Origin of the sequence: Clostridium massiliamazoniense (assembly GCF_001403635.1) — a bacterium.
Taxonomy (GTDB): domain Bacteria; phylum Bacillota; class Clostridia; order Clostridiales; family Clostridiaceae; genus Sarcina; species Sarcina massiliamazoniense.
The window spans coordinates 346,030-576,715 of record NZ_LN879466.1; the positions used below are offsets into that span (position 1 = coordinate 346,030).

Here is a 230,686-nt window from a genome sequence, read left to right on the forward strand (position 1 = left end):
CAAAATATGAATATGATTTAACTAAAAATAAGATAAGGGATTTGGCATGTAGAAATGGAGTAAGTAAAGAAGTAACGAATATGTATTCACAATCTTATATAACAAGAAATGATGAATACGAAATTGTTAGATTATATAAATTGGGAATGAGTTCTAATGAAATTGCTAAAATGTATTCTTACAAAACTAGAAACTCAATTTTACAAAAATTAGAGAAGATGAATATTAAGAGACGTGATTGCAATGAACTTAGAACAAAACGTAAGTCATATAGTAATTTTGATATAAAACTTATAGATACGGAATTCAAAGCATATTTAATAGGACTCATGTTAACTGATGGATATATTAATTCGAAAAGAAATTATTTTGGAATTGATTTGGTAGATGAAGATTGTATAAAATTTTTATGTGATGGGATAAATTGCAAATATTTTACTATTAAAAGAAAAGGTGTTCAAGATAAGTATCGGTTAATTATATATGGTGAACAATATTTAGATCAATTAAGGAGATTTGCTATAGTCGAAAGAAAAACATTTGTTTCAGAAAAGCCAAAGCTTAAAAAGGAAGAATACAAATACATAGCATATTTATTGAGGGGTGTTATTGATGGAGATGGATGGATAAGAAAGGATGGTAAGGAGTTTTTTATTTGTTCAGCATCAAGAGCGTTGATTAATTGGTATAAGGAATGTTTAGAATATATAGGAATGGAAGAGTTAAAAATTACATGGAATAAAAATGAATATAATGGATTTTATTTAATAAGAACGGCTAGAAAATTTAATTTAGAAATTTTAAGAAATACTATTTATAATAAAAATTTTGGAATGTATAGGAAATATAAAATTATTTCTATGAAAGACGCTCAGAGACTATAATAGGAGGTGCTCTAAGAGTACATGGTATAGTCCAGACTACAACTACAGTTTTAAAAACTATAGGCTTATGAAAGTAAGTGTAGTAAAGGCAGCAGCTTATGCAGTAATAGGATATGACACTGCATACTTAATGAGGTATTATCCAGTTGAATTTATTGCAGCTATGCTTAACTCTGTTATGGGTACAAGTGAAAAAGTTGCAGAATATATCAGAACTGCTGAAAAATTAGGAATCGAAGTTTTACCTCCTAGTATCAATGAAAGTTATTCAAGATTTACTGTTAAGGGTAACAGTATTAGATTTGGTTTAGCAGCTATTAAGAATGTTGGTATGAATGTTGTTGATAGTATTGTTGAAGCTAGGAAGGAAAAGGGGCTTTTTAAGTCTCTTATGGATTTTTGTAATAAGATGGAGAGTGGCGTTATCAATAAGAGAGCAGTCGAGAGTTTAATTAAGGCAGGAGCCTTTGACGAGTTTGGTTTATTTAGATCACAACTTGTAGCTGTTCATGAAAAGCTTATTGATGGAATTTCATCTCAAAAGAAAAAGAATATAGATGGTCAAATTTCTTTATTTGGAGCTTTAAGTGAAGAAGATAGTGAAAGTCTTGAAATTAGTTATCCTAATATTAAGGAGTTTGCAAAAAAACATAAGCTAGCTATGGAGAAAGAAATGACTGGACTTTATTTAAGTGGTCATCCTCTTGATGATTATAAGAGAAGTCTTAAACTTCAAACATCTATTGAAATAGGTAATATTCAAGAAGAACATAAAAAGTTTGAAGAAACACCTATGGAGATGGTTTCTGACTTAATTTCTTTAAAAGATGGAGAACGAGTGGTTATAGGGGGAATCCTTAACCAAGTTTCTAGAAAGGTAACTAGAAATAATACCATAATGGCTTTTGCAACTTTAGAGGATTTATCAGGAATGATGGAGTTAGTTGTTTTCCCTAAGACTTTAGAAAAATGCAATTCTTTAATTCATGAGGACTTAATGGTTGTTGCTAAGGGAAGATTATCTTTCAAAGAGGATGAAGAACCTAAATTACTTTGTGAAGAAATAAAACCTTTGGAAAATGTAAATTCAGATAAGGTTTATATAAAAGTGGATGATAAAGAAAAAGCTATGGCTATAGGTAAAGCTTTAAAAGTATTAGTAGAGCCATATAAAGGTGATTCAGCAGTGTATATATTTGCTGCAAAAGAAAGACAAAGCTTTAGGATGAATAGAGAAGGATGGGTAGATACAAATACAGAAGTAATTTCAATTTTAAAAGAAAAATTTGGTGATGAAAATGTTAAAGTAGTTCCTGAATAAATTAATAAACCTCCACTTAATTCAGATGGAGTTTGACTCTAGCTGAATTTTAGTGGAGATTATTTAGGGATAAGTCTCTCTTTATCTATAGTTGATAAGATATTGGAACATTATAGATATTTGTTATTAGATAAAATTTAATTAAAAGAATAGAATAAAAAAATAAAAAAATTAAAAATATTATCTATATGTTAATTAAATAAAGCTATATTTATGATATTTAGATGATATAATAGATTAAAGAGGATAGTAGCATTAAATACTAAAATATCCTCTTTTTTTATCTAATTCTACAGAAAAAAGGTTGAAAATAACCTTTAATTTAAGTAAAATTAATAGTGTAAATAGATATTTTTTGATTTAAAATAACTTGTAAAGTTATTTTAATAAAGAGTGGGTGAAAATTACCACCGTAGGGACTTTTTTGGACCCATTGGTGTTAAGGAGGAATATTATGAAAAAGATAGCTGTTTTAACAAGTGGTGGAGATGCACCAGGAATGAATGCTGCTATAAGAGCAGTTGTTAGAAAAGCCTTACAAGAAGGCTTAGAAGTAGTTGGAGTGCAAAAAGGATACAGCGGATTAATAAATGGTGAGCTTATCCCAATGAATAGAAATAGTGTTTCAGATATAATTCACAGAGGTGGAACAGTCCTTAGAACTGCTAGATGTCCAGAATTTAAAAAAGAAGAAGTAAGACAACATGCTGCGAACTTATTAAAGGACAATGGGATTGATGCTTTAGTAGTGTGTGGTGGTGATGGTTCTTTCACAGGAGCAAAATTATTATCTAAATTAGGTGTTAAAACTATAGGTTTACCAGGAACTATAGATAATGACTTAGCTTATACTGATTTTACTATTGGATTTGATACAGCTTTAAGTACTATATCAGATGCTATAAACAAATTAAGAGATACATCAACATCCCATGACAGAGTTTCTGTTATTGAAGTAATGGGAAGAAATTGTGGAGATTTAGCTTTATATGCAGGTATTGCAAGTGGAGCTGAAGCAATAATAGTACCAGAAGTTGATTTTGATAAAGACAAACTTTGTGATGAAATAATTCAAGGTAAGTCAAGAGGTAAAACTCATACTATTGTTGTTGTAGCTGAAGGAGTTGGAGACTCAGAAAGCTTAGCTAAATATATTGAAGAAAAAACAGGTGCAGAATCAAGAGCAACTATTTTAGGACATATCCAAAGAGGTGGTACACCAACTCCAATGGATAGGGTACTAGCTTCTAAATTAGGTGCAAAAGCAGTTGATTTATTACTAGAAGGTAAAACTTCAAGAGTTGTTGGTGTTAGAGACAACAAAGTAATAGATATGGACATAGATGAAGCATTAGCAATGAAAAGAGTTTTCGACATAGATTTATATAAAATGGCGCAAACTATTAATAAATAGTGTTTTAGTTAGTAACTATTATTCAAATAGATATTTAAATCAAAAGATCAAAAAAAATTTTACTAAAGGGAGTGTTTTTTAAAATGAGAAAGACTAAAATGGTATGTACTATAGGTCCAGCAAGTGAAAGTGATGAAATATTATCAAAAATAATAGAAGCAGGAATGAATGCTTCAAGACACAACTTTTCACATGGTGACCATGAAGAACATAAAGGTAGAATGGAAAAAGTAAGAAGATTAGCTGCTGAACAAGGTAAAGAAGTAGCAATTCTTTTAGATACTAAAGGACCAGAAATAAGAACTGGTAAGTTCGAGCCAAATAAAGTTGAATTAGTAATGGGAAATAAATTTACTATCCATGCAGGTGGAGATGTAATTGGTGATGAAACTCAATGTTCAGTAACTTATGCTGGATTAGCTAATGATGTTAAACCTGGTGATACAATCTTAATAGATGATGGTTTAGTAGGATTAGAAGTTGAATCAGTAGAAGGAAATAAAGTTCACTGTAGAGTTCAAAATACTGGTATGGTTGCAACTCATAAAGGAGTTAACGTTCCTGGAGTTTCAATAAAATTACCAGCAATGACAGAGAAAGATAAAGATGATTTAAAATTCGGTTGTGAAATGAAAGTTAACATGGTTGCGGCTTCATTCATAAGAAAAGCTGAAGACGTAATCGCTATAAGAGAAGTATTAGTTGAGAATGGTGGAGCAGACATTCAAATATACTCAAAAATAGAAAACCAAGAAGGTGTTGATAATATCGATGCTATCATAGAAGCTTCAGATGGTATAATGGTTGCTAGAGGAGACATGGGTGTTGAAATTCCAATAGAGCAAGTTCCAGCTGTACAAAAAATGATAATAAGAAAATGTAATGCTGCTAACAAGCCTGTTATAACAGCTACTCAAATGTTAGACTCAATGATGAGAAACCCAAGACCAACAAGAGCTGAAGTTTCAGACGTAGCTAATGCTATTTTAGATGGAACAGATGCTATTATGTTAAGTGGTGAATCAGCAAACGGAAGTTGGCCAGTAGAAGCAGTACAAACTATGGCAAGAATAGCTGAAGAAACTGAAAAACAATTAACTTATGAAGTTGCTTCATCAACAGCTAAAAATCATATACCAGCTGTAGCAGGTGTTATATCAAGAGCTGCTTGTAATGCTGCATATGAATTAAAATCAAAGGCTATAATTTCAGCTACTAAATCAGGAGCTACTGCAGAAAGAATTTCTAATTGTAGACCAGATTGTACAATCTTAGCTGTAACTCCTTCAGAAAGAGTTGCTAAGAAGTTAGCTTTAAGATATGGTGTAACAGCTATAGTTGCTGAAGAAATGACATCAACAGATGAAATCATGGAAAAAACAGTTGAAATAGCTAGAGAAAAAGGTTATGTAGAAGCAGGAGATACAGTTGTATTAGCAGCAGGTGTTCCAGCTAACCAAGTAGGTAAAACTAACCTATTAAGAATAACTGAAGTAAAATAATTTTTTGATCATATAAAAGAACACTTCTAAGTAGGGAAATCATTCCTCTTAGGAGTGTTTTTATTTATGTTATTTTTAAATATTTAATATAAAATTTTAGTTTATCTAGTCTTTAATACTTTCCAAAATTTCATCTTTTATAAAAAATAAGTGGGGATAGATTTACAGATGTTTTTGCTACTTAAACCTTTATTTAAATTTTTATTTATCTAAGTATCTATCCTCATATTTTAAGCTAGGAATAAATATAGTCTTAATTCAGGTGGAATTTTGACTCTATATGAATGCTTAGTCAAAGTTATCTAGAAGTATGAGGTGTCTATCTTCTGCTTATAGAAGATACGAGTATTACAGCTTCTAGCTATCAGATAAATAGATAGATGTTTATAGGTTAATTTTACTAATCAATGTTCTATTTAAATTAAGTTTTACTTTATAAGAAAATATATATGATATTATAATAATATCCAATTACTTAAATAGTAAATATTTTATAATATATATTTAATTAAAATAAAATTAGTTGATAAAAATATAAAAAATAGCATTAAAAGAGTTAATTTAAGCATTTAATTTAGTTTAATAAAAATAATATAAAAAATAATATACAATAAAAGTATAAAAACTATTGAAAAAATAAAAATTAACAAAATATTAACATTTAAAAGGGCAAAAATGAACTATAATTATGTATATTGACTTGTTATTTAAACAAGAATAAAAGATAGGAACAAAATGGCAACTGTATCCTAACTATTTGCTGGCGCCTAAGTCTTTTTAGACTAGGTGCTTTTTTTATAATCTAAAAAGTATAAAAAAACTTCTTAGGAAAAAACTAAATTATAATAGTTTTAATAAGGAGAGAATAATGCGATGGAAAATAGTTTAAATTGTAGTGCAGATAGATGTGTAAATAATACAGGAGGATTTTGTACAGCAAGTATAATAACAGTGGAAGGATTAAATGCTGTTAGAAAAGAAGATACTTGTTGTGGTGAATTTGCAATAAATAATTTTATAAATTCAGTAAAAGAATTAGGGAATACAAATTATATTGGTATAGCAAAACAAAGTCTAAATTTTCAGAAGTATCCTATAAAACCAGAGATACATTGTACAGCAAAAAATTGTGTATATAATAAGAGTGCAATTTGCACTGCTCATGCAGTTGAAATATATGGACCAAATGCTGAAGAGAGTAAAGGAACAGAGTGTAATAGTTTTGAGATTGTTGGAAATCATGTAATATCAACTGATTATTTTTAAGGAGTATGAAGTAATACTATAGTTTACTATTAACTCTCAAGTAGATGGATGTTATAATAAGAGATATTTGTGATTTCAGTAGGGACTTTTGTGCTTTGTTGAGATTATTTTGATAATAAGATTGGAGATTTATTATGATAGAAAAAAATGAAGAGTATGTTTTAGATATAGTTGATCAAGGTTATGAAGGTGAAGGAATCGGTAAAGTTAATGGAACTTTCCCTGTTTTTGTTGAGGGTGCTTTAAAAGGTGAAAAGGTTAGAGTTCTTATTGTTAAAACAAAAAAGAATTTTGCTTATGGTAAGCTTTTAGATATTATTGTTAGGTCTCCTGAGAGAACTAGACCAGCTTGTAAGATTTCTAAAAAATGTGGAGGGTGTACTCTTCAACATAGTTCATATAAAGGACAATTAGATTTTAAATGGGATAGAGTTAAGGATTGTGTTAAGAAGATTGGAAAGTTAGATCCAGAGATAGTTAAGTATCCTATAGGAATGGATGAGCCTTGGAGATATAGAAATAAAGTTCAATTACCTGTTGGGATGGTTAAAGGTAAATTACATATTGGGTTCTTTGAACCAAGAAGCCATAACATAGTAGATATGGATAGTTGTTTAATACAAGATGAAGTGGCAGACCAAGTTGTTAAATTAATTAGGGACTGGATGTTTGATTATAAAATAAAACCTTATATAAGAGACGGAAAGTATGATGAAAATGGTGTGGTTAGACATATCATGATAAGAAGAGGTTTTAAAACTAATGAAATAATGGTTGTCATAGTTACTAATGGTGAAAAGCTTCCTTATGCTGATGAACTTGTTGATGTACTTCTTGACAATGTAAGGGGACTTGCAAGTGTTATCCAAAATGTTAACTCAGAAAAAACTAACGTTATTTTAGGAAGAAAGAATATAAACCTATGGGGAGATGACACTATATCAGATTATATTGGTGACTTTAAATTTAACATATCACCTCAATCATTCTTCCAAGTTAATCCTGTTCAAACAGAAGTATTATATGGAAAAGCTTTAGAATTTGCAGAGCTAACAGGAAATGAAACTGTATTTGATGCATATTGTGGAACAGGAACAATAACGCTATTCCTATCAGAAAAAGCTAAAAAAGTATATGGAGTAGAAATTGTTTCAGGAGCAATAAAAAATGCAAAAATAAATGCAGAAGAAAACAACGTAAAAAATGCAGAATTTATCTTAGGTGAATCAGAAGTAGAAATACCAAAACTAATAAATAAAGGTGTTAAAGCTGATGTAGTAGTAGTTGACCCACCAAGAAAAGGTTGTGAAAAAGCATTACTAGATGCCATAACAAAAATAGATGCTAAGAGAATAGTATATGTAAGCTGTGACCCAAGTACATTAGCTAGAGATTTACAAATATTAGAAGAACAAGGATACAAAACTGTAGAAATACAACCAGTAGATATGTTTCCACAAACAAGTCACATAGAAAATGTAGCTTTACTTGTCAAGGACCAAAGAGGCAAAGAAAAGTAATTAGCACGTTCCATGCAAGGGATACCCAAGAAATTGAGCAAAGCGAAAATTGATTAGAAGCAGACTACTGTTGAGAAACAAATTAAATATTCCTAAAGTTAATGAGTCTTAATAGTTTTTTTGATATAATAATTTAGCTATAAGAAATAAGAATATAGTATAAAGAAAAAAGCAGAGGAGGAATAGTGTGTGAATTATGATTATATCCATAATTATAGTGAAGATGAATTTGAGGATATTCAATCTCATTATGATGGAAAAGCTGAATATGATAATGGATTAATATTTTTAAGTTCAACACCCTCAGTAAAGCATAATGAAATAAAAAGAAATATTTTAACTGAATTTTCAATATATTTAAAAGGTTCAAAGTGTAAAGTTTATGATGAACAAATAGAAGTTATTTTTAATTATAGAGATGATATCAGAAAATATAAGCCAGATATTTTTGTTATGTGTGAAGATGCAACTAAAAAGGGTGAAAGTTTTACTTCAGTACCTAAACTAATCTTTGAAATACTTTCAAAATCTACAGCTAAATTTGATAAGGGAAGAAAATATGAGACTTATGAAAGATTTGGAGTTTTAGAATATAATTTGGTTGAGCAGAATGGATTTATTGTGCAGCATAAATTAATTGATGGCACATATCAAATAGTTAATGTATATAAGAATAATGATGATTATACATCTGTGGTTTTTCCAAATTTAAAAATAAATTTGAATGATATATTTGAATAATCTAATCACCTTGTTTTTACAGGGTGATTTTTTAAGTTTAATTAATATATAAAAATGATATAATTAAGAAAATAATTATTTAATTTGAGGTGTATTAGATACTATGGGAAATCATTTTATAACTAATATAAATATAAAAAAATTAAGACATTTAGAAAATATAAATATAGATTTGGATAAAGAAAATAAAAAACATTTAATATTAACAGGAAAAAATGGTGCAGGAAAAACTACTACGTTATTAGCTTTAAAAGATGATTTGAGGGCTATTCAAGAAGGGCTATCTTCTTTTGTTAAGATGAGAAAAGAAGATTTGAATAGATTAAAAAATCAATTAAATAAAGCTAGTTCTGACGATGAAATAAAAAAGTTAGAGGCGAGTATAGAAGGATGCAGTAATGACATAAGAAGACATTCTTGTATTGAGTTAGACTTAGAGTTTAATACTGATGTCTCTGAGCTTGATAATGTGTATAAGTTGGGTAATTTTATATTAGCTTATTATGGTTCTAACAGACAAATTAAGGTTGAAACTCCTAAAGGAGTAGAAAAAATTGAATTAAAGTTAAGATATTCTATTGAAGATAAGCCTTCTAGTATATTTGTTAAGTATTTAGTTGACTTAAAGACACAACAATCTTTTGCTAGAAATGAAAATGAAAATGATGTAGTTGAAAATATTGAGGAATGGTTTAAGAGATTAGAAAAGGCTTTAGGATTAATATTGGATGATAAAAGTGTAAAATTAAAATTTGATTATAGAAATTATAATTTTAAAATATATCAAGAAGGGAGAGAACCTTTTAGTTTTAATGATTTATCTGATGGATATTCTTCTATATTGAGTATTCTTTCTGATTTAATACTTAGAATGGATAAGGAGAGAGCAAGTAGAGAAAAAAATTATGCTTTTGATTTAGAGGGGATTGTTTTAATTGATGAAATAGAAACTCATCTTCATATAGAGTTACAAAAAGTAATATTACCATTTTTAAGTGAGTTTTTCCCTAACTTACAGTTTATTGTAACTACTCACTCACCTTTTGTGTTAAGTTCAGTAAATAATGCTGTAATTTATGATTTAGAAAAAAATTTAAGGATAGAAAACTTATCTAATTATTCTTATGAAGGAATTGTAGAATGTTATTTTGAAGTTGATAATTATTCTGAAGAGTTAAAGAAGAAGATCGAGGAATATAGAGAATTAGTATTTAAAAATAATTTATCTGATGATGAAAGGGCAAGAAGAGCAGAACTTAGAATAGAACTTAAAAATGCAGCAAATGATTTAGCTGGTGAGGTTAAAGCAGAATTTAATCGAATTGAACTGGAGAGGAAAAGTTACAATGATTAAGTTTGATAGAAGTATTGAGTGTGGTGAAATTAAGTTAGCTAAAGAAGTTCTAGAAAAAGAAAAGCTAAAGAATAGTGGTACTTATAATAAAAAGGAAGTTTTAGATGCACTAATGATTGTTTTTAGTGGAAAGTGCTATATTTGTGAAAATAAAAAAATAACCTCTTACAATATAGAACACTTAAAGCCACATAGAGATTCAAATATAGACTTAAAATTTGATTGGGAAAATTTATTTTTAGCTTGTGGTCATTGTAATAATATTAAATCTGATAAATTTGATAATATTTTAAATTGTAGCATAGTGGATGTTGACGAGAAAATATCCTTTAGAAAATTTGGCAACTTTTCTTGGAATGAAAAAGTAGAGATATTGCCTTTAGAAGAGGATGAAGAAGTTTTAAAGACTGTTGAATTATTAAATAAAGTTTATAATGGAACTACAGAAATTAAAACTTTAGAATGTAAAAATATAATAAGAGAATTAAGATATTCATTAAATGAATTTACAGATGTAATAAATGAATATTGTGAATCAACTGGAGAAGCTAAAGAAGATGCCAGATTATTAATACATAAGCATTTAAGAGTACCTTCACCTTTTGCAGCTTTTAAAAGATGGATAATAAAAGATAATAAAGAGATATTAAATGATATTTTAATAAAAGGAAAATAATTAAAAGGTGGTTTATTTTATTTTTATTAACAAATGATAATTACAATTTTCTTTAGGTATAGTAGACTAATAAAAAAGAGGAAAGCTAACGTGAAATAAAAAGGAGATTGATATATATGAAGTTTGTTAATTTAGGAAATGATAAAATTCCATCAATAGCAATAGGAACATGGTCTTGGGGAAGTGGAATTAATGGAGGGAATAGAATTTTCGGAAATTCCTATAATCAAAATGATTTAGAGCCAGTATATCAATATGCAGTTAAAAACGGATTTACTTTATGGGATACAGCAGCTGTATATGGTATGGGAGCTTCTGAAACTATTTTAGGAAATTGTATGAAGAAAAGTGATAACATAATTTTATCTACAAAGTTTACTCCACTTGGAATACAACTAAAAGGTGCTATGGAAAAATCTTTAGAAAAAAGTAAGCAGCGTCTTAAGATAAATAATGTAGATATTTATTGGATACACAATCCATCTAATATTGAAAAGTGGACGCTACAAGCAGCTAAATTATATAAGAAAGGTTATATTAAGCACATAGGAATATCTAATCATAATTTAGAGCAAGCTAAAAAGGCTTTTAATATATTAAAAGAACAGGGAATACATTTAAGTGCAATGCAAAATCATTATAGTCTTATTTATAGAACTTCTGAAGATGAAGGATTATTAAAGTGGTGTGAAGAAAATGACGTAAAATTCTTTTCTTATATGGTATTAGAACAAGGTGCTTTAACAGGAAAGTTTAATAGTGAAAATCCATTTAAATCTGGAACAAGAAGAGCAAAAGCATTTCCACCAGAAATTTTAAAGAAATTAGAACCTTTAACTAAGGCTATGAAAAATGTTGGAGAAAGATATGGTGCAGACCCTGCACAAATAGCAATTGCATGGGCAATGGCTAAAGGAACAGTACCTATTGTAGGTGCAACAAAAATATCAAATGTAGAAAGTCTTATTAAGGTTGATTCAATTGCTTTAGAAAGAGAAGAAATTGAATATTTAGAAGAAACAGCTAAGAAGACTGGAGTTAGTGTTAAAGCTGGTTGGGAATAAGAAAAATAATATTTCATATAAGGTGCATCATCACTGATAAGTTTAATTAAGCAGTGATGATGTTTTTTATTTTATAAAATTCACTATATTGCAGTTTTTTATGTATTTAGTAAGGATATCTCTAATAATATTAACATGGCTTATACACTTATCTAGAATAGCTGCATCACCACTAACCACATGGTCTAATTTTTCTAAAATAACATCTGCATTATTTACTAAATTAACTTCAGTAGTTACAGAATATTTTTCGGCATATTCTAGTATTTTCATTTTAAGTCTTCCAGAGTTTGATACTGGAGAATCAATATAGAAATTAATTTGTTTAATATTTTTTTCTTGCAAGAATTTATATAAATAATCTAGGACTAATTCAGTTTTATCTATTAATTTATAAGTTCCACGAAGTCCTGCTAAATCTCTTATATAATTATCATTGCCTAAGATTAAAGTTCCTTGTGATAAGGCAACTTCTAAGGTTATGATTAAGTTAAATCCATCTACATTTAAGGTACTATTGTTTAATTCATTAGTACTAAGTTCTTTAGACTTTCTTATTTCTTCATTTTTACTGCTAGAAGTAGAGCGCTTTAATGCATCTCTTTGTCTTAGAGTAAAGAGATATTTATTGCAAACAAAGGTTATTACAGATTCCATTTTATAATCTCTGTCTAAAAGCCATTTAATTTCTTCATGGGCTTTATGTAATCTTGCGAGTTCATTTTGGGCAAACCATATTTTATCTTTTTCATCATAACCCCTTTTTGAAACTTTAGTCATTGTAGAATCACTCCTTTAAGTATTCAGTTCAATAGAGTATCAAAATTTATATAATATTTCTTATATTTAATAGTATATGAGTTTTTTCTTTTCCTTATTTTAAATTAATATTTAAAGTATAGCATAAGTAGTTTAAAAATTTACTATAAATAAAGATGCGTTATGCTATAATAAATTTCTTAGACAAGTATTTAGAGAATTAAATAAAACAAGATTCATTTAAAAGTTCAGAATTACATAAGTGAGTTTATTTTAATGCTAGGAGATAAAAAATGAGATTAGATAAATTTTTGGCACAGAGCTCTATAGGAAGAAGAAAAGATGTTAGACTTTATATAAAGGATGGAATGGTTAAGGTTAATGAAGAATCAATTTTAGAGCCATCTACTGAGATTAATGAATTAACAGATGTTATTAAGTACAATGAGAAAATAGTTAAATATGTAGAAAAAGTTTATTATATGTTTAATAAGCCAGCAGGTTGTGTTACTGCCACTAGAGATAAGGATTTTAAAACTGTTTTTGATTATTTTACTGATGTTAATACTAATGGATTATTTCATGTTGGAAGGTTAGATAAGGATACAGAAGGACTACTTTTATTAACTAATGATGGTGATTTTGAACATCATTTAATGCATCCAGAAAATCATATGGAGAAAACTTATTTTCTTTGGGCTTTTGGTACTATAGATGATGAGAAGATAAAGCAATTAGAAAGTGGTCTTTATATAGGAAAGAATGAACCTATTACAAAACCAGCAAAATTTAATCTTTATAAGCAAGGTGGATATAAGGAGTTTAAGGAGCAGATTCCAGTTAAACTTTTAAATAATATAGATAGTGAAAAATATAATCAACCAGTAATAGGAGCATATTTAACTATATCGGAAGGAAGAAAGCATCAAGTGAAGAGGATGCTTAAAGCTGTGGGATGTTATGTTGTTTATTTAGAAAGAGTAGCAATTGGAAATGTGAAGTTAGATAAAGCACTAGGAAGAGGGCAATATAGAGAACTGAGTGCATTAGAAGTAGAGAGTTTAATGGAGAGTTAAATAATCATAGGGACATAGTTTTTTATATACTACTAGAATGTATATTTTTGTGTTAATATCATTATGAATAGATAGAGACTAAAATATGATTAGTTTCTAGGTCAATATATTAATTTATATTGGCTATTTATACAATATGAAGAGGATGGTGTTAATATGAAAACCAGAGATATAGTTTTATGTGGTTTATTTGCAGCTCTTATTGCTGTTATGGCACAAATAGCTGTACCACTACCGGGAGGAGTTCCCTTTTCTCTGCAAGTTATGGCAGTAGCTATGACAGGTATTATTTTAGGGCCTAAAAGAGGAACTATTTCAGTAATTATTTATGTCTTAATGGGGGCTATAGGCTTACCTGTATTTGCAAACTTTAGTGGAGGACTTTCTATAATTGCAGGACCAACAGGAGGATTTATTTTATCATTTCCTATAATGGCTTTAGTTGCAGGATTATTTTCTAAAAAGAGCAATAATATATTCTTTATATTTTTAGGAGTTGCCATAGGTGCAGCAATTAATTACCTTGTTGGAACAGTTCAATTTATGTTAATAACAAAGAGTTCATTTATGTATTCATTAACTGTTTGTGTAGTACCATTTGTTATTTTTGATGCATTTAAATGGGGGCTAGCTACCTTAATTGGTGTGAGAATTAAAGTAAATAAAACTGTTAAGGCTGTGCTTAAGGTATGATATTAAGACCACATCATTTACTTTGTACACAAGCTTATGAGGGCAAGGGATATAGTGATACTTTTGTTGAAAACATGAATGAGAAAGTTAAACTTTTAAGAGAAGTACCTAATTACGAAATTGAACTAAAAATTGATTTAGATAATTTATGTAGTCATTGTCCTTCAAATAAAGGAATGCTTTGTGAAAGTGAAGAAAAAGTTAAATCAATGGATCATAAGGTGTGTAAATACTTTAATTTAAGTGAAGGCACCTATGTATACAAAGAAGTTATAGAAAAAATAAAGTTAAAAATAACAAAGGAAATAATGAAAGATATTTGTGGAACTTGTGAATGGTATAATTATGGAATTTGTGAAAGATTAATTTTAAAGGAAGAGACGAGATAAAATATATTTTTATCTATGGACATAGCTGTATAGGTATAAATGACCTATATGGCTATTCTTTTTTTATAAAAGAAAAATTTAATTTAAAGTTAATATTTCATTTAGATAATAAAATGTAAAATATATTTAAAGGGTAAGGATAACATATATTAATAGTTCTAATTCATTTGAATTAAGTTTTAGTTTGTATAAGTGATTTTAAGAGAAAAAAATGTTAAACGGGGGAAAAGCAATGATAAAAGTATTACTTGTTGAGGATAATGTAAAAATTGTAGAAAATATAGTGGAATATTTTAAAGATGAACTTCAAATAACTTTTGTCTATGATGGTGGAGATGCCATAGCTTATTTAGATAGTTGTGATTATGATATTGTAATTTTGGATTTAATGTTACCAGAGGTTAATGGAATGTCTGTATTAAAACATATTTCTAATAAAAATATAAATGTTGGAGTTATTGTCTTAACTGCCAAAGAAGAATTAGGGGACAAGCTTAAAGCCTTTGATTTAGGAGCAAATGATTATTTAACTAAGCCTTTTTACATGGAGGAATTAAAGGCAAGAATAAATGCTATATTAAAAAGCATGGGGAAAATAAAAAGTTCTAATGTTTTACAATTAAAGGATTTAGAAATAAATATGAAAACAAAAAAGGTTTCTATAAAGGGTGAAGAAGTTGAGTTTAATGAAAAACTCTATAATCTTTTAGAATACCTTATTTTAAATAAAGGTGTAATGTTATTTAAAGAACAAATTTTTGATAATATATGTGGCTATAACAGTGATGCATCCATAGAGATTATTGAAGTTTATATGAGTAGACTGAGAAAGCAATTATCTAAATTTAATTATGATAAATACATAGTCACTAAAAGAGGAATGGGCTATATTGTAGACGAGTCTATAGAGGATTAAGCTATGAAAAGAAATAATATTTTTAATAAAACAAAAAGAAAAGTTATAGCTTTAAGTACAGCAATAGTTTTTATATGTTTAATTATTTTTGCCTTTATAATTAAAACTTTGTATAGCTCTATAGTTTTTAATAATATTGATAGAGAATTAATTAAACAAAAAGTAGTGTTTAGTGAAAAACAAGGAGAATATATTAATGAGAGAAAGCCCATGTTTAAAGTTCCTCCAATTCCACCTAATTTTATTGTAGCTATTCATGAAGGTGATAAAGTATTTTACTTAAGACCAAATGCATATTTTCAAGAGAGTGATGTTCCCAAAATAGATAGTGGTGGTAAGGTTATTAAAGTAAGTTCTAATGGATATGAATTTAGGGCAATAAGTTTTAAAGATGGAGATATGACTATTGAGTTTTTAGTTAACGTTGATTCTGAACTTGAGTCTATAAATCAATTGATGAATTCAATAATTATAAGTTTATTAGTTCTTATTATTATAGCTTTAATATTAGCTTATTTTTTATCTTCAAGAATAATAAAACCAGTAAAGGAAGCCTATGAAAAGCAAGTTTTCTTTGTTCAAGATGCATCTCATGAAATGAGAACTCCTCTAGCTGTAATAAAAGGAAAGTTAGAAATATTAACTAAAAACATAAGTAAGGAAGATAAAGAGAGTGACTTAGAGAATATATCTAAAATAATGGGAGAAGTGAGAAGTTTAGAAAAGCTTAATAGTGATTTACTTTTATTATCTAAGGAAGATGTTGAAGAAAATTTAGCTGTGAGTAATATTGATTTAAGAGAATTTGTAGATGAAATATCAGAGTTTTACTTTGATTTAGCTGATATGCAAGGAAAAACCTTCGAAGTCCATAATTCATGTAGTGATATAAAGGTTAATTGGGATATTATTAAAATAAAAAGGATATTTATAATACTCCTAGAGAATGCATTTAAGTATACAAAATCAGGGGATAAGGTTGTTTTAAAAATTGAAGAAGTAAACAAATTTATAAAAGTAACCATAAAGGATTCTGGTATTGGTATTAAAGAAGAGGATCAAAAGCGTATATTTGATAGGTTCTTCAGAAGCTCAGATGTAAGAGGAAAAAATATTTCAGGAAGTGGTATTGGGCTTAGCTTACTTAAGTCTATATGTAAAACATTAAAAATAAAAATTAATTTTACATCAACCTATGAGGTAGGAACAGAATTTCAATTATTAATATTAAAAGATATAAAATAAATTCAAGAGATTAAAAAACTCAGCAATATAGCTGAGTTTTTTATTTTAAAAGGAAACTTAGCATCTTTAGAACTTAACTTCAAGGAGCTTAAGTTAAAGGTTAGATTTATAAATATATTTTTTATCTGCCGAGATAACTATATAGGTGCAAAATGAATATATTTATAATTTAGGTGTCAGTTAAGCTAGTGTTAAGGTTTCTGGAGTAATATTAATTTTGTTAAATGATTGGGGGTGATTTTGTGGAGGAAAAGAAATTTAGGCACGAGATTAAGCACTATATAAATATGTCAGATTATTTATCTATTAGAAATAGACTTATTCACATAATGCATATAGATAGAAATGCAAATAAGGATAATGAGTATATTATAAGGAGCCTTTATTTTGATAATTTAGATGATAAGGTTCTTATGGAAAAAATCAATGGCATTAATCATAGGGAAAAGTTTAGGATTAGATTTTATAACAATAATCATAGTTTTATTAGGTTAGAGAAAAAATCAAAGTTAAATGGTCTCTGTTTGAAAGATAGTGCAGCCTTAACTAAGGAGCAGTGTGAAAAAATAATTGCTGGAGATATAGATTTTTTAATGGAATCTGAGAATCCTTTATTTAAAGAATTTTATACAAAGCTTAGAGGTCAACTTTTAAAACCAAAGACTATAGTTGACTATGTAAGAGAGGCCTATATATATCCAGTTGGAAATGTAAGGATAACTTTTGATAAAAACATAAAAACAGGAGTAAGATCTACAAATATATTTAATGAGGATTTACCAACTATAGGTTCTATATATGAGGATTTTGTTGTATTAGAAGTTAAATATGATGAATTTTTACCAGAGGTAATACAACATATTATTCAAACTAATTATAGAAGGTCGTCAGCAATTTCAAAATATGCTTTATCTAGAAGGTATGGTTAAAATCTATGAGTTATTTAGATTTTATCAATAAGTTTTAGGAAATATTTATCTGAAAGTCTATAGATTTAGGCTTTAGTGAGAAATTTAGGGGGATAGAAAATGGGAGAACAAACATTAAACTTTGGAAATATATTTAAGTCTAGTTTTTTAGAAAGATTTAATTCAGTATCATTTATGGATATGCTAATAGCTTTTGCATTAGCTTTTGCACTTGGATTATTTATTATGCAGGTTTATAAAAAGACCTTTAAGGGAGTTATGTATTCAGAGAGTTTTGCTATATCTTTATTAGCACTTTCACTTATTACTACATTAATTATATTAGCTGTTACTTCTAATGTAATCTTATCTTTAGGTATGGTCGGAGCTCTTTCTATTGTTCGTTTCAGGAGTGCTATTAAAGAACCTATGGATATTGCCTTTTTATTTTGGTCCATAAGTGTAGGTATTGTTCTTGGAGCAGGTCTTATTTCTTTAGCTGTATTAGGTTCTATTTTTATAGGAATTGTAATGGTCTTATTTGTGAATAAGAAAACTGTTGATAACCCTTATGTATTAGTAATTAATTGTGAAAATGATGGAACTGAGAGAAATATAGTAGACTTAATTTCAAAAAATGTAAAGAAATATGTAGTTAAATCAAAAACAGTTTCTCCAAGTTGCGGAATAGAACTTACTGTGGAAGTTAGATTAAAAGAAGAGACTACAGCTTTTATTAATGATATTTCAAATTTAAATGGAGTTTCAAATATTGTATTAGTTAGCTATAATGGCGATTATATGTGTTAATTCTAAATCTAAATCAAAAAGGATTTTAGATTTAGGAGGTGAAGGTAATTGCTAAGAGAAAAGCATAAAGAGTATATATCAATAATAAGTATTGTTCTATCAATTTTATTTGTTATTTCTTCAATATTTTTTACAAATAATATTACTGTACCAACTATGGCAACAGAAATAGAAGAAGTTTTAGATAAAAACAAAGTCACTAAAATAAATATTGAAATAGATGAAAGTAACTGGAATTCACTTATTGAAAATGCTTTAGATGAGGAGTATGTTAATGCAAATATAACTATAGATAATGAAAAATTTTATAACGTAGGAATTAGAGCAAAGGGAAACTCTAGCCTTAGAAACGTAGCTAATAATCCTAATAGTGATAGGTATAGCTTTAAGGTTGATTTTTCAGAATATGTTGATGGACAAACTTATCATGGAATTGAAAAATTAGCATTGAATAATATGATATCTGATCCAACTTATTTTAAGGAATATATTTCTTATGATATATATAAATTTTTAGGAATAGCAACTCCAGAGTATTCCTATGCAGACATAAGTATAAATGGTGAGAGTTGGGGATTATATTTAGCTTTAGAAGTAATGGAAGAACGATTTATAGAAAAAAATTATGGGGAACTCGAAGGGAATTTATACAAGCCTGAATCTATGGAAATGGGAGGAAATAAGGGAGGTAATGGTGAAAGACCTAATGGAGAGAAACTAGTAGAACCTAAGGGCGAAGGATTTGAAAATCTCGAGAAACCTAATAATACTGAAGCTCCTAATAATCTTGAGAATCCTAATCTAATATTCAATGAGGAAAATAAGGTAGTTCCTAATAATGAGAATGACAAAGTAAGGATTAATGAAAATATAGATGGTAATAGTGGAGCATCAAAGAACGTAGGAAATAATTTAGAAGAACCAAGTGCTGATAATAAGAATGTAAGCAATTTAGAACAACAAAATACAGGAGATGAAAAGAAAAATAATTTACAAGGGAAAGGACCTATGGGTGGTAAGAGTAGCAATGGAGGAGACTTAAAATATATTGATGAAAATCCAGAAAGTTATTCTGCAATAAAAGATAACATAATCTTTAAAAGTACAACCGATAAAGATTTTAGTAAGGTCATAGAAATGATTAAGAATTTAAATAATGGAGAAAACTTAGAGAAATATTTAAATGTAGATGAGATTTTAAGGTATTTTGCTGTTAATACATTTTTAGTTAATTTAGATAGTTACTCTGGCGGAATGTATCATAACTATTATCTTTATGAGAAAGATAGTGTATTTGAAGTACTTCCTTGGGATTTAAATCTTTCCTTTGGTGGTTTTGGAATTAATGATGGCAGTAGTGCAGTTAATTTTCCTATAGATAATCCTGTTAAAGGGAATTTAGAAAGTGCACCACTAATAAATGAACTTCTAAAGGTAGATGAATACAAGGAAATATACCATGGTTATCTATCCAAAATAGTAAATGAATATGTTAATAGTGGAATTTTTGAAAATACAGTTTTAAAACTAGATAAGCTTATAGGAAATTATGTGAAAACTGATAAAACAGCTTTCTATACCTATGAGCAATATAAGCAGGCTATTCCAGAGTTAATAACATTCACTAAGGATAGAGCAAGTAGTGTTAAGGCACAATTAGCTGGTGAGCAACCAACAACAGAGTATGGAAATATAAAATCTACAGTAAATATGAGACTATTAGGTGATATGGGGAACGGTGGAGGAAATAAAGGTGCAATGAAAGAGGAGAATGCTATTAATAATGATACTGAGAATAATCCTAACAATAATGTAAATAATTCATCTGTACCAAATAAGGATGATAATGGTGTTAATAATATTCCTAGTCCAGAAGGAGATGAGAATATTATGAATAATCAAAAGCCTAGTAGAGAACCTAATGAAACCAATAGACCTAATAAAGACAATAAAATGCTTAATGTAAATAATAATTATGGAAAAACAAGTTCAAAGATTTATTATTTAAGTTTATTCTTTGTTATAGTTCCATTAGTTATTTCAATAAGATATGTAACAAAATTTAAAAGAAAGAGATAAACTCTTAATGAAATATAATTTAAATTAATTGACAAATAATGAAAATATGGTAATGTTAACTTGGGTGGTATTTTTAACTGCACCAAGTTAATTTTTTTGAGAAAATTTGAATAACATTGAAAACATAACTTTTCTTAAGGTAAGAAGAAAATAGTAGTATTGCACTCTAAGGAGGTGATAATTATGAATTTTGGTTTTATTGGAGCAGGGAAAGTTGGCTTTTCTCTGGGAAAATATCTAAGTGAAAATGGGGTTAGTATATCAGGATACTATAGTAAAAACTTGCATTCAGCCATTGAAGCAGGAAGATTTACCAATTCAAAATCCTATGAAAACTTAGTTGATTTAGTAGATAGTAGTGATGTTATTTTTATTACTACTGGAGATAGAGATATTGAGGTAATTTGGAATAAAATTAAAAAATTACCTATAAATAAAAAGTTAGTTTGTCATTGTAGTGGTTCAATTTCTTCAGAAATCTTTTCTAATATAGAGAGCCTAGGTGCTTATGGTTATTCTATTCATCCAATCTTCCCAATTCGGGACAAATATAATTCATATAGAGATTTAAAAAAAGCTTTTATAACTATTGAAGGGCATGAAAAATACAGAGAGTATTTTAGTGATTTGTTTAGAAACATTGGAAATAATACAGCTATTATTTCAAGTGAAAATAAGTCGTTATATCATGCAAGTGCTGTTATGGTAAGTAATCTTGTTTTAGGGCTTATAAATAGTGGAGCATCCTATCTTGAACAGTGTGGATTTTCAAAGGAGCAGTCACTAGAGGCTTTATTTCCATTGATTGAAGGTAACATAAGTAATATTAAAAATAATGGAATTCAAGAAAGTCTTACAGGTCCTATTGAAAGAGGAGATCTAGTTACTATAAAAAAGCATGTTGATTCTATGGATAAAGGCAATCAGGAACTATACAAAGTCTTATCAAGAAACATAGTTCCTATTGCAAAGGAAAAAAATAAAAGTAGGGATTATAGCGAAATAGAAGAATATTTAGGAGGATTTTATGAAGAATACAGTAGTAACATTTAACCAAGCAAAGGAAAAAAATGAAAGGATAACTATGCTTACAGCCTATGATTATTCTATGGCTAAATTAATGGACAACTCAGGAATAAACGGATTATTAGTTGGAGATTCACTAGGAATGGTTTGTCTAGGATATGAAGATACATTATCAGTAACTATGGAAGATATTATCCATCATACAAAGGCAGTAGCTAGAGGAGCAAAAAATTCTTTAATAGTAGCAGATATGCCATTTATGTCATATCAAACATCAGTGTATGATGCTGTTGTTAATGCAGGAAGACTTATAAAAGAAGGACATGCACAAGCTATAAAATTAGAAGGTGGACTTGAAGTTTGCGATAAAATTGAGGCTATAGTAAAAGCTTCTATACCAGTTATGGGTCATATAGGATTAACACCTCAATCAGTTAATGTTTTTGGCGGCTTTAAGGTTCAAGGTAAAGATGAATCAGCTGCAAAAAGAATAATAGAAGAAGCTATAGCTATTGAGAAGGCTGGAGCTTTTGCTATTGTTTTAGAATGTGTACCAGCTAAATTAGCAAAAATAATCACTGATAAGTTAACAATCCCAACTATAGGAATTGGTGCAGGGGTTGGCTGTAATGGTCAAATACTTGTATACCAAGATATGTTAGGAATGTATAGTGATTTTAAACCTAAGTTTGTAAAACAATATGAAAATATAGGTGAAAAAATAAATGTTGCTTTAACTAAGTATATTGAAGAAGTAAGAGATGGTGTGTTCCCAGCAGAGGAGCATAGTTTTAAAATAGATGATGAAATAATTGAGAAATTATATTAAGGAGGTGTAACTATGAAAGTTGTAAATAGCATTAAAGAAGTTAGAGAACAAGTAAAACAATGGAAAAAAGAAGGCTTAACAGTAGGCTTTGTTCCAACAATGGGATATTTACATGAAGGGCATGAAAGCTTAATTAAAAAAGCTTCTTCAGAAAATCAAAGAGTTGTAGTTAGTATATTTGTTAATCCAACACAATTTGGACCTAATGAGGATTTAGAAGCATATCCAAGAGATTTAGAAAGAGATATGAAACTTTGTGAAAATGCTGGATGCACAATGATATTCCATCCAGATGTTGAAGAAATGTATGTTGAAGGATTTTCAACTTTTGTTGAGGTAGAGAACTTAACAAAAGGTTTATGTGGAAAAAGCAGACCAATCCATTTTAGAGGAGTTTGTACTGTAGTTTCAAAGTTATTTAATATAGTTGCACCTCATAGAGCTTACTTTGGAGAAAAGGATGCTCAACAATTAGCTGTTATTAAGAAAATGGTAAAAGATTTAAATATGGACTTAGAGGTAATTGGATGTCCTATAGTTAGAGAAGAGGATGGATTAGCTAAAAGTTCAAGAAATACTTATTTATCTAAAGAAGAAAGACAGGCAGCCACTGTTTTAAATAAGGCACTATTAGAAGCTAAAGAAAGTATGAATTCAGGTGAAAGAAGTGCTGAAAAAATAATTGACTTAATAAGTGCAAAAATAAGTGAAGAGCCACTTGCTAAAATTGATTATGTAGAAGTTGTTGATAGTTTAACTATGGAGACCATAGATAAAATAGAAAAAACAGTTTTAGTTGCTATAGCTGTTTTTATAGGAAAAACAAGACTTATAGATAATTTTACTTATGAAATTTAAGAAAGAGGGTTTTAAAATGAAAGTTATAATGTTAAATGGAAAAATCCACAGAGCTACTGTAGTACAAGCAGAGTTAAATTATGTGGGAAGTATAACTGTAGATGAAGAACTTTTAGAAGCTGCCGGAATCTTAGAATATGAGAAGGTTCAAATAGTTGATATAGATAATGGAAATAGATTTGAAACTTATACTATTGCAGGAGAAAGAGGCACAGGAGTTATATGCTTAAATGGTGCAGCAGCAAGATGTGTACAAGTTGGAGATAAGATAATTATAATGTCCTATGGAGACATGGAGAGAGAAGAAGCTGTAACTCATAAACCAAAAGTTGTTTTTGTAGACGAAGAAAATAAAATTAAAAAAGTAACAAGATACGAAAAACATGGGTTATTAGAATAATAATTATAATATATAAATCACTGAATTGAACATAGAGTTAACGAAAAATAATAGGAAACTCTATTGGGGATTCAGTGATTTTAAATTTTTCTTTTAAAAAATATGAATTTTTTTTGAACAAAGTTAACAAAAAATTAAACAAATTGGTAGCAGAATAAGCGGTTTCCGCATAGTTTTATGCAATAAATAATACAAGAAAATATATATAGAAAAAATATTAAAAAAATATCCATTATATATTAAATTAATAATAAAAAGATAATTATATTATTAAATTAATAAAATATTTTAATTAATAGTATATGTTGAAAATGTTATAATTAATCTCAAAACGGATTAAAATACTTAAATAATAATTATTGAACTTATTATCTGAAAATATTATTCTAACATTATTAATAGTAATAATTAAAAATTAATTTGAAAATAATTTATTTCAATCTAAAGCCTGTTTATAATAACAGGCTATTAAAGTTGTGTAGTTTAATAGAATGTATTTTATAGATAATGATGAAGTAATATTTTTTAGTTGGGAGAAGCTTTAATGGGAGAAGAGATTTTAAAGAAATACGAAGCGAAGAGATTACCTTTGTACTATAGCTTTTTTAAGAGAACTTTTGACATAGTAGCTAGCTTAATAGGACTAATAATAGGTATTCCTATAGTCATAATAACTTGTATACTTGTAGTCATAGAGAGTAAAGGCAACCCTATATTTTGCCAAAAGAGAGTTGGTTTAAATAATAGAGAGTTTAATATGTACAAGGTTAGATCTATGAGAATGGATGCAGAGAAAAATGGAGCTCAATGGGCAGAAAAAAATGATCCAAGGGTCACAAAGGTAGGAAAATTTATAAGAAAAACAAGAATAGATGAAATACCGCAATTATATAATGTACTAAAAGGAGATATGACCTTTGTAGGACCTAGACCAGAGAGAGAAATTTTTTATAAGGAATTCGAAAAGGAAATAAGTAATTTCAGAGAAAGGTTAAAAGTAAAGCCAGGTGTAACAGGTTATGCACAGGTTCACGGTGGCTATGATGTAACCCCTGCTGAAAAATTAGAATTAGATTTATATTACATAGAACATATGAGTCTAGGAATGGATTTGAAGATGATATTTAAAACTGTTTCTGTTATATTTACAGGTGATGGTGCAAGATAAATAATTATAAAATAAGAAGCTTGACTTAAGTTATTAAAACTTTAGGACAAGCCTCTTATTTTTTTTATATATTAGCTATTTGCTTTTAATATTATATCATTTACCTTATCAGTTATTTTAAACTTGCTATTTACTGCTTCTACATAAATTTTAACATATAGATTTTGTATTTTAATAACAGCCTCTGAACCATTGATTTCAAATTTGTAAGCAAAATGTTTTTGAATCTCATCAATACAGGTATAAAACATTTTGTTTACATTGTTCTGAGTTGCAGAACATAAAATTATATCTTCCATTTCATCAGTTTTTGAATAAAGTAGTTTAATTACATACATAAGTTGTCACCCCATTTTTGAAATACTATTGTAATTAGTTATTAGGTTATAATTATCCAAAAAAATTACATAAAAATTTAAAAATAAAGTATCAATTTATTGATATATTTCCGTAAATTGTATCCCTTTATAATTCTAGTTTAGTCCTAGGTTTAAGGAGCTGTCAAGGAAAGATAGATAAGGTAGAAATTCCATAAAACAGCTAGGAATTGTCATGTTTAAAATGGATAAATTTAAGGTTATTATATATGCAATCTTTCAATGTTTTTATAATAAAAATGATGATTTATAAATTTTTTTATTAGCACTTGACTTAAAGAGGGGAATTAGTAGTATTATTAAGATAATGAAAACCAATTTATAATAAAGTGCAGTTAAATTGGAGTATTTCGATGGAATTAAAATACAAAAGAAATTAAGTATTTTTATACTTAAAGGGAGTGGAAAATATGGCGTTATTATTTAGAAACGAATTTAAATCTTTTGATGATGATAGTATTAAAAAGTTAACAGTTTTTGATGAACTTAAATTAAATGAAAAAGTAACTTTAAAAAATAGATTAGTAATGGCACCTATGACAACATGTGCATCAAATGATGACTTAACTGTTGCTGATGATGAAGCAGATTACTATGCTGCAAGATCAACAGGGGTTGCTATGGTTGTAACAGGATGTACATTCTTCCAACCAAATGGACAAGGATTCAAGAATCAATTTTATGCAGGTAGTGATGAATTCATACCTTCATTAAAAAAATTAGCTGATGCTATAAAAGGACAAGGTGCTAAGGCAGTTCTACAAATATTCCATGCTGGAAGAGAAGGAATACATGAAGATTTAGTAGCACCATCAGCTGTTAAATCACCAAAAGGACCTTTAGATGGTTCAGGAGCTAGAGTTCCAAGAGAATTAAAAGCTGAAGAAATAACAGAAATAATAAATGGATTCTATGAAACTACAAGAAGAGCTATAGAAGCAGGATTTGATGGTGTTGAAATTCATGGAGCTAATGGATACTTAATTCAACAATTCTTCTCAGGAGCTTCAAACTTAAGAACTGATGAATGGGGTGGAAGCTTAGAAAATAGAATTAAATTCCCTCTAGCAGTTATAGAAGCTGTAAATAAAGCTAAAAAAGAATTTGCTGATGATAGCTTTATAGTAGGTTATAGATTCTCACCAGAAGAAGAAGGTGAAAATGGAATCACTTTAGCTGATTCAGAATTCTTAGTTGATAAATTATCAGATACAGAATTAGATTACTTACATTTATCAACAGCTCACTACAGAGCAACACAAAAAAGAGATAACAGTGATAGAAGATATATAGGATCAGTAATGATAGAAAAAATTAATGGTAGAAAACCATTAATCGGTGTTGGTGAAGTTATGACTAAAGTTGATGCAAATAATGCATTAGAGAAAGTTGGATATAGCTTACTAGCTTTAGGACACTCAATAGTAGCAGATCCTGATTGGGTAGAAAAAGTTCAAAGAGATGAACAAACAGATATGTTTATACATCCAAATGATTTAGCTGAACAACACATACCAGTAAAAATGGCTGAAATGATAAAGAGCGTTAAGAACTGGTTCTACTTCATGTAATCTGGAAGTAAATATCAATATAATATTATGGAGAAAAAGAGTCTTAGAAATAAGGCTCTTTTTTAATAAAATTTTTTATAATTAAAGAATTTGAGGTTTTGAGTTATAAGTAAAAATAATTTAATTTAATATTATGATTATTATAAATGCGTTAAAAATTAAAATGAGTATATATTATTAAAATAGTATAGGTATTATCTATTGAGTTGGGGGTGAAAGGTTATGACTATGTACTTGAATACAATTAAATCTTTTGAAAATTATCAAGAACTTTTTAATGAAGAATATTTTATTGATAAGTCCAAGATAATAGAGTTAATTAATAATAGAATATTTACTAAAAGTAAGTATGTTTGCATAACGAGACCAAGGAGATTTGGAAAATCATCGGTTGCTGATATGTTAGGAGCTTATTACTCTAAGGTAGTAGATTCAAGGAAGATTTTTGATAATCCAAATATAGGAAAAAGTAAAAATTATGAAAAACACTTAAATAAATATAATGTGATTAATATATCATTTAATGAGATATCAGAAATTGGAGATACTTACGATGATTATATAAAAATGATAAGAGAAACTATACAAAATGATATAGTAGAAAAGTATCCAGAAATTAATCCTAATAATTATTTTAATATAAGCTCTATACTATATGATACTAAAGATAAATTTATATTTATTTTTGATGAATGGGATTATATTTTTAATAATAATCTTTTTGTAGAAAATCAAAATGATTTTCTAGAGTTTTTAAGAAATCTTTTAAAAGATCAATCATATGTAGCTTTGACATATATGACAGGAGTTTTACCTACTAATTTAATATACTCCTTTTTTAGGAAAAATTATTTATTGAAATAATTATATAATTTATGAAATTATTCTAGGAAAAAATTTTTTTATATAGAAAAATAAAGTGAAGATGATAAAGTTAGGTATAGATAAGATTTTATTAAGGGGTGCTTTATGATGGATTTAAAGTATAGAGAGGATTTGAATCAAAAATTTAAGCTTTATAGAGATAGTAATAGGATTTATGGAAGCTACGAAGTTAATAATAATGAGATCATTGTAGATTTTCAAGGAATAAAAATTAAAATTACTTATTTTAATGATGAAGTAGTAAAGGTTTTCTTCTTTGAAGAGGGAGAAATTGAAAGTATAACTAATGCAGTAATTCTTAAGGCTGTTTCAAAGGAATTAAAGGTAAAAGAAAACAAAGATTTTTTATTTATAAATGGAGAAAAGGTTGTTACTGTAGTTGATAAAAGAACAACAGAAATAACTTTTAAGGATACTGATGGCAATATTATTTGTGAAGATTTTCAACCAACCTTTAAGGATGATGAGGGAAATATTTATATATCAAAGGTTAATAGTGCAAAGGCTTATTATGGCTTAGGAGAAAAAGGGGGAAGCCTAAATAAGAAGGGAACTTATACAGAAAATTATAATACAGATGACCCAGATACAGATGATAGTTATTTAAAGTATTATAAAACAATTCCTTTTTATGTAGCATTACAAGAAAATAAACCTTATGGAATATTCTTTGATAATAGTTATAGAAGCTATTTTGATATGGGAAAGGCTTATGAGGATAGAATATTTTTTGGGGCAGTAGGAGGACAAGCTTTATATTATTTTATTTTAGGAGATTCTATAAAAGATATAGTTTCTAATTATGGTGATTTAACAGGAAAGATGGATGTGCCACCAATTTGGTCTTTAGGTTATCAACAAAATAGGTTTAGTTATTTTACTCAAGAAGAGGTTAAGGATATTGTTGAAACCTTTGAAAAGAAGGAAATACCTTTAGATGTAGTTTATTTAGATATAGATTATATGGATGGTTTTAGAGTAATGACCTTTAAAGAACCACATTTCAATAAAGCTAAGGAGCTTATTAGCGAATTAGAAGAAAAGGGAATTAAAGTTGTAACTATTGTAGACCCAGGGGTTAAGGTTGATGAAGATTATGGAATATATAAAAGAGGACTTAAGGAAAATCATTTTACAAAAAAATTAGATGGAGATGTTTTTGTTGGAGCAGTTTGGCCAGGGGATAGTGCTTTTCCTGATTTCTCTAATAGTGATGCACGAAATTGGTGGAAGGATGAACTGAAAAAATTTATAAAAAATTATAACATATCAGGAATTTGGAATGATATGAATGAACCTTGTGTATTTAATAGTGATAGCAAAACTATGGATGAGAGATGTATTCATAATGGAGATTTTGGAGTTATAGAACATAAGGAATTTCATAATAGATATGGGTTGGAAATGAGTAGATGTTCCCATGAAGCTCAAAGAGAACTACATGAAAATAAAAGAGAATTTTCTATGACAAGAGCTACTTATGCAGGAGGACAAAGATATTCTTCTATATGGACAGGTGATAATAGTAGTAAATGGGATCAAATGAGAATGTCTATTTCAATGAATGCAAATTTAGGGATAAGTGGATTTTCCTTTGTAGGAAATGATGTTGGTGGTTTTGGGTTAGATTGTACAGAGGAACTTTTCATAAGATGGATGGAACTTGGAGTATTCTTGCCTATTTTCAGAAACCATTCAAATATGTATACAAGAAGACAAGAACCATGGGCATTTGGAACTAGAGCAGAAAAAATAGCTAAAAAGCATATAGAACTTAGATATGAATTAATGCCTTATATTTATAATTGTTTTTATCAATCCTATAAGGAAGGTATTCCTGTATTTAGACCTCTTGTAATGGAATTTGAAAATGATGAAAATGTCTATAATATGAGAGAACAATTTATGTTTGGACATAGCATACTAGTTGCACCAGTTTTTTATGAAGGAGAAAGAGAAAAAATAGTTTATTTGCCAGAAGGAAATTGGTATAACTATAAAACCAATGAATGTTTTAAAGGAAAGAAAAGATATAAATTTAAATGTCCTTTAGATGAAATATTATTTTTTATTAAGGAAGGTTCTATAATTCCAACTTACAATGAAAAATATAAGAACATGGAGGAAAGACCTAATAAGGTTCTTCATAAAATTTATGGTGAAAATGCAAAAAGCACCTATTATTATGATGATGGAAAATCTATGGAGTATAAAAATAATAAATTTAATCTTTATAATATAGTAGTTCAAGATGGAGAAATTTCTGTAGAGACAGTTGAAAAGAATATTGAGGAAGAAAATTTTAGTTTTATATTAATTTAAAGAATTACACTTATTTAGAGGTAGGTGATTTTATATGGTAAAAAATAATTTTATGACTTTTAATTTAAAATATGATTTTACTTCAGAAGGGAAGAATTCTTGGAATTCAAGATGTGAAAAAATATTAGATGTAATAGAAAAAAATAATCCTCTTTGTATTGGAACTCAAGAAGGATTGATTCATATGCTTAACTCCATAGAAAAAAAACTAAAAAATTATAGTTATGTTGGTGAAGGAAGAGAAGCAAATGGTGGGGGAGAGTATAATGCCATTTTTTATAGAAATGATATACTAGAGCCTATTTATTGGAAACAATTCTGGCTTTCAGAAACTCCAAATGTAGCTGGAAGTAAAAGTTGGAATACAGCATGTGAAAGAATTTGTACCTATTGTAAGTTTAAAAATAAATTAACTAATGAAGAATTTATTCTTTATAATACTCACTTGGACCATGAAAGCGAATTAGCAAGGGTAAAAGGAATTGAATTAATTATAAAAACTATAAAAGAAAATTACATGAGAGAAGGTCTTAAATTTATCTTAATGGGAGATTTTAATTGTCATCTAGATGATGAAGTATTTCAAGTAATAAACAAGGAACAATCTAAGGATTTTCAAATAAAAAATCTTTATAATGAATTTAATCATAAAATATTAGGAACTTTTCACGACTTTAAGGGAGGCTTTGAAGGTGGAATAATTGATTATATTTTAGTTTCTAAAGGGATAGAATGTAGTAATCTTTATATAGATAGCAGGAAAATAGATGGTTCATATCCATCAGACCACTATGCACTTATGGGAACCTTAGATTTATAAGAAATTATTGGGTTTATAGAATAATATTTATGATAAGTATAATCATAAAGACATTATAAAAAGACTTAGAGATTTTCCTGTTAAAGTTTAAAATATGCCTATATAATTTTAAAAAGCAAAGTTAATTATTAATTTTGCTTTTTTTAATACAAAAATTTAATAATTAATCAATAATGAGTATAAAAATATAAGGTACTATTAATATGGTGTGATTTTAAAATGAAGGAGAAGCTTAATGGAATTTTATATTTCTAATAATGATGTAAAAGTTATAAATAACTTTATATTTATGAGCTATAAAAATATCAAAGATTTTAAGTATAGATTTGATAATAAAAAGTATGTTCTTATATTTTTATTAATTTGTATAAGTTTTAATGGACTTTTGTTTATTGGATATGACTATAGATTAATTTTTAAATTTTATTATGTTTATAAAATGTTATATTTAAGTGTTCCAATAATCATCGTGGCAAGACTTTATTTATATAGGTTAGCAAAGAAAAAATTTTTAGAATATACGAAAGAATTCAATAAGTTTATTGGTAACAATTATATTTATAAAAATGAAAATAATATTATTATTCAAAATGCAAATTACAATGTATCTTTAAATACAGAGCATATAAAATATAGAAGAACTAAAGGAAACTTAGTTATTTATATGGATAAATATAGAGAGCCATTATTCTTTATAAATTTAGAGAGCTCTAATGGAAGTATCAAAGATTATCTTGAAAATCATTTACAAAATGTAGAATGTATTTAGGAGTTATTAATTATGAAGATTGAGTATGAATATACAATAACTAAAGAAGATTTTACAAGTTGGTTAGATATAAATAATCAATCTAATCTTTCTTTAAAAAAATCAGCACTTTATAAATCTCTTTTTCTTATTGCAATATTATTTTGGGTCATGAACTCTAAATTTAACATCGAAAATAAATATAATTTTTATATGATGAATATTGCAATGTTATTTTTTATTATATTGTTTTTCTTTCTTTATTATATTTCTAAAAAAATGAATAATAAAATCTTTAACTTTTTTTATTATTCTCATAATGAGACAATTTTTGGCGAAAAGTATAAAAATAAAAAATATTGTATAGTTGTAAGTGAACAGGATATTAAAATTAAAGATGAAAATTCAACTTATAATTTAAATAAAGAAAATTTAAGTAATATAAAAATAACTAATGAATTTGTAACAATAACTTCTAGTAAGTTTAGAGACTTTTTTATTCCTTTAAATAATGAAGAGGCAAGAAAAGTAAAGTCATTTTTAATTGATAAATTTAGTGAAAAAATAATAAGAAGTTATTAAAGTGAATACACCAATAAAAAACTAACAGTAATTATTTTTAGAGAGAAATTGCTGTTAGTAATTTTTTTTATTAAATAATTAAAGGAAACCATAATATTTTATGTAAAAGGAGCAGAAATGAATAAATTAATATCTTTTTTTTCTTATTTAATAGATTTATCAAAATTTTTTATAAAGGTAATAGGGGCAGCTTTAAATTTTGTTGTAATAAACCAATGTATTTTAGGAATTTATCTTTCCTTTGAAATGAAAAATTTAATATTTTTTATAAGCATACTTTTTATTGATATTATCTTTTGTATATTATCTATTGTTTACTATATGTTTGAAAAAGGGATATATAAATTTATAAGGCCATTATTTATGTTTTTTTTAATAATTACTATTATATCAATAAAGACAGAGCTATTTAATTTTATAGGTGGCATAATGATTATAAATATAGTTTTATTTATGTTGAATTATATTAAAGTTAGATGTGAGAGTGAGATAATTTGATTAATAAGTTAAGTTTAATTTGAGAAGAGGTAAGGAGCAATTTGTAATATTAATTCTTTAAGATTATATAACTAGCAGAGAAAGGCATGGATAAAAGAGGAGTATTAAAAAATAAAGGAAGAGAGATTTATATGTGGAGAATAGTGTTTTTTCTTATAGGTTCTTTAACAATTATTTCATATTGCTTAGTAGATAAAGAATATAAAAGCATAGTTTTAATAGCATTTATTTTTGTAGTTTTATCTAGAATTTTATTTGATTATTTAAAAAAAGTAGTAAGTAAGAAAGGGGATGTATCAAATTATAGATACATCATCACTGCCTTTTATCTAGCTATATAGGTTCACCATTTGTGACCACTCACCCACGTAAAACTAGTTCAATGGTCACAGCATTTTGTACCTATATAGCTATCTCGGCAGATAAAAAGTAATATAAGTTAAGGTACTGGGTTTGATATAGCCCCTTTTAGATAATCTTTTATTGCTTCTATATTTTTATTGTGAACAAATTAAATCGACTATTCTATATAGAAAAATCATAAATGGTAGCATTAATAAATTAATTAGATTAATACTTGTCATAATCTGCTTTTTCATATGAGGTTTTTTTATGCTTAAGATAAAATATAGCATTACTGAAAAAATAAATGAAATAATAGGTATAGATATTATTATAAGCACATAAATTCCTAAAGCAAAAGCATCATATTTAGGTATTAAAATATTAAAATAAATATAATCATTATCATTGAAAAAAACAGAAGGTACAGAAAATAAAAATATCATACCTTGAGCAATAGAAAGTAAAAAGTTTAAAATAAAATTATCTTTTAATTCTTTTAATTCATTTGAATCATTTAAATCATTCATGTTAATCCCACCTTAATGTAAATATATGTATTGATATCAATTCATAATTTGAAGATATTACCTATATTTTTACAATACTAAGGTATTATAGACTTAAGATAAACAGACTGAAAATAATTAATTAAAAATGAAATTTAGAAATTAATGATTAAGTATTTACTTTGTGCTATAGAAAGTATTAATAAAATTAAAAAGCTGACTTTGGTTTAATTCAAAGTCAGCTTTTAATATATAATTTTTCATTTATTTAAAATGAATTTTTTGTATTACTTTTTTAGTAATTTATGATATATAAAGTGTGAAAATAATGAGTTGGACCAAGCAAACCAATCTCTTGTAAATTTGTTTGGATCGTCACAGTGGAAACCTTCATGCATATAAGTTTTATCTTCATAAATATTAATTTTCAAATTGTTCTTTTTTTCCTGAAAAAAGGTTAATATTTTTATGATAGCATAATAGCATATATTTGTGAATATAGCATATAAAGAGGTGAAGTTTTGTATATTTCAATAGATGTGAATGATTTGAAGAAGGTAAATCAGGAATTTAATAATAACTATAAAAAAAATAGAATAAAAGCATTTAAAAGAACATCTTATATACATTCTTGTATTTTAGTAATGATAATTTTAGCATTATTTAGTATATATCTTATAATAAATAATACTTCAATTTTATATGTCAAGAAAGATTTTATTATTATTTCTATGGTTATGCTATCTTTTTGTTTAGTTCCTATATTTATAGTTATCAATAAACTAAATGACAAGAATTTTTCAAGTTTTAGATATAAATATCTACTTGATCAATTTTTTATTAATATTGATTCTGAAAAAAAAGAGCTACTTTTGATGTCTAAAAAAACAAGTATAAAAGTAAATTTAATTAAGGGAAATATTAAGATAAGTAATGATATTTTATTATTATATAATAATAAAAATATAGTAGCTATTATTCCACTATATAAATTAATGAATAAAAAATATTTATTAGATAGAATTAAAGAGAATGTTGAGGTAATTAAGTATGGTGATTAAATTATCTTACAATTTAAATCAAAACAAAGTTATAAATAAATATTTTCTTGAAACTTACATGGAAAGGCTAATGATTAGTTCTTTTGTAGTTGCTTCATATATTATATATTTATTTATAGATTCTTTAGATTTTGTTAAAGGACAAAATATAATTACAATTGGAATATTTTTTTCTATGATATTTATTTTTTATTTCATATTTATATACAAGGTTTTGATGAGATTTTTTATTGAACAGACTTTTGAGTGTTTTGAAAATTACAATAATATTTATTTAGATATGAAAGATGAATATTTAATTTTAAATCGTGATATTATAGAAGAAAAATTATATTGGGAAGATATAAAAAAAATAGAATTTTCTAAAGACTATATTGTAATGAAATATAAAACTGAAACAATATTTATTTCAAAGGGAGAAGATGCTGAAAAGTTTAGAGACTTTGAGAATTATGTAAAAGAACATTATATGGCGAATAAGATTTAGAAATTTCAGTTATTTATTTAGAAGATTTATATTGCTTCTTAAACACATAAGGAAATATTTTTAATATATATTAAAAATATCACTATAACTAGTTAATTTTAAGCAATGAAAAAAGTTTATTTACTTATTTTCATTGCTTTTATATTTTTATTGTAAACAGATTAAATCAATCATTCGATATAGAAAAATCATAAATGGTAGCATTAATAAATTAATTAGATTAATACTTGTCATAATCTGCTTTGTCATATGAGGTTTTTTTATGCTTAAGATAAAATATAGCATTACTGAAAAAATAAATGAAATAATAGGTATAGATATTATTATAAGCACATAAATTCCTAAGGCAAAAGCATCATATTTAGGTTTCAAAATATTAAAATAAATATAATTAGTATCATTGAAAAAAACAGAAGGTACAGAAAATAAAAATATCATACCTTGAGCAATAGAAAGTAAAAAGTTTGAAGTTAAGTTGTCTTTCAATTCCTTTAATTCGTTTGAATCATTTAAATCATTCATGTCAATCCCACCTTAATATAAGTAAATATATACAATACTATAATTTATATGGGAATTTTACCAAATAAATAAAGAGTTTTTATGAAATGAAAATTAAATTTTTTGGAGATATGTACTTTTATTAGTGTGATTAATTTTTTTATCAAAGAGCTATTTTAACATATAACTAAGAAGAGCTTGTACTTTATGTATGGATGCTTTTTTTCTTATATACAAATTAAATTTAATAAATTTTATTTGCACAGATTAATAAAATTTATTAAATTAAATATATTTTTTAATAAAATAAAACTAAGTGCTTGTTTAAAAATATTATAGTATAAAATATATAGATTTGATATTCTATGGAAAAAATGTATAGTTAAGAATTATATAGAAATATTAAATGTATATTAAGAGGTGAAAAAATTATGAGGTATAATCCTAAAAATGAACTTGTAAAAGTAAATAGAGTTTAGAATTAACTTAGATAATTTAGAAGAAAAGCTAAAGAGGAGAAATAATTGAAAGAATTAAATTTAGATGATTATGATTTATCAGATAAAGCTATTACTTTGTTGAAGGATGCAAAAATAGAGGAAGCTTTAAATGATAGAAAAGAAGTAGAAAAAGTATTTAAAGAATTAGGTAGCCCTATATTTGAAAAAGTTATAGATTTTCAAGTGAGGTTTGGTGGAATATTTTATAGAATTGGAGAAAATTTTTGTGATGGGTTTAAAATGGGGATAATTAGACAGGATTATAAAAAGAACTATACAATTCATTGTGATATAAGAGATGTAGTAAAGAATAAGAAGGTATTAGATACTAGATATTATTATGAATGTATGGAATATAATTATGCTGGAGATTGGGGCCCACATATAGATCAAGATGGTAAAATATTTGATTTTGCAATGGGAATTTTATTTCCAATAGCAGAAACTATAGAAGAATATTTAGAAGATGAAGCAATTAAACATGATTTATTAAAAAAATCTTGGTTAACCCAGAGAATATCAGAAAATAAATATAAAGAACTTATAGAAAAGAAGATTATTAATAGAATTGAAAATAAACATTTTTCGCATAAGTACTTTAATTGGTGGAAGAATGATGAAGAAACTATCTTTATTAGAATTGAAACAGATGAAAAAACATTAGGTGGATATTTAACAAAATATATAGAGATATATTATGTAAACCAAGATATACTAGATAGTTTATATGAAAAGGAAATTTTAGAATTACAAGAAGAAGGCCTTTCAGACAAGAAAATTGCAACAAAGCTTAATGTACAAGAAGCATTTGTAACTAGAATATTAGATGAAAAATTTAGTATTAAGGTTAAATATGTTAATACTAAAAAGGATTGGGTTAAATCTGGAGAATTTATAATTTCTAAAGTGTTTAACATATATAAAATAGTATGTACACTTTTCATAATTGTTATGAGCCTTTTTTTTATATTTTATGCACAAGGAGAAATTTTATTTGGAATATTTATTCTTTGTGTATTTATACTTATAGAATTATGGGTTGTGCCAGTGATTATATGGAATAAAAAGTTTGCTAAACATCCAGATTTATTTCTTGAAAGAAGCTTAACATTAGCCAGAAAAAAGATATTTATTGAAAGTAATAATAAAAAATATGTTATAAAGATAAGCGACGTATATTCGGTAGTTGAAAATAAGAAATATATTATTTTTGTAAAAAATAAAAAACATATAGTGCTAGTTATACCTAAAGAAGCTTTTTCTAACAATGAAGAGAAAAAAGAGTTTTTAGAAATCTTAAGTAAATTTAATGATATAAAGTAGAAGAATAAAAAGTGAAAGAGACTACAAAAGAAACATTAAGTTGTATGCTCTTATTGACTATTCCGCGTTTTGAAAAACACAAGTTATGGATATTAGTATGGGTAACAATTTTCTCTTTTCTTTTAATTTTTACTTGTGGTTAAATTAAAAATATATAGAATGTTTATAGGTAACTTATAGGAATTGAGAAATGGATTGGGACTGTATCAGATTGATTAGATAATCAATCTGATACAGTCCCATGTCGAAAGAGATAGTGAAAACCCACAAGGAATTTAAGTACATATTAATAAATAATATAAAGTGTTGGACTTAATGTTTAATTTAATCTACAAATATATTATATTACACAATGTAAAGGTATTCAATAAATTTAAAAGACAATGGTAGTTAATAGTTTTTCTATAACTTAAAAATTAAATTAGTTATAGTATCTAAATAATTTAAGGATTTAAATCAAGTAGATATAATTTATCTACTTGATTTTATATTTTTATTATGTTGACTTAAATAAAAGTATAGCTATTTATCTAAAATGAGTTTTTAGAATTACTTTTTTAGTACTTTATGATATATAAAGTGTGAAAATAATGAGTTGGACCAAGCAAACCAATCTCTTGTAAATTTATTTGGATCATCACAGTGGAAGCCTTCATGCATGTAAGTTTTATCTCCATCTGTATTTTTTAGTGTTTCTACTAAATAGTTAATTTCATCTTCATTATTTGTAGTTAATCCTTGCATTGAAAGAGCAATGTGCCAGATATATTGAGGAGGTGTGTGTGGACTTCCTATACCTTTAGCAGCTTTTCCTTCATAGTAAAAAGGATTGTTGTTGCTTAGTATAAATCTTCTTGTATTTTGATATATTTCATCATCAATTGGCTTATAGCCTATATATGGAATAGAAAGTAGACTTGGAACATTAGCATCATCCATAAAGTTATGGTTACCTAAGCCATCTACTTCATAGGCATAAATTTTTCCGTAACCTTCTTTTTCTACTATAGCAAATTTTTCAATAGCTTCATCAATTTCATTTTTTAGTTTAGAAGCTTTATTTTTAAGTGTAAAATCATTATAAATTTCATCTGATATTTCTTCTATGTAGCCTAGAACAACAGAGGCAAACATGTTAGCAGGAACTAGGTACCCGTATTCACAAGCGTCATCACTAGGTCTAAAGCCAGACCAAGTCATTCCAGTATAATCAACAGGGTTTCCAAGACCATTGTTACAAAGAGTATCTGTTGGAGAACAGTTTAGCCTTTGGAATGAATAATCAGATTTCTCAAAGTGGTATTGTTCAACATTCCATAAATCTATTATGATTTCAAATACTTTCTTTATATCTTTATTGAAAAAGCTTGTATCATTACTTGTTTTCCAATATTTATATATTAATCTTACAGGATAACAAAGTGAATCTATTTCATATTTTCTTTCCCATACCCAAGGGCTATCCTTTGTTATATCATTGTCCCATTTTCTTCCGTTAGCCTCTTTGTTAAAAGCATTGGCATAAGGATCAATTAAAATACATTGCATTTGTCTTTGTATTAGACCAACAAAAATATCTTTAAGTTCAGTATGGTCATTTATAAATGGTAAGTAATGTTCAATTTGTGAAGTTGAATCTCTAAGCCACATAGCAGGAATATCACCAGTAATTATAAAAGTATCTTCTTCATCTATACTTAATGTAGTTTCCATTGTATCTATAAAACAATTAAAAAATAATTTTTTTAATTTTTCATCTTCAATATCTTGGCTAATTTTAGTAGCAATATTTCTAATTAATTTTCTATAATTCTCTAATTTAATTTCATAATTAATTGTCATAAATATACCCCTTATTAATTTAATTTTTAATTATCATATGGCTATTGTAAATGTTTTTTTCTTTTAAAAAAATACTTCTTAAGAACCTTTCTAGAATAAATTAAACGATTTTATAATTAATCCAGTTAAAGCTCAAATTTATTGTTGATCTTTACTTAGACTTTCTAACTCTTTAATTAAACTTTTATTAGCAAATACAAACATAAAGGAAAGAATACTTGCTATAAATAAAACTGTTGTACCAGGACTTATTTCAAATAATACTAAAGACATGAGTAGTAATAAAATATTTGTTATAGCTAATATTGGTCTTGTAAATATTAGAATAAATGCATTTTTAAAAATATCTAATGTTTTTATTGAAAATAAACTCACTAGTAAAGATATAAAAGGTGTCATTAAAACTAGTAGAAGTAAAAGTCCTATAAATAAACAACTTAAAAGAGTACTATTAAAAGCTACTTTAAAAAATCTTATATTTGAGCATAAAGAAAGTATTAGTAAAAGCTCTACAGCCCATATAAAAATACTTTGTTTAAAGCTTAATAAAAATCCACTTTTGAAATCACTTATTATATTTAAATCTTTCTTTTTAAAAAATTTATTCATACAATAAATTAAAACATTAAATGAAGGAACTGTTGGTAAAAGACAAAGTAAAAACAAAGGAAAATAATTAAATATATTGCTTATACCAACAAATAAAAAAATAAGATAATAGGTATGTTAAAAAACATAAAGAGTAAGTTAAGAGCGAAAAAAGAAAAAATATAATTAAAAACATCGAAAATCTTTTCTAAATTAAAAATTTCTGACATGAAAAATCCTCCCTATTAAAAGAATGAAAATGTTTTCTGATAAAGCTAGTATAATTTAATTAATGTGAAAATTCAAACTTTTATGTAATTATTATAGAAAAATATATAAAAAATACATTAAATATATAAATTTTACATTTAATCTATTTAAAATATAATTTTATTATGATTAAATGGAATTATAAGGGGTGAATTGTATTATAGAGGGAGGAAGTTTGTAAAATGAAAAGGTCTATGCTCTATAAAAAATTATTTTTTACTTATACTTTGGTTGCAGTATTTTTAGTGGGTATATTTGACATATATATAATCAATTATGTTAAATCTAACAATAAAAGAAATCGATTTTATTTAGGTGAAAAATTAGCTAATGATATTAATGAGATAATGAGAGAAATCGAAAATTCTAATAAATACTTAATTAATAATATGTATTATGATTATATGTTAAATAAGGATATAATAAAGTTTTTAAATAATGATACTAATGATTATTTAAAAGAAAAGTTAGATGTTTTCTCTCAGGATAAGGAATTTACTTATAGAGGGGTAGAGGCTTTTGTAGAAAAATCATTTATATCTAGTGATAAAATACTTAACATTACTTTTATTAGTAATAAATTAGAAGAATATAAATCTTTTAATGATTTAAACCAAATTAAGTATAAAAAAATAGAGAATTTTGATAATACAATGGATAACTTACCTAGGATGATTTTTTTTGAAAATAAGTTACTTTGTATTAATGATATAAAAAATCCAGACAATCTTAAAATAGAAGGAAAGTTAGTTATAAGTTATTCTTTAGATTCAATAAAGAACATAATTTCAAAATATGGAGATGACTATGGTGTTTTATTATTAGATACAAAAAAGCAAACTGTTTTTAAAGATGAAAATTATTCTGATGGTGTTAATATAAATAATCTAATAGAATTAGAAAATAAAGAAAGGTTAAAATTAAAGAAAGGATTAAGTGGAGTTAGATTTAATTTTTCAGATAATATTGGAATTATAACTAGTATTTCGACAGAGAATTTAATTGAATCACCTAAGATGTTTTATAATTCTATAATTCTTTTTAATATTGCAACTTTAATTGTAACCTTATCTATATTGAAAATTAAACTTGAGAAATTTACAGAAAGAACTAATAATATTTTAGGTGCAATGGAAGAAGTTAAAAATGGAAATTTAAAGGTAAGAATACCAATAGATAATGAAAAAGATGAAATAAAATATATATCAGAAAATTTCAATGAAATGTGTATGGAATTAGATAAATATATAAATAAAAGTTATTTAGCAGAAATAAATCAGAAAAAAGCTGAAATGGTGGCATTACAAAATCAAATTAATCCACACTTTTTATATAATACATTAGAATGCATTAGAATGAAGGCAATTTGTAATGGTGATAAAGAAGTAGGAAAAATGCTTTATAATTTATCTTATCTCTTTAGAAAACAAGTAAAGGATAATAATATTATTACCTTAAAGGGAGAATTAGATTATTGTACAAAGTACATGGAAATATTTAAATTTAGATATAAGGATAAATTTGATTTTAATATAGATTGTCCAAGTGAACTTTATAATAATGAAATAATAAAATTTACTTTACAGCCTTTAGTTGAAAATTATTTTGTTCATGGAATATTATTAGATGAAAAGAACAATTTTATAGGGATTAAAGTTATAAAGTCAAATAATAAATTGAAAATTATAATAGATGATAACGGAAGAGGAATTCCTATAAATAGATTAAAAGAACTAAATGAAAATATATCACAAGGAAGTCTTGAAAATACAGGGGAAAAATCTATAGGAATAATTAATGCACAGGAAAGAATCATAGGAACATATGGTAAGAGTTATGGGATAAAGTTAGAGAATAATAGTAAAGGAGCAAGGGTTATTGTTACTATTCCTTGTAAAGAGGTGAATTAAATTATGAGAAAAGTTATGCTAGTAGATGATGAGATTTTTATAACAGAAGGTTTAAGAAATATTATAGATTGGGAAGCTTTAGGATTAGAAGTAGTTCAAAGTACTGAAAATGGTGAGGAAGCACTTAGAAAGTTTAATGAAAGTCCTGTAGATATAATAGTTACAGATATAAACATGCCAAATAAAACAGGTTTAGAGTTAGTTAAAGAATTAAAAGATACTGGTCATAATGTAAAATTTATAATTTTAAGTGGTTATGATGAATTTTCTTATGCTAAAAAGGCTATAGAGTACGGTGTAGAAAATTATATATTAAAGCCAATAGATGAAGAGGAATTAGAGGAAGCTTTAAAAAAACTTGTTGATAATATGAATAAAGAAAAAACTATTATTAATAAAGGTCTTGATAAGACAGGAAAACTTTTAGCTTTTTTAAATGGTAAATATGATCTAAAAGAAATTATAGGAATAAAAAATGATATGTATGTAGATTTTTATAAAGAAAATTATACTGTAAGTAATATTTTTATAAATAGTAAAAAGGATAAAAATTTATATATTAATATAGATAATTTAGTTGAAAATATTTTTGAAGGTCAATATGAAGTTTTATATCAATTTGATGGACAAATTATTATAATCAACAGTTGGAGTAAGGATTTCACAGATAATGATATTTTAAATTCCTATAATAAACTAAGAGAAAAACTTTTAGATAATTTAGATTATGATTTTTTCATATCAATAGGTTCTAGAGTAAACATAATAGATGATTTAAAAGAAAGTTATTTTACTGCTAAAGAATTAAAAAAGTATATGCTAACAGAAGGGACAAACATAGTTTTTAATAAGACTATGGTTTCAAATATGGAATATAAAGAATTGAACTTTAATCAAGAAATTGATGAAATAAATAAGTTTATTATAGAAAAAGATAAGGAAAAATTAAAAGCACATATAGAATTTATTTTTGATAATAAAAACTTAACTCCTAAAAATATTTATGATTTATCAATAAAAATAATATTGTTAGTAGATAAAATTTTAGATGAATTTAAAGTTGGAAAAAAGTATACAAGAGAGAGTTTAAGTGAAACAATTATAGAATTATGTAATGAAAGCACAAGAGAAAGTGTTAAAGCTTTTATAATCAGTGAAATGGACGAGCTTATGGCAGTTATGTATTCTAATACTGTAAAATATAGTCCTGTTGTTCAGCAAATAGTTAATATTGTTAATAAGAGATATTATGAGGATTTGAGCCTTAAAACATTGGCTAATCAATATAATATAAATAGCTCTTACTTAGGACAAATATTTAATAAAGAGGTTGGATGTTCATTTTCTGATTATCTAAATAAAACTAAAAATTTAAAAGCAAAGGAATTGATTTTAGAAACTAACATGAAAATAAATGATATTGCGAAAGAAGTTGGTTATATGGATTCAAGCTATTTTTATAGAAAGTTTAAGAAATTTTTTGGAGTATCACCATCAACTTTAAGAGATATGAAAAATTATTAATTTCAAAATTAATAGAAGAGTTAAAATAATTATTTTTATTAAGATAATATTTTTGTAAAGGGATAATACATGTTATGAAGATATATTAGATTAATTTTAATAATGAGTATAATATCTTATTAAACATAAGAAATGATTAGTATGTAGATACGGCTGGGCGAATTAAATAAAGTTATATCACGTAAATAAAATAAAAAAAGTTTAAAGGATTTAATTTTATATATAATAAATATAATATTATTCAAAGATATTCCAAAAATTATAAAAAATATAAAATTATAAAAATTAAGATGTTGATATTTTATTAATAATTTTTTTGTAAAATTATATGATATTTATCGTAATTAATTTAAATTTTGGGAATGTTTAATGCTGGATGAATATACTTATTATTTTTTAAATTTATATAAATTATATTTTTATATAATATATTATTTATTTTCTTGTAAAATTATTAATTTTTAAAATTAATAATTTTGCTAAATATAATACTTAAAATTCTATTATTAATAATTATAGTAAAAATTTTAGATAAAAAAAATATTTATAGTTAAAAAAATATCTAAATATTATAAACTAATCATTTATATTACAAATTATTATATTTAAAGATTTATATTCCATTTTAGTAAATTATTAAAAAAGATAAAATTGTATTAAATCCTAAATATGTTATATTATTTCTATGAACTTTTCTATTACGGGGTGTATATTAATTAGAAATTTAATTCTTAAGGAAGTGACTAAATTGGAGTCTAAAGATAAGAAAGAAACCTATAAGTATATTAAAGATGAAATGTTAAGAAAGATTTTTTGCATTGAAAGAGAAATTGATAAAAAACTTTATCTTCTTCTAAAAAAAAATAAAAAAAATAAATGTAATAAGTAATAAAGAGAGTTAGAATATATTGTTCTAACTCTCTTTATTACTTATTTTATTTAAAAAACAAATAAGATCTGCCTCTAATGCCTTTAAAAAAATTTCTTGTGTATAATCTGTTAAAGGATTTTCTTTTGTTATTATGCCATTTTTAAATAATGAAAGAGATATTTCTTTCAGAGTTTTAAAACTCTCCCTTTCTTTTAAATATTCATCCATAGATATATCTATACCAAAGGTCCAATAAGCTTCATTATTTCCACTAATTTTTACAAGATTTTCTATAACTTGATCTGATGGGGTTCTACTTCCGTTTATCAACATACTATATAATGATCTAGATATTCCAAGCTTTTTTGCCATTTCTTTCTTATTTAAATTACATTCTTCTCTATATTTCTCTAATCGATTTTTAAATTCGTTATTCATACTACTACACCTTCTCAATTATATACGATTTATCTTTTATAATATCACTTTTTTGTGACATTTTCTAATAATTTAATGGATTATTTATTTTTTTGCTTAAATTATTTACAAATACTTTATATAATTAACGTTTTAGAAAAAAATTCACGTATTTGTGACTGAGAAAGAAATAAAAAGAAAATAGAAGAAATATCTTATTAATTCAATTAAATTAGAATAAATAAAAATTTTATATTTTACAAATTTGTGACATAATAAAATCACAGGAGGCAATATTATGAATTTAAAGGAAATTAGAAATGAAAGAGGCTTAAAAGCTAGTTATGTAGCTAAAAAAATGGGATATTCTAGAGAATATTATTCTAGATTAGAAAATAGGAGAACACCATTAAAAAAAAATCATCTTATTAAATTATCAGAAATATTAAATATAAATATTGAAGATTTACTTAATCTTTTAATATTAGAGGAGGATTAACAATGAAATATACAATCTTAGGTTTTGATCAAAAAGTAGCAGTAAACCTGAAACTTAATATAAATCATTTACTATTACTCAATTATTTTAAGGATTTTAGAAATACTGATTTAATGGTAACCAAAGTGTTCAATGGTGAAAAAATGTATTGGTTAAAATATGAAGCTATATTAAATAACTTACCTATTTTAGGCATAAAATCAAAAATTGTATTAAGGAGATATTTGAAACAACTAGAAGATGCTAAAGTACTTACTTATAAATGTGAAAAAACAAGTAAAGGTACTTATACTTTTTATAGTTTAGGAGAGAAATATTGGGATTTACAATATAAGAAGAAGTCTAAAAATATATTAGAAAATGATGAAAGGAGTACTGAATTAGATAGTTTAATAGGGTTAACGAATAGATTTAGTAGGTTTGAACATAAAAGGTTACCCCGTCAAACTAAAATGTTTAACCAAAATATAAAATTATTAAAACATTCATCTATAAAAAATATTAGAGTATTAAAAGAAAAAAATAACATTAAACTTTCATCTACATCTAAATCTATAAAAGAAATAATATTTATACTATTATCTTCAGTTAGTGATTATGCATATTCAACTTGGTTTGCAGATACAATTATGATTGAAGAAGATGGAGAAATAATTGTTAAAGCTTCTGATTTTCTTATTAATAATATGCCAACTAAATATATAAATATTATACAAAATACATTAAATAAAAAATTAGTTTTTATAAAAGAATAAGTTTAATAATATATTATTAATTTATATATGAATATCCCTTGAAGTTTATTAAAGCACATTAACAAAATATTTATATATAAATTATTATTAAAATACTAAATCAAGGAGATTTCAATGAATAAAATAGTATTATCAGGGCAATTTGTAGAGAAGCCAAAACTTCATATAACAAAATCAGGAAAAGTTTCGTGTAATTTTATATTATCAATACATGATCAAATAAAGACTGAAATTAATTATTTCATAAATTGTATAGCATTAAATGATACAGCTAAATTAATTCTAAGGTTATTTAAAAAAAATGATAGTATTATTATAAATGGTTTTATAAAATCAAAGCTATATAAGAAAAATATTTATGCAACAACAGTAGTCGTTCAAACATTTTCATTTCCCATAGACTAATTATTAAAAATTAAATTATAGATAAATATTAAATAAAAAGGAAGAGATACAATGATTGTAAAAGATATATTAAAAGAATATACTAATAATAAAAAATTGCTTGGTCATTTAGAATTAGAATTAAAATATTTAAAAGATGATTATGATGTACAAGCTTTTCAAATAGGTGAGAAAACAAGTAAAACTAACAAAATTTCCGATATTGTAGCAAACAACTATATACGTATTGAAGAAAAAATAAGTCAATATGAACAAGAAATACGATTTTGTAAAAGAGAAATAGAATTTGCTGAATATTATTTTAATATGTGTAGCGGTACAAATAGAGAAATACTAGAAGGGAAATATAAATATAATTTAACTTTATCTAAAATAGGGGAAAAAGTTCATTTAACAGCTAATGGTGTTAATAGTAGGATTGAAAGAATATTAAATACAATACAAAATATGATTAATAATCAAAATTTATAATTTCAAAAAAATATAATATTAAACTTCGTTATAAAATACAAAAAAAGTGAGGACGTAATTGTATATCATTCATGTTATAATGATATTGTAAGATAATATTAAATTTTATCTTTTTCATCGAGACCACCTAATCAGTGGTCTTTTTTTTATATATTGGTTAAATAGTAGAAATGCTAATGAAAGGAAAAGGTTATTTACATCATAAAATTTGCTTTAACTCAAAATATTACTTTAAATAAAATTAGCAAAAATAAAAGAATGTATGAGGATTATTTCTTATATGAAAAAAGGAGAAAAATTGTTTCAATTATTCATATAAAGTAGCATATAACTCCTTAAATCCATGTCAATTATAAATGCTATTTTAATTTTATACTTTTAAGGAGGTGATAACTTGAGCAGTACTTTAGGTGTAAATCAAACAGAGTTATTATCAATTTATAACGATTTTATAGAATCAGATAAATTTAAATGGATGACTATTGGTGAGAATTACTATAAAGGTAAACACGATATTTTATTTGAAAAACAATATAAACATCTTAATAATGGAGAAAAAATTGAAAATAAAAATCAGCCTAATAATACTCTTTATTTCAATTACATCAAATTTATTGTGGATCAAAAGGTAAATTATTCTTTATCTATACCACCTCAATTTAGTTGTAATGATGAAACTTATCTTTCAGAACTTGAATCTATGCTTATAGATAATGAGTTTAATTATTATTTACCTATATTAGGAACAAAAAGTTCAAATGAAGGAATTAGTTGGTTGCAAGTTTATATAGATGAAAACAATGAATTTAAATTTATGATGGTTCCTTCTCAACAATGTGTTCCTTTGTGGGAAGATGAATTTCATACATCTTTAAATGCAATGATTAGGGTATATGATAGTTTAGAAGAATTTGATTTATCAAAGCCTCAACTAATGACAATTATAGAATATTGGACTAAAACGGATATGAAAAAGTTTAAAGTAAATAAAAGTGAAATTACACAACTAGATTCAAGTAATTTATTAGATATATTGGATGGACAATATATTGGGGAAACAGTAGAGTATAATAATCCAATAAGTAACTGGGGGAAAGTACCATTTATAGCGTTTAAAAATAATCTTAATGAACAACCTGATATTGAACAAATTAAAGAACAAATAGATGCTATGGATTTAGTACTTAGTAATTCAATAAATTCTATAGAACAACAAAGAGAAAATATATTAGTAATAGAAAATGCTAATGGTTCTGATCCTGATATATTATTAAATAATATAAAGTTATATGGCCTTATATTAACTCAAAATGTAGATGGGAATGGTAGCAAAGTTAAGTCTATAAGTAATCCTATAAATTATGACGGTTCTTTAAATATGTTTAAAACATTAAAAGACACTGTAATGGAAATATCTAATTCAGTCAATATATATCATGAAACAAAATCTTCTATATCTGAATTAGATTTAAAATTATTATACAAAGGATTAGATATAAAATGTGCAAATTTTGAAAGAGAATTTAGAAAAGGATTTAATGACTTACAATACTTCTTTAAGAAATATTTAGAAACAAAAGGTACAACAATAAATAATATAGCTAAAATTGAATTCCTTAGAAATACTTTACAAAACAGTTCAAAAAATATTAATTAATATGAAAGATTCATTTATTTAAACAGAATTCCAATTTATAGTGTAAAATTATTAAATCTTAAAGGAGATGAGAAAAATGAAAAATATAATTAATATTAATTTTTCAAATTTAGTATATTCCAAAATTTCATATACACTATCTAATTGTATAGATAATAAATTAAATTATTGGGAAGCACAAAGTGATTGTAGAATTTTATGTTAGATACATTATTATTACTTCTAAATATTGATAAAAATGATGTACGAGCTAATGAAATTTTAAAATATTATATAAATAAAGCTACTCAATATTTTTTATCTGAAACTAATTTAACTATAGTCCCTACATCAGCTGGAGATATAATCATTGAATTAGTTATACTTATGTGGAATAAAATGGGTTCAGAAGGTATATATTCTGAATATCATAATGGAATAATCTATAAATGGAAAAGAGATATTTCTGCAAGATTAAGAAGACAGATTTTAAGTTATAGGGTGATAACATGGTAAGTAATAGAAATATGGTTAAAGCAATTTTACAAACTAAACAAATTAATAGAAATGAATTACTAGAGCCAATAGAAAATTGGATTAATACTGATTCTTTTCAAATAAGTATTAATAAAATAAAAAATACTACAATTGTGAATGGCTCTTTAGTATATCTAATAACATATAAAGCCTTAACTAAATATAAAAATATAATAAAAAAAAGTAGTAATAGAATTTATGTTCCTAGTACTAATAAGATATATCTAATAGAGGATGTAGGTGAATTTGATGGGCTTTGGAACTTGCTTAGCTTAAAAGTACTTGAAGGTTAATCGTGATTTTTCTTAATAATATTTTTATGTTTATGTTTGCTTATATTATTAGATGTAAAATTTTATTAATAAAAGGACTGATATTATGCAACAATCAATAATAAAATATTTAATTAATAATAACGAACTAAATGATATTATTAACGTAAAAAATAATCTTTATCCTATTTATGCATTAATACCAGATGAAAATATAGGTAATCTTACTAATCCAGTTATGGAATATCAATATATAGATTTAAAAGGTGGCTTAGAAAAGCAAAGCCAATTATCAATAAATATAATAGGTACAAACTATAATAATATGGTTAATGTACAAACTGTATTAAACAAAATTTTAGACTTTAATACAACTTCAGAATTTATTTTTTATGACAAAATTAAGTTCAATTCTCAAATAAAGACAGGGACTCCCCCAACATATAAAGAGGAGACACAATTATATCAAATTAATTCAAATTATTTAATTAAATGGAGGTATTTACATGAATAATACAGGAAGCTCAACAGGAGTTTTTTCAAATGGAACAACATATGGAACAGGATTAGCTAATGGTGGTGGAGACACTATATTATTAGGTGGAGGAGCATTATATATAATGCCTATTGAAGAAATTACATCAATACCAAATGATACTGAAATAGAAGTAGATAAATATAATGTTGGCTGGTGTGAATCTGGAGCTAAAATTCAATATAAACCTAAATTAACAGAAGTATATAATCAATATGATCAACTTGTAAAAAGATTTATAACAAGAGAAGATTTTTCATTTAAAACAGGAATTTTATCATGGGACTTAGAAAATATATCAAATTTATCTAATGCTAAATTTGTGCCAGCAACAGAAAATAATCTAGAAAGAAGAGTTGTATTTACTGGATCAGGAGCATTAAATACAATTTTATTAAGATTTGTCTATATAAAAGAAAATGGTTTACCAATTAGATTCACAATGGTTGGACAAGGAGGAAATGGATTTGGTTTAGATTTTAGTGATAAAGCTACATCTATAGATGCTGAAATTCAAGCAGTTCAATACTTTAAAAACTTTTTTGCAGAATTTAGAGAAGAATTAAGTCAAGAAGAATTTAATAACTTAAATCCTTCAAATAGTGTAAGCAATACTCCTAATGATAAATAGGATAATTTATATTAAAATCTAATTTTTAGATAATATAAAAGAAGTAAAATCAAATATGAATATTAAATAATATGATGGGCTATCTCTAAAAAGAATTTTTATTCTGCTTTGATATAGCCCATTATTTATAGCTCTCTAAGTTCAATAAAATATTAAATGAAAGTAGGAATATAAAATGAATACAAAATTAAATTTAGATGAATATGATAAAAATACAGAATTAACGCTTAAAGGAACAAAGTATTTAATTCCTCCAATTACTTATAAAGTAAGGAATGACTTAATGAATATATTTAATGAGATTACTAACTCTAAAGATGAAGAAGCAAAAAGAAATGCGGATTTAACATTAATTATTGCTTATTTAAATACTAATTTAGATAAAGTATTATTTACTATTGAGGAATTAGAATCTAAAATTAATGCTTATCAAATTAATATGTTAACAGAATTCATATTAAATCAAATAAGAGGTATTGAAAAAAACTAGATATTCCTATTCCTCATAAATATAGGTCAGCTATAATAAAAAGATATTTTGATATTGATGAATGGGAATATAATAAAGATTTTGAGATTTTTACAAGTAATATAAAGCAGATAAAAGATTATACAGGGTTAAATTTTCTAGAAATAGAGAATTTACCTTATTTTAAATTCATGCTCTATAGAAGAGATGCATGGTTATATCACCAAAAGTCTACGGAACAAGGCAGAAACTTTTTGAAAAATTTAAATGAGTTAACACAACACAAGGCTGATATAAATTCAATAAGAAAAAAACAAAAAGAAATGGAAAGGAGGTAAATAATTGAGTAATAAAGAAGTGAATATTAAAATCGATTTAGACAATCTTAATGATACTGAAGTTTATATTAATGATTTAAAAAATAATTTAACTTCATTAGAAGAATTGATTTCTAATGAATCAGAAGAAAATATAAACTCTTTTTCAACTATAGCTGCTTCAGTACTTAAAATCAATAGTGCATTAGAAGAACTAAAATCATCATCTGATATAGATGGTAATATAGATATTGAAAATTTAAAACAAACATTATCTGAAGTTAATAATCTAAAAACTCAATTAAATGAGTTATCTAAAAAATCAATAAAAATACAATTTCCTGAACTTCCCGAAACAACCAGAACAATAGAGGAATTAGATAATTTATATGATATTCTTCCAGATATTACTTCAGAATTTAGATTATTACAAGATACGCTAACTAACTTATCTTCAGAATGTGATAATTTTCAGAGTGATATATCTAGTTCTATAAAAGAAATTAATAAAAGTCAAGCTGATTTTATTGAATCATCAGATAAATTAAATAGTTTTGGCAATAGTGCTATGGATGCAGGGAAAAAGACCCTAGTACTAGGTCAAACTATTGAAGGATTGACAGATCCATTAAAGAAATTTGAAGAGAATGCTTTTGAATCAGTATTACATACTGATTCTGCTATTCAAATGTCTAATAAAGCTTTTGGTAAAAGTTCTGAATCAATAGAGAAATGGGCTAATAATTCGATTAATAGCATGGGGATTGCTAGAAGTGCTGCAATAGAAAGTGCTGAAAGTTTTTCATTTACAGCAAAAAGTATGGGTGCTAATAACGAACAATCATCTAAACTTTCAGAAGGTTATACACAATTAGCTTCACATATAATGTTAGCATCAAATGGAAGCAAAGATTTTCAAACATCTAGCCAAATGGCATTAGGAATAATGGAGGGAAACACAAAGGTTTGTGATCAGCTAGGTATATCATTTAGCAAAACTGCATTAAATTCAGAGGCACTTAAGCTAGGATATCATAATACATTTTCAAATTTAACTCCATTGCAACAAGCTACTGTTCGTTTAAAATTAGCTCAAGGTGATTTAAATAAAACTTATGGTAGCATAGGAAGTTTACTAGATACAAATCAAGGCAAATGGATTAAAACTAAATCAATATTAGATAATACATCAGATACAATTGGAGATTCTTTAGTTCCTATTGTAATTACAGCGTCTCAAAAAATAGAAGGGTTGGCTAGCTGGTTCAATCATTTAAATAAAGGCAGCAAAGATTTAGTAATCGGACTAGGGATTGCAGCAGTTGCTATGGGACCACTTATGAAAGGTATAGCTTATACTACAACAGCTATTGGTGGATTAACAAAGGGTATATCACTTTTAATGCTACTTTTTAAAAAATCAGGTGATGATGCAGACGGGTCTACTAAAAAAATTGATAATTATAATGAAGCTGTAAATAAATCAGGCAATGAGACAGACGGGTCTACTAAAAAAATTGATAATTATAATGAAGCCGTAAATAAATCAGGTAATGAGACAGACGGGTCTACTAAAAAAATTGATAATTATAATGAAGCCGTAAATAAATCAGGTAATGAGACAGACGGGTCTACTAAAAAAATTGATAATTATAATGAAGCTGTAAATAAATCAGGTAATGAGACAGACGGGTCTACTAAAAAAATTGATAATTATAATGAAGCTGTAAATAAATCAGGTAATGATGCAGTCGAGTCTACTAAAAAAATTGATAATTATAATGAAGCCATAAATAAATCAAGTAATGAGACAGACGGATCCACTAAAAAAATTGATAATTATAGTGAAGCCGTAAATAAATCAGGTAATGAGACAGACGGGTCTACTAAAAAAATTGATAATTATAATGAATCCGTAAATAAATCAGGTAATGATGCAGACGGGTCTACTAAAAAAATTGATAATTATAATGAAGCCATAAATAAATCAGGTAATGATGCAGACGGGTCTACTGAAAATATTGATAATTATAATGAATCCATAAACAAATCAGGTAATGAGGCAGACGGGTCTACTAAAAATATTGATAATTATAATGAAGCCGTAAATAAATCAGGTAATGAGGCAGGAGAGTCTACTAAAGAAAATAATAATTTAAGTGAATCAATTGAAAATATGGGTAATAAAAGTTCTTCTGCTGCTGAAAAAAATGATAATTTAGATAAGCAAACAAATCTTTTAAAAAATTCTATTGCTGATGCTAGCGAGGTTACTGAGGAAGCTCAAGAGCCACTAGTTAATCTTGGAGAAGTAACTGAACATAGTACCGGATTATTTGGTAAACTTAAGGGCGTGCTTGGTGCTGGTTCAGATGCTCTTAGTATATTCGCAGATGGTGGCGGACCAGTAATGGATGCATTAGGGGGGATTTGTGATTTAATACCAGGTGTTGGTGAAGGTATGATGGCAATGCAAGCTGGAACTTTTGCACTACATGAAGCTTGGAAACATAACTTTTTAGGAATAAAAAATATAACTCATGATGCACTAAATGCAATAGAAGGAAAAACTAAAAGTACATTAAGTACAGTAAAAACTACAACTAACACTAATTTAAATTCATTGTCAAATATAACAAAATCTAATATGAACAAAATGTCTCAGGTATATTCAAGAAATTTAAATCATATTAAGGGGACTACAAGTAGTTCATTATCAACTATAAAAAGTGTTACTAACTCGAACTTATCATCATTACCTGGAATTGCCCAATCCAATATGAGCAAAGTATCAGGAGTGTGTTCAAATAATTGGAATAATATAAACAGTAACTTTAATAGCCAATCACGTATGCCAGCAAATTTATTACGAAATGGTCTTTCTCCTTTAAGTGCTATTACTTCATCTGCAATGAACTCTGTTAATAATGCTACTCAAACAGGTATGAATTCAGCAAATAATATAATGCAAAATGGTGCTAATGGATTACCTACTAAATTAGGAAATATTTCAGGAGCTCTTAATAGTACTATGAGTAATAATATGCAAAGTGCTACAACAGGAATGCAAAATGGATTTAGTTCTTTAAGTAATTGGTGGCATAGTGCTGTGCAAGGAATACCTCAAGCAGCTAGTACTGCGTCTGCTTCAATGAATTCAGCAGGAAGTAATTTAAGTAACTCTTTGCTAAGTGGCTTACAAGGAGCATGGAGTGGAGTAACTGGATGGTTAAGTGGTGCAATAGGTTCATTAGATAATGATGTATCTCATGCTATAACTTGGGCTGAAAATGCATTTAGTTCAGCAGATGGTTCTCATGCTACTGGATTAGCATATGTACCTTGGGATGGTTACCGTGCAGAGCTTCATAAGGGTGAAATGATTCTAACAGCTGAACAAGCTCAATCTTATAATCAAGGAATTGCTAAAGCTGGTAGTGGAAATATATATAATTTCTATAGTCCCGAACCTATTGACCCATTTGAAGCTAAGAGACAAATGATTGATGCTAGTAGAAAGCTAGCTAATGGATTTTATTAGGAGGTATATATGGAAGTACAATTAATTAATTTAGATACTAATATATCATTAGTATTTGATTCGCAAAACTTTATTTTAAATGAAATAATACATGATAATTGTGTAGTACAACATAATACCTCTAAAACTATCAAACAAATTGGAGAATATGTTAAATCTACCAATGTTAATTCAAGAACTATTAATATTACAGGAACTGCTATAGGACAATCAGAACTAGATTTAAGTAATAAAAAACAAATCTTATTGAATTTAACTAGTCCTTTTTCATCTTTACAAGTAATTTTAGATAATAAATTTTCTTTAGTAGGAAAATGTCAAAGCTTAGTTAAATGGGGGATAGGACATAGTAATAATAATAGATTTTTTATTAAATTTTCTATAGATATATTAGCTCCAGATACACTGTGGTATGCATTAGAACCAACTATAGTTTCTTTAAGTCCTTATGTAAATGAATTTAAATTTCCAATTTCTATTCCTAAACATGGATTTATTTATGGTCATAAGGATGATAATGTATTAACTAATATTTACAATGAATGTAATGTTCCTATACCTATGAAATTTACTATTACGAGTCTAGCAACTATACAAAACCCTGAAATCATTAGAGTTCAAGATGGAAAAAAATTAAAAATAAATACGATACTACAACCAGGTGACGTTTTAACCATAAGTACTGAGTTTGGAAATAAAAGTGTACTATTAAATGGACAAAATATAATATCAAATTTTGATTTTCAAATCTCTTCATGGTTAATGCTTAATCCAGGATTAAATACTTTTACGTACTCTTGTGTAAATGAAAAACTTAAAGGAAATTTAAATATAACCATAACTTATAAACAAGCTTATTGGGGGGTATTTTAATGAATTTACTAGAAGATTTTTATATTACTATCTGGGATAAAAATTTTAATGTGTTAGGTATAATTGATACTATAGAAACTCTGGAAATGACAAAGTATCTCTCTAAAGCAGGAACTTTTGAATTAACTGTGCCTGTAACTACTGATACGATTAAGTTATTAAAAGTAGGTAATTTAATTACTAAATCAACAAATAATATTTTAGAATCATCTAACTATCTACTTGAACCTTACATTATTACTTATAAACAAATTAAAATTAATAATAAAGGTGTGGAAGGGCTAGAAATACAAGGAAAAAGTTTGTTTACTTGGTTTAATCAACGAGTATTAACTCAAAATTATAATATCACAGATTCTATAAGTAATATTGTCTATAAACTTCTTAATACGGAGTGTATAAACCCATCTAATAGAAATAGAATTATCCCTAATTTATATTTAGAAAATATTGATATAAATTTAAATACTACATTTTGTCCTCAAAGTGAATACTCAACTTTATCATCGGCACTAACAACTTTATTATCTCAATTTTATATTGGACTAGAAATTTTAATGTCTCCAAATGATAAAACATATATAGTCAAATTATTTCAAGGAAAAAACTTATATTTAGAAAATAACGAAAATAATACTCCTATAATATTTTCTAGCAATTTAAATAATATCATGGGAGAATCATTTACTCATACTAATGTTAATTTCAACAATGTAGCATATGTATATGGAACATTAGAAGGAAATAAAACACCTAAATTGGTTGTTATTGGAAATAATATGGCTATAGGCTTAAATAGATTTGAAATTGGAATATGTGGAGATGATCCTATAATTAATGGAGCTGAATTAAATTTGACATCCGATAATTATCAACACATTTTGACTGCAGTGGGTGAGCAATACTTGGCAACTAGTGAAATAACCAAAAATTTTGCAGGTAAATTAAACATGAATGCTGATATAAAATATAAGAAAAATTTTTATGTTGGAGATAAAATTAGTTGTATTAATAAAAATTGGGATTTAAATGAGAATCTAGTTATTACAGCAGTAACAGAAAACTGGAGTGTACAAGGTCAACAAATTTCATTAACATTCGGTTATCCACTACCAACAATTTTAGAAAAAATAAATAAACAATACTAAGGAGGTCTTACAAATGGCACAAGAAAGTAGTTTTTTTAATGCAGAACTTATTAATGGAAGTTACGATAGAGTGTATAATGCTGAAAATTGGGCAGCCTATTTTGCTAGTTTTTTAAGTAATGGAATAGCATATACAGCTCAAAATACTTTGTTAGTTGAAGCAAGTAATGGTATGGAAGTGTTAGTTAATACTGGGATTGCATTTATAAATGGTTATAGGTATGCAAATACGACACCTTTAGCAGTTTCTATAAATCCAGCGAATTCAACTTATAATAGAATAACTAGTATAGTAATTGAGTTAAATTTGAGTACACGTAATATTTTAATTAAGACATTAGATGGTGAGGCAAGTACTAATCCAGTGGCTCCTACACTAATACAAAATAGTGGTGTATATCAATTACAGTTAGCAACTGTTTTAGTACAAGCAGGAACTACTAATATATGTAGTAGTAATATTACAGATACTCGAAGTAATCCAACAGTTTGTGGTTGGTTGGGATTATTAATGGAAGAAACTAATGAGGAATCACGAACATTGCAAGATGAAATTAGTGCTGCAAATCAGAGTATAGCAACAATTAATAGTATGTTGAATATTAATTCTGCTAATAATAGCTTAAATTTAAATAATACTAATTTTAATAATACAGTTGTAGTAAATGATGAATTGCAGATTGCTGAACAGAATGGTTTTATAACATTTGAAAATAGTGCAGGGAAAAATATAGTAGATCTTCAAGTGAATACAGATACTTTTGTACTGGCAAATGCAATTACAACTAATAATTTAGTAACAGTAACGCCTGTCACTAGTGGAATGGATACATTGCAAGTTGTGTGTAATACACAACTTGAAGGGAATAATAATTTTCAAGGAAATAGTGCTTTTCAAGGAGCTTCTATATTTAATAATGCAATGAATGTTACTAATAACTTACAAATAGCTTGGACAGGAAGTGTAATTTTCCAAAATACTAAAGGTGAAAATATAATGTGCCTTCAAGTTGATGTAGATAATAATGGTACAAATTGTTTTGTATTGCAAAATGCAATCACGAATAGTGAGTTATTATCAGTAACGCCTGTTAGTAATAGTAGTGAAACAGATACCTTACAGGTAATTTGTAATACACAACTAGAAGGAAATAATAATTTTCAAGGTATTTCTACATTTAATAATACAGCGATTATTAATAGCAATTTTCAAATTACTGAAGAAGGAAGTTTAAGATTCCAAGATAATAAAGGAAAAGATATGATGTATCTTCAAGTTGATGTAGATAATAATGGTACAAATTGTTTTGTATTGCAAAATGCAATCGCGGATAGTGACTTATTATCAGTAACGCCCGTTGCAAGTGGAACAGATACATTAGAGATGTGGGGAAATGTTAACTTTTCAGGAGATGGAGTATTACAGATAAATGGGCAACAGGTATGGAATGGAGGAAATGCAACAAGCAATCCAGGACAATTAAGTGGTCAATTTGCTTTATCTGATTCAGGAGGACAATATTTAACTTATAATATTCAATATTGGACAATGAATATGGGAGGAGTAGTAAATTCTACAACACCACCTGAATGTGGTATCGGAGTTATTACTGTTCAACTTATTCCATGCTCAAATAATGTGGACTGGAGTGGAAGCTTATCATTAACATTTACTGACTTACCTGGTATAAATGGTTTACAAGCTATGATGGTTAATCAAAATCCAGAATTTACTCTTGCACTCAATCAAGAAATTGAAGCACTAATGATTAATAATGTAAATATAGTTCCAAATTCAAACTCAAATACTCCAAACACATATACAGCAACAGCAATAATCTTAAATTAGATATGAAAGGAGATATAAATGAAAAACTTAATTTTATTTAATGAAAAATTTGAAATAAAGTATCTTATTAATGTATGTAATTTAGAACTTAAAGATAATATATATAATGATTCTTATAAGTATATAGATGGACAAGATGAATTGTTTTTTGAATTAAGTAAATTATTAGATGATTATAATATCAGCTTTTCATGTAATCCTTTAAGTTTTAAAGAAAGAATTACAATAAGTGATTTAATTCTAACAAAGAGAGTAAAGAAAAAAACATATACAGAGGACCAAATACTAGCAAAAGCAATTATGGAGAATGATGTAACAACTCAGCAATTAAAACATCAAACTAGTGGATTAGCAATAGGAGTAATGGAAAATGTATTAAATACAATTAATTTAAAGAAAGAAATTAAAGCTTTATCAACAGCTTTATTTGAAATGTCATTAAAAAAATAATTTTAAGATAAGAAAGAGGTAATAATATGAGTTTTGAAACAATAAAAGAATTTTATCAATTAGGACTATGGGATGCACAACAATTACGACAACTAGTACAAGCTGGAGGATTAACAGCAGAACAATATTATGAAATAACAGGAGAAATTTATTCTATTCCGAAGTCTAAACCAATGAATACTGAAAACAGATCTTCTACTAATCCACATAATATAGGAGTAGCACAAGGTTAATGGAAGACTATAAATCTATAATTGAAGATCATGAATGTAGAATTAGATCTCTAGAAAGTAACAATATTAAACTTGGAGATAAATTATCTAATTTATGTGATAAACTTGATAGTTTAATTTCATCTTTAAAATGGTTAGGAGTAACTTTTGTAGGGGCAGTTCTATCTATTTTAATATTTACAATAGAATATCACTTAAAGTAAAGGAGCATTAAATATGAGTAAAGTTATTTGTACTAAAGTTATGAAAGATGGAATAGACATTAAGTCTATTCTTTCTTTATTACCTGGAAATATTCCTTTATATATATATAGTAATTCGAATGGAGCATGGATTCAAAGTGATGCAGTAACCGATGAAATATACAATATATGTAATAAATTATTAGGTGAATGGGCTTATATTCCTACTAAGTTAAATTCCTATGGAACAACAATATCATCATGTGGTTTAAATATAAGATCTGAAAACAATGAAACCTGTAATATTATTGGAGTATTAGACTTTGGACAGAGATTTAAAATTTTAGAAGAAACAAAAGATTGGTATCATATTTCCCATCCTCTTGATGGGTACATTTATAAATTATATACACAAGTATCTCAAACTCCTTCTACTGTTTCAGAAAATTTAATTAAATTTACTGCATCATGGGAGGGATTTAGTGCCACTCCATATCAAGATGCAGGTGGAAATTGGACTGTAGGTTTTGGAGAGTGCACATATAATAAAAAACCTGAACCAGTAACTTATCAACAAGCCTTAGAGATGCTAACTACTACATTAAATAGTCTAGCACAACAAATATCAAATTCATTAGGTCAATATAATTTAACACAATATCAATTAGATGCTTTAGTTGATTTTAGTTATAATCTTGGATTTAATGCACTAATGGGAAGTGATCTAGTTGCTAATCTTGAAACTTGTGATAATAATTCAATTATTAAAGGAGATTTTACAGCATGGAGTTATTGTGATGGTGAAGAATTATATGGCTTATTGAGAAGGCGAAAAGCTGAATATCAAATGTTTTTATTTGCAGAATATAATAATAACTAAGGAGTAATTTATGCTTAATACGAATAATTATATAATAATAGAATTTATAGGATTTGGAATTATCACTATATTTGTAGCTATCACTATTATAATAGAAATAAAAAAGCATATAAATTTTTTAATTGAAAATCTTCCCAACATTGAAAATATAAAAAAAGATTTAGTTAAAAGTATTAATATTATAGATGAAATTGCTCAAGCAATTGTTCCAAATTCATCTATTAGTAATATTTTAAATATAATAGATAAACTTTCTGAAATTACTATAAGTCATGTTGCACAAAAATACAGTAATATTTCTACGGAACAATTAATCGAGGAAGTTACAGAGGTTATAAAAGGTATTTTAGGTGATTTTAATATAAAAATACCTGATGATTTGTTAATTAAATCTATTAAGAATAAAATTAATAATAGTGATATATTAGATAACTCCATCACTTCAAATATAGTTAATCAAAATAGAGGTCCAAAAGGTTGAATCTTACACGACTTTAGTCGTGTAGATCAACTTGCTAATAAATTTTTTTTACTTTTAATATGTTAGATATTTTTATTAATCAAGATATGAACATCCTTTTCAGTAATAGTTTGAATAGTACTAATATCGTGTAAATCAATGTTTTTATCTTGAGCTAATCTATCAGCTTGAATTCTTAAAAGTTCTTCAAAAGTATTTCTAACAAATCTACCATTAGAAAAGTTATTCCCTTTATTATTAACTATTTCTTCAAAATACTTTGTAATTAACATATTTCCTTCATTAGTTAACATAAGTTTATTTTTAGTAAATAATAAATCTAATATTTTTTTTAATTCTATAGCAGAATAGTCGTTAAAATGAATAAATTCTTTAAAACGTGATTTTAAACCTGGATTTGATTCTAAAAAATTCTTCATTTCATTTTCATAACCTGCTACTATAACAACAAGATTATCTCTATTATCTTCCATAAGTTTTAATAAAGTATCTATAGCTTCTTGTCCAAAATCATTTTTACTTTCTTTATATAGAGTATAAGCTTCATCAATAAATAAAACTCCACCTAAGGCTTTATTAACTTTAGCAACTACCTTTTGACTAGTTTCTCCTATGTATTGTCCAACCAAATCAGATCTATCAGTTTCAATAAAATGTCCACTTTTCAGTAAACCCATACTCTTATAAATTTTGGCTATTAATCTTGCAACAGTAGTTTTACCTGTTCCTGGACTTCCTGTAAATACAAGATGTAAAGTTATAGAAGTGGTATTTAATCCATTTTCCTTTCTTACCTTCTGTAACTTCAAAAAGTTAATTAATGTATTTACATTTTCCTTAACTTCCTGTAAACCTATAAGTGAATTTAATTCATATAACAAATCCTCTAACTCATTATTAATTTTTTTTCCTACTTTTTCTCCAGTATTTTCTGAAATATTATTAATTAAATCTTCATGTGCAATAAGAGTTTTATTTATAAGTACACCATTTTCATATAATTCTTTGAAGGTACCTTTATTTTTATAATATGTTATGAATTTTCCGTTTTCTAAATTATTTTTCCATTCACCAAATCTTTTATTTCCATTTTTATAAAAATATATTCCTGTTCCATTTTTTTTACCATTTAAAAATTCACCTTCATATATATCTCCACCCTTATAATAATCTATTCCTTTACCTGTTGGATGGTTATCTAAAAATTCTCCTTCATGCCTACCTCCACTTTTAAAATAATATATTCCTATACCATGCATTTTATCATTTTTGAATTCCCCTTCATATCTATTTCCATCTGAAAAGTAAAATTTTCCTTTACCATTTTTTTCTCCATTTAAAACTTGTCCTTCATATTTATCACCGTCATTATAGTAATATGTTCCTTTACCTGTTATATGGTCATCTAAAAATTCTCCTTCATACCTACTTCCACTTTTAAAATAATATATTCCTATACCATGCATTTTATCATTTCTGAATTCCCCTTTATATCTACCTCCACCTGAAAAATAAAATTTTCCTTTACCATTTTTTTCTCCATTTAAAACTTGTCCTTCATATTTATCACCGTCATTATAATAATATGTTCCTTTACCTGTTATATGGTTATCTAAAAATTCTCCTTCATATGTATTTCCATCTGAAAAATAATATATTCCTTTTCCATTTCTTTTACCATCTAAAAGTTGGCCTTCATATTTATCACCATTATTATAGTGAATTATTTCTTTACCTTCTAAATTTTCATTATTATGATTAAGTATATTCTTTAAAAAACTCATAATAGATCTCCTTAATAAAATGTAACTTAATTTATTATATTTTATATTTTATTAGCAAATCAATTTTTACTTTTTGAATAATTAATATAATAAAACTATTTATAGCAATGGTTAAAAAATATAATGCTTTAATGTCAATTAAATAATTAATTATTTAATTAGAAATATGCTAATTGTAAATTTATTCGAATTTAAATGAAATATATCAAGAAGACAAAATCATATAACTTTTCTCATATAAGTGTCACTACTATAAATATTAAATAGAATATTTATAATTTTTTAAAGAATACTCTATCGATTTGATATTAGTATAAAATAGTGGAGAGAGTAAATTATATTCTTTTAGAAAGAAGATATCTACAATATTACATAATTAATTTTAATTCTAGAATTATATATAAGATTTATTTAAATAATACTGAAAACTTAAATTTTAGTATTATTTTTTTTATAGCTAGTTATTATAACTGGATAAAGCCTATAAGTTAAAGCTTATGTTTCATTTTCTTGATTTTAGGGACTAATTTTATATAGGTATAGGAAATTTTTTTACTACCTAAAATTTATACAGTAAATCTAAAATAATTCAGCTATTAATGTTTTTTTATAGATGTTATATTTTAATCATGGAAAAGAAACGTTTACAAAAAGGGGGAGAATTTATGGCCATTGAAGGCGCAGTCATCAAAAAGAAGAAAGTTTCTAGGTGGAAAAGATTTAAAGACAATAAGGAATTATTATTTTTAACTATACCAGGAACTATTTGGTTTATAATCTTTGCTTATTTACCAATGTTCGGGATTTTAATAGCTTTTAAGGATTGGCAGATTAGAGGAAATTTCTTTGAAAGTTTAATTCAAAGTCCATCTGTAGGATTAAAAAACTTTGAATTCCTATTTAAAAGTACAGATGCATGGGTAATTACTAGAAATACAGTACTTTATAATATAGTATTTATTTTTCTAGGAATAGCATTACCAGTAACTTTAGCTATATTACTAAAAGAGCTTTTAAATAAAAAGCTATCTAAGTTCTATCAAAGTGCAATGTTTTTACCATACTTTTTATCTTGGGTTATAGTAAGTTACTGTTTATATGCATTTTTAAGTCCTGAAAAAGGATTTTTAAATTCAATGTTAACTTCTATGGGACAAGATGGTGTCTCTTGGTATACTGAAGTGAAGTATTGGCCCTTCATAATTATTTTTATGAGTCAATGGAAGGGTGTAGGTTATGGAACAGTAGTTTATTTAGCATCTATTTGTGGAATAGATAAATCTTTCTATGAAGCAGCTATGATAGATGGAGCTTCAAAATGGCAACAAATAAAGTATATAACTTTACCATTATTAAAGCCTGTTATGATAATCATGTTTATCACATCAGTTGGAGGAATGTTTAGATCAGACTTTGGATTATTCTATCAATTACCTAAAAACTCAGGTGCTTTATATCCTGTAACAAACGTTATAGATACTTATGTTTATAGAGGTTTAACAAACTTAGGTAATATAGGAATGAGTTCAGCAGCAGCATTATATCAATCTTTTGTAGGATTAATTCTTATTCTTACTACTAATGCTATAGTTAAGAAAATTGATGAAGAAAATGCATTTTTCTAAGAAAGGTGGTGTGAAATATGGAAGCATTAAAGGAAAAAGAAATTAATGTAGTGAAAAAGCCAGTTAAAAAACAATCTTTTTTTAAAAAGATTTTTAAAAATAAAGGTAGTGAAGCTGATGAAATAAATAAATTTAATTCAGTATCAAAACCAACTAATTTAGTATTAAATATACTTTTTGCAGCTCTTGCGGCTATGTGTATAGTACCATTTATATTTGTTGTAATAATTTCCTTTACAAGTGAACAAAGTCTTCAAATGAATGGTTATAGATTTTGGCCAGAGGAGTGGAGCCTTGAAGCTTATGAATATATATTTGGTTCAGGAAGTCAGATTATAAGAGCTTATGGAATAACAATATTAGTTACAGTGTTAGGAACTTTATTAGGACTTGTAATTATGACAACCTTTGCTTATGCAATATCAAGAAAGAATTTTGCATATAAAAAGTTCTTTACTAAATTAATATTTATACCAATGTTATTTTCAGGTGGTATGGTTGCTTCATACTTAATAAACACAAAGTTTTTAGGTATTAAGGATACAATCTTTGCACTTATATTACCTATATGTGTAAGTTCATTCCATATCATAATCTTAAGAACATTCTTTAGGACTACAATACCAGATGCAATAGTTGAATCAGCTAAGATAGATGGTGCTTCTGAGTTTACATTATTCTTAAAGATAGTATTACCAATATCACTTCCAGCAATAGCTACAATAGCTTTATTCTTAACTTTAGGTTTCTGGAATGATTGGTTCAATGCAATGTTATATATTGATGATAACTCATTAATTCCATTACAGTATTTATTAATTAAATTAGAAACTACTATGGAATTCTTAGCTAATAATACAGCTATGATGGGGACAAGCGCAACTACAGCAGCAATGAATTTACCTAAAGAAAGTGCCAAAATGGCCATTGTTGTTATTACAACTTTACCAATAGTATTTGCTTATCCATTCTTCCAAAAATATTTTGTAAGTGGACTTACAGTTGGAGCTGTTAAGGAATAATATTGGTTTAAAAAGACAATTAAGAAATAGTTATTAACAAAGGTAGTAAGGTGAAAAGCTAGAGGCAACATAGCTTGCCTTAAAGGTAATAATAAAGAAAGTTAGTTAATTAATTAAAATAGACTAGGTGAATAAAGAAAGGTAAGGGTGTTTATGTATTATTTATTAGAAAGAATTGATAAAATTTGTGGAGAACTTTCAAAGCATGTATATAGAGATCAAATAAATTTAGAGGATTACAAATATATAGATGGAAATTACCATAATATTGATTTAATAAAAAATGCGCCAGCTGATGGATGGAGAGAGTTTAAAACAGGTGACTTATGGGGTGGAAGAGACTGTCATGGATGGTTTAAATGTTCAGTAGAAGTTCCTGAAAATTTTGCAGGTGAGACTATAGCTTTAAATTTTCATACTTTTGAAGAAGGTTGGGATGCTACAAATCCTCAGTTCATTCTATATGTTAATGGGGAGCAAATTCAAGGAGTTGATATAAATCATAGAGAAATAATATTAACTCATGATGCTGTACCAGGAACTAAATATGATATAGATTTACATGCTTATGCTGGAATGCTTGCAGATAAAAAAGCTACATTACATGGAAAATTAGTTGTAATAGATATGGAAGCAAGAGAGCTTTACTGGAACTTAAAAGTACCTGTAGATGTTTGTAAAGAATTAGATAAAGATGATAAAAACAGAATAGACATGATAACTGTTTTAAATGAAGGTGTAAACCTAATTGATTTAAGAAGACCTAAGTCAAAGGAATATGATGAAAGCTTAAAGGTAGCAAATAAATATTTAATGGAAGAATTCTATGGTAAACTTTGTGGACATGAAGATGTAATAGCAACTTGTGTTGGACATACTCATATAGATGTAGCTTGGTTATGGACTGTAGCACAAACTAGAGAAAAAGTTGCAAGAAGTTTTTCAACTGTATTAAAGCTGATGGAAGAGTATCCTGAGTATGTATTTATGTCATCTCAACCACAATTATATAAATTCTTAAAGGAAGACCATCCTGGAATCTATGAGAAGGTTAAGAAAAAAGTAGAAGAAGGTGTTTGGGAACCAGAAGGAGCAATGTGGCTTGAGGCTGATTGTAACGTAACATCAGGAGAATCATTAGTTAGACAAATAATGCATGGGAAGAAATTTTTCAAAGAAGAGTTTAATGTAGATAATAAAATATTATGGTTACCAGATGTATTTGGTTATTCAGCAGCAATACCTCAATTATTAAAGAAATCAGATGTTGATTATTTCATGACAACTAAAATTGCTTGGAACCAATTTAATAAGATTCCAAATGATACATTTATGTGGGAAGGTATAGATGGGTCAGAGGTGTTAACTCACTTTATAACTGCAACAGTACCAGGGCAAGATAGAGAATCTCATTTTACAACTTACAATGGACATATTCAACCAGATGCAATAATGGGAGCTTGGAGAAGATACCAAAATAAAAATTTAAATAATGATGTATTAGTTTCCTTTGGATGGGGAGACGGTGGCGGTGGAGCTACTTTAGAGATGCTTGAAAATGGAAGAAGATTAGCAAAGGGTATTCCTGGAGCTCCAAGAGTTAAGATGGGTACATCTTTAGATTACTTTAAGAGATTAGAAGAAAAAGTTGGAGGAAATAAAAAGTTACCTAAGTGGGTAGGTGAATTATACCTTGAGTACCATAGAGGAACTTATACTTCAATGGCAAGAAATAAGAGAGATAACAGAGTATGTGAGAACATGTACACTGCAGCTGAAAAAATTAACTCAATGTCTATGTTACTTGGAAATGAATATCCACAAAAGAGTATTTTTGATTCATGGGAAACTGTTTTATTAAATCAATTCCATGATATAATTCCTGGTTCATCAATTAAAGAAGTTTATGATGTAACAGATGTTGAATATAAAGAATTAATAGGAAATGCTAAAGGATTAATCAATGAAGGATTAGCAAACGTAACTTCAAAGATTAGCTTAAAGGAAAGAAGTGTAGTTGTTTCTAATACATTAGGATTTGAAAGAAGTGATATAGCTACTTTTGATATTCCAGAAGATATAACTAATCCAGCAGTTTTAGATATTAATGGAGAAGAATTAGTATGTCAAAGAATAGAAGGAAATAAAGCAATATTCTTTGCTAAAAATATACCAGCTAATGGACACAAGTCATTTAAGATAATTGAAGCAACTAAAAATGCTGAAGGTGAAATTAAATTAACAACAGAAGAGGCAGAAAATAATTTCTTCAAGATTAAATTTGATGAAAAAGGACAAATACTTTCATTTATTAATAAGAAACTAGATAGAGAATTATTAAAGGATGGCGCTATAGCTAACGAAATTCAAGCTTTCGAAGATAAGCCAATGTGTTTTGATAACTGGGATATAGATATTTATTATAAAGAAAAAATGTGGCCAATTAATGATGTACAAAATATTGAAGTTATTGAAAGAGGACCAGTTAGAAGTACATTAAAGATTGAAAGAAAATTCTTAGAATCAACAATAGTTCAAAAAGTTTATATCTATAATGATTTAGAGAGAGTAGATTTTGATACCTATGCTGATTGGAAGGAAAGAGATATTTTAGTTAAGGCTGCATTCCCAATAGACATTAATGCTAAGGAAGCAACTTATGAAATTCAATATGGTAATGTAACAAGACCTACTCATCAAAATACATCATGGGATGTAGCTAGATTTGAGGTTTGTGGACATAAGTGGGCAGACCTTTCAGAGGGAGACTTTGGTGTATCATTATTAAATAATTGTAAGTATGGACATGACATTAAGGATGGTAATATGAGATTAACATTACTTAAATCAAGTTGTGATCCAAATCCAGATGCTGATAAAGAAGAACATTTCTTCACATACTCAGTTTATAGCCATGAAGGAACTTGGAAAGAAGCTAAAACAGCAAATGAAGCTTATAAGTTAAATACACCTTTATATGCAAAGGTTGAAGAAGCTCATGATGGAGAATTAGAAGATTGCTTAAGTTTAGTTAATGTTAATAAGGAAAATATTATTATAGAAGTTATTAAGAAGGCTGAGGATTCAGATCACTTAGTGGTTAGAATGTATGAATTCCACAATAAGAGAACTAAAGCTACATTAGAATTCTTTAAAGATATAGAAGAAATTCGTGAATGTAACCTAATTGAAAGGGATTTAGAAGAATTAAAGGCTCAAGGAAATAAAGTTGATTTTGAAATAAAACCTTTCGAAATAAAAACTTTCAAGTTTAAATTAAAATAATATAAGACAATAAGAGGGGGCTGGTATTAAATCAGCCCCTTAATTTACATTTGAATGTATTTTTTCATCTGCCGAGATAGCTATATAGGTACAAAATGCTGTGACCATTGAACTAGTATTAGAAGCTCTTTATTTTTGAATAATAGTTTCGTGAAAAAATTTTCACTGTTTGAACAAAGTGAGTTTGGAAATTTTAGAAACTGTTGTAGAAAAAATATTAGAGCTTCTTTACGTAGGTGAGTGGTCACAAATGGTGAACCTATATAGCTAGATAAAAGGTAGAGAGGATGTATCTGTGATTTGATACAGCCCATGTTAATTCTATTAATAAATAAGTTTATATATATATATTAAGAATATAAATTGTAAGTATTAAGGAGAAAAGAGCTATGTATTTAAAACCAGTACCAAGAAAAATTATTATGGAAGAGGAGAGTTTTACTTTAAATTATTATGATTCTATAGTTCTTAGTAGTAAATGTAGTTTTGGAGATTTAGAAACAGCAAAGATTCTTCAGAAAAATATAGAGAAATTATTATTTTTTAAATTAAGTATAAGAAAAGCTTATGAGAAGGATTTTAAGAATAATACCATAAGGTTAATAAAAGAAGAAGGGTTAGGAAAAGAGGAGTATAAGTTAAATATAACAAAAGATTATATTGAAATAATAGGAACAGAAGATGCTGGAATATTTTATGGTGTACAAACTTTAATTCAAATAATAAAAAATCAAGGTGCTAAATTAAATAATTTAAAAATAGAAGATAGTCCTTACTTTAAGAACAGAGGATATTATTACGATATAACAAGAGGAAAGGTACCTACTTTAGAAACTCTTAAGGAGTTAGTAGATAAGTTAGCAAGTTATAAGATAAATCAATTACAGCTTTATATAGAGCATAGCTTTGCCTTTAGTGAATTTACTGAAGTATGGTGCGATAAAGACCCTATAACAGCAGAAGAAATTTTGATTCTAGATGATTATTGTAAGAGAAGATATATAGAATTAGTACCATCAATAGCTATTTTCGGGCATTTATATGAGATTTTAAGAAGTGAAAGTTGTAAAAGGTTTTGTGAATTAGATGTTGATGAAAAGGAATTTTCATTTTTTGATAGAATGGCTCATCATACTATTGATGTTAGTAACAAGGAAAGCTTAGTGTTAATAGAAAAAATGATAGATGAGTTTTTACCTTTGTTTTCATCAAATAAATTTAATATTGGTTGTGATGAGACCTTTGATTTAGGAAAGGGGAAAAGTGCCAAATTACTTAGCGGGATGAGTAGTGGAGAGTTATATGTAGATTTTCTAAATAAAATTATAAATATAGGTAAAAAGCATAATAAGGAAGTTTTATTTTGGGGAGATGTTATTTTAAGATATAAAGATTTATTTAATAAGATAGAAAGTGATATTACATGTCTTAATTGGAATTATTCTCATGAAGCTAGTGAAGATGGTACAAAAATAATTGCTGAAACAGGAATAAATCAGTATGTTTGTCCAGGAGTTGCAGGATGGAATCATTTTATGAATTTAATAGACCAAGGCTACGAAAATATAAGTAGAATGATTTCCTATGGCGTGAAGTATTCAGCTAATGGTGTGCTAACTACAGATTGGGGTGATTATGGACATGTAAACTTTTTTGCTAATTCTATACCTTTGATGATTCATAGTGCAGCTTTAAGTTGGAATCCACATGAAAAAATAAATCAAGAAGAAGATTTTCAGGGAATTTCATTTTTAGAATATAATGATAAATCAAATAGTATTGTAGATATATTAAAGAGGTTATCAAAGTGTCAAAGTATAACTTGGCATGAAGTGGTGAGATGGAAGGAAAAAAGAATAGAAGAAAAAGAATTACTAGAGATTATAGGGGGAGATAATCCAATTAAAATAAGAGAAAATTATTTTATAGCTAGAGATTTAGAAGAGGAGTTAAAGGAGATTTCTTATAAGTTAAATAAAGATAAATCTTTAGATTTCAATGAGTTCTTAATTTCAGCTCAGGGAATAGCTTTAATTAATGATTTTGCTTTACATTTACTTAAAAAAGAGTTTAAAAAGGAAGAAAGTATTCCAGTTAATACTCCTAATGACTTAGCTACTGCAATGGAAACCTGGTTATACAGGTATAAATTACTTTGGAGAAAAAGAAATAAAGAAAGTGAGTTAATTAGAATTGTAGAGGTGGTTAAATACCTTTGTAAATATTTAAGGAGTCTATAAATAAAAAAATCTTATTTTGGGGGGAATTTTTTTATTAAAGTTAAGGAGTTAGATTTAGTCAAGTAAATATGGAAATTGTACACTATAAATGGTTAAATATATATAATATAATCATATTGTAAACGTTATTAAATTAGTGAGAGGGGTAAAAATAATGAAGTTAAAAAAGATAGTTTCATTAGCTACTTGTATGCTATTAGCAACAACAACATTATTAACTGGTTGTGGATCAGATAGTAAAGCCACTGCTAGTAAAGATGGTATAACTACTTTAAAGTGGTATACAATAGGTGGACAACCAAAGGATTATGATAAGGTAATTGCTGAGGCAAATAAATACTTAGGGGAAAAAATAGGTGTTAACCTAGATATGAAATTTATAGATTTTGGTGATTATAGCCAAAAGATGTCCGTTATAGTTAACTCAGGTGAGGATTATGACTTAGCATTTACTTGTTCATGGGCTGGAGATTATTTAGGGAATTCTAGAAAAGGTGCATTCCTTGAATTAGATCCATATTTAGATACTGTAGGTAAAGAAATGAAGGCTGCAATCGATCAGAGATTCTGGGATGGTGCTAAAATTGATGGAAAAACTTATGCTGTTCCAACACAAAAGGAGTTAGGGGTATCTCCAATGTGGGCATTTACTAAGGAATATGTAGATAAATACAATATACCTGTAAATGAGATTCATAGTTTAGAAGACTTAGAGCCATGGTTAAAACTTATAAAAGAGAAGGAACCAAATGTAGTTCCATTATATATAACAAAAGGTTTCTCATTTACTACTTTCTTTGATCAATTAGTTGATCCAGTAGGAATATCTTTAGATGATAATGGTGAATTAAAAGTTAAAAATATGTTTGAAACACCAGAAATGAAGAAAACTTTAGAAACTTTAAGAAAGTACTATAAAGCTGGATATATAAATTCAGATTCTGCAACAACTCAAGATGATAAATCAGTTAAGAGATTTGTAACTAAAGGAGATGGACAACCATACGCTGATCAAATATGGAGTGAAACTTTAAAATACCCAGTTGTTACAAGTACTATAACAGATACTTGGATAACAAACGGTTCAACTACAGGTTCAATGATTGCAGTTTCAGCTAATTCTAAAAACAAAGAAAAAGCTATAGAGTTCTTAAATCTATTAAATACAGATAAAGAAATAAGAAATCTTCTTAACTATGGTATAGAAGGAACTCACTATGAAAAAGTTAGTGAAAATAAAATTAAGTTAATTAATAAACAAGGTTATGATGTACCTTATTTCTCATTAGGAAACTTATTTATAACTTATGTAACTGAAAATGAACCAGAAACTAAGTGGGATGAATTCAAAAAATTCAATGATGAAGCTAAGTTATCACCAGCTTTAGGATTTAAATTTAACTCTCAAAAAGTTACTACAGAAATAGCAGCAGTAAATAATGTTTTAGAAGAATTCAAAGCTACTCTTTACAGTGGTTCAGTTGATATAGATGACTATTTAGGAAAATTAAATACTAAGTTAAAAGCACAAGGACTAGATAAGATTGTTGCAGAAATGCAAAGTCAAATAGATGCATGGAAAGCTAGTAATAAATAATTTAAATTAATCAATAATTCAGGGGCTGGTTTATACAGCCCCATTTTATAAGAAATTTACTTAATTAATAGAATTTGAGGAGGAACAGGTCATGATAGCTTGTATAGATATTGGTGGAACAGCAATAAAAGTTGGAGTTTTAGATTTAGAAGGAAATATAATTTGTAGAGATTCTTTAGAAGTGAATCATGAATTGGAAGGATTTACTAAAAGTTTATTAGGGTGGATTGAAGAAGTTAGAAAAGAACACAACATAAAAGGAGTAGCAATAAGTTCTCCAGGAGCAGTAGATACAAAAGTAGGTGTAGTTGATGGAGCAAGTGCGGTGCCTTGTATTCATGGACCTAATTGGAAGGAAATTATAGGCGATGCTACTGGATTACCAGTGAGTATTGAAAATGATGCAAATTGTGCAGCTTTAGCTGAAAGTTTCAGTGGTTCAGGAAAAGAAATAGAAGATGTTTTATTTTTAGTATGTGGAACAGGAATTGGTGGAGCAATAGTTAAAAATGGAAGAATTCATCATGGAAAACATCTTCATGGTGGAGAATTTGGCTATATGTTAATGGAAGAGAATGATGGAAAGTTTTCAATATTTAGTGAAGTAGGTTCAACAATGTCCTTTGTAAGAAAGGCAAGGGCTCATTTTCAAGATGAAAGTTTTGATGGAAAAAAGGTATTTGAAATGGCTAAAGCAGGGGATGAATTTTGTATAGAGATAATAGATAGATTTTATTTGAATATGGCAAAGGGAATATTTAATCTTCAATATATTTATGATCCAGAATTAATTTTAATTGGTGGAGCTATATCAGAGAGAGAAGATTTTATAGATAGAATTAATGAAAAAATAGATTACCTAATGGAAAAAATAGATATTGCAAAAGTAAGACCTATAATAGGAACTTGTATGCATAAGAAGGATGCAAATCTTGTAGGAGCATTAGCTAATTTCTTAGGTGAATATAAAGTAGAAAATTAATACAACTATTATAAATTTAGAAGTATATTAAATAAATTATAGGAATGGTGATAGGATGGATTGTTTTTATGAGCAATTTCTAGGAAGGGATTATGGTGTCAAAGCAAAAAGATTTGAACTATTAAGAGAGACTTTAATTATGGCAGCAATGTTAGGTTCTGTATTTGTTGGAGTAGCTTTTGGACTTGTAGTATTTTTCCTATATCTTATTCTTGGTGTTGTAGGAAAAAATATATTTTTAGAATATGAATATGAATTAACTGAAGATGAGCTTGTTATAAGTAAAATATTAAATAAAAAAGCTAGAAAGAAAATAGCTACAATAAATATAAATGAAGTTGTTGATGTAACTAAAGGGGATGTGGCAGTAAAGCAGGGTGCTAAAATAATTAATGCATCTTTTAAAGAAGATAAAGCTAATAAACAAATAATTTATATAAATAAAAGTGGGAATTTAGTTGGATTCAGAGTTTCTATGGATAGCAAGTTAATATATAACTGCAAGAGGATAAATAGATTAAGTTTCAATAATTTATAGAAATATGGGGGAATAGAAGAATGGCAGGATTACTTTTAAAGAATATAACCAAACAATATGACAATGGATTTAAGGCAGTAAATGATTTTAATTTAGAAATTAATGATAGAGAATTTATAGTATTTGTTGGTCCATCGGGATGTGGTAAGTCAACAACATTAAGAATGATAGCAGGTCTTGAAGAAATATCAGATGGGGAACTTTATATTGGTGATAGATTAGTAAATGATATTGAACCTAAGGAAAGAGATATAGCAATGGTTTTCCAGAATTATGCTTTATATCCTCACATGACTGTTTATGATAATATGGCATTTGCTTTAAAACTTAGAAAAACTCCAAAGGATGAAATTGATAAGAAGGTTAGAGAAGCAGCAAAAATATTAGATATGGAACATCTTTTAGATAGAAAGCCAAAGGCTTTATCAGGAGGACAAAGACAAAGGGTTGCTATGGGAAGAGCTATTGTAAGACATCCAAAGGTGTTCTTAATGGATGAGCCTTTATCAAACCTTGATGCTAAGTTAAGAGTTCAAATGAGAACAGAAATAGCAAAATTATATTCAAAATTAAAAACAACATTTATATATGTTACCCATGACCAAACAGAGGCTATGACTTTAGGTTCAAGAATAGTAGTTATGAAGGATGGGGTTGCTCAACAAATTGCTACACCAAAGGAAATATATAATAATCCAGCTAATCTTTTTGTTGCTACATTTATAGGAAGCCCTCAAATGAATATTTTATATGGTGAGACTATATCAAGAGATGGAAAAATATACTTAAAGGTATTAAATAAAGAAGTTGAACTTACTAAGGAACAAGCAAGAAAATTAAGAGCAAATGGATATGAAAATAAAGAAGTTTTAGTTGGAATTAGACCAGAAAATATAAGTTGTAAAAAAGAAGATATAGAAGCTTCAGATGTAGTATTTAAAGAAAAAATAGATGTTTCAGAAAATCTAGGAGCAGAAACATTCTTACATTTAAATATTGATGGAAGAAATGTCATAATCAAAACTACAACTACTGATGGCTTAGATGCTTTATCTGAAATTGAATTTGTTTTAGATACTTCAAGAATTCATATCTTTGATAAAGAAGAACAATTTACAGTGATTTAATTATTTGGAGGGGAATATGGAGAATTTATATATTGGAGTGGACTTAGGTGGAACAAAAATTTATACAGCTCTAGGAGATAATTTAGGAAATATAATAAGTGAAGAAGTAGTTCCAACAGAGGCTAATAAAGGACCAGAGCAAATAATAGAAAAGATAATTAAGTCTATAAAAAATGTATCTAAGGCTATAGATATGAGCAAAATAAAAGCTATAGGCATAGGTTCACCAGGACCATTAGATGTGAAAAATGGAATTATTGTATGTCCACCTAATCTACCAATAAGAAACTTTAATGTAGTGGAAGCTATAAAAAGAGAATTTGAAATTCCAACTTTCTTAGATAATGATGCTAATGCAGCAACTTTAGGAGAATATATTTTTGGGGCAGGTAAAGGGACAGATAATATGGTTTATATAACAGCTAGCACTGGCGTTGGTGGAGGAGCCATATTAAATGGAAAAATATATAGAGGAAGTACATCAAATGCCTTAGAAGTTGGACATACTACTGTAGAACCAAAGGGAAGAAAATGTGGATGTGGTAATGCAGGTTGTGTAGAGTCTATGAGCTCAGGAATATATATTGAGAAAATGGCTAATGATTCCTTAAGTAAAGAAAAAGAAACCTCATTAAAAAATTATGAAAAAGTTACAGCAAAAGAGGTATTCATTGAAGCAGAAAATGGTGATGAGGAAGCAAAGAATATTCTTTCAGAAACATTATCTTATTTAGGAATAGCTGTAGCTAACTGTGCAAATATTTTTGATCCAGATAAAATAGTCATTGGTGGAGGAATAACTAAGGGTGGTAAAACTGTATTTACAAAAATTGATGAAGTAATGCAGGAACGTTGTTTAAAACCAATACTTGAAAACTGTAAAGTGGAAAAGGCCTTATTAGGAGAAAAAGCAGGTGTAATAGGAGCTGTTGCACTAGCTATGGTTGAAAGTAAATAAAAAGTAAGTCATGTAAGGATGTATCTGAGGTTCTGATACATCCTTATTTTAATATTATTTATTTGAATTAAGTTTACTTTATAACTTTGGTATATTTCCTTATATTACGAATATGTATAGTAATATTTATATTTTAATAATAAGTAAAATCTGAAAAATGGAATAAACTATACATAGAAAAAACAAAGGTGGTAAAAGTTTGAGCAATTTAAGGAGAAATGTTTTATTAGATAATTTAAAAGGGATATTGATTTTTTTAGTGGTGTTTGGGCATTCTATGGAATTAATGAGGGATGATTTTATTACAGCTAGGATTATATATATTTTCATATATTTATTTCATATGCCTGTTTTTGTATTTATATCAGGGTATTTTTCTAAAAATATAATTAAAGGAAGAAATACAGCAGTGAAGTCTCTTTTAATGATATTTTTATTTTTTAATACAATTTGGAATACTATAGCATTACTATCTGGGAAGATAGATGTTTTTTCATTTTTAATTCCCGGATGGGCTTTATGGTATATATTAAGTATGTTTTTTTGGAAGATGATGCTTCCAGATTTATTGAAGATAAAGAGAGTATTTATACTAAGTTTGATTTTTGGAGTTATTGCAAGGCTATTTAGTGATTTTGGAACTATGATGTCACTTTCTAGAACTATAACATTCTTACCTTTCTTTTTAGCTGGATATTTTTCAAGTGATATTGAGATTAGAAAAATAAAAAATGATAGTAAAGTAGTTTCAATAATAATATTAATTATAGTTGGGATTTTTGCGATATTTTTAGGTGTATCAAAGGTTATACCTACAGAGCTTCTATGGGTAGATAGACCTTATAATAGCTTTGATATGGGTACTATACCTAGCATAATTTCTTCTGTGGTATCTTATATAATTGGTTTTACATCTATTTATGCATTAATAAATTTAGCACCAACAAGAGAGTGTGCTTTAAGTAAAATAGGAAGAAATACATTTCCAGTTTATATACTTCATACTTATTTAGTTGTTTTATTAATAGGTGCAAGTTCAATAATACCATTTTACGAATTAAAGCTATTGGTAGCTTTTCTTGGATCCTTAGTAATAACATTTATTTTATCGAGAGATTATGTATGTGATAAATTCAATAAATTTATTAAAAATCTAACTTCAATGGTAGCAAAGGGGAAATGATAAATATGATAGAACATAATAAAGGATATAGAATATTATTTCAAGGGGATAGTATAACCTATGCTAATAGAATAAAAATGATAAAATCTAGCTTAGGTATAGGATATTGTTCAATAATAGGAAAATATATAAAAAATAATTATGGTGAAAAGATAACTTGTCTTAATAAAGGAATATATGGTGATACAACCACAAGACTTAAGAAAAGATGGATTAAAGATTCCATAGAAATAAATCCAGATACATTGTCTCTTCTTATAGGCATAAATGATTGTTGGAGAAGGTATGATAGAGGGATTATAACACCAGTTGAACAATTTAAGGAAAATTATGAATATATATTGAAACAAAGTACTGAAAGTAATAAAAATTTATCTCTAATAATATTAAGTCCTTTTCTAATTCCCCTTAGTAGAAGACAAGAAGAGTGGTTTGAAGATTTAAATCCAAAAATAGAAGTAGTTGAGGATTTGGCTAATAAATATAATGCAACTTATATTCCCTTAAATGATATGTTTAGGGAAATTGTAAGTAATGGGACTAATGCTAGAATTCTAACTAGAGATGGAGTTCATCCAACTCAAGAGGGGCATAAAATAATCGCTAAAGCTTGGATAAAAGCTATGGATATATAATATGGTTGAAGGCAAATAAAAAGTGATTATATAAGAAGATAGTTATTCAATAATTTATATCTAATTTATATTTTTTTATAAAAAATTACTATAATGAGATTGAGTATGAGAGCTATTTCAAAATATAAATAAATGATAAACAATATGCTCCTAATAAAACTAATAAACATAGGTATCTATAAGATTTATTTTTAATATTTATTTTTTTGATATTATTTTCAGACAATTTTTTCACCCCATTTTGGAATATTTATATTAAAAAATAAATATATCCTTGTAAATATATTTAATCAATACAAAATTACTAAAATGTTTATTTATTACATTAAAATGTTTGAAGTTAGAGTAATTTTTAATTCAGTATAATTTATAAATAAAGCATTTTAAAAAATAAATTAGTCATGAAAAATAAAATAAATATTTATAACATTAAGTTAAGTGTTAATAAAATGTAAAATTTTAATGAAACATTTTAGACAATAAAAAATACATATGAGCTTATAGTTATAGATTTAAAATTAATTTTACTTTAGAATAATCAATAATATATTATAAGTGTAATTTTACAAATATAAAAAAGAAAAAGAGAGAGAGAGTATGTCTAGAAATATAAAATTAATAACATCAATAGCTACTTTAGCTATTGGAACATCAGTAGCTGCACATACAATGCAGAATATACATACAACACAAAATACATATACAGTACAAAATAAAAAACTTTTAAATAATAATTTAGCTAAAAAAAATACTAATGTAAAGTCTACAGAGAATAAAGAAGGGAATACTTTATCAAATCAGACTTTAATTACTAGATCATGGAGCGAGTCATATAATAATATTACGTATTCGGGTGGAGTTTTAGGATTTAATACAAGTGATATGAGCTTAAATTTTGATTTATATTCAGATACTGGGTTGGGAATTTCCTATTATTCTCCGAAGCAGTTGTATGTAGAATATGAATTATTAAATCCTGAATTTAAATCCCAAGGATCAATTACTGTTCTTAAAAGTGGAAAGACAGAGACTGTGGGAGGTAGTTGGAAAAATAAAAAATTTTCTTACGGTGATATTCTAGTATCTACAGATGGACCAGGCGTTACTTCAGGAATTAAAGATGGTGGAAATCCTCAAATGTTTGATAAAAATAATGTGGTTAATTCTGGATATAATAATTCAAATATGAAGTGTTATTTTAAAATAACTCCAAATGGATTAGAAAGAATGTATGGATTCTATGATATCAATGGAAATAAATATTATTTAAATAATGGTTTAATACAAACAGGATGGCAAACAACCAATAATGTAAATTGGTTTTATTGTAATCCTATAACTGGAGTAGTAGAAACAGGATGGCAAACAATAAATGGAAATAAATACTACTTTAATAACTCTGGAATAATGCAAACAGGATGGCAAACAATAGAAGGGAAAAAGTATTATTTTGATTTAAATACTGGTATTATGTATATTGGTTTCAAAAATATAGATGGAAAGATTTATGAGTTTAAAAATAATAACCCTAATATAGGAAGTCTAGAAGGAATTGTTTCTATTAGTATAAATGGTGCGGAGAATATAAGTATTAATTTAGGCTCAAAGTTTAATCCAATGGCTGGTGTGACCTTAAATGATATAGAAGATCCTCAAGCTAAAATTTTAGTAAATGGAACTGTAGATACAAATATGCCAGGAGTATATAAATTAACTTATACAGTTAAAGATAATTATGGACAAACAGTTTCAGTAATAAGAGATGTAGTAGTTAAAGGTTCTAAAACTGAAGATATATATTGGGATAATAACAGTCTAGTTATAAATGGAGATATTGTTTTAAATAATAAAGAAATATCTAAAAATACTCCAAAAGAAATAATTATAAAAAATTCAAAAGGAAATATTGTTGCAAGTAGCAATACTGTAGCAGTAAATTGGTATTCAAAAGATAAGAATGATTACACAGGATATCAAGGAATATTTACAAATGAACAGTTATCAAATTTAAATCCTAATGAGATATATAACGTTTATATTAAGATGGATGGAAGTGAAGTACCTATTTCAAATGATATAGTATTAAAATCTGATAAAAATTATACAATAGCTAGTAAAAATGGTGAGTTAACTATAGAAAGTAATATGAAAAAAATTAGTAATGGAGTTATATATGAGACAGGCTACTTCACTGATTATGGATACGTTCTTAATGGTAATTTATATTTAAATAATACTATATTTAATAAATCAGATTCAAAAATGTTAGTAATAAAAGATGCAAATGGAAATGTTGTTGATAAAGTGAAGTGTGCATCAATGAATTGGTATTCAAGTAATAGTAATAATTATTCAGGATTCCAAGGGATATTTACTAATTCAGAATTAAATAAATTAAAAGCTGGAGAGAAATATAGTTTTGAGATAGAAGTAAATCAAAATGGGAAGACATATACTTTCCCAATAAAAAATGAAGATAATTTTGTTGTAAATACAGGTATAAATTATAATATAGCAACAAATTCTGAAAATGATTTAACAATAGTTAAAAAGATACAAAATGAAAGTATAAGTTCAGGTAAAACAACTGTAGAAGATGAATACTGGGAACCTTATGGATATGTAATGAATATTAAAGTTGGTGATAACAAAGAAATACCTAAGGGAACTAAGATGCAATTAATAAGTAAAGACTCAAGTGGAAAAGTAGTCTTAACAGTAAATGGTGTAGATGTAAATTGGTATTCAAATAATGAAGATGATTATAATGGATTCCAAGTAATAATAGCACATGATCAAGTAAAGAATATTTTAGGGAAAAATAAATTATATGCTAAAGTTATTTTAGATGGACATATACAAGAGTTCGCTATTTAATTTAAATGATATTTAATAAAGTTTAAAATAAAGAAATCTTAATAACTATAATATATAGTTATTAAGATTTTATTTTAGTGAAATGTTAATTTTATTATATTTTAGGTTGTTGAATAAACAAAATTTGTAAGCTTAAAATCGGATATTTAATAGATTTTCAAATATTTATTCTAATTTATATCTAGTTTTAATAAAAAGTTATGATATTTACACACAACATTGTAAAAAGAAAGGAAATACAAATGAATAATAAAAAAATATTATCAATAATTACATTAGCAGGTGTGGCAAGTATAGCAACACAATCTATAACTGCTAATATTCCTCAAAGCAGCAATAAAATTTTAATGATTAATAGAGGGAATAATCAAAAAAATACAACTTCAGATAATAAAGCAATGAAAGATACAGATACAAATATAGATCAAGGTTTTAGTAATAAATTAAGTATAGAAAATAATACTATAACTATAAACAATGTTTGGAGACAAAATATTGGATATTTAAAGTTTAACCCAGAAACATCAAAAATAGAATTTATTAAAGGGTGGGCAGAGAGTAATCCATATTTATCAGCGAATGGTGAAGAGTTTTCTATAAGTTTATATAAAAGTAATGGAGAATTAATAAAGTCAGTTCAAGTAAATGGTGGTGGGGAATACCCAGAAAATAAATTTTATAATGCATTTAATAATTTAAGTTATTCTTATGGTGATATTCTTGAAATAAATTATAAGCAATCAAGTAAAATAAGTATATCTAATTTTAATGGACAGAAGAATTATGAGGTAAATAAACCTATATCAATGGAGATAACAAAAGGTGGATTAAAAGAACTTTCTAATAACTTAATTGTGAATCCGATATATTTTGATTTAGGAAGTAATAAGATTAATGTATCAGGAAAAGCAATTCCTAATTCAGTGGTAAATATATGGGTTTATAATAAAGATTATATAACTACAGCTAATTCTAATGGTGAATATAATTTAGATGTAAATGCTAATAAAAATATAACTACAGGAACAATAGTTAGAGTGTTTAATGAAGGAAATGTAGAAGTACAAGAAAGTGTAGAATTGAATCCAAATAATTATAAATTGAATTATACTAGTATTTCTTTAAATGGATATTGGGGAGGAGCTCCTTACTTAGTATCGAAAATTGGATTTAATCAATATACAAAGAAATTAGAGGTTGAAAATAAAGGCAAGGATTATTTTTCATGGAGTCCAAATAATCCAGCATATGAAATAACTTTGTTAAATAAAAATGGTGAGGTAATAAAATCAGAGTCATATAATGGTTCAGGATGTAGTCAGAATGTATATAATGATTTTAATGGATTAAGTTTTGAATATGGAGATTCTATAGAAATAACATCATATGGTCTTGATATGTCTTTAAATAATCCAAACGGAAAAGTAGATAATATGCCTGGAAATTCTACTAGAACAGTAGAATATGAAATAACACAAGAAGGTTTAAAAGAAGCAGGTAATAACTTAACTGTAAATCCTATATATTTTGATTTAGGAAGTAATAAGATAGATGTGTCAGGTGAAACAATACCTAATACAATGGTGAATATATGGGTTGAGGGTAAAGATTATACTACTACTTCAAATTCACAAGGTAAATATAATTTAAATATAGAAGCTGACAAGGATATTACAACATCAACTAAAATTGAGGTATTTGTTGAAGGAGAACAAGGCAAATTTTTAACTCCTATAATAAATCCTAATATATATAAAATTATTAAAAATAATATAACATTAATAGGAAATTGGTATGGAGGAATGTATAAGGCTGCAAACATATCCTTTGATCCAGAAGATATGAAATTAAATGTAACTGGAAATATGGGAGATTATTTTGCTAGTGGTTCAGGAAAAGCTTTTGAAATATCGTTATATTCAAAGAATGGCTCATTAATAAAGACAGAAACTTATAATAATAGTAGTCAAACAGAAAATTTATATAATGATTTTAATAACTTAGGATTTAGTTATGGTGATATTATTAAAGTTAGTTCTCTAGGTGAAGGAGAGTTAAAAGTAAGTAATTATGATGGACAAAATAGTTATTTAGTAAATAAATCTGTTCAAATGACAATAACAAAAAATGGATTAGTTCCATGTAATTTTAGTGAAATTAAGATTAATCCTTTTGATGTTTTAGGAAGTGGAAAAGTAACATCAGGAACTCTTACAGGAACAATTGCAGCACCTAATCAGACAGTATATGTAACTATAGATGGTAAGACTTTTAGTGGAAAATCTAATGATAAGGGAGATTTCTCAATTAATATATCAGATTCTAATGGGTTTACAAATACTACTAATATTTTAGTAGAAACATCAGATGAAATTGCTACTGTTATTAATCCTACTGCAAATACAAAATTAGGAATATTAAATTCTAATATATTAGTTCATGGTGAAGATGGAGTAATTGCACAAGAAGTAAGCTTTAATCCAGCTAATATGACTGTAGTTAAATCTGCACCTTGGGGAAATAATTTTGCTGCTCAACTTATAAATGGAAAAACAGGAGCTGTTATAGCAAGTTGTGGCACAGGTGATTTTACTGCATATACTTCAAAAAATAATTTAAATGGTGCTCATTTTCAATATGGAGACATAATTTCAGTATATGAGACTGAGCAAATGAAATTAACAAATGGCTCTTTATTATTACTTAATGGAAAAACAGGAATTGACTGTGTAGATTGTTTTAAGTCTTTTAGAATAACACCAAATGGATTAGTACCAGTAGAAAATAAAAATTTAACTACATCTCAAGTATTATATACAGGAACTAAAAATTTAAATTTAACAGGTAAAACATTACCTAATACTAATGTAACAGTATCTTATGGAGATATAACTAAGGTTGTTAAATCAAATAGTAATGGAGATTTTTCATTAGAAATACCATTTAGTGATACTCAAATAGGAAAAGAAGTTAGAGTTTTTGTTAATAACGAAAATAATGAAAATTTAATAGTAAAATATGACTCTAAACTTATTAATATAAATGCTAATAGAATAGAGGTTTTAAATAATACAAATCTTCCTATTTTTAATATAAGTTTTGATCCACTTACTAATAAATTAAGTGCAGTACCATATCCTGGAGGAATGACTTATACAGGTGTATTTTTTGAGAATGCTTTAAATATAAAACTTATAAATCCAACAAGTGGTAAGACTATATATTCTTTCAATGGAAATAAATTAAATAATATTAGTGACTTTATAGCTAATATTAATGGTAAAAGCTATAAACAAGGAGATATAATTGAGGTTTCTTATAATCCAACTTTTGTTAAAACTAATGTATATGATGGAAAAACTAGTATAGGTAATACAAATGGCTCTAAAGAGTACTTTGAAATAACAAATAAAGGTCTTGTAAATCTAAATGATAAATTTGTTAATATAAAGCCATTAAATATATTAAGTTCATCTAAGGTAACAGCAGCTACTGTAGAAGGACAAGTAAAGCCAAATAGTTCTGTAGAAATATCTATTAATGGAGATGTGTTCAAAGGAACGAGTGGTGAAAATGGAAACTTTAGTATTCCGATAACTGATAAAAATGGATTTACAAGCAACACTAATATAGTAGTTTCTTCAGAAGGGTATATACCTACAACTATTAATCCAACAATGGAATCAACTATAGGATTACAAAATAGCTATATAAATTTTTATAATTCTCAAGGTAGTTATGGACAAATATCATCAAGTATAGGATTTAATCCAGAAACTATGGAATTTGTTGTGAATAATTATGCTAATAGTTTTGGAAAAGGAGATTCACACTATTTCAATTTTGATTTATATAGTAATAACGGAAAAGAATTATTAAATGCATCAATAAATAATGGTGCAACATCAGCAGTTACAAATGCAATTAATAATAAATCTTTTAATTATGGAGATATAATAGGGTTAAGTTATAATAGTGAAATTTCTAAACCAGCTATTTTAAATGGAAATCAGGTATTAGGAAATGTAAATGGTGAGGAAGAGTATTTTAAAATAACAAAGAGTGGACTAGTTCCAGTTAATTTTGGACAAAATGCATATACAAATAATGTTTATTGGAATGATAGTAATTTAATTATAGATAGTAATTTAGCTGATGGACAAAAGGAAGATGTTTTAAATGCTAATAAAAAATTAGTTATTTTAAATTCTAATGGTCAGGTTATAGATTCAGTAAATACCAGTGAATTAAACAATAATCTTTCAAGTGTACAAGGAGTTATAAAAGAATCAGTTTTAGATAAGCTACATAAGGGGGAGAACTATACTTTTGCTCTAGATATAAATAATGAATTATTCTCAATAAAAGTAGCATCAAATGTTCAAAGTAATTCTAAATATTTATTGGAAGGAAATGAAAATAATGTTCTTTCAATAAGTACAGCTATAGAACCAGTAGTTACTATAAGTAATTCTAATGAAATATCAGATTATCTTAATAAATTAAATTCTGATATTAAGTCACAAGTAGGCTCTAATATAAATAGCAACACTATGAATAATAGTAAGTTAAATTCTGAAATTATTGCAAGAGAATTTATAACAAGAATTGGAGTAAATAATTTAGAAAGTTTATATAATAAAAGCGATGCTAATAAAGCTTTTGTAAATTGGGTTTTAAATAATGATACTGCAATGGAACAATATTTAGAAGGAACAAATCCAACAGGGATAAATGTAAAGGCACTTCAAGTATGGTCTGATATATGGAATAAATATACTAATTCAAGATCAGGGTTTAATTTAAAATTAGCAATAGCTACAGCTATAAGTAATGCAAATCCAATTATGGCTTGGCCAAGCACACATTATTATGGATATGGAGATACAGTAACTGTAGGGAGTCCTGTTGAAAGATATAATATATTCGAAACATTAAATGCAGAAGGTGGAATGCTTCCTATATTTAAAACCTTAGATGTTAAACATTTAGAGTATGTTGTTGATACAAATATAGCTAATTCTCAGATAATGGAGCTAAGATCTATAATAATGCAAAACCACAATGGTTATGTAAATTCAACTAATAGTGGATTAAATAACATAGCCTATACAATAGACTATGAGATGCATAATCCACATACAGGGCAAAGTGTTGATGCAAATTCAGATTTTTATGGACCTCATCCTAATATGGCGGATATTTGGTATGATGGTGGAGTTTGCTATTCAATAGCATTATTAGGAGCAGCGGCATGCCAGGTATTTGGAATACCAGCACAACCAGAAACGCAAGATGCTGGAGCTCATAAAGTGTTTATTTATTATAATAATAATAAAGAATGGAATATAGGGAATAATATTTTTGGGCTATCAAAAACCTTTGGTGGAGATATTAGTGGATGGTCTAATGGCATAGCTACAGGACCTAATACTGCAAATTATGATTGGTTATATGAAAAAGCTAACACACCAGCATTAATAAAATCAAATGAATATTTATGGCTTGCAAGTTCTGATATATCATATCAAGATAAAATGAATGCAATAAATGAAGCTATAAAAATACAACCATTAAATTTAAGAGCTTGGCTTGATAAAATTGCTTTAATGAAAAAAAATCATACCCTTACAGTACAAGCATACGTTAATCTTTATAATGAAATTATAAATACATTTAAAGATTATCCAATGCCTATGTATGATGCATTATTACAACTTAAAGATGTTATACTAAGCAATGGTACAACAACACAATATAGTGATTATATTAATTCAATAAAAAAGGCATTAAATTCAGTTACTAATTCCCAACAAGCACCAATTGCTAAAAATCTTATTAATTCAATGTCACAGCAAGGTCTTGTAAACGGAGAAACTCCTTTAATAAATTCTAAAATTAATATTAGCAATGTTTGGAATCAAGCTCTTGGAACAATAGGATTTAATCCTATCAACATGCAAATAACTGTTAATAAAGGGTGGTCAGAGGTTAATCCATATTTAAATGGTGAAGCATTTAGTATAGGATTATACAATAAAGATAATGAATTAATTAAAAGTTTAACCTTAAAAGGTGGGGAATATCCAGCAAATTCACTATATAATACATTTAATAGTTTAGGATTTAAATATGGTGATAAAATCTATATAGATTATAAAATAAGTTCTAAAGTAAGTGTTTCACATGTATATAAAAATGGAGTTTTAGATAATTCATATAATGTAAATAAAACTAGTGTATTTGAAATAACCCCAAGAGGTCTTGTATATTTAGGAAATAACCTTCAAGATTCTTTAGAAAAGGCTACTCTTAATATAAGTACAGTTTATTCTAATGGAGAAGTAGTTAAAGGAGATAAGTATAATTACAAAGAAACAGGTTTAATTGGTGATTCTATTAAAAATGAAAGTATACCAACTTTAGAAAATTATCATATTGATTACGTAACAGTTAATGGAGTAAAGACTGATATTAATCAGTTACCTAAATATTATTTAGGCAACAATATGAATATTGTTTATCATATGGCTAGTGATAGTGAATATAAATTAAATATTGATGTTAAAACTGAAGATGGAAAAGTTTTAAATACTATGCCAGTTACTTCTTATGCTGAAGGTGATAAAATTTCAATAAGTGATAATAACTGGGATAAGAAAGAGTATAAATTAGATTACATTCTTGTAGATGGGGTTAAAACTCCAGCAGATAAATTACCAATAGTTATGCCAGGTAAAAATCTTAATATAACTTATGTTGTTGAAAAAATTTCAGGTATTACCCAAAGTAAAGGAAAAACAAAGGTTAGTGAAAGTGAAAAAGAGAATCATAGTAAAAACACTGATAATACTAAAACTAGTAGTTCAAAAATAAATCATAATACAGGAAGCAGTAAAAATGACCAAGAAAGCTATAAATCTAAAACTGAGGATATATACTGGGATAATAATAGTTTAGTTATAAATGGAGATATTATTTTAAATAATAAAGAAATATCTAAAAATACTCCAAAAGAAATAATTATAAAAAATTCAAAAGGAAATATTGTTGCAAGTAGCAATACTGTAGCAGTAAATTGGTATTCAAAAGATAAAAATGATTACACAGGATATCAAGGAATATTTACAAATGAACAATTATCTAATTTAAATCCTAATGAGATATACAATGTTTATATTAAAATGGATGGAACTGAAGTACCTATTTCAAATAATATAGTATTAAAATCTGATAAAAATTATACGATAGCTAGCAAAAATGATGAATTAACTATAGAAAGTAATATGAAAAAAGTCCCTAATGGAGCTATCTATGAGACAGATTATTTCACTGATTATGGATACGTACTTAATGGAAATTTATATTTAAATAATACTGTATTTAATAAATCAGATTCAAAAATGTTAGTAATAAAAGATGCAAATGGAAATGTTGTTGATAAAGTGAAGTGTGCATCAATGAATTGGTATTCAAGTAATAGTAATAATTATTCAGGATTCCAAGGGATATTTACTAATTCAGAATTAAATAAATTAAAAGCTGGAGAGAAATATAGTTTTGAGATAGAAGTAAATCAAAATGGGAAGACATATACTTTCCCAATAAAGAATAAAGATAATTTTACTATAAATACAGATGCAGATTATAATATAGCAACAAATTCTGAAAATGATTTAACAATAGTTAAAAAGATACAAAATGAAAGTATAAGTTCAGGTAAAACAACTGTAGAAGATGAATATTGGGAACCTTATGGATATGTAATGAATATTAAAGTTGGTGATAACAAAGAAATACCTAAGGGAACTAAAATGCAATTAATAAGTAAAGACTCAAGTGGAAAAGTAGTCTTAGTAGTAAATGGTGTAGATGTGAATTGGTATTCAAATAATGAAGAAAATTATAATGGATTCCAAGTAATAATAGCACATGAACAAGTAAATGATGTTTTAGGAAAGAATAAATTATATGCTAAAGTTATTTTAAATGGGCATATACAAGAGTTTGCTATTTAATTAAAGCTTAAAATGAAAAAATTATGAAATAATCATGGAGAGAAAAAAGACTCTATATAGAATTGTATAAATACAATTCTATATAGAGTTCTTTTATACTAGATTTGAAATAATAGAGTCAAAAGTTAATTTGGAATAGTTAAAGTTGCATTATTGTTATTAACTTTAATAGATAATGTTAATGGATATTTTGTATCATGTTTAAAATCATAATTGATTGATAGTTCATATTGTTGTCCACTTTGATATATGTCATTATCCGATGAAATATTTATTTTATATTCATTAGATGGAATAATTTTGTTATTTTGGATTAAAGTTATATCATTATTTTTCAATGCTGGAATACTTGTATTTGAAGTATTAATAACAGTAAAATTAACTGCTTGATCATTTAAAACTCCTGATGAACCATTCATTAATATTTCATAATCTCCTATTGTTGCTTGTGGTCTACTAAATGTTGATGTAGTTATAGGAGGTTTACCTGTTGAAATATACTCATATACCATTCCTCCGCCAATAATTACTATTAGTGCTATTATTATCTTAAATTTTTTATTCATTTATATCTCCTTATTAGTTAATAGATTTTTTATTAAATAAAATTAAGCTTATTATTAATCCTATTATTATATAGATAATTGAAATAAAAATTATATGAAATTCATTTTTTTCTAGAATATCAATTGATAAATCGTTTACTATATTTATTATTCCTAATTTATCTAAAAATAGTTTTGAAACTATATATATAGCTAAAAAAATATACGCTACATATGCAGATTTATCTAAACTTATAGATATAATTAATCCTATAATTGCTAGAGCCATTAAAGGTATTATTAAAATGTAATTATATATAATAATAGGTAGAATTCCATGAATCATATTTTTACATAAACATAATGTACTTATAAAACCTATTATTAAATTTAAACTTAACATAATAATTGCATTAATAAAAAATATTATAAATTTACTTATTATAAATTCATTTCTAGTTATAGAATATATAAGTGATAATTTTATAGTTCCATTTCCATATTCATCGCTTATATATCCACCAAAATATACAATGATAAATAATATTAAATTATAAAATGCAATATTTTCAAATAGTATGAAAATTTCTTTTTCAGAAGTAATTATTCCTTTTTTATACATATATAAACTTAATATTATAGATAATATATTAATCGCAAACATAATTATGTAAATACTGTATGTTTTATATAATTTATAAAAATCATTTTTTATTATATTAATCATTTGTTTCACCTATAATATCCATAAATTTATCTTCTAAATTTAAAGAATTTCTTTCAAAATAACTTATATTAAATCCTTTTTGAATAATTTCTTTATGCAATTCAAGAGCTTTTAATTTTGTTTCAATCACTAGCTCTGAATCATTTAATAGAATTTTTGTACCTATATTTTTTTCTTCCACAAACTTCAATATTTTAGTACATTCATCAGAAATTATTTTTATTGTTAAATTTTTACTTCCAATAATCTCTGATATTGTACCTTCTCTAATTTTAGTTCCATTTTTTATTATTATAGCTCTATTACATATAAGTTCAATTTCGTGTAATAAATGTGATGAAATTATAACAGTTTTTCCATATATGTTAACAATATTGCTTATAATTTTTCTGATTTCTATAATACCAGAAGGATCAAGTCCATTAGTTGGTTCATCTAAGATTATTATTTCAGTATCCCTTATAAGAGCCATTGCTATTCCAAGTCTCTGTTTCATACCTAATGAAAATGTTGAAACTTTATCGTTACTTCTTCCAACTAGTCCAACAATTTTAATAACATCTTCTATGGAATATTTAGAATTTTTTTTAGATAAGTTCTTCATAATCTTTAAATTTTCATATGCTGATAAATTATAAAATAAACTTGGAGATTCAATTATTCCTGAAATCTCAGATAATGCTTTTTTTAATTCATTATCTATGGAATAAGAATTTATATAAATTAATCCAGAATCTTTATTTACTAATCCTAGTATAAGTTTCATAATGGTACTTTTCCCAGCTCCATTTGGTCCAAGCAACCCAAAAATATCATTTTTATATACATTGAAGCTTAAATTTTTTATAATTTCTTTTGAGTTATATTTTTTATTTAAATTTTTTATTTCTAAAACTTTTTTCATTAAAAAACTCCTTCTATATTAAATAACTTTTTATAATGTAATATTTTTAATTGTTAAATAAATTTTTCAAATAATTTAAATTACTTTTTAGACTTAAATTTATTTTTATTACTTAAATTTGAGAAGAATTAATTTTAATTTTTTTTGTGTGTTCTCTAACAATTGTTTCTCCTTCTTCTAAGTTTAAATGATACTTTTTAGCGTATTCTAGTGCCTCCTGTGAAGGATGATGTCCTTTAATTAATTTCCTTTTATGAGGTAATAGTTTTATGGTTTTTTCTATTTTAGGATTATTTGAGGGAACTTTATCTCTTGTGTGTGTATAAATACCTTTACGTATGTTAATTTTATAATTATTTTCTATTTTATATATTAGATTTATATTGGATTTTAGAATAGGACTATTACCATTATAAGTTAAGTATTGACCTGGATAAATTTCAGATGCAGTCAATGGATCTATAGTAGGCTCTATACAATAAAATTGTAGTATAATTTCTAAAATTCTAGTATAATTTTTATTAACAAATAAAGTGTATTTATCTACAAGATTTATAAATAATGGATAAATATTACCTGCTGATTCATAATATATAAGTATCCAAAGTTTATTATTTATTATTTTTTCTCTAATTATAATATCACCAACACCATTATAATTTACATCTTTTATAATAATTCCTTCTTCTGGTAATAAATACTTTCTATTCTTAAAACAATTATAAATTTTTTTGTCCATAACTATTATTTCATCTATTGTATAACCATCAAAAAATAATTCTACTAAAAAATTATTATTTATATCCATTACACTATTAAACATATGTTTATCTAAATGATACATATATGCAAGTCGAGAAAAGTTAAATAAGTTTCCATCAAATCTCCAATAATAGTTTTTACAATTATTTTTTCGATTGTCTATTAAATTTTTATAATAAATATCTTTATATAAATTATTTAATTTTAGGTTTAAATCTTTCATTCTTATCTTTTTATTATAACTTTTAATATAGCTAAATCTAGATAAGTCTACTATACTTATTACAAAGGATGCAAATAAATAGTCTTCAAACATACTTACATTATTATTAAATATATAGGTATTATTATTTTGGATAGAACAATTATCTATATTTTCATATAAATATGATACATAACTACAAACTATATTATAAATTTTAAGATATTCATCAACATCTAATGTTCTTATAAATTTCTTTAAATGAGAAAATACTTTTCCATTATCATTAATATCTAATATATTTATAAATAATTTATCTATTATTTTAGTATCCTCTAGTCTGTTATTATTTATTAAATATATATTTAATTTTTGATACAATTCTTCTATATTATATTTAGATAACTTTTTATACCTTTCCTTATAATCTTCCATATATTTACTCCCTTTTTTAGATAGTTATTAAATCTCTAAAAATTAAATTTATAATAAATTATTTATTTTATAGAAATAGTTCTCTTTGATACTTAGCTAAAAACGACTTTATTATTATTGGCTAAATAATCAAGTAATTTATCTTTTACTTCAGTAATTTTTAATCTACTTATTGGAATACTATAATTATAATTTAAAATTAAGCTTTCTTTGTTCATTTCTACTATATGTTCTGGATTTACTAAAAATCCTCTATGACATCTTATGAACTTACTATTATTTAATTTTTTTTCTAAATTAGTTATCTTGTCATAGAAATCTAATTTCCCATTTTTTGTAACAGCAGTCACCATTCTATTATTTGTTTCAAAAAATAAAATATCTTCTATATTTAATATTTTTAATCCAGCTTTTTTGTTTATGCAAAATAAATTTTTTTCAATTTTATATATCTTATTCAAAACTTTTAAAAATTCCTTTTCTATTTTTTCTTTATCTATATCTTTTAAATCTTTGTCTGTAGGTTTTAATAAATAATTTGATATTCCTATGTCATAGCCTTCTAATATATATTTTTTACTTCTACTAAAAAATATTATTTGTGTAGTACTATTGATTTCCTTTATGCATCTAGCTATATAAATCCCTTTTTGCATATCTAAATCTACATTAATAAAAACTATATTATATTGGTTATCAATATCTTTAAATTTAAATAAAAACTTTTCAGGTTCCTCAAAGATATCAATAATAACATCAATATTTTTTTTTTAGATATATTACTTAATATACTAAATACTTCTTTGTTAAAATTTTTTTCTATATCACATATTGCTACATTTATCATTTGACTCTCCTTGTTATTTTATAGTCTAAAAACTATTTATACTTTATTTAGATATTTAAATTTTAAAATAATATTAATAATAAATAATGATTATTATATGCTATAATATTATATAAAAGTAATTAATAATAAATAATAATTATTATGTAATATTATAATATATTATATAATAATTATTATGTAATATTATAATATATTATATAATAATTATTAGTAATATTTTCATATAAGTGGTATAAATTGTTCTATATTTGTAATAAAATGATGTAATAAATAATTTAATTTACTTATTATGTAAAATTTATATGGATATATGAATAGACTTTAAAATTTAATTCTATTAAATTTTAAGTATTTTTCTAATACTTTTAATATTGTAATTAAGTAATCAAAATATAATAATATTTATGCAATATTGAAATATCTTTTTGGTTAAACAAAAAACATCCAACTAAATAAAATAGCTAGATATTTTTTATTTATTATATTTTTATTTTGCAACCATTTTTATAATTAAGTTTAATACAACTAAAAGTGGAATAAATATATACATTAAAAAGGTAGGTATTAATAATCCATAATTTTTAAGATGATATATTTTTAAAGTAAATACAGCTGTAATAAATATTAATATAAGTAGGGTAATAAAAATTTTAACTAACTTCATCATCATCTTTTCCTCCATACATAACATGTTTTTCACTCATATTATGTGCTGTTTTATCCCAAGATACCTGTGGAAAGAAACATGTAAATAATCCTTGAACTTGAGCTGCTACGTAAACTATAGCAGAGTAGAAGAAAGCTATATATATTCTAAAAAATCTTATTATTTTTAATGGAATACTAACTTCTTTAGTAAAAACAATTTTACCTTCAGTTAATATACATGTTATTGGGAAAATAAAATAATTAATTATTTCTAATATTAGCCACAGAGGTAAGAAGGACCAAATACGGGGAATATCTTTAGTTACTAAAGGATCAACTATTCCTAGTAATATTATTAATATAGTAATTGGTGATCTCATCATAGCAAATGAATAGATTAAAGTTTCCAATCTATTTAATATATCTCTAGTAGACTTAATTTTAAACAATCCTATTAACTGCTTTGGTAATGTTGAAAAAGCTACTCTCCAATGTCCTTGTGACCATCTTAATCTTTGCTTATGACTAGCAAGGATACTATTTGGTTTTTCATCATAAACAATAGCTTGGTGATTCCATAAAGTTTTCTTATTAGCTAATGTTAATTCTACTTGTAATTCAAAATCTTCTGTATATGTTCTAGGATTCCATCCATGTTCTTTTACATAACCTGTATTTAATGAGAATCCTGTTCCACCTATAGTAGAATTTAATCCTAATCTATGCTTAGCATACTGTATAGTTCTATTAGCAACAAAATATGAGGCTGAATATCCTGATGACATAAAGGAACTTAAGATATTTTTAATTCCTAAGTATCCTTGAACAACTGTAACATCATCTTTTCCATAAGTTAATATTTGTGAATTCATCTCTTTTAAAAAGTTTTTATTAATGATATTATCAGCATCTAATATTACTATATAGTCATAATTTTTCCATTCAGATTCATTATTAAAATATTTTTGAAGAACATAAGGTTTACCCTTAGGTTCATTTGGATCAAACTTTATATCTAAAGTTCTATTATATTTACTTGCTATATCAAATGTATTATCAGATGAATTATTAACTAAACATGTTACTGAAAAAAGTTCCTTTTTATAGTCTAAATCTTTAATCTTTTTTAACGTATCTTCAATTACATTTTCCTCATTACAAGCAGGAATTAAAAATAAGAATTTAAGATTATCTTCCAATATATCATAATCTCTAGTAGGCCTAAATAAACCAAAGAAACCTAATACAGAGTAAAATAATAATTGTACAAATATCATTAATATTAATATTAATGTTATATAAAGAATAATAATTTCCATATTTTTCTCCTTTCAGAAAGATTTTTATGTTTTATAAAAATAGCATAAATAAATTTTAAATAATATAATATATGGTTAAAATGTTTATATAATAATTTAAGATGTTAATATAGATAGATTTTAAATCACTATTTTTATAATTTTAATAATTGAAAATTCTAAATTTAACTATAATTGTAATTAAGGATGAGATTCATTTAATTGAAGAAGAGCATAAAATAATTGCTGAAGCTTGGATAAAAGCTATGGATATATAATTAAGAACTGAAAACTTTAAATTTCTTTAAGGAAATTCATCTAAAAGGATTTTTCTCTATTTTATATTATAAGTTACTATATGAATAAAAAATATTTATATAGTATAATTAAAAAAATACCAAAGATAAGAGGTGTGTTATGGAGAAGAAATTAATATTAGATGAAATATTAGACTTTAATAAGGAATTTGTTGAGAATAAAGAATATGAAAATTATAAAGCATCAAAGCTACCAGAAAAAAAGGTAGTAGTAGTTTCATGTATGGATACTAGATTAACAGAGCTTTTACCAAAGGCAATGAACATTAAAAATGGTGATGCTAAAATGATTAAAAATGCAGGTGGAACTATAGTTCATCCATTTGGAAGTGCTATAAGAAGTATATTAGTTGCTGTTTATGCCTTTGATGCAGAAGATATAATAATTGTAGGACATCATAATTGTGGAATGAGCAATTTAAATACTGAAGACCTTACAGATAAAATGAAAGAGAGAGGCATATCAGAAGAGGTATTTGCTACTCTTGAGAATTCAGGAATAGATATAAAAAGATGGCTACAAGGTTTTGAGTCAGTGGAAAAAGCCATTAAAGGAAGCGTTAATGTTGTTAGAAAACATCCATTAATGCCAAAGGAAGTAAGAGTTCATGGACTTGTTATAGATCCAGAAACAGGAAAACTTGATGTAGTTGTAAGAGGAATTTAATTCATATAGAATAGCTAAATTAATTAAGAGAGTAAAATTTCTTATTAATTTAGCTTTTTTAATTAATTAGAGATATAATATTTTAATTTTTATAAATGGTAGAAAGAGATTTAAGTAATATTTAAATTGAAATAATATTCAAATTATAAGTTATAAATTATAAAGAGAGATAAGGTTAAGAGAGAAATTTACTGTATTTAAATGTTTAGCTAAATTAAGATAAAAGTAAGTATGAAACTACTTTATCTTAAGTTTGCAAAAAGTAATACTACAGCCTTTAGTGAGGAGATAAAGAATGTTAAGAATTATGTTCAGTATTGATTTGGTTGTAAAAAAATAGTAATATTGTAATGAGAATAAAAGGAAAATTTATACTGTTTTTAGATATAAAGTTGTATTGAGGGAAAAGAAATAATAATCAAGTTATTACTTATAGAAGAGGTAGTATTTTAATCTCTAGCTTTGAGATAAATTGGGGAGGATATTATTATGAATAAAAAAATTTATTTTAATGGAAATATAATTACAGTTGATAAGAAAAATTTTATTGCTGAAGGTATTGTAGTGGAAGATGGAGCAATTAAGTTAATTGGTTCTAATGATTTAGTACTTAAGGAAAAGGAAAATGCAAAGCTTATAGACCTTAAAGGAAAAACAATACTTCCAGGATTCATAGATCCTCATGGACATATTATAGCTCTTTCTCAATCATTAATGTTACTTAATTTTAAAGAGGTAAAATCTATAGATGAATTTATAGAAAAAATAAAGGAATATATTAAAAGTAATAAGCAAAAGGAAAATGAGTGGATTATTGGTTTAGGTTATGATAATTCAAGTTTTGAAGATGGTAGACATCCAAACAAATTTGATTTAGATAAGGTGTCTAAAGAGATACCTATATTGATAACTCATGCATCAGGTCATGTGGCAGTTGTTAATTCAAAGGCTTTAGAGCTTTTAGGGTATAGTGGCGAAGATTATGAAGTACCAAAGGGAGGAATAGTACAAACTGTTAAGGAGAGTAAAGAAGCTTTAGGGATTTTAGAAGAAAATGCATTTTTAGATAGTGAAAAGAAGGAAATTATTCCTGCTCCAACCTTTGAAACTTTATTGAATTTTTTAGTTAAAACACAAAAGTTATATGCATCTTATGGAGTGACCACTTGTCAAGATGCCAGTATAGATAAAAATAATCATGAATTATTAAAGATAGCATCAAAAAATAATATGATAAAAATAGATATTATAGGATATGTTATTCAGCAATTTACTAAGGAGCTTTTAAAAAATACGGCAACTATAGATGCAAAATATAATAATCATTATAAATTATTAGGTGGAAAAGCATGGCTTGATGGTTCTCCACAGGCAAAAACAGCTTGGTTAACAAAGCCATATTATGTTGTACCAAAAGATATGGATAAAAATTATTCAGGGTATAGAATACAAGAAGATGAAACTATAATTGAATATTTTAAAAGTTGTATAGAGAATAAATGGCAAGTAAATGTGCATTGTAATGGTGATGCTGCATCTCAACAATTTATAGATTGTTATAAAAAAGCGATGGAAGTAACAGGGAGTAAGGAAGATTTGAGACCTGTTATGATTCATGCACAAACAGTAACTTATAATCAGCTTGATGAAATGAAAAAAATAGGTATGATACCAAGCTACTTTTTAGACCATATATGGTATTGGGGGGATTACCATTATGATTCTGTTTTAGGGCCAGAAAGGGCTGAAAAAATAAGCCCAGCTAATTCTACTTTAAAAAGAGAAATGAATTTTACTTTCCATCAAGATCCACCAGTTGCAATGCCTAATATGATGTTAGCAATACATAATGCTGTAAATAGAAGGACTCAAAGTGGTAGAGTTCTTGGTGAAAATGAAAAAATTTCAGTAATGGATGCAATAAGGGCAGTAACTTATAATGGAGCTTATCAATGTTTTGAAGAAAATATAAAAGGCTCCTTAGAAGTTGGAAAATTAGCAGACTTAGTAATTTTAGACAAAAATCCATTAGAAGTTCCTGTAGAAGAACTAAAAGATATAAAAATTATAGAGACAATTAAAGAAGGAAATACCATATTTAAATTATAAGTTTGTAAGGAGAAGAGGATGTATCAAACTACAGATATATCCTCTTTGATTTTTATCTAGCTATGAGATAAAATAGTCATTTTGACAGATATCTGTTATAAATAATATAGTGAAGATAATTAAATAGATTTATTCTATAGTCAATGCTTGTAATACTTTTTATGTCTTATGAGTAATAGGTAATTTTGTTTAATAACTAGAATATGAGTAAACTTACATATTTTATAAAGTGGAAGTGAATAGTATTATAGTTTTGTATAAGTATTACTAAGTGATGAGATGGAATAAAAATTTTAGTTAAATTAAATATGTAATTGTAGTGAGAGGAGAAAAAGTAGATGAACAAGAATATTGAAATGATGAAAAAGATAATAGAGGAAAAAAAGAAAAAGGGGATGAATGGAAAAAGTTATGGGAAGGCTCAAAAAACAATAGGGAAAGCCTCAGGAAGTATTAGAAGTAATAATGGTGGAGGTTTATTTGATAAGTAAACTTAAAGAAAATACAAAGGAGAAAAGTAAAAAATGGGGAGATTTTATTCTATTGGAGATGTAAGTAAAATTTTTGATGTTAGCATAGATACTTTAAGATATTACGATAAAATAGGACTTATAAAGCCAAGAATAAATCCTAAGAATAGATATAGGTATTATGAGGTAGAACATTTATATTTATTATCAGTAGTATTAGAAGCACGTTATGCTGAAATACCAATAAAAAATATAAATGATTTTATAAAAAGTAAAGATTTAGATGTTTATTATGAGTTTTTTGATAAACAAGAAAAAGTTCTAGAAGAAAAAATAAATGATTTAAAAAAGGTAAAGGCTTCAGTGAAGCAAAGCAAAAAGAATATAGAAGAAATAAAAGCATTTAAAAATAATTATAATATTGAAAATTTAAAAGAGTATTCTTATAGAAAAAAATTTTTAAAAGTAAAAATAAAAGATTTAATAACTAGAACACATTGTAAAAGATTTTCCAATATGCTTGATAATGGTGTTGAAAAGGCTGAGTATTATTTAGCTTATAATTTAATAAATAATAATTCAACTATAGAAGTTGAAAGTGGTTATATGTACATAGAGAGCTGTAGTGCTAATAAAAGTTTTTTAGAAAAGGTAAAAAATAATTCAGAGATTTTTAAAGAGGAAAAAGAGTTTAATGGCAAATTTGTAAAAGTTAAATTTCTAGGAAATGAAAGAGAAATAGCCGAATATGTTTCTACTATAAGAAGCTTTAAAAAATCTTCTGAAAATAGTATTTTAGTAAAAACTAAAAGTTATATACCACGAAATAAAGATGTAGTCTATTTTACTGAGTTATTAATAAAAGTTGATTAGTTTTGCTTCAAATATTTTTAGAGAGTGCTTATTCTACTATTGACTCTGGAGTTACTCCATACTTTATAATCTTCCTGTATAAGAAAATTAAATTGAGACTGTGAAAAGCAGTCTCTTATTTTTTGCAAGGGGGAGATTGGAATGTCTAAAATGTTAGCCTTTAGAGCATGGATTATAACATTGGTTGGATTTATACCATTTTATTATTTGTTTACTCTTAAGGAAATGATAGTTTATATTTCAGCTGTAGCATTAACTTTTGGAATAAGAAATGAAGACTATAGTGAAAATAAAATAAAAATATTCTTAAAGAACGTACTCATATGTTTAAGTTTAACCATAGGAGCATCAGTATTTTCTTTTAATATATATATTGGAACATTAATTACTTTTATAGTAGGATTTTTAGTTTATTATTTTTATACCTATGAGAATAAGATATCAAAGGCTATGGCATTTATGTCTTATTATGTTCTTATACTTACATTTCCTATTGGATTAAATCAACTTCCAATGAGAATAGGAGCAAGTTTTTATGGAATATGTATGACATTTATTTTATATTATTTAGCTTTTAAGAAAGATTTTAAAAATAATATAAAAAATACTATAAATGCATCTATTGATTGTGTAGCATCTAGTGAGAGTGATGAAGGGAAAATTAAAGCTAGATCAAAATCATTAAGATTAATAAGAGATGAGATTTATAATAAAATAGATAATAGTAATGATAATGATGTTATTAATAAAGCGTATTTAGATTATAAAATAGTTAATTTGCTTATAGTGGCAAACGAAAATAAATTAGATAAAGAAAATAAAAATATTATAAATGAGAAATTTCTACTTTCTTTAAAAGATTTTTATAATGGAAATGTTGAAGGAGAAAAATTTAAAGAAATATTAGAGAAGGTTATAGAAAATAAAAATAATTTTGTAAGACATAAAGAAAAGTTATTAAGAAATGCTTTATTAGAAATTAAAATATACATAGAAAATAAAATATTTGAAGAAGAATATTTAAATAAAAGATTTAAAATAAAAAATATTCTTACAAGAAATAGTTTAAAGTATAATTTATCATATAAATTTAATCCTTCTATGAAAGACTTTAAATTTAATCATGCTATTAAAGGAAGTATATTAATTGCTTTGGCAGTATTTGTTGTTTATAAATTTAATATTCCTTTAGGGAAGTGGATATTATATACTATCATAATTGATAACGTTCCTTTTGTGGAAAAGGGAATTAAAAAAGCTCGAGATAGAATCTTTGGAACTGTTTTAGGATTTATTGCTGTTATAATTATTTTTAATATAACTCAATCAACTCTTGTAATAACATCATTAATATTTCTTTGTATCTATGTAGTATTTTGCATACCAACCTATGATAAGATGGCTATATTTATAACTTTTTCAGCTATAGCAGGATTTACTTTACTTGAGCATTATAATGTTTATGTATTATCTATGGAAAGAATTACTTTAGTACTTGTAGGAAGTATAGCAGTTTATGTTGTAATAAAATACATATATCCTTATGGTTCTAAAAATTCTATAGATAATTTATTAGAAAGTTTTCAACTTTTAAATAATGAGATAAAGAATAATGTAAATGATAATGAAGAAAAAATATATGAGTTAGATATTATAACAAGACATTTAATTAGAAAAGGAAACTTTTTAAGTACTCAATTTAGCAATGAATATTTAGATGAAGTGCTAATGGTAGAAAATTCATTAATATTGGATTTAAACTGTTTATATTCTAAAGAATATAAAGAAATTGATATAGAGGAAAAAATTAATAAATTTAATTATCTAGCAGAAAAATGTAAAGAGAATTATAATTCTAAAAATAAAAGTAAATTTACAGAGGTAATGAAATTTTTTAGAGTAAAAAAAGCTAATTAAATAAAAATGAGCTGTACACAATAAATTCGGTACAGCTTATTTTTTATATTAATCGTAATAACTCATTAATGAACTCATTAGTTTATGTGATATTTCTCCAAAAAAGTTTTTAAATAAATTTTTCATCAACATCACTCCAATATAAAATTTGAATATAATCCTATAATATAGTAAAAATATTTCAATGATATAACTAAATAGTAAATAAATTTATAAATTATAAAATAAAAGAGTTTTTTTATACTTTATTTTCTAGTTGACTATAATGTTTTTTAAGGTATAATATATTTATTATCAAAGAGAAGAAAGAGGAGAGAACAAATGAAAAAATTTATAATAGCAGTAATTGCAGTACTTGCTATAATATTTATTTTCTTAGGAATAAATCATAGAAGACATGAATATGAGGTTTATAACAGTTATAATAACAATTATGCATATCATGAAAGTACAGGAAATGGTTTAGTACATAGTGCTGTTAAAGGTGCAGTAGAGGGGTATGTAGCTGGTAAAGTAATTAATCATGGAATGAGAAAATATCAAGCAAGACAACAATATAATCAAGGATATATGTATCATCAATCTAGTAGTAGACATTGGAGAAGGTAATATTTAATTAATAGATAAAATAAGAGTGTTTTAAGAGGATGTATGAAATTTTATAGATACATCCTTTTTAAAACACTCTTTTTATCTAGAAGCTTTTTAGTATATCTGGATTTTCAAATATATTATCTAATTTTTTTATGAAAGGTATAACCTCACCAAAATCTAATGCACGATGATCAAATGCTAGACATATTGGTAATACCTTACGAATACCAATAGCTTTTTCTCCATTTTCATCAATGTATACACCTGGTTTTTCTAAAATTGCACCAAATCCTATTGCACAAACTTGTGGAGGGATAATATCTAATAAAGCAATAGCACCTCTTTGCTCTTTATATATAGATCCAATATTTGATATAGTTATAGTTCCGATTTTTAAAGGTAATTCACCGTTATCATCTTTAGATATTTTACGTTCTCCATTTATTATATTATCTATAATATTGTAGTTTATTTTGTCAGAAAAAAACTTAGATAAAGATTGAGTATCCATATTAGAAATTTTTTGACTTAAATCTTTAATATGTTTATTAATTTCGTATAAAGACAATTTTTCAATATTATTTATACTTATTGTCATCATTTTTCCACTTGGTAAAATCCAAGGCATATTTACATTAATATCTTTAATTGTACGAATTTCACCTTCATCAGTATTATGATTATATGATATATGAGCATTTAATTTTGGTGCAAATTTTAATCCTTCAGAGAATACTTTTAGCATTAAGGAATTAATTGAAACATTTTTTAGCGAGTTATTTTCTGCTTTTAACTTTTGAAATTCATCAATAAAATTTGTAATATCTGGTTCATACATATAAGATACATGCGGTATATTTTGCCATGATTTTGTTGTCATATAAGATATAATTTTTCTTTCAATTGAAAATTTTTCAACATTGGTAGTTGTTAACTTACTCATAGTATACCTCCTGAAGTTAAATGTTAATTAGTACTTAAAAATATATGTTAGTTTGATTGTATAATAATTATGAACTTTAATTATATTATATATAATATACAATATAAAAAAATTTTCCCAATTTATAAAAATAGAAATATATAGTAGATTTATATTTATTAGTACTATATTTATTATAGCTTTAAAGTCATATAATTTAAAATAAATATATATTATATACATATATATTTATATCTATATATATTTATATCTATATATATGTATAATTTTTGTAACATTTATGAATAAAAAGCCTTGAAATATAGTCTTATATTAATAATATGTAAATATACAATTTCCCTCATAATTAAAAATTTTAAATAAAAAAACTGCTTTAAGATAGAATTAAATCCAATCTTTTATTGAAAAATTTTTAGTTGATATTATAAAGATAAAAATATATGATTGAAAATAATTATAAAAAGTCACTTTAATTTTTTAGTAATTTTTATTGTTTTTAAAGAGATTTTGATTTTTCAAAAGCATCTATGAAATCTTGGCATATTTTCCTTAGGGCACTACCGATTTCCATATAAGCTTCATCATTTAAGTTTGCTAAAGAAATTCTAACTGACCATTCAGGACCTTGGAATCCACTTCCACTTAATAAAACGATAGAAGATTCTTCTGCTAACCTATAAAGAACTTGAACTGGTTTATAATTTTCCTCTAAATATTTTGCAAAGTCTTCACCATAATTATTTCTTGCCCAAGCAAGTAAGTTAAATTCAGAGTAGTAAGCAGCATCTAGTGGATCATCTATTAATTTTATTCCTAAACTATCATAGAATAATTTTTGCCTTCTATGACATATATCCATAGTTAGTTTTTTGTAGTTATTTTCTTTGTCTAATAGGGCAAAAGCACAGAAAAATGCCATTTGAACTTGTTGTGGAGTTGAAAGTCCAGCTGTATGATTTAAAGCTACCTGTCTACTATCTGCAACAATTCTATCTATAAATTTTATATTATCAGGTGTTGTGCTTAAATGACCGTATCTACTTTTTAAATCTTTTTTATATTTTTCAGGTATTTCTTTTAAAAGTTTGTCAAAGATATTATCTTCATGTAGGGCTATAGTTCCAAGTCTCCATCCTGTAACACCAAAATATTTTGAGAAAGAATATACTCCAATAGTGTTATAAGGAAGTTCAGCCATCAATGATTTAAAGCCTGTAACAAAGGTTCCATAAACATCATCTGAAATTATCATAAGATTAGGGTTATGATTTTTAATTATGTCAGCAATATAACTTCTACCTTCTGAATTTAAAGCTACAGATGGAGGGTTACTTGGGTTAACTACAAATAATGCTTTAATTAAAGGGTCTTTCAATTTATCTAGTTCTTCCTTTGTAAATTGCCATTGATTAATACCTTCTTTTGGGTCTGAAGTTGCAATTATAGGAACTATTTCAAGTCCATATCTAGGGAGAATAGGAATCTCTAAATAAGGGGTGAAAACTGGAACCATTATAGCTATTTTATCACCTCTAACTAATAATTCATTGGCTTTTAAACTATCAAAAATATAGCACATTGCAGAGGTAGCACCTTCTACAGCAAATATATTGAACTTTCCACGAAGGTCTGGACCATAGTCCATTTCTTGAAATAAGTAATCTTGAACTATAGCTTCTACATGTCTTAGCATTCTATCAGGAAAAGGGTAGTTATCACCAATTATTCCATCTGTTAGTTCATGGACAAAAGCATCCTTATCAAAGGATTTTTCTAAAACACCATAATCAATGATTTTATCTAATAAATCTATAGCTGGGGCATTAGGGTTGTTTTTTACAAACTCTTTAAATCTATCATAAATACCATTTTTATGAGGCATCCCTCCTAGGTCATTTTCATCCCAGACTCTTTTAGATTCTGAAATAGCAAAAGTTCCAAAGGTGAAAAATGCTTCTCTTGGAGTAGTTGCAATCCAGTTAGGATTACCACGACCAGCATCAAGTAATGCTCTAGTACTTTTCTTTTCCTTACCAGTAGCAAGGCTGATTAATCTATCTTTAAACTCAAAGGGACTAACTTTTCCATAAATTCTTTCAATTTCTTCTTCTTGAAGGTTTTTTTTCATAAATTTATCCTCCTTAAAAATAAGCTTCCATTATAATTTAATCAATTTAAAAATAATTTATACAAGATTCTAAATTAAGATATTTATTAAGTAATAGTATTTAATTTTTATATAATATTAAGTTAAGTAAAAAATAATAGAAGGTTCATTTGAACCTTCTATTAAATGATATAAATTTATTTATTCACTTTTTTTACGATGTAATATATCATAAGAAAGGATAAAACAACTAGTGTAAATCTATTCATAATGAATAGTAAGTTTTGATATAGATAATCAACACTCGTGACATTAAAAATAAAAAAATTATAAATTTTTTTATTCAATTTCACTAACATTTTAATTTAAATTTAACTTCTTTTTTTCTTTACTTGCTATAATTATCGTAAGTAAAATTCTAAGAGGTTAGAAAATTTACCACATTATCTTTATTAAAGCTCTAATTTATTTTAGAGCTTTTTATAGTTATCTTTATTGATTTTATTTTTAGATTTTAATATCTTCATCTAAGTTTAGTTTATTAAGATATACTTTATAAGCTTTATCTAAAAAAGAAAAATATTCCACATAATTATAAAGACAACATTTCATGCACCTCTAACTCTAATATCATAACTTTAATTTTTTCCTATTATGTTTTTAGTAAACTATCTTTGCTATTAATATCTTATTTCATACTCATATCCAGGCTTATCTCCTGTATCTATTAATAATCTAGGCTTTAATCCTGCAATTATAGGAACTCTACTGTCTTATTTATCTAGATTAATTCTATAATTTATAGTTAAATATGTTTTAGTATATAGTCATATAAAAAAGGAAGTAAAACAATATTCATGCATATAATGTTATAGTTAAGATAAAGCATAAATTACTTAAAAAAAGTTATATTATAATAAGTTTCACAAAACAAAAATAAAACTTACAAATAAGTAATAACTTGTTTGTAAGTTTTATTATATTTTATATGTCTTAAAAAATTTAATAATATTTTATTTCGTGTTTAGTTCATTATTATGATGAACATTTTTTTGTCCATTTCCTGCACCTGTTTCTTTTTTTTATTTCATGAAGGTTAAGCTTTCTTTCATTTTTATGTACTACATGATGAATTTTTTCACTTTTATGCTTATGCGTTTTCACTTTATACACCTCCTTTTTAAATTTTAAAAGATTTCAAAGAGGAATAAGTTTACTCTTTGTAATTTTTTTAATCTTTCAATTTATTGAAATAACTAAGTACTAAAGGATAAAAACTTTTAGTTTTATTATTCTTGTACTTTTATTATATATTAAATTCTTTATTACTCAATTTTTTTTGATTACTAAAATTTATTAAATTAACTACCTTTATCTATTATCTTAGAGAGTATTATAAAAAAAATATCTTTTTATCAAGCTTCAGAAATCGTTTTCTATAATTTAATATGAATATCATATATTTTAACATTTTAATTAATTTGTATAATTATACTAAAAAATATTATAATTATATAGACACAAAATTGTTTCTAATTATGGACTCAGTATTTTTATAAAATATACAAACTAGCAATATAAAATGATAAAGAATTTTAAATGATATCTGCTGTTTAAAGAAAAAGGGATTATCTCTAAATAGGAATTTTATTCTATTTTCAGACAGTACTTTTTATTTTTTTCCTATTTATTCTACAATATCCATCTTCTATAGATTACAAAACTCCAAATAAGTTTGAAAAACTATCTAAAAATGTAGCCTAGTAAAATTCGATTTTTTGTGTCCAAGATATTGACATAAGTTCAAAATTAATAGAATCTTATGTATTCTTCTTGCTTATTACTATATTATCCTCAGCATTTACTTCTATATTATAATCCATTGATATATTTAAAATAAGATTCTTAGTATTTTCTATTGGTAAGTTATAAACCTTTCCTTTGTAATTTACTTCTATTTCAAAAGTATATTCTTCTCCTACTTTTAACTTATTTAATACTGAATTAGTAATTATTCCTTGGAATCCTGAATAATTATCTTTGTTCTCTGAATACCAATTCATTGATGCACAATTCACTTTATCTACGATATTTCCACTTGCATCTTTTACTACTAATTTTCTTGTATTTGCTTTACTAAATATATCATTATCTAAATTTATATTTCCATTAAGAACATAACCAAAATCAGTGAAATATCCTGTTTCATAGGTTCCTACATTTAATGATTTTTCAACATTTTTCTCTATAGTTAAATCACCATTTTCATTACTTACTTTATATTCTTTATTAGATAGTTTTATATTATTAGCAATAGGTACTTCTTTTCCATCAATTTCAATATAAATACTATATGCTTTATTAGGATTTAATTTAGATAATTGTTCTTTTGTAAATATACCTTGGTATCCTGAATAATTATTTTTATCTGTTGAATACCAATTTACAGCTACAGTGTTACTACTTGTTATTATATTTCCTTTAGAATCTTTTATGATTATTTCTTTCGGAGTATCTTTACTTACCACTTCATTATCTAAATTAACATTTCCATTTATAACAAGACTGCTATAATCCCAGTATATATCTTCTGAGTTTGATTTTATATTATTCTTAATAGCAACATCTTTCTTTTTATTAGTTTTTTTATCAGAATCTATTATCATAATATTATTATATGGTTTAATATTTATTATTTGTCCATTATTTGATTTAAAGCCTGTTAATACAATTGAGTTGTTTATTTTCTTTAAAATATATTTATTTGATAAAGTTGAGGTTACGCCTGAGATATTTATATTATTGTTTGAATTTGTATTTGTATTATTTGTATTAAAATCTTTATACTTAATTTCTATATCTTTAAACAAATTATTATTTAATTTACTTAAAGATATTTTTTTTCTTAATTTTAAATATCCTTGATTTTTAGTATCTAGCAAATTATTTTTTACTTGTAAATTTTTAATATTAGGAATATTTCCTATAAGTTGATTATTACTTAAATTTATTTTTTCTAGATATTTTAAATTAAATAGATTATTAGGTATAAAACCAATTAATTTATTTCCTGACAAATTAATTATGGATATATTTTTTAAATCTGTTATAGAATTAGGTATATTTCCTGTTAAATTACTATTTGTTATTATGAATTCTTTTAATTTTTGCATATTTTTAATTGAATTAGGAATTTCTCCTGAAATTGATGAATTAGAACAATTTAATATTTTTAAATTTATTAAATTACCTAATGTTGATGGTAAGTTCCAATTAATTGATGAATTAATTATTTTGATTATATTTAAATTTTTAATATTTGTAATAGAATCAGGAAATACGCCACTTGAAGTATCATTAATTAATGAAATTGTTTTTAAATTTATTAAATTTTCTATATCTGTTGAAACTCCACTTGAAAAAGTAGAATTAGTTATTGATAATGAATTTAAATTTTCACATTTATGTATTCCGGAAAATAAATTTCCAACTATTATAGAGTTTGAAATATATATATTATTTAAGTTTTTATCTGTATTTAAAAAAGCCGTTAATAACTTACTATCAATTGTACTATTAGTTATTACTAAATTTTTTAAATTTTTTAAGTTTTTAATTATTTTTTGATTATTATTAAGTGAAAAATTTGAATTTGATAAAGTTAAAGTTGTAATTTGATTTAAATTTTCTTGATTAATTTTTCCATATTCATTAAAAATAGCTTGTTTTAAAGAAGAATTATTATAACTTAATAATTTTACATTTTGTATATTATAATTTTTATATTTCTGATCATGCTTTAAATAAGGTAATTTAAATGTAATGGTACTTAAAACTGAAAATAGGATTATATATATTAATTTTTTTTTCATACAATAAATCTCCTTGTTTATAATTGTGTCATATACTTAATGTACTTTATAAAAATTTTATAAAAATTTTACAAAAATTATTATATAAATTGTTTTTTATGTATATTTTATTGATTAAAATTGTAAGTGTTGATTATGTAAAATTTGGATGTTAAAAATATAAAAAAATGAGGCCATTTTATGATAATATTAAATCGTAAAAATCAATACTATATAAGGAGAATGACCTTATGAAAAATAATAGCAACTTAATTGAAATATTTATAATTCCTATAAATGGATAATCAATACTTGTGTTATATTGTATTAAAAAAGTGAATTTCACCTAGAAATAGGGGAAATTCACCTTTTACATGTTTTGAATTATTAAATTTTTAATGAATAAGATTGCTAAATGAAATTTTAAAAAATATAGCTATCTTAATCTTTCATCATCTTCTTCTACATATTCTAAAATATCTCCAGGTTGGCATTTTAGTACAGTACAAATAGTATCTAGAGTAGAAAAACGAACAGCTTTTGCTTTATTATTTTTTAAGATAGATAGATTAGCCATTGTAATTCCTACCTTTTCAGCAAGTTCCGTAGAGCTCATTTTTCTTTTTGCCATCATAACATCTAAGTTTACTAAAATAGGCATAATAACAATCCTTTCTTAAATTGTTTGGTCATTTTCTAATTTTATTTCAGTTGCATTTTTAAATAATTGAGAAAGAACTAAAAAAGATAATCCAAGAACTATGGAAACAAAGGCAACTATTATAAATGGAACTGTTAATAAAACATATTTAAAAAATTCAGTGCTAAGTTTAAGGTATAAAGAAATAGCAATAAAAATAAATAATTCGCTAAAAGCACAATAAGAAATAAATTTTAAATTCTTTGCTGTTTTAAATGAAAAAGAAGAATCTTTAATAATTAAATTGCAAAGGTCTTTTAATTTAAATAAACATAATATATATGGTACAGCTAGAGCAACAAGTGCTACACAAACCTTAATAATAAGGCTTTGCTCTAATATTTGAAAATTACTTTTGAAAAAAGCTGTAACTATAAATGGTGAAACTATTAATAGTGCAATTGTTAATACTATCCCTGTAATTGATAAATATTTTAATATTTTTGAACCGTATGTTTTGTCCATTTCAATCAACCTCTCTAAAAATTTCGATATTTAATAAGGATATAATAACACTTAATTTATTGTTTAACAATAAAAAGATGGTGAAACTCATTTAAATTATTTTATTTATTTTCAACATTTATAGATATTTTGGTTACATAGTTGTTTGTATCAGAATAACTTAAGTTATTTAAAAGTTCTAGTTCATAGCTGTTTCCACAGGGTTTAAGGTTATTCTCATCTATAAATTTTAAAAGTTTATTATAAGTTAAAAACGTAGTTTTATAATCACCAATATGATATCCAATTACATATTTTCCTTTTGGTTTTGTGTAGGAGTATTTAGAGGATACTTTTCTAGGACTTTTTACAAAAAGATAATCTATTTTAGAAAAATCATTTTTAAGCAAATTCTCTTTAGAAAGTATTGCACCAAGATTAAAATTATTATTTATATTTTTTTTAGTACAATAGTTTAAAAGATCAGAGATAATTTGAAGAAAGCTATGTTCTGTATCATCATTTATTTTTTTACTTAATATAAAGTGCTCTTCATCTTCTTCAACTAAATAAATTTTATCAACATCAATATCTTTAGATGTTTCTGTTATGTTTATTATGGAATCAATAAGTGAGGAGGCTTTAGTAAGGTTAGCTATATGTTTTTTTATTTCATCTTTTTGCTTTTTTAAAGTATCTATTAGTAGTTCAGGACTTCTATTATCAATAAAATCTTTAATATGACATAGTGGCATATTTAATTCTTTTAAGGCTAAGATTATGGAGAAGTTATCATATTGTTGATAAGAATAATATCTATAACCATTTGTATCTCTAAGTATTGGAGAGAATAATCCAATGTTATCGTAGTAAATTAAAGTTTTTCTATTTGTGCCACAAAGTTTGGCAAAGTCATTTATTTTTAAAAGCTTATCTTTTTTTCCTGTCATAAAAATTCACCCCTTGACTGTATAGTAGCTGTATACTTTATAATACCAAATAATAGAGGATGAGTTAAGTCTTAATCAAAGAAAGAGGGGGATAAAATGAGCAAGGGCATAGAAGGAAAATTTACTAGAGCATCATTATTAAAATTTATTCTTCCAACAATAATTATGATGGTATTTATGTCGCTTTATACAATAATTGATGGTATTTTTGTATCTAGGTTGGTAGGTGGAGAGGCTTTAGCTGCTTTAAATATAGTTCTTCCTGTACCAAGTATAATTTGGGCTATTTCAATAATGTTTGCAACAGGAGGAAGTGCTATTATAGCAAAGCATTTAGGAGAAGGAAAGGAAGAAAGGGCAAAGGGAGAATTCTCTTTTATAATTTTAGTTAATTTAGTAATTGGAGCAATTTTAGCTATAGTAATGATATTCTTTTTAAATGATATAAGTACTTTTTTAGGGGGCAGAGGTAAGGTTTTAGAATATTGTAATGAATATTTACTTATAGTAGTTCTTATTATGCCAATAACTTTTATAAAGATGATATTTGATTATTTTTATGTAGTAATAGGAAAACCTAAGATAGGAGTTATTCTTGCTTTAATAGGAGGAGTTACTAATATAATCCTTGATTATTTATTTGTAGGACCTATGAATATGGGCATAAGTGGAGCAGCACTAGCAACAGCCATAGGACAGATTATACCAGCTTTAATTGGTGTATTTGTATTTTTTAATAAGGAAAATTCTCTTCATTTTGTTAAACCAGTTTATGATTTTAAAATGCTTTTAGAAAGTTCTTTAAATGGAGCTTCAGAAATGATAATAAACATATCAGGAGCTATTACAGTATTTTTATTTAACATGGCAATGCTTAAGTATCTTGGAGATGAAGGAGTAGCAGCCATAACTATAGTTTTATATGCTCAATATTTACTTATTTCTGTTTATTTAGGTGTTTCTTCAGGAACAGCACCTATAATAAGTTATAAATATGGAAATGATGATAGAGAACAATTAAGAAAAGTTATTAGATATTCCTTTGAAATGATAATTTTAAGTTCTATATTTGTATTTGTACTATCTTATATTATATCTCCACAAATAATAGGTGCTTTTGTTAAACCAGGAAGTAATATTTATTTAATTACAAAGGATGGCTTTGGATTATTCTCTATAAGTTTTTTATTTATAGGAACAAATATTTATACTTCAGGAATGTTTACTGCTTTTTCGAATGGAAAGGTTTCAGCAATAATATCCTTTTTAAGAACTTTTGTTTTTGTAATAATTGGTGTTATTTTATTACCTAGATTTTTAGATATAAATGGGATATGGTTGACTTTACCTTTCGCTGAAGTATTAACTATAATTTTTTCTATATATTATATAAATAAGTATAAAAAAACATATCATTTAATTACAAAGTAACTTTTAAAAAAATTTATTTAGAAGAATATTCTAAATAAATTTTTTATTTTCTATAAAATATTTTAAAATAAGCTAGATATTATTTCATATTCAGTTTATAGTTAATAGTGTATAGAATTTTTAATTAGAAAAATAAAAAACTTTAAATGGATATAAGCTTTATATATATTTAAAGTTTTTTATAGATAATACAAAAAAGAACTTATTAAAAATAATAGGGAGTATATTAAAAGTATATTGAGAAACATTTTCAAGTAAGTTCTACTAAAAGTTTATTTAGAAATTTAAAAAATTACTATTAAAATTTTTAGTTAATAATTACATATTTTATTTATCTAATGACTAGTGTCTGTAATGCTCCAATCTTTTATAAGATAGAAATAAACAAATACGCGTCTTTAGGTAATTTTGGCTAAAATTCAGTTAAGATTAAAACACTACCTGAATTGAGTCTTAATTTATATGTTGAACTTTAATTTATTATTAAGTATAAAAAAGTATTAATCATTAAACTAAATATCAAAAAATAAGAGGAGGTGAACTGTTGCAATAAAACAATAAAACTTAAAAAAATATAAAGGAGAATAGTATTTTTAATTTTTTATAGATTATTAGCAACGGAGACATGAAAGAAAAAAATAATGTAAAGGTAATACCACTAGGTGGACTTGGAGAAATTGGGAAAAATATTGCTGCAATAGAATATGGTGATGAAATTATAGTAATAGATTGCGGGTTATCATTCCCTGACACAGAAATGTATGGAGTTGATATAGTTATTCCAGATGTTACTTATTTAGTTGAAAATAAGGAGAGAGTAAAAGGATTCTTTATAACTCATGGTCACGAAGACCATATAGGAGCTTTACCTTATGTATTAAGAAATCTAAATGTACCTGTTTATGGGACAAGATTAACATTAGGATTAATAGAAAGTAAGCTAGAGGAACATAAAATTCTTGATGTATGTGATCTTAGAAGTGTTGAGGCTGGAGATACAATAGAATTAGATAAATTAAAGGTGGAGTTTATAAGAACTAACCATAGTATTGCTGATAGTTGTGCTATAGCTGTTCATACACCACAAGGTGTTATAGTGCATACAGGTGACTTTAAAGTTGATTTTACGCCTATAGATAAGAAGAGAATAGACCTTCAAAGGCTTGCTCAATTAGGTAAAAAGGGAGTTCTTTTATTAATGGCAGATAGTACTAATGCTTTAACAGAAGGATATACTATGTCTGAAAGTGCTGTTGGTGAAACATTAGATGACCTATTTGGAAAGGCTAAGGGAAGAGTAATAGTTGCTACTTTTGCATCTAATATTCATAGAATGCAACAGATTATAAATTCATCACTAAAATATAAGAGAAAAGTAGCTTTTAGTGGAAGAAGTATGGAGAAAATTTCAGAAGTAGCTAAAAATTTAGGATATTTAGATATTCCAGATGGGCTTTTAGTAGACTTAGCTAATATAAATTCTTGTGCAGATAATGAAATAACAATAGTTACAACAGGAAGTCAAGGGGAACCTATGTCAGCCTTAACTAGAATAGCAAATTCAACGCACAAACATATAAGCATTAAAAATGATGATACAGTTATAATTTCAGCTACTGCTATACCAGGTAATGAAAAGTCAGTATCAAAAATAATAAATGATTTAACCAAAAAGGGAGCAAAGGTAATTTGCAAATCAATAACTGCAATTCATGTATCAGGACATGCTTGTAGAGAAGAATTAAAATTAATGCATTCCTTATTAAAACCAAAATATTTTGCGCCTGTCCATGGGGAGTTAAGACATTTAATGAGCCATAAGGAACTTGCAGAAGGATTAGGACAAGATAGTAGAAATATATTCATTTTAGAAAATGGAGATGTACTAAGTTTATCAAGAAGAAAAGCAAAAATTGAAGGCAGAGTTCATTCAGGAAAAGTAATGATAGATGGACTAGGCATTGGTGATGTAGGAAATATAGTTATAAGAGATAGAAAGTCTTTATCTCAAGATGGAATAATAAGCATAATTTTTGTTATAGAAAAAGAAAGCAAGATGGTTGTATCAGGACCAGATGTTATAACAAGAGGTTTTGTTTATGTAAGAGATTCAGAAGGATTATTAACTGAGATAAGAGATTTAGCAAGTGATAGTATTGAAAGATGTATTAGTAAAAAGATTTATCAATGGTCAAAATTAAAAAATGAAGTTAGAAATGAAGTAGGAGAATTTGTTTATCAAAAAACAAAGAGAAAACCTATAATTGTTCCTATAATCATGGAAGTCTAATATAAATAGATAATTAAACTTAAATATAAAGAGTGAAACTATATCCAACTGAAAAGCTATAGGTTGGATATAGTTTTTTTATACGAAAATTTATAAAATTTTATAAAATTTTTATAATTGATTTATTTTTATTTTAAGGTCTAATTCTATAATAAGCTTAAGGTCAATGAAAACGACATACCTAAAATAAATTTAGAAAAGTTATATAAAAGGGTAAAGAGAAATATCTAAAGATAAAAAATAATTTAATTGTAATCATTGACTAAGAAAATAAACTAAAAAGATAAAAAATAGAATTGGAGGAATTGATTATGAATAAATTAGAAGTGTTATATAAAATGGCTGGAGCTATGAAGAGTAAAGAAAAGGTAGCTGGAAATGTTAAAATAGTAGCAAAGGATGGAGATAAAGAATTTGCAACTATAACAAATAACTTTGAAAAAGATAAAGTAAATGGAACTATGAGTATAGATGCAGTAGCTAAAGCTGAAATTGGAGAATTAAAGGTTGATAAAGCAGTTAAAAAAGTTTTAAGTATGGAAGATATGCATCACAAACATCATGGACACCACGGACATCACGGACATCATGGTAAATGTGGAAAAGGAAAAGGATTTAATAAATTTGCTAAGTTAGAAATGATGTTCAAAACTTTAAATGATATTAATGTATCTGAAGATGGAGAAAATAAAGTTTTAGAATTAGATATGAAAGATATCTTAATGAAGAAAAGAGAAAAATTCAAAAAATATCATGAAGAAGGACATAAATGTGAGCATAAACATCATGACCACGAAGGTATGGACGAAAACATCAAAGAAATGTTTAAAGTAAAACATGCTATATTTAAAGAATTAATGGCTTCAGACTATGATAAAGTAAATGCTAAAGTAGTGTTAAATAAAGATTTTGAAATAGTAAATTTAGAAATAGAAGCTTTAGGACAAAAAAGCTTAAATGTTAAAGTAGCATTAAATTACTAATAATACTTTAAGCATCTTTCCCTAAGACTTTATAAAAATTCATAAGTATAATAAGTAATGTATGAAAGACTGTGTAAATTTAAAGTTGGACATGATGAAAATATCTGACTTTAGAGAATACGCAGTCTTTTATAATTTATAAGTTGCTTTATTGATGAAAATGAGTAAGATTAAATAATAAATAAGAATTAATTACAAGATTATTTATAGAAGAGAAGAGTTATTATTTATGCTTTTAGCTGTAAAGGAAATATAGAGCATTAAGAGTAGTGATATATAGGAGGAATTAAATATTATGCGAAGACATAATGAACATAACTATGATGAATATAATCATTGCATGCATAATCATAATGATTATATAAATAACCATAAAGAGAGACGAGAAAAACATAAACGGATGCATAAATTGATGCATAAAAGAAGACGTTTAATGTATAAAAGAATGAGAGAATTATATTTTTTAAGCAAATATATGCATCATTTTAAGAGGATTACTTTAATAATAACCTTGGTTATTGTACTTTTTATGTTTAAAATAATTGGAATGAGAGCAACCACAATAATTATTACTTTAATTTTAGCAGTTAATGAATTTACTATTATTTATATGATAACTAGAGTGGAAAAAAGATTTGTTATCCCTATGGCTAAAGTTCAAGAAGGGGTTAGAAAAATATCTAGGGGAGATTATTCTTTTAGGATAGAAGGAAATTGGAGAAATGAAGTAGGAATATTAACTAGAGAGTTTAATAAAATGGCTAGTAAGTTGGAAGAGGGGGAAAGGCTTAAGAAGGAATATGAAAATAATAGAAAAGAGCTTATTGCAAATATTTCTCATGATTTAAAAACTCCTATAACATCTATAAATGGATATGTTGAAGGGCTTCTTGAAAATGTGGTTCCAGAGGAAAAGGTAGAAAGTTATTTAAAGACTATAAGAAGTAATGCAGCTTATATGAATAGATTAATTGATGATTTATTTTTATTTTCTAAGTTAGATATGCAGAAATTAGATTTTACTTTTGCAAAAACTAATATTAAATATTATATTGAGGATATTGTTGAAGAATTTACTTTTATGTTAGATGAAAAAGGAATAGGATTTTCATATTTAAATACAGTGAAAGATGATGTTTTTGTAAGCTTAGATGGAAAAAGATTATATAGGTCTTTAAGAAATTTAATTGATAATGCTATAAAATATGGTGGATTTAAAGAGGACTTAGAGATTAAAATTAACTTAAGGGGAAATCAAGATTTTATTTTTATAGATGTTATAGATAATGGACCTGGTATTGAGGAAGATAAAATAAATAATATATTTGATAGATTTTATAGAATAGATAAAGAGAGAACTAAAGATTTTACAAGTACAGGATTGGGATTAGCTATTGCTAAGGAAATTATAGAAGCTCATGGTGGAAAAATATCCGTTGTAAGCAAATTAAATGAAGGCAGTACATTTACTATAAAATTACCTGTTGAACACGAGAAAAAGGATGTGTAGTTATGAAAGCAAAAAAAATATTAATTATAGAGGATGACTTAAATATAGCAGAACTTGAAAAAGATTATCTTGAAATGAATGGTTATGCTGTAGAAGTAATTCAAGATGGAAATTTAGGATTAAAAAAAGCTATGCAAGGTATCTATGATTTAATAGTTATTGATTTAATGTTACCTAATAAAAGTGGTTTTGATATAGTTAAAGAAATTAGAAAACAATTTGAAGTTCCTATAATAATAGTATCAGCAAGAACTGATGATATAGATAAAATAAAAGGGTTAGGTTATGGAGCTGATGATTACTTAACTAAGCCTTTTAGCCCAACAGAACTTGTGGCTAGAATAAAATCTCATATATTAAGATATGAAAGATTAACAGGAAAAAAATTAAACCATGAAATAATAACAATAAAAGCTTTAGAAATACATACAGATTCTCATAAGGTCTATGTTAGAGGAAAAGAAATAATATTAACTACAAAGGAGTATGAACTTTTATTATTTTTAGCATCAAATCCTAACATAGTATTTACAAAGGATCAGTTGTTAACTAATATATGGGATGATAATTATTTTGGAGATACTGCAACTATTGCAGTTCATATACAAAAGCTTAGAAAGAAAATAGAAGAGGATTCAACTAACCCTCAGTATATAGAAACTATATGGGGGACTGGTTATAGATTTAATTCATAAAAGGACTGTATCAAATAAACACCTTAATTTATATTACTTTTTTCATCTGCCGAGATAGCTTATATAGGTACAAAATGCTGTGACCATTGAACTAGTATTAGAGCTTCTTTACGTAAGTGAGTGGTCACAAATGATGAACCTATATAGCTAGATAAAAGGCAGAGAGGATATATCTATAACTTGATATATCCTCTTTTAGTCATATTTTTCTAGCTTGTCGCTGATATTTTTCCAGTAGCAAGGAGATAAATTGATAGTAATGCTCCAAGAACTATGATTACAGCTATTAAGGTTTCATACCATTTAGAAAATAGTTTTTCTCCTTGTTCTTTTTTGTTCCATCCGTAGAATACAAGTCCAGCTGCAAATAATATAAGGTTAAGTAAGATATACTTTAAATTATCAGCGTATAATAGCCATATTGTATAAATAAGAGCTATGGATGCTATTATCATATCCTTTACTTTTAATAATTTAACTCCAGTTTTCTCTGTAAGAGCTACTTTGAAGGAATAAAGAGCACTTAGAAAATATGGAATTAATACTGCTGTAGAAGCAATTGAGTAAAGAACCTCATAGCCACTATTAAAGAAATATGAAAATAAAAGCCAAGCTTGTGTAAATCCACTTGTTAATATTAATGACCAAATAGGTGTCCCATTTTTATTTTCTTTAGCTAGGAATTTAGGCATAAGTTTATCAGTAGCAGTTGAATAAGGCATTTCAGCTGTTATTATAGTCCAACCTAGAAGTGCTCCAAGTATTGAAATTATAAGACCTATGTTTATAAGAATAGCACCCCATTTTCCTACAGCATATTGAAGAATATAAGCCATAGAAGGATCATTTAATCCAGCAATTTGTGTTCTGTTCATTACACCAAAAGAAATTATAGTAACTAAAACATAAATAGTCATTATGCCTATAAGTCCTATTACTGTAGCTTTTCCAACATCACTATTTTTTTTAGCTCTTCCAGATAATACAACAGCAGCTTCAATACCTCCAAATGCCCAAAGAGTAGCAATCATTGTATTTTTTACTTGTCCAAAAATAGAACCTAAAGAACTAGTTCCATAAAACTCAAAGTTAAGGTTTTTCATATGAATAGCAATGAGTCCAATAATTATAAAGATAAAAATAGGTATTATTTTTGAAATTGTAACTATTATATTCACAAGAAGAGCTTGTCTTACACCTTTAAGAATTAGTAATGTAACTAACCAAATTAATAAAGAAGCAGCTATTATAGATGCTAAGTTATTTCCATTTGGGTTAAATATGTTAAAGAAATAAGATAATGAGCCAAATACTAAAGTAGCATAAGCAGCATTTCCAAAGGTTGAACTTAACCAATAAATCCATGCTGAGTTAAAGCCCATATAGTCACCAAAACCATCTTTGCTATATCTATAAATTCCATTTGTAAGATCAGCTCTTTTTCTTGATAAGCTAGAGTAAACAAAAGCTAAAGAAAAAATTCCAATTCCTGTTATGATAAATCCTAATATAATAGCAAATAATCCAGCACCTTGTGCAAGTTGAGATGGTAAACTAAAAACTCCACCACCAATGACTCCACCAATAACTAGAGCAGTAAGACCGAAGAGACCTAATTTTTTTTCTTTCATTTTTTTCATCCTTTCAAAATTTAATATTTAGCAAGTTTTTAATATAGTCAGAATATTCTGATTATTTTAAAGTTTACGAGATGATAATTTTTAGCTATGGGTAATTTAGGGTATAAAAAAACTTCCACCTCTAAATTATTTATTTAGAGGCAGAAGTAAAATTCCGCGGTTCCACTCTAATTATAATTACAGTGTTCTAAGAGAACTAGAATTAATTCACTCCTAGCAATATATAAGTGAATTTTATACTATAATTACATCTTTAATTCAGGTACCAACATACCTTAACTCTATAACGGGAGTTCCCGCTACCGTCTACTGTGATTTCGAGGTAGAGCTCAAAGAGGCATTCACAAAATTTCCATTAAAGATTCCTTACAGCCTAGGGGAATCTATCTCTGATAATTTTCATTTTGCTACTGGTTCTTTTCATAGCTTTTTAATTTCTCGTGATTAATTGGTTTAATAATATATTATTACCAAGTGGTTGTAAAGAAGAAAATCTTAGTAAGTTTATTATAATTAATATATTTAAAGAAAGGAAATTGCTAATAAAATGACTGTAAAAATATTAAATTATTAATAAATTTATCCTAAAACAAATAAATGATGAAAAATAAATTAAAAAGAAGCTCTTTTCTTTGAGCTTCTTTTTAATTTAATAATTATAATATTCTAGAACTATTAGTTATTTAAGTAGATAAAAAGTGTTTTTCTAGAGTTAAAACTCTATTTGAACCAAGTTTTAGTTTGTAAGTTAATGTGAATTTTAAAGGTTAAGTTTATAAAACCTTATATGTATTGCACATAGTTATAATTGCTATAGTATAGTTAATTATTTAATTACAGTCATTTCCCAAAGGACCATTCTTCCACGGTATGTTGGCATTTCATCACCTTTGCTTAGAGTTCTGTATTCATGAGTACCAACTAATTTCCATAAACCACCTTTTAGACATTTTTCACCTGTTGCTAATCTGATATACATAAAAATCACTCCTTTTTAATAATTAAATTTAACTATATATTTTTTAGTATTTATACTTTAAATCAATTAAAATAAAGTTTTTAAAAGCTTTGATTTAAAGTGTAAATAGTTTTATTGACCTTATGTATTCATCATAATAAATTTAATATTAAATTTCAAATCACCTTACTTCCTATTTTTTCAAAGAAAATATATATTCATTTTAAAAGTATATTTATAAAATAGTTAGAAATATTTAACTTAATAAAATATTAATAAATGTAATAGTAAATTAACATTTATTTCAAAAGATAAAATAAATACTATTTATACTATGGATGGTATTAAATAAGTGGAATAAAGTAGTTATACTCATTTAATAGATGTAAGAAAGATATAAAATAAAATTAGAAAATATTTTAATTTTAAAAAATATAAATAATATTTATTTAATTTAATATTTATAATGAATATAAAAAATGTATAATTAATAATAAAAAAATTATATATAAAACAAAAAAATATTAAAGGGAGTAGTAATATTTAATTTTTTTGTATTAGAATATCTTGTTGTTTTATTATGTTTTTTTAGTTTCTATAGTAAATTTAAAAAGAATATATAATTATGAAATAAAATGTATTAAAGCTTAATATTGAAAATATATATTAAAATGGAGAATTAAAGTTTTTCCTAGATAGAATAGAGTTTGGAGAGATGGTATTTCCATGAGTAAAAAGCTTAAAGCAGAAAAAAATATATTAAAAATATCAATGATTTTATGTGGAGTTTTTATAATCATTGAAACTGTAATTTCTATAATAAGTAAGTCGCAAGCAGTTCTTATGGATGCTGTTTATGATGGAACTGAATTTATGATGTTAATTATTTCTATGAAGTTAGTACCTATGCTGTACAAGCCTTTAAATGAAAAACATCCTTATGGCTATGGACAATTTGAATCTATATTTGTTGTTTTAAAAAGTTTTATAATGATTGCAGTTACTATTGGTTTAATAATAAATAATATACAAATAATTATTAGTGGCGGAAAGGTTGTTGAATTTAATTTTATAGCTGGATTTCAATTAATTGTTGCTTTTGTGAGTATTTTTGTTGTTTTATTTATGAAAAAAGGTAATAAAAATTTAAATTCTAAATTTATTGAAATGGAGTTAAATGGATGGATTATAGATATAGTGTCTAGTTTGGGAATGGGAGTTGCATTTTTAATTCCTATGATTTTTAATGATTCTAATTTGGTAAGATTAATTTATCCTTATATAGACCAATTAATTGCTATATTACTAGCAATATTTATGTTACCAATGCCAATAAAACTTCTAATACCAGCTTTTAGTGATATGTTTTTATTTGCTCCAGAAAATGAGACTATGGAATTAATAAAAGAGAAAACTGAAAATATTTTAAGACGAGAAAAATTAAAGAATACAACTTTTGATGTTATAAGAACAGGAAGAAAAATGTGGATATCTATATATTTTGAACCTAAGGAGCATTGGATAGCTGTTTTGTATGTTGAGAGAATTCAAAAGGAAATAGAAAAAGTATTAAAGGAAGAATTCGGAGATGTTTATGTAGAATTGCTACCTGACATAGGGTAAATAGCTAATTAAAAGCTATAGATTTGTGTTTAAATAAAATTCAGATGGAGTTAAAAGCTCTATCTGAAATTAAATTTTAGTTTATAGAAATTATTGAATAAATATTATTTTTTCTTGAATATTTTTTTTTTAGATGATATGATTTGAATAAAGAAAATTAAATAAGACAGTTCGAAACCATCCTGTCTATAAATAAAACTAGGACCCAAGAATATTAATGAAGCCTATTATTAGGTGTTTTTTGTAAAAAATTCTTTCATTAATACTCTTATTTTGTGGTTCACTTTTATTTATAAGGGCAGCAATGCTCTTTTTTTATTGTAAAAAAGAGCAATCAATTATAAAGCATAAGGAGAGCAAATATGAGTTATTTATTAGAGTGTGAAGAAAGTTTTGATTCAAGTCATTTTTTAAGAGGTCATAATGGAAAGTGTAGAAACTTACATGGACACAGATGGAGAGTAAAATATGGGCTAAAAGCTGAAAAGTTAATTGAAGGTGGAAGCTCAGATAGTATGATAATAGATTTTACAGATATTAAAAATATCATAAAAGCATATTTCAATAATTATGATCATGCTTTAATTTTAACTGATTATGAAGATATGACAGCAGAAGAAGAAAATTTTGTTAAAGCATGTGAAGCTATGAATTTTAGAATGGTGAAAATTCCATGCAGAAGTACTGCTGAAAATATGTCAAAATTATTCTTTTATGAAATGGAAGAGTTATTAAGTAAGGAGCTTGGAGAAAAAAGCTTTAAGGTTGATTATATAACAGTTTACGAAACTCCTAATAATGCTGCAACTTATAGGGAGGACATATAAATGAGAGTGGTAGAAATATTTCAAAGTATAGACGGAGAAGCAAATAGAGTTGGAACTCTTACAAACTTTATAAGACTAGCTGGATGTAATTTAAGATGTAACTATTGTGATACAGATTATGCCTTAGAAAAGACTCAAGGTGAGGAAATGTCCATAGAAGAGATAATTTCTAAATTAGATAAGGATATTAAAAATGTTACCCTAACAGGGGGAGAACCTCTTTGGAACAAAGAAAATTCAAAGGCTTTATTAAGAGAATTAGTTAATTTAGGTTATAATATAAGCGTAGAAACTAATGGTTCAATAAATTTAAAAGAGTACATAGATGAATTTCATAATGTTTCTTTCATAGTTGACTATAAAGGGCCATCTAGTAAAATGGAACAAACTATGGATATGGAAAATTTCAATATTTTAAGACCTATAGATTGTGTTAAGTTTGTAGTTGGAAGTAAAGAAGATTTAGAAAAGATGAAAAATATTTATAGTACTACAAAATTATCAGAAGGAAAAAGTGAAATTTTTGTAAGTCCTGTATTTGGAGATATTGAGCCTAAAGAAATAGTTGAATTTTTACTTGAAAATAAATTAGTTGATATAAGAATGCAAATTCAAATGCATAAGGTAATTTGGGATCCTATGATGAAGGGAGTTTAATATGGACAATATTTGGAATAATGAAGAAAAGGCTAAAAGAGCAGAAGAGCTAGTTAGAGAATTATTAGAATTAGTAGGTGAAAATCCTGATAGAGAGGGACTTAAAGAAACTCCTAAAAGAGTTGTTGGAATGATGAAGGAAGTTCTAGAAGGAACAAACTATACTAATGAAGAAATTGCAGAAAAGTTTGGAAAATGTTTTGGTGAAGATTATGAAGAAAAATCATCAAGCGGAATGGTAGTTATGAATGATATTCCTATATTCAGTTTCTGTGAACATCATCTAGCTTTAATGTATAACATGACTGTTACTGTAGCCTACATTCCTAAAAAGAAAGTAATTGGTCTTAGTAAAATAGCAAGAATTGCTGACATGGTTGGAAAAAGACTTCAATTACAAGAGAAAATAGGTAATGATATAGCAGAAATAATAGCAATGGCAACAGATTGTGAAGATGTTGCAGTTTTAATAAAAGGTGAACACTCATGCATGACTGCAAGAGGTATAAAGAAACCAGGAACAGTAACTAAAACAAGTACATTTAAAGGTAGATTTAAAGAAGATATGCTTTTAAGACAAGAGTTATTAATGAATTCTCAAATTTAGTTAGGAGTGATTTTTTATGAATAAAGATAAAGCACTAGTAGTTTTTAGTGGAGGACAAGATAGTACAACTTGTTTATTTTGGGCAAAGGAAAGATTTAAAGAGGTTATAGCAGTTTCTTTTGACTATGGACAAAAACATAAACAAGAATTAGATTGTGCTAAGGAAATATGTAAAAAATATGGGGTTGAGCACTATATATTAGATTTAGCTTTATTAAATCAACTTGCACCAAATTCCTTAACAAGAGTTGATATTGAAGTTGATAAAGAAAAGCCAGAAGGAGAATTACCAAATAGCTTTGTTGATGGAAGAAACCTTTTATTCTTAAGCTTTGTAGCAGTTCTTGCAAAACAAAAAGGAACAGGAACAATTATAACAGGTGTATCACAAAGTGATTTTAGTGGATATCCAGACTGTAGAGACGTATTTATAAAATCATTAAATGTAACATTAAATTTAGCAATGGATTATGATTTTGATATACTAACACCATTAATGTGGATAGATAAAGCAGATACATGGAAAATGGCAGATGATTTAGGTGTATTAGAACTTGTAAAAAATGAAACATTAACTTGTTACAACGGAGTAAAAGGTGATGGTTGTGGAGAATGTCCATCATGTACTTTAAGAAGAAATGGATATGAAGAGTTCTTAAGAAGATATAAGAAATAATTTAATTTCTCACAGAATTTTGAAAGGTGGTATACAAAATGTCAGCAGGAAGAAGTAAAGAAGAATTAGAAGGTGTAACTTTATTAGGAAATAAGGGAACTAAATATGAGTTTGGATATACTCCAGAAGTTTTAGAAACTTTTGAAAATAAACATCCAGATAATGATTACTTTGTTAAATTTAATTTCCCAGAATTCACAAGTCTTTGTCCTATAACAGGTCAACCAGACTTTGCAACAATTCATATATCATATGTTCCAAATGTAAATATGGTTGAAAGTAAATCATTAAAATTATATTTATTCAGTTTTAGAAATCATGGAGATTTCCACGAAGACTGTATGAACATAATAATGAAGGACTTAATAAAAGTAATGGACCCTAAGTATATAGAAGTTTGGGGTAAATTTACTCCAAGAGGAGGAATATCAATAGATCCTTATTGCAACTACGGTAAACCAGGAACTATGTGGGAAAAGGTTGCTTTTGATAGACTAGTAAATCACGATTTATATCCAGAAAAAATAGATAATAGGTAATTGATACCCCAAATCTTTGATTTGGTATTAAAAACTCTATGTAGATTTGTAGAAACATATCTATATAGAGTTTTTTATTTAATTTATTTAAATTAACTCTCAATTTATAGAAGGTAAGGAAATTAGAAATCTTTCTGCAATTATAATGTAAATATTGGAACTGATTATAGATTTATAATTTTATTATAGGGGTTATGGAAAGAGGAGAATTACTTATGAAAAAAGTTTTAATTGGAATAGCAATTGCAGTTGTTGGTGCATGTTGTGTCGCAGGAGGATATTACTATGAAATGGCAGGAAGTAATGGACAACAATCTAGTGTATCAACTTCTAATATAGGCAATTCTACAAAGGAGAGTAACTTAGGAAGTAATAAAGAGCAAAATAATAATTCACTTTTAGCTAAAGGTAATAATGCACCTTCAAATAATTCTAATACAAAGGAAGTAAGTTCTAATAATAATAATATAGGGACAAATGAAGAGGGAAAGTCTAATAATGTAATTAGTGGAAGTGAAGAAGGTTCTAATAATGAAAGTGGAGTTAATAATAAAGAAAGTACAAGTAAGAATGTAAGTGAAAATAACACTATAAATAATAATAATTCAAATGAAAATAATAGTGGTGCAAAAAGTAATGGAAAAATTGAAATTATACCACCTAATGTAAATGCAGAATTTCCTTTAAGTACTGTTATTGTTAAGAATGATACTGGAAAGCCTATTTCAGATAGTGATTTAAATTATATCATGAGACAATGGATTTTAAAATGGCAATATGGTTATTATACTTTCTGCATGGCAGATGGAGCATTATGGGCTTCTCAATGGCTTGATGCAATACCAAATTCAGAACTTATAAATGCATTTATAGAAGTAAATGGAACTAAGGCACTTAGTGAAAATATTACTGCAAATGAATTGAAAAAAGCATCTATAGCATTTACTATTAAGGTAAATGAAGGTCCTGTACCATTTTCAACAGCACAAGCAACAAAGTATATTCAGCAAATGCTAGATCAACAAGCAGCCTATTATAAACAGACTAATCCTAAAGTGACAGCACCAATAATAACGAAGGTAGTTCTTCATGCAGGTAAGAAAGGTGCTGGACTTTATTATGTTTATACTAAGAGAATGCAAGAAGAAGGATACAAAAATCCTTATTGGTATGTATATACAAACACAGGATATGCCACAGGTGTTTAATAATTATATAGATTTAAAAGGAGAAGGTTATATAATTTGAAAAAGTTATATAACTTTTTTACTTTTACAAACATTTTTATTTAAAATCTAAACATAGATTAATTAAGTTACAGATAGTATTAAATCTATAACTTATAGTTGTTATAAAGTAACGTTTTATCAAAATATCTTTATTCACAAGTAAATCATTTATTGTTATTATTGAAAATTATCGAGGGATTTTTAAATTAATGATAGATTAGAGGTTTTTTGAAAATGAAAAAGAAAATATTTACTAAAGATGAGATGGTATTCATAATACTTATAGGCTTAGCTTTAGGATTTAGGCAAATTGCCATGAATTTAATTACTCCTTTTGTTGGAGTATATTGTAGTTCTTTAGCTGATGGAACTTTAACTTTAGCAGGAATAGCTTTAGGTATATTTGGTTTAACTCAAGGGTTATTTCAAATTCCTTTTGGTTCATGGAGTGATAAGTACGGATATAAAAAGATGATTTTAGTGGGAGTTGGCATAATGATAATAGGTGTTCTTATTGCTACTTTTGCTAACAATGCTTATGTATTTGTGGCAGCGAGAGCACTTCAAGGAGCAGGAGCTATAACTTCAGCTGGTTATGCTTGGCTTTCAGGAAGTATAAGCTTTGAAAAAAGGGCAGATGCTATAAGTATAGTTGGAGTAATTGTTGGAATATCATCAGCCTGTGCTCTGGGTGGAGGACCTATATTAAGAGAATTTATGTCAGTAAGGGAATTATTAATGTTATCATCTATAGTAATAATAATCATGTTTTTCTTGATTTTATTTTTCTTAAAGGATTTAGAAAAAGAGAAGGATAGAAATGAGGAAAAACAAGAAAAAGTAAAGATAGAAAAAGGAGAAGGAAGTGCATATTTAAGAAAGATATTAAAAAATAAATGTTATTTAGGAATAATAGTAGTAGCTTTTATAAATGGTTTTGTAGGAATATCAGGGATGTTTATAATTCCTGAATATGTAAGCAGAATAACAAGTATTCAAAATATGTGGATGGTATTTACTCCAGCCATAATAATAGCTGTTATAATAATGAGATTTTCAACAAGGTTTATAAAAAGGGGATATGGAAAAGAACTAGCAGTGGTAGCAACTTTATGTCTTCTAGGTGGAACTTTATTATTTCTAGGAAGTAGCAGAATAATATTTGTAGGTTTTGGAGCTTTAGTAATTCTTACAGGGTATAATATATTATTTAGTTTAATACCAACAACAGTAAATTTAATATCTATAAATAAATTTAGAGGAGTAGCCAATGGAGCTGCTAATTTATCTTTTTATGTAGGAGATTTTATAGGGACAACTACTATAGGAGCATTGTGGAATAAACATTCAAATTTAGCACTTTACGTATTGATTTTTGGATCATTTCTAGCGGTATTATTTAGTATTTTTATAATACCAACATTTAAGAAAATACAAGAAGTTAAGGAAGATGTAAAAGTGGCATAAAAGTAGTTAATCAAAACTTAAGCGAGTGGTCATAACTGATGAATCTATATAGCATCTAAAAAGCAAAGAGGATGTATCATAATTTGGTACATCCTCTTTTGGATTAATTAACTTTAAGGGAGTAGGATTTATTTATATATTAATCTAAAATAGCTTTTCTCATTTCTAGAACTAAGAAATGGGAGTTGCTTTTAGCATTAATAGTTAAGTTTTCTTCAACTATTTCCATAGCATCTCTTTCATTAAGTTTAACAGAATTAATTATAGAATCACCTTCAATTTGAACTAAGTATGCTTGTCTATTTTTAGCAACATCAAAAGTAGCAGTTTTACCTTCTTCTAGGTAAAGTGAGTAGATGTTCATATCTTGGTGAATTTTTATAGGAGCATCTCCTTCAGTTGATGAAACCATATGGAGCCAGTTATTAACTCTGTCATCCCAATTGAATTTCATATCACCATAGTTAGGTTGGTAGTTCTTAGCATCAGGGTAAATCCAAATTTGAAGTAATCTTAAATCATCTTTTTCTTCCATATTATACTCACTATGATAAACACCTGTACCAGCACTCATGTATTGAACTTCTCCACGCTCAAGAGTTCTTTCATTGCCCATACTATCTTTATGAGTTAATTTACCAGAAACTAAGTAAGTAACTATTTCCATGTCTCTATGAGGATGTGTAGGGAATCCACTTTGTGGATGAATTATGTCATCATTAAGAACTCTAAGAGAACCAAAATTTATATTAAGTGGATTGTAGTATTCAGCAAATGAAAAGTGGAATGAGCTTTCAAGCCAACCTAGATTACTTTTACCCATATTTTTGTTATAAATTTTTTTTATCATGTGTAAGACTCCTTTATATATCAATTTCAAATATCATTAATTAGTGATATTTGAATAAAAATAAATTTCTTATTTATTATTTCTTAGTTGCGATTTATTATTCCTTTACCCTAAGGATAGTAAATGAATTTAATAATATCATTTACTTATCCACGTAAAAGGTAAAGAGAGTATTTTCTTATTGTATTTTTTTTAATAATCTTATTAGTTCCTTTTTTTCTTCCTTACTTAATTTAGAAAGGCTATCATCAATGTTTTTAAAATGGTCAGGAAGGATTCTGTTTAAAAGTTCAATTCCCTTATCAGTTATTGAAATAAAAGAAGATCTTTTATCATTTGGATTAGGAATTTGTGTTACATATCCATCTCTTTTTAAGTTTTTTATTACAACAGTGACATTGCCAGAGGTTGTTAAAATTCCGTTTATGATGTCGCAGATTGTCAAATCTCCTTTACTATAAAGAATTTCTAAAACGCCGAATTGACCTAAGGTTAAGCCACCTTCTTTTATAGCAATTGCCTCCTTTTTAGATAGTCTGTTATTAGCTCTTCTAAAAGCAATTAAAGTGCCTAATGAAAGAATATTTTTATTTATTTTACTTTTTTCCATGTCTTAATTTTATCACTAATTAGTGATAAATTCAAGAGTGTTTTTAAAGAAAATAAATGGTAATATTCAAATATTTAAAATAATAAATTATTAATATTAGCACATAGAGGAAAAGAGCATATTGTCTTGGAAAAAGTAAAAAAGTATGGAGGGTTATTATGAAACGAAGTAGTGGAATATTAATGCATATATCATCTTTACCAGGTAATTTTGGTATTGGAACCTTAGGAAAAGAAGCTTATAAGTTTGTAGATTTTTTAAAAAATTCAGGGCAAAGTTATTGGCAGATACTACCGCTAGGTCATACTAGTTATGGAGATTCACCATATCAATGTTTTTCAGCTTTTGCAGGAAATCCATATTTTATAGATTTTGATTTATTAGAAGAAGAAAATCTACTCTTAAAAGAAGATTACATTAATATAGATTATGGAAATGATGAAAATAAAATAGATTATGGAAAGATATATTATGAAAGAAAAAATATTTTAAAGAAGGCTTATAAAAATTTTTTGAACAAAAACCAGCAATTATTCACTAAGTTTAAGGAAGAAAATTACTTTTGGTTAGAAGATTATAGTTTATATATGGCTATAAAAGAAGAGTTTAATTTAAAATCATGGCAACAATGGGATGAAGATATAAGAATAAGAAAAAAGTATGTTTTAAGTTATTATAAAGTGAAGTTAAAAGATGAAATAAATTATTGGGCTTTTGTTCAATTTAAGTTTTTTGAGCAATGGAATAACTTAAAGGTTTATGCAAATAAAAAAGGAATAAAGATAATAGGAGATATCCCTATTTATGTAGCAGAAGATGGAAGCGATATTTGGGCTAATCCCAAAATGTTTAACTTAGATGAAAATTTAAAACCAAAGGTAGTTGCAGGATGTCCTCCAGATGCTTTTGCTAAAACAGGACAATTATGGGGAAATCCTATATATAATTGGACTTATTTAGAAAGTAATGCTTATAAGTGGTGGGTATTAAGAATAAAAGAGAGTTTTAAACTTTATGATGTGGTGAGAATTGATCATTTTAGAGGTTTTGAGTCTTATTGGGAAGTACCTTATGGAGATAAAACAGCTGAATTTGGAAGATGGGTTAAAGGACCTGGGATAAAGTTATTTAATACTATAAAAGATAAATTAGGAAATTTAAATATAATAGCTGAAGATTTAGGATTTTTAACACAGGAAGTTATAGACTTTAAAGATGAAACAGGTTATCCAGGAATGAAAGTACTTCAATTTGCTTTTGGTTCTTACAATAGTGGATATATGCCACATAATTATGAGAAAAATTCTGTTGCTTACACAGGCACTCATGATAATGACACCATAAAAGGATGGATAGATAAAGAAAGGAGTTCTGAAATATTTAAACAAGCTAAGGAGTATTTAGGATTAAATGAGGAGGAAGGATATAATTTTGGATTTATAAGAGGAGCATTTAGTTCAGTTAGTGATTTGGTTATAATTCCATTACAGGATTTCTTAAATTTAGGGACTGAAGCTAGAATTAACATTCCATCAACTTTAGGGGGAAACTGGACATGGAGAGTTGATAGAAAGTTATTAACAGAAGAATTAGAGAAGAAGATATATAAAATTACTGAGTTATATGGAAGATTATAAAAAATATTAAATTTTAAAATAATTATTTATTGTTTTTCAATAAAAACATGTTGAAAATGACAAAAGAAGTTGTTATACTTAAAGCAAATAAAGAAATAAGTGATGTTGGGGGAGGAAAACTAATGAAAAAAAATATTTTATATTCAAGTCCATTTATTATAGCTTTTCTTTGTATAGTAGCATTTAATTTAATTGGGAGTAAGATTATGCCAGATGGAACATTAGTAGAACCATTTTTCTTAATTCCTATAGCATATATATTCTTTTTTATTGGAATTATGGGTCTTGTAGGAAGAGGAATTTTTTCTATAGTGAGTTCATTTAAAAATAAAAAAGTTATTTAGCAAAGATATTTAAGAAGAAAGATAGAGGATATATCAAATTATAGATACATCCTCTCTGCCTTTTATCTAGCTATATAGGTTCATCATTTGTGACCACTCACCTACGTAAAGAAGATCTAATATTTTTTCTTATAATAGTTTCTAAAATTTCCAAACTCACTTTGTTTGACTGACAGTCCAAATCTATGATTTGGTAACTGGAAGTTACTCAGTGCGTTTAGCACTGAGCTTCTTTTAAAAGGAAACTCGACTCGCCTTGCTCGCTGAGTAAGTTCCTATAACTAAATCAAGATTTAGATAGTCACTTACGAAACTATTGTTCAAAAATAAAGAGCTTCTAGTACTAGTTCAATGGTCACAGCATTTTGTACCTATATAGCTATCTCGGCAGATAAAAAAATACATTTATCTCATAGCTAGAGGCTGTAATACTTCTATCTTCTATAAGTAGGAGATAAATAGCCTTACGCTTCTAGATAACTACGACTAAGCATTCAGATGGAGTTAAAAAACTCCACCTGAATTAAGTTTACGTTTATAATTTATAAAAGTAATATAAAAGGTGCTGATTTGATACAGCACCCTTTTATTTTAAAAAACTATTTTAGGTCAGAATTAATAATGCTAGAATTTAAGAAAAATTAAATTTGCTTATTTACATAGAAATAATTTTACATCTTCTATAAATTCTTCTACAGCACTTTCTTTTGTTGCCCATGAGGTACATAGTCTTATGCAACATTTATCATCACCCATTGGAGACCAATAAGTTATGTCATAAAGGTTTTGGATTTCCTCCAATAACTCATTTGATATTATAGGGAAAATTTGATTTGTTGTTGAATTATTTAAAAATTCTATTCCAAGATTTCTAAGTCCTGAATTAAGTTGTGATGCCATTACATTTGAGTGTCTTGCTAAGTCAAAGAATAAATTTTCTTTGAATAATTCTACAAATTGTATTCCTAATATTTTTCCTTTAGCTAGTAAAGCACCTCTTTGCTTTATATTATATCTAAAGTCTTTCTTTAACTGTGGATTGTTTATTATAATAGCTTCACCTATTAAAGCGCCATTTTTAGTTCCACCTATGTAAAATACATCTGTATATTTACTTAAATCTTCTAGAGTTAAGTCATTTTCTTTTGAACAAAGGGCAGAACCAAGTCTTGCTCCATCAAGGAAAAGATAAAGGTCATTTTTTTTACAGAAATCATAAATATTTTTTAATTCTTCCTTAGTATAGATTGTCCCAACTTCTGTTGAGTTAGATATATAAACCATTTTAGGTTTTACCATATGTTCATCAGTATGTTCTTTTAATATTTCTTCTATGTCTGTAGTTCTTAATTTTCCATCATTTCTAAGTTTACCTGCACAAACTTTATGTCCAGTTGCTTCAATAGCTCCAGTTTCGTGAACATTTATGTGTCCAGATCCAGTTGCAATAACTGATTCAAAAGGTCTTAGAATTGATGAAATAACAATTAAATTTGCTTGAGTTCCACCAGGTACAAAGTGAATATCAACAGATTCATTGTTTAATTTTTTTATAAGTAAGTTTTTTGCATTTTCACAGTATTTATCATAACCGTAACCAGGAGTTTGTTCTAAATTACTTTCTATTAAAGAATTTAAAATAGAAGGATGAGCACCTTCACTATAATCATTTTTAAAACTATATTTTATATTATTCCTATTGTCATTCATAGCATATGACATATTTTTATTCCCTCCATTTGCAAGCTTATTTATTAAATTATAGCATTTTTTTTGTATAAAAATATAATTTTATGTAAACTTATTAATTATTCTTTGAGTTTATTGCATAAATACACGTATAATAATTCTATACATATATAAAATTAGCAACGATTAAAAAAAATTAATCTAAACTTAACAAGTACTTAATGAAAAAAGTTGTTAAAATATGTATTATTAAGTATGTGGATAGATTTTTGAATCTAAAAGTTACTTAATATTAATTGCTAATTTTTTTAAAATTTAGGAGGGAACTAGTGAGATGTACGTTATAAATTTTATAAGGGGATTTTTCATGGCTCTAGCAGATAGTGTTCCGGGAGTGTCAGGTGGAACAATAGCTTTTATTTTAGGGTTTTATGATAATTTTATAGACTCATTAAATTCTTTAACTTCTAAGAGTAGCAGCAAAGAAAAGAAGAAGGAATCTATAATTTTTTTATTTAAGTTAGGTATTGGTTGGATAGTTGGTATTGTGCTTTCAGTAATATTTTTGTCATCAATATTTGAAAGCCATATATATGCAATAAGTTCAGTATTTACTGGATTTATAATATTTTCAATACCACTTATAATAAAAGCAGAAAAGAATAATATTAAAGATAAATATGCTAATATAATATTTTTGATAATTGGTGTAATAATAGTGATTGCTATAACATATTTTAATCCATCATCAGCAAATGAGGGAATAAATTTAGCAATGTCAAAACTTTCAATAGGAACAGTAATATATGTATTTATATGTGGAATGATAGCAATATCAGCAATGGTTTTACCAGGAATATCTGGTTCTACACTATTATTAATATTTGGGTTATATGTACCAATAATAAGTTCTATAAAAGCAGTATTAAAATTAGACTTGCAATATGTACCAATATTAATTGTCTTTGCATTAGGGATAATAATAGGAATATTAACAACAATAAAAATTATTAAATATTCTTTAGTTAATTATAGATCTCAAATGATATATTTAATATTAGGTTTAATGGTAGGCTCAATATATGCAGTATTTATGGGACCAACTACTTTAGAAGCACCAAAAGCACCAATGAATTTAAGTACATTTAACTTTATATATTTTATACTTGGTGGAGCATTAATATTAGGGCTTGATAGATTTCAAGACATCTTAAAAAAGCAAAATAAGTAAAATAATATTTCCAATATTATAAATGAAATTTTCAAAAAAGGGATGTATCAAATTACAGATACATCCTCTTTACTTTTTAGCTAGCTATCTAGGTTTATCATTTATGCAAAGAAGCTTTAATATTTTTATTTGATGATTAGTGAATTTCTTTAAATTGGAAAGTGTATAGTGAATTTAGTACCTTTGCCTAGTTTACTTTCTATATTTATTTTGGAATTATAGTTTTTAATTATAGTTTTAGCTATAGATAAGCCAAGTCCAAAGGACTTTGTATCTGTACCAGTTCTAGCTTTATCAACTCTATAAAATCTTTTCAAAATAAATGGTAAATCTTCCTCACTGATTCCTATACCGTTATCGGAAAATTCTAGGGTCGTTTTTTCTTCACTTGAATATAGTGTTATTGTTATTTCTTTTATTTCTTTGTCATTATATTTTATAGCATTATCTATAAATATAATTAAAAGTTGTTTTAAGTCATCTTTTTGAATTTTTATTAATATGTCTTTCTCTATGTTGAGTTTAAATTCAATATTTGAATCTAGTATTTGATAATGATCAACTAAATCATTGATTAAACTTTCTGGTGAAAGTAAAGGTATTTTCTTTTTTGTGAAATCTTCTTTTTCTTTTTTTGAAAGTACTAAAAGAGTATTTACCATGTTATTTAATCTTTCTACTTCTTCAAGACATATATCTAAGGATTTCTCTAGTCTTTCCTTATCATTTTTTCCCCAACGTTTTATTAACTTTAGATGTCCTTGTAGGGCTGTTAATGGTGTTCTAAGTTCATGAGAAGCATCTGATACAAATCTGCTTTTGTCATTAAAAACAGCTTCTAATTCATCCATCATAGAGTTAAATATTTGGTTAACATCATCAAATTCGTCTTTAACTTCTGAAATTTCAATTCTCTCTTTTAAATTATTCTCTTGAATTTTTTTCATTGTCTTTGATAATCTACGAAGTTTTCTTACAAACCTTTTAGAGATATAAAGAGCCATTGAAATACTCAGAATTATTGCTAATATTGTAGATAGAACTAATAGTGGTAAGTAGCTTTCTAAAAATTCATCAAAGCCCTTAATTGGTTGAATTATTTGAATCATATAATCAATGCCATTTATGTCCATTGGAGAACTTAGTACAAGATATCTATTATAGTTAATTAAGTAAGTATCTATGTATAAACCAGTATTATAATCTTCATAGAAATATATTGAGTTCCAATGATTAAATGGTGTTTGATAAATTATTTTTTTGTCTAAATAGATTCTAAAGCTTTCATGATTTTTTTTCATTTCTGTATCTAATACTTCATAAGAACCTGATAAGGCATCAATATCTTCGTTAGATGAAAGTATATATTGAATTTCACTATATCTATTTTTTAAAGTATTTCGTTGAGTTGAAATAAAGAAATAATTTAAACTAAGAAGTTGAACAGCTGTATAAGCTAATAAAAGAAATATTGTGACTAAAGATGTACCAATAGCTATTTCAAGGGATATTGGAAGCTTTAATTTTTTTCTTATTCTATTCATTAGGAACGCATTATATATCCAACAGAACGAATTGTTTGGATATATTCCTCTTTATCTTCAGTATTTAATTTATTTCTTAAATATCTAATATAAACATCTACAACATTGGTTTCAGGATCATAGTCATAACCCCAAACATTTTCTAATAAAGTATCTCTTGATATTACAGTATCTTTATTTTCTATTAAAAATACTAAAATTTCATACTCTTTGTTTGTTAATGAAAGTGATTCGTTGCCCTTTTTAACAGCACGGGAAGTTCTATCTATAACAATGTCTTTAAATTTTATAATTAAATGATTATCAGTTTGAAGTCTTCTAAAAATAACTTGTATTCTAGCAAGAAGTTCTTCAATAGCAAAAGGTTTAACTAGATAATCATCAGCACCAAGTTGAAGTCCAAAAACTTTATCCATAACTTCTCCCTTTGCACTTAATATTAACACAGGGGTATCTTTTTTTAATTTTAATTTTCTACAAACTTCAAAGCCACTTAAAGATGGAATCATTAAATCGAGAATTATTAGGTCATAATCATTGTTAAGAGCTTCTATTAGTCCCTCTTTACCATCATTGCAGACTTTTGTTTTGTATCCTTCATATTCTAATTCCATTTCTAAAAAATCAGAAATATTTTTTTCATCCTCAATTATTAGTATATTTTTCATTTCCTTTTCCTCCAAAGTAAAAAAAGTGTACTATGCAGTACACTATAAGATAATAGATAAATTTATATATTTATACTTATTATATATTTAATTTCATAAATAATCTATCACTGGATATGGTGTTAAAAATTAAATAGATAAATTACAAAATTAAATAAAAATTGAGATTTGAATTATAGGAAATTTCCTATAAGTAAGTGGTGAAATAATTATATTATTATTATATATTCTTTAAAAAGAATATTCATTGGAAGAAAATTAAATGAAGATTAGAAATCCTTAATAATAGAAAATTATGTGTGATTTCAAGATGAAATATTATTTTTTAAAACAAAAAAGATAAATTTATCTTTAAATTAACATAATATTAATAAAAAAAATAAAATATTTTTATTTATTGATTAAAATTATATATTATAAATTATAAGTTTTAAAAAATATATTTTTAATTCAATATAAAAAAATACATAGATATTTGATAAGAATTATATGATATGATATTATATTATTCAAAGAAACACGAGGGACTTTAAATTGTGAAATTAGTTTATGTGAAAATATGTTGTTTTATAAAATAAGATTAAAAGTATGGAGGAACAGATAATGGCTGCAAATAGAGTAATATGTCATTGTAAAAACGTTGATTACGTAACAATAAGAAAGGCAATGATCGAAGGTGCTAGAACTGTAGAAGAAATAAAAGAAAAAACAGGAGCAGGTACTGGTTGTGGAGCTTGTGTGGGAGAAATAGAAAAAATATTAGCTTCAGTATGTGGATGTAAAAATGTTTCACTTCAAGAAGTTGTAGATGCTGTTAACAATGGAGCAGATACAGTAGAGAAAGTTGGAGAAGTTACAGGAGCAGGTACTGGTTGCGGAAGATGTAAAGCTCTAATAGAAAATGTTATAGAAATAAAAAGATAATATATAATTTAAAATTGTATTAAAGTATGAGTTTATAATGCTTTAATACAATTTTTTTATTATTAATATTACAGAATGATAATATAAGTTTTATCTAAAATTTAAATAGGCTTAACTTTATATAAATTGAGCCTTAGTTTATAAAGAAAATTACTTTTGAATGAGTAAAAAATATTATGGTATATAGATTAGAATTATAGGAAAAATATTTAAGTGATAAAAAAATATGTTGACTTGGAGTTTACTCCAAGTTGTATACTATAAAACAAGAAGATATTGAATCAACTTGAATAAAATGTTTTAGTTGATTATGAGAAATAATAAAAAATGGAGGTAGCAAAAGATGAATAATTTTAATTTTTACAATCCAACACAAATAGTTTTTGGAAAGGATAGACTAGGAGAATTAAATAATCTAGTACCAAAAAATGCAAGAGTTCTTGTTACTTATGGTGGAGGAAGTGTTAAAAAGTTTGGAACTTTAGATAAGGTTTTAAAAGCTTTAGAAGGAAGAGAAGTTTTTGAATTTGGAGGAATTGAACCAAATCCAAGATACGAAACTTTAATGAAAGCTGTTAAGGTTGTTAAAGATGAAAATATAGATTTCTTACTAGCTGTAGGTGGTGGTTCTGTTATGGATGGAACTAAATTTATTTCTTTAGCATCACAATATGAAGGAAATGCCTTAGATTTATTAAGTGATAGAATGGCAGCTGCATCTTTAACTAAGGCTTTACCACTTGGAACTGTTGTTACTTTACCAGCAACTGGTTCAGAAATGAACTGTGGAGGAGTTGTTACTTCAGAAATTGGAAAAAGAGGATTTAGAAATCAATTAGTATTCCCTAAGTTTTCTATATTAGATCCAACATTAACATTTACTTTACCTAAGACACAAGTTGCTAATGGAATAGTAGATACATTTATTCATGTTGTTGAACAATATGTAACTTATCCAGCAGAAGGAAGATTCCAAGATAGAACAGCAGAAGGAATTCTTCAAACTTTAGTTGAAATAGGAAAAGCAACTATAGAAAATCCAGAAAATTATGAATTAAGAGCAAACCTTGTTTGGTGTGCAACAATGGGATTAAATGGACTTATAGGAGCTGGAGTACCTCAAGACTGGAGTACTCATATGATGGGACATGAATTAACAGCAGCATTTGGAATAGACCATGGTAAAACTTTAGCAATACTTCAACCAACAATTTGGGATATAAGATTTGAGAAGAAGAAAGCAAAACTTGCTCAATATGCTGAAAGAGTTTGGAATATAACAACAGGTTCAGAAGAAGAAAGAGCAAGATTAGCTATAGAAAAAACTAGAGAATTCTTTGAAAGTCTAGGGATAAAAACAAGATTAAGTGATTATGGAGTAAAAGCAGAACAGTTAGATGCAGTTGTTGAAGCTTTAAAAGAACATAAGATGACTAATTTATCAGAAACTGGAGATTTAACTCCTGATATTGCTTTAGAAATATATAAAGCATCACTATAAGATTAAAACAATATTTTAATTGAAAATTCTAACTTTTAGAAGAGCATCTCAAGGTGAATTTTATTTCACTTTGACGAGGCTCTTTTTTATTTAAAAATATTTTAGTTTATTACAAATCTGTAATACTTCTTTAGGATGAATTGTAATTTAGGAATTTTACTATTAGTTTATGGAATTCATATAAAGAGGGAGGAATTAGGTTTGAGTATTTTAGAGGTTAAAAATCTTTGTAGAATATATGGTAAGGGAGAAAATAAGGTTGAAGCATTAAAAAATGTTACATTTAACGTTGAAAAGGGTGAGTTTGTTGCTATAGTTGGAGAGTCTGGTTCAGGAAAATCTACATTATTACATCTTTTAGGGGGACTTGATAAGGCAACTAGTGGCGAAGTTTTTATAGATGGAGAAAATATATTAAATTTAAATGATAATAATCTAGCTATTTTTAGAAGAAGAAGTATAGGTTTTGTTTTTCAATTTTTTAATCTTGTACCTATTTTAAATGTTGAGGAAAATATAAAGGTTCCAGCACTTCTTGATAATAAAAAAGTAGATGATGAGTATTTTGAAGAAATATTGAAGATATTAAAGCTTGATAAAAGAAGAAAGCATATTCCAGCAGAATTGTCAGGAGGGCAACAACAAAGGGTTTCTATTGCAAGAAGTCTTATAAATAAACCGGGAATAATTTTAGCTGATGAACCAACAGGAAATCTTGATTCAAAAACAAGTAAGGAAATTATAGAACTTTTAAAAATTAGTAGCAAAAAGTATAACCAAACTCTTATAGTTATAACCCATGATTTAAAAATAGCAGATAAAGCAGATAGAGTTATAACTTTAGAGGATGGGGAAATTGTGAGTGTAAGGGATAAGAGAGGTGTTAATATTGAAAACCTATAGGGATATTACAAAAAGATACCTTTTTGAAAATAGAGGAAGAACTATAACTACTATATGTGGAATAATTTTATCTATATCTCTTATAACTGCTATTATGTTTTTTACTAAAGGAATACATCAAGGTTTTATAAATAGGGAAATTGATGCAAGTGGAGCATATCATATAGCATTCACAGGACTTTCAAAGGATGAACTTTCTAGAATGAGTGCACATCCTGCTGTTAAAAATGTAGGATTATTTAATAATTTAGGTCTTATAACTGCAAATAATGGAGAATATGATTATAAGTTTTTATTAAATGAAGTAACAAGTGGAGAGGAGCATTTATTTCCTTATGATATAGTAGAGGGACGCTTTGGAAAAAATGAGTCAGAAGCGGTTATAGACAAAGTTACTATAAAGGAAATGAGGAAATCTATAGGTGATAATGTAACTATAGAAGCTAATGGAAAAAAATCTAACTACAAAGTTGTTGGAATAATAGATAATGAAGCACTTAATGAAGCAAAAAAAGAGGGAAGTATAGTAATATCTAAAAGTAATGTTTCATTAGGAGAAGAAACTTTAGCAGCTTTTGAAGGGAAAACAAAGGGATTAAGAAAAACTTTAGATGAGCTTAAAACTATGACATCTAAGGAAGGAAATGAAAATAATTATTATTTATCTTATATTGGTGCAGGGAAAGATATAAAAAGAAATGCAGCTATAGTATCAATGGCAGTAATTATAATTTCTCTTGTTATAGTAAGTACAGTATTAGTTATAAAAAATTCTTTTTATATAAGTATAGTTTCAAGACTTAAAGAGTTTGGATTGTTAAAAGCTATAGGGGCAACTACAAAGCAGCTTAGGTCTATGATTATAAAAGAAGCAAATATTATTGCATTAATATCAATTCCTTTTGGTTTGTTTTTTGGAACTATAGCCATAATAGTTGTGGAAAAAGTTTTATATATGATATCTGACCAAATTTTAATAAATATTAAAATAGAGTGGTGGATTTTAGCTTTAGCAGCTATTTTAGGTTTTGTAACAACTTATATATGTGCTTTTCTTCCTACTTTAGAGCTTAAAAAGATATCAGCACTTGAAGCAATTGATAATAGAAATGGAATAAAGAAAGAAAAAATAAAAAGAAGAAAACATAGTTTCATAGAAAAGTTTTTTAATATAAGAACTGTAATGGCTTATAGAAATATAAAAAGAAATAAAAGAAGATATAATTCTACAGTTTTAGGTCTTACTATAAGTATGATAATATTCATTGTCTTTTCTAGTTATATGAGAATTGTTATGAATGATACTTTAGGATATACAGAAGCTAGTTTAGATACTCCAGATATAACAACTTATATTTATAATAATGAAAAAAGTAAAGTAGATTCTTTATTAAATGAACTTCAAAAGATTAAAGGAATAACTATATTTGAACATAATAGTCTTGGTACAGGGCTTTTGGGACAAATAATTAAAAAGGATAATCTTAATAAAGAAATTTTTAATAAAGATAATAATTATATGTCAAGAAATGAGCTAAATAAAGATTATGACATTCTTGCTCCTGCTATTTATAGTACAGAGTTAAGAGAAGATACTATTTCTGTTTTAGATAAATATTTAATTGAGGGTAAAATAAATTTAGAGGATATGAAAAAGAATAATGGAATTATAATAGTTAACAATAGGTTTCATTATCTTGAAAATAAATTTAGAGGAAGAGTTTCAAATTTAAAAGTTGGAGATAAGCTATATTTAGATAGTTATTTTAATATTGAGTATGATGAATCTGGAAAAATTAAAAATTATAAAAAGGATGGAGTAAAAGAATTTAATGTAGTTGCAATAGTTGATGAACTTCCAACAGGATTAGAGACTTATGATTATATAGTGGATAATAATAGCATAAAAGAACTTTTAGGTGATAATTATAATGATTGCTTAGACCTTGATAGTATTCAAATAAGAATAACAGATTATAACAATAAGGAATCTATACACAATAATATTAAGGAGATATTTGAAAAGTACAGTGTCAATTATTATGATGAAAAAGAGGCTATGAAGGAAAGTAACGAATTTATAAATCAAATTAGATTTTTAGTCTATGGATTCATAATTGTTTTAGGGCTTATAAGCTGTACTAATATTTTTAATACTATGTCCACCAATATAATTTTTAGAAGAAGAGAAATTGCTTCCCTTAGGGCAATTGGTATGAGTAAAAAAGAAATAAGAAATATGATTATGAAAGAGGGAGCTTTATATGGAATTATAAGTTTAATTTATGCAACTATAATAGGAACAATAATAAACTTTATGTTATATAGGAATCTCTTAACAATAACTAATTTTAAATTCGTTATACATTTTGATGTAATATTATTTATTGGTATAATTGGAACTTTAGTAGGTGTTATAGCATCTTTAATACCTCTTAGAAAAGTAGATCATAGTTCTATTATAGAAAATTTAAAGGGTGAATAAAATTCTGACTTTAAACTAGCTATATAGTATCACAGCAGAGAAAGATAATTTTCTAAGGCTATGTTCAAGAATAATGTTGATTATCTAACAAAAAGTTAAATGGATCTTAATAGATCCATTTAACTTTTTAGTTTAATATTGATTAATTTATATATTTAATTAAATATGTAATAATAGATTATAAAATTAATTTATATCAATAATTCTTTATAAATTAAATATTAGTTTATATTATTTTAATATTACAATAAGGGAAAATTTGTTATTATTAAATTATGCTTTATCTGATAGCTAGAGGCTGTAATACTTCTATCTTATATAAATAAACAGCATCACGCTTCTAGATAACTACGACTAAGCATTCAGATGGAGTCAAAACTCCACCTGAATTAAGTCTACGTTTATATGAAAGGTAATGTGATAAAGGGGGATTATGGGTGAGTAAGGTTTTACTTTTAGAAGATGATGATGCGCTTGCTATGGCAATAGAATTTAATTTAGTGGATGAAGGATTTACTGTAAGTAGAGTAGGAACTGTAAAGGAAGCAAAAGAGAAGTTTTCTGAAGAGTTTCATATGGTGCTTTTAGATGTTATGCTTCCTGATGGAAGTGGATATGATGTATGCAAATATATAAGGGAAAAAAGTAATGTTCCTATAATATTTTTAACTGCTTGTGATGATGAAGTTAATGTTGTTTTAGGCCTTGAAATAGGAGCTGATGATTATATAACTAAGCCTTTTAGGGCAAAGGAACTTATTACTAGAATGAAAGCTAATATAAGAAGGTATAAGTTATCATCAGGAAAAGGAATTATAAAAAGTGGTGATTTAGAAGTTAATATAAATAGTTGCAGTTGTAGTATTGATGGAGAAAATTTATCATTAACTCCAGCGGAGTACAAGCTTCTTCTTGTATTTTTGAAAAATCCTATGAGTGTTCTTAGTAAATCACAGCTTTTAGATAGTATTTATGATTATGATATGGCTTTAGTGGATGATAAAACTTTAGCTGTTTATATAAGAAGACTTAGAGAAAAAATAGAGACAGACTCAAGCTCTCCTCAATACATAGTAAATAAAAGAGGATTAGGTTACATATGGAATAAAAATGTAACAAGGCATTAGGGGGAGAGACAATGGATGTTTTTGAAAATAAGGAACTCTTGAAATCATCTAAGAATTTTATAATTTTAGGGGTTATAGCTTTAATTTTTATTAATATATGTAACTTATATATTTCTACAATATATAAAAAGGCATTTATAAATTATCAAGGAAGGACTACAGCAACTATTTTGGAGTTGTATCCAGAAGCAGAAGAGGCTGTTGTGAGAGCTATCACTAAGGGGCAAGATATAGAACGTGAAAATAAAGGGAAAGCTATTCTTAATAAGTACATGTACAGTGAGAATATTAAGAATGGGCTTTTTAATGATACTGTAGGAATAGGGAATAAGAGTTTTTATTTATTGAATGGTTTTATATTAGTTTTATTATCAATTTCTATATTTTTAAATTATAAAAGTCATAAGAAGATTTATGAAAAAATAGCTCTTATAGAGAAATGGGTTGATGACTTACTAACTAATAAGGAACAATTTAAAATAAGGGATATAGAGTCAGGAGAAATATCAAAATTACTTATGTCTATTAATAAAGTTAATAGAATTGTATGGGAAAGTCTTGAAAATGTAAAAAAGGAAAAGGAATTTTTAATTAACCTTTTATCTGATATATCCCATCAGCTTAGAACTCCTCTTAGTTCTATAATGCTCAATAATGAGCTTTTGTGTAAAAGGGAACTTAAGCGTGAAATGCAAATTAAGGTTTTAGATAGTAATGAAAAACAGCTTGTAAGGATGCAAACTCTTGTAGAAAATCTTTTGAAACTTGCAAAACTAGATGCTGGAGCTATAAAATTCAAGAATGAAAATACTCCAATAAAAGAGTCAGTTGCAGGAGCAGTAAATCATTTGAAGGAAATTGCTGAAAGTAATGAAGTTACCATAAGTATTAGAGAGGAAAGCAAAGGAAGTAATAATCTTTATTATGATAAGTTTTGGATGGAAGAAGCTCTTCTGAACATTATTAAAAATTGTATAGAGCATTCCTATGAAAAAGGAGAAGTAAGCATTACTATAAGGGAGGAAAATATCTTTACTAGAATAATAGTTGAAGATAAAGGAGAAGGAATACATAGTGATGAAATTGATTATGTATTTAATAGATTTTTTAAGAGTAGTAGAAGTAAAAAGAGAGATAGTGCAGGCATAGGTCTAGCATTAGCTAAAACCATAATTGAAGGACAAAATGGAAATATAAGTGTAAGTAGTGAAATTGGGGTAGGAACTAAATTTGAAATAGCACTTTTACAAAATTATTAAAACTTATTAGTTATTATAAGGATTTAAGCCATCTTTTAGATAAAAGGTGGTGTTATTTTTATAGATATATTTTTATCTGTCTATATAGCTAGCTAAAAGACAGATAGATGATATATCTTTATTTATTAATGTGTTCTATATACTAATAATTTAAGTATCGCAAAAGCTAGATATAATAGTAAAAAAATTTCACTAATGTAGATTATTGCATTTGCCATTTATATATTCCCCCTTGGTTTAAAAATATATAAAAAATTATAATTATAAGTAAGTATTATAGGGTTATTAAATCATTACATTAAATTAAAAAAATTTAATAATAAATATATATTAAGAAATAAAATTTAAAAATTGATGAATAAAATGCTTTATATATTGTAATTGGAGGAAGATGTATTCTAAACTAATAGAAATTCATAAACTAAGACTTAATTCAAGCTTAGCTGAATTTAAGCTGAAGTCATTTAGGGGGATGTATCTGTTTATCTCTAGTTTATAGAAGTTTGGAGTATTACAGACACTCGTCATCAGATAAATTTTATTAGGCTATGTGTCAAATATACAGGAGGATATTTATGGAATTACTTAGTGGTATAATGAGTTTGCTTATAATATTATTAGTAATAGTTCTTTGTGGAAATAATAATGGATCTGGTGGAACTTTCCATGGTGGAGATAACTCAAGTGGCGGATGTGATTTTTTTAGTAGTCACGACGGGTGCGATTGTGGGGATTTTGGAGACTGTGGGGGCGATTGAATTTTAAAATAAAAATACTACTTTTATAAATGTATTTTTTTATCTGTTGAGATAGCGATATAGATACAAATGAGGAGTCTATATAGCTAGATAAAAGGCAGAGAGGATGTATCTGTAATTTGATACATCCTCTTTCTTAATTTTATATTAAAATAATTTTGATTCTAATTCAGTTGATATTCCTATATTATATAAGTATGAATTTGCAATTTCATTTAAAAAAGCATTTTCTGTTTCAGCGTTTAAATTTATAGAAGATAATTTTATTCTATAACTAAAAACATAATCCTTTATATCTGTGATTTCTGGGAATTTATAATAGTTTAATCCCTCATCCTCTTGAATATAATTTTCTTTTACTACTTGATATATAGTTCTTCCTCCAAATAAATCTGCTAAAAATCTAGTATAAGCATGAGCAACAATTAAAATTGGATTTTCTTTTGAAATTTCTTCTATTCTTGAAACACAAGCTTTAGTTGAAGCTAAAAGTTCTAATTTAGCTACCTTATCCTTTAGGATATATTCTACATCTTTTTTTAATGCTTCAGAACGATATAATTCTGGAGTAATAAAAGGTTTTATGTCAGGTAAATCTTTAGAATTTTCAAGGGCATTTTCTATAGCTTTGTACACAGCCATGTAGTTAAATAAAAATTCTGCATATGTCTCTTTAGAAGCATTTCCATCTATAAGTCTTTTATTAAAGCCTGTTGATTCAGCAGCCTTATGTAAGTTTTTATTATTTTCTCTTATTTTTGATGAGAAATCTTGTAAATTCATGTTAATTCCTCCTAGCATATTATAAATATTGTTATTTAAATGATAATATTTATCAATTAAAAAATCAATAATTTATTTTATAAAATTTAAAAAAATGAAATTTTTTATTGATGAAAGAAAAATGATAATCTTTTATATTTTCATATAATTATAGAAATCATCATCAAAAAATAAATATTAGTCATTTTTAGTATTTCCGATTTTAAATTTTATATTGAAAATAGCTCAATAAAACTAGATAAATTTTAATATTAATTTATAAATAAATATATTAAAATTTTAATAAATATCTAAAAAATATAAAAATAAATGTTGAAATGATTTATTTTTTATCTAAAGTAAAGAAATTTTGAAAAAATTTTAAATTGCTATTTATTAATTCAGAGAAAAATAGTAGAATATAAATAGAGCAAAATTAAATTTAGAATAAATAGAGATTATTAAATATAGATTTGGAGCAGTTATAATACTGCTAATATTTTTAAAGTTAATTCAGAGTATTTTGATATGAATATAAGATTTAGGAGGAAGAAAGATGAAATTATTAGAAGTTAAGGGGCTTAAAACAGTAGCGGACGACAAAGAAATATTAAAGGGATTAGATTTAACTATTAATAAAGGTGAAGTTCATGTAATTATGGGACCTAATGGAGCAGGAAAATCAACTCTTGCAAATACACTTATGAGTCACCCAAGATATAAACAAGTTGCTGGGGAAATTATTTTAGATGGTGAGGATATATCAAATCTTAAAACTGATGAGAGAGCTAAAAAGGGTTTATTTTTATCATTCCAAACACCAGAAGAAATTCCAGGAGTAACAGTTGAGAATTTCTTAAAGACTGCAAAAAGAGAAATTACAGGAGAACCAGTTAAATATCTTAAGTTTAGTAATGAACTTAAAAAAATTAGTGATAGCTTAAAAATAAAGAATGGATATTTAAGAAGATACCTTAATGTTGGTTTCTCAGGAGGAGAAAAGAAAAAGAATGAAGTATTACAACTACTTGCATTAAATCCTAAAGTTGCAATACTTGATGAAACAGATTCAGGTCTAGATGTAGATGCAGTAAGAATCGTTTCAGAAGGAATTAAAATGTTTACTAATGAAGATAATGCAGTTTTAATAATAACTCATAATAATAAAATATTAGAAAGTTTAAAAGTTGATTATGTTCATGTTTTAGTAGATGGAAAAATAGTTAAAACAGGTGATGCATCACTTGCAGATGAAATTCAATTAAATGGTTTTGAACAATTTAAAAATAACTAAGATGAGGGGAGGGTACATTAATGGAAGACAATAAAAAAAGAACTCAAATTCAAGAAATGAATAGAGGAATTTACGATATAAAGAACAAAGATGAATTTAGTTATAAAACAGATAGAGGACTTACAAGAGAAATAGTTGAAACTATTTCAAGAGAGAAAAATGAACCAGAATGGATGAGAGATTTTAGATTAAATGCTCTTGAAGTTTACAATGAAATAGATTTACCAACTTGGGGACCAGATTTATCAGCTCTTAATATGGATAACATAGTAGCTTATGTTAAACCAAAAGGAAAGCTTGCAGAATCATGGGATGAAGTTCCAGAAGAAATTAAAAATACTTTTGATCTTTTAGGAATACCAGAAGCTGAGAAAGAATCTTTAGCAGGGGTTGGAGCTCAATATGATTCAGAGGTAGTTTACCATAGTATAAAGAAAGAACTTGTAGAGCAAGGTGTTATTTATACAGATATGGAAACAGCTTTAAAAGAACACGAAGATATTGTAAGAGAATATTTTATGACTTGTGTACCTGTCCATGATCATAAATTTGCAGCACTTCATGGAGCTGTTTGGTCAGGAGGTTCTTTTGTATATGTACCAGAAGGAGTTCATGTTGATATACCACTTCAATCATACTTTAGATTAAATTCACCTGGAGCAGGACAATTTGAACATACTATGATTATTGTAGAAAAGGGAGCCAGTCTACATTTTATAGAGGGATGTTCAGCTCCTAAGTATAATTTAACTAACTTACATGCAGGATGTGTAGAGTTATTTGTAAAAGAGGGAGCAAAACTTAGATATTCTACTATAGAGAACTGGTCAAAGAATATGATGAATCTTAATACTAAAAAAGCTTTAGTAGATAAAGATGGAACAATTGAATGGGTATCAGGTTCCTTTGGTTCAAAGGTTTCTATGCTTTATCCAACAAGTGTATTAAGAGGTGAAAATGCTAAGTCAGAATTTACAGGAGTATCTTTTGCTGGTGCAGGACAAGATTTAGACACTGGTGCAAAGGTTATTCATGCTGCTAAAAATACATCTTCTACAATAAATTCAAAGTCTATTTCAAAGGATGGTGGAATTGCAACTTATAGAGGTTTAGTTAAAGTTACACCAGGTGCTGAAGGATCAAAATCTACAGTTTCTTGTGAATCATTAATGCTTGATGATTTATCAAAATCAGATACTATACCAGTTATTGATATGGCTACTGATAAGGTAGAAATGAGTCACGAAGCTAAAATAGGAAAAATTAGTGATGAGGCAATATTCTATTTAATGAGTAGAGGTATAAGTGAAGAAGAAGCGAAAGCAATGATAGTTAGGGGATTTGTTGAACCTATATCAAAAGAATTACCACTTGAGTATGCAGTTGAGATGAATAATTTAATTACTCTTGAACTTGAAGGGAGTATAGGATAATGAGATTTGATAATTTAAATAAAATACCTGTTAGAACAGCAGTAATACAAGAAGTTAATGATATTTCACTTAATATAAGTGAATTTAAAATAAATGAATTTAATAATTTTAACATAGAACCATTAAAAGAAAATGGAGTAGAAATTAAAAGTTTAGAACATAATAGTGAACTTTTAAAAGATTTAAAATATGGAGTTTCTAAGGAACTTTTAGAAGAAGTAGATAAAAACTTTACTAATGGAATTGTTTTAGAAATTGCAGATAATATTGATGTAAAAGAAAATATTGTTTTAAATTTCAACATGGACAGTAATAATAACACTTTAGTAGATAACATAGTTATAGTTGCAGGTAAAGATTCTAAGGCTAACATAATTATTAAATATTCATCAGATAAGGATTTAGATGGATACCATAATGGTGTTTTAAGAGTTTTTGCAAAGGATAATGCAAATATAAAAGTTTCTAAGGTTAATTTATTAGGAAAGAATATTAAAAACTTTGATTCTAATATGTCAGAGGTAGGAGAAAATGCTACAGTTGATTTTATAGGAATTGACCTTGGAGGAAATAGCACAGTTACTAACTATGAAGCTATATTAAATGGAAATAAATCAAAGGCTGATGCAAGTGCTATATATGTTGGTTCAGATAATGAAAAAATAGATATGAACTATGTAATGACTATTAAAGGTGAGAAAGTTAACACAAATATTAATGTTAAAGGTGCTTTAAAAGATAAAGCTCTTAAAAACTTTAAAGGAACTTTAGATTTCAAAAAAGGAGCTAAGAAAAGTAAGGGTGCAGAAGAAGAGTATTGTATGTTACTTTCTGAAAAGGCAAGATCAAGATCAGTGCCACTTTTACTTTGTGAAGAAGAAGATGTATCGGGAGAACATGCTGCTGCATCAGGAACAATTGATGAAAATAAATTATTCTATCTTATGAGTAGAGGAATTTCTTATGAAGAAGCAAGAATTTTAATTATAAATGCTGCTTTTAATCCAATAATAGATAAAATCGGATCTGAGCATATTGAAAATGAAATTGTTTCTTATATTAAAGAAGTTTTAGCATAGGGTTATTAAGAAAGGGAGGTTAGTATGATAGATAGAAATTTTTATGAAGATTTTCCTACTTTAAGAGAAAAAGATGGGAAGAGAATTATTTATTTAGATAGTGGAGCAACAACACAAAAGCCTAATTCTGTTATTGAAGCAGTTGAAAAATACTATAAAGAAGAAAATGCTAATCCTCATAGAGGAGCATACAAACTTAGTATTAAAGCAACAGAAGTTTATGAAGGTGCAAGAGAAAAGGTAAGAAAGTTTATAGGGGCTGAAAAACCTCAAGAAATAATATTTACTAAAAATTCAACAGAGGCATTTAATCTTCTAGCTATGAGTTTTGGAATGAACTTTATAGAAGAAGGTGATGAAATTGTAATTTCTATAGCTGAACATCATTCTAACCTTATTCCTTGGCAAAATGTTGCAAGAGCTAAAAAGGCTGTGCTTAAATACTTATATGTTAATGAAAATGGTGAATTAACAGAGGATGAAATTAATTCTAAAATAACTAACAAAACTAAACTTGTAAGTGTTACAGGTGTTTCAAATGTATTAGGTATAAGAAATCCTATAGAAAAAATTATAGAAGTTGCTCATAATAATGGAGCAAAAGTTATTATAGATGGAGCTCAAATGGTTCCTCATAGTAAAGTTAATGTTAAAGAACTTGATGCTGACTTTATGGTGTTTTCAGGACATAAAATGTTAGGACCTATGGGAATAGGCGTTTTATATGGGAAAGAAGCTATTTTAAATGATATGCCACCATATACCTTTGGTGGAGATATGGTTGAATATGTTTATGAGGATACTGCTACATTTGCACCACTTCCAGCAAAATTTGAAGGCGGTACTCAAAATGTAGGAGCGGCAGCGGGACTTGCAGCAGCTATAGATTATCTTGAAGAAATAGGTATGGACAACGTCGAAAGAATAGAAAAAGATTTAATAGGCTATGCAATGGAAAAATTAAAGAAGCTACCTTATATTAAAATCTATGGTACAAGTGATATTGATAAAAAGGAAGGGGTAATATCCTTTGAGATGGATGGAGTTCATCCACATGATGTATCAAGTATATTAGATAATTATAATATAGCAGTTAGAGCAGGGAACCATTGTGCGCAACCTCTAATGAGATTCTATGGAGTAAATTCAACAACAAGAGCAAGTTTTTATTTTTATAATACTAGAGAAGATGTTGATAAGCTTGTAGAAGGGCTTGAAAAAATTTATGAGATGTTTAAGAAGTGGATGTGATTATTTTGGATTTAAATGAGATTTATACAGAACTTATAATGGAACATAATATGTCAAAAAGAAATAGAAGAGAGCTTGAAAGCTGTGATGTATGTGAAAAAGGGCATAATCCAAGCTGTGGAGATGAAATAGAAATAAAACTTAAATATAATGGAGATATTATAGAAGATATAGCTTTCACAGGAAAGGGATGTGCTATTTCTCAAGCTTCAACTTCTATGATGATAGACCTTGTAAAGGGTAAATCAAAAAATGAAGCAAAAGATCTTGTAGAAATATTTATAGCTATGATTAAGAGAGAAATAAATGATGAAGAGGAACTTGAAGTTTTAGAAGATGCTATGGTTCTTCAAAATATTTCAAATATGCCTGCTAGAGTTAAGTGTGCAGTTCTTGCTTGGCATACTCTTGAAGAAATGATGAAAAAGTAAAAAAGTTTTAGATAATTTTAAAAATTTCCTTGAGCTTTACCTAAGGTCATGGAGTATATTAAAAGTAGAAGGAGGAAGTCTTAGAGGTTTAAAACAATAAGAAGTTTCTAAGATTAGTTAACGATATGGATAAAAATATACAAAACAAAGTAGATGCTGTATACGGAGTTGTAGCAGATAAACATAAAGAAGATAAAACAAATATGGATGCAATGAAAGAGGTATACAAAGAAATGTATGCTAAGTTTGAAACTGCTAAAAACAATAATGCTTCATTAGAAGAAGTTTTAGAATTACATAAAGAAGTGTTCTTAAAGAGTGCATCAGTTAAAAGTGAAGATGAGTTAAACCCAGGACAAAAAATGGGACTAGCTGGACATATGAAATCAGTTGCTGGTAAAAGTGCTGAAGAATTAATAGCGATGGATATGGGAATACTTCAAAAGTTTATAGGATAAAAGTTAAAGAAGAGTGTTTCAAAGGAGAATGTTAGTTCAACTTAGATAACATTCTTCTTTTTTTGAGTAAATAATTTTTTATTAATAAAATTTATCTATAAAAATTTTGAGTATAATATTTTCTTTATGAGGAAAAAATGTTATTATGATATAATGTTGAGTAAACTTATCAGAAAAATAGGAACTAATGAGGAGGAGAAATGATTTTACAAGAGATAAAGGAGTTTTTTAGTGTATTCGGTGCTCCTGTATTTTTACCTGTAGTCATATTTGTAATATGTAAGTTTTTAAGAATGGATAATAAAAAGTCCTTTCTTTCAGGGTTATATGCAGGGGTTGGTTTACAAGGATTTATGCTTTTAATTGGAGCATTTACGCCTATAATTATGCCTGTTATTAAACAAATGGTTAATTCAACAGGAATAAACTTACCAGTTTTAGATTTAGGATGGCAAACTAGTGCCATAATAGCTTATTCAAGCAAAATAGGACTTATATTCTTTGCTTTTGCAATAATAATACAATTAATACTTTTTGCAAGTAAATTTACTAACATATTTTTACCTTCAGATTTATGGCTTAATTATACCTATATGATTTGGGGATCAATGTTATATATAGCAACAAAAAATATTTGGTTATCAATGTTATTTATGATAGTTATACTTTTATATAATGTACTTAATATTGAAGTTATATGTAAAAGTTGGTCTAAGTATTATAATTACCCTAACTGCACAATTATATCTATGCATAATACAGAAGTAACTTTATTGCTTTATGTTTTAGATCCAATATTTAATAAGTTAGGATTTCATAAACTTAAATTTAATCCAGAGAAATTAAAGGATAAATTAGGTGTATTTGGTGAACCTGGTACTATAGGTCTTATACTTGGAATGTTTATAGGAATATTAGGAAACTTAAAGAGATTAAATACTATGGTAGCTTGGGGACAAATAACAAAGCTTGGAATAGTTTTAGCAGCACTTATGATTATATTTCCTAAAGTTGCAGAAATCTTTGGAAAAGCTTTTGCACCAATGGCAGAAGTAGTTAATAAAAGACTAGATAAAGATAAAAGTAAAAATAGAGAGTGGTACATAGGAGTTGATGATGCTACAGGTTATGGAGAGCCAGCAACTCTTATATCAGGAACACTTTTAATTCCTATAATGGTTCTTATGGCTTTAATACTACCAGGAAATAAAACTTTGCCTATGGTAGACTTAGTTTCATTACCATTTATGGTTGAAGCTTTAGTAGCAATGACTAGAGGGAATATGTTAAAGGTTATTATTGTTGCGGGAATTTGGTATTCAATAGGACTTTACATGTGTTCAGCAATAGCTCCAATATATACTGAAGCAGCCATTGCAGCAGGAGTAGCATTACCAGTTGGTACTGTTATGATAACAAGTTTTAATATGATGGCTCAACCTATTGCAGGATTAATGTTCTTAGGCTTTTTAACTAAGAATCCAATAATAATTTCAGCAATAATAATTTTATATGTAGTGCTTCTTTTTATTGTTAAGAAGAATAAGGTTAGAATACATAATTATATAGAAAAACAAGCAGAAAAGAATGTTACTGCTTAGATAAATTTTAGTTGAAGCTTATAAACTAAGACTTAAATCAGAGGATGTATCAAATTACTGATATATCCTCTATTCTTTTTTCTAGCTATATAACTATCTCAGAAAATGAAAAAATATATAGTGCTTTTATTTATGGATAAAAGATTAAGAGCTAATAAGATAAGAGTAGGAATATATTAAAAAAAGAATTTAAGAAGAAGTTATCTAGATTTCTGTATTTGTTTATTGTAAGCTTATAGAAGATTAGAGTATTACAGCTACTAGATATGAGGTAAATTTGATTTTTATTTTATATATCAATAAGTTCACAACAGAAGAAGGTACTTTAAAAGTATTTTTAAATACAGTATTAAGTGGCATTAGTTATTTAATATTATTAGGAGGAGAAGTTATGAGAACTGTCATATATTATTTTTCAGGAACGGGGAATAGTCTTAAGGTTGCTAAAGACTTAAGAGCATTTTTTGATGAGGTTGAATTAGTGAAAATAAATGAAGATAAATTAAATCAAAAAATAAGTACAAAAGCTCATAGAATCGGATTTGTAGCACCGATAATTTTTGGAGGAATACCAAAATTAGCAGAAAATTTTATAAAAGCATTGAAAATAGAATCTAGTAATCCTTATATTTTCACAGTGGTTACTCATGGAGACAAGAATGGTGAAGGTATTACTTTTGAACAGATTGATAAAGTTTTAAAAGTAAAAGATTTTAAATTGAATGGGAGTTTTTCAATAAGAATGCCTCACAATATGCCAGCAAAGGATCATATTATTACTGATGAAGAAAAGGAAGTTTTTTTTAAGGAAGAAGAGGAAAAAATTAAATATATTACTAGGAGTATTTCTAATGGTGATGGTGTAGATTATAAGAAAAATAAGGCTAAGAGCTTTATTAATAAACTTAATTATAATGCTATAAATGGTCTTTCTAAAAAATTTCCATTAGATAAAGGATTCATAGTCAATGATAAATGTATTAGTTGTAAAATATGCAGTAAAGTATGTCCTGCAAATAATATTGAGATTAATAATGGAAAACCAAAGTGGAAATTAAGTAATTGTCAATTTTGTTTTGCTTGTGTTCAATGGTGTCCTAAGGAAGCTATAGAATATAAGAAGACTTCACAAGGAGTTAAGCGTTATAGAAATCCTTATATAAAAGTCAATGAATTATTTAATAATCAAGTTAAAAGATAGTTTAAAGTAGTAAAAGAGAGGATATATCAGTAATTTTGATATATTCTCTCTTTAATATTATTTGTAAATTAGAGTTCCTGAATAAATTTGATTTGTTCTTGTACCTGGTTTAATTTCTCCATTTATTGAATATATATTATCACCTTCAATAACTAGGCCTTCTCCACAAGGGGCATTGAAAGGTATTTCACCTACACTTGTCCACTGATTAGTTTTAGAATTATATATTAAAATTTGTTTATTCCAGTTGAATTCAAAAGGATCTGCTCCAAAATAAGCTTCTCTAAAATCAGCTAATTCTTTATCTTTTAAAGAACCTAATTTATCTACTGCATTATCATAAATTTTTTTATTAAATCCACCTATAACAAGCATTTTTTCTTCGTCTAATTTAACGGAATTTACTCCAAGAAGGGAAATTTCTTCATTTCCAATCTTTACATCAGCAATTTTACTCCATGAGTTATTTTTTATATTATATTTATATCCATCTGTATAAGCAACTTTGTCACCGCCACTAAAGATATAAATGTTATCACCTAGTACTTGAGCTACAGCTTGATTTCTAGTAGATTCACCTGGAATGTCTGCTAATTGTTCTATTTTACCACTTTCGGTATCAAATTTATAAAACTTATTAGTTGCTGTTCCATTTTGTTTTCCAAGGCCAGTATATATAAATTTATCATGTTTTACTGAAATTCCATCAGCAAGAGTGAAAGGTAAATCCCCTATATGTTTTTTGCTTATTTCACCATTATCATCAGCTGTAATAAGGATAACATTATCAGCTTCTTTTTCATTAGAACTTCCACCAATGTAATAAATTCCTTCATCACTAGTTATTGAATTTCCATAACCAATTTCATAGTCTAAAGTTGTGTGATTTACTTGAGTTAATTTTCCATCCTCAGGTTTTAATACATAAATATCGGGATATAATACTTTTTTTCCACCATTTAAGACTGATTCTTCTGGAAAGTTTGCCCCACCACCGACAATAATAAATCCATTTGATTTACCAGCAAGTATACCAGCAGTACCAATATTTTTATTATAACCTTTTTGTGCTTCTAGTGTTCCACCTTGTTCCCAAAGAATTTTTTTTACTTCTTTTTTATCTTTTGAATCACTGATTTTAGATGATGTGTTACTAGTACAACCAATGAAAATTAATGATGTAACAACTATAGATAGTATAGTTTTCAATACTTTTCCCATGCTTTTTACCTCACAAAATGTTTATAAATTTAGATTTAGTTTAAATAGAATTAACTCTATTTCTATACTTTATAATATTTCCGTGAAAACGTTTTTATTCTTTGGTATAATAAATTTTTTATTTAAATTAATAAATTTAATAATCAATATTAATTTAATGATAAGTTTTTAAAAAGAGAATTGAGAAGAAGATAGTTAATTAGTGTATAAAATAATTTTTTAGATTTCTTATCCTGGTTAGTAAGGAAAAATTAAATTGGAAGATAATTAATTTAATCATCTAGATTAGTAAATTGATAAAGTAGCTGCCTTTTATACATAATAAGTAGTATTATAGGACAGTTACTTTAAATTATAGTTCGAATATGAAATATCTTATAACTGAATAAATAAAATATATTAAAATAATTAGTTCTGCACAATAAATGCAAATATTAGCTAAACTCATATTGTTATACCTCCAAAATAAAGTTAAGTTTAAGTTAAAATCAGCAAAAATTGAATCTAATTTTAGTTATTAGATGAGTTAATTTATTATGTATTTATAGTATAATCGAGCGAGTTAAAATAAAATTTATAAAAAGTTTACAAAAAAGAAACATACACACAATAAGATTAAAATTATTTAATTTAATTAGAAATATAAGAAATAAAAATGTTTACATTATATTAAATTATTAAAAAAATAGAAAAGAAAAAAGAAAATTTATATTTTTGATTTTGAAAGGTTGTTAAAATTAAAAAAACAATATAAAATTTTATTTATACATTTATCGATAAATTATAGTTTATTTTAATTAAATAATGAGAAAAACTATAAAAAATTTTGATTTTAATTGAAATAAGCACAAGTAAAAAACATTTTATTTCTAGAGTATTATGAATTTTATATAAAAAACTAAAGAGAAAGAGTTGGATTAAATTTATGAATTTTTACAAGGTACTTACACCATTCCAAAAATTCTTTCTTATATTTTTCTTAATAACAGGTATATTATCATTCTTTCAACTGGTACTTATGGGACAAGGTTCTTTCTGTAGTGTATTTACAGTAATAGGGATTATTGGGCTTATATCTACTATTTCAGGAATTTTTACATGTATATATCAAGCTAGAGCAAGCTTAAGTTGTTATTTTTGGTGGATATTAAACACTATAACTTATGCTATAGTAGCTTTACATGGAGCTTTATATGGACAATTTATTCAAAATATAATTTTCTTATTACCTCTTGAGATAATAGGATTTATAGCTTGGAAAAGAAACATTCAAACAAGCACACATGGTGAAATTGATGTTGAAAGATTTACAGCAAAACATTGGATTTTTTCAATTATAGGTTTAGCAATAGCTTGGGTAGTTTACGCATATTTCTTAATTGAATTACCAGCTATATTTAAACTTTTATTTAATATGAATATTTCATCAGACCCATCATATATAATGGATTCATTTACAGCAGTAATGACAATCTATGCAGTATGGTTAACATCAAAAAGATACTTAGAGCAATGGTACTTCTGGTTCCTATCAAACTTAGGGGTAATATTATTTATAGAATCAATGATAAAATCAGGAACAGTTTCAGTAAATGATTTATCAGGTGCTTTAGTATGGATCCAATTTGGTACTAGTGCAATATATGGTTATTTTTGTTGGAGAAAATTATATAAAGCAAGACATAATCAATAGGACTAATAAGATTATAATTTAGTATATAGTATTTAAAAGTTGTTTAAGAAAAAATAAGATTGAAAGTATATTGGATTTTATTCAGTATATAAAGAGTAGCTAAGAAAGAAGGGACTTCTTAACTACTCTTTCCTAAAAAAATTCATTAAATTTAAAAAACAAGAAGTTTTATAACTATTTTGTAATAACTTCCAGTTAATATATTTATATAGAATATATTAACTGGAAGTTTTTATTATATAAGAGAAAAGTCTTTTATAAGAAAGTTATGGGGATGAGAAAGTTATAGAGGGGAGTGTTTTTTTATCTTAGTTTTATCAGAGTTATTTCTCTTTTAATAAATGTAGACTTAATTTAGATGGATTTTTGACTGCAGCTGAATGCTTAGTGCTTAGTGGGTGTTATATAGAAGCGTGAGGCTATTTATCTCCTACTTATAAAAGATAGGAGCAATACAATCTCTAGCTATCAGATAAATACTTTCAGTAATAAAGGGATTTTAATAATTTTAAAATATTAATGGTGAATATGGGGAGGTACTTATGGTCAATAAAAATATTTATGTTGTAGCTACTTTACTTCTTTCTATGACTTTAGTTGGATGTTCAAAGACGAAGGAAGGTGTTTTTTTAGAAAATACTACAAAGGAGAGGGATTTTAATATAAAAGAAGAAAGATATATGGACTATGAGGGAATTGAAGAAAATCAAATTTTTCAAAGTTTATATTCAGAAAATGGATATATTTATGGTGTAGTTAGAACCCTTGTAGACTCTAATAATAATGTTATAAAAAAGAATATAGGAGAGAATAAAAAATTAAAAGATAATTATTATAGGGTATTAGAAAATAAATTATTTAAAATGGATAGTAAGGGAAAAGTAAGCTTTGGTGAAAGAGCTATAGTAGATGTAAAGGGTGAAAATATTATAAGAGATATAACCATAGATGAGTTAAATCAACTTCTTAGTAGGGAAAATTTAGGAGATTATAAAGATTATGGCCTTCTAGGAACTATTGGATATAACGAAAAGGGGGAACTTGGAATAGGGGAGTTAGGAAAAGAACCTAGTGAAGAAATATTATATAAATTTAGTGAAAAATATAGAAAGAAAATAGAGGATGGATATTATCCTTCAACAAACTTTATTGACTCAGAAAGAAGGTATATGGTATCTGTGTTTTTTGTTAATAAGACAGAGGGAAATATTGAACAAGGAGCAATAAGTGATATAGTACTTATAGATAGGGAAGAGAAAAAGGAATATATATTATATGGGGATAAGAATAAGGAGAAAAATAAAACTTTAGAGGATTTTAAGGAGAAAAAGAGAATAGCTTATAATAAGAAAAATAATAAATTTTTTGTTATAGGAGCTTCTGGAACAGTAGAAGAATTAATATTTGATGGAGAAGAGATAGAATTAAAGAAGAATGGTGACTTTAAGGAAATTCAAAGCTTTTTTAATTTATATGATAAGAGAGAGTTAGTCACATATTCTATTGAAGACAAAATAGTACTTTATAATAAGTCAGGGAGTATGGATCAGAAATTAATGTTTATATATGATTGCCAAAAAGATTCAGGAAATATTATAGGAGCGGAACAATTTTATACTGATAAAGTTTATAAAGTTTTTGAAGAGAACTCTATGTTTTTAATTGGACCTAAAGATAGTATTAATCAGAAGACATATACTTTATTTAAATTAGAAGCTGAGAAATTAGTGCCAGTTCATGAGTTTAGTTTAGGGAAATTAGAAGAAGTAAGCGATGTATTTTTTATTAATGAAAATAGTGAAAAGAGTAATTCTATAATTTTAGAAGTTCTGAAGAGGAAAAATGGTGAAAATGAAAATTACAATGTAGATTTTTTAGAAAAAGACAATGCTGATTTGGAAAGCAAAATTATAGATTATAATTCTATTAAGGATTTTGAAGAAATAAATTATTTGAAGTTGATTCTATCAGCACCTTAATTTATATTACTTTTATAAATATATTTTTTTATCTGCCGAGATAGCTATATAGCTAAATAAAAGGCAGAGAGGATGTATCTGCAATTTGATACATCCTCTATATTTATACATATCTTTTTTAAATTATATCAGCTAAAGTATATTTAGAGAATTCTTGAAAAAATTTATCTAAGGAAGATGAAATTATAGGACTTAATTTGCAAATATTCCCTTTACAAAAGGAGCAATTGTTATTTTCACCAAAACATTCTACTAAGTTTAAATTATCTTCTGTTATTTTTAATATGCTCCCAAGATTTATTAAAGAAGGTGACGTACCAAGCTTTAATCCACCATTTCGTCCTTTTATAGATATAATATACTCAGTTTTAGCTAGTTTATTTATTATTTTTTTTAAGTGATGTTCAGAAATATTTAAATCTTTAGCTATTTCATCTATAGTACATAATTTATTTTCATTTTCAGCTAAATATATTAAAGCTCTGAATGAGTAATCTGTAAATTTTGATAATTGCATTCAAAAAGCCTCCCTACTAAAGAATTTAATTCTTTTTTATATTATAAGTTATTTTCTTTAAAATACAAATTAAAATAAAAAGAGTATTTTACTTGCACATTTTATTTTTTTATGTTAATATAATATCAACGCAAAGTTAATATTATTTAAGAATAATTATTATTTAATACTTTATATAGAAGGAGATTGTATTATGCTAGATCAAAAAACAAGAGATATAGTAAAAAGTACAGTTCCTGTGTTAAAAGAACATGGTGTTGAAATAACAAAAGAATTTTACAAAAGTTTATTTGAAGCACACCCAGAAATAAAAACAATGTTTGACATGGGAAAACAAAAATCAGGTGAACAACCTAAAGCTTTAGCTATGGCTGTTTTAGCAGCTGCACAAAACATAGATAATTTAGAAGTTATGTTACCAGCAGTTAAAAAAATAGGTCAAGTACATGTAAATACAAAAGTTAAACCTGAACATTATCCAATAGTTGGAGAACAATTATTAAAAGCTATAAAAACTATATTAGGTGATGCTGCTACAGATGAGATAATGGAAGCTTGGGAAAAAGCTTATGGAGAAATAGCAAAAGTATTTATAGATGTAGAAGCTAAAATGTACGAAGAGAACAAATAAGAAATATTAATTTGTAATGTACAAAAGTAATACCTCAATATAGAAAATATACGAAATAACAAACAACAAACAACAACGCGGACCACTTAATAGAAAAAATAACTATTAAGTGGTTCTTTTTTTTAAAGATATGAAACTATATAATTGTAAATGTATTATGAATAATGTTTAATGTATGAATAAAATTTATTTTATATGAAATTTGCCTATTTGTATAAAGTAAAAGTAGTTTGTCACTTATATAGCTATATGTTATATAAATTTGAGAATTAAAATCGTAAAAGTAACACTGCAAAGAGAGAAATATTCTCAAAAATAGTCATTTATAAGTCATATAAAACAATGGAGTTGTTTTTAAGAAACAACTCCATTGTTTTATATTATGAAGAATGTTTAGAGAAAAAATTTGATATAATTAAGCTAGAATTAAAATTTCACATAAGAAATATAAACTAACATTAAATTTAAGATAGAGTTTTAATTTTAGTGAAAGTTATCTAGGGAGCTATGTCTGTTTATTTATAAAGAGTAGAAATTGAAGGATTACAGACAGGGTCATCAAGTGAAAAGAAGGATACAAGAATATTTAGGATTTATTAAAAATATAATTCAGATAGAGGTGATATACTTGATTTTTTCTAATTTAAAATTCAATGAACAGGAACCTATATATCTTCAAATAGAAGCTCATATAAAAGACATGATAGGCAAGGGGCTTATGCCAAAGGGAAGTAAACTGCCATCAACTAGAGATTTAAGTAATAGAATAAAAGTTAGTAGAAATTCTGTTGTTTTAGCCTATGAAAATTTAGAAGCTGATGGGATTGTTTATACACAAAAAGGTAAGGGTACTTTTGTAAGCAATGATATCAAAGAAACATTAAAAAGTAATGAATCTTGGCAAGTGAATTGGGGTAATAAAATAAATAAATATGCTAAAAGAGCAGATGAATTAGATATAGTGAAGTCGGAAATACCATGGAGTAAAGGATTAATATCATTTAAAAGTATAGCGCCACCAGGTGAATTATTTGATATGGATGAATTTAAAAAGGCATTTTTAGATAGATTATCTATAGAGGAAGATAAAATTTTGAATTATGGGTATGCCAATGGTTATAAGCCGCTAATAGAATATCTTTTAAGTTATATGAAAGAAAAGGGAGTGGATATTTCTCAAAAAGAAGTATTAATTACAAATGGATTTACTGAAGGTTTAGAAATAGTTTTAGACAGCTTTACCAATGAAGGAGATAAAATTATTTGTGAGAATCCAACCCATAATACTGCAATAAAAATGATGAAAGTTCATGGAATTAATATTATTGGGGTGAAGATGGACAAAGATGGAATAAATTTAGAAGATTTAAAGGAAAAAATAAAAGATAATGATATAAAATTTGCATATATTACACCATCTTATCATAATCCAACAGGGATTGTTATGAGACCAGGGAAGAGATATGAACTTTATAACATATTAAAAGAAAGTAACATCCCTTTAATTGAAGATGGCTTTAATGAAGAACTTTTATATGAGTCATCTCATATAAGTCCAATAGCAGCTCTTGATGGAAAGAGTAATGGAGTTATTTATATAGGGAGTTTTTCTAAAATACTTTTTCCAGGAATGAGAATTGGTTGGGTAATTGCTGATAAAAAAGTTATAGATATATTAACTAGTGTTAAGAGATGTAAGAATATACACACATCATTTTTAGATCAAGGTATACTATATGAGTATTTAAAAAGAGGAGCTTTAGAAAAGCACATAAAAAAAATAAGAAAGCATTATAAAGATAAATATGAGTTTGTTATAAAATGTATAGAAAAATATATGGATGTAGAGTTTTTAATGGGCGAAGGGGGATTCCATGTATTTGTAGGATTAAAAGGAATTAATTCTAGGGAATTATTAGAGGGATGCTATAAAAAGTCTGTTATATTTATGCCGGGGGATATATTTTATGTGGATGGTTCTGGAGATAATACATTAAGGCTTGGATTTTCGAGACTAAGCTTTGAGGAAATAGAAGAAGGAATAAGGATTATTGGAGAAACTATAAATGAATTAAATAAAAGTTAGTATTTTTAAAAACCGTGATAAGATAGCATTAATTATTTTATCATGGTTTTTTATATTTTTAAATTAATTTATTTTTGTATTAAAATATATGTTTTTTTAATTATCATATAATCTTTAAAAATTTATATAATAATAATAAATCTTAATATAAGTATTATCATATTGATAATAAATTAGAATACAAATATATATTTAGTAAAATTTTAAATAAATTTTAATTATATTAAAATATTTTTTAAAATACAAAACTAATCTCTTTTTTATTTATTTCTAAAAAAATATATGAAAATAAAATTAAAATGGATAAAAAAATAGAAATATAATAAAAAATATTTAAATAAATAATAAAAAGGCAATTAAAGAAAAGGATATGGATTAAATAGTAAATTTTTTGATGTTCAGGTACTAAAAAGGAGAAAAATATATTATTGTAATAATTATTTTAAAAGAGTAAGATAATATAAGCTTAAAAATTAGACACAACTAGATAAGAAGAAATTTCATCTATCTGATGTCTAATGTTTGTAATACTCCAATCTTCTATAAGTTGGAGATAAACAAATATACATTCTCAGATAAGGAGTACTAAAGTTTAGCTAGGGTCAAAATCCTAGCTAAATTAAGTCTTAGTTTATAAACAAAAGCAAAGGAGTAAGGGAAAATGCCTTTTAATAAGAAGTTATTAGCATTAGTAGTTGCTACAACAGCAGCAATGGCAGTAGGAACTAATGCTCATATAGATTTAAATGAAAATAATAATTCACAAAGTAAGGAATTAAAGATAAAAAACCAAAAGTTATTGATTCAGAGTAACAATGATGATATTTCAAATACAATAAATGATTCAGATACTATAATTATGGCTGGAAATGGGAAAGCTTATACTGATTTACAAAATATAAAGTTTAATTTAAATGGAGTACCTGTAAGTGGAAAAACGATTGCAGTAACTGATGATAGTGGGAATTTTATTGGGGGAGGAATACTTTCTCAGGGAGTAGTCCCAGTTTCTCAATTAGAAGAAGGTCAAACTTTATTGGGAAAGAAAAATATAATTATTTCTGTCCAGGGATGTACAGAACCAATTGTAGTAAAAAATAAAGCTATAAATATGTTAAATTATGAAGTAACTAAAGTAAGTGGTCTAGAACCTGGAGAAACTTATAATATAGATGCATATCCAGAATCACAGAATAAGACAGTAACTGCAAATAGTAATGGAGACATATTTATTAAAAGAGATAATTCTTATTCTTACATTAATTTATATAAAGGTGGGAAATTAATTAAGACACTGCCTGGAATGGGACCAATATCAGGAAGTGATGAGAGCTATGCAATACCAAGTTTAAAAAGTCCTCAAACTAATATATTACCATACTTTGTTATAGGAAAGGGCGATATAATAATAAATTTAGGGACTGTAAATAGAAAATTTGTTGATAGTGATGGAAAAGTAATAAAGGAAGATAGTTTTACGGGAGAAGTAGGAACTAGTATACAAAAAGCAGATATTCCAAAGGGATATGAAGTTAAGAGTATTATTATTGAAAAGAATAGAAAAGTTGTTTCAGGAGGCTTAGATCCAACAAGTATAGGAAACTCGAAGATAACTGTAATTTATAATTTAGAAAGATATGGTAATGCTGTAGTAAAAGTAATTGATAGTCAAACAGGAAAAGTATTATCAGGAGCAACAGTAAATATAGATGGACAAACATTGCATACAAACTCAAATGGGGAAGTACAAGTAAGTGATGTTAAACCAGGAGAAATAAGCGCAACAGCTTCAGATGAAGGTTATACTAATGGACAAACTTCAGTTAAGTTAGATCCAAATGGAAAGGCAACAGGAATAATTTCCTTAGCACCAGTAACGGGCAAAGTTATAATAACAGTAAATGATGATAATGGACTGTTAAAAAATAAAACTATAATAGTTAATGGGAAAGAAGAAAAAACTAATGATAGTGGAGAAATTACTGTAGGAACAACTCAAGGAATTAATCATATAAAAGTAGCTTTAAAGGGATATAATGATAAGAATATTGATGTAAATGCTACTACAGGAAGTACTAAATATAAGACAATAACATTAACTCCTAAAACAGCTTCTGTAAGAATAAATATTATAGGAAAAGATGGTAATATTGTTTCAAGTAAAATAGTAAATGAAAATGATCCACAATTAGTTATACCAAAGGGTTATAAAGTATCTAGTATAACTGTTAATGGAGAAAAAATTGGAAAAGATAATCTTACAAAATCAGATTTGAAAAACAAAGATGTGTCAATTAATATTGTTAATGATAAAAATTTACCTAATACAGGAGTAGGTGGAGAGCTAGGCTCTAATATAGAAGACTTGGTTACTTTAGCTTCTATCATAGGAATGTTAGGTATAGGAGAAGTTTTCAGACGTAAAAATAGAAGGTAACAAACAAAAAAGGATTTATGTTTTTTATAAGCATAAATCCTTTTTTATATTATTATTTTTCTTAATAAAATAGAGATATTTATTTTATTTGATGTAGTATCCAAAAAGTCCACAGCTAAGAGCCTCCAAAATTAAATATATATTTTTCATAAAAATCACCTCTAAAGTTAGCTTTTAAAAAGTTTCTTCACTATTTAAATAGAAACCAAAAATTCCTGTAATAATAGCATTTAATATTAAAATAAGTTTATTCATTTAAATTTCCTCCTTGGTAAAAATTGTTTTAGTGTATTTCTTCACTATTTATATAAAATCCAAAAGTTCCTGTAGCAATAGCCTCTAATATAAATAGTACTTTTTTCATAGTTAAGTTCCTCCTTGAGATTTGTTATTCTTTATACTTTTATTATATTAAGATTAGAGTTAAAGTGATATTTAAGAAGCTTTCTTTAAGCTTTCATTTTTGTAATATTTAAAGGATTTATGAATAAAGTAGATTAGGTTAATATTTCTTAATTTAAACTTAAATTAAGGTTGTAGAAAATAAATAAAAAAGTATGATAGAATTACTATTAAGAAAGAATTTAAAGCTAGGTAAACTGAAACTTAATTTAGTTAGAGTTAAAAACTTACTTAAATTTAGTGAAAGTTATCTAGGAACATGTGTCTGTTTATCTCAAAATTATAGAGTATTTATAGGCACTAGTTAGCAGATAAAATGAGGTGGAAACTTTGAAAGATATAAAAGGAATAGTATTTTTTGACGTAGATGGAACCCTTGTAGATTGTTGGAAGGGCATTGAAAAACCTACAGAAAAAACAAAAGAAGCAATAAGAAGATTAAAGGAAAATGGTTATTTAACATTAATAGCTACAGGAAGACCTATGAGCTTTTTAAGTGACGAATTAAAGGAATTAGGTGTTAGTGGCTATATAACTTCAAATGGAACTTATATAGAACTTAATAATAAGGTCATATTAAATGAAGAAGTTAAACAAGAGATAGTTGATGATATAATAGATTTTTGTGGGAAAGAAAAAATTGATTATATATTAGAGGGACAAGCCTATAGTTATATATCAACTAAATTAGATGATAGAGTAGGAACTTTAGTTAGAACTTTTTCTTTGCCTATAGAAAAAATTCAAGATAGTTGGGAAGGGCCTATATCAGTAAATAAATTAATTGTTATAGATAATGGAACAGAAAGTTTCCAAAAGATATGTGAAAAATATAAAGATGATTTTATATTTATGCAACATCCAGGAAAAAATTCCTATGATATGTATAGAAAGGGTTACACAAAAGCTTATGGAATAGAAGCTTTACTAAAGGCTATAGATATTCCAAAGGAAAAAACTTATGCTTTTGGTGATGGTGAAAATGACATTGAGATGTTTGAACTTGTTCAATATGGGATAGCAATGGGTGGAAGCCATGAAAATTTATTAAAACAGGCATATAAGACTACTGATGATGTAGCTAATGATGGAATCTATAATGCTTTAGTTGAAATGAAGTTGATTTAGAAAACTGAGACTTAATTAAGATAGAGCTAAAGCTTTATTTATAAAAAACGAGGATGTATCAAATTACAGATACATCCTCTCTGCCTTTTATTTAGATATATAGGTTCATCATTTGTGCCCACTCACTTACGTAAAGAAACTCTAATATTTTTTCTACAACAGTTTCTAAAATTTCCAAACTCACTTTGTTTGACTGACAGTCCAAATCTATGATTTGGTAACTGGAAGTTACTCAGTGACTTTAGCACTGAGCTTCTTTTAAAAGGAAACTCGACTCGCATTGCTCGCTGAGTAAGTTCCTATGACTAAATCAAGATTTAGATAGTCACTTACGAAACTATTGTTCAAAAATAAAGAGCTTCTAGTACTAGTTCAATGGTCACAGTATTTTGTACCTATATAGCTATCTCGGCAGATGAAAAAAATATATTTATCTGATAGCTAGAGGCTGTAATACTCCTATCTTTTATAAGTAGGAGATAAACAGCCTCACGCTTCTAGATAACTGTGACAAAGCATTCAGATGGAGTCAAAACTTCACCTGAATTAAATCTCCGTTTATAAAAGTAATATAAATTAAGGTGCTGATTTGATACAGCACCTTTTTTTAGTTTATTTAATAATTATTAGTTGTTAAAAGTAGGAACATTAAATGTGAATTTATCTCCTTCGCTATATATATAGCTAAGGCTCTTTATAAGTTCACCCATTGTTGAGCCATACCAAGCAGTAGTAGCATATTGATGCCATATATTACTTAATACAGGGTTATATCTAAGTTCATAAGGAGTTATTTGATTGAAACTACTATGAATATATGAATTAGATATAAATTGTGCAGCTCCTGCTATAGCACTTGATACAGATGTCCAGCCATGATTATAGGCATAAGTAGTACCTAAAATTAGTGCTCTATTAGGGAAAGCAGAAGTATTATCATAAGCTCCTATTCCAAATAAATTATATACAGTTACTGGACTTGATAGAGGAATCATTTGATATCCAACTAAAACTCCATTTGAATAAATAGGTGCGTTAGTATTAGCTATTTGAGTTATAGTAACACCACTTGCAAGATAGCTAGTACCTCTTCCAGTTTCTAATAAACATTGAGCAACAAAGTATAAAGGATCTAGATTAAATTCTTTAGCAGCATCATAAAAAGCTTGTCCTTGACCACTTAATACGCCATCACCATTTAATGCATTATTAAGTTTATTAACATTTATATTTCTAAAAGTATTAACAGTTAAAAATTGATAGATATTATTAGCTGTTGCAGGATTTATATAGTTTCTATACTCAGATTCTGAATAATAAGGCCAATTGTTATATTGAGCATTTATATATTGTTGTAATGTGCCTGGGTATTTAGTTGTAATAACAGTACTATTTTTACCAAAATGTAAATGATAATAGTTATTATTGGATGAAGAACTATTGTCAGAATTATTATTACTACTATTGTTACTGCTGTTATTATTAGGAGAAACATAGTAAGCATAAACATAAGCAACTTGTCCATTATAGTTTATTTCATACCAACCATTAACCTCTTTAATAATATTAACAGTGTCACCTTCGTTTAAGTAAGCAATTATTTCATTATCAAGGCTAGGGCCTGTTCTGACATGAAGATAAACCCCATTACTTAAATTACAAACAGTTCCTGTGTACTTAGTAGCAGGAATAGAATTTGTTTGATTACTATTTCCATTATTATTACTGTTATTGTTATTGTTATTGCTGTTATTAGGACTTACATAAGCACCATAAACATAAGCAATTTGACCATTATAATTTATTTCATACCAACCATTAACTTCTTTTATGATATTAACTGTAGCACCTTCGGTAAGGTCAGCAATAATATTATAGTTAAGTCCAGCACCACTTCTAACATGAAGAACAACACCAGGATTTAGGTTACAAACAGTTCCTGTATATTTAGTGGCAGGGATAGAATTAGTAGAATTATTACTACTATTTCCGTTATTATTACTGTTATTATTACTGTTATTGCTATTATTAGGAGAAACATAGTAGGCATAAACATAAGCAATTTGTCCGTTATAGTTTATTTCATACCAACCATTAACTTCTTTAATAATGTTAACAGTAGTTCCTTCATTTAAGTAAGCGATTATTTTATTATCAAGGCTAGGACCTGTTCTAACATGAAGATAAACACCATTGCTTAAATTACAAACAGTTCCTGTGTACTTAGTAGGAGGAATAGAACTTGTTTGATTACTATTTCCATTGTTATTGCTGCTATTATTATTAGGATTTACATAAGCACCATAAACATAAGCGACTTGTCCATTATAGTTTATTTCATACCAACCATTAACTTCTTTAATAATATTAACAGTAGTACCTTCAGTAAGGTCAGCAATAATATTATAGTTAAGTCCAGCACCACTTCTAACATGAAGAACAACACCAGGATTTAGGTTACAAACAGTTCCAGTGTATTTAGTAGCAGGAACAGAGCTTGTTTGATTACTATTGCTATTATCATTATTGTTATTAGTATTTATATAAGCGCCATAAACATAAGCAATTTGTCCATTATAGTTTATTTCATACCAACCATTAACTTCTTTAATGATATTAACAGTAGTACCTTCAGTAAGGTCAGCAATAATATTATAGTTAAGTCCAGCACCACTTCTAACATGAAGAACAACACCAGGATTTAGGTTACAAACAGTTCCGGTGTATTTAGTAGCAGGAATAGGGTTTGTTTGAGTACTATTGCTATTATCATTATTGTTGTTATTAGGATTTACATAAGCACTATAAACATAAGCAATTTGTCCATTATAGTTTATTTCATACCAACCATTAACTTCTTTAATAATGTTAACAGTATCACCTTCATTTAAGTAAGCAATTATTTCATTATCAAGGCTAGGGCCTGTTCTAACATGAAGATAAACACCATTACTTAAATTACAAACAGTTCCCGTATATTGAGTGGCAGGGATAGAGTTTGTTGAATTATTATTGTTATTGTTATTGTTAGAATTTACATAGGCAGCATAGACATAAGCAATTTGTCCATTGTATTCTATTTCATCCCAACCATTTACTTCTTTGATAATATTAACAGTATCACCTTCACTTAAATAAGCTATTATACTGTTATCAAGGCTAGGGCCTGTACGTACATGAAGATAGACACCATTACTTAAGTTACAAACAGTTCCAGTAGATGTAGGTGTAGAACTATTAGAAGAATTATTGTTTGAAGTAGAATTTGTATTGATATAAGAAGCATAAACATAAGCAATTTGACCATTATAGTTTATTTCATACCAATTACCTATTTGATTTATAATATTAACAGTATCACCGTTATGTAAATCACCAATAATACTATAAGTTAAACCAGCTCCGGAACGAACATGTAAGGATACACCTTGATAAAGATTATAAACAGTTCCAGTTCTAGAAGTTGCTAAAAAAGAAACTGCTTTAGGATTATCTTTAGGGTGATTATTGTCTTGTTGTGGAGTTATAGAACTAGAATGAACAAAGCCATGCCCACCATTAAATTTAATTTTATACCAATCATTAGACTTTCCAGTTATATGAACAGTACTAGTGTTTTTTAATTTTCCTAAAATCATACTTGAATCTTTAGGTGTATTTCTAACATATACAGTATCAGATGATGAATTTATTTTTCCGGTAGTATCTAAGTGGGAAACATCAATTTTATCCTTATCATTTAAGGAGTTAGAATCCGTATTTTTTTTTGAATCTTTAACTAATAATTTTTTGTTTAATTTAGTTACTTTTTTTCCACTATGTATATTATTCGAAGTGGCTATGTTGTGAGAGGCACAGATCGTACCAACAACAGCTAAAGTAGCTAATATTTTCTTTTGTTTCATTGACTTTTCTCCTTCATCTTGGTAGTTTAAAAAATCTATAATTAAACTAATTTATAGTTTTTATCCTATACAATGTTTCAATTTATTCTATTCTAAACAAATATACCACTTTATGAATATTTTCTCAATAAAACTAGAATTAAATTTAATAGTAACTTCTAACATTCTTAAATAATAAAATATATAGAAATCAATTTTATAGGTAAAATGATGAGGGAATTAGAAAATTATAATGAAGAAAAAAAAATTACGGATAATGATATATTTTTCAAATTAGATGATTATGGAGATAAATATATAATTCTATGTAGGCTTCCGGGAGCTATAAAAAATCAAATAAGTATAGATTATGATAATGATAATATAACCATAGGAACTTTTGTGAGAAGTAGCAAGGAAAGTTATGGCACGGGATTTTATATGTCTTTTATGGAAAGCAAATTTGTAGAAAAGAAATTTTATGTTCCTAATTCGGATATTAAAAAAATAAAAGGTAATTTTGATGGGTTGAATTTAACTATAGAGATAGGCAAAATACTTGAAGAGCCAAAACAAGAGAGTAATATTGTTATAGATATTGAAGATTATACAGATGTATAAAAGTTATAATTATAGTACAAATAAACATAAATTGAGATTTAATTCAGAAATAAAAAAGGTAATAAAAAGTAAAGGTAGGTGAAGAATATTTTGATTGTCAAAATATTCTTCACTTAAATTATATTGAAATGAATAGTCTTTTTAATTATAATAGGAAATACATCATAAAAACTACTCCAAAAAAGGAATAGTTTTCAGTTTAACGTAATAGGAAAGGTGAATTAAATGAACAAAGGAATAAAAGCATGGAGAGCTATTGCAGGAATAATAATATTATTAGCATTACTATTATCATTAGTTCTTGATATTGTATTACCTAATACTCATCCAGAGTACGCTAGAATAATTGGGTATTTTACATATTTTACTGAGCTTAGTAATATATTAGCCATGATGTGGTTCTTGAATAAAGGAATATTTAACGAGAGATTTAAATTTTTTAATAATACACAAGTAAGAGGAGCAATAAATACTTATGTATGGGTTGCAGGAATTGTGTTTTTCTTAGTATTAAATCAACAATGGCATGCAGAAGGTTTAAGAAAACTAGAAGAATATACACTACATGGATTTACTCCATTAGCATTTTTCATAGACTATTTATTATTTGCTAAAAAAGGTGAATATAAACCAAAGAGAATAGCTATATGGTATATTTTCCCTTTTGTTTATACTTTTTACGCAGTTGGCGTTGGATACTTAATACAAGATTATCCATATTCATTTTTCAATATACAAAAGTTAGGTCTTAAGGACTTTTTAATAGGATTTTGTTTCTTAGCATTGGCTTTTATAGGAGTGTCAGTATTTTTAAATATAGTAGATTTACTATTTAGAATAGGAAAAAAGAAGCCAAACTCAGAGGAAGTCTTAATAAAGTATACTTCAGGTAAATAATTTAATGAAATAAAAAGAAAAAACTAGACATAATAAGTATAGTGACTTACAATTATTTAATAATATAAGCATAGCTTATTAAAAGGAGTGACTGGATTTATGTATGTTAATTTTATTACAAAGGTAGTAGATACTGATGAAATAAAAGAGTTAATAGAAAGTGAAACTGAATTTAAAGTTTTAAGTGACTTAAGTAATGCATCCAAAAGAGAAGATATGGTGGCTTATAAATTAGGAATTTCTGTTGATTTTATTAAATCTATTTTAGAAGAGGATTACGATTTAAATGAATATTCAGAAGATGAGTTATTTGATGAATATTTATCAACTGCAGAAGAAATAGGTACTGATATGATTGAAGAAAAAATGCCACAAGATGCCAGAGTTGATATAAGAGCTTATACTATAGATGAGGTTGATAATATTATTAAACTTGTTATGGTAATGGCAAATGAAGAACTTGGAGAAGCTAAAATTATAGATGTATTAAGAAGATTGCTTAAGCAAATAGATTAATATAACTAAAACTTAACTTATTTAAAATTTAATGGAAGTTTATAAGGATTAAATTAAGAATAAGAGAAAAATAGTTAAATCTGTATTGGTAAATAAGGACTATCTCAATTTTGAGATAGTCCTCTTTTTTTTCTCTAAATTATAAATCTCGCTTGTAGGGTGAAGGAAGGAGAAGATTTAGAGAATACAAGCTAATAAAATTAGCTAATGGGATTATTTTTTATTTAGCCTATCTTTAAATATAAAATAATTAAAGAAACACTCGTGGTCCTAGGAAACTCAATCCTATTTTAATTCGAAGCTTCCACAATCTGTGTTTTCTTGGTTAGTTCCGACGAAGTGTTGTATTTTATTATTTTTAACTACGTTAATTTTGTCTAAAGTACAATAATCGTCGTCCTCACAATGATGTTTACATTCTCTTACGTTACAACCGATGCTTGAATTATGGTCCATGATAAACGCCTCCTAAAAAATAAATCTTATTTGTAAGCATCTTATGTTGCTTACAATAGTATTATGTGCAATTCAATTTAATATATTCTGGTAAATAGAGGAAGTGATAAAAAATGGATTATAAAAAAATAGAATATTGCAAACAATAATTATGAGATAAACATAGACTTAATTCAGTTGGAACTTTGATTCTATCTAAATGCTTAGTCAAAGTTATCTAGAAGCGTAAAGTTTGTTTATCTCCTATTTATAGAAGAGAAGAGTATTGCAATCTCTAACTATGAGATAAAAAAAATGATCAATATGAAGAAAATAAATCAAAAGTTTAATAATGTTAAAAATGTTAATTAAAAAGTTTAAAAAGTTAAAAAAAAGTAATAAGTAGACACAAAATTGTAATAAAAAGTCGTTATACTGTAGAAGTAACCGGTTATGGGGTTAACCGTAAACCGCAGAAATGCTGATGACTCCTACTTTTAATTAAGGATTTATTAAAAATTCTTAATAGAAACTTTTTAAACCTAGGAGGAGAAAAAAATGGTATTATCAAGAACATTATTAGCAATTATTGTAGGTTGTGGAGGTTTTATTGGTGCTGGTGCAAGATATTTAATATCTGTATGGGCTACAAAGCAATTTCCTATATCAATTCCTTGTGGAACATTAATAGCCAATGTAACAGGAGCATTAATTATAGGATTTGTTGCTGAAACAGCACTAAGAACAACAGCAATATCACCAACAACAAAGTTATTTATAACTACAGGAATAATGGGAGGATTAACAACATTCTCAACATTTTCACTAGAATCAGTTACATTATTATCAAAAAACCCAGCTATGGGGATGTGGAATATAATGTTAAACTTATTCTTAAGTTTATTTGGTGTTATTGTAGGTCAATTTATAGCAAGAATGCTATTCTAATTTTAATTAGATAACCATTTAAATGAGAAATGTAAAATTACATAATCATCTAATATTTTACATAATCAGAACATAATAAAAGAGTTAACTCTTTTATTATGTTTTAATAAAGCTTCTATATTATTTTTTTAAAAGAGAATAACTCATTTAACTAAAATGGATAATTAAAAATGGAGAATTAATAATTCATTCAATTATTATCTTGGTAAGTAACATTACCAATTTAAATAATATATATTAATTAAATTGACTAGGAGTTGAAGACATGTTTAATTTTAGTCCTAAAGAAGACAAGTTTTACACAAAATTTTCGCAGCAAGCTAACAATGTCGTTAAAGGAGCAAAAGTTCTAAAAGAATTTCTAAATGAAATTGATAAGGCAACCATTTATGCTCAAGAAATTCAAAATCTAGAGCATGAAGGAGACAAGATAGTACATGATATTATGAAGGAATTAAATAACTCCTTTGTTACTCCTATAGATAGGGAAGATATCTATGATATTACAAAAAGAATGGATGATATTATAGATAATATTGAATCTATATTACATAGATTCATAATGTTCAATATAAGTGAATCCTCAGAGGAATCAAAAATATTTGCTGATTTCTTAATTAAAGCAACAGAGGAAATAGTAGCTTTAATGGGATTACTAAATGGAATGAATAAAAATATAAAAGAAATTTCAGATAGAATAATAGCTGTCAATAGAATTGAAAATGAAGCTGATGTATTCTTTAGAGAAGTCGTTGGAAAATTATTTAGAAATGAATCTCTAGAAGCTTTAGAAGTTATGAAGTGGAAAGATGTATATCAGATGTTTGAAAATGCTATAGATGCATGTGAGGCAGTTGTTAATATAATTGGGGGAGTTGTAATGAAGAATGCATAGTACTGTGGTCTTGATGATAACGATAGTTATTTTAGCTCTAATATTTGATTTTACCAATGGATTTCATGATACTGCAACGGTAGTTTCTACATCTATAACTACTAGAGCATTAAGTCCTAAAGTAGCAATAGGAATGTGTGCAGTATTTAATTTTATTGGAGCATTTACAAGTACCGCAGTTGCAAAAACAGTTGGTGATGGGGTTGTTGATAGTACAAAAATACCTTTATGGGTAATTGTTTGTGTATTATTAGCAGCAATAGTATGGGATTTGTTAACTTGGTATTTTGCTATTCCAAGCAGTTCAACTTGTGCATTAATAGGTGCGTTAGTTGGTGGAGTAATAGCTCTTACTTGGAACATACACTCTGTAGGTTGGGGAGTTTTATTCAGTAAATTTGTTATATGGATATTCTTGTCACCTCTAATAGGTTTTGTAGTTGGATATATATTTATAGTAATATTAAAAAAATGTTTATTTAATGCAAAACCAAGAAAAGTAAACAAAGTATTTCAAAAACTTCAAATAGTATCAGGAATACTTATAGCCTTAGACCATGGAGCGAATGACTCTCAAAAATCAATGGGAATAATAACAATGTCATTAGTAAGTGGTGGATTTTTATCAGCTTTTAATGTTCCTATTTGGGTAATTGTATGTTGTGCTACAGCTATGGCTCTTGGTACATCAATAGGTGGTAAAAAGATAATAAAAACAATGGGAAATAAAGTTACGAAAATAGATCCAGCTGGTGGATTCGTTGCACAAATGAGTTCATCCATAGTATTATTTGTAGCTACTGCATTACATGCACCAGTAAGTACAACTCAGGTTATGACTAGTTCCATTATGGGAATAGGAGCAGAAAAAAGTCTAAAAAGAGTTAACTGGGGTATGGCTAGAAGTATAATGTGGGCATGGATAATAACAATTCCAGCAGCAGCAATATTAGCAATGGTGTTTGTTGAAGTTGTAAAGATATGTATGCACATTTTTTAATAAGTAGACAAGCTAAAGCAAATCAAAAGATTTGCTTTATTTTTATGTTCTAAAACAAAAATATACTTTTTTATTATAAAATGGTAAAATTAAAATAGATATATGGTAGGGGGAGAATATTGCTAAATTTAAAGAGAAATCGGTAAAGGCATTAGCAATAATATGTTTATCTATGAGTAAGGTTAAAAGTAAAAAAAAATTTAAACATCCTAAAAGGGTATATATAATGAGAAGAATTTTTGTTTTAGCTATACTTTTAATAATAATTTCTCTTATAGGATTGTTTGGAAAAATGATTTTTAATGAAATAAAAAGCATAAGAAAAATTTATAATGTGCAGGTAAGAAATGAAAAAATAGAAGAACTTAAGTTAAATTTAAACATAAAGGAGAAGTCCTATGAGTGGGCAGAGAAGTTAGTATTTCTTAATAATCCAGAAAAAATAATAATACATCATGCAGCTATAAAAAATATTGATGCAGATACAATTCATAAAATGCATCAAGAAAAGGGATGGAGTGGTATAGGATATCATTATTTTATAGATAAGTCGGGGAATATTTATGAGGGACGTCCAGAAGGAGCTATAGGAGCTCATGCCTATAAAAACAATCAAAATACATTGGGGATATGTTTAGAAGGAAATTTTGAAGAAGAATTAATAGAGGATAAGCAATATGAATCTTTAATAGAATTGTTAAAATATCTTGTGTTAAAGTATCCAATAAATGATATAAAGGGACATAATGATGTAGTTGGTACTTTATGCCCTGGTAAGAATATAAATAAAAATAAAATTAAAGAAGATTTGATAAAGGAAATAAGAAAAATAAATTTACCTGATTAAATTAAAGAAAAGTGTTAATAATCCTAATAATAATAAAGTTTAGGAGGAATAATATTTTGAATAAGGTAAATTTAATTGGAAGGCTTACAAAAGATATAGAATTAAAAACTTTTGATAATGGAGTATATGCTACATTCTCTTTAGCTATAAACACTTACAATAAAAATAAAAAAGAAACAATGACTAATTTTGTAGAATTAGTAGCTTTCGGTGGTAATGCAAAGTTTTTAAGTAACTATGTAAAAAAAGGAGAACAAGTAGCTGTTGAAGGTGAAATAATAACAAGTACTTATGTGAATAAAGCTAATATAAAAAAATATTCAACAAAAGTAAGAGTGAGTAATGTGCATTTATTAGGAAATGGAAATAAAAAAGCAATTTAAATATTTATTTTAAGGAGAATACCTCAATGTAACTGAAGGCATTCTCCTTATTTTTTATTTGATCACTAGTGTTTATCATATTTTAATCTTCTATAAATCTAAAGATAATAACTAAGTAATTAAACCATTCTTATTGTCATATATTTAAATAAAGAAATTATGTAATAGGGGGTTTTATGAATATTTTCAATAAAGTTTTTTCATCTATGCTATCTCAAAATTTTTTAGGATGGATTGTTATATTTTTAATAGTGTGTATATTTGCAGTAGGAATTATTACTACAATTTTTATAAAGAAATACTATGAGGAATTATTAGAGGATTTAACTCTATCAATTGAAGAAGGGCAATACTTTCATAATGAAGAATTAGATAAGATAGTAAATGAATTTTCTAAAAGTACTACAAAGGGCACAGATAATATAAATACTGAGGTTATAATAGATAAAAATATAAGTAAAAAGATTATTAAAATGGAAGGGATATCTAAAATGATTCCATCTACTTTAATAGGATTAGGTCTTTTGGGAACTTTTTTAGGACTAACCTTAGCTATTTTTGAAACTAAAAGTGCATTAACTGGGATTGAAAATATAAATACATTTTCTAATGCACTTCAAAATCCTATTGCTAGTATGGCAACTGCTTTTTGGACAAGTATTTTTGGTGTTATTGGTTCATTGATTTTAAATTTTATCAATCAATCAATGATTTTTCATAAGGATGAATTTTATAATGAAATAGAGAATTATTTGGATAATGAAATATTTGCTAAGAGAGCAAAGACCTTTAATACAATTTTTGAGGAATTTAGTGTAACTGTAAAAACAACAATGCTTACTCTTACAGAAGAAATGACCGTTTTATTTAAAAATGGAGTTGAAGAATTAGTAAATAAAATCAATGCAAATTCTTTGGATTTAACTAATTCAGCAGAAGCTCTAAAAGATTATACAGATAAATTTAAGAGTCTTGTGAAGAGTATGGATAATACTGTTGAAAATTTTAATAAACCTGTAGATAATTTTAGTAATTCAGTTATTGATTTTATTAATATTTCAGAATCCTTAGAAAGTAAGTTTGGTAAAAGCTTTCATAAGTTTGATAATACAGTGAAATCTATAGATAATACTATGTTACTTTTGGGGACTAATGTTAAAAGTTCAGTTGAAATCTTGAGTGATACAGTTGAGACTTTGAATAATACAATTCATAAATCATCAGAGCGTGTAACAGAATTTATAGAAAAATCTAATGATAATTTATCAAGTTCATTAAATGAAACTTTAGGAGAATTTTCAGAAGTTTTAACAGTAAATATAAAAGATATTAATGAGAGTTTTAAAAATTCCATGGATGAAGTGGCTTTAGGAATGAATACATCATTTAGTGAATTAAAAATTACTAACAATAGGAATATAGAACAACTAGATAAATTAGGAGCAATAATAAGAAAAGAAGGAACAGCAACAGAGGAAAGAGCTGATAGGTTGACAGAACTTATAAATACTATTAATAAAATAAATGAAATTAGAGAAAATGAAAATTTTGAACAAATGGAAATGTTAAAGGAAACTTTCAATGACTTAAAAAATATGATAGAAAATTTAAAAAATAGTATAGGTGGCATGAATGATTCTATATCTGAACAATTAGCAATAGCCTTAGATAAAAACTTAAATGAAATTGCTAGGGAACTTTCAAAGGATTTATCTGAGGAAATTGGTACAGTTGTAAGTGATATAAGTGATTCAGTAAGTAATTTAAATGAGAGTATTACTATAATAGGTGAGCTTGTAAAGGCTTCAAATGATTGGGCTTCAGCAGTAGCTTATACACTAAATGAAAGTGGGAGTGATAAGCTTATATGAAGATGAGAAAAAGAAAATATAGGGGGAAAGAGGGAGAAGTATCATATTGGCAATCCTTTGTTGATATGATGTCCATTGCAACTTTAGTTTTTTTCTTTATTATGATACTAGCTATGGGATATTTAACAGTATTTGTAGATGATATTTCAGCTAAAAGAGAAAAGTTGTATGATCAAATTGAAAGTCATTTAGAGGCAAATAATATTGATAAAAATATGATTAGATTTAATAGAGAAGAAGGAAAAGTTGAAATATTAACAGAAACATTTTTTGATAGTGGTTCATCTGAAATTAAAAGCGATGGAAAGAATGTAGCAGCAATATTTAATGGTATATTCACTGAATTATTAAAGGTTGATGTTATAGCAGATGAAATTGAATATGTGGAAGTTGTAGGTCATACAGATTATTCCGGAACTACTTTTAATAATAGAACATTATCTACAGATAGAGCAGTTAGCTTTTTAAATGAAATGGTACCTATGAATAGTTTTCTAGAAAATAACTATGGTCAAAAATTTAAAGCTTCTGGAATGTCTGAATTTGAAACAAACAAGACACCTTCTGAAAGAAATAGAAGTGAAGTAAATTATAAAAAGGAAGAACATAAGGGGGATAGGAAAATAGAAATAAGAATAAACTTTAGCAATAGAGATTTAGAGAGTGCAATAAAAGAACGAATAAAATCTAAAAATATATTAGGTGATAAATAAATGGGGAATGATAGTTTTTTTCACAATTTTATTAAAACTTTAAATGATAAGAACTTTAATATTTATGAAATAGAGAATAATAATATATTTAGGAATAGATTACTTTTCTTTTTGAAGACAATGGGCTATGGTTATGGAGCTTTAGGGATATTAAGAAGATTAGTTGTTAAAAAAGAAAATAATATTTATGAGATTATGGAAATATTAGAAGATTGCAATTTGAGAGAATCACTTAATATCATAGAAGAAGGGTTAGAAGATGTTATTTACTATAATAAAAATATAGGTGTGAATAAAAATTATACGATAAGTTATAATAATCTTGCTTTACCAATAGGAAAAATATTGTGGAATTCAAAAGAAATTATTAATTGTCATTGGGATAAAGAAAAAATTTTAATTAATATAAATATACCACCAAATAGCAAAGTTATAGAAAGAAAAAATGAAATTGTAGCAGTGGTATTTGGTCATTTAATTAGGAAATATTCCTTTAAAATAATAGAAAATAATTATAAAGATACTAAAAGCAAATCTATAATTTCTAATAGAGTACTAAAAATAAAGAAAAAATTAGATTTTGGAGTTTTTCCATTATATGATTTGATAATTTTAGAAAGTGAATTCTTAAAGATGCCTTTTATAACAACAGAAACCTTAGAATTATTGAAACAATTATACTTTAGAGGATATTATAGTGAAGAAAGTATAAATGTTATTAAAATAATGGGTAAAACTTTAGATAAAGATGTTAGTGATGAAAATATATTGTTTATAGAAGCAAAATTTAAAAATTTTAATGTGGATTTTTTGAGAAGGCTTACTAAAATTAATAAGTATGACAATAGTGATAAAGTTGATTTTATAATAAATAAAATCATAAATAATAAATTTGAATTTTATGAACCTTTTCTTCAAGTAATATATTCCTTTTATAAAAGAAACAATGATATAAATGCACTTTTAAAATATATAGAAGTTTGTAAAATTTATAATGTAGATGTGCATAAATATGGTTTTAAAAAAGAAGATAAAATGAAATTAAAAATTTATATAAATAATTTAAAGAAGATGGGGTATACTTTGAAGCTCAATAAAAAACTATAAACTGAATTGTAGGATAATAGATTTAGCACTCTTTAAATGTAACAAATAGTTCCCAAAGATTTAACAATTACAAATTATAATAGATTTAGATGTAAAATAAGGGGGCGAAATCTTGAAGATTTTAGAGATGTTTCTTTCTTTTTTGAAAATAGGTGCTTTTACTTTTGGTGGAGGCTATGCAATGATACCTATAATAGAAAAAGAATTTGTAGATTCAAAAAAGTGGCTAACTAAAGAGGAATTTATGGATTCCTTAGTTATAGCTCAAAGTATACCAGGACCAATGGCCGTAAATTGTTCAGTGTTTGTTGGATATAGAGTAGGAAAAATAAAAGGAGCTCTAGCAGCTGTTTTGGGAACTATATTGCCTTCAGTTACTATAATTCTTATGATTGCTACTATGTTGACTAATTTTAGAGAAAACAAATTTGTAGATTTAGCATTTAAGGGCATAAGTGGAGCAGTGCCAATTCTTGTTTTAATTGCAGTAGTATCTTTAAGTAAGTCCGTAAAAAAAACTAATATGAATATAATAGTATGTGTTATTATGTCAATATTATTGATATTTTTCAATTTAAGTCCAGCTATGGCTATAATAATAGGCATAATATATGGAGCCTTATTTTGTAGACCAAAGGAGGCGAAGTAATGGAGCTTATATCAATATTTTTGACCTTCTTTAAAATTGGTTTATTTGGATTTGGAGGCGGTTATGCAATGCTTCCATATATAGAGGAGCTAGTGGTAAATAGTAATCATTGGATAAGTAAAGGTGAATTTTCAGACATACTGGGAATATCTCAGATGACACCAGGGCCAGTATCTATAAATACAGCTACTTATGTTGGATATAAAGTACATGGAATAATAGGTGGAATAGTGGGAACTGTAGGGGTAATAGCATTTTCTACTGTAGTAGTTATAATATTAAGTAAGCATATTGAAAAATTAAAAAATAATAAATATGTGGCTGGTGCAATTATAGGAATGAAACCAGTGTTAATAGCATTAATAATAAGTGCCTTTTATTCTTTAGCAAAAGATTCATACTATGATATTAAAGCTATAGTAATAGGAATTATAACTTTAGGACTATTATGGTCTAAAAAAATACATCCAATATTAATAATAGTAATAAGTGCTATTATTGGAATGATCATATATGGAATTTAATAAAAATTAAAAGTTCTTCAATTTCCTACTCAAGTGTGTAGAGAAATTGAAGAACTTTTTTAGGTGAATATTTTGTAGGGTTTCACCTATATAATTAGTTTAAAGGTATATATTGTTAAATGTGATTATAGGAATAATATATCAGCATCTTTTCTAGGTGTTGTTCTGAAATATTTAATATTAGGATATCCAATAACCATACATGTAACTAAGCTTTTTCCTTCTGGAACTCCAAGGAATTCAGCTATTTTAGGATTTGTTTGAGCAGCTCTTAGTAAGAAACCACTGAAATATGTTCCAAGGCCAAGTGCATTAACCATAAGTTCCATGTTAGATGAAGCTAATGATGCATTAACTGGGTTTTCTGCTACTGTTAATATTAATGCTGGAGCATGGAAGAATAGTTTATCTTCTCCATCTGGATTTTCTAAGAAGTTTTTGTACATATTCATCCACATACGAGCATATGTGTGATAACGGTGCATACTGTTATCAGCAAGCATTGCTTTAGCATTTGCATTAAGAGTTTCAAGAACTATTTTTCTCAATTCTTGAAGTTTATCTTTAACTACTATATAAGAAACATCTTGCATATTACTACTTGATTGAGTAAATCTACCTGCTTCTATTATTTTTAATAACTTTTCTTTTTCAACATCTTGTTTTTTAAAGTTTCTAACACTTCTTCTGAATTTTATAAAGTTAAGAAGAGTTTCAGGCTCTATAGTAAATTCTTCTTTATTATAATCTTTTACTTCATTCATGTTGTAATCATCTGTTGATACAGCATTTTTAGGACAAACTGCTATACAATGTCCACATTTTATACAAGTTTCATTTTTAACATGAGCTTTTCCATTAACCATTTCTATATCACTAACGATACAGTCATGAACACAACGGGTACACCCAATGCATTTATTTATATCCACATTCATCATAAGTAAAAACTCCTAACGTAAAAATAGTCTACTTGCATTATAAACTATAAAAATAGAATTTTACAAGTAGACACATTTTATTAAGTAGGTTACAAATTTGTTAGTATGAAGAATAAAAAATCTTTATATGAATTAGTAGTTGATTTATTTACTTTTTAATAGTTTTAGTATTATTAGTTTCTTTTTTAGGCTTATTCATACGGTAAGAATACTTTTGTAAAGCTTTATTTACGTAAAAGTTAATTACTGAAGCAATAGGTGTAGCCACAATCATACCTAAAGGTCCATAAATAGCACCACCAATAGTTACAGCAAGAATAACAACAAATGGACTTAAGCCTATTTTATTTCCAATAAGTTTAGGATCAAGATACCAAGCATCAAATTGTTGAAGGAAGAATAAAAAAATAGTGCTTATTAAAGCGAGTTTGAAATCTCCAGCAAATAAATTAACTAAGAATGTGACGAACATACCTATAAATGGTCCGAAATATGGAATCATATTAGTGAATCCAACAATTACAGCTAGAAGTAAAGCATACTTTGTACCTAAAACACTTAGGCCTATAATTGCTATAAATCCAATAATAGTTGAGTCAATAGCTTTTATACCTATATAGCTTCCTAGATTAATATTTAGTATTTTTATGAAATTGATTATTTCCAGCCCAATATTTCTACCGAAAAGTGTTAAAGTGGCTTTTCTTGTAAAGTTAATAAATTTATCTTTATCTATTAATATATATATAGAAATTAAAAAACCGAAAATCATATTCACTACAGATGTAGTTAGGCTTATAGCCCCTGTAAGAGTTTGACTTAATAAAGAATTAAATAGTTTTGATGTACTTGCGATAATTGTATTGAAATCCACAGTGCTTAGACTCTTGGCTAAATCAGGATTACTATTAATTTGTAAAATGATTTTATCAATCATATTTTGAGCGTTAGATGTAATTCCTGGCAATGCTTCTATGAGATCTTTTGTAGTAGAGTAAAGACCAGGGAATATATAAAAAGAAATTAATCCTATCATGGATATAAATAAAATATAGGTTAAAGTAATGCTGAGATTACGGGATAAGTTTGTTTTTTTCATGATTAGATTTACAATGGGATTTAATGCGTAAGCTATAATAAAAGCTATTATAAAAGGTCCTAAAATGGCATAGAGGTCAGAAATTTTACCTAAAAGAGCAGGTGTATATTCTAATAATTTAATTATTATATATGTAGCGATTAAACTTAAAGTAAGTTTTATATATTTACTATTTTGTCCGCTAAATATCTTCATTTAAAATTCCCCCTTAACTTAGTATGTTAATAATAGAATATTTGTAAATATAAAATAATAAGTAATTTAATCTAATTAATTAGATTAAATTACTTATTTTAAAGAAAATTATACCATAAATTTAGTAAAAATAGTGTTAAGATAAGTATTTATTTTCTGATTCGTTAGGTTTTTCTCCTGTAGCTCTATATTTATATTTTATAAGAATTTTTTTTATATATAAAAGAAGAACAGAAGCTATAGGGGTAGCTACAATCATACCTATAGGTCCATAAATAGCACCACCAATAGTAACAGCTAAAATTATAATAGCTGGATTAAGTCCAATTTTATTTTCTATTAGTTTAGGTTGTATAAACCAAGAATCAAATTCATGTAAAACTTCTAGGAATATTAAAGTAATTATGGCATTAGATAAATCGCTAGTTGCTAGACATACTAAGAATGCAATAATCATAGCGATATATGGTCCTATATATGGAATCATATTCATAGCGGTTATAACTACGGCTAGAAGAATAGCGTAGTGAACACCAAGTAAGGTCATTCCTATAAAAGAGATAACTCCTACTATGAGAGAATCTATAGCACTAATTCCAAGGTATGTTCCTATATTAGAATTTAATATTCTAAAGAATTCAATTATTTCAAGTCCGATTTTTTTACCAAAGACAATAAGTGTTATTTTTTTTGTTGTATCTATAAATTTATCTTTAGAAGATATAACATAAATAGATATTAAGAACCCAAAAGCAAATTCTATTATAGATGTAGTAATACTAATAGCACCATTGAAAGCTTGTTTAGCTAATAATTGAAAGCTACTAGAACTAGGATCTAAGTATTTATTTAAATGAAGCATTTTTAATATGCTTTCTGACTTATTTCGTATTTCTGGGAAAGCATTTAAAAAGTTTATAGCACTATTATAAAGTTTAGGTAAAAAGTAAATTGCACCTAATGCTACAATTAGTATAAAGGATAAATAGGTAATAATTATACTAATCTTTAGTGGCAATTTAAGTTTATGGTTAAAAAATTTAACACATGGATTTAAAATATAAGATATTACTAAAGCTATAATAAATGGTGTTAATAAGTGATATACATCACTAAGCCATCCAAGTTCAGTTGGAAGGTTATTTATAATTTTTATTGCTACATATGCAATTACAATAACTAAAAATAACTTTACATACTTAATATTTTCCCCTCTAAGAATTTTCATTTAATTAATTCCTCCTAAGTTTATTTAAAGTTTTCTGGTTTTATTTCATAGCAACTAAAATATTTTCGGGGTGATGTATAGTTGCAATATACCTTTTCATGAGTTTGTACTATATTTTATCAAATAGTTTTAAATTATTAAATCAAGAATTTAAAACTTTATTTAAAAACTTCCTCTGAAAAAAGTTTAACTTTATTAAAATATTAAAAACAGATACATATATTATACAAATATTAAGCAACCTTATAATGTAAAAAAACAATAAAAAGTATTGGGATAGAGGAGAAATAAAATTATTTATTAGGATTATTAGAAGTAATGTTAATAATATGTTTTTTTACTGGCTAATATTTTGATAAATTATTAGTGAAATTGGGTAAAATAAAACAAAATAGTAATTTAGAATTTTAAATATTAAAAAAATATAAACAAAATAGAAAAGGGATTATAAATAAAATAAGAAATATCTAATAGATGCCAGTAAATATAAGAAATAGGGCGATTTTTGTAAAAAGAAAAAAATTAACAATTTATTAATATTTAAAGAAATGATGAATAAATAGATAAAAAAATATTAAAATGATATTCTTATTATCAGTTTGAAAAAACTTAAATTTCTCCTAAATAACATAGGTGTAAAAAAAAGCTCAAAATATTAATAAATTAATTATAAAATTATATTTTTATTAAAAAATAATCAATAAAATGATTATAATAAGATAGAAAAGATAAAGGGCTTAATTTTACAAAATAATAATAGAAAGTATAATTTTATTTACGAGGGAATTATAATTAAATTTAATTTTTTTCGAAAAAATAGAAGAAATTATACTTAATTTTTTTCATAAACAAAAGAAGTGGGGGGATTTTATTGAGCAATAGTACTAAAAAGAAATTAACATTAATACCATTGGTATTACTTATATTCAGTTCAGTTTTTGGATTCAATAATATGCCAAGAGCATATTATTTAATGGGATATGCTGCTATACCTTGGTATATATTTGGAGCTATAACATTTATGATACCTTATGCATCAATGATTGCAGAATATGGTGCTGCATTTAAAGATGAAAAAGGTGGTATTTATTCATGGATGTCTAAAAGTGTAGGACCTAGATATGCATTTGTAGGAACTTTCATGTGGTTCTTCTCATATGTAATATGGTTAGTAAGTACTTCATCAAGTATATGGGTTCCTCTTTCAACAGCTATTATAGGATCAGATAGCACTTCAAAGTGGACAGTAATGGGATTAAGTTCAACACAAGTAATAGGAATACTAGGGGTTCTATGGATAATATTCATAACTTTTGCTTCATCAAGAGGATTAGATAAAATTAAAAAGATTACATCTATTGGGGGGACAGCAATAACATTATTAAATGTTGTTTTAATAGTTGGTGCAATAGTTGTATTTATATTAAATAAAGGGCAATTAGCTCAACCAATATCAGCACATTCATTTGTGCAAGGACCAAATCCTGCTTATGGAAGTATAATTGCTATGATGTCATTTGCTGTATTTGCAATATTTGCTTTTGGTGGATTGGAAGTAGTTGGTGGACTTGTTGATGAAACTGAAAATCCAGTAAAAACATTCCCAAAAGGAATTATAATGTCAGCTATTATAATAGCAATAGCTTACTGCTTAGGAATATTCATGGTTGGTGTATTTACTAACTGGAATGATACTTTAAGCGGATCAAATGTAAACATGATAAATGTATCTTATGTAATAATGAATAATTTAGGAGTTACTTTAGGTCAAGGTTTAGGATTATCTATGGCAGTTTCAACACAAATTGGTTCATGGATAGCAAGATTCGTTGGTATATCAATGTTCTTAGCTCTTACAGGTGCGTTCTTTACACTTGCTTATTCTCCAATTAAGCAATTAATAGAAGGAACACCAAAAGAAATATGGCCTAAGAAATTAACAAAATTAAATGATAAAGGAATGCCTTTCAATGCTATGTTAGTTCAATGTATAGTAGTTGTAGTTATTATATTAGGAACTTCATTTGCAGGACAAGATGCATCAGAGTTCTTCTCAAAATTAGTACTAATGACTAATGTTGCTATGACTGTACCATGTATATTTGTAGCAGGTGCTTACTATAGCTTTAAGAAGAATGAAAATATAAAGAAACCATTTGCTATATTCAAAACAAAAGCTGCTGCTTTAATAGCTAGTATATCAGTTGTAGTAGTTGTTGGATTTGGTAACTTAGTTACTATAATAGAGCCAGCTTTACAAGGTAATTTAGAAAATACCATTTGGATGATAGGTGGACCAGTATTCTTTGCAATAGTAGCATTACTATTATATTGGAATGCTGAAAGAAGAATGAAAAAACAAGGTAAAGTTTTAGGAGTAGATTCATTAGATGATGAAGAGGAAACTGAAACTATAAAAAGAGCTTAATTTAAAAGGAGCATCTTAAAGTGGAGTTTATTTACTTTAAGGTGTTCTTTTTTTAGTATATTTTTTAAAAGTGAATAATTAATATTTGAAGATTAATATTAATTATTCCTACCTTTGTGTTTTAAATTAAAAAATTTAATATGGAAAATAGTAATTTTTAATTTTTTTATATTAAATAAGATATAGATAACATAATATTTTAAAGTTTATAAACCTTATATTAAAAAATGCTAAAATAGATAAATTTTCCTTATTACTTTGAAGGTATATAATAAGTCCATTAAGACTTGGAAGGAGGGCTTTAGATGGGAGATAATAAGTTAAATGAGGAAGAGTTAAATTTAGAAAAAGAAAATATAAGTATTGATGAAAAAATAAAGATAATAAAAGAAAATGAAAAATTTAAGTTAAATAAACAGGGTAATTTAAATGACATGATATATAAAGAAGCTGAAGAAGAATATAGCCGAATAAAAGATTTAAACAAAATGTTAGATGAAGAAATTAGGTATGTGTATTCTAAAATAGATAAGGCTAATAGAAAATGGATATTAGATGATTTTAGAAGTTATTTATATGAACATAATGATGGATATGTATGTGCTAGAATATATCATCATAAAGATGCAAAAGAATTGAAAGCTAGATTGAAAAAATTTAAAAATAGCAATAAAGACAAAAATATTAAAATAGTTATAGCAGATAAAATAGATTATAGAAGTATAAAAATAGATGGAGATATAGATAAAGAAAAAGTAGTTACTTTACTTAAGAGTTGGGTTTTCTATTCCAATACAACAGTAGAATATAATAAAACAAAATTTTTCCCAACTGATTTTAATAAATCATTAATGTATAAAGTTAAAGTTGCAGGGTTAATGTTTATAGCTATAGGAATTTCACTTGCTGTATGTATTGCATTAATAGCAACTATATTTATAGCTTCTGAAGCTGAAGTAGGAAATATAGGATTTGAAGAAATATTTTTCTTTGGCTTCTTCGGCAATAATAATAAAAGAGAGGAAAGAAGAAGCTATAAAAAAAGAAAACAATCACCTTTAAATAAATGGTTTAACAACTTGAAAGAAAGTTTATTATATTAATTACAAAGCTACGTTACACTTAAAAAAGTTGTGTTATTTCGTACTCTTTACCGAGCGTATCATTGGTCTAAAAACTTAGAAAATAAGAGTTATTTAAAGAAAAAAGCTAATAATATTTATAAAAGAAGGAATTTAACTTGAAAAGGCAAGAAACTGTGTGTTAAGATAAAACACGTCGCTGAGGCAAGTAAAGTGATCAACAAGATTAAGGCCTTGAAAAAGAGTTTTAAAAAAGTGTTGACATAATAAAGCTGAGGTGATAAGATAAGAAAGTCGCTTGAGGGCGACAGAGTAAAAATGATATTTGAAAATTAAACAGACGAATTTATTATAAACCAGCAATTCTTTTATGTTTTTAAATTAAAAGCGAAAGCTTGAGATTAAACTTTTATTTGAGAGTTTGATCCTGGCTCAGGATGAACGCTGGCGGCGTGCCTAACACATGCAAGTCGAGCGATGAAATTTCCTTCGGGAAATGGATTAGCGGCGGACGGGTGAGTAACACGTGGGTAACCTGCCTCATAGTGGGGGATAGCCTTCCGAAAGGGAGATTAATACCGCATAACATCATTAGATGGCATCATTTAGTGATCAAAGGATTTATTCGCTATGAGATGGACCCGCGTCGCATTAGCTAGTTGGTAAGGTAATAGCTTACCAAGGCGACGATGCGTAGCCGACCTGAGAGGGTGATCGGCCACATTGGGACTGAGACACGGCCCAGACTCCTACGGGAGGCAGCAGTGGGGAATATTGCACAATGGGGGAAACCCTGATGCAGCAACGCCGCGTGAGTGATGACGGTCTTCGGATTGTAAAGCTCTGTCTTTGGGGACGATAATGACGGTACCCAAGGAGGAAGCCACGGCTAACTACGTGCCAGCAGCCGCGGTAATACGTAGGTGGCGAGCGTTATCCGGAATTATTGGGCGTAAAGGGAGCGTAGGCGGATAATTAAGTGGGATGTGAAATACTCAGGCTCAACCTGGGGGCTGCATTCCAAACTGATTATCTAGAGTGCAGGAGAGGAGAGTGGAATTCCTAGTGTAGCGGTGAAATGCGTAGAGATTAGGAAGAACACCAGTGGCGAAGGCGACTCTCTGGACTGTAACTGACGCTGAGGCTCGAAAGCGTGGGGAGCAAACAGGATTAGATACCCTGGTAGTCCACGCCGTAAACGATGAATACTAGGTGTGGGGGTTTCAACACCTCCGTGCCGCCGCTAACGCATTAAGTATTCCGCCTGGGGAGTACGGTCGCAAGATTAAAACTCAAAGGAATTGACGGGGACCCGCACAAGCAGCGGAGCATGTGGTTTAATTCGAAGCAACGCGAAGAACCTTACCTACACTTGACATCCCTTGCATTACCCTTAATCGGGGAAATCTCTTCGGAGACAAGGTGACAGGTGGTGCATGGTTGTCGTCAGCTCGTGTCGTGAGATGTTGGGTTAAGTCCCGCAACGAGCGCAACCCCTATTGTTAGTTGCTACCATTAAGTTGAGCACTCTAGCGAGACTGCCTGGGTTAACCAGGAGGAAGGTGGGGATGACGTCAAATCATCATGCCCCTTATGTGTAGGGCTACACACGTGCTACAATGGCAAGTACAGAGAGACGCAAAACCGTGAGGTCGAGCAAATCCCTTAAAACTTGTCCCAGTTCGGATTGTAGGCTGAAACTCGCCTACATGAAGCCGGAGTTGCTAGTAATCGCGAATCAGAATGTCGCGGTGAATACGTTCCCGGGTCTTGTACACACCGCCCGTCACACCATGAGAGTTGGCAATACCCAACGTCCGTGAGCTAACCGCAAGGAGGCAGCGGCCTAAGGTAGGGTCAGCGATTAGGGTGAAGTCGTAACAAGGTAGCCGTAGGAGAACCTGCGGCTGGATCACCTCCTTTCTAAGGAATTAACATCTTAGGATAACTAAGATGAAATGGGAATTGCGTAAATTCAGTCTGTTTAATTTTGAGATACCATTTAGGTATTCAAAATTGTTCTTTGAAAATTGCACATAAATATGATGATTATAGATATATGTTAAAGCATATAACTTTACTATTCTTTGTAAAAGAGAACTATATAACTAGAATATGTTAAAAGAAACAAGTAGTACGATGACACAATGAAGCAAGCAACAGAATTTACTTTGTTAAATGAGTAGCGAAGCAAAACAGTGGAAGAAGTAATACGAAGTTTATTTTAATATAATAGGTCAAGCTACAAAGGGCGTATGGTGAATGCCTTGGCATCAGGAGCCGATGAAGGACGTGATAAGCTGCGATAAGCTTCGGGTAGGCGCAAATAGCCTGAGATCCGGAGATCTCCGAATGAGGAAACTCACATGGGAAACCCCATGTATCCATAAATGAATACATAGTTTATGGAAGGTAAACCCAGGGAACTGAAACATCTAAGTACCTGGAGGAAGAGAAAGAAAAATCGATTTTCTTAGTAGCGGCGAGCGAAAAGGAAAGAGCCCAAACCAGAAATTTATTTCTGGGGTTGCGGACATAGCATAAAAGTGAAGGCTATTGTAACTGAAGAGAACTGGAAAGTTCCACCGTAGAAGGTAATAGTCCTGTAAGTAAAACGAGAAGATCACGAGCTATGATCCAGAGTACCACGAGACACGTGAAACCTTGTGGGAAGCAGGGAGGACCACCTCCCAAGGCTAAATACTACCTGATGACCGATAGTGAAGCAGTACCGTGAGGGAAAGGTGAAAAGAACCCCGGGAGGGGAGTGAAATAGAACCTGAAACCGTATGCCTACAACCGTTCAAAGCCCCTTATGAGGGTGATGAAGTGCTTTTTGTAGAACGAGCCAACGAGTTACGATATGTTGCGAGGTTAAGTACTTAAGGTACGGAGCCGAAGGGAAACCGAGTCTGAATAGGGCAACTAGTAGCATGTCGTAGACCCGAAACCGGGTGACCTATCCATGGCCAGGTTGAAGCGAAGGTAAAACTTCGTGGAGGACCGAACCACGTTGCTGTTGAAAAAGCATGGGATGAGCTGTGGATAGCGGAGAAATTCCAATCGAACTCGGATATAGCTGGTTCTCCTCGAAATAGCTTTAGGGCTAGCGTCGGGTAATTAAGTACTGGAGGTAGAGCACTGAATGGGCTAGGGGGCATAGCGCTTACCGAACCTTATCAAACTCCGAATGCCAGATACTCGTACCCCGGCAGTCAGACTACGAGTGATAAGACCCGTGGTCAAAAGGGAAACAGCCCAGATCGTCAGCTAAGGTCCCAAAGTGTAAGTTAAGTGGGAAAGGATGTGGGATTTCTAAGACAACTAGGATGTTGGCTTAGAAGCAGCCACTCATTTAAAGAGTGCGTAATAGCTCACTAGTCGAGAGATCCTGCGCCGAAAATGTAACGGGGCTAAACTTACCACCGAAGCTACGGACTTGAATTTATTCAAGTGGTAGAGGAGCGTCGTAATCGGGCTGAAGTCATACCGTAAGGAGTGGTGGACTGATTACGAGTGAGAATGTTGGCATTAGTAGCGAGATGTGAGTGAGAATCTCACAGGCCGAAAACCTAAGGTTTCCTCAGGAAGGCTCGTCCGCTGAGGGTTAGTCGGGACCTAAGCCGAGGCCGAAAGGCGTAGGCGATGGACAACTGGTTGATATTCCAGTACCACTACCATCGTTATTATCGATGGCGTGACGCAGGAGGATAGGATGTGCTAGCTGTTGGATTAGCTAGTCTAAGCATTTAGGGAGTTAAGGTAGGCAAATCCGCCTTAACAATTCTGAGATGTGATGGGGAAGGCTCTACGGAGCTGAAGTATCTGATTCCACGCTGCCAAGAAAAGCGTCTAGAGAGAGAAGTAGTGCCCGTACCGCAAACCGACACAGGTAGGTGAGGAGAGAATCCTAAGGCCGGCGGAAGAATTGCAGTTAAGGAACTCGGCAAATTGACCCCGTAACTTCGGGAGAAGGGGTGCCTACGAGAGTAGGCCGCAGAGAATAGGCCCAAGCAACTGTTTAGCAAAAACACAGGTCTCTGCTAAAGCGTAAGCTGATGTATAGGGGCTGACGCCTGCCCGGTGCTGGAAGGTTAAGGGGAATGCTTAGCGCAAGCGAAGGTATGAACTTAAGCCCCAGTAAACGGCGGCCGTAACTATAACGGTCCTAAGGTAGCGAAATTCCTTGTCAGGTAAGTTCTGACCCGCACGAATGGCGTAATGATTTGGGCACTGTCTCAACTGCAAATCCGGCGAAGTTGTAGTGCGAGTGAAGATGCTCGCTACCCGCGATTGGACGGAAAGACCCCGTAGAGCTTTACTGTAGCTTAGCATTGAATTTCGGTATTGTCTGTACAGGATAGGTGGGAGGCTTTGAAGCTAGGACGTCAGTCTTAGTGGAGCCAACCTTGGGATACCACCCTGATAGTACTGGAATTCTAACTGGAGGCCATGAATCTGGTCACAGGACATTGTTAGGTGGGCAGTTTGACTGGGGCGGTCGCCTCCTAAAAAGTAACGGAGGCGCCCAAAGGTTCCCTCAGAACGGTCGGAAATCGTTCGAAGAGTGCAAAGGCAGAAGGGAGCCTGACTGCGACACATACAGGTGGAGCAGGGACGAAAGTCGGGCTTAGTGATCCGGTGGTTCCTCGTGGGAGGGCCATCGCTCAACGGATAAAAGCTACCTCGGGGATAACAGGCTGATCTCCCCCAAGAGTTCACATCGACGGGGAGGTTTGGCACCTCGATGTCGGCTCGTCGCATCCTGGGGCTGAAGTAGGTCCCAAGGGTTGGGCTGTTCGCCCATTAAAGCGGCACGCGAGCTGGGTTCAGAACGTCGTGAGACAGTTCGGTCCCTATCCGTCGCGGGCGTAGGAAATTTGAGAGGAGCTGTCCTTAGTACGAGAGGACCGGGATGGACTGACCTCTGGTGTACCAGTTGTTCCGCCAGGAGCACAGCTGGGTAGCTACGTCGGGAAGGGATAAACGCTGAAAGCATCTAAGCGTGAAGCCCCCCTCAAGATAAGATTTCCCATAGAGTAATCTAGTAAGACCCCTTGAAGACTACAAGGTTGATAGGTCGGAGGTGTAAGCATGGTAACATGTTCAGCTGACCGATACTAATAGGTCGAGGGCTTGATCTAATAAATAGAATCACATATTTAGTGCAATTTTCAGAGAACAAATTCTCTAATCTGGTAATTATGTTTCTTAGGGTAACACCCGTTCCCATTCCGAACACGAAGGTTAAGCCTAAGAAAGCCAATGGTACTGCATGGGTGACCGTGTGGGAGAGTAGGTTGTTGTCAGGTCCTTTGGCCCCTTGGTCAAGCGGTTAAGACACCACCCTTTCACGGTGGTAACAGGGGTTCGATTCCCCTAGGGGTCACCAAAAAAAGCTATGATTTAAAATCATAGCTTTTTTATTTTGTTTTTATTTCAGATTTATATTCAGCTATTATTAACTATTTTAATTTATAGTGAGCTAAATCTTTTTAAATTTATAAAAAGGACGTTTGCTTCTTCAAATCTTACTATATATAGACTTTTCTTTCATGGAAAATTTATTTAATCATATTATTTTTCATATCTTTTGAATGAATCATTTTATTATTTATATATTATTTTCTAAATATTTCACTACTAATTTAATTTTTATTACTTTTTTATTTTGTCAACTGCTGATTACTTAGATTCAATTGAAGTGGAAACATCTGTATTTAAGAATAAAAGGAAACTTTCATGATTTAATTTCTATGATATTATTAGATTTAAAATTTAATCTTTTTAGGATTATAGGTGTAGATACTAGTAAATAGAAGAATAGACTATTACAGATATTAATTATCAGATAAAAATTAGACAGTATATAAAACTTATAATAAAATTAAGTTAATAAGACTAAAAGATGAGGTAAAAATTAATGTATTATAATAAAAAAATTGTAGAAGCAAAATTTCTAGAAAGGCCTAATAGATTTCAGGGATATGTTGAACTAAATGGTGAAAGAATATTAACAAGGGTTCCGAATACAGGGAGATGTAAGGAAATTTTAATAGAAGGTTGTACTATTTTACTTAGGGAGGAGAACAACCCTAAAAGAAAGACAAGATATGATTTAATAGGGGCATATAAAGGTGAAAAACTCATAATTATAGATTCTCAAATACCAAATAAAGTTGTTGAGGAAGCTTTAATAAATAAAAAAATAGGTAAACTTACAAAATACAATATAATAGAGAGAGAAAAAACTTATGGAAAATCAAGATTTGATTTTAGATTATCTAATGATGATGGAGAAATTTATTATTTAGAAGTAAAGGGAGTAACTTTAGAAAATAATAAACACTGCAAGTTTCCTGATGCACCAACAGAAAGAGGAAAAAAACATATATTAGAATTAGTTGATGCCATTGAAAAGGGATACAAAGGTGGAATATTGTTTTTAATACAATTAGAAGATGTATATGATTTTACACCAAATTATGAAACAGATCCAGCCTTTGGAGAAGCTCTTAAATTTGCGAAAGATAGAGGAATTGATATTTTTGTTTATAATTGTAAGGTTACAAAGGAAGAAATTACTTTATTAGACCAAAAGGATATAATTTTATAGGATATTTTGGTTAAATTTTATAGTATAAGGAGATTATTTATGAAGTATAAATATTGTCCTCATTGTGGAGGAGAATTAGAGATAAAATATAGCTATGATGAAGGTGGAGTACCATATTGTAAGAAGGATGATATAATGTTTTTTGATGTTCCTAAGCCTTGCATTGTAGTTGCTGTAATTAAAGGTGAAGAAGTATTATTATTAAAACAAAGTTATATATATAAAAATTCAAAGGTTTTACTTTCTGGATATGTTGGACTTGATGAGAGTGTTGAGGAGGCTATAAAAAGGGAAGTAAGAGAAGAAGCTGGGATAGAGGTATCAGATATAAGCTACTTAGGTAGTGATTTTGTTCCCAATAAAGAGTTACTTATGCTAACATATATAGCTAAATATAAGTCAGGTGAATTAACTAAATCAGAAGAAGTTGAAGATTTAGGATGGGTTAATTTAGAGTTAGCTTTAGATGAAATGAAAGAAGATTATATAGGTCAAAAAATAATAAATAAAATCTTAGATAAATCATTTGAAGAAAGTTTAGTAGCATTTAAGGCTGTTGACAATATAGTAGAATTATAAGTTTTTCCTAAGGGAGAATGAATATATATAGAATATATAGAATATTTATAATGTAAAATGTATAAAATTTTAATAAAAATAAAAAAATATATTGATTTCTAGGTGAAATGTGGTAACATTATAAGTAACTAAAAAGTACAATTAAAAATGATAAAATAAATTTAATATAAATCCTGTAGAGGTGCTGAAATCAAGAGTAATTATTAAGAGCTAGGAAAGCGATGAGGAATAATGAAAGGGAAATCAGCCGAAGATATATATTTCCAAGATATATTTCTGGCTGTATGTATAATATACATATAGCTGTCACTTTTTTAAGTTTGCTAAAAGTGGAGTGCTATCAGGTGTTAATTATCTACATAATATATAGATAAAATAACATTAAATAGACACCCATCGCATTAGCGGTGGGATTTTTTATTCACACTTATAATTAACAATCTAAGCAAGCGCTTGTAAAATAAGATTTAATTCAAGTGGAATCTAAAAGCCAATTGAATTTTTAATTAAATTTGTAGAGCGTAGTACAGCAATAGTCTATCTTTAGTAAAGAGGTAGTATTGAAGTTCTAATCGATTAGATAAAATAGGGTTTTTGTTAAAAAAATTATGAAATTAGGAGGAATAAAAATGAAGTTATTTGGGGCTATGAAAATAGAAGATAATGAATTAACTATTGGAGGAATAGGGGCTAAAAAATTAGCAGAAGATTATGAAACACCTCTATATATTATGGATGAAAATTTAATAAGAAAAAATTGCAGGGATTATTATAAAGGCTTTAAGTGTGATGAAAGTGGTAACAAAGTTACTTATGCAGGAAAAGCATGTATGGCTTTATCAATTTGTAAAATCATTGCAGAGGAAGGTTTATATCTAGATGTTGTTTCTGGTGGAGAATTATATACTGCATATAAAGCTGGTGTTCCTATGGAAAGAATATATTTTCATGGAAATAATAAAACAGCAGATGAAATTGAGTTAGCTGTGAAATTAGGTGCTGGAATTTTTATTGTAGATAATTACAATGAATTAGGCCTATTAAATGAAATAGCTAAAAAATATAATAGGATTCAAGAAATTTTCATAAGAATTACACCAGGAATAGAAGCACACACTCATGAATATATTCAAACTGGTCAAATAGATTCTAAATTTGGATTTACTTTAGAAGAAGAAAATATAAATAAAGTAATAGATAAAATATCAGACCTTACCAATGTAAAATTAATAGGTCTTCATAGCCATATAGGATCGCAAATATTTGAATTAAAGCCATTTGAAGATGAAGTTGAAATAATGCTAGGGCTTATGAATAAAATATATAGAGAAAAAGGGATTCTTCTTACTGAATTAGATCTAGGTGGTGGATTTGGAATCTACTACACAGAAGAAGATAAGCCAAAAAGTACTGAGGAATATTGTAGTACAATTTTAAATAAAGTTGATGAGGTTTGTAAAAAATTAAACTTTAAAAAACCTACACTTAGTATAGAACCAGGAAGAAGTATTGTTGGTAATGCAGGGACAACTTTATATACTGTAGGTGCTATAAAAAGAATTCCAGGGGTTAGAACTTACGCTTCAGTAAATGGAGGAATGGCTGACAATATAAGACCAGCATTATATGAAGCAAAATATGAATGTATGGTTGCTAATAGAGTTGAATCAGAAGAAAATGAAGTTGTCACTATAGCGGGAAAATGTTGTGAATCAGGTGATATACTTATTAGATCAGTAAATTTACCAAAGCTTTTATCAGGAGATTTATTAGCTATAATGAGTACAGGAGCTTATGGATATTCAATGGCTAATAATTATAATAGAATAGGAAGACCAGCTATGGTAATGATAAAAGATGGCGTATCTAGAATTGTTTGTAAAAGAGAAAGTTACGATGACCTAATACAAAATGAAGAATTTTAAAGTTGTTTTCATAAATATGGAATTAAAAAGAGATGTATCTTTAATTTAGATGCATCTCTTTTATTAATTAATCATATAAATATTTTATTGAAAAGAAATTTATCTATAAATTGAGCGTCAATTCAAATAGAGATAACTCACAAGTAGAGATATCGTTTCTATATATAAAGTATGAAAAGTGAATTTCTGAATTGGTAAAAACTATGAAGGATAAATAATAATATATGTTTTATACAAATAATATAAAGAAAATATAATTAAAATATGGTATACTTAATAGTGAATATTTTATAAAGTCTTAATAAGCCTAAAAGGGAAACTTTACCTAATTTAAATTTAAGGTTAGTAGCATTTGACATTGAATTGAAAAAAAATTGTGGTATAGTATATTAAATTTTTATTATAATTTTTGTGTTTTTTGATAAGAATGTAATATATGTGGCTTAAAAGTTTGAAAGTATTAAAGAAGGGGAAAATATAATAGAATAGAGAGGGTGGATGCTATGAATGGAAAGGTTGGAAAGTCGAGCACATCGATGAAGATATTCAAAGATTGGATTTTACCGGTATTATGTGCTGTAATTATAGCCTTCCTAATAAGTAAGTTTTTAGTTTTTAAAGTGGAGGTTCCAACTGGATCAATGAAACCTACTGTTGAACCTGGGGATCAAATATTTGTAACAAGAATATATTCTCCAAGTCAAATAAAACGTGGAGATATATTAGTGTTTGAAAAACCTGGTGAAAAACATTATCTTTTAAAAAGAGTAATAGGAATGCCTGGAGATACTGTTGATATAAAAGATAATGGGGATGTATACATAAATGGGAAGGAATTATCTGAACCATATGTAAAATATCCAGAGGATAAGGGTGGAGTATACCATGTACCAGAAGGTGAATACTTCATGTTAGGTGATAATAGAGCAGATAGTAATGATTCTAGGTATTGGAAGGATCCATATATTCCTTTTAATGATATAATAGCTAAAACATGGCTTAGAGTATATCCTTTTAATAGGTTTGGATTCTTAAATAGAAACACTCAATAATTATGTTAAAATTATTTAGGTAAAATGATATTTCAAAATAAGATTTAATTCTATGATTTTATAGAATTAACGAATATAGAGTGGATAAGAAAGGAAGAGACAGTATGTTTAAGGGAAATAAAAAGATAGTATATGCATTAATTTATGCTATTATTGTTCTTGGCATAATAATGACCTTTAATTATGCTAAAGTAGAAATGACTACGCAGACAATTCCTTATAGTCAATTCAAGACTATGCTGGTTGCTAATGAAGTGCAATCAGTAGTGGTGGAAGGTAATGAAATTCAGGTAACACCTAAAAAAGGTACTAAAGATGCTGGAAAAACATTGTATGTAACAAGAATGAACGATCCTGAATTAGTTTCATCTTTAGAAAAGGCAGGAGTACAATTCGAGGCTAAGGTTCCTCAAACATTCCCAATGACAGAGTTCTTATTATCATGGATATTACCATTTGCATTTTTAATGATAATTGGAAGATTCATGTTCGGAAGAATAGATAAGAGAATGGGTGGAGGTGTAATGTCTTTTGGTAAGAATAATGCTAAAGTTTATGCTGAAGCAGAAACTGGTGTAACTTTTGATGATGTAGCTGGGCAAGATGAAGCTAAAGAATCATTAAAAGAAATAGTTGATTTCTTACACGATACTGAAAGATATGTTTCAATAGGAGCAAAGCTTCCTAAAGGAGCACTTTTAGTTGGTCCTCCAGGAACAGGAAAAACATTATTAGCTAAAGCAGTAGCTGGTGAAGCAAAAGTTCCATTCTTTTCTTTAGCAGGTTCAGATTTTGTTGAGATGTTTGTTGGTATGGGTGCAGCAAGAGTAAGAGACTTATTCAAGCAAGCAGAAGAAAAGGCTCCATGTATAGTATTTATAGATGAAATAGATGCTATAGGTAAGAGTAGAGAAGGTTCTATTCAAGGAAATGATGAAAGAGAACAAACTCTTAACCAGTTACTAACAGAGATGGATGGTTTCGATTCATCTAAAGGTGTAGTTATTTTAGCTGCTACAAATAGACCAGAGGTTCTTGATAAAGCACTTTTAAGACCAGGTAGATTTGATAGAAGAGTTATTGTAGATAGACCAGATTTAATTGGTAGAGAAGCTATATTAAAGGTACACGCTAAAGATGTAAAAATGTCTAAAGAAGTTTCACTTGAATCTATAGCAAAGGCTACTCCAGGAGCTGTAGGAGCAGACCTTGCTAATATAGTTAATGAAGCAGCGTTAAGAGCTGTTAAACGTAATAGAAAACTTGTTGTTCAAGAAGATTTAGAAGAAGCTGTTGAAATAATCATTGCTGGTAAAGAAAAAAGAGATAGAATAATGACTAGCAAAGAGAAAAGAACTGTTGCTTACCATGAAGTTGGGCATGCATTAGTTGCAGCACTTCTTAATAATACAGATCCAGTTCACAAGATAACAATAGTTCCTAGAACAATGGGAGCTTTAGGTTATACAATGCAATTACCAGAAGAAGAAAAATACCTTCTAACAAAAGAAGAAATGCTAGAACAAATAGCAGTTATGTTTGGTGGTAGAGCAGCAGAGGAAGTTGAATTTGGAAGAATAACAACAGGAGCATCTAATGATATTGAAAGAGCTACACAATCTGCTAGAAATATGGTTACTTTATATGGTATGAGTGATAGATTTGATATGATGGCTTTAGAGTCAGCAAGTAACAGATATTTAGATGGTAGAAATGTTATGAATTGTTCAAATGAAACAGCAACAATAGTTGATGAAGAGGTGTTAAAAATAATTAAAACTTCTCACCAAATGGCTATAGATATATTAGAAGATAATAAAGAGCTTTTAGATAAAATATCTGGTGTATTATTAGAAAAAGAGACAATAATGGGTGATGAATTCATGGCTCTTGTATATGAAAAATATCCAGAGAAAAAAGAAAAAATGGAAGCTTTAAAGAAAGAAAAAGAAGAACTTAAAAAAGCAGCTAAAGCTAAGAGATATGAAATGGAAGAAGCTAGAAAAGAAAAAGAAAAAGAACTTATAGCTGCAACCAATGAAGAAGCTAAGGCTATGGAACAAGAATATGATCTTCTTACTCAATCTCCAGAGGAAATGGATAAGAATGAAGAACTTCTTCAAGAAGTAGAAAAACAAATAGCTGCTGAAAGACCAAAGATTTTAGAACTTCAAAAAGAAGAATTAAATCTTGAAAAAGAAGTTATAGAAAAAGAGGAAAAAATAAAAGAAATAGATGAAGAGCTTAAAAAAGAATATCCTCAAGAAGAGAAGAAGCCAGAAGCTCCAGAAAATAAAGATAAGTAAAAAGAGATCGAAAGGTCTCTTTTTTTAAAGATTTTAAATTTTAATATTTTATGCTATAATAGAAGTTTAAATTAAAGAAAAGATGTTATAATGATAGATACTGTGATTAAATAACGTGTAGAAAGGATTTGTGCTAATGTCAAAAGAAGTTGAATTCCTAGTTGAAGAAAAAAAGTTAGATGAAACCTTAAATATAATAAATGAAGAAATGCTTAGTTATATAAATAAAAGAAAATTTATAACTCAATATATACTTGAAGAAAGAAAAAAGGCTGTTGAAGAATATAGAGATGATGAAGATAAGCTTATAGATTATTTTGATCACGAAAACTTTGTTAAGGAAGAAGCTTTTAAAGCTATTGATAGAAAGCTTAAAGAATTTACTATTTTAAAAGAAACTCCTTACTTTGGTAGAATAAGCTTTACTGATTTAGAACTTGATGACTTAGAAAATCTTTATATAGGTAGATTTGGTGTTACGCCAGAAGGTAGTTTTGAACCTGTTGTTGTAGATTGGAGAGCACCAGTTGCTTTTTTATTCTATAATGGAAGTTTAGGAAAAGCTAGTTATGTTGCTCCTGGAGGAGAAGTTGATGTAGATATAACAGGAAGAAGACAATTAATTGTAAAAAAGGGACAACTACAAGGAGTTTTTGATTCTGCTGTTGATGTAAAGGATGAAATTCTTCAAATGGTTTTAAGTGATAATAGCTCTGATAAACTTAAGGATGTTATTATGACTATTCAATCAGAGCAGGATGAGATTATAAGACAACCAAGAACAAAGAACATAGTTGTTAATGGAGTTGCTGGTAGTGGAAAGACTACTATAGTCCTTCATAGAGTTGCTTATCTTCTTTATAATAATAGAGAAGAATTAGAAGATAAGGTACTTATATTAGGTCCTAATAGTATATTTATGGATTATATATCACAAGTTTTACCTAGTCTTGGTGAAGTTGGAGTAAGACAAGAAACATTCCTTGGATTTGCTATGAAAGAAATTGGTGAACCTATTGAGGTAATGCCTTATGAAGAATATTTAGAGAAAATAGTTTCAAATGATGAAAGTATGGTAGAAAAAGAAAAATATAAGAATAGTTTTAAATTTATAGAGGATTTAGATTCTTATATTGAGAAGCTATCAAGTGATTATTTTAAAATTAAACCTGTAACATTCTTTGGAGAGGAAATAGTTTCTGTAGAAGAAATAAATGAATTATTCAATAAGCATTATAGCTATATGCCTTTATTTAGAAGAGCTAAAAAAATCAATAGAGTTTTAGTTTCAAAAATAAAGGATAAAAGAGATGAAAAAGTTTGGCTTTTAAATAAAAAAATAAAAGAGTATAAAGAGAGCTTAACACAAGATGAATTATTAATTAATGAGAATAATATAGATTTTCAAAGAAGAATAAAAATTAGAGAAATAGTAAGAGAAGTAATGAATGCTAGAGCAGCACTTGATCAATGGTTAGGTACAGAATCAGCAGTTGAATTATATAATAAGTTCAATGGAGATAATCAATTAACTATAAATGATTTAGCACCAATTCTTTACTTAATGTTGAAACTAGATGGAAAGAAAGCTTCAAATGATTATAGACATGTAGTTATAGATGAGGCTCAAGATTATTCACCACTTCAATTTAAAGTAATAAGAGAACTTATAGGAAGTAAATACTTTACTATAGTTGGTGATGTAAACCAAAGATTAATTAAATTTGAGAGTGAAGCACCTATGCTTAAACTTGCAGAAATATTTGATGATGTAAATACAGAAATATATAACTTAAATAAAAGTTATAGAAGTACAAGTGAGATAATGGAATATGCTAATAGATTCTTGAAGGAAGAAAAAATTGTTCCATTAGTTAGACAAGGTGAAGCTGTATATGAAAAAGAAGTTTCTTCTGTAGAACAACTTAAAGAAGAGGTTGTTAACAAAGTTAAAGAATATAATGCTGAAGGAATGGATAGTGTAGCTATTATAACTAGAAATGGAGAAAGACTAAATAAGGCTTGGGAATTATTAAAAGAGGATCTTCATCTAGTTAAGTTTGATAGTGAAGATATAATATATAAAGGTGGAAATCTTATAATTCCTGCATATTTTGCTAAGGGGCTAGAATTTGATGCTGTAATTATAGTAGATTTTAAAGAAGATGAAAAAGATGGTGAAGATTTAATTAAGTATATAATGAGTACAAGAGCACTTCATAAATTAAGTGAAGTTACTTTAATAGAAGAATAATAGAATTTAAAAAATTAGACTCTGTATGGATTTGTTTATAAAACATTTCTATACAGAGTTTTTATTATATGCTGAAATTTAATCCTAAAATAAATATTATTTTATTATAAAAATATAGAAATATTCTTATTTTCATGTTTAAATCCTAGGTAATAATGAAAGAATTTAGGTAAGATATAGTTAAATTTATCAATTAGTATAAATTATATTTTTTACAATGTTATAACAATAAATTAATATATAGGCTATAGATTTCTTCTAGGAAAAAGAGGTGAAAAAACCTTTGATCATTTTATGGCTTTGCATATTTGGATTTACGGTTATTATTAATTTTATAATTTCTGATTTTATGTTTTTAGGAGTTTCTATAGGAGCTTTAATAGGAATAATTTTAGATACTTTAAAGGTTTCTATATTATTTCAAATTATAAGCTTTTTTATAGTTATATTTTTAGTAACATTGATGTTATACCCAAAACTTAAAAAGAATTTGCAGAAAGGAGAGGGCAAGGTAAAGAATATAGAAGATAAGTTTTTAGGGATGGAATTTGTTTTAGAGAGTGATGTCAATGGAGAAGTTTTACTTTTCTTTAAAGGAACTTATTGGACTTTTAAAAGGAAAGGGAAGCCCTTAAAAGCAGGAGAAAGAGTAAAAATAGTAGGTATAGAAGGTAATAAACTTGTAATAGACAAGGTAAATCCATTTAGATTAGAGAAATTATAAGAATATAAACAAATGATAGAAAGTGAGGTGGAACTGTTAAAAAATATTACGAAATAAAATAATATTTTTTAACAGGTGTACTTATGATATTAATAGGAATAATTATAGTAATAATATTAATAATTTTATTATCATCAATAAGAATTGTTAATACAGGGTATGTGTATATTTTAGAAAGATTAGGTCAATATCATAAGACTTTAGAACCAGGGTGGCATTTTATAGTTCCTTTTATGGACCATATAAGAAAAAGAATATCTATAAAGCAACAAATATTAGATATTGATCCTCAAACTGTTATAACTAAGGATAATGTTAATATTCAAATTGATAATGTAATATTTTATAAAGTAATGAATGCTCAGGAAGCTGTTTATAATATAGAAAATTATAGATCAGGTATAGCTTATTCTACAACAACTAATATGAGAAATATTGTTGGTAATATGACCTTAGATGAAGTGTTATCAGGGAGAGATAAAATAAATTTAGAACTATTAAGAATAGTGGATCAAGTTACTGATGCTTATGGGGTTAAAATATTAACAGTAGAAATAAAAAATATTATTCCACCAAAAGAAATACAAGAAGCCATGGAAAAACAAATGAAGGCTGAAAGAGATAAAAGGGCTATTGTTCTTCAAGCAGAAGGTAGTAAACAAAGTGATATTGCTAAGGCTGAAGGGGAGAAAAGAGCTAAAATATTAACTGCTGAAGCTGAAAAAGAAGCTAATATAAGAAGAGCGGAAGGATTAAAGGAGTCTCAACTTTTAGAAGCTGAAGGTAAGGCAAAGGCTATAGAAACTATAGCTAAAGCAGAGGCAGAGGCAATAGCACTTGTTAATAAAGCTATTTTAGAATCAGGAACAAATGAAACTGTAATTGCACTTAAACAAATTGAGGCTCTTAAGGAAATGGCTAAGGGTCCATCAAATAAGTTAATATTACCTAATGAAAGTTTATCAAGTTTAGGAAATATTGCAGCTATTGCTGATATATTAACCAAGGATAAAAATAAAGAAAAATAATTAAGCATACAAACATTAGTCATCAGATTAAGAATGAAGGATAATCTCAAGAGGAATAAAATTCCTCATTAGAGATTATCCTTTTGTATTTAAACTACATAACATTATTTAAAAATATCTATGCTTTCTTTACATATAAAAGATAATTCTATTATGAGATAATCACTTTTTCTTTTTTAATAACTATATACTTTCACTTGAATAAAAGCAATTTAAAGAAATCGTTGACATAAGAATTTATGTCCATATATAATTAAAAAGTAAATACTTTTATTGTAAAAAAAACAAAAAAATGATAAAAATTATTTTATAAATAAATGTGAGGTAAAAATATTTAATTATTATTTTTTTATTTATATTTAATTAAAAAATAGTGAAAATATTATTTATTTATCAAAAAAATATGAAAAAAATTATAAAAATAAATTTAAAAATAAGATTTTTTTAAAAAATATGTTATAATTTATATGTAAAAAATACCTAATATTATACACTAAACCAACAAAAAAGTTCGAAATAGAATATATTATTTAGCTAAAATCATTAATAAAGGTTAGGTTATTTAAGTTTGCTTATTTTATTTCTTTTATTTATAACTACATAAATAAAAGATAAACTAATAAAATATATTTTTATAATTTTAAGGGGGACAATTATATGAAAAAAAGACTTATTGGAGCAGCTGTAGCTGTTCTAATGTCAACGACTATTTTAGCTGGTTGTGGATCTTCAGGAGGAGATAAAGCAGCAAGTGGAGAAGCTGGAAAAGCGAAACTTAAAGTTGGTATGACTACAGATGTTGGTACTATTGATGACAAATCTTTTAACCAAGGAACTTGGGAAGGAATAGCGAAAGCAGGAAAAGAACTTGAAATAGAAGAACCTAAGTATCTTAAGCCTAAAGCCGCTACAGATCCAGAGTATTTAACTTCTATTGGAAATCTTTATGACGGTGGATATAAAATGATAGTTATGCCAGGGTATAAATTTGAAACAGCTGCTTATAAAGTTCAAGAGAGGTATAAGGATGCTAAATTTGTATTAATAGATGGACAACCTAAAGAAACTCAAGAATCAGAAGGTAAAGTAGGAGAAAATACAGTTTCTATATTCTATGCAGAGGAACAATCAGGGTTCTTAGCAGGAGTTGCTACAGCTCTTGAAATTAAAGAAGGTGATTTAGGATTCATTGGAGGACTTAAAATACCGCCAGTACAAAGGTTTAATTGGGGCTTCCAACAAGGTGTTAAATATGCTAATGAAAATTTAGGAACTAAGACTACTCTTAAAAAGGAAAATGTTCAATATGCAGAAAGCTTTGATGATGTATCTAAAGGACAACAGATGGCTTCAACTATGTATGACAGAGGCGTAAAAGCTATTTTTGCTTCTGCTGGTAAAGTTGGTGTTGGTGTTATAAATGAAGCTAAAACAAGAATGTCTAAAGGAAAAACTTCTTGGGTTGTAGGTGTTGATGTTGATCAATATGCAGATGGTGTTTATAGTGGAGATAAATCAGTTGTGCTTACTTCAGCTATGAAATATCTTGGAAAATCAGCTTACGATATGATAAATGCTGAATTAAAAGGTGAATTCCCTGGTGGAAAAACTTTAACTTTTGACATTAAGAATGATGGTGTTGGTATTCCAGAAAAGAATCCTAATCTTTCAGAAGAAACTATTGCTAAAGTTAATGAAGTAAAAGAAAAAATGAAAAAAGATGAAATAAAAGTATCAGCAAAGAAAACTGACGATTTAATAGAGTAATTAAGTTTGTTAATAATTAATATAAAAATAGGCTGTTTAATACAGCCTATTTTAAGTAAAAAGAATATTATTTTTTTAATTAATCATATAAATAACGATTAAGGGGTGGAATTTATGTCCTATGTAATAGAAATGCTTAATATCCGTAAGGAATTCCCTGGTATAGTAGCTAATGATAATATTACGTTGACGTTAAAAAAAGGTGAAGTACATGCTTTATTAGGTGAAAATGGAGCTGGAAAATCAACTTTGATGAGTATTCTTTTTGGGATGTATCAACCAGAAAAGGGTGTAATAAAGGTAAAGGGTAAGGAAGTAAAAATAACTAATCCAAATAAGGCTAATGATTTAGGAATTGGAATGGTACACCAACATTTTAAATTAGTTGATAATTTTACTGTTACAGAAAATATAATTTTAGGACGAGAACCTAAGAAGTTTGGTATCTTTGTAGACAAAGAAAGTGCTGCTAATAAAATTAAAAAAATTTCAGAAAAGTATAATTTAAATGTTGATCCCTATGCAAAAATAGAGGATATATCGGTTGGAATGCAACAAAGAGTTGAAATTATAAAAACTCTTTATAGAGATTCAGATGTATTAATATTAGATGAGCCTACTGCAGTTTTAACACCACAAGAAATTGATGAATTAATGAATATAATAAGAGATTTAGTAAAAGAAGGAAAATCAATTATAATAATAACTCATAAGCTTAAGGAAATAAAAGCTATAGCAGATAGATGTACTGTAATTAGAAGAGGTAAATATATTGGAACAGTTGATGTAAAGGACACAACAGAAGCTGAAATGGCAAAAATGATGGTTGGGAGAGAAGTAAATTTTAAAGTTGAAAAGAAAGAAGCAAATCCAGGTGAGGATTTAGTTAAAATAGATAATTTATCAGTAAAAAATAATAAAAAGGTTTTAGGGCTTAAGAATTTCTCTTTAAATATAAAAAGAGGAGAAATTTTAGGAATAGCTGGTGTTGAGGGTAATGGTCAAAATGAATTAGTTGAAGCTATAACTGGAATGAGAAAGGTTGAAAGTGGAACTATAGATTTTAAAGGTGAAAATATAACAACACTTTCTATAAGAAAGAGGATAAATAGTGGGATAAGTCATATTCCAGAAGATAGACATAAAAGAGGTCTTGTTCTTGATTATAATTTAGAGGATAACATGATTCTTGAGAGTTATAATAAAGCACCATTTTCTAAAAGAGGTATTTTAAATAAAAAAGCTATAAGAGAACATGCAGAAAAAATAATAAATGCTTTTGATGTTAGATCTGGAGAAGGAGCTAAATCAACTACTAGGTCTATGTCTGGAGGAAATCAGCAAAAGGCTATTATAGGAAGAGAAATAGAGCTTAATCCAGATTTATTAATAGCAGTTCAACCTACAAGAGGTCTTGATGTAGGTTCTATAGAATATATTCACAAGAGATTGGTTGAAGAAAGAGATAATAATAAGGCTGTACTTCTTGTTTCTTTAGAGCTTGATGAACTTTTAAATCTTGCTGATAGGATTGCTGTTGTGAATAATGGTGAGCTTATTGGGATTGTAGATAGAAAAGATACAGATGAGAATGAAATTGGTCTTATGATGGCTGGGGTTAAGAAGGGGGATAAAGTACATGAATAAAGTTATTTCTAGAATATTTAATAAGAAAATAATAGTATCATTACTAGCAGTAATTTTAGGAATAATTGCTGGTGGAGTTTTGATGTACTTTACTGATAATAATCCAATAGAAGGATATACTTATTTAATTCAAGGAGGAACTAAGAGCATTAGTAGAATTGGTGATGTTATAGCTATGGCTACACCATTAATATTAACTGGACTATCAGTTGCTTTTGCTTTTAAAACAGGATTATTTAATATAGGAGCACCAGGACAAGTACTTATGGGAGGATTTGTTGCCTTAGCTATAGGATTAACTTTTGATCTTCCTCAAGTTATATTAATTCCTATAATGATTATTGGTTCAGCTTTAGCTGGAGCTATATGGGGGATTGTACCGGGAGTTTTAAAAGCTAAATTTAATGTTCATGAAGTTGTATCTAGTATAATGATGAACTGGATAGCTTATTGGATAGTATTTTATGCTGTACCAGCTTATTTTAAAGGAGCTACAGAAACTGAATCTTTAGCTTTAGCTGAAACCTCAACATTAAAAGTTCAATGGCTTACAGAAGCTTTTGATGGTTCCTTTATAAATTTAGGTATTTTTATAGCTTTAATTGCTGTAATAGTTATTTCATTTATTCTTAATAAAACAACTTTAGGTTATGAGTTAAAGGCTGTTGGATTTAATAGATATGCAGCAGAGTACGCTGGCATATCAGTAAATAGAAATATAGTAATTTCTATGATGATAGCAGGAGCTCTTGCTGGATTAGGTGGACTTGCAGTTTATGCAGGAAACTCTAATATAATTGAAATAGGTGTACTTCCAGCACAGGGCTTTGATGGTATAGCTATAGCTTTATTAGGAGCAAGCAATCCTTTTGGAGTATTATTTGCATCTTTATTCTTTGGTATTCTTTATGTGGGAACAGGATTTATGAGTGCTATGACTACAATACCTCCAGAAATAGCAGAAACAATAATAGCAATAATAATTTATTTTGCAGCTACAAGTATAGTTGTTGAGAAATTAATAGATAAAGTAATTCAAAAAAGAAAAGATTCTAAAAATAATAAAGTGAAGGAGGAAGTGTAGTATGTTAGCAATTTTAGAACAAATTTTTCCTTATGCCATAGCGTATACTATTCCTTTATTAATAGTAGCTTTAGGAGCTTTATATTGTGAAAGAAGTGGAATTGTAAATATAGGACTTGATGGATTTATGATAGTTGGTTCTTTTGCTGGAGCCTATGCTATAACACAATTTCAAGATAAAGTACCAGAGGGAAGCAACATGCATTTATGGATTGGACTTTTAGTAGCTGTGGTAGTAGGAGCTATATTTTCTTTACTTCACGCTTTTGCTTCAATTAACTTAAGTGCAAATCAAGTTATAAGTGGGACAGCTATAAATATGATAGCTGGATCATTAACTGTATTTATAGCAAGAGCCATCACAGGGACTGGAAACATAAGTATAAGAATGGGCTTTGTAAGAGAAGATATTCCTATATTATCATCTATACCTATAATAGGAAAACTATTTTTTAGTAATACGTATATAACAACTTGGTTAGTTTTAGGAATACTTATAATAAGTGTATTTATACTTTATAAAACAAAGTTTGGAATGAGACTTAGAGCTTGTGGTGAAAATCCACATGCAGCTGATGCCGCTGGAATAAGTGTTTCAAAAATGAGATATATAGGAGTAATGATATCAGGAGCGTTATCTTCTTTAGGAGGAGCTATAATAATAGTGACATATTCAGGAGAATTTAATGGTTCAGTTGCTGGACTTGGTTTCTTAGCATTAGCAGCATTAATTTTTGGTCAATGGAAGCCTTTAGGGATATTAGGAGCTACTATGTTCTTTGGATTGGCTATAACTATAGCTAATGTATCAGGATTAGTTCCAGCATTAAATTCAATGCCGCCAGTAATATTAAAAATATTCCCTTATGTGGCGACATTAATAGCACTTGTAATATTTTCAAAATCTTCTCAAGCACCAAAAGCTTCGGGTGAACCTTATGATGTCAAGAGAAGATAGTGATATCTTATAATTTAATTTATAATAGAGTAATTGGAAGAAAAAATTAGTTATCCTTTGTTGTGAATTGAAATAAATGATTAAGGATAAAAAATATTACTTACTTTAAACCACACTTCATCATTGCATGGGAGTGTGGTTTTTTTATATTTAAAAATGCCACTAGTACACTAAAAACTTTAAGAAGAGGCGTTTGAGTTGAGTGTAAGTTATTATTTAAGGATAAACAGAGAAATGCATTTAGATAATTTTTTATAAAATTTAGGAGTGTCAAAATTCTATATGAAATTAGGGTTAGTTTATAAAAAGTATATAGAAATTAATTTTTATGCAATGTTTATAATATAAAATGTATAAAAATTCATATGGTGGATTTACAATTTTACATGTGATGACATAATATAAAGTTGGTAATAGCTATGAAAAACATTCCAATATCTATATAATAAGTAAGAATGTCAAAAAGTGTAGGAATTAGTAGAACTGTTTTTGTTGCATAATTTATTATTATAAACGTATAATTATACATATAGAGTGATTGAGGTTTTGGGGTATTAAAGTTCAATTACGTGAAAAAGTTAAAAGGTAAATTGGGAATTTAAAAAGGGGGATTTAAATATGAAAAAAGGATTATTTAAGAAGATTATAGGTACTGTTTTAGCTAGTACATTTTTATTTACTTTAGTTTCTTGTGGTGGAGAAGCTAATAAGGGAGCTAGTGCTGATGGAGAGAAAGCTAAGAGCAAAGTTCAAGAAATTAAGGATAAAGGAGTTTTAACTTTAGGAACTTCTGCAAACTATCCACCATATGAATTTCATAAAAACATAGATGGAAAAGATACTATTATTGGTTTTGATATAGAAATTGCAAAAGAAATTGCAAAGGAACTTGGTGTTAAACTTGAAATTACAGATATGAAATTTGAAAGTCTTGTTGCATCTCTTCAAACTGGTACTGTTGATATGGTTATAGCAGGTATGAATCCAACAGAAGAAAGACAAAAATCAGTAGACTTTTCTAATATTTATTATACAGCTGAACACGGAATTATAATTTTAAATAAGGATAAAGACAAATATACAAATAAAGATTCTCTTAAAGGAAAAACTGTTGGTGCTCAAAAAGGAACTATTCAAGAAGGTTTAGCTAAAGAGCAAATTAGTGATGTCAAGTTTAAAGGATTAAATACTGTTTCAGATTTAATTATGGATATGAGAGTTGGTAATGTTGATGCTGTTGTTTGTGAACTGCCTGTAGCTGAATATAATCTTAAAAAGAATAATGATTTACATGTAATTACTGATACTGGATTTAAGGTTGATGAAGCCGAAAAAGGTTCTGCTATAGCTATGCCAAAAGGATCAGGAGATTTAGTTGATTTAGTAAATAAGGTAATTAAAAAATTAGCTGATGAAGGTAAAATTGATAAATTTATAGTAGAGGCTAATGAATTAATTAACTAGAATTTGGGGTGATTTTATGAGTTTGGATTTTAGTTTTTTAGGTGAATACGGGAATTATTTTATTGAAGGAACTCTAAATACATTGATAATAGCAGCTATTGGGGTGCTAGCTGGAACTGTTATAGGGATTATATTAGCTTTGCTTAAGCTTTCAAAACTTAAGATTTTTAAGGTTATTGCATCTATCTATATAGAGGTGTTTAGAGGAACTCCAATATTGGTTCAATTATATATAATTTATTTTGCTATTCCTTATGCTTTTCAATTCAAATTAGCTCCTCTTACTGCAGGAATAATTACCCTTTCTCTAAATAGTGGTGCTTATGTTGCTGAATTAATAAGAGCAGGAATTAATTCTATTGATAAAGGTCAAATGGAAGCTGCAAGAAGTTTAGGAATGTCACATTGGATGGCTATGAGACTTATTGTAATGCCACAGGCTGTTAAGAATATTTTACCTGCTTTAGGTAATGAGTTTATAGCAATAATTAAGGAATCATCCATAGCTTCAATTATAGGTGTCAATGAAATTATGTACAAGGCTGATACTATAAGAGGAAATTTATATATAGTATTTGAACCACTTTTAATAGCAGCAGCTATATATTTTATATTGACATTTACATTGTCAAAGGTAGTTTCTTATTTTGAGAGGAGGATGGGTGCTGGTGATACATGTAACTAATCTTCATAAATATTTTGATAAAAACGAAGTTTTAAAAGGAATAGATGAGCATATAAAAAAAGGTGAAGTTGTAGTGGTAATAGGACCAAGTGGTTCAGGAAAGAGCACTTTTTTAAGATGTTTAAATCTTTTAGAAGTACCAACTAAGGGGAAAATAAATTTTGAAGGTGAAGATATTACAGATAAAAAGAAGGATATAAATAAATTAAGAGAAAAGATGGGAATGGTGTTTCAACAATTTAATTTATTTCCTCATAAAACTATATTAGAAAATATAACTATTTCACCTATAAAAGTAAAAGGACTTTCTAAGGAAGAGGCTGAGGAAAAAGCATATAAACTTTTAGATAAGGTTGGTTTAAGAGAAAAGGCTTATGCTTATCCAAGTTCATTGTCAGGAGGACAAAAACAAAGAATAGCTATAGCTAGAGCGTTGGCTATGGAACCAGATGTAATGTTATTTGATGAACCAACATCAGCCTTGGACCCAGAGATGGTTGGAGAAGTGTTAAATGTAATGAAGGATCTTGCAAAAGAAGGGATGACTATGGTTGTAGTAACACATGAAATGGGCTTTGCCAAAGAGGTTGGAGATAGAATATTGTTCATGGATCAAGGTAAAATATTAGAACAAGGAACACCGAAAGAGATATTTGAGGAAGCAAAGGAAGAAAGAACAAAAGAATTTTTAGCAAAGGTTTTGTAATAAAATTCGGCTAGAGTCAAATTTTTATTTTAATTAAGTTTCAGTTTATAAGAGTTAATAAGGGTTATTTTAAGAGGGAAGTTAGTTTCAACTTTAAAATAACTCTTAATTTTATTAAGTAATATTTCTTTAAAGCAAGAATATAATAAATATATGTTATAATTTAACAAGTAATAATGTATTGGGGGATTGAGGATGAAAGTTTATGATGTAGTGATTGTTGGTTCTGGTATTTCAGGACTTTTTACGTCAATTAATTTACATAAGAATATTAAGGTCATGGTTATTAGTAAGTCAAAAATTAAAGAGTGTAATTCTTATTTGGCTCAGGGGGGAGTAGCTGTACTTAGAGATAATTCTGATTTTGATGCTTATGTTGAGGATACTTTAAGAGCAGGAAGATATGAGAATGATAGAGATGCTGTTGAGTATATGATAAGACATTCAAGAGAAGTTATTGAAGATTTAGTTGATTTAGGGGTAGAGTTTGATAGAGAGGGAAATCAATTTAAATATACTAAAGAAGGAGCTCATAGTAGGAAACGTATTGTTCACCATGAAGATTTAACTGGTAAAGAAATCATAGAGAAATTACTTAATATAGCTAATTCTAGGGATAACATTACTTTGCAGGAAGATACAGAAATGATTGATATTATAAGAGAGGGAAGTAATTGTGTTGGTATAGTAGTTAAATACAAAGATATTTATAATAAGATATTTGCTAAAAAGGTTGTATTAGCAACTGGTGGCATAGGTGGAATATTTAAAAATACTACTAATTTTAATCATATGAAAGGTGATGGCATAGCTGTAGCAATTAAAAATAATATAGAAACTAAAGACCTAAGTTATGTGCAAATACATCCAACAGCTTTTTATAGTGAAAATGAGAAAAGAAAATTTTTAATATCTGAGGCAGTAAGAGGGGAAGGAGCATATTTACTAAATCATAAGGGAGAAAGATTTGTTGATGAATTATTGCCTAGAGATGTTGTTAGTAATAAAATTTTGGAAGAAATGAAAAAGGAAAATAGAAGTCACGTCTATTTATCATTGGCTCATAGAGGAGAGGAATTTGCTAAAAAAAGATTTCCTAACATATATAATAAGTGCTTAGAACATGGATATAACTTAGGGAAAGATAGTATTCCAGTAGCCCCAGCACAACATTATTTTATGGGGGGAATAAAGATAAATAAAGAAGGAAAGACATCTTTAAATAATCTTTATGCTGTAGGTGAAAGTAGTTGTGTAGGAATACATGGAGCTAATAGACTAGCTAGTAATTCACTTTTAGAAGGATTAGTTTTTTCTAAGGAAGCCGCAAAAAGTATTAATAAAGAAATTAATGAAAAGGGTATTTATATAAATTATACAGAAAAAAATGAAGAAGAGTTTTGTTGTAATGAAGAAGGGAAAATAATTAAAGAAATAATTAAAAAGGAGAACAGAGAATTTTATGATAGGTGGATTAGGTAAGGAAAAAATTAAAAAGTATATAATATTAGCTTTAGAAGAGGATGTTTCAAGTGAGGATATTACAACTAATTCAGTAATAGATAGTAAATCAGAGGGACAAGCTGATCTTATATGCAAAGAAAATGGGGTTTTAGCTGGAATAGAAGTTTTTGAAGAAGTCTTTAATATTTTAGGTGAAGTTAAGGTTGAAAAATATTATAAAGATGGTGACAAAATTAGAAAAGGTGATGTAATAGCTGTAGTAAAGGGAAATACAAGAAATATTTTAGTTGGGGAAAGAACTGCTTTAAATTATATTCAAAGAATGAGTGGAATAGCAACTTTAACGAGTTTAATGGTTAAAGAATTAGAGGGAAGTAAAACTAAATTATTGGATACAAGAAAAACAACGCCTAATATGAGAATATTTGAAAAGTATTCAGTAAAAGTTGGTGGAGGATGTAACCATAGATATAATTTATCAGATGGTATTTTAATAAAAGATAATCATATAGGTGCAGCTGGAAGTATAAAAAATGCTATAAATTTAGCAAGGGAATATACAAATGGAATGAAGAACATAGAAGTTGAGGTTGAAAGCTTAGAAGGTGTTAAAGAAGCTATAGAAGCAAAGGCTAATATAATAATGTTAGATAATATGGATAATAAGATGCTAAGGGAGGCTGTAAAGCTAATTGGAGATAAAGCTCTTACAGAGTGTTCAGGGAATATAACTATAGAAAGATTAAATGAATTAAGAGAAATAGGTATAGATTTTATTTCATCAGGTGCATTAACACATTCTGCTAAAATATTGGATTTTTCATTAAAAAACTTTAAATAAAAACATAGTAAAAAAGAGCCTTAAGGCTCTTTTTCTGATGAATTAAAAAGGACACATTTAGTTATAATTAATGTGAGGTTACTAAATACCGTGATTTAGAGTTTTGTCTAATAATACATTAGTTATTGCGTTTAGGATAGTTACGGTTGCATTAATAGTATGGCATTTTAAATAATTTTTATACTTAATAACAAGCAAAAATAACGCCAGTAAAAAATAAAATAAATAAATGGCGATGTAAAATGTGTATAAATAATGAATAAAAATTAAAATTTTATTATTAGAAATATAAAATTTTATCTTTGAAGAGGTGTGGTTAGTATAGATTAAGGCAGGTTTTATAAAATAAGATGTTCAGGGAATAAATATACATAATAAAAAATAAAAGAAACAATAAAAGTTTAAAATTAATAAAATATTAACAAGTGAATTTAAGAAATAGAGTTTAAATAATGATAAAAACTTATATGTATTTAGATTTGTTATAAATTTTTACTTTTGATTATTTGGATATCTTAGGTATAAGATGAACTTAAGAAAAGTTATAATTTCTAAAAAAACAATTATAGGGAGGAATTTATTATGAATCATGGAGATATTTCATCAAGTAAAGATAATGTAGGAGTAGCAGTTGTAAATTATAAAATGCCAAGATTACATAGCAAAGAAGGTATAATAGAAAATTGTAAGAATATTTCTAACTACATTAAGGGATTAAAAACTGGTTTACCAGGTTTAGATCTTGTTATTTTTCCAGAGTATAGTACAGAAGGCATACTATATGATTTTAATGAAATGATGAATCTTTCAACTACAATACCAGGGGAAGAAACAAAGATATTTTCACAAGCATGTATTGATAATAATGTATGGGGAGTTTTTTCAATAACTGGTGAAGTTCATGAAGAGCATCCAAAGAAAGTTCCTTATAATACTTTAATATTAATTAATAATAAAGGAGAAATTGTTCAAAAATACAGAAAAATGATGCCATGGACACCTATTGAAGGTTGGTACCCAGGAGATAGAACTTATGTATCAGAAGGACCTAAAGGATTAAAGATAAGTTTAATTATATGTGATGATGGAAATTACCCAGAAATATGGAGAGACTGTGCAATGCGTGGTGCTGAGCTTGTAATAAGATGTCAAGGATACATGTATCCAGCAGCAGATCAAGAAGTTAAAATAGTTCCAGCTATGGCATGGGCAAATAATGTTTATGCAGCGGTAGCAAATGCAACTGGAAATGATGGAGTTTATTCGTATTTTGGACATTCATCTATAGTTGGTTTTGATGGACATGTATTAGGCATGTGTGGAGCAGAAGAAAATAGTTATCAATATGCACAATTATCAGTTAGTCAAATAAGAGATGCAAGAGCAAATTGGCAATCACAAAATCATCTTTATAAATTATTGCATAGAGGATATACAGGAACAATTAATTCAAAAGAAGGAAGATATGGTGAACCTGAATGTCAATTTGAATTTTATAGAAATTGGGTTAATAATCCAAGGAAAACTCAAGAAGATGTTGAAAAAATTACAAGAAAAATGCCAGGAGTTAAGGATTGTCCAATTGATGGAATTCCAAACTAATTTATTATAAGAGAAAGATTAAATAAGGGTGTATATCTAAATTAAGAAGGATATATACCCTTATTTGTATTGTTATCTGATAGCTAGAGACTATATAATACTCCTATTTTCTATAAGTAGGAGATAAATAGCCTAACGTTCCTAGATAACGACCACTAAGCATTCAGATGGAGTCAAAACTCCACCTAAATTAAGTCTACATTTATATAGATTTGTTATTTGTGCTTACTGACCTATATAAAAATAAGTTTTTATTTTTTATTACAATAATTGATAAGATTTAAGACGGTAATATTACATAATTATAATTTGTTATATTATTATCTATTGACAATAATCGAATGATCATTTACTATAGAATTATGAAATGCAAAGATGATAATAAATTAATAAATATTTTTAATGCTACTTTAGAACTTATTAATGAAAGTGGACTTTCTGGAACATCAATGTCTAAAATAGCTAAACGAGCTAATATCTCATCTTCAACAATTTATGTATATTTTGAGAATAAAGAAGATTTGTTATTAAAGCTTTATTTACGTGTAAAAAATAAAATGAACTTTGAAATGTATAAGAATATAGATGAATCAGATTCTTTTGAAGTTGTTTATGAAACAGTTTTAAAAAAATTCATCAACTTTATTAGTAATAATAAAGATTACTTCTTATTTATGGAGCAATTTCAAAATTCACCGATTATACAAAGTATATCAAAAGAAGACACTAATGAGATAGTTATACCACTTAACAAACTATATAGCAGTGGTAAAAAGCAAGGTGCTATTAAAGATATTGATAATAATTTGCTTATTATATATACCTTTTATCCAGCAATGCAATTTGTTAAAGATTACTTCAATGGTAAGGTAGACTTAAATGAAGAAACTATTGACCAAATAGTGAAATTAAGCTGGGACGCAATAAAAAAACAATAGTAGGAGGTAAAAATAAAGGAGTTATTTTGACTCCTTTTTATTAAGAAAAGTAGTGAACGAACAATCGTTTATTATTATTTTTTAGTACAAATTAAGAATTAATTCAAATGAAATTTTAACTTTAGTTGAATTTTAATAGGTGTTATTTAAGGAGTTGTATCTAATCATTTCAACTTACAGAAGTTTAGATTAGCACAGATAATAGTCAGCGGATAAAGGATTATTAGAAGAATTTACATTTAAAAACAGAATAAAACAAAGAACTTTGAAGAAATATAAAATATTCAAACAAATGAAAAGAGGTAAAGATAGATATGGAACATAAAGAATTATTAGAGCAATTTACATTTAAAAATGGAGTGAAAATTAAAAATAGAGTTGTAATGGCTCCTATGACAACATGGTCAAGTAACGATGATTATACAATTTCTGATGAAGAGGTCACATACTACAAAAAACGTGTAAATGGAGTTGGTATGGTAATTACCGGATGTACACAGGTTTTAGAAAATGGTATAGGTTTTACAAATGAATTTGCAGGATATAGTGATAAGTTCACTGATAGTTTACGTAAATTAGCTGATGCAGCTAAAAGTGGTGGAGCTCCAGCTGTTCTTCAAATTTTTCACGCTGGAAATAAAGCATTACCACAATTAATAAAAAATGGAGAAGTAGTTAGTGCAAGTGCTATTAAAACACCTAAAACTGCATTTACTGAATCACTAGTGCCAAAAGAGTTATCAGAAGAAGAAATTAAAGAAGTTATTCATGCTTTTGGTGAAACAACTAGACGAGCTATAGAAGCAGGGTTTGATGGTGTTGAAATTCATGGTGCTCACGGATTTTTAATACAAAACTTTTTATCTCCATATTATAATAAGCGTGAAGATAAATGGGGTGGCTCATTAGAAAATCGTATGCGTTTTGGATTAGCTCTTGTAGATGAAGTAAAAAGTATAATAAAAAAATATTCTAAAAAACCATTTATATTAGGTTATAGAATATCTCTTGAGGAATCACAAGAAGGTGGATTAAGAATAGATGATTCTTATGAATATATTGATGAATTAATTAAAAAAGATATAGATTACTTACACATATCATTAGATAAAGCTTTAGAATCTAAGCCAGTTGAAAGCAAAGATAATCAAACATATCTTGAATTAACTGTTAAAAAGGTAAATAATAGAGTTCCTCTAATTGCAGCAGGTTCTTTAGTAACTCCAGAAGATGTTTCTAAAGCCCTTGAAAAAGGATTAACTTTGGCAGCTATTGGACATACACTTATTATGAATCCAGATTGGGTAGAAAAAGTAGAAGAAAATAAAACTTCAGAAATTAAAAAGGCTTTAAATCCTTCAGAGGTTAAAGAATTAAAGATTCCAGAAAAATTATGGACAGTTATTAAGAATTCAGGAAATTGGTTTAACATAGAAGAATAAACAAGAGTTAACTGAGTAGAACTTTATCAATTTTACAACTTAATTATGTAAGAGGATACATCCGAATTTATGGATATATCCTCTCTATTTTTTACTTAGTTATATAGGTTCATCATTTTCATTTATAGTAATATGAGTTGTTGTTGAAGGGTGAAATGAACCTTATATTATGTATTTTCTTTTGTGACTTTTTATTTTATTGTAACTTAAAAATAAAAAGTCTATATTTATGTCGTGTTAAATTAAGTTTAAAATAGTGTACTAAGTAAATACAAACATGTAAAAAGAGATATACCTATAAGATTATATATAGTGAAAGTTTTAAAATACTTTTTACTATTATTGAATACTTTTGTATATTCTTTAAATGAAATTAAGTTTGCCATAGTTGAAATTAAAGTTCCCATACTACCTATGTTTATAGCTAAAATAAGTTCTTTATAATGATTTGTGAAATGTGAAAACATCATAACAGTTGGTACTCCACTTATAATTTGTTCTGAAATCATTGTTAAGAAAAATGTGCTATATCTTCCACCTAAAATGTGTTCCATAAATATTTTAAATTCTGATATGCTTTGAATATTTCCTACGAATATGAAGAACCCAATAAATGTTAATAATAATTTGTAATTTACACCTTTAAATGCTTTTATATCTATTATTAATACTACTATAATTGTTATTATTAATGCTGATATATCATTTACAATATTTAATACACATAATAAATCACAGATAAAAATAATTGCTAATATAAATCCTTCTTTTTTATTTTTAACTTTTACATGCTCTAGTTCAACTTTTATAGTTTCACTTTTTTGTATTAATATAAGAGCTGTTATAAATATAACTGATAATATTAAATATGGTGTTGTTACTTTTATAAAATTAAGAAAACTTAATTGATAATGAGAATAGAGATAAAGGTTTCTTGGGTTTCCCATAGGGGTAAAAAAGCTTCCTAAATTTGCTCCTATATCTTGTAAAATAATTGTATTTAAAATATTAAATTTTACTTTTTTACTAATTAAAATTGCTATAGGAACCATAATAATAACTGCTACATCATTAGTTACTATCATAGCCATAAAAAAAGTAATGAATACTAATCCAAACTCCAAAATTCTCGTAGTTTTACATTTACTAATAATAGATATAGATATGTAATCTAAAAATTTTATTCGATTAAATCCACTAAAAATAAGCATTAAACAAAATAATATAATTAATACTCTAAAATTTATGTAACTTATTTTAGGTCGTATAAAAATAGAACTTAATATAGCTAAAATTATAGAAGCAACTAATATGTAATTTTTTTTAGCAAAATCTATTTCTTTAGAAAAATTCATATTTTATCATTCCTTACTTTATTAATTTATTCTTTTTATTTATTATATATTCACAAAAAAATTACTTCAATTACTTTAATTTTTTACAATTATTTTGTGATAAATACTTTAATAATATATTGATTTAAGAATTTAATATATTTTTTTAAAATAATAATAATTATTATTATTTTTTTTAAAAGTAAAAAAAGATAAAATTAATAAAAAACTAAAAAAGTATTAGTAAAATTAGAATTATAGTTATAAAATATCAAAATTTATATTGTATTTTTAATATTTAAATTTTTTTAGAGATAATTAAAATTCATAATAAAAAGAATCATTAGAAATTTTCTAATAATTCTTTTTTTACTTTATATTTAGATATTATTTCTTTTATCAATTATGAAAAATTTAATATTTTTTAAATTTTATAAAATAAATTTATTGAATTGTTTATTATAAATATTATCAATTAAATAATACTTATAATAAAATTTAATTAGTATTATTCACTAAAATCATTATCTACTTCTATTATACAATTGTAATCTGGATGTTCTGCTTCAATAGCATTTTTTACATCTGTAATTAATTGTTCTTTTGTTGTGATTTTTTTTAATGTTAATGGATTTACAACTAAGTCAAAAAGAATAGTTTTTTTATCGTTACCACATACAGTTCTGAAGTCATGCATTGACTTAATTAATGGATTATATTGAATAATTTTTTCTACTTCTTTTTTAGCCTTTGCAACTTCATCTGTTAAAGGTGAAATTGGATCCATGTGTATTACTAAATATATATTTAACTTTTCAGATATTTCTCTTTCTGCTTTATCGATAATATCATGAATAAGGACTACTCCAAGTTCAGCAGGCATTTCAGCGTGGATTGATGCCATGAATTTTCCAACTCCGTAGTTATGAACTATTAAGTCATGAACACCAGTTACATGTTCATATTTTAAAAGCTCTTTTTTTATATTATCAACTAATTCTGGATCAGCGGATTCACCTAAAAGAGGATTTATAGTTTCCTTTATTAGCATAAGTCCGGAGTAAAGGATAAATAAAGAAACTCCAATACCTACATAACCATCTATTGGAATGGCAGTGAATTTAGATAATAATAATGAAATTGCAACACAAGTTGAAGTGAATACATCTCCAAGAGCATCAAGTGAAGTAGCTTTTAATGCATCTGAATCTATTTTATTACCTATAACTTTATTAAAACGAGCTAACCATAATTTAGCGAATATAGTTAGAATAACTAAGATAAAAGGTATAATTTCAAACTTTACAGGTGTTGGATTTATAATTCTCATAAAAGATGATTTTATAAATTCAACACCTACAATTATTATTAAAAAGGCAACTACTAGAGCAGCTATATATTCTATTCGTCCATGACCAAAGGGATGTTCTTCGTCTGCAGGCATACTAGAAAGTTTAAAGCCTGCAATGGTTATTATTGATGATAGTGCATCAGTAAGGTTATTAAAGGCATCAGCAGTAATTGCTATACTTCCTGTTACGAATCCAACAAAGAATTTAACTATGAATAAGCAAAAGTTAGATATTATTCCTATAAATCCAGCTAAGTAACCAAATTTATTTCTTACTTCTTCAGACTTAACATCTTTGTTTTTACCAATAAATACATTTATTAATAAATTTGAAAGCATTGTAAATTTTCCTCCTAAATTTCTTATTGATTTTAATTATTTTTAGTTATGTATTCTCAATTGAAAATTGTAGTTTTTTATGTTAACAGCTATGTTTTAGCTTTTACTTTTTTATGTATTCTCAATTAAAATAAGTTCAAATTATATAATAGAACATTTATAGAAATTTAGCAACAATAATATTATTAACAAAGAAGATTTTACTTATTAAATTCAAAATATATGTGATAGTTAATTTGTCTCATGACTAGTGACTGTAATACTCTAATTTTTTATAAAATGGAGAGGTGTAGGCATAGGCCTTTAGATAACCTTCATTAAAATTTAGTTAAAGTTAAAATTTTATTTGAATTAAGTTTGAGTTTATAAAAAAATAGATTTATATAAAAATAAAAGACAAACAATTAAAAAAATGTAAAAAAATCTCTGTTAGGGGTAAATGATGAAAAAAATAATGTTATAATGTAATTGTGAATCTATTAATTGGTTATATAGTCTAATTATATAATATTATAGAATGATTTTTTAGGTATGTGATTACTATCAAATGCCAATTAATAATTATTTAAATGTATGTTTAAGTTAAGAAAATATAAGGGGGGAAGGTTATATCATGAATTCTAGACATTACGTTTTAGAAGAATTAAAGAGATATAACTGAATTAAATATGAAAAGAAGGGCAATAAAAGCATTAATAATTGGGACGGCAGTAGCATCTACTATGTCATTAGGTATTAATGATGGTGTAGCTATGGCAAGTGAAAATAATAAAGAAGGAGTATCTATAGAAAGAACTGTAGAAGATAAAGATTATAGTGGATTCTATAGAGGAGACATGTCTGGGGGAGACGCAGCTTTAGGATTAGATAAAATTGATGTACCTAAAAATTATAGTGAGCTTGAAGCAAAAGCGACACCAACTATAAATGGAATAAAGGTAAGCAAACAATTAATTGATATAAATTATTCAAAAGGGGTTGAAATAACTCCTAAATATATAGTAATACATGATACAGATAATAGAAGAGCTGGAGCAGATGCTCAAGCAAATAGAGATTATTTTGCAAATCATCCTAATGCAAATGCATCAGCACATTATATAGTGGATCAAGGAAATATAATACAAGCTTTAGAGGATACTTGGAGAGGATGGCATGTTGGAGATGGTGGTGCTTCAGCGGAAGTAAACAATTCCAATGGAATAGGTATTGAATTAGCAGTTAATGCAGGTAATGATTTTAATAAAACTTTTGAAAATGGTGTTGCTTTAACTAGATATTTAATGCAAAAGTATAATATTCCTGCTGAAAATATAGTTATGCATAAGCATGCTTCAGGAAAAACTTGTTCAAGAATGATGATTGAAGATAATCCAAATCTATGGGCTAAGTTTAAAGAAGAAGTAGCTAAGGGAATGCCGGGAGAAAATAAAGTTATTGATGGAAAGAGCCCTATAAGTACTGGAACTTTAGTTAATGTAAATTCTTACATAAATATAAGACAAAAACCAGATGCTTACTCAACAGTTGTTTCAAAATTATATAAAAATGGTAAGGTACAAATTTATGGAGAAGAAAATGGATTCTATAAAGTATCTTATATGGAGAAAGAAAAAGGATATGGATATATTAGCAAAGACTATGTAAAAGTAAATAATGGTGTGGATATTCCAGAAAATAAACCAGTTGAAAAACCAGAGACACCAGGAACTGTAATTAAAACTGGTAAAGTTATAAATGTAACTACAAGCTTAAATGTAAGGTCAGGTGCTGGAACAAGTTATTCAGCAATAGGTTCTCTTAGAGCTAATGAAACAGTGAAAATAACTGGAGAGTCAGGAAATTGGTTTAAAATAGACTTCAATGGAAGAGCAGGATATGTAAGTAAGGACTTTATAAAGGTTGATGAACAAAACAATGAAGCATCAAAGCCAGAGATAAAACCAGAAGAACCAAAACCTGAAGTGAAGCCAGAAGAACCAAAACCAGAGACACCATCTGTAGAGGAGAAAACAGGACAAGTTATAAATGTAACTACAAGTTTAAATGTAAGATCAGGTGCTGGAACTAATTATTCAGCAATAGGTTCTCTTAGAGCTGGTGCAACGGTAAAAATAACTGGAGAATCAGGAAGTTGGTATAAGATAGACTTCAATGGAAGAGTAGGATATGTAAGTAAAGATTATATAAAAGTTAATGCTTCAAACTCTAATACTACAAAACCAGAAGAATCAAAACCAGAAGTGAAACCAGAGACACCATCTGTAGAAGTTAAAACTGGGCAAGTTGTAGGAATAAGTTCAGTATTAAATGTAAGATCAGGAGCTGGGACTAACCATTCTGTAATTGGTTCATTAAGACCATCACAAAGTGTAAAAATAACTGGAGAATCAGGAAATTGGTTTAAAATAGACTTCAACGGAAGAGTAGGGTATGTAAGTAAGGATTATATAAAAGTCAATGCTTCAAGTTCTGATACTGTAAAACCAGAGCAACCAAAGCCAGAAACCCCTTCCAAGCCAACTACATCAAAGGATGGAAAAGTTACAGGTATAAGTACAAGCTTAAATGTAAGATCAGGAGCTGGAACTAACCATTCTATAATTGGGTCTTTAAAGCCAAATCAAAGTGTAAAGATAACAGGTGAGTCAGGAAGTTGGTATAAGATAGACTTTAATGGAAGTGTTGGTTATGTAAGTAAGCAATATGTAACTGTAACAGCAGGAGGCAGTATAAACCAAAATAATAATCAAAGTAATAATGCCAATAAGGTTATAGGAACTGTTTATGATGTAACTACAAGATTAAATGTGAGAAGTTCAGCTAGCACATCAGCTGGAATAATAGGTTATTTATATGCTGGAAATAAAGTTGAAATAATAGGTGAAACTGGGAACTGGTATAAAATAGATATTAATGGAAAGGTAGGATATGTATCTAAAGATTTCGTAAGAAAGTAATACTAGTCCTTAGGAATTAAATAATAGACTAAAATTTAGACTTCAAGGAAAAGACCTTATAGCTAATTAGATTAGTATTTTTACTAATTTAACTAGTAAATTTGGTATTCCTTGAAGTTTTTTATTAAATATAAGGGGTTAATTTTATGGGAAAAGAATTAAATGTTAAGATTTTAGCAGGAACTCTAGCAACTATTGCTACTACTAATATGATAGGAGTAACTTCATTAGCTGATGAAATTGAAAATAAAAATATAACTTTGGAAGTTACAAATGAAGATAAAGAAGAAGATATAATCATAGAAAAGGATATAGTAGAAGATATTTTAAAAGATGAAGATGTTGCTTTAGACAATAAAGATGAAGAGAAAAAAGAGGAAGAAAAAGACTTACATAGGAAAGAAACAGAAGAAGAAATAGCTAAAGCGAAAGCTATAGAAAATTTAAGTAAAGCTAGTTTTTCTGTTAAACATAATATAGTTGGTTCTAATGAAGTTTCAAAGGAACAGTTTAAAAGCTATCTTCTAGATATGGAAAAAAAGAATGGTACTAAATATAAATTAACTGTTTCTTTAGATGAATTTTTAACTATAGCCTATGAAGAAGCAGCGGCAGAAGGGATAAGAGGAGATATAGTTGTGGCTCAAGCAGCACATGAAAGTGGATACTTTAAATTTGGTGGGGTTCTTACAGCAAGTGATAATAATTTTTGTGGCTTAGGAGTAACTGGAGATGGTTCAAAATTAAGTTTTCCATCAGCAAGAATAGGATTGAGGGCACAGGTTCAACATTTAAAAGCCTATGCATCTAAAGCACCTTTGAATAAAGCATTAGTTGATCCAAGATTTAATTATGTAACAAGAGGTATAGCACCATCCTTAGAGGAACTTGCAGGAAAGTGGGCAATACCAGGGTATGATAGAAGTAAATATTCATCATTACAAGAGGCTGCCAATAATAATGCTAGTTATGGACAACGAATATATAAATTAATAGAAAGTACTAAAAAGTATTCAGGTACACCTATTGAAAATGGAAGTAATAGTGAAACAAAGCCAGAAAGTAAGCCAGAGTCTATAACACCAGAAGAGAAACCTGAAAATCCAACAGTAATAGGAAGTGGAGAGGTTATAAATATAAGTTCATCATTAAATATAAGAAAAGGTCCAGGGACAAATTATTCAGTAATTGGTTCTTTAAAAAATAGTCAAAAGGTAAATATTTATGGTGAAGAAGATGAATTTTATAAAATAGATTATATATCAAATAGTAAAACTGCTTATGGCTATGTAAGTAAAAAATATATTAAAAAATTTGATAATAAACCAGTAGAGCCAAGTGTTCCAGAAACAAATCCAAGTATTCCAGAGGTAAAGCCAGAGAACAAACCAGAGACTCCTTCTAAGAAGGTTGGACAAGTTATTAATATAAGTTCACGACTGAATATAAGAGCAGGAGCAGGAACAAATCATAAAATAATAGGAACTTTAAGTAATTCAGAAAAGGTAGAAATCTCAGGAGAAGAAAGTGGATGGTATAAAATAAAGTATGGAAACATAACTGGTTATGTTAGTAAGAATTATTTAAAAGTAATAGAAGAAGCCATAAACACTCCTTCAACAGGACAAGAAAATATTAAAACTGTTAAAGTAAATGGCTTATTAAATATAAGATCTGGCGCAGGGACAAATTATTCAATAGTAGGAACATTAAAAAATGATTCTAAGGTTGAAGTAATAGGTGAAGAGGGAAATTGGTATAAGATCAATCACAATGGAAAAAGTGCTTTTGTAAGTAAGAGTTATGTTAGATAAATCAAAATCCAACTCACATAGAATTAAAGGTTCATTTTAATTTTAATGAAAGTTATCTGTAATACAAAGAAGTCATGTGAATTTTAGTGTTTTTGTGTATAATAATAATAAGAGTTAATGGTTAAAAGTTGAGGAGAATTATTTCCTTAGATTTGCTTAACTAAGCTTTTAGTACTTATATGAAAACTGTGTCAGTATTAGAAATTACATTTTAAATTAAGAATTAAGGAGATTTATTAATATGAATAAAAACATTGCTAAAGAGTTAATTGACTTTTTATATGAAGGACCAACTGCTTACAATGCTGTTAAGAGCATTAGTAAATGGTTAGTTAGTGAAGGATTTACTGAATTAAAATCAGAGGATAAGTGGTCTTTAAAAACAGGAGATAAGTGCTTTGTAGTTAAGAACGGAAGCGCTGTTGTTGCTTTTGAAGTTGGTGAAGGTTTAGTAGGAGACAATGGTTTTAAAATGATAGGAGCTCATACAGATGCCCCTGGTTTTAGAATTAAACCATCAGCGCAAATAGTTGCTGAAAAAAATTATGTTAAATTAAATACTGAAGTTTATGGAGGACCTATTTTAAGCACTTGGTTTGATAGACCACTAGCTATAGCTGGTAGAGTAAGCTTAATATCAGAAAATCCTTTAAAGCCAGTTAATAAGGTTATAAATATAAATAAACCAATTATGATAATACCAAACTTAGCTATTCACATGAATAGAGAAGTAAATAGTGGATATGCTTTTAATGCTCAAAAAGATACTATGCCATTATTAACTTTAACTAATGGTAAAGAAGTAACAGAGGACTTATTACTTAAATTAATTGCAGATGAATTAAATGTAGAAGTTAAAGATATATTAAGCTTTGAATTAATGCCATATGAATATGAAAAAGGTTCATTAATAGGATTAAATGAAGAACTTATATCAATGGGAAGACTTGACGATTTATCAATGGTCTATGCAGGATTAAAGGCTTTAACATCAGCTAAAGTAAAAAAAGGTGTTAATGTAATGTTCTGCTATGATAATGAAGAAGTTGGAAGTAGAACAAAACAAGGTGCTGGTTCACCATTTTTCCATGAGTTATTAGAAAGAATAGTAATAGCAATGGGAGAAAGCAGAGAAGATTACTTTAGAGCAGTTGCTAATTCATTCTTAATATCAGCGGACTTAGCTCATGCAGTACATCCAAACTATGGAGAAAAGCATGATCCAGTAGTAAGACCTGTATTAGGAAAAGGACCAGTAATAAAAATAGCAGCTTCACAAAGTTATTCAACAGATAGTGAAAGCTCAGCTGTTTATGAGGCTGTATGTAAAAAGGCTGGAGTTAATGTTCAAAGTTTTGTAAACAGATCAGATGTAAGAGGTGGATCTACTATAGGACCAATAGCTTCAGGACATCTTCCTGTTAGAACAGTAGATATGGGAACAGCAGTGCTTTCAATGCATTCAGTTAGAGAATTAATGGCTGTAAATGACTATATAGATACTGTAAAAAGTTTTGAAGAGTTTTATAATTTATAAATCAAAAGAAAGGGTTGTCCACTTTGAGACAGCCCTTTTTATAGTTAGCATAAAAATAATAACCCAATCAGAAATTTAGGAGCTATTACAATTTATAACTTTCAAGGATATTTATAATTGTCAGTTTATTATTTTACAAATTCATTAAGTTCCTCATAAGGAATAACTCTATTATCATTTTCACCTATCATTTTAACTATTTTCTTAGATGATATATCAAAATTCATAGTTAAGTTTTTATTTCCATAGTGTCCAGCAGGATCGATGTAATATTTGTATTCAGGTAATTTATCTAAATCAACTACTGCATAGGCAATTCCTTCTTGTCCTTCTGGTACTGGGTCACACATTGGTTCACCATCTGGAGCATAAATACAAGTATGTCCTGGAACAAAAGTATCAAATACTTTTCTAGCTTCATCATTTAAGCACATGATATCACCCATTTCTTGAGTTATTAAGGAAGCACACATAACAACATAAGTTTGAGTTGATACACCGTAGTATCTGCTTGATAATTCATCAGCAAAGAAACCAGGCCATGAA

The 230,686-nt window shown here is 27.0% G+C and carries 191 protein-coding genes, 1 tRNA gene, 3 rRNA genes, 2 pseudogenes, 2 riboswitches and 1 other annotated feature (2 of these 200 running past the window's edge); of the genes and pseudogenes, 156 read left to right on the top strand and 41 right to left on the bottom strand.

Going from position 1 to position 230,686, the window contains the following annotated elements:
• From ARA19_RS02575 to ARA19_RS02620, 10 genes and pseudogenes are all read left to right on the top strand, one after another.
• Positions 1 to 884 carry the 3' portion of an LAGLIDADG family homing endonuclease gene (locus tag ARA19_RS02575; protein ID WP_055069384.1) on the top strand. 208 nt of this gene lie to the left of the window's left edge, so only the last 884 of its 1,092 coding nucleotides appear in the window; its start codon lies beyond the left edge, outside the window; its stop codon occupies positions 882 to 884.
• 88 nt (positions 885 to 972) lie between these two features.
• A pseudogene (locus tag ARA19_RS02580) lies at positions 973 to 2,205 on the top strand (helix-hairpin-helix domain-containing protein); the annotation flags it as partial.
• A 454-nt stretch (positions 2,206 to 2,659) separates the two neighbouring features.
• Positions 2,660 to 3,619, top strand: coding sequence for a 6-phosphofructokinase (gene pfkA / locus ARA19_RS02585; RefSeq protein ID WP_055069385.1), 960 nt, complete (start codon positions 2,660 to 2,662; stop codon positions 3,617 to 3,619).
• Between the two features lie 83 nt (positions 3,620 to 3,702).
• Positions 3,703 to 5,121 (top strand): pyruvate kinase, encoded by a 1,419-nt coding sequence (pyk, locus tag ARA19_RS02590; RefSeq protein ID WP_055069386.1) that lies wholly within the window; start codon positions 3,703 to 3,705, stop codon positions 5,119 to 5,121.
• Positions 5,122 to 5,994: 873 nt separating this feature from the next.
• Positions 5,995 to 6,387, top strand: coding sequence for a DUF1540 domain-containing protein (locus tag ARA19_RS02595; protein ID WP_055069387.1), 393 nt, complete (start codon positions 5,995 to 5,997; stop codon positions 6,385 to 6,387).
• 134 nt (positions 6,388 to 6,521) lie between these two features.
• Positions 6,522 to 7,907, top strand: coding sequence for a 23S rRNA (uracil(1939)-C(5))-methyltransferase RlmD (gene rlmD / locus ARA19_RS02600; protein ID WP_055069388.1), 1,386 nt, complete (start codon positions 6,522 to 6,524; stop codon positions 7,905 to 7,907).
• Between the two features lie 189 nt (positions 7,908 to 8,096).
• Positions 8,097 to 8,648 (top strand): Uma2 family endonuclease, encoded by a 552-nt coding sequence (locus ARA19_RS02605; protein WP_055069389.1) that lies wholly within the window; start codon positions 8,097 to 8,099, stop codon positions 8,646 to 8,648.
• Positions 8,649 to 8,751: 103 nt separating this feature from the next.
• The gene (locus tag ARA19_RS02610) at positions 8,752 to 10,002 is read left to right on the top strand and encodes an AAA family ATPase (protein WP_055069390.1); all 1,251 of its coding nucleotides are present in this window, start codon (positions 8,752 to 8,754) and stop codon (positions 10,000 to 10,002) included.
• Positions 9,995 to 10,678 carry an HNH endonuclease gene (locus ARA19_RS17385; RefSeq protein WP_055069391.1) on the top strand — a complete coding sequence of 228 codons (684 nt, stop codon included), beginning with the start codon at positions 9,995 to 9,997 and terminating at the stop codon, positions 10,676 to 10,678. Before ARA19_RS02610 ends, ARA19_RS17385 begins: the two co-directional genes overlap by 8 nt.
• A 116-nt stretch (positions 10,679 to 10,794) precedes the next feature.
• Positions 10,795 to 11,742, top strand: coding sequence for an aldo/keto reductase (locus ARA19_RS02620; RefSeq protein ID WP_055069392.1), 948 nt, complete (start codon positions 10,795 to 10,797; stop codon positions 11,740 to 11,742).
• A gap of 66 nt (positions 11,743 to 11,808) precedes the next feature.
• Here the strand turns inward: ARA19_RS02620 and ARA19_RS02625 are convergent, their stop codons facing one another.
• Positions 11,809 to 12,522, bottom strand: coding sequence for a DUF434 domain-containing protein (locus tag ARA19_RS02625; protein WP_055069393.1), 714 nt, complete (start codon positions 12,520 to 12,522; stop codon positions 11,809 to 11,811).
• A 272-nt stretch (positions 12,523 to 12,794) separates the two neighbouring features.
• On the opposite strand from ARA19_RS02625, the gene ARA19_RS02630 reads away from it, so the two are divergent.
• The 13 genes from ARA19_RS02630 to ARA19_RS02690 all read left to right on the top strand — a co-directional run bounded on the left by ARA19_RS02630 (position 12,795) and on the right by ARA19_RS02690 (position 24,898).
• Positions 12,795 to 13,577 carry a pseudouridine synthase gene (locus tag ARA19_RS02630; RefSeq protein ID WP_055069394.1) on the top strand — a complete coding sequence of 261 codons (783 nt, stop codon included), beginning with the start codon at positions 12,795 to 12,797 and terminating at the stop codon, positions 13,575 to 13,577.
• Between the two features lie 156 nt (positions 13,578 to 13,733).
• Positions 13,734 to 14,270 carry a biotin transporter BioY gene (locus ARA19_RS02635; RefSeq protein WP_055069395.1) on the top strand — a complete coding sequence of 179 codons (537 nt, stop codon included), beginning with the start codon at positions 13,734 to 13,736 and terminating at the stop codon, positions 14,268 to 14,270.
• On the top strand, positions 14,267 to 14,659 hold the full coding sequence (locus tag ARA19_RS02640; protein WP_055069396.1) for a DUF1284 domain-containing protein: 393 nt from the start codon (positions 14,267 to 14,269) through the stop codon (positions 14,657 to 14,659). Before ARA19_RS02635 ends, ARA19_RS02640 begins: the two co-directional genes overlap by 4 nt.
• A 232-nt stretch (positions 14,660 to 14,891) precedes the next feature.
• Complete coding sequence (locus tag ARA19_RS02645; protein WP_055069659.1) at positions 14,892 to 15,575, top strand: response regulator transcription factor; 684 nt, start codon at positions 14,892 to 14,894, stop codon at positions 15,573 to 15,575.
• 3 nt (positions 15,576 to 15,578) lie between these two features.
• Positions 15,579 to 16,820, top strand: a complete 1,242-nt coding sequence (locus ARA19_RS02650) for a sensor histidine kinase (RefSeq protein WP_055069397.1) — start codon at positions 15,579 to 15,581, stop codon at positions 16,818 to 16,820.
• A gap of 242 nt (positions 16,821 to 17,062) precedes the next feature.
• Complete coding sequence (locus tag ARA19_RS02655; protein WP_055069398.1) at positions 17,063 to 17,749, top strand: polyphosphate polymerase domain-containing protein; 687 nt, start codon at positions 17,063 to 17,065, stop codon at positions 17,747 to 17,749.
• A gap of 99 nt (positions 17,750 to 17,848) precedes the next feature.
• Complete coding sequence (locus tag ARA19_RS02660; RefSeq protein WP_055069399.1) at positions 17,849 to 18,538, top strand: DUF4956 domain-containing protein; 690 nt, start codon at positions 17,849 to 17,851, stop codon at positions 18,536 to 18,538.
• A 156-nt stretch (positions 18,539 to 18,694) separates the two neighbouring features.
• A complete protein-coding gene (locus tag ARA19_RS02665; protein WP_479723135.1) occupies positions 18,695 to 20,617 on the top strand; it encodes a CotH kinase family protein in 1,923 nt (640 codons plus the stop codon).
• Between the two features lie 183 nt (positions 20,618 to 20,800).
• The gene (locus ARA19_RS02670; protein WP_055069401.1) at positions 20,801 to 21,670 is read left to right on the top strand and encodes a Rossmann-like and DUF2520 domain-containing protein; all 870 of its coding nucleotides are present in this window, start codon (positions 20,801 to 20,803) and stop codon (positions 21,668 to 21,670) included.
• The gene (gene panB / locus ARA19_RS02675; RefSeq protein WP_055069402.1) at positions 21,645 to 22,472 is read left to right on the top strand and encodes a 3-methyl-2-oxobutanoate hydroxymethyltransferase; all 828 of its coding nucleotides are present in this window, start codon (positions 21,645 to 21,647) and stop codon (positions 22,470 to 22,472) included. The genes ARA19_RS02670 and panB overlap by 26 nt, the downstream gene beginning before the upstream one ends.
• A 12-nt stretch (positions 22,473 to 22,484) precedes the next feature.
• Positions 22,485 to 23,330, top strand: coding sequence for a pantoate--beta-alanine ligase (panC, locus tag ARA19_RS02680; RefSeq protein WP_055069403.1), 846 nt, complete (start codon positions 22,485 to 22,487; stop codon positions 23,328 to 23,330).
• A gap of 16 nt (positions 23,331 to 23,346) precedes the next feature.
• Positions 23,347 to 23,730, top strand: coding sequence for an aspartate 1-decarboxylase (gene panD / locus ARA19_RS02685; RefSeq protein WP_055069404.1), 384 nt, complete (start codon positions 23,347 to 23,349; stop codon positions 23,728 to 23,730).
• 544 nt (positions 23,731 to 24,274) lie between these two features.
• Positions 24,275 to 24,898, top strand: a complete 624-nt coding sequence (locus ARA19_RS02690) for a sugar transferase (RefSeq protein WP_055069405.1) — start codon at positions 24,275 to 24,277, stop codon at positions 24,896 to 24,898.
• Between the two features lie 71 nt (positions 24,899 to 24,969).
• On the opposite strand, the gene ARA19_RS02695 is transcribed toward ARA19_RS02690, so the two are convergent.
• Positions 24,970 to 25,236, bottom strand: a complete 267-nt coding sequence (locus tag ARA19_RS02695) for a hypothetical protein (protein WP_055069406.1) — start codon at positions 25,234 to 25,236, stop codon at positions 24,970 to 24,972.
• Positions 25,237 to 25,685: 449 nt separating this feature from the next.
• Here ARA19_RS02695 and ARA19_RS02700 point away from each other — a divergent pair, with 449 nt between their 5' ends.
• The 7 genes and pseudogenes from ARA19_RS02700 (at position 25,686) to ARA19_RS02735 (ending at position 33,042) form a co-directional block, all read left to right on the top strand.
• On the top strand, positions 25,686 to 26,846 hold the full coding sequence (locus ARA19_RS02700; protein ID WP_084764172.1) for an NADH-dependent flavin oxidoreductase: 1,161 nt from the start codon (positions 25,686 to 25,688) through the stop codon (positions 26,844 to 26,846).
• Positions 26,847 to 27,068: 222 nt separating this feature from the next.
• A pseudogene (locus tag ARA19_RS02705) lies at positions 27,069 to 27,662 on the top strand (AAA family ATPase); the annotation flags it as partial.
• Between the two features lie 153 nt (positions 27,663 to 27,815).
• On the top strand, positions 27,816 to 30,053 hold the full coding sequence (locus ARA19_RS02710) for a TIM-barrel domain-containing protein (protein WP_055069407.1): 2,238 nt from the start codon (positions 27,816 to 27,818) through the stop codon (positions 30,051 to 30,053).
• A gap of 34 nt (positions 30,054 to 30,087) precedes the next feature.
• Positions 30,088 to 30,873: an endonuclease/exonuclease/phosphatase family protein gene (locus ARA19_RS02715; protein WP_055069408.1), complete on the top strand. Its 786-nt coding sequence runs from the start codon at positions 30,088 to 30,090 to the stop codon at positions 30,871 to 30,873.
• A gap of 235 nt (positions 30,874 to 31,108) precedes the next feature.
• Entirely contained in the window at positions 31,109 to 31,642 is a 534-nt protein-coding gene (locus tag ARA19_RS02720; RefSeq protein WP_055069409.1) for a hypothetical protein, read from the top strand.
• Positions 31,643 to 31,654: 12 nt separating this feature from the next.
• Complete coding sequence (locus tag ARA19_RS02725) at positions 31,655 to 32,203, top strand: hypothetical protein (RefSeq protein ID WP_055069410.1); 549 nt, start codon at positions 31,655 to 31,657, stop codon at positions 32,201 to 32,203.
• A gap of 584 nt (positions 32,204 to 32,787) precedes the next feature.
• Positions 32,788 to 33,042, top strand: coding sequence for a hypothetical protein (locus ARA19_RS02735; RefSeq protein WP_055069412.1), 255 nt, complete (start codon positions 32,788 to 32,790; stop codon positions 33,040 to 33,042).
• Between the two features lie 156 nt (positions 33,043 to 33,198).
• Here ARA19_RS02735 and ARA19_RS02740 read toward each other — a convergent pair whose 3' ends face one another.
• Positions 33,199 to 33,573 carry a hypothetical protein gene (locus ARA19_RS02740; protein WP_055069413.1) on the bottom strand — a complete coding sequence of 125 codons (375 nt, stop codon included), beginning with the start codon at positions 33,571 to 33,573 and terminating at the stop codon, positions 33,199 to 33,201.
• Between the two features lie 266 nt (positions 33,574 to 33,839).
• Positions 33,840 to 34,079 carry a glycoside hydrolase family 125 protein gene (locus ARA19_RS18265; protein ID WP_084764177.1) on the bottom strand — a complete coding sequence of 80 codons (240 nt, stop codon included), beginning with the start codon at positions 34,077 to 34,079 and terminating at the stop codon, positions 33,840 to 33,842.
• Between ARA19_RS18265 and ARA19_RS02745 the strand changes: the two genes are divergently transcribed.
• Positions 34,074 to 34,613 carry a hypothetical protein gene (locus ARA19_RS02745; RefSeq protein WP_055069414.1) on the top strand — a complete coding sequence of 180 codons (540 nt, stop codon included), beginning with the start codon at positions 34,074 to 34,076 and terminating at the stop codon, positions 34,611 to 34,613. The two genes, ARA19_RS18265 and ARA19_RS02745, sit on opposite strands and share 6 nt — an antisense overlap.
• Positions 34,603 to 35,100, top strand: a complete 498-nt coding sequence (locus ARA19_RS02750; RefSeq protein ID WP_055069415.1) for a hypothetical protein — start codon at positions 34,603 to 34,605, stop codon at positions 35,098 to 35,100. Before ARA19_RS02745 ends, ARA19_RS02750 begins: the two co-directional genes overlap by 11 nt.
• A gap of 147 nt (positions 35,101 to 35,247) precedes the next feature.
• On the opposite strand, the gene ARA19_RS02755 is transcribed toward ARA19_RS02750, so the two are convergent.
• Positions 35,248 to 35,622, bottom strand: coding sequence for a hypothetical protein (locus tag ARA19_RS02755; RefSeq protein ID WP_055069416.1), 375 nt, complete (start codon positions 35,620 to 35,622; stop codon positions 35,248 to 35,250).
• 503 nt (positions 35,623 to 36,125) lie between these two features.
• Here ARA19_RS02755 and ARA19_RS02760 point away from each other — a divergent pair.
• Positions 36,126 to 37,424, top strand: a complete 1,299-nt coding sequence (locus ARA19_RS02760; RefSeq protein WP_055069417.1) for a YcxB family protein — start codon at positions 36,126 to 36,128, stop codon at positions 37,422 to 37,424.
• Positions 37,425 to 37,973: 549 nt separating this feature from the next.
• Here the strand turns inward: ARA19_RS02760 and ARA19_RS02765 are convergent.
• Positions 37,974 to 39,266: a glycoside hydrolase family 125 protein gene (locus ARA19_RS02765; RefSeq protein WP_055069418.1), complete on the bottom strand. Its 1,293-nt coding sequence runs from the start codon at positions 39,264 to 39,266 to the stop codon at positions 37,974 to 37,976.
• Between the two features lie 138 nt (positions 39,267 to 39,404).
• The gene (locus tag ARA19_RS02770; protein ID WP_242862378.1) at positions 39,405 to 39,932 is read right to left on the bottom strand and encodes a YesL family protein; all 528 of its coding nucleotides are present in this window, start codon (positions 39,930 to 39,932) and stop codon (positions 39,405 to 39,407) included.
• Between the two features lie 374 nt (positions 39,933 to 40,306).
• Here ARA19_RS02770 and ARA19_RS02775 point away from each other — a divergent pair, with 374 nt between their 5' ends.
• The 3 genes from ARA19_RS02775 to ARA19_RS17390 all read left to right on the top strand — a co-directional run bounded on the left by ARA19_RS02775 (position 40,307) and on the right by ARA19_RS17390 (position 44,447).
• Positions 40,307 to 42,034 carry a sensor histidine kinase gene (locus tag ARA19_RS02775; RefSeq protein ID WP_055069419.1) on the top strand — a complete coding sequence of 576 codons (1,728 nt, stop codon included), beginning with the start codon at positions 40,307 to 40,309 and terminating at the stop codon, positions 42,032 to 42,034.
• 3 nt (positions 42,035 to 42,037) lie between these two features.
• Positions 42,038 to 43,558 (top strand): response regulator transcription factor, encoded by a 1,521-nt coding sequence (locus ARA19_RS02780; RefSeq protein ID WP_055069420.1) that lies wholly within the window; start codon positions 42,038 to 42,040, stop codon positions 43,556 to 43,558.
• A gap of 748 nt (positions 43,559 to 44,306) precedes the next feature.
• Complete coding sequence (locus ARA19_RS17390; protein ID WP_157452214.1) at positions 44,307 to 44,447, top strand: hypothetical protein; 141 nt, start codon at positions 44,307 to 44,309, stop codon at positions 44,445 to 44,447.
• Positions 44,448 to 44,471: 24 nt separating this feature from the next.
• Here ARA19_RS17390 and ARA19_RS02785 read toward each other — a convergent pair whose 3' ends face one another.
• Positions 44,472 to 44,867, bottom strand: a complete 396-nt coding sequence (locus ARA19_RS02785) for a helix-turn-helix transcriptional regulator (protein ID WP_055069421.1) — start codon at positions 44,865 to 44,867, stop codon at positions 44,472 to 44,474.
• Positions 44,868 to 45,144: 277 nt separating this feature from the next.
• On the opposite strand from ARA19_RS02785, the gene ARA19_RS02790 reads away from it, so the two are divergent.
• The 21 genes from ARA19_RS02790 (at position 45,145) to ARA19_RS02880 (ending at position 61,010) form a co-directional block, all read left to right on the top strand.
• Entirely contained in the window at positions 45,145 to 45,345 is a 201-nt protein-coding gene (locus tag ARA19_RS02790; RefSeq protein ID WP_055069422.1) for a helix-turn-helix domain-containing protein, read from the top strand.
• Between the two features lie 2 nt (positions 45,346 to 45,347).
• On the top strand, positions 45,348 to 46,100 hold the full coding sequence (locus tag ARA19_RS02795; RefSeq protein WP_055069423.1) for a hypothetical protein: 753 nt from the start codon (positions 45,348 to 45,350) through the stop codon (positions 46,098 to 46,100).
• Between the two features lie 114 nt (positions 46,101 to 46,214).
• Positions 46,215 to 46,505: a single-stranded DNA-binding protein gene (locus ARA19_RS02800; RefSeq protein WP_055069424.1), complete on the top strand. Its 291-nt coding sequence runs from the start codon at positions 46,215 to 46,217 to the stop codon at positions 46,503 to 46,505.
• 51 nt (positions 46,506 to 46,556) lie between these two features.
• Positions 46,557 to 46,976 carry a hypothetical protein gene (locus ARA19_RS02805; RefSeq protein ID WP_055069425.1) on the top strand — a complete coding sequence of 140 codons (420 nt, stop codon included), beginning with the start codon at positions 46,557 to 46,559 and terminating at the stop codon, positions 46,974 to 46,976.
• A gap of 394 nt (positions 46,977 to 47,370) precedes the next feature.
• Positions 47,371 to 48,633: a phage portal protein gene (locus ARA19_RS02810; protein ID WP_055069426.1), complete on the top strand. Its 1,263-nt coding sequence runs from the start codon at positions 47,371 to 47,373 to the stop codon at positions 48,631 to 48,633.
• 76 nt (positions 48,634 to 48,709) lie between these two features.
• Positions 48,710 to 48,838 carry a hypothetical protein gene (locus ARA19_RS18080; protein WP_278321659.1) on the top strand — a complete coding sequence of 43 codons (129 nt, stop codon included), beginning with the start codon at positions 48,710 to 48,712 and terminating at the stop codon, positions 48,836 to 48,838.
• Positions 48,832 to 49,128, top strand: a complete 297-nt coding sequence (locus ARA19_RS02815; RefSeq protein ID WP_055069427.1) for a phage head-tail connector protein — start codon at positions 48,832 to 48,834, stop codon at positions 49,126 to 49,128. Before ARA19_RS18080 ends, ARA19_RS02815 begins: the two co-directional genes overlap by 7 nt.
• Entirely contained in the window at positions 49,122 to 49,442 is a 321-nt protein-coding gene (locus ARA19_RS02820; RefSeq protein WP_055069428.1) for a hypothetical protein, read from the top strand. The genes ARA19_RS02815 and ARA19_RS02820 overlap by 7 nt, the downstream gene beginning before the upstream one ends.
• An 85-nt stretch (positions 49,443 to 49,527) precedes the next feature.
• Positions 49,528 to 49,935 carry a hypothetical protein gene (locus ARA19_RS02825; protein ID WP_055069429.1) on the top strand — a complete coding sequence of 136 codons (408 nt, stop codon included), beginning with the start codon at positions 49,528 to 49,530 and terminating at the stop codon, positions 49,933 to 49,935.
• A complete protein-coding gene (locus tag ARA19_RS02830; protein WP_197276555.1) occupies positions 49,928 to 50,587 on the top strand; it encodes a hypothetical protein in 660 nt (219 codons plus the stop codon). Before ARA19_RS02825 ends, ARA19_RS02830 begins: the two co-directional genes overlap by 8 nt.
• 175 nt (positions 50,588 to 50,762) lie before the next feature.
• The gene (locus tag ARA19_RS02835) at positions 50,763 to 51,077 is read left to right on the top strand and encodes a hypothetical protein (RefSeq protein ID WP_055069430.1); all 315 of its coding nucleotides are present in this window, start codon (positions 50,763 to 50,765) and stop codon (positions 51,075 to 51,077) included.
• A gap of 170 nt (positions 51,078 to 51,247) precedes the next feature.
• The gene (locus ARA19_RS17850; RefSeq protein WP_157452215.1) at positions 51,248 to 51,394 is read left to right on the top strand and encodes a hypothetical protein; all 147 of its coding nucleotides are present in this window, start codon (positions 51,248 to 51,250) and stop codon (positions 51,392 to 51,394) included.
• Between the two features lie 4 nt (positions 51,395 to 51,398).
• Positions 51,399 to 54,914, top strand: a complete 3,516-nt coding sequence (locus tag ARA19_RS02840) for a hypothetical protein (protein WP_055069431.1) — start codon at positions 51,399 to 51,401, stop codon at positions 54,912 to 54,914.
• A 9-nt stretch (positions 54,915 to 54,923) separates the two neighbouring features.
• Positions 54,924 to 55,787 carry a phage distal tail protein gene (locus tag ARA19_RS02845; RefSeq protein WP_055069432.1) on the top strand — a complete coding sequence of 288 codons (864 nt, stop codon included), beginning with the start codon at positions 54,924 to 54,926 and terminating at the stop codon, positions 55,785 to 55,787.
• Positions 55,787 to 56,935: a siphovirus ReqiPepy6 Gp37-like family protein gene (locus tag ARA19_RS02850; RefSeq protein WP_055069433.1), complete on the top strand. Its 1,149-nt coding sequence runs from the start codon at positions 55,787 to 55,789 to the stop codon at positions 56,933 to 56,935. Before ARA19_RS02845 ends, ARA19_RS02850 begins: the two co-directional genes overlap by 1 nt.
• Positions 56,936 to 56,948: 13 nt before the next feature.
• Positions 56,949 to 58,784, top strand: coding sequence for a hypothetical protein (locus ARA19_RS02855; protein WP_055069434.1), 1,836 nt, complete (start codon positions 56,949 to 56,951; stop codon positions 58,782 to 58,784).
• 18 nt (positions 58,785 to 58,802) lie between these two features.
• Positions 58,803 to 59,234 (top strand): hypothetical protein, encoded by a 432-nt coding sequence (locus ARA19_RS02860; RefSeq protein ID WP_055069435.1) that lies wholly within the window; start codon positions 58,803 to 58,805, stop codon positions 59,232 to 59,234.
• Between the two features lie 26 nt (positions 59,235 to 59,260).
• Complete coding sequence (locus ARA19_RS02865) at positions 59,261 to 59,467, top strand: XkdX family protein (RefSeq protein ID WP_055069436.1); 207 nt, start codon at positions 59,261 to 59,263, stop codon at positions 59,465 to 59,467.
• Positions 59,467 to 59,670 (top strand): hemolysin XhlA family protein, encoded by a 204-nt coding sequence (locus ARA19_RS02870; protein WP_055069437.1) that lies wholly within the window; start codon positions 59,467 to 59,469, stop codon positions 59,668 to 59,670. Before ARA19_RS02865 ends, ARA19_RS02870 begins: the two co-directional genes overlap by 1 nt.
• Positions 59,671 to 59,683: 13 nt before the next feature.
• The gene (locus ARA19_RS02875; protein WP_055069438.1) at positions 59,684 to 60,529 is read left to right on the top strand and encodes a glycoside hydrolase family protein; all 846 of its coding nucleotides are present in this window, start codon (positions 59,684 to 59,686) and stop codon (positions 60,527 to 60,529) included.
• 10 nt (positions 60,530 to 60,539) lie between these two features.
• The gene (locus tag ARA19_RS02880; protein ID WP_055069439.1) at positions 60,540 to 61,010 is read left to right on the top strand and encodes a hypothetical protein; all 471 of its coding nucleotides are present in this window, start codon (positions 60,540 to 60,542) and stop codon (positions 61,008 to 61,010) included.
• 62 nt (positions 61,011 to 61,072) lie between these two features.
• Here ARA19_RS02880 and ARA19_RS17035 read toward each other — a convergent pair whose 3' ends face one another.
• Positions 61,073 to 62,794, bottom strand: coding sequence for an AAA family ATPase (locus ARA19_RS17035; protein ID WP_084764180.1), 1,722 nt, complete (start codon positions 62,792 to 62,794; stop codon positions 61,073 to 61,075).
• Positions 62,795 to 63,459: 665 nt separating this feature from the next.
• Between ARA19_RS17035 and ARA19_RS02890 the strand changes: the two genes are divergently transcribed.
• The 13 genes from ARA19_RS02890 (at position 63,460) to ARA19_RS02950 (ending at position 88,881) form a co-directional block, all read left to right on the top strand.
• Positions 63,460 to 64,419, top strand: coding sequence for an ABC transporter permease (locus ARA19_RS02890; RefSeq protein WP_055069440.1), 960 nt, complete (start codon positions 63,460 to 63,462; stop codon positions 64,417 to 64,419).
• A gap of 17 nt (positions 64,420 to 64,436) precedes the next feature.
• Positions 64,437 to 65,441: a carbohydrate ABC transporter permease gene (locus tag ARA19_RS02895; protein ID WP_055069441.1), complete on the top strand. Its 1,005-nt coding sequence runs from the start codon at positions 64,437 to 64,439 to the stop codon at positions 65,439 to 65,441.
• 153 nt (positions 65,442 to 65,594) lie between these two features.
• On the top strand, positions 65,595 to 68,726 hold the full coding sequence (locus ARA19_RS02900) for an alpha-mannosidase (protein WP_055069442.1): 3,132 nt from the start codon (positions 65,595 to 65,597) through the stop codon (positions 68,724 to 68,726).
• A 389-nt stretch (positions 68,727 to 69,115) separates the two neighbouring features.
• Positions 69,116 to 70,966 (top strand): beta-N-acetylhexosaminidase, encoded by a 1,851-nt coding sequence (locus tag ARA19_RS02905; protein WP_055069443.1) that lies wholly within the window; start codon positions 69,116 to 69,118, stop codon positions 70,964 to 70,966.
• A gap of 151 nt (positions 70,967 to 71,117) precedes the next feature.
• Positions 71,118 to 72,563 (top strand): ABC transporter substrate-binding protein, encoded by a 1,446-nt coding sequence (locus ARA19_RS02910; protein ID WP_197276566.1) that lies wholly within the window; start codon positions 71,118 to 71,120, stop codon positions 72,561 to 72,563.
• 91 nt (positions 72,564 to 72,654) lie between these two features.
• A complete protein-coding gene (locus ARA19_RS02915) occupies positions 72,655 to 73,545 on the top strand; it encodes an ROK family protein (protein ID WP_055069445.1) in 891 nt (296 codons plus the stop codon).
• A gap of 55 nt (positions 73,546 to 73,600) precedes the next feature.
• Positions 73,601 to 74,083 (top strand): hypothetical protein, encoded by a 483-nt coding sequence (locus tag ARA19_RS02920; protein WP_055069446.1) that lies wholly within the window; start codon positions 73,601 to 73,603, stop codon positions 74,081 to 74,083.
• Between the two features lie 20 nt (positions 74,084 to 74,103).
• Entirely contained in the window at positions 74,104 to 75,210 is a 1,107-nt protein-coding gene (locus ARA19_RS02925) for an ABC transporter ATP-binding protein (protein ID WP_055069447.1), read from the top strand.
• Between the two features lie 16 nt (positions 75,211 to 75,226).
• Complete coding sequence (locus ARA19_RS02930; protein WP_055069448.1) at positions 75,227 to 76,168, top strand: ROK family protein; 942 nt, start codon at positions 75,227 to 75,229, stop codon at positions 76,166 to 76,168.
• Between the two features lie 199 nt (positions 76,169 to 76,367).
• Positions 76,368 to 77,351: an acyltransferase family protein gene (locus ARA19_RS02935; protein WP_055069449.1), complete on the top strand. Its 984-nt coding sequence runs from the start codon at positions 76,368 to 76,370 to the stop codon at positions 77,349 to 77,351.
• A 5-nt stretch (positions 77,352 to 77,356) separates the two neighbouring features.
• Positions 77,357 to 77,986 (top strand): SGNH/GDSL hydrolase family protein, encoded by a 630-nt coding sequence (locus tag ARA19_RS02940; RefSeq protein ID WP_055069450.1) that lies wholly within the window; start codon positions 77,357 to 77,359, stop codon positions 77,984 to 77,986.
• 597 nt (positions 77,987 to 78,583) lie between these two features.
• Positions 78,584 to 80,863 carry an immunoglobulin-like domain-containing protein gene (locus ARA19_RS02945; protein WP_055069451.1) on the top strand — a complete coding sequence of 760 codons (2,280 nt, stop codon included), beginning with the start codon at positions 78,584 to 78,586 and terminating at the stop codon, positions 80,861 to 80,863.
• 242 nt (positions 80,864 to 81,105) lie between these two features.
• Positions 81,106 to 88,881 carry a hypothetical protein gene (locus ARA19_RS02950; protein WP_055069452.1) on the top strand — a complete coding sequence of 2,592 codons (7,776 nt, stop codon included), beginning with the start codon at positions 81,106 to 81,108 and terminating at the stop codon, positions 88,879 to 88,881.
• 125 nt (positions 88,882 to 89,006) lie between these two features.
• Here ARA19_RS02950 and ARA19_RS02955 read toward each other — a convergent pair whose 3' ends face one another.
• The 7 genes from ARA19_RS02955 to ARA19_RS02985 all read right to left on the bottom strand — a co-directional run bounded on the left by ARA19_RS02955 (position 89,007) and on the right by ARA19_RS02985 (position 95,273).
• The gene (locus ARA19_RS02955) at positions 89,007 to 89,447 is read right to left on the bottom strand and encodes a hypothetical protein (RefSeq protein WP_055069453.1); all 441 of its coding nucleotides are present in this window, start codon (positions 89,445 to 89,447) and stop codon (positions 89,007 to 89,009) included.
• 13 nt (positions 89,448 to 89,460) lie between these two features.
• A complete protein-coding gene (locus ARA19_RS02960) occupies positions 89,461 to 90,153 on the bottom strand; it encodes an ABC transporter permease (RefSeq protein WP_055069454.1) in 693 nt (230 codons plus the stop codon).
• A complete protein-coding gene (locus ARA19_RS02965) occupies positions 90,146 to 91,057 on the bottom strand; it encodes an ABC transporter ATP-binding protein (protein WP_055069455.1) in 912 nt (303 codons plus the stop codon). Before ARA19_RS02965 ends, ARA19_RS02960 begins: the two co-directional genes overlap by 8 nt.
• Positions 91,058 to 91,169: 112 nt before the next feature.
• Positions 91,170 to 92,456 carry a hypothetical protein gene (locus tag ARA19_RS02970; protein WP_055069456.1) on the bottom strand — a complete coding sequence of 429 codons (1,287 nt, stop codon included), beginning with the start codon at positions 92,454 to 92,456 and terminating at the stop codon, positions 91,170 to 91,172.
• 92 nt (positions 92,457 to 92,548) lie between these two features.
• Positions 92,549 to 93,217 (bottom strand): LytR/AlgR family response regulator transcription factor, encoded by a 669-nt coding sequence (locus ARA19_RS02975; RefSeq protein ID WP_341381616.1) that lies wholly within the window; start codon positions 93,215 to 93,217, stop codon positions 92,549 to 92,551.
• Between the two features lie 576 nt (positions 93,218 to 93,793).
• Positions 93,794 to 93,973, bottom strand: coding sequence for a hypothetical protein (locus tag ARA19_RS02980; RefSeq protein WP_055069458.1), 180 nt, complete (start codon positions 93,971 to 93,973; stop codon positions 93,794 to 93,796).
• A complete protein-coding gene (locus ARA19_RS02985) occupies positions 93,957 to 95,273 on the bottom strand; it encodes a glycosyltransferase family 2 protein (protein ID WP_055069459.1) in 1,317 nt (438 codons plus the stop codon). The genes ARA19_RS02980 and ARA19_RS02985 overlap by 17 nt, the downstream gene beginning before the upstream one ends.
• A gap of 396 nt (positions 95,274 to 95,669) precedes the next feature.
• Here ARA19_RS02985 and ARA19_RS02990 point away from each other — a divergent pair, with 396 nt between their 5' ends.
• The 6 genes from ARA19_RS02990 (at position 95,670) to ARA19_RS03010 (ending at position 102,214) form a co-directional block, all read left to right on the top strand.
• Entirely contained in the window at positions 95,670 to 96,236 is a 567-nt protein-coding gene (locus ARA19_RS02990; RefSeq protein WP_055069460.1) for a beta-class carbonic anhydrase, read from the top strand.
• A gap of 489 nt (positions 96,237 to 96,725) precedes the next feature.
• Positions 96,726 to 98,345, top strand: coding sequence for an amidohydrolase (locus ARA19_RS02995; protein WP_055069461.1), 1,620 nt, complete (start codon positions 96,726 to 96,728; stop codon positions 98,343 to 98,345).
• A 338-nt stretch (positions 98,346 to 98,683) separates the two neighbouring features.
• Positions 98,684 to 98,836, top strand: coding sequence for a hypothetical protein (locus ARA19_RS17750; protein ID WP_197276556.1), 153 nt, complete (start codon positions 98,684 to 98,686; stop codon positions 98,834 to 98,836).
• A gap of 33 nt (positions 98,837 to 98,869) precedes the next feature.
• Positions 98,870 to 99,688 carry a MerR family DNA-binding transcriptional regulator gene (locus tag ARA19_RS03000; RefSeq protein ID WP_055069462.1) on the top strand — a complete coding sequence of 273 codons (819 nt, stop codon included), beginning with the start codon at positions 98,870 to 98,872 and terminating at the stop codon, positions 99,686 to 99,688.
• A 141-nt stretch (positions 99,689 to 99,829) separates the two neighbouring features.
• The gene (locus tag ARA19_RS03005) at positions 99,830 to 101,605 is read left to right on the top strand and encodes an FUSC family protein (RefSeq protein WP_055069463.1); all 1,776 of its coding nucleotides are present in this window, start codon (positions 99,830 to 99,832) and stop codon (positions 101,603 to 101,605) included.
• Positions 101,606 to 101,926: 321 nt separating this feature from the next.
• Positions 101,927 to 102,214: a hypothetical protein gene (locus ARA19_RS03010; RefSeq protein ID WP_055069464.1), complete on the top strand. Its 288-nt coding sequence runs from the start codon at positions 101,927 to 101,929 to the stop codon at positions 102,212 to 102,214.
• An 85-nt stretch (positions 102,215 to 102,299) separates the two neighbouring features.
• Here ARA19_RS03010 and ARA19_RS03015 read toward each other — a convergent pair whose 3' ends face one another.
• From ARA19_RS03015 to ARA19_RS03040, 7 genes are all read right to left on the bottom strand, one after another.
• Positions 102,300 to 103,142: a 2-oxo acid dehydrogenase subunit E2 gene (locus ARA19_RS03015; RefSeq protein WP_055069465.1), complete on the bottom strand. Its 843-nt coding sequence runs from the start codon at positions 103,140 to 103,142 to the stop codon at positions 102,300 to 102,302.
• 496 nt (positions 103,143 to 103,638) lie between these two features.
• Positions 103,639 to 105,270, bottom strand: a complete 1,632-nt coding sequence (gene aspD / locus ARA19_RS03020; protein WP_055069466.1) for an aspartate 4-decarboxylase — start codon at positions 105,268 to 105,270, stop codon at positions 103,639 to 103,641.
• 1,014 nt (positions 105,271 to 106,284) lie between these two features.
• On the bottom strand, positions 106,285 to 106,413 hold the full coding sequence (locus tag ARA19_RS18085) for a hypothetical protein (protein ID WP_278321660.1): 129 nt from the start codon (positions 106,411 to 106,413) through the stop codon (positions 106,285 to 106,287).
• Between the two features lie 656 nt (positions 106,414 to 107,069).
• Positions 107,070 to 109,121, bottom strand: coding sequence for a leucine-rich repeat domain-containing protein (locus ARA19_RS03025; protein ID WP_055069467.1), 2,052 nt, complete (start codon positions 109,119 to 109,121; stop codon positions 107,070 to 107,072).
• Positions 109,122 to 109,536: 415 nt separating this feature from the next.
• Positions 109,537 to 109,761, bottom strand: coding sequence for a helix-turn-helix domain-containing protein (locus ARA19_RS03030; RefSeq protein WP_055069468.1), 225 nt, complete (start codon positions 109,759 to 109,761; stop codon positions 109,537 to 109,539).
• 15 nt (positions 109,762 to 109,776) lie between these two features.
• Positions 109,777 to 110,265, bottom strand: a complete 489-nt coding sequence (locus ARA19_RS03035) for a DUF2975 domain-containing protein (RefSeq protein ID WP_055069469.1) — start codon at positions 110,263 to 110,265, stop codon at positions 109,777 to 109,779.
• A 101-nt stretch (positions 110,266 to 110,366) separates the two neighbouring features.
• Positions 110,367 to 111,194: a MerR family transcriptional regulator gene (locus ARA19_RS03040; RefSeq protein WP_055069470.1), complete on the bottom strand. Its 828-nt coding sequence runs from the start codon at positions 111,192 to 111,194 to the stop codon at positions 110,367 to 110,369.
• A gap of 96 nt (positions 111,195 to 111,290) precedes the next feature.
• On the opposite strand from ARA19_RS03040, the gene ARA19_RS03045 reads away from it, so the two are divergent.
• From ARA19_RS03045 to ARA19_RS03065, 5 genes are all read left to right on the top strand, one after another.
• Entirely contained in the window at positions 111,291 to 112,625 is a 1,335-nt protein-coding gene (locus ARA19_RS03045; RefSeq protein WP_055069471.1) for an MATE family efflux transporter, read from the top strand.
• A 625-nt stretch (positions 112,626 to 113,250) separates the two neighbouring features.
• Positions 113,251 to 114,915 carry a ribonuclease J gene (locus ARA19_RS03050; RefSeq protein WP_055069472.1) on the top strand — a complete coding sequence of 555 codons (1,665 nt, stop codon included), beginning with the start codon at positions 113,251 to 113,253 and terminating at the stop codon, positions 114,913 to 114,915.
• 311 nt (positions 114,916 to 115,226) lie between these two features.
• Positions 115,227 to 115,898: a hypothetical protein gene (locus tag ARA19_RS03055; RefSeq protein WP_055069473.1), complete on the top strand. Its 672-nt coding sequence runs from the start codon at positions 115,227 to 115,229 to the stop codon at positions 115,896 to 115,898.
• 295 nt (positions 115,899 to 116,193) lie between these two features.
• Positions 116,194 to 117,408 (top strand): sensor histidine kinase, encoded by a 1,215-nt coding sequence (locus ARA19_RS03060; protein WP_084764186.1) that lies wholly within the window; start codon positions 116,194 to 116,196, stop codon positions 117,406 to 117,408.
• 2 nt (positions 117,409 to 117,410) lie between these two features.
• Positions 117,411 to 118,103, top strand: a complete 693-nt coding sequence (locus tag ARA19_RS03065; protein ID WP_055069475.1) for a response regulator transcription factor — start codon at positions 117,411 to 117,413, stop codon at positions 118,101 to 118,103.
• A 209-nt stretch (positions 118,104 to 118,312) separates the two neighbouring features.
• Here the strand turns inward: ARA19_RS03065 and ARA19_RS03070 are convergent, their stop codons facing one another.
• The gene (locus ARA19_RS03070; RefSeq protein WP_055069476.1) at positions 118,313 to 119,734 is read right to left on the bottom strand and encodes a basic amino acid/polyamine antiporter; all 1,422 of its coding nucleotides are present in this window, start codon (positions 119,732 to 119,734) and stop codon (positions 118,313 to 118,315) included.
• 142 nt (positions 119,735 to 119,876) lie between these two features.
• Positions 119,877 to 120,176 (bottom strand) — a binding site (T-box leader).
• A gap of 393 nt (positions 120,177 to 120,569) precedes the next feature.
• Positions 120,570 to 120,722: a hypothetical protein gene (locus tag ARA19_RS17400; protein ID WP_157452216.1), complete on the bottom strand. Its 153-nt coding sequence runs from the start codon at positions 120,720 to 120,722 to the stop codon at positions 120,570 to 120,572.
• Between the two features lie 705 nt (positions 120,723 to 121,427).
• Here ARA19_RS17400 and ARA19_RS03075 point away from each other — a divergent pair.
• The 8 genes from ARA19_RS03075 (at position 121,428) to ARA19_RS03110 (ending at position 128,326) form a co-directional block, all read left to right on the top strand.
• Positions 121,428 to 122,324: a cation diffusion facilitator family transporter gene (locus ARA19_RS03075; protein ID WP_055069477.1), complete on the top strand. Its 897-nt coding sequence runs from the start codon at positions 121,428 to 121,430 to the stop codon at positions 122,322 to 122,324.
• A gap of 362 nt (positions 122,325 to 122,686) precedes the next feature.
• Positions 122,687 to 123,151 (top strand): 6-pyruvoyl trahydropterin synthase family protein, encoded by a 465-nt coding sequence (locus ARA19_RS03080; protein ID WP_055069478.1) that lies wholly within the window; start codon positions 122,687 to 122,689, stop codon positions 123,149 to 123,151.
• Positions 123,152 to 123,808 carry a putative 7-carboxy-7-deazaguanine synthase QueE gene (gene queE / locus ARA19_RS03085; protein ID WP_055069479.1) on the top strand — a complete coding sequence of 219 codons (657 nt, stop codon included), beginning with the start codon at positions 123,152 to 123,154 and terminating at the stop codon, positions 123,806 to 123,808. It abuts the gene before it with no gap.
• A gap of 1 nt (position 123,809) precedes the next feature.
• The gene (gene folE / locus ARA19_RS03090) at positions 123,810 to 124,415 is read left to right on the top strand and encodes a GTP cyclohydrolase I FolE (RefSeq protein ID WP_055069480.1); all 606 of its coding nucleotides are present in this window, start codon (positions 123,810 to 123,812) and stop codon (positions 124,413 to 124,415) included.
• 16 nt (positions 124,416 to 124,431) lie between these two features.
• Positions 124,432 to 125,091 carry a 7-cyano-7-deazaguanine synthase QueC gene (gene queC / locus ARA19_RS03095; protein WP_055069481.1) on the top strand — a complete coding sequence of 220 codons (660 nt, stop codon included), beginning with the start codon at positions 124,432 to 124,434 and terminating at the stop codon, positions 125,089 to 125,091.
• A 38-nt stretch (positions 125,092 to 125,129) separates the two neighbouring features.
• Positions 125,130 to 125,630, top strand: coding sequence for a preQ(1) synthase (queF, locus tag ARA19_RS03100; protein ID WP_055069482.1), 501 nt, complete (start codon positions 125,130 to 125,132; stop codon positions 125,628 to 125,630).
• Between the two features lie 215 nt (positions 125,631 to 125,845).
• Positions 125,846 to 126,838 (top strand): hypothetical protein, encoded by a 993-nt coding sequence (locus tag ARA19_RS03105; protein WP_147574350.1) that lies wholly within the window; start codon positions 125,846 to 125,848, stop codon positions 126,836 to 126,838.
• Positions 126,839 to 127,093: 255 nt separating this feature from the next.
• The gene (locus ARA19_RS03110) at positions 127,094 to 128,326 is read left to right on the top strand and encodes an MFS transporter (protein WP_055069484.1); all 1,233 of its coding nucleotides are present in this window, start codon (positions 127,094 to 127,096) and stop codon (positions 128,324 to 128,326) included.
• Between the two features lie 139 nt (positions 128,327 to 128,465).
• On the opposite strand, the gene ARA19_RS03115 is transcribed toward ARA19_RS03110, so the two are convergent.
• The gene (locus ARA19_RS03115) at positions 128,466 to 129,176 is read right to left on the bottom strand and encodes a pirin family protein (protein WP_055069485.1); all 711 of its coding nucleotides are present in this window, start codon (positions 129,174 to 129,176) and stop codon (positions 128,466 to 128,468) included.
• 178 nt (positions 129,177 to 129,354) lie between these two features.
• Positions 129,355 to 129,786, bottom strand: coding sequence for a MarR family winged helix-turn-helix transcriptional regulator (locus ARA19_RS03120; RefSeq protein WP_055069486.1), 432 nt, complete (start codon positions 129,784 to 129,786; stop codon positions 129,355 to 129,357).
• Between the two features lie 158 nt (positions 129,787 to 129,944).
• Between ARA19_RS03120 and malQ the strand changes: the two genes are divergently transcribed.
• Both malQ and ARA19_RS03130 read left to right on the top strand, forming a co-directional pair.
• Positions 129,945 to 131,423, top strand: coding sequence for a 4-alpha-glucanotransferase (malQ, locus tag ARA19_RS03125; protein WP_055069487.1), 1,479 nt, complete (start codon positions 129,945 to 129,947; stop codon positions 131,421 to 131,423).
• Positions 131,424 to 131,470: 47 nt separating this feature from the next.
• A complete protein-coding gene (locus ARA19_RS03130) occupies positions 131,471 to 131,767 on the top strand; it encodes a DUF3955 domain-containing protein (RefSeq protein WP_242862379.1) in 297 nt (98 codons plus the stop codon).
• Positions 131,768 to 132,418: 651 nt separating this feature from the next.
• Here ARA19_RS03130 and ARA19_RS03135 read toward each other — a convergent pair.
• On the bottom strand, positions 132,419 to 133,489 hold the full coding sequence (locus ARA19_RS03135; RefSeq protein ID WP_242862380.1) for a threonine aldolase family protein: 1,071 nt from the start codon (positions 133,487 to 133,489) through the stop codon (positions 132,419 to 132,421).
• Between the two features lie 301 nt (positions 133,490 to 133,790).
• Between ARA19_RS03135 and ARA19_RS03140 the strand changes: the two genes are divergently transcribed.
• Positions 133,791 to 134,687 (top strand): DUF368 domain-containing protein, encoded by an 897-nt coding sequence (locus tag ARA19_RS03140; protein ID WP_055069488.1) that lies wholly within the window; start codon positions 133,791 to 133,793, stop codon positions 134,685 to 134,687.
• A gap of 149 nt (positions 134,688 to 134,836) precedes the next feature.
• Here the strand turns inward: ARA19_RS03140 and ARA19_RS03145 are convergent, their stop codons facing one another.
• Both ARA19_RS03145 and ARA19_RS03150 read right to left on the bottom strand, forming a co-directional pair.
• Positions 134,837 to 136,231 (bottom strand): sensor histidine kinase, encoded by a 1,395-nt coding sequence (locus ARA19_RS03145; RefSeq protein WP_055069489.1) that lies wholly within the window; start codon positions 136,229 to 136,231, stop codon positions 134,837 to 134,839.
• Entirely contained in the window at positions 136,231 to 136,899 is a 669-nt protein-coding gene (locus ARA19_RS03150) for a response regulator transcription factor (protein ID WP_055069490.1), read from the bottom strand. The genes ARA19_RS03145 and ARA19_RS03150 overlap by 1 nt, the downstream gene beginning before the upstream one ends.
• A 603-nt stretch (positions 136,900 to 137,502) precedes the next feature.
• Between ARA19_RS03150 and ARA19_RS03155 the strand changes: the two genes are divergently transcribed.
• From ARA19_RS03155 to ARA19_RS03185, 7 genes are all read left to right on the top strand, one after another.
• Positions 137,503 to 137,823: a (2Fe-2S)-binding protein gene (locus tag ARA19_RS03155; protein WP_055069491.1), complete on the top strand. Its 321-nt coding sequence runs from the start codon at positions 137,503 to 137,505 to the stop codon at positions 137,821 to 137,823.
• A 343-nt stretch (positions 137,824 to 138,166) separates the two neighbouring features.
• A complete protein-coding gene (locus ARA19_RS03160; protein WP_055069492.1) occupies positions 138,167 to 139,324 on the top strand; it encodes an iron-containing alcohol dehydrogenase in 1,158 nt (385 codons plus the stop codon).
• 201 nt (positions 139,325 to 139,525) lie between these two features.
• Positions 139,526 to 140,227, top strand: coding sequence for an ABC transporter ATP-binding protein (locus ARA19_RS03165; RefSeq protein ID WP_055069493.1), 702 nt, complete (start codon positions 139,526 to 139,528; stop codon positions 140,225 to 140,227).
• A complete protein-coding gene (locus ARA19_RS03170) occupies positions 140,214 to 142,712 on the top strand; it encodes an ABC transporter permease (RefSeq protein WP_055069494.1) in 2,499 nt (832 codons plus the stop codon). The genes ARA19_RS03165 and ARA19_RS03170 overlap by 14 nt, the downstream gene beginning before the upstream one ends.
• Positions 142,713 to 143,149: 437 nt before the next feature.
• Positions 143,150 to 143,839 (top strand): response regulator transcription factor, encoded by a 690-nt coding sequence (locus ARA19_RS03175; protein WP_055069495.1) that lies wholly within the window; start codon positions 143,150 to 143,152, stop codon positions 143,837 to 143,839.
• Positions 143,840 to 143,850: 11 nt separating this feature from the next.
• Entirely contained in the window at positions 143,851 to 145,098 is a 1,248-nt protein-coding gene (locus ARA19_RS03180) for a sensor histidine kinase (protein WP_055069496.1), read from the top strand.
• Between the two features lie 575 nt (positions 145,099 to 145,673).
• A complete protein-coding gene (locus ARA19_RS03185; protein WP_055069497.1) occupies positions 145,674 to 145,856 on the top strand; it encodes a hypothetical protein in 183 nt (60 codons plus the stop codon).
• Between the two features lie 147 nt (positions 145,857 to 146,003).
• Here the strand turns inward: ARA19_RS03185 and ARA19_RS03190 are convergent, their stop codons facing one another.
• The gene (locus ARA19_RS03190) at positions 146,004 to 146,639 is read right to left on the bottom strand and encodes a biliverdin-producing heme oxygenase (protein WP_055069498.1); all 636 of its coding nucleotides are present in this window, start codon (positions 146,637 to 146,639) and stop codon (positions 146,004 to 146,006) included.
• A gap of 535 nt (positions 146,640 to 147,174) precedes the next feature.
• Between ARA19_RS03190 and sufC the strand changes: the two genes are divergently transcribed.
• From sufC to ARA19_RS03230, 8 genes are all read left to right on the top strand, one after another.
• Positions 147,175 to 147,912, top strand: a complete 738-nt coding sequence (sufC, locus tag ARA19_RS03195; RefSeq protein WP_055069499.1) for a Fe-S cluster assembly ATPase SufC — start codon at positions 147,175 to 147,177, stop codon at positions 147,910 to 147,912.
• A gap of 20 nt (positions 147,913 to 147,932) precedes the next feature.
• Positions 147,933 to 149,345, top strand: a complete 1,413-nt coding sequence (sufB, locus tag ARA19_RS03200) for a Fe-S cluster assembly protein SufB (protein WP_055069500.1) — start codon at positions 147,933 to 147,935, stop codon at positions 149,343 to 149,345.
• Entirely contained in the window at positions 149,345 to 150,424 is a 1,080-nt protein-coding gene (gene sufD, locus ARA19_RS03205; RefSeq protein WP_055069501.1) for a Fe-S cluster assembly protein SufD, read from the top strand. The genes sufB and sufD overlap by 1 nt, the downstream gene beginning before the upstream one ends.
• A 24-nt stretch (positions 150,425 to 150,448) precedes the next feature.
• On the top strand, positions 150,449 to 151,675 hold the full coding sequence (locus ARA19_RS03210; protein ID WP_055069502.1) for a cysteine desulfurase: 1,227 nt from the start codon (positions 150,449 to 150,451) through the stop codon (positions 151,673 to 151,675).
• A 5-nt stretch (positions 151,676 to 151,680) separates the two neighbouring features.
• Positions 151,681 to 152,106: a Fe-S cluster assembly sulfur transfer protein SufU gene (gene sufU, locus ARA19_RS03215; protein WP_055069503.1), complete on the top strand. Its 426-nt coding sequence runs from the start codon at positions 151,681 to 151,683 to the stop codon at positions 152,104 to 152,106.
• 125 nt (positions 152,107 to 152,231) lie between these two features.
• Positions 152,232 to 152,564 carry a hypothetical protein gene (locus tag ARA19_RS03220; protein ID WP_055069504.1) on the top strand — a complete coding sequence of 111 codons (333 nt, stop codon included), beginning with the start codon at positions 152,232 to 152,234 and terminating at the stop codon, positions 152,562 to 152,564.
• Between the two features lie 200 nt (positions 152,565 to 152,764).
• Positions 152,765 to 154,165 (top strand): PTS galactitol transporter subunit IIC, encoded by a 1,401-nt coding sequence (locus tag ARA19_RS03225; RefSeq protein ID WP_055069505.1) that lies wholly within the window; start codon positions 152,765 to 152,767, stop codon positions 154,163 to 154,165.
• A gap of 277 nt (positions 154,166 to 154,442) precedes the next feature.
• Positions 154,443 to 155,366: an EFR1 family ferrodoxin gene (locus ARA19_RS03230; RefSeq protein ID WP_055069506.1), complete on the top strand. Its 924-nt coding sequence runs from the start codon at positions 154,443 to 154,445 to the stop codon at positions 155,364 to 155,366.
• Between the two features lie 57 nt (positions 155,367 to 155,423).
• Here the strand turns inward: ARA19_RS03230 and ARA19_RS03235 are convergent, their stop codons facing one another.
• On the bottom strand, positions 155,424 to 156,587 hold the full coding sequence (locus ARA19_RS03235; protein WP_055069507.1) for a cyclically-permuted mutarotase family protein: 1,164 nt from the start codon (positions 156,585 to 156,587) through the stop codon (positions 155,424 to 155,426).
• Positions 156,588 to 157,512: 925 nt separating this feature from the next.
• Between ARA19_RS03235 and pnuC the strand changes: the two genes are divergently transcribed.
• Positions 157,513 to 158,280 (top strand): nicotinamide riboside transporter PnuC, encoded by a 768-nt coding sequence (gene pnuC / locus ARA19_RS03240; protein ID WP_055069508.1) that lies wholly within the window; start codon positions 157,513 to 157,515, stop codon positions 158,278 to 158,280.
• 542 nt (positions 158,281 to 158,822) lie between these two features.
• The gene (locus tag ARA19_RS03245; protein WP_055069509.1) at positions 158,823 to 160,259 is read left to right on the top strand and encodes a hypothetical protein; all 1,437 of its coding nucleotides are present in this window, start codon (positions 158,823 to 158,825) and stop codon (positions 160,257 to 160,259) included.
• Between the two features lie 118 nt (positions 160,260 to 160,377).
• On the opposite strand, the gene ARA19_RS03250 is transcribed toward ARA19_RS03245, so the two are convergent.
• Positions 160,378 to 160,776: an RrF2 family transcriptional regulator gene (locus ARA19_RS03250; protein ID WP_055069510.1), complete on the bottom strand. Its 399-nt coding sequence runs from the start codon at positions 160,774 to 160,776 to the stop codon at positions 160,378 to 160,380.
• 193 nt (positions 160,777 to 160,969) lie between these two features.
• Between ARA19_RS03250 and ARA19_RS03255 the strand changes: the two genes are divergently transcribed.
• The 4 genes from ARA19_RS03255 to ARA19_RS03270 all read left to right on the top strand — a co-directional run bounded on the left by ARA19_RS03255 (position 160,970) and on the right by ARA19_RS03270 (position 167,460).
• Complete coding sequence (locus tag ARA19_RS03255; protein ID WP_055069511.1) at positions 160,970 to 161,407, top strand: globin domain-containing protein; 438 nt, start codon at positions 160,970 to 160,972, stop codon at positions 161,405 to 161,407.
• A 631-nt stretch (positions 161,408 to 162,038) separates the two neighbouring features.
• Positions 162,039 to 163,493 carry a MocR-like pyridoxine biosynthesis transcription factor PdxR gene (gene pdxR / locus ARA19_RS03260; RefSeq protein WP_278321668.1) on the top strand — a complete coding sequence of 485 codons (1,455 nt, stop codon included), beginning with the start codon at positions 162,039 to 162,041 and terminating at the stop codon, positions 163,491 to 163,493.
• A 661-nt stretch (positions 163,494 to 164,154) separates the two neighbouring features.
• On the top strand, positions 164,155 to 165,930 hold the full coding sequence (locus ARA19_RS03265) for a carboxypeptidase regulatory-like domain-containing protein (protein ID WP_055069513.1): 1,776 nt from the start codon (positions 164,155 to 164,157) through the stop codon (positions 165,928 to 165,930).
• Positions 165,931 to 166,653: 723 nt separating this feature from the next.
• Complete coding sequence (locus ARA19_RS03270) at positions 166,654 to 167,460, top strand: HAD family hydrolase (protein WP_242862381.1); 807 nt, start codon at positions 166,654 to 166,656, stop codon at positions 167,458 to 167,460.
• Between the two features lie 626 nt (positions 167,461 to 168,086).
• Here the strand turns inward: ARA19_RS03270 and ARA19_RS03275 are convergent.
• Complete coding sequence (locus ARA19_RS03275; RefSeq protein ID WP_055069515.1) at positions 168,087 to 171,365, bottom strand: SH3 domain-containing protein; 3,279 nt, start codon at positions 171,363 to 171,365, stop codon at positions 168,087 to 168,089.
• Between the two features lie 210 nt (positions 171,366 to 171,575).
• Between ARA19_RS03275 and ARA19_RS03280 the strand changes: the two genes are divergently transcribed.
• The 3 genes from ARA19_RS03280 to ARA19_RS03290 all read left to right on the top strand — a co-directional run bounded on the left by ARA19_RS03280 (position 171,576) and on the right by ARA19_RS03290 (position 173,378).
• Complete coding sequence (locus ARA19_RS03280) at positions 171,576 to 171,965, top strand: Hsp20/alpha crystallin family protein (RefSeq protein WP_055069516.1); 390 nt, start codon at positions 171,576 to 171,578, stop codon at positions 171,963 to 171,965.
• A gap of 225 nt (positions 171,966 to 172,190) precedes the next feature.
• Positions 172,191 to 172,862 (top strand): Pr6Pr family membrane protein, encoded by a 672-nt coding sequence (locus ARA19_RS03285; protein ID WP_055069517.1) that lies wholly within the window; start codon positions 172,191 to 172,193, stop codon positions 172,860 to 172,862.
• A 99-nt stretch (positions 172,863 to 172,961) separates the two neighbouring features.
• Complete coding sequence (locus ARA19_RS03290; RefSeq protein WP_055069518.1) at positions 172,962 to 173,378, top strand: hypothetical protein; 417 nt, start codon at positions 172,962 to 172,964, stop codon at positions 173,376 to 173,378.
• A gap of 285 nt (positions 173,379 to 173,663) precedes the next feature.
• On the opposite strand, the gene ARA19_RS17040 is transcribed toward ARA19_RS03290, so the two are convergent.
• A complete protein-coding gene (locus ARA19_RS17040; protein WP_084764197.1) occupies positions 173,664 to 173,834 on the bottom strand; it encodes a DUF1540 domain-containing protein in 171 nt (56 codons plus the stop codon).
• A 419-nt stretch (positions 173,835 to 174,253) separates the two neighbouring features.
• Positions 174,254 to 174,314, top strand: a riboswitch (Fluoride riboswitch).
• 57 nt (positions 174,315 to 174,371) lie between these two features.
• Here ARA19_RS17040 and crcB point away from each other — a divergent pair.
• The 10 genes from crcB to ARA19_RS03340 all read left to right on the top strand — a co-directional run bounded on the left by crcB (position 174,372) and on the right by ARA19_RS03340 (position 182,750).
• Complete coding sequence (crcB, locus tag ARA19_RS03295; RefSeq protein WP_055069519.1) at positions 174,372 to 174,761, top strand: fluoride efflux transporter CrcB; 390 nt, start codon at positions 174,372 to 174,374, stop codon at positions 174,759 to 174,761.
• A gap of 265 nt (positions 174,762 to 175,026) precedes the next feature.
• Positions 175,027 to 175,656 (top strand): DUF47 domain-containing protein, encoded by a 630-nt coding sequence (locus ARA19_RS03300; protein WP_055069520.1) that lies wholly within the window; start codon positions 175,027 to 175,029, stop codon positions 175,654 to 175,656.
• Positions 175,649 to 176,656 (top strand): inorganic phosphate transporter, encoded by a 1,008-nt coding sequence (locus ARA19_RS03305; RefSeq protein ID WP_055069521.1) that lies wholly within the window; start codon positions 175,649 to 175,651, stop codon positions 176,654 to 176,656. The genes ARA19_RS03300 and ARA19_RS03305 overlap by 8 nt, the downstream gene beginning before the upstream one ends.
• Positions 176,657 to 176,828: 172 nt before the next feature.
• Positions 176,829 to 177,503: a peptidoglycan recognition protein family protein gene (locus ARA19_RS03310; RefSeq protein WP_084764200.1), complete on the top strand. Its 675-nt coding sequence runs from the start codon at positions 176,829 to 176,831 to the stop codon at positions 177,501 to 177,503.
• A 56-nt stretch (positions 177,504 to 177,559) separates the two neighbouring features.
• Complete coding sequence (locus tag ARA19_RS03315; protein WP_055069523.1) at positions 177,560 to 177,886, top strand: single-stranded DNA-binding protein; 327 nt, start codon at positions 177,560 to 177,562, stop codon at positions 177,884 to 177,886.
• A gap of 176 nt (positions 177,887 to 178,062) precedes the next feature.
• Entirely contained in the window at positions 178,063 to 179,757 is a 1,695-nt protein-coding gene (locus tag ARA19_RS03320; protein ID WP_055069524.1) for a hypothetical protein, read from the top strand.
• Entirely contained in the window at positions 179,754 to 180,470 is a 717-nt protein-coding gene (locus ARA19_RS03325) for an OmpA/MotB family protein (RefSeq protein WP_055069525.1), read from the top strand. The genes ARA19_RS03320 and ARA19_RS03325 overlap by 4 nt, the downstream gene beginning before the upstream one ends.
• The gene (locus ARA19_RS03330) at positions 180,471 to 181,577 is read left to right on the top strand and encodes a hypothetical protein (RefSeq protein ID WP_055069526.1); all 1,107 of its coding nucleotides are present in this window, start codon (positions 180,471 to 180,473) and stop codon (positions 181,575 to 181,577) included.
• A 109-nt stretch (positions 181,578 to 181,686) separates the two neighbouring features.
• Entirely contained in the window at positions 181,687 to 182,226 is a 540-nt protein-coding gene (locus ARA19_RS03335) for a chromate transporter (protein ID WP_055069527.1), read from the top strand.
• Entirely contained in the window at positions 182,226 to 182,750 is a 525-nt protein-coding gene (locus ARA19_RS03340) for a chromate transporter (RefSeq protein ID WP_055069528.1), read from the top strand. The genes ARA19_RS03335 and ARA19_RS03340 overlap by 1 nt, the downstream gene beginning before the upstream one ends.
• Before the next feature lie 125 nt (positions 182,751 to 182,875).
• Here the strand turns inward: ARA19_RS03340 and ARA19_RS03345 are convergent, their stop codons facing one another.
• The 3 genes from ARA19_RS03345 to ARA19_RS03355 form a co-directional block, all read right to left on the bottom strand.
• Positions 182,876 to 183,691 carry a nitroreductase family protein gene (locus ARA19_RS03345; RefSeq protein WP_055069529.1) on the bottom strand — a complete coding sequence of 272 codons (816 nt, stop codon included), beginning with the start codon at positions 183,689 to 183,691 and terminating at the stop codon, positions 182,876 to 182,878.
• A gap of 148 nt (positions 183,692 to 183,839) precedes the next feature.
• Positions 183,840 to 184,985, bottom strand: coding sequence for an AI-2E family transporter (locus tag ARA19_RS03350; RefSeq protein ID WP_055069530.1), 1,146 nt, complete (start codon positions 184,983 to 184,985; stop codon positions 183,840 to 183,842).
• Between the two features lie 136 nt (positions 184,986 to 185,121).
• Complete coding sequence (locus tag ARA19_RS03355; protein ID WP_055069531.1) at positions 185,122 to 186,213, bottom strand: AI-2E family transporter; 1,092 nt, start codon at positions 186,211 to 186,213, stop codon at positions 185,122 to 185,124.
• Between the two features lie 865 nt (positions 186,214 to 187,078).
• Between ARA19_RS03355 and yjeM the strand changes: the two genes are divergently transcribed.
• From yjeM to ARA19_RS03485, 27 genes are all read left to right on the top strand, one after another.
• Positions 187,079 to 188,641: a glutamate/gamma-aminobutyrate family transporter YjeM gene (gene yjeM / locus ARA19_RS03360; RefSeq protein ID WP_055069532.1), complete on the top strand. Its 1,563-nt coding sequence runs from the start codon at positions 187,079 to 187,081 to the stop codon at positions 188,639 to 188,641.
• Positions 188,642 to 188,946: 305 nt separating this feature from the next.
• On the top strand, positions 188,947 to 189,744 hold the full coding sequence (locus tag ARA19_RS03365) for a hypothetical protein (protein WP_055069533.1): 798 nt from the start codon (positions 188,947 to 188,949) through the stop codon (positions 189,742 to 189,744).
• A gap of 388 nt (positions 189,745 to 190,132) precedes the next feature.
• A 16S ribosomal RNA gene (locus tag ARA19_RS03370) occupies positions 190,133 to 191,646 on the top strand.
• Positions 191,647 to 191,713: 67 nt separating this feature from the next.
• A complete protein-coding gene (locus tag ARA19_RS18090) occupies positions 191,714 to 191,845 on the top strand; it encodes a hypothetical protein (protein WP_278321661.1) in 132 nt (43 codons plus the stop codon).
• Positions 191,846 to 191,958: 113 nt separating this feature from the next.
• A 23S ribosomal RNA gene (locus ARA19_RS03375) occupies positions 191,959 to 194,867 on the top strand.
• A gap of 50 nt (positions 194,868 to 194,917) precedes the next feature.
• Positions 194,918 to 195,035, top strand: a 5S ribosomal RNA gene (gene rrf / locus ARA19_RS03380).
• The 16S, 23S and 5S rRNA genes sit together here with 1 tRNA gene alongside, the layout of an rRNA operon.
• A gap of 5 nt (positions 195,036 to 195,040) precedes the next feature.
• Positions 195,041 to 195,115 (top strand) — tRNA-Glu (locus tag ARA19_RS03385).
• A gap of 531 nt (positions 195,116 to 195,646) precedes the next feature.
• The gene (gene sfsA / locus ARA19_RS03390; protein WP_055069534.1) at positions 195,647 to 196,339 is read left to right on the top strand and encodes a DNA/RNA nuclease SfsA; all 693 of its coding nucleotides are present in this window, start codon (positions 195,647 to 195,649) and stop codon (positions 196,337 to 196,339) included.
• A 39-nt stretch (positions 196,340 to 196,378) separates the two neighbouring features.
• On the top strand, positions 196,379 to 196,918 hold the full coding sequence (locus ARA19_RS03395; RefSeq protein ID WP_055069535.1) for an NAD(+) diphosphatase: 540 nt from the start codon (positions 196,379 to 196,381) through the stop codon (positions 196,916 to 196,918).
• 168 nt (positions 196,919 to 197,086) lie between these two features.
• Positions 197,087 to 197,266: riboswitch (Lysine riboswitch) on the top strand.
• A 281-nt stretch (positions 197,267 to 197,547) separates the two neighbouring features.
• Positions 197,548 to 198,843, top strand: coding sequence for a diaminopimelate decarboxylase (gene lysA / locus ARA19_RS03400; RefSeq protein ID WP_055069536.1), 1,296 nt, complete (start codon positions 197,548 to 197,550; stop codon positions 198,841 to 198,843).
• Between the two features lie 503 nt (positions 198,844 to 199,346).
• Positions 199,347 to 199,895 carry a signal peptidase I gene (lepB, locus tag ARA19_RS03405; RefSeq protein WP_055069537.1) on the top strand — a complete coding sequence of 183 codons (549 nt, stop codon included), beginning with the start codon at positions 199,347 to 199,349 and terminating at the stop codon, positions 199,893 to 199,895.
• 104 nt (positions 199,896 to 199,999) lie between these two features.
• Positions 200,000 to 202,201, top strand: coding sequence for an ATP-dependent zinc metalloprotease FtsH (ftsH, locus tag ARA19_RS03410; RefSeq protein ID WP_084764203.1), 2,202 nt, complete (start codon positions 200,000 to 200,002; stop codon positions 202,199 to 202,201).
• 136 nt (positions 202,202 to 202,337) lie between these two features.
• On the top strand, positions 202,338 to 204,455 hold the full coding sequence (locus ARA19_RS03415) for a HelD family protein (protein WP_055069538.1): 2,118 nt from the start codon (positions 202,338 to 202,340) through the stop codon (positions 204,453 to 204,455).
• A gap of 349 nt (positions 204,456 to 204,804) precedes the next feature.
• On the top strand, positions 204,805 to 205,179 hold the full coding sequence (locus ARA19_RS03420) for an NfeD family protein (protein ID WP_147574352.1): 375 nt from the start codon (positions 204,805 to 204,807) through the stop codon (positions 205,177 to 205,179).
• Positions 205,180 to 205,262: 83 nt separating this feature from the next.
• Complete coding sequence (locus tag ARA19_RS03425; RefSeq protein ID WP_055069540.1) at positions 205,263 to 206,207, top strand: SPFH domain-containing protein; 945 nt, start codon at positions 205,263 to 205,265, stop codon at positions 206,205 to 206,207.
• A 657-nt stretch (positions 206,208 to 206,864) separates the two neighbouring features.
• Complete coding sequence (locus ARA19_RS03430) at positions 206,865 to 207,974, top strand: BMP family lipoprotein (protein WP_055069541.1); 1,110 nt, start codon at positions 206,865 to 206,867, stop codon at positions 207,972 to 207,974.
• Between the two features lie 114 nt (positions 207,975 to 208,088).
• A complete protein-coding gene (locus ARA19_RS03435) occupies positions 208,089 to 209,621 on the top strand; it encodes an ABC transporter ATP-binding protein (RefSeq protein WP_055069542.1) in 1,533 nt (510 codons plus the stop codon).
• Entirely contained in the window at positions 209,614 to 210,705 is a 1,092-nt protein-coding gene (locus tag ARA19_RS03440; protein WP_055069543.1) for an ABC transporter permease, read from the top strand. Before ARA19_RS03435 ends, ARA19_RS03440 begins: the two co-directional genes overlap by 8 nt.
• A 1-nt stretch (position 210,706) precedes the next feature.
• Positions 210,707 to 211,663 (top strand): ABC transporter permease, encoded by a 957-nt coding sequence (locus tag ARA19_RS03445; RefSeq protein WP_055069544.1) that lies wholly within the window; start codon positions 210,707 to 210,709, stop codon positions 211,661 to 211,663.
• A gap of 618 nt (positions 211,664 to 212,281) precedes the next feature.
• Positions 212,282 to 213,127, top strand: coding sequence for a transporter substrate-binding domain-containing protein (locus ARA19_RS03450; RefSeq protein WP_055069545.1), 846 nt, complete (start codon positions 212,282 to 212,284; stop codon positions 213,125 to 213,127).
• A gap of 22 nt (positions 213,128 to 213,149) precedes the next feature.
• Complete coding sequence (locus ARA19_RS03455) at positions 213,150 to 213,812, top strand: amino acid ABC transporter permease (protein WP_055069664.1); 663 nt, start codon at positions 213,150 to 213,152, stop codon at positions 213,810 to 213,812.
• Positions 213,796 to 214,518 carry an amino acid ABC transporter ATP-binding protein gene (locus ARA19_RS03460; protein ID WP_055069546.1) on the top strand — a complete coding sequence of 241 codons (723 nt, stop codon included), beginning with the start codon at positions 213,796 to 213,798 and terminating at the stop codon, positions 214,516 to 214,518. The genes ARA19_RS03455 and ARA19_RS03460 overlap by 17 nt, the downstream gene beginning before the upstream one ends.
• A gap of 195 nt (positions 214,519 to 214,713) precedes the next feature.
• Positions 214,714 to 216,000 (top strand): L-aspartate oxidase, encoded by a 1,287-nt coding sequence (locus ARA19_RS03465; protein ID WP_055069547.1) that lies wholly within the window; start codon positions 214,714 to 214,716, stop codon positions 215,998 to 216,000.
• Positions 215,981 to 216,823, top strand: a complete 843-nt coding sequence (nadC, locus tag ARA19_RS03470; protein ID WP_055069548.1) for a carboxylating nicotinate-nucleotide diphosphorylase — start codon at positions 215,981 to 215,983, stop codon at positions 216,821 to 216,823. Before ARA19_RS03465 ends, nadC begins: the two co-directional genes overlap by 20 nt.
• 582 nt (positions 216,824 to 217,405) lie before the next feature.
• Complete coding sequence (locus ARA19_RS03475; RefSeq protein ID WP_055069549.1) at positions 217,406 to 218,425, top strand: aliphatic amidase; 1,020 nt, start codon at positions 217,406 to 217,408, stop codon at positions 218,423 to 218,425.
• A gap of 362 nt (positions 218,426 to 218,787) precedes the next feature.
• Entirely contained in the window at positions 218,788 to 219,363 is a 576-nt protein-coding gene (locus tag ARA19_RS03480) for a TetR/AcrR family transcriptional regulator (RefSeq protein ID WP_055069550.1), read from the top strand.
• Between the two features lie 314 nt (positions 219,364 to 219,677).
• Positions 219,678 to 220,805, top strand: a complete 1,128-nt coding sequence (locus ARA19_RS03485; RefSeq protein WP_197276557.1) for an NADH-dependent flavin oxidoreductase — start codon at positions 219,678 to 219,680, stop codon at positions 220,803 to 220,805.
• A gap of 248 nt (positions 220,806 to 221,053) precedes the next feature.
• Here the strand turns inward: ARA19_RS03485 and ARA19_RS03490 are convergent, their stop codons facing one another.
• Positions 221,054 to 222,160: an SLC13 family permease gene (locus tag ARA19_RS03490; RefSeq protein WP_055069552.1), complete on the bottom strand. Its 1,107-nt coding sequence runs from the start codon at positions 222,158 to 222,160 to the stop codon at positions 221,054 to 221,056.
• Positions 222,161 to 222,647: 487 nt separating this feature from the next.
• Complete coding sequence (locus ARA19_RS03495) at positions 222,648 to 223,829, bottom strand: cation diffusion facilitator family transporter (protein ID WP_055069553.1); 1,182 nt, start codon at positions 223,827 to 223,829, stop codon at positions 222,648 to 222,650.
• Positions 223,830 to 224,497: 668 nt separating this feature from the next.
• Between ARA19_RS03495 and ARA19_RS03500 the strand changes: the two genes are divergently transcribed.
• From ARA19_RS03500 to ARA19_RS03510, 3 genes are all read left to right on the top strand, one after another.
• Positions 224,498 to 226,789, top strand: a complete 2,292-nt coding sequence (locus tag ARA19_RS03500; RefSeq protein ID WP_055069554.1) for an N-acetylmuramoyl-L-alanine amidase — start codon at positions 224,498 to 224,500, stop codon at positions 226,787 to 226,789.
• 146 nt (positions 226,790 to 226,935) lie between these two features.
• Positions 226,936 to 228,603: an SH3 domain-containing protein gene (locus ARA19_RS03505; RefSeq protein WP_055069555.1), complete on the top strand. Its 1,668-nt coding sequence runs from the start codon at positions 226,936 to 226,938 to the stop codon at positions 228,601 to 228,603.
• A 235-nt stretch (positions 228,604 to 228,838) separates the two neighbouring features.
• Positions 228,839 to 230,140 (top strand): M18 family aminopeptidase, encoded by a 1,302-nt coding sequence (locus ARA19_RS03510; RefSeq protein WP_423230599.1) that lies wholly within the window; start codon positions 228,839 to 228,841, stop codon positions 230,138 to 230,140.
• Between the two features lie 128 nt (positions 230,141 to 230,268).
• On the opposite strand, the gene ARA19_RS03515 is transcribed toward ARA19_RS03510, so the two are convergent.
• A protein-coding gene (locus ARA19_RS03515) for a carbon-nitrogen hydrolase family protein (protein ID WP_055069557.1) crosses the window boundary here: on the bottom strand, positions 230,269 to 230,686 show its 3' portion. Its footprint extends 557 nt past the window's final position; only the last 418 of its 975 coding nucleotides appear in the window; the start codon falls outside the window, past its right edge; its stop codon occupies positions 230,269 to 230,271.

Excerpts from the sequence above, each read along its gene's own strand:
- pfkA (WP_055069385.1), top strand. The coding sequence starts at position 2,660 with ATGAAAAAGATAGCTGTTTTAACAAGTGGTGGAGATGCACCAGGAATG.
- pyk (WP_055069386.1), top strand. The coding sequence starts at position 3,703 with ATGAGAAAGACTAAAATGGTATGTACTATAGGTCCAGCAAGTGAAAGT.
- ARA19_RS02595 (WP_055069387.1), top strand. The coding sequence starts at position 5,995 with ATGGAAAATAGTTTAAATTGTAGTGCAGATAGATGTGTAAATAATACA.
- rlmD (WP_055069388.1), top strand. The coding sequence starts at position 6,522 with ATGATAGAAAAAAATGAAGAGTATGTTTTAGATATAGTTGATCAAGGT.
- ARA19_RS02610 (WP_055069390.1), top strand. The coding sequence starts at position 8,752 with ATGGGAAATCATTTTATAACTAATATAAATATAAAAAAATTAAGACAT.
- ARA19_RS17385 (WP_055069391.1), top strand. The coding sequence starts at position 9,995 with ATGATTAAGTTTGATAGAAGTATTGAGTGTGGTGAAATTAAGTTAGCT.
- ARA19_RS02620 (WP_055069392.1), top strand. The coding sequence starts at position 10,795 with ATGAAGTTTGTTAATTTAGGAAATGATAAAATTCCATCAATAGCAATA.
- ARA19_RS02625 (WP_055069393.1), bottom strand. The coding sequence starts at position 12,522 with ATGACTAAAGTTTCAAAAAGGGGTTATGATGAAAAAGATAAAATATGG.
- ARA19_RS02630 (WP_055069394.1), top strand. The coding sequence starts at position 12,795 with ATGAGATTAGATAAATTTTTGGCACAGAGCTCTATAGGAAGAAGAAAA.
- ARA19_RS02635 (WP_055069395.1), top strand. The coding sequence starts at position 13,734 with ATGAAAACCAGAGATATAGTTTTATGTGGTTTATTTGCAGCTCTTATT.
- ARA19_RS02640 (WP_055069396.1), top strand. The coding sequence starts at position 14,267 with ATGATATTAAGACCACATCATTTACTTTGTACACAAGCTTATGAGGGC.
- ARA19_RS02645 (WP_055069659.1), top strand. The coding sequence starts at position 14,892 with ATGATAAAAGTATTACTTGTTGAGGATAATGTAAAAATTGTAGAAAAT.
- ARA19_RS02650 (WP_055069397.1), top strand. The coding sequence starts at position 15,579 with ATGAAAAGAAATAATATTTTTAATAAAACAAAAAGAAAAGTTATAGCT.
- ARA19_RS02660 (WP_055069399.1), top strand. The coding sequence starts at position 17,849 with ATGGGAGAACAAACATTAAACTTTGGAAATATATTTAAGTCTAGTTTT.
- ARA19_RS02665 (WP_479723135.1), top strand. The coding sequence starts at position 18,695 with ATGGCAACAGAAATAGAAGAAGTTTTAGATAAAAACAAAGTCACTAAA.
- ARA19_RS02670 (WP_055069401.1), top strand. The coding sequence starts at position 20,801 with ATGAATTTTGGTTTTATTGGAGCAGGGAAAGTTGGCTTTTCTCTGGGA.
- panB (WP_055069402.1), top strand. The coding sequence starts at position 21,645 with ATGAAGAATACAGTAGTAACATTTAACCAAGCAAAGGAAAAAAATGAA.
- panC (WP_055069403.1), top strand. The coding sequence starts at position 22,485 with ATGAAAGTTGTAAATAGCATTAAAGAAGTTAGAGAACAAGTAAAACAA.
- panD (WP_055069404.1), top strand. The coding sequence starts at position 23,347 with ATGAAAGTTATAATGTTAAATGGAAAAATCCACAGAGCTACTGTAGTA.
- ARA19_RS02690 (WP_055069405.1), top strand. The coding sequence starts at position 24,275 with ATGGGAGAAGAGATTTTAAAGAAATACGAAGCGAAGAGATTACCTTTG.
- ARA19_RS02695 (WP_055069406.1), bottom strand. The coding sequence starts at position 25,236 with ATGTATGTAATTAAACTACTTTATTCAAAAACTGATGAAATGGAAGAT.
- ARA19_RS02700 (WP_084764172.1), top strand. The coding sequence starts at position 25,686 with ATGGCGTTATTATTTAGAAACGAATTTAAATCTTTTGATGATGATAGT.
- ARA19_RS02710 (WP_055069407.1), top strand. The coding sequence starts at position 27,816 with ATGATGGATTTAAAGTATAGAGAGGATTTGAATCAAAAATTTAAGCTT.
- ARA19_RS02715 (WP_055069408.1), top strand. The coding sequence starts at position 30,088 with ATGGTAAAAAATAATTTTATGACTTTTAATTTAAAATATGATTTTACT.
- ARA19_RS02720 (WP_055069409.1), top strand. The coding sequence starts at position 31,109 with ATGGAATTTTATATTTCTAATAATGATGTAAAAGTTATAAATAACTTT.
- ARA19_RS02725 (WP_055069410.1), top strand. The coding sequence starts at position 31,655 with ATGAAGATTGAGTATGAATATACAATAACTAAAGAAGATTTTACAAGT.
- ARA19_RS02735 (WP_055069412.1), top strand. The coding sequence starts at position 32,788 with ATGGATAAAAGAGGAGTATTAAAAAATAAAGGAAGAGAGATTTATATG.
- ARA19_RS02740 (WP_055069413.1), bottom strand. The coding sequence starts at position 33,573 with ATGAATGATTTAAATGATTCAAATGAATTAAAAGAATTAAAAGATAAT.
- ARA19_RS02750 (WP_055069415.1), top strand. The coding sequence starts at position 34,603 with ATGGTGATTAAATTATCTTACAATTTAAATCAAAACAAAGTTATAAAT.
- ARA19_RS02755 (WP_055069416.1), bottom strand. The coding sequence starts at position 35,622 with ATGAATGATTTAAATGATTCAAACGAATTAAAGGAATTGAAAGACAAC.
- ARA19_RS02765 (WP_055069418.1), bottom strand. The coding sequence starts at position 39,266 with ATGACAATTAATTATGAAATTAAATTAGAGAATTATAGAAAATTAATT.
- ARA19_RS02775 (WP_055069419.1), top strand. The coding sequence starts at position 40,307 with ATGAAAAGGTCTATGCTCTATAAAAAATTATTTTTTACTTATACTTTG.
- ARA19_RS02780 (WP_055069420.1), top strand. The coding sequence starts at position 42,038 with ATGAGAAAAGTTATGCTAGTAGATGATGAGATTTTTATAACAGAAGGT.
- ARA19_RS02785 (WP_055069421.1), bottom strand. The coding sequence starts at position 44,867 with ATGAATAACGAATTTAAAAATCGATTAGAGAAATATAGAGAAGAATGT.
- ARA19_RS02790 (WP_055069422.1), top strand. The coding sequence starts at position 45,145 with ATGAATTTAAAGGAAATTAGAAATGAAAGAGGCTTAAAAGCTAGTTAT.
- ARA19_RS02795 (WP_055069423.1), top strand. The coding sequence starts at position 45,348 with ATGAAATATACAATCTTAGGTTTTGATCAAAAAGTAGCAGTAAACCTG.
- ARA19_RS02800 (WP_055069424.1), top strand. The coding sequence starts at position 46,215 with ATGAATAAAATAGTATTATCAGGGCAATTTGTAGAGAAGCCAAAACTT.
- ARA19_RS02805 (WP_055069425.1), top strand. The coding sequence starts at position 46,557 with ATGATTGTAAAAGATATATTAAAAGAATATACTAATAATAAAAAATTG.
- ARA19_RS18080 (WP_278321659.1), top strand. The coding sequence starts at position 48,710 with ATGAAAAATATAATTAATATTAATTTTTCAAATTTAGTATATTCCAAA.
- ARA19_RS02815 (WP_055069427.1), top strand. The coding sequence starts at position 48,832 with ATGTTAGATACATTATTATTACTTCTAAATATTGATAAAAATGATGTA.
- ARA19_RS02820 (WP_055069428.1), top strand. The coding sequence starts at position 49,122 with ATGGTAAGTAATAGAAATATGGTTAAAGCAATTTTACAAACTAAACAA.
- ARA19_RS02825 (WP_055069429.1), top strand. The coding sequence starts at position 49,528 with ATGCAACAATCAATAATAAAATATTTAATTAATAATAACGAACTAAAT.
- ARA19_RS02830 (WP_197276555.1), top strand. The coding sequence starts at position 49,928 with ATGAATAATACAGGAAGCTCAACAGGAGTTTTTTCAAATGGAACAACA.
- ARA19_RS02835 (WP_055069430.1), top strand. The coding sequence starts at position 50,763 with ATGAATACAAAATTAAATTTAGATGAATATGATAAAAATACAGAATTA.
- ARA19_RS17850 (WP_157452215.1), top strand. The coding sequence starts at position 51,248 with ATGCTCTATAGAAGAGATGCATGGTTATATCACCAAAAGTCTACGGAA.
- ARA19_RS02845 (WP_055069432.1), top strand. The coding sequence starts at position 54,924 with ATGGAAGTACAATTAATTAATTTAGATACTAATATATCATTAGTATTT.
- ARA19_RS02850 (WP_055069433.1), top strand. The coding sequence starts at position 55,787 with ATGAATTTACTAGAAGATTTTTATATTACTATCTGGGATAAAAATTTT.
- ARA19_RS02855 (WP_055069434.1), top strand. The coding sequence starts at position 56,949 with ATGGCACAAGAAAGTAGTTTTTTTAATGCAGAACTTATTAATGGAAGT.
- ARA19_RS02860 (WP_055069435.1), top strand. The coding sequence starts at position 58,803 with ATGAAAAACTTAATTTTATTTAATGAAAAATTTGAAATAAAGTATCTT.
- ARA19_RS02865 (WP_055069436.1), top strand. The coding sequence starts at position 59,261 with ATGAGTTTTGAAACAATAAAAGAATTTTATCAATTAGGACTATGGGAT.
- ARA19_RS02870 (WP_055069437.1), top strand. The coding sequence starts at position 59,467 with ATGGAAGACTATAAATCTATAATTGAAGATCATGAATGTAGAATTAGA.
- ARA19_RS02875 (WP_055069438.1), top strand. The coding sequence starts at position 59,684 with ATGAGTAAAGTTATTTGTACTAAAGTTATGAAAGATGGAATAGACATT.
- ARA19_RS02880 (WP_055069439.1), top strand. The coding sequence starts at position 60,540 with ATGCTTAATACGAATAATTATATAATAATAGAATTTATAGGATTTGGA.
- ARA19_RS17035 (WP_084764180.1), bottom strand. The coding sequence starts at position 62,794 with ATGAGTTTTTTAAAGAATATACTTAATCATAATAATGAAAATTTAGAA.
- ARA19_RS02890 (WP_055069440.1), top strand. The coding sequence starts at position 63,460 with ATGGCCATTGAAGGCGCAGTCATCAAAAAGAAGAAAGTTTCTAGGTGG.
- ARA19_RS02895 (WP_055069441.1), top strand. The coding sequence starts at position 64,437 with ATGGAAGCATTAAAGGAAAAAGAAATTAATGTAGTGAAAAAGCCAGTT.
- ARA19_RS02900 (WP_055069442.1), top strand. The coding sequence starts at position 65,595 with ATGTATTATTTATTAGAAAGAATTGATAAAATTTGTGGAGAACTTTCA.
- ARA19_RS02905 (WP_055069443.1), top strand. The coding sequence starts at position 69,116 with ATGTATTTAAAACCAGTACCAAGAAAAATTATTATGGAAGAGGAGAGT.
- ARA19_RS02915 (WP_055069445.1), top strand. The coding sequence starts at position 72,655 with ATGATAGCTTGTATAGATATTGGTGGAACAGCAATAAAAGTTGGAGTT.
- ARA19_RS02920 (WP_055069446.1), top strand. The coding sequence starts at position 73,601 with ATGGATTGTTTTTATGAGCAATTTCTAGGAAGGGATTATGGTGTCAAA.
- ARA19_RS02925 (WP_055069447.1), top strand. The coding sequence starts at position 74,104 with ATGGCAGGATTACTTTTAAAGAATATAACCAAACAATATGACAATGGA.
- ARA19_RS02930 (WP_055069448.1), top strand. The coding sequence starts at position 75,227 with ATGGAGAATTTATATATTGGAGTGGACTTAGGTGGAACAAAAATTTAT.
- ARA19_RS02940 (WP_055069450.1), top strand. The coding sequence starts at position 77,357 with ATGATAGAACATAATAAAGGATATAGAATATTATTTCAAGGGGATAGT.
- ARA19_RS02945 (WP_055069451.1), top strand. The coding sequence starts at position 78,584 with ATGTCTAGAAATATAAAATTAATAACATCAATAGCTACTTTAGCTATT.
- ARA19_RS02950 (WP_055069452.1), top strand. The coding sequence starts at position 81,106 with ATGAATAATAAAAAAATATTATCAATAATTACATTAGCAGGTGTGGCA.
- ARA19_RS02955 (WP_055069453.1), bottom strand. The coding sequence starts at position 89,447 with ATGAATAAAAAATTTAAGATAATAATAGCACTAATAGTAATTATTGGC.
- ARA19_RS02960 (WP_055069454.1), bottom strand. The coding sequence starts at position 90,153 with ATGATTAATATAATAAAAAATGATTTTTATAAATTATATAAAACATAC.
- ARA19_RS02965 (WP_055069455.1), bottom strand. The coding sequence starts at position 91,057 with ATGAAAAAAGTTTTAGAAATAAAAAATTTAAATAAAAAATATAACTCA.
- ARA19_RS02970 (WP_055069456.1), bottom strand. The coding sequence starts at position 92,456 with ATGGAAGATTATAAGGAAAGGTATAAAAAGTTATCTAAATATAATATA.
- ARA19_RS02980 (WP_055069458.1), bottom strand. The coding sequence starts at position 93,973 with ATGATGAAGTTAGTTAAAATTTTTATTACCCTACTTATATTAATATTT.
- ARA19_RS02985 (WP_055069459.1), bottom strand. The coding sequence starts at position 95,273 with ATGGAAATTATTATTCTTTATATAACATTAATATTAATATTAATGATA.
- ARA19_RS02990 (WP_055069460.1), top strand. The coding sequence starts at position 95,670 with ATGGAGAAGAAATTAATATTAGATGAAATATTAGACTTTAATAAGGAA.
- ARA19_RS02995 (WP_055069461.1), top strand. The coding sequence starts at position 96,726 with ATGAATAAAAAAATTTATTTTAATGGAAATATAATTACAGTTGATAAG.
- ARA19_RS17750 (WP_197276556.1), top strand. The coding sequence starts at position 98,684 with ATGAACAAGAATATTGAAATGATGAAAAAGATAATAGAGGAAAAAAAG.
- ARA19_RS03000 (WP_055069462.1), top strand. The coding sequence starts at position 98,870 with ATGGGGAGATTTTATTCTATTGGAGATGTAAGTAAAATTTTTGATGTT.
- ARA19_RS03005 (WP_055069463.1), top strand. The coding sequence starts at position 99,830 with ATGTCTAAAATGTTAGCCTTTAGAGCATGGATTATAACATTGGTTGGA.
- ARA19_RS03010 (WP_055069464.1), top strand. The coding sequence starts at position 101,927 with ATGAAAAAATTTATAATAGCAGTAATTGCAGTACTTGCTATAATATTT.
- ARA19_RS03015 (WP_055069465.1), bottom strand. The coding sequence starts at position 103,142 with ATGAGTAAGTTAACAACTACCAATGTTGAAAAATTTTCAATTGAAAGA.
- aspD (WP_055069466.1), bottom strand. The coding sequence starts at position 105,270 with ATGAAAAAAAACCTTCAAGAAGAAGAAATTGAAAGAATTTATGGAAAA.
- ARA19_RS03025 (WP_055069467.1), bottom strand. The coding sequence starts at position 109,121 with ATGAAAAAAAAATTAATATATATAATCCTATTTTCAGTTTTAAGTACC.
- ARA19_RS03030 (WP_055069468.1), bottom strand. The coding sequence starts at position 109,761 with ATGCCTATTTTAGTAAACTTAGATGTTATGATGGCAAAAAGAAAAATG.
- ARA19_RS03035 (WP_055069469.1), bottom strand. The coding sequence starts at position 110,265 with ATGGACAAAACATACGGTTCAAAAATATTAAAATATTTATCAATTACA.
- ARA19_RS03040 (WP_055069470.1), bottom strand. The coding sequence starts at position 111,194 with ATGACAGGAAAAAAAGATAAGCTTTTAAAAATAAATGACTTTGCCAAA.
- ARA19_RS03045 (WP_055069471.1), top strand. The coding sequence starts at position 111,291 with ATGAGCAAGGGCATAGAAGGAAAATTTACTAGAGCATCATTATTAAAA.
- ARA19_RS03050 (WP_055069472.1), top strand. The coding sequence starts at position 113,251 with ATGAAAGAAAAAAATAATGTAAAGGTAATACCACTAGGTGGACTTGGA.
- ARA19_RS03055 (WP_055069473.1), top strand. The coding sequence starts at position 115,227 with ATGAATAAATTAGAAGTGTTATATAAAATGGCTGGAGCTATGAAGAGT.
- ARA19_RS03060 (WP_084764186.1), top strand. The coding sequence starts at position 116,194 with ATGCGAAGACATAATGAACATAACTATGATGAATATAATCATTGCATG.
- ARA19_RS03065 (WP_055069475.1), top strand. The coding sequence starts at position 117,411 with ATGAAAGCAAAAAAAATATTAATTATAGAGGATGACTTAAATATAGCA.
- ARA19_RS03070 (WP_055069476.1), bottom strand. The coding sequence starts at position 119,734 with ATGAAAGAAAAAAAATTAGGTCTCTTCGGTCTTACTGCTCTAGTTATT.
- ARA19_RS17400 (WP_157452216.1), bottom strand. The coding sequence starts at position 120,722 with ATGTATATCAGATTAGCAACAGGTGAAAAATGTCTAAAAGGTGGTTTA.
- ARA19_RS03075 (WP_055069477.1), top strand. The coding sequence starts at position 121,428 with ATGAGTAAAAAGCTTAAAGCAGAAAAAAATATATTAAAAATATCAATG.
- ARA19_RS03080 (WP_055069478.1), top strand. The coding sequence starts at position 122,687 with ATGAGTTATTTATTAGAGTGTGAAGAAAGTTTTGATTCAAGTCATTTT.
- queE (WP_055069479.1), top strand. The coding sequence starts at position 123,152 with ATGAGAGTGGTAGAAATATTTCAAAGTATAGACGGAGAAGCAAATAGA.
- folE (WP_055069480.1), top strand. The coding sequence starts at position 123,810 with ATGGACAATATTTGGAATAATGAAGAAAAGGCTAAAAGAGCAGAAGAG.
- queC (WP_055069481.1), top strand. The coding sequence starts at position 124,432 with ATGAATAAAGATAAAGCACTAGTAGTTTTTAGTGGAGGACAAGATAGT.
- queF (WP_055069482.1), top strand. The coding sequence starts at position 125,130 with ATGTCAGCAGGAAGAAGTAAAGAAGAATTAGAAGGTGTAACTTTATTA.
- ARA19_RS03105 (WP_147574350.1), top strand. The coding sequence starts at position 125,846 with ATGAAAAAAGTTTTAATTGGAATAGCAATTGCAGTTGTTGGTGCATGT.
- ARA19_RS03110 (WP_055069484.1), top strand. The coding sequence starts at position 127,094 with ATGAAAAAGAAAATATTTACTAAAGATGAGATGGTATTCATAATACTT.
- ARA19_RS03115 (WP_055069485.1), bottom strand. The coding sequence starts at position 129,176 with ATGATAAAAAAAATTTATAACAAAAATATGGGTAAAAGTAATCTAGGT.
- ARA19_RS03120 (WP_055069486.1), bottom strand. The coding sequence starts at position 129,786 with ATGGAAAAAAGTAAAATAAATAAAAATATTCTTTCATTAGGCACTTTA.
- malQ (WP_055069487.1), top strand. The coding sequence starts at position 129,945 with ATGAAACGAAGTAGTGGAATATTAATGCATATATCATCTTTACCAGGT.
- ARA19_RS03130 (WP_242862379.1), top strand. The coding sequence starts at position 131,471 with ATGTTGAAAATGACAAAAGAAGTTGTTATACTTAAAGCAAATAAAGAA.
- ARA19_RS03135 (WP_242862380.1), bottom strand. The coding sequence starts at position 133,489 with ATGTCATATGCTATGAATGACAATAGGAATAATATAAAATATAGTTTT.
- ARA19_RS03140 (WP_055069488.1), top strand. The coding sequence starts at position 133,791 with ATGTACGTTATAAATTTTATAAGGGGATTTTTCATGGCTCTAGCAGAT.
- ARA19_RS03145 (WP_055069489.1), bottom strand. The coding sequence starts at position 136,231 with ATGAATAGAATAAGAAAAAAATTAAAGCTTCCAATATCCCTTGAAATA.
- ARA19_RS03150 (WP_055069490.1), bottom strand. The coding sequence starts at position 136,899 with ATGAAAAATATACTAATAATTGAGGATGAAAAAAATATTTCTGATTTT.
- ARA19_RS03155 (WP_055069491.1), top strand. The coding sequence starts at position 137,503 with ATGGCTGCAAATAGAGTAATATGTCATTGTAAAAACGTTGATTACGTA.
- ARA19_RS03160 (WP_055069492.1), top strand. The coding sequence starts at position 138,167 with ATGAATAATTTTAATTTTTACAATCCAACACAAATAGTTTTTGGAAAG.
- ARA19_RS03180 (WP_055069496.1), top strand. The coding sequence starts at position 143,851 with ATGGATGTTTTTGAAAATAAGGAACTCTTGAAATCATCTAAGAATTTT.
- ARA19_RS03185 (WP_055069497.1), top strand. The coding sequence starts at position 145,674 with ATGGAATTACTTAGTGGTATAATGAGTTTGCTTATAATATTATTAGTA.
- ARA19_RS03190 (WP_055069498.1), bottom strand. The coding sequence starts at position 146,639 with ATGAATTTACAAGATTTCTCATCAAAAATAAGAGAAAATAATAAAAAC.
- sufC (WP_055069499.1), top strand. The coding sequence starts at position 147,175 with ATGAAATTATTAGAAGTTAAGGGGCTTAAAACAGTAGCGGACGACAAA.
- sufB (WP_055069500.1), top strand. The coding sequence starts at position 147,933 with ATGGAAGACAATAAAAAAAGAACTCAAATTCAAGAAATGAATAGAGGA.
- sufD (WP_055069501.1), top strand. The coding sequence starts at position 149,345 with ATGAGATTTGATAATTTAAATAAAATACCTGTTAGAACAGCAGTAATA.
- ARA19_RS03210 (WP_055069502.1), top strand. The coding sequence starts at position 150,449 with ATGATAGATAGAAATTTTTATGAAGATTTTCCTACTTTAAGAGAAAAA.
- ARA19_RS03220 (WP_055069504.1), top strand. The coding sequence starts at position 152,232 with ATGGATAAAAATATACAAAACAAAGTAGATGCTGTATACGGAGTTGTA.
- ARA19_RS03225 (WP_055069505.1), top strand. The coding sequence starts at position 152,765 with ATGATTTTACAAGAGATAAAGGAGTTTTTTAGTGTATTCGGTGCTCCT.
- ARA19_RS03235 (WP_055069507.1), bottom strand. The coding sequence starts at position 156,587 with ATGGGAAAAGTATTGAAAACTATACTATCTATAGTTGTTACATCATTA.
- pnuC (WP_055069508.1), top strand. The coding sequence starts at position 157,513 with ATGAATTTTTACAAGGTACTTACACCATTCCAAAAATTCTTTCTTATA.
- ARA19_RS03245 (WP_055069509.1), top strand. The coding sequence starts at position 158,823 with ATGGTCAATAAAAATATTTATGTTGTAGCTACTTTACTTCTTTCTATG.
- ARA19_RS03250 (WP_055069510.1), bottom strand. The coding sequence starts at position 160,776 with ATGCAATTATCAAAATTTACAGATTACTCATTCAGAGCTTTAATATAT.
- ARA19_RS03255 (WP_055069511.1), top strand. The coding sequence starts at position 160,970 with ATGCTAGATCAAAAAACAAGAGATATAGTAAAAAGTACAGTTCCTGTG.
- ARA19_RS03265 (WP_055069513.1), top strand. The coding sequence starts at position 164,155 with ATGCCTTTTAATAAGAAGTTATTAGCATTAGTAGTTGCTACAACAGCA.
- ARA19_RS03275 (WP_055069515.1), bottom strand. The coding sequence starts at position 171,365 with ATGAAACAAAAGAAAATATTAGCTACTTTAGCTGTTGTTGGTACGATC.
- ARA19_RS03280 (WP_055069516.1), top strand. The coding sequence starts at position 171,576 with ATGAGGGAATTAGAAAATTATAATGAAGAAAAAAAAATTACGGATAAT.
- ARA19_RS03285 (WP_055069517.1), top strand. The coding sequence starts at position 172,191 with ATGAACAAAGGAATAAAAGCATGGAGAGCTATTGCAGGAATAATAATA.
- ARA19_RS03290 (WP_055069518.1), top strand. The coding sequence starts at position 172,962 with ATGTATGTTAATTTTATTACAAAGGTAGTAGATACTGATGAAATAAAA.
- ARA19_RS17040 (WP_084764197.1), bottom strand. The coding sequence starts at position 173,834 with ATGGACCATAATTCAAGCATCGGTTGTAACGTAAGAGAATGTAAACAT.
- crcB (WP_055069519.1), top strand. The coding sequence starts at position 174,372 with ATGGTATTATCAAGAACATTATTAGCAATTATTGTAGGTTGTGGAGGT.
- ARA19_RS03300 (WP_055069520.1), top strand. The coding sequence starts at position 175,027 with ATGTTTAATTTTAGTCCTAAAGAAGACAAGTTTTACACAAAATTTTCG.
- ARA19_RS03305 (WP_055069521.1), top strand. The coding sequence starts at position 175,649 with ATGCATAGTACTGTGGTCTTGATGATAACGATAGTTATTTTAGCTCTA.
- ARA19_RS03310 (WP_084764200.1), top strand. The coding sequence starts at position 176,829 with ATGAGTAAGGTTAAAAGTAAAAAAAAATTTAAACATCCTAAAAGGGTA.
- ARA19_RS03320 (WP_055069524.1), top strand. The coding sequence starts at position 178,063 with ATGAATATTTTCAATAAAGTTTTTTCATCTATGCTATCTCAAAATTTT.
- ARA19_RS03325 (WP_055069525.1), top strand. The coding sequence starts at position 179,754 with ATGAAGATGAGAAAAAGAAAATATAGGGGGAAAGAGGGAGAAGTATCA.
- ARA19_RS03330 (WP_055069526.1), top strand. The coding sequence starts at position 180,471 with ATGGGGAATGATAGTTTTTTTCACAATTTTATTAAAACTTTAAATGAT.
- ARA19_RS03340 (WP_055069528.1), top strand. The coding sequence starts at position 182,226 with ATGGAGCTTATATCAATATTTTTGACCTTCTTTAAAATTGGTTTATTT.
- ARA19_RS03345 (WP_055069529.1), bottom strand. The coding sequence starts at position 183,691 with ATGATGAATGTGGATATAAATAAATGCATTGGGTGTACCCGTTGTGTT.
- ARA19_RS03350 (WP_055069530.1), bottom strand. The coding sequence starts at position 184,985 with ATGAAGATATTTAGCGGACAAAATAGTAAATATATAAAACTTACTTTA.
- ARA19_RS03355 (WP_055069531.1), bottom strand. The coding sequence starts at position 186,213 with ATGAAAATTCTTAGAGGGGAAAATATTAAGTATGTAAAGTTATTTTTA.
- ARA19_RS03365 (WP_055069533.1), top strand. The coding sequence starts at position 188,947 with ATGGGAGATAATAAGTTAAATGAGGAAGAGTTAAATTTAGAAAAAGAA.
- sfsA (WP_055069534.1), top strand. The coding sequence starts at position 195,647 with ATGTATTATAATAAAAAAATTGTAGAAGCAAAATTTCTAGAAAGGCCT.
- ARA19_RS03395 (WP_055069535.1), top strand. The coding sequence starts at position 196,379 with ATGAAGTATAAATATTGTCCTCATTGTGGAGGAGAATTAGAGATAAAA.
- lysA (WP_055069536.1), top strand. The coding sequence starts at position 197,548 with ATGAAGTTATTTGGGGCTATGAAAATAGAAGATAATGAATTAACTATT.
- lepB (WP_055069537.1), top strand. The coding sequence starts at position 199,347 with ATGAATGGAAAGGTTGGAAAGTCGAGCACATCGATGAAGATATTCAAA.
- ftsH (WP_084764203.1), top strand. The coding sequence starts at position 200,000 with ATGTTTAAGGGAAATAAAAAGATAGTATATGCATTAATTTATGCTATT.
- ARA19_RS03415 (WP_055069538.1), top strand. The coding sequence starts at position 202,338 with ATGTCAAAAGAAGTTGAATTCCTAGTTGAAGAAAAAAAGTTAGATGAA.
- ARA19_RS03420 (WP_147574352.1), top strand. The coding sequence starts at position 204,805 with ATGTTTTTAGGAGTTTCTATAGGAGCTTTAATAGGAATAATTTTAGAT.
- ARA19_RS03425 (WP_055069540.1), top strand. The coding sequence starts at position 205,263 with ATGATATTAATAGGAATAATTATAGTAATAATATTAATAATTTTATTA.
- ARA19_RS03430 (WP_055069541.1), top strand. The coding sequence starts at position 206,865 with ATGAAAAAAAGACTTATTGGAGCAGCTGTAGCTGTTCTAATGTCAACG.
- ARA19_RS03435 (WP_055069542.1), top strand. The coding sequence starts at position 208,089 with ATGTCCTATGTAATAGAAATGCTTAATATCCGTAAGGAATTCCCTGGT.
- ARA19_RS03440 (WP_055069543.1), top strand. The coding sequence starts at position 209,614 with ATGAATAAAGTTATTTCTAGAATATTTAATAAGAAAATAATAGTATCA.
- ARA19_RS03445 (WP_055069544.1), top strand. The coding sequence starts at position 210,707 with ATGTTAGCAATTTTAGAACAAATTTTTCCTTATGCCATAGCGTATACT.
- ARA19_RS03450 (WP_055069545.1), top strand. The coding sequence starts at position 212,282 with ATGAAAAAAGGATTATTTAAGAAGATTATAGGTACTGTTTTAGCTAGT.
- ARA19_RS03465 (WP_055069547.1), top strand. The coding sequence starts at position 214,714 with ATGAAAGTTTATGATGTAGTGATTGTTGGTTCTGGTATTTCAGGACTT.
- nadC (WP_055069548.1), top strand. The coding sequence starts at position 215,981 with ATGATAGGTGGATTAGGTAAGGAAAAAATTAAAAAGTATATAATATTA.
- ARA19_RS03475 (WP_055069549.1), top strand. The coding sequence starts at position 217,406 with ATGAATCATGGAGATATTTCATCAAGTAAAGATAATGTAGGAGTAGCA.
- ARA19_RS03480 (WP_055069550.1), top strand. The coding sequence starts at position 218,788 with ATGAAATGCAAAGATGATAATAAATTAATAAATATTTTTAATGCTACT.
- ARA19_RS03485 (WP_197276557.1), top strand. The coding sequence starts at position 219,678 with ATGGAACATAAAGAATTATTAGAGCAATTTACATTTAAAAATGGAGTG.
- ARA19_RS03490 (WP_055069552.1), bottom strand. The coding sequence starts at position 222,160 with ATGAATTTTTCTAAAGAAATAGATTTTGCTAAAAAAAATTACATATTA.
- ARA19_RS03495 (WP_055069553.1), bottom strand. The coding sequence starts at position 223,829 with ATGCTTTCAAATTTATTAATAAATGTATTTATTGGTAAAAACAAAGAT.
- ARA19_RS03500 (WP_055069554.1), top strand. The coding sequence starts at position 224,498 with ATGAAAAGAAGGGCAATAAAAGCATTAATAATTGGGACGGCAGTAGCA.
- ARA19_RS03505 (WP_055069555.1), top strand. The coding sequence starts at position 226,936 with ATGGGAAAAGAATTAAATGTTAAGATTTTAGCAGGAACTCTAGCAACT.